Raw genomic sequence first — 230,686 nt, 5'->3', positions numbered from 1 at the left:
ACCGTTCAATTCTTGACGACCTGCTTTAAGCCATCCTGATGTTTGTCAGCTGAATAAAGACAAAACGCGGCGAGCACGCCCGGAAAATCAAATAATTGCACTTCCATTCAAACCACGACAGCTCGCCCAAATCACAACAACAAGGGTCAGGAGAACTGTACCATGCCCAAGCAGGTCCCCCATCGGCGTCAGCGGCGCCGCGCCGCCGTCATCGCCTCTCTATCCTCGTTATCGCTCTTGATGTCCGGATGCGGTGGCTCATCGTCATCGGATTCCGGCGGCGAGCAACTAGCCGGTCTGTTCGGCGCCATGCCAATATCCGGCGTCAGCTACCAACAGGGTGATTCGCCATGGCAGACCACCGACGAGTCAGGTCAATTCCACTATAACGGGGATGAGACACTCACCTTCGCCCTCGGCGATCTGACCCTGGGAAACACCGCCGGAGCAAGAACACTCACCATCGCCAATCTGTCACCCGAGCCCACACCGGCAGAGACACCGGTGATGATCAATACCCTGGTGCTGCTGCACACCCTGGACGCCGATGGCAGCCTCCATAATGGTATTCAGATCACGCCACAAATCCGCGATCAGGTTTCCGCGCACGCCGCCAGCCTGATCCTGGATCAGCCCACCACTGATTTCAATGCCGCCCTGCAAAGCGTAGTGGATAATCTGGAAAGTGCCGGCGCCTTCTCCGACACCGATTCCAGAGCCCGCCGCCTGACCACCCCCGGTGATGCCGAGGAGAACTTCCAACGTGCCGTCTCCCCCCGCCAGGTGGTTGAAACCAACAGCGGTCAACTCAGTGGCTTCCAAGCCGATGAACATACCTGGCAGTTTCTTGGTATCCCGTACGCCAAGCCACCACTGGGCGAACTGCGCTGGCGCCCGCCGGTTGAACCCGAGCCATGGTCCGGTATTCGCCACGCCGTGGCCTGGAGTGATCAGGCCGCACAGAACGCCGCCCTGGAACGGTTTGGTGAAGGCGGCATGAGTGAAGACTCGCTTTATCTCAATGTGACGGCGCCGAAGAACGCCGATGGCCTGCCGGTGATGGTCTGGTTTCACGGTGGTGGATTCACCGCGCTGACCAGTAACACAAAACCATTCAATAATCCCAAAGCAGTGGCGAGCAAAGGCGTGGTACAGGTCTCGGTCAACCACCGACTGGGGCCGTTCGGCTATATCGCACACTCCGAATTGAGTGCGGAGAGCGGTTACAGCGGCTCAGGCAACTACGGACAAATGGACCTGATCGCGGCCCTAGAATGGGTACGTGACAACATCGAAGCGTTCGGCGGAGATCCCGGTAACGTCACCATATTCGGAGAATCCGGTGGTGGCCGCAAAGTGCTCTCGTTGATGGCCTCACCCCGCGCCGCCGGCCTGTTCCATCGGGCGATCAGCCAGAGCGGTACGCTCTATCCGGATACCCGCGGCCTGGCGGCCGCCGAGGCCGTCGGTAGTCAGCTGCAAACCGAGCTGGGCGCTTCGTCCCTGGCTGAAATGCGCGAGAAGAGCTGGCAGGAAGTGGCGGCGGCCGCGGCAACGCTGACGCCCTACACCAATATTGACAACCACTATCTTCCCTACTCCGAACGCGTCGCCTTCGAATCCGGTAACCAGAACGACGTGCCGTTTATGTTCAGCATCAACGCCAACGACACCCCGGATCCCACCAATACCGCCATTGAAGTCTTTCCCTGGATGGCGCCGCTGTGTTCGGCCAATCACTACGCCACCTATTTCACTCACCAGCCTTCCGGTTGGAAAGCCCGGGGCGTGGAAGCCTACCACGCCGCCGAGCTGGCCTACGTATTCAACATGCCAGAGAGCGTCATCACCCACTACCTGTTGGGCCTGGTGACCGATCCGGCAACCGGTGATTCGTTGGTCATTGATGATCTCAATGGCAACGGTGTATCCGGGTCCCAAGGCGACCCCGCAGATATTCTTGCCTCCGCCGGTTTCGACCAGACCGACCAGGAGGTAATCGACCGCATGCTCACCATCTGGACCAACTTCGCCAAAACCGGAGATCCGAGCATCGAGGGCGACATCGACTATCCGCTCTATGACGCGGCCAGTGAAAGCTACGTGGAAATAGGTGCCAACACCGAAGCGAAGACCGGACTCGGCGACGTGCTGAGCGACTAACGGCAAATAACGGTGACTGGAATCAAGGAGAGCACCATGCAAAAAGAACAGAGACAAAGCTCACGGCTGATGCATCTCATCGCCGTGGCGCCCCTGATCCTCGCCGGCTGCGGCGGCAATAGCGACAGTCACGGCGGCGGGCCCTCCGGCCCTGATACCCAGACGGGCACCTTTATCGACAGCCCGGTGGCCGGGATCGACTACGTCGGCACCGAAACCGTGGCGGGCATCACCGGCCAGGCCGGTCAGTTCCACTATCAAACCGGAGAAGAGATCGCTTTCTCCATTGGCGAGCTGAAACTGGGCAGCGCGCAGGGGGCGCAACAGCTCACCCCGCTAAACATCACGGAGGATGCCACCTCCGCCGACGACCAACGCGTGAGCAACAAACTCATTCTGCTGCAGTCACTGGACCAGGATGGCGATCTGAACAATGGCATTCAAATCACCGATATTATCCGCTCGCATGTTTCCGACAACGCGGATGCCATTGATTTCAACCAATCGGCCGACCAGTTCCGCGTGAATCTGCAATCGATCCTCACCGACCTGGAAAACACCGCGGCCTTCTCGGATACCGATCCACGCCCACGCCGCGTCCGCTACCTTAGCGAGGCGGTGGAGCACTTCGCCCGTTCCACCAGCGCGCGGATCGTCGTCAGCACCACCGATGGCGAACTGCGTGGCTTCGAAGCGAACGAAGACACCTGGCAATTTCTCGGCATCCCTTATGCTAAACCGCCCCTCGGCGAACTTCGCTGGCGAGCGCCGGTGAAGCCCGAACCCTGGGAAGGCATCCGCGACGCCGTGGACTGGGCCGATCAATCCGCCCAGGCCACGGCTCTGGAAAGCGTCAATGAAGGCGGCATGAGCGAGGATTCTTTGTACCTCAACATCTCCGCACCGAAAAACGCCGACAACCTGCCGGTAATGGTCTGGTTTCACGGCGGCGCCTTCGCCATTCTTTCCGCCAACTCCAAGCAGTACAACAACCCGGACAGCCTCACCAGCAAAGGGGTAGTACTGGTAACGGTCAACCATCGTCTGGGGCCCTTCGGCTATATCGCCCACCCCGAACTCAGCGAAGAAAGCGGCTACGGAGGCTCCGGCAACTACGGGCAGATGGATCTGGTCATGGCCCTGGAGTGGGTGCGGGACAATATCGCCGCCTTTGGCGGAGACGCTGGTAACGTGACTATATTTGGTCAATCCGGCGGTGGCGGAAAAAGCTATTCACTGATGAATTCGCCCCAGGCCGCCGGCCTGTTTCACAAGGCCATCGTGATGAGCGGCTTCGCGCCTCTGGAAACAGACAGCGCGCCCGGGGATTCACTGGCTGAATCCGAACTGGTGGGCACGGCATTGTTCGACCGGGTCGGCGTGGATACCCTGGAGCAAGCCAGGCAGCTGCCCTGGACTGCTTTCACCGATGCCGATGCACAACACCGCATCCCTCGCCAAACCTACCGGCCCAATGTGGATTACTACTATCAGCCCAAGACCTATTATCAAAACGTTATCGACGGCATGCCCAGCGACGTGCCCCTGATGGCCGGTGTCACCGCCGGTGACTACCCCCATTTGCGCGCCGCCCTGCCTGTGTGGTTGGCTCAACGCTCCTCGCATTATCAGTCCGACCAGTACATCTATAAATTCACCCGGGTCCCACCAGGCTGGCTGAGCCGCGACATCATGAGCTGCCACGGTTGCGAGTTACCCTACCTGTTCAACCATCCGGCCGGTCTGGTGCAGAACTACCAACTTGGGCTGGTCACCACGGCGGACGGCGAGAAGCCGGAGATCGGCGATCTGAACGGAAACGGTATCGACGGCACGGACGGCGACGTAGCGGATGTCTTCGTTTCCATGATGTACGGCCAGGACGATGAAACCGTGGCGGAACTGATGATGACCATGTGGACCAACTTCGCCAAAACCGGCGACCCCAGCCCAGCCCACCTGCAGTGGCCCGCCTACACCGGGGACAACGACAGCTTCCTGGAAATCAGACAGGATACCGAAGCCTCCGTGGAAGCCGGTGTTGCGGAGGCCATGGGGTTGGAGTAATCCCAGCGAGTAACTGAAGGCCGATCAAAAATTGGCAGGGTGATGTGGTCAGGTCTTGCCTTCGGCTCAAAGAGAAGGGCAGGCCTGACACCCTGTTTTCAAGCCACGGATTTCAGTCCTCTCAAGCCCGAAACCCCACCCCGGGCTTCAGCTTTCGGGTCAGCGCCCAGAACAGCAACGCCAGCAAACTCACCGCCGCACCCAGGGCACAGACGCCCGCCCAGCCGGAATGCGCGTAAGTCACTGTCGTGCTGATGGCACCAAGGCCGCTGCCCACCGAGTAGAACAGCATATAAAGACCCACCAGACGGCTGTGCGCTTGCGGGCGGGTACGAAAGATCAGGCTCTGGTTGGTAACGTGCAGGGCCTGACCACCGAGATCCAGCAAAACGATACCAATCAACAGCGCCCACAGTGACCATTCCATCAACGATAGCGGAATCCACGATAACAGCAGCAACACCAAAGCGGCGGCACTGGTGTATTGACCGTAACCCCGGTCCGCCCAGGCGCCCGCCCAGGCGGCGGCCAGGGCCCCGGCCGCCCCCACCAGTCCAAAGGCGCCGATCAGGGTGTGCGAAAACTCATAGGGCGGTGCGCTCAGCGGCAGCACCAGTGCGCTCCAGAAAATATTGAAGGCGGCGAACATCAGCAACGCCAGCACACCGCGTACTTGCAAAACTTTTTCTGTTCTCAGAAGCGCAAGCATGGAAAGCAACAATCTCGGATAACTCATGCTATTGGAAGCTACTGCCAGAACCGGCAACCGGCGCCACAAGGGCCAGGCCAGTGCCAACATCATTGCCGCCGAGCAGAAATAGACACCGCGCCAGCCGGCCACATCGCTGACACCGCCGGCAAAAACCCGGGCCAGTAACAACCCCACGAAGACGCCGCCCTGGGCCGCACCTACCACCCGACCCTGTTCATGGGGCGCCGCGGCACTGGCGGCGTAGGCGATCAGCCCCTGGGTCATGGCGGTACCCAGTAAACCCACGGCGAGCATGGCCGCCAACAGCACCGGCGTTGATCGCGCCAGGCCCACCGCAATCAACGCCGCCACCAGCGCCAGCAATTGCCCCGCCATCAACCGGCGACGATCCAGCCGATCCCCCAGTGGTACCAGCAGCAACAAAGCCAGCGCACATCCCACCTGGGTAGCGGTAACCACGCCCCCCACGGCCGCATGACTGATGCCGAAATCCAGCGCCAGCGCATCCAGTAACGGTTGCGCGTAATAGACATTGGCCACGCTCAGGCCGCTGGCGGCGGCGAACAACAGAACCAGAGCACGCGGTAATACCGCACGCGCCGTTGATGGGCAGGGAACAGAGGAGGTCGTCATAGCATCCAACCAGTTGCAAATAGAAACTGGTTGGATGCTATGCATTCCAGTTTTAAAATGCAACTACAACATCCACCACCTGATATCATCGGAGACGCCATGCCCCGCCGACCCAGCTCTGACAGCACCTGCCCGGTGGCCCGCGCCGTCGATGTGATCGGCGATCGCTGGTGCCTGCTGATCCTGCGGGATGCCTTTGACGGCGTATGTCGCTTCCGGGACTTCCAGCGCGATCTCGGCATGGCCCGCAATATTCTCACCGACCGCCTGCGCCGCCTGGTGGATGCGGGTGTGCTGGACACCCGGCCGGCTTCCGACGGCACCGCCTATCAGGAGTATGTGCTGACCGCCAAGGGAGAAAGCCTGTTTCCCGTCGTTGTCGCGCTACGTCAATGGGGTGAGCATCACCTGTTTGCCCGCGGCGAACGCCATTCGTTACTGATCGACAAGAACACCGGCAAGCCGGTGCCCTTCATGACCCCTCGGGATGAGGATGGCCATATGCTGCCCCCGGATCAGTCGGAAGTGAGGAAGCTGACGTAAAGAAAAGCACAGGCGAGGAGCAGGCACCGTCTCCTCCCCGCCCGGCAGGATTCAATCCTGAAGGGGAATATCGAACGAATAGCTGGCGTGGGAGCCCGGGCCTTTTTCGATAAACAGAAAACCCACCGGCTCGTCGTAGAAATGGTAAGCGCGTCGGGGCCAACCCTGGTCGAACGAATGACGAACCTCGGCGATCTTTTTCAGATAACGGCCCCGCGCGTCCCTGGCAAGCACCAAATCGGGGATATGATTATCCGCCGCCGCCGGACCAAAGAGCACTTGTTTCCCCTGCATTTCATAGCCTTCGGGCAAATCACCGAAGGCAACCCAGCGTACCTCGATGTCCGGCAATAGCAAAACATCCAGTTTTCCACGGGCGCGCACCGGGGGCCGCTCGAAGCGATCCGGATGATACTCGATCCGATTGACGGTGAACCTCACCGGACCCTCCCGATCCTCCGGGTCGAACTTGTAAACCGGCTCGCCATCTTTATCCAGGAAAACCAGTTCTTCCACATGATCGAAGCGGTCAAAGTCGGAGACCAGACGGTTGCTCATTTGCTCCGGAAAATGAAAGTACAGTTTGTCGGCGATCGGATCTGATACCCCCGGTTTCACCCCCTTCCTGAATTCGACCTGAATCAGTTCATCCAGCAGCGAGGGATCCGCCTCCAGCGGCTGATCCAGTTCCCAGTCACTGGCGGTGTGATCATACACCCGGGCCCGAACGCCAAAGGATTGCGGTTCAGTCTGGTTGTCCGGCACGCTGAACTGTACCGGCCTCAGATCCAGTGGCACCGACAGGGTTTCCTCACCGGCAAAACCCGGCAAAAACACCCGTACCTGATCCACCGTGCCCCGGAATGCCACCTCCACATACAGTTGCCGATCAGCATCGTCCAACATGGCCTTCTGCTGCGCCTGCATGCGCTGCTCCATGGCCTCCTCGTCCTTCAGTTCTCCGGATTGAGCCGCGTCGATCAACTGATCCAGCATGTCGATGATCTGATCGTTATCACCGACCGGCCCTTTTCCCGTGTTGCTGCGCGACAGGAAACGACCGGTGCTGTCACTGGCCTCCACCTCGGCTTGGTCAAGCATGTCCTGCGCATCGGCAATCGCCACATCTTCCGGCACATTGAACAGCAACCGAACCCGATGGCCGTCAACTTCTTCCAAGGTGATGCGCCATCCCGACACCTGGCGATGGTCGCCCACGTCAGAGGCGGAGAAGCGGGCTTCAGGCAGCGTCTCCGGCACTGTCAGGGTCATCTCCCCGCGCGCCCGTGCTATCGGCGGCGGTGGTGGTGGCACCTGGCCAATGGGCAGATTCACGTGTTTCTGCACCTGGGTGGTGAACCGCCTATAAGAAGCACTCCACAGCGCTGCCGGAATCAGATCGCTTTGATCGGTGAACGGGTCCTGCTCCACCACCGGCAATTCAGTGCCGTCCGCCAGCACCACCTGCTCCCAGTTAACCTTCAGATCAAAGGGGTACGCGAACGGCAATGTGAGCTCCGCCTCCTGGGGACGGTAGCGCACATCATTGGTCAGCAGCACGCCGGCGGCCAATTGCTCGGCCATGTCCTTCGTATTTTGATAATCTTCCAGGATTGAGTATGGCGAGGTGTGATATTGGACCTCCTCAGGCGGTACCTGGCGCTCCAGATCCCCTTCCCGTATCCAGAACATGATATTGGCCAACTGCGCCAGCTGTTCCTTCACGTCCTGGTCAGAAAGGGCTTCAATCCGTGACTGATATTCCGCCTTCTTTTCCTCCAGCTCCTGCCTTTGCTCCTCGATCGTTTTCTCCGAACATCCCGCGGACAACACCGCAAGGAACGGCAGCCATAAAAACGACAACATCATTCTGCGCATAGAAAACCTCGGAAATGGAAACGTCCATATTGCGGCCCATATCGCCTGCGAACTCATTCAGTGCCGGCGGTAATAAAATGCCTCAGCTCAATCCGCTGTCTCCGGCGCACGGATTGCCTTGCTGTAGAACCCCGACGGATCGAAACAGCAAACCCGCTTCTTTCCAGAAGCCAACATGTCGCAAGCGTCATCAATCCGCTTGGCACGGGTCTTGGCCTGCTTGGCGGTGGTGATCCAATGAATCCAGTCGATACGAGCCAGAGTGGTGGTGGCTTCCCAGATCGCCCGGGCCTCCGGAGCGGACTGCAAAGCGTCCCGCAGATCCGCGGGGACATCCGGTTCCGGCTCTCGCGCCACCGGCCTGATTTCGAACCGGGCGACGTCGCCGAAGGTGGCGCCGGACGCTTCCATCAACGGCTGATCGATGCGAAGCCAATGGCTCTTTCGGCCGTCCGGTTCCAGCAAGACCCGGAACGCCTGGCCGTTCAGCGTGCCGTCCACGGAGGTGCGGCCCCGTCTGGGTAGCGTTGCGCTGACTTCCCCGGGCAGCACCACGAAAGCCCAGGGTTCACCGTCGCCCTGCTTTTTGGGACGCAGCAAGCGTGCGTCGAAACAGGATTGTGTGTCTTCTCCGGTCATATTTCATTCCTGCCGTTGTCCGGCACCAGGAACGCGAAGTCCTTGGCACACTGATCCAGAACGCCCGATATCGCCTTCTTGTTCCAACTCATCCCTGCTCCCGTCGACTCGCCCATGCCGATTCCCAAATCGGTCGGCACGCCACTTTCAGCCCCGCTTTTCGGACAGCGTGGCAATAATCGGAGCGCCCTTGGTGATGATAAGCGTGTGCTCGTACTGCGCGGAAAGATTGTCTGGATGACCAACCAGAGTCCACCCGTCCTCCGCTTCTGTCACCAGTGTGCTGCGGGTGGACAGAAACGGCTCGATGGCGATGACCTGACCGAGCTGCAATCGGCGGGTATCGCGGCGATCGTAATAGCCCACGATGTCCTCCGGTTCCTCGTGCAGTGTCCGCCCGATACCATGGCCGGCCAGATTCTTGATCACCTTGAAACGATGCGACTTGGCGGTATGTTGAATCGCCTTGCCGATACGATTGATGGGAGCGCCCGCCCGGGCTTCACCCAAGGCACGCTTCAAAGCCAGCCGGGTGGCGTGACACAGGCGCGTCTTCAGTGTTGATCCCGGCGGAACAACCGTCGTGCCGCCGGTATCCGCGAAATAGCCATCCAGTTCAGCGGACACGTCGACGTTCACGACGTCCCCGGCCTGAATCACCCTCTGCCCCGGTATGCCATGCGCGGCCTCCTCATTGACGCTGATACAAGTGGCACCGGGAAAATCATAAGTCACCCTCGGTGCCGATCTGGCGCCGTACTGTTCCAGCAACTGCTCTCCCAGCTTATCCAGTTCCGCCGTCGTCATGCCCGGCTCAACCGCATCGAGCATGGCATCACGTACCCTGGCGACGACCCGCCCGGTGTTCAGAACCCCATCGATATCGTTCTGGCCTTCCACGGTCATACGTTCACCTTTTGTCCGTTTATGCCCTTCAATAATATTCTATGGTCCTTTTCTGAACATAGATCAGAGCACCATTGTCGTATTTTTCTCTGTTCGTCCAGTTCCCGAACTCGTCGTAGTCATACTCATAGACAGCACGCTGCGTCCCGGCGTTTTTGTCCGTCCAACTTCTGGACGCCACATCGCCATACTGAGTGTATTCAAGCGTGTAGGGGGTATTTCCCCAATCCTCTGATGTGCTTGTGGATTCAATCAAGCGGCCGGACTCGTCGTATTTTAAATCCATCACCACCTTGACCGATCGGTCCTCGCGCAGCTCGGTTTCCTTTACCACATTGTTTTTATTGTCATATTTAAAAAGCCTTTTCGATAAAACAACGTCTTCGGGCGATTTGTAGATCTCGGAAACCATATTCCCCTTTGAGTCATATTCCCGGGAATGAATCGCGGAAAGGCGGTCAGCCCCCCGATAGCTCCTGACTTCCACCGTACGTCCATCTTCATCAAGGTCGTGGACAAACCGCTTCTTCACTTCGCCATTCACCGCTGTGACAACAATCTCCAAAAGGTGCCCACGATCATCTCTCTTGAACGTTCTGGTCTCAACAAGTCTATCCTTTAGCCAGTATTCAAGCTTCGTAATATTCCCACTGCCGCCGTAATGAGAAATTGTTTTAATATGTTCCCTGAGAGCGGGATCGGACTCCTCCGTATCGCTTCGCTCAACATTGTATGCTGTCTCCGTTACGGTCTTGAGGGTTGGCGCCTCATCAGCCTTATCCACGCACGAGGATAAAGAAAAAACCAGGACTGCCCAAAGGGGAGCAATCCTGGCCCTATGTTTAAAAAAAGACATACAGGTCCTCTCTGTTCCTATGGCCCCTGGCAAAAATCCAAGGCTGTCTGCATTGGCACGGCGTGACGAGCAACCGCCTGACCCGCAGGTTAGCCGAAATAGCCGGCCAGAAAAGGGGTCGCGTCATCGATAATATTCCTCAGGATAGCAGGTATTATGAGTGGGTGGTGTCAGGTCAAATTCAAAACCTGACGCAGGCGACGTTCCGGGAAACCATTGACATACGCATCGTATGCTATATCGTAATTCGACATACGAAGCGTATGCTTGTACTTGGTACAGTGGAGTACTTGGAATGAACGTCTTTATCATCGGTGTCACTGGCGGAGTAGGTGGTTTGCTCGCCAGAAAACTGAACGACCGGGGCGATGCGGTTCACGGACTGGTTCGCCGAACCGATCAGCAGGCGCAACTGGCAACACAGGGCATCGACACACAAGTGGGCGATCTCGCGACCCTGAACGCGGACGAACTCGCAACGATGGTCAGCGGCAGCGACGTGATCGTTTTCAGCGCCGGATCCAACGGCGGCGACAGGGCAATCACCGACGCCATTGACGGCGATGGGGTCAACAAAGCCCTACGAGCGGCACGCCTTGCCGGCGTCGAGCGCTTCGCCCTGGTGTCAGTGCTGCCGGAATCCTGGCGGGAACGGGACCTGAGCGAAAACGAGGAACACTACTTCGCCGTGAAGAAACAAGCGGACGTCGCCGTCACCCGCAGCAACCTGAACTGGCTGATCCTGCGCCCGTCCCTGCTGCTGGATGGTGACGGCGTCGGTACCATTTCGCTGGGACCGGCGGAGTTCCATGGCGAGATTACCCGCGACGACGTGGCCGCCACCCTCGCCGAGTTGCTGCATGAGCCCGGTATCGGCCGGCAGATTCTGGAACTCAACACCGGTTCAGTGCCGATCAAGGAGGCGGTGCAGGCCGTGCGCCACTGACCTTACGGCCGGGGTGTTGGATTCCCGGGATAGCCAAGCCGGCATCTCAACCGTCCGTGGAACACGTTAACGCCTCCCAGCTGTCGATCACCGTCAGTATGGCGCGCGCTGCTTTCGCCGGATCGCCCAATTGATTGCCGCTCTTTTCTTCTGCTGTCCTCCGGTTTCTTCGGGCGCAGCAACCGCGCAGTGAATCGAGCAGGGCTCTCTTTAGCGGGCATGCCCCTCCCCCCCCTGGCTGGGGCGGCGCCCTTAGTTGGCCCGGTAGATGCCGCAGAGCTTGTTACCGTCCGGGTCCAGCACATAGCTCAGGTGCATGGCGCCCATATTGCTCTCGCGCAGGCCCGGCGGATCTTCCACCGACGTGCCGCCATGGGCCACCGCCACGTCGTGAAATTCCTTCACCTGCTCCGGCGACTCACACTTGAAGCCGATGGTGCCACCATTGGCGCCGGTGGCCGGCTCATTATTGATTGGCTGGGTGATGGCGAGAGTGTTGCCCCCGTGCCGGTAGAACAGCCTGATATGGCCGGACGCCGACTCGTTGCGCACCGGCTCGCCGGCGCCGAGCACGCCCAACACCGCGTCGTAGAAGCGCTTGGACCGTTCGATGTCGCAGGAACCGATCATGATGTGGTTGAACATTTTTCCACTCTCCTCTTATTATTCCGGCGTTATGCCAGACTCACTTTTGTCTAGGCGTCACTATAACAGTCGGCGCCCTTATCGCGATCAGACTGTATCGGTTTATGGATGGACCTGCGATTCTCTGATCATCTCGCTACTGACGCCTTTGCCGGGCGGACAGCTTGGCGTTGTCAGAATGGCGTTCCCGGGTTTGCCGAACATGCCGGCGCTGTGTCTTCCAGGAAGGCTTCAGCCGACGGCATTCAATCAGCGATGAAATAGCCATGACTTCCGTTTCTGAAAGTACCGGGTCCTGAAAGGACCGGATGTAGGAGATGTAGCCGCCCCTCTTGGTAACGTTGGCGGGCATCGGCGTCTTAAAGGTACTGTCGCCGGCAAACACAACCACCGAGTGAATAACCTCTGGCGAGATATTCAGCGTTTCTTCCACTGCTTTCACGTGCCGGTAGTTTTGACGCAAGGGGTTTTGGAAGCGAAACGTCTTCTTAAAGATCTTCTGAGTCCACTGGGCTTGCCTCTCTGAACCGAAGATCCAGCCTTTCATGTTCTTGGTCTCCACTACGAAGACACCAAACCGGGAAACAAAAATATGGTCAATTTGCGTCGTACCGTCAGCCGTCTCCAGAGTGACGTTATGAAAGGCATGATAAGTCCGCGTGGGCAGGCGCCACGCCGCCGCGATTCTGACCACGCCTTCCCCCAACTGTCCTTTAAACCAGGCCGACTTGAGAATGAGCACGGTGATGGCCAGAGGCACAAGCCACCCTATCGTCCGCCAAAGCTGATCAAATACTGGTGTTAAGTCCATGATCCCCCCAACCCTTACCAATAAGCGACGAACCCGCTGTTCAGAATAGCCCTCATAAGGTGTGCCCCCACTTTCGATTAAAGATATGTACCCTAAGCGGTACATAATAAAGCATAATGTACATTTATTTGTACATTATGCTATTTAAAGGCTTGACCAGATACCATGCACACCATACCGTACATTTAACCCTTTTTTGTACGGTTTAACGTCCAATGCCGAAAACAGTCGACTCCCCCATCCACCGCAAAGCCCAGATCCGCGACGCCCTGTGCGAAACCGGCGCGTTGATTGCCGCGGCGCGTAAGGAAAGAGGCTGGTCCCAAACCGACCTCGGCCAGCGCCTGGGTGACGTGGACCGGCGTCACGTCAGCGCCATGGAAAAAGGTGATCCCAACGTAGGCGTCGGCCTGGTGGTGGCCGCACTCTGGCTGCTCGATCTGCCCTTGCTGGCAACACTGCCCAAGCCGGACGGTTCGGCGGCAAAGGGACACTTCCGTGTCGGCGAGAGCCTGCCCCGGTTCCGCCGCGCCGCCAGCAAGCGACGGATTCGCCCCGAGGAGATCGATAATGATTTCTGACAAGGCGTATATCTGGGTCTTCCTCCCAGGCCTGACCGAACCGGTGGTGTGCGGCGTGGTGGCCTGGGATGGCGTCGAATACGTATTCCGTTACGGCAAGAGCTATCTCGCCCGGCCGGACGCCATGCCGCTCTCCATTCCCGGCCGCCCCCTGGGCGAGTTGACCGGTGATCCCTATACGCTCGAAAACGAACTGAGTGGCGCCCTGCGCGATGCGGCTCCGGACGCCTGGGGTCGGCGCATCATTCAGAGAGAAATCGCGAAGACCATCGCCCAGGCCAACAGCCCCCGGGAAAGTGAGCCGGGCGAGATCGACTATCTGCTTGGCGCCGGCTCCGACCGGATCGGCGCCCTGGATACGTCGGAATCGCCCCATGTCTATTCACCGCTCCCCAGACACACAAGCCCGCTGGAAGACGCCCTCAAGGCCGCGGAGAAGATGGAGCGCGGCGAAGAGCTGGACGAGAAACTGGACGCCGCCCTCAACCACGGCACCAGCATTGGCGGCGCCCGGCCCAAGGTGCTGTTCCAGCAGGATGGCGACTTCTGGGTGGCGAAGTTCAGTTCCAGCAGCGACACCCTCAACATGATCGCGGCGGAAGCCGGTGCGATGAAACTGGCGGCCCGGGCCGGTTTGAACGTGGCCGACGTTGACATGCTCAAGGTCGCCGGCAAGGACATTCTGCTGGTCCGCCGTTTCGACCGGCAGACCGCCACCAACGGCACGGTGACCCGCCGCCATATGCTCAGCGCCATGACATTGCTGGATCTGGACGAATACGCGGTGCGCGCCGGCCACGCCAGCTACCTGGAGCTGGCCGACCTGCTGCGCAAATACGCCCGGAACTTCGAACGCGACGGCCGTGAACTCTTCCAACGCATGGTCTTCAATATCCTGATCGGCAACACCGACGACCACGCTCGCAATCATGCCTGCTTCTGGGACGGCCACGTTCTCGACCTGACACCGGCTTACGACGTCTGCCCCCAACCCCGGCTGGGCTACTCAGCGGACCTGGCCATGGTCGTCGGTGACCAGGGCCGCGCGGCAAACCTCAAGAACGCGCTCAGCCAGGCCGAACGATTCGGCCTCGGCGATAACGAAGCCGCCGAGTGCACCAATGCTCTGCGGCGGACCGTGGAAGCCAGCTGGAAAGCCGAGTTCTCGATGGCGGGCATGGACGCCGGTGATATCGAGTACCTGGCAAGAGCGACGCTCCTATCCCCTTCCATTTTCGATTAAAGGCAACAGGCAAGACCTGCCCATTTCACCCCGAAGACACAACCGCGCGATCCGGGCTCGCACGACGGCGCAGAGACGTCCGCGCGATCGCCGGTGGTATGTAGGCGGCTCTCTCCAGTGGCGCCAGATCGACACCCGGCGGGACGATGTCGTCAATCCGGTCAAGAATCTCATCGCTCAACCGCACTTGCGCGCCGTCAAGCAGATCATCAAGTTGCCCGGGGGTTCGGGGGCCGATGATGGCCGATGTGATCGCCGGATGCGTCACTACAAACGCCAACGCCATGTGCGTCAACGACAGGCCAGCGCTCTCAGCCAGCGGGATAAGCCGCTCCACCGCCTCGAGGCTCGCCGCGTCGGACATCGCCTTGGGGAAATATTGCACGCGCAACGAGTCCGGCTGCTCCCTGCCCTTGCGGTACTTGCCGGTCAACATGCCCTTGGCCAGCGGACTCCATGCCATCACGCCCATGCCATAGCGCTGGCAGGTGGGCAGCACTTCCCGCTCGATCGACCGATTCAAAATGGAATACGGTGGCTGCTCGGTGCGGAAACGGGCCAGCCCGCGTCGCTCGGCCACCCATTGCGCTTCCACAATGTCGGAAGCGGGAACGGTGGAGGCACCGATGGCGCGCACCTTGCCCTCGCGCATCAAGTCGCTGAGCGCCGACAGGGTTTCCTCAATGTCGGTATCCGGCGCCAACCGATGAATCTGAAACAGGTCGATATGATCAGTCCGCAGGCGACGCAGCGCGTCTTCGACCGCGCGGGTCAACCAGCGCCGCGACCCGCCACGGCGGTTGGGGTCATCGCCCATCGGCAGAGACGCCTTGGTGGCGAGCACCACGTCGTCCCGTCGCCCTTTCAGCGCCTTACCAACGATCTCTTCGGATTCACCCTGGTGGTAGGCGTCGGCTGTGTCGATGAAGTTGATGCCGAAATCGAGCGCCTTGTGGATCATGCGCACACACTCGTCGTGATCGGCGTTGGCCATCCCCCCGAACATCATCGTCCCCAGACAATAAGGGCTGACCTGGATGCCGGTACGGCCAAGATTGCGGTATTGCATGTGGTTCTCCTTGCGCGATGGAAGAAAGGTTGCCCAGTGGCGACAGGCAACGAGTATGGCAAAGCAAGGCCGGACGCCCTACAATCGAGAGTCCACATTTTATTGGCATATGTCCTGAATTGATTGATCCGCTCGCTCAAATCGTCACGCTGCTTCAACCCACTGCGCCCTTCTCGAAACAGGCCAGCGGCGCGGGGCGTTGGCGCGTCCACCGCACCGAGGTCGGGCGCCCCTTCTACTGCGCCCTTCTCGAGGGCGAGTGCCGTCTCGAAGCCGACCAACACGACGAGATCGTCCTCAAGAAGGGAGATTTCGTGCTCATCCCCTCGGCGTATAACTTCACCATGTCGAGCCGCTCCCCTACCAGCGTCGAAGACATCGTTGATGCGCCCGTCATGCTGGCCGATGGTGAACACCGGCTCGGCAGCCCGGACGCCCCCGCCGATGTTCACCTGCTGGTGGGCTACTGTGTGTTTCGCTCCCCGGATGCGGCTCTGCTCGCGTCGCTGCTCCCGAAGCTTCTACACGTTCAGGGGGTGAACCGGCTGGCCACCCTCATGCAACTGGTCAGCGATGAGGCGCGCGCGCAACGACCGGCACGTGATGTGGTTCTGGAACATCTGCTGGAAGTCCTGCTCATCGAAGCGCTTCGCTGCGAAGGAAAGACGGACACATCCCCCGGGCTACTGCGCGGCCTGACCGACGAGCGCCTCGCCGTCGCCATCCGCCGGATGCACGAGAGCCCCGATCAGCCCTGGACGGTCGCGCAACTGGCGAATGAGGCGATGCTCTCCCGATCCGCGTTCTACGAGCGATTCCGCCGCGTGATGGGCATGGCGCCAATGGAATACCTGCTTGCCTGGCGCATGGCCCTGGCCAAGGATTTACTGCGCAGGGAACAAGCACGCATCGCTGACGTCGCCGAACAGGTGGGCTACAGTTCCGCCAGCACCTTTAGCGTAGCCTTCAATCGCCATGTCGGAGTCCCGCCCGCCCGCTACGCCCGGGACAACTCAGCCGGCGAGCTATCTGAGAACGGAGCCGACAAGGCACCGAAGCCCGGCAACTAATGGATGGCGACAAGATCATCGCCGCCATTGGATCAGCTTTTTTATTTCTGGATCAAGGCCTTATCGACTAAGTAAGTGCCATTCAGACCTGACCCCAGTTCAGTTCACCTTTCGACATTGAAACCATCGAAGTTGTCGAAGACACCCATAAAACCCGGCACCGTCGCCTCGCGCGACCAGTCGCGCTGGAGTTCGCAGTACATCTGCACGCGGCTGATGAGTTTCACGCCGGCCTGTTCCATTCGACGCAGCGCGGCCTCGTGGGCGGCCAGCGAAGTACCGCCGACCGCATCGACAGGCACGTAAACCTCATAGCCTTCCTGGACGGCGTCCAGTGCCGGGAAGGTCAGGCACGCCTCGGTCCAGAGCGCGGTCATGATCAGCTTCTTGCGCCCGATGGATTTGACCGCTTCCTTGAACCCGGCGTCCTCCCAACTGTTGATGGAGGTGCGATCGTAGGTCGGCAGATGGCCGAGCACGTCTTGCAGTTCCTGAATCGGCGGTTTGTTGCGCCCAGTCGCGACGTTGACGGTGGAGTGGACGATCGGCAGGTCGTAGTTGACCGCCGCCTTGGCGACGCTGGTGATGTTGAAGACCAGCTCGTCGCATGGCATTGAGCGGATCGACGACACCTGAATCGGTTGGTAGTCGATGATGATCAACGCTGAGTTTTCCGGGGTCAGCAGTTGGTCGGTGTGGGGATTACGGATCGTTTCACTTGCCATGGGTAAAGCTCTCTCTATTCAGCGCGTATAAACTCGAGCAGATCAGCGTTGACCTGGTCAGGATGGGTGGCGAACAGGCCGTGGGACAGATCGGGATAGGTCTTGAGTGTGCCGTTGGGCAGCGGCTTGATCGCCTTGTGAGCGGAGGCCGCGATCGGCACCACCTGGTCGTCTTCGCCATGCAGGATCAACACCGGGATCTCGATGGCTTGAAGATCCTCGGTGAAGTCGGTTTCCGAGAACGCCTGGATGGAGTCGTACTGGGCCTTGGCGCCGCCCGCCATGCCCTGGCGCCACCAGTTGTCAATCAGGCCCTGGCTGATTTCAGCGCCTTCGCGATTGAAGCCATAGAACGGCCCCGTGGATATGTCGCGGAAGAACTGGGCGCGGTTGGATACCAAGGCACTGCGGAAGCCGTCAAACACTTCCATGGGGGTGCCTTCAGGGTTAGCAGCCGACTGCAGCATGACCGGCGTCACCGAGCCGATCAGCACCGCCTTGGCCACACGGCCCGGCTCTGCCCGGGCCACATAACGGGCGACCACACCACCGCCGGTGGAGTGCCCGACATGGATGGCGTTGCGAAGATCAAGCGCCTTCACCAGATCGGAGGTATCGGCGGCATAGGTGTCCATGTCGTTGCCGGTGTCGGTCTGGTCGGAACGGCCGTGCCCGCGCCGGTCGAAGGCGACGACGCGGTAGCCCTGAGAGAGGAAGAACAGCATCTGGTTGTCCCAGTCGTCCGATGACAACGGCCAACCGTGATGGAAAACGATAGGCTGAGCGTCTTTCGGTCCCCAGTCCTTGTAAAAAATGCGGGTACCGTCCTGAGAGGTGATGGTCGCCATGGCGGCGTCCTCCTGGTCGCGTGATTCGGATTAGCCGGCGTCGCTCGGCACCGGCGTGTTGAGCAATTGTTGCTCCCAAAGATAGGCGATGCCGCTGCCACTGAAGTGCTCAATGAGAATCTCGGTCAGTTCCTCGACATGTTCGGTGCGTGCCCAATCGCGTTGCCATTCGCCAGCGAGCGCCATCACCGTCATCACGTTCGCGCCGGCCGCGATCATTCGCTGGATGGCAACTTCGTGACACTCCTTCGAAATCCCGCCCGACGCGTCGGTGATCACGGTCACGTCCCAGCCTTCACCGGCGGCCTGGATGACAGGCATTGCGACGCAGACCTCGGTCCACAGGCCGGCGATGATCAGCTGCTTGCGACCGGTCGCCTTGACCAGGTTCACCACCTTCTCGTCCTGCCAGGTGTTCACCCAGGTGCGGTCGATGACGTCCTGATCCGGAAATACGTCGGTGATCTGCTTGAAGAGAAGTCCACCGCGCGCCGCGATCACGCTGGTGAGAATGGTCGGAACATTGAAGGCTTTTGCCAACTTTGCCAGCGCGGTCGTATTGTTGACCACAGCTTGTGGATCGTGGCTGTTCAGGTTCGCGAGCTGGTAAGGCTGGTGGTCGATCAGAACCAGTACGGAATCTTCGGGACGAAGAAGTGAATCAAGGCCGTTGCGGAAGGTCATGAATACATCCTCTGCTGCCAGTATGAGTAAGATGAATTTTCCGGGAGACAGGCGCCGGCTGCGGCGATGTCGAAGCCGATACTGGCATTGCCATTGATCACGCGGTAGCGTTCCATTCTGCTACGCTGTGTCGCGCAAAGAGGAACACCAAAGTGAACATCGAAGAGCTACGGACCTTCGTGGAAGTCGCGGATGCCGGCGGCGTGTCACCCGCCGCGCGCCGACTCGGTGTCTCCAAGTCCATCGTCAGCCGGCGGCTGTTGCGACTTGAAGCGGAACTGGGTGTCCAGCTTCTGGCACGCACCACCCGTGGCGCCGCGCTCACCGAAGCCGGGATAACCTTCCGGGACTATGCGGCGCGGGTTTGCGCAGAAATCGACGTGGCCAAGGAAACGCTCCTGCCCGCCGGCGACCTTCGCGGACGCTTGCGAGTCACCGTGCCACTCTCATTCGGCCCAACGCACTTCGCCCCGGTACTCGCGGAAATGGCGCGGCGTCATCCGCAACTTCATATTCACACCAGCTACAGCGACCGCTTCGTGGATCTGATCGCGGAGGGATACGACTGCGCGATCCGGGTGGGCTATCTTCAGGACTCGGACCTGATCGCAAGACGGGTCGGCCCGATCTACGGCAAGCTCGTCGCCAGCCCGGACTATATCAAGGCGCATGGCGCGCCCGAGACACCTGACGAGCTGCTCACCCATCAGGCCCTCATGCAGGGCACCGAGGCCTGGCAACTCATGGACGGCGACAAGATCATCGCCGTGCGCCCGCAAGGCAACTTCAAGGCCGACAACGGCATCGCCCTGGTGGCCGCCGCGGTAGCCGGGATCGGCATCGGCTACCTGCCCGATTGCCTCACCCATGAACACGTAGCCTCCGGCGCGCTGGTACCGATCATGACCAACCACCCGCCCCCGCCGGCCGGCGCCTATGTCATCCGGCCGCCGGGCCAGCATCCCGCCCGCAAGATCCGAGTGCTCACTGAATTGTTGATCGAGAATTTTGAGCAGGATTCACGGCGGTGGGGGCTTGAGGGCTGAAGGAAAGCAGCCAGAGCCCGGCTCGTATTTCTCAGACGACATAACCCGGCTCGTCCAGGTTCTCCATGAGGGTCGGGCCAACGGGCGTCCAGCCCAGTGCCTCACGGATCAACACCGAAGAAGCGGCCAGATGGGCACCGACCATCCTGGCGAAGCCACCGAAATGCTCCGCCGGCAGGCCGAGCCGGTCGGCGATCTTGCCGGCGATGTCACGTAACCGGACGGCCGGGTCGGCAATGGCGTGGTACACCGTCCCTGGCAGGCCTGCTTCCAGTGCCTTGCTCCTGACCAGCCCCGCGACGCTGTGACCATGGGCCATCAGGCCAGCTTCATGCTGAGTTCGATATCCTCGGCGAAAGGTACGGACAGGTAGGACGGATCGTTGCGGATGCGCTCGATGTAGTCCGGGCACTTGTCCGCATCGTCCGCGACGATCCAGGCGCCAGGGCCCAGGCGCGACTCGACCAAGTCGAGGATATCCGGGTAAAGCGCCTTGGCGCCGTCGAGCACCAGCAGATCGATCTGCTCGGGGAGCCCCATGGAAAGGGTATTCAGCGCATCGCCTTCGCGAATCTCGATCAGATCATCCAGGCCAGCTTCCGTCACGTGAGCCCGGGCCCGCTCGACCTTCGTGGACTCAAACTCCGTCGAGATAACACGGCCACCGCCTTCATCGCGCAGGGCAGCGCCAAGATGCAATGTGGACAACCCGAACGAGGTCCCGAATTCAACGATGTTACGGGCATGCGCGGAGCGAACCAGCATGTAAAGCAAACGGCCGGTTTCCGGCGATACCGGAAGCCAAAGGTCCTTCAACCGGCCATACAACTGGCGATAGTGAACCTTACTGCTGTTGAGAGTGGCGCGCTCTTCGTCGGTGAACGTCTGCAGGGCCGGGCTGGTGGCGGCGTCCGCCTCGGCGAACAGTCGACTGATCAGATTTTCCAGCGGCGCGGTGGTTAAGGAAGTCATTGTGTTCTCCTGTTGTGCGGTGCTAAAAAATATATGAGCAATTCGTCAGTTTTGATATTCGCATTCAGGATCCCGCACATGGCCAAGCGCCCTGGTCACTGTATTTCCACGAGAAAAGAGCCCAAGCAGGCCCGTGCGGAACAGCTCCTGCAGTCCGTTCTGGAAGCCGCTGTTCAGGTTTTGGCACGGGAAGGCGCCGCCCGCTTCACCACCGCGCGAGTGGCCGAACGGGCCGGCGTGAGCGTGGGATCGCTGTATCAGTACTTTCCCAACAAGGCGGCGATACTGTTCCGGCTGCAGTTGGATGAGTGGCGGGCCTCGGCCCGCATGCTGGAGGAAATCCTCTCCGAGCCACAGCCCCCCCTGACACGGCTGCGCCATCTGGTACAGGCATTCATTGCCTCCGAATGCGCCGAAGCCGAAGTCCGTCAGGCCCTGGCGGACGCCGCGCCTCTCTATCGGGACGCCCCCGAAGCCAAGGAGGCACGGCAGGACACCGACCGCCTCTTCGACGACTTTATGCTCGAGCTGCTACCGGGCCTGGAAGAACCCGAGCGGGACCTCGCCAGCGAGCTGATCGCCTCCACCATGACCACGGTGGGTAAGGCGTTTTCCGGCAAGCCACGCACCGACGACGAGATCACACGCTACGCCGGCGCGATGGCGGACATGCTGTGCAGTTATATTGAGGGCCTGAACCGAGGAGGTTCCAACTGATGTGAAGGATCACCGGCATTCAGAAGTCGATGGTGGTGGAAAGCGTAACGGAGCGGGGCTCCGCCAAGCGCAGGCGCCCTCCGGAACCGGAATACGACTCCCAGTAGTCTTTATCAAAAATATTCTCGATGCTCGCCCGCAACGTGACCGGATACGTTTTCAGCCGGTAGCTGGCCCCCAGGTCCACACGGGTCCATGCCGGTATTTTGAGCGTATTGGTGGCATTGCCGTACTGTGAGCTGCTATGTATCACTCGAGTATTCACACTCAACCCGGAAAAAGACGGCACGTCCCACTCGGTGCTGATGGTGGCCAACCAACGAGAAACGCCTGGGGCCTGATTACCATCGTTTGCACCGTCCTGGGTACTTGTCAGTATCGGCTGAAGATAGGTCACCCCGCCCAATAGCCGCAACGCCGGTGTCGGTTGGCCGAAAAGCTGCCACTCAACGCCGCGGTTGCGCTGCTCGCCGTCCTCCGTGTAGATGACATTCCCCGGGGCGCTTCCCGGTCTCTGGACGACACTGGGTTGACGGATTTCGAACAGGGATACCGTGCTGGCCAGATTACCCGCATCGACCTTGATACCAATCTCACTTTGGCGAGTCCGGGCCGGCGTGAAGGCTTCTCCGGCGTTCTCGGCGTTGGCCGGTGCGGTATACCCAAGCCCGAGCCCTTCGATGTAATTGCCATATAAGGTGACATTCTGCCAAGGCAGAAAAGCGATACCAACGGCGGGCGTCGTCCGCGCCTCATCATAACTAGACGTTCGCGCACCAGTATCGGGGCTGAAGTTATCGACTTCCACACGCTGGCGGCGCGCCCCCAAGGTTAAGAGCACTTTCTCATCAAGCAATCCAAGCGTGTCCGATACGGCGACGGATGAGAGCCTCCGCTCCAGACTCTTTGGGATGTGACGAGACATCGAAAAATCAGGGCGGTCGATACGCCCGATGTTTTCCAGATCAGACAGAAAGATATCTCCTTGCTCGTAGAGGTAGCCACCTTCAAACCAGAGCATGGACGTCTGTACATTCAGTTGGTGAGTAATGGCGCCGGTGTTGAAACGGCCGCGCAGCCCCGACATTACCGTGCGCGTATCGGAGTACTCCGGGTAATAGACGGGCATCGACGCCAACGTTTCTTCGTCCAGCAGCGTGTGGTTGGTACGCAGATTGTACGGGGTGTTGTTACGACCGCCTGCTCCACCATAAAGGGTAACTGCCGGTGTCAGATCATATTCGCCATGGAGGGCGATATACTCATCCTTGTTTTCAGTACGCTCCCAGGACTGCGCCGTACGTTTGCCAGGGTCGATAGCATCCGGCACCGAGGTCCCTTCGGTGATCTGCAGACCGGATCCAAAGCCGCTGCCGCCGTCCGTACGATCCTGTTGATAGCCCAGGTCACCGGACAGCCGCAGACGGTCACCCCGATAGTCCACGCCCAGGGTGACCAAACCCAACGTGCTTTCCTGATCCTGAACCGCGGTATCGCCATCCATATAAGCGCCATTGAAGCGAACGCCAAACCGATTCTCCTCGCCAAAGCGGCGCCCCACATCCAGATGGGTACCGAACTGCGCATCAGAGCGGTAGATACCCTTGACCCGGGTCAGCGGGGCGTCCGTGGCTCTTTTGGGCACGACATTAATCCCGCCGCCAACGCTGCCCCAGGGGCTGGCGCCGTTCAGAAGCGCATTGGGCCCCTTGATGATTTCCACTCTTTCCGCCGCCTCCATCGCGATCGTGTTGCGAGGTAAAACACCGTACAAACCCTTCAAGGAGACATCCTGATTCCTGACCAGAAAACCACGAATGTAAAGCGCGTCCCCGCCCGACGTATTCGTGCCACGCCCTCGCGAACCGACCTGAACAGACGGGTCGTCATCGACAACATCGGCGAGAGACCGGGCTTGCTGGCCTTCCAGTCGTTGCGAGGTGTAGCTGGTGATACTGAATGGCGCATTCATGAAATCCGTGTCGCCAAGCATACCCAGGCGCCCGCCGGTGGCCACCTGTCCGCCGGCGTACGCCACCGGTGGTTTACCCGACCGTGAGGGAGCAGTCCCGGTAACACTCACCGGCGCCAGGGTTCTCGTCCCATCCGATATCGCACGCAACGAATAAGACCGGTGGCCTTCCGCGACCAGCAGGTAACCACTGCCTTCCAGCAAGCGGGAGAACCCCTCCTCGATACCGTAATCCCCCTGAAGCCCGGGGCTCTTCAGCCCCGCCAGCATCCCTGGTTCAAACACCAACTGCACGCCGGCCATGGCGGCGAATTCGGCCAGTACGTCGCTCAGTGCGTTGGGGCCAATGGCGTATTCCCGTGGCGCCGACATCTCCGCGCTTCCCTGTGCTTGCACGGCGCCAGAGATCGCGGCCGAACCCAAAAGAATCGCGAACGCACAAGTGACGGCCAGGGCTCGGCTTTTGGCTTTGAGATACGAGGACCTGGGAAAGAAAGCGGGAGAGCGCGGTACGGAGTACAACGTGAAACTAGGACGCCTGGCAGCCATATCTGAAGCCTTTGATACGTAAGTGTCTGGTTGATTCGAAGCGTCAAAAAAACGCTTTCATCCAGTACACCGAACGAGATCAAAAAAGTGATCACCCCAAGACTACTATTTTTTTGACGCCCCTCTGGCAGCCCCGGCGCCCCCGAAAAGAGACGGATCAGCCATCAGGGCCGACACTGATCCAGTAGGGGGTAATGCGGCGGATACGCAACGGCAGGTTCTTTTCCAGCAGAGCCAGTCCGGCATCGGTATCGGCCAGGGAGATAGCGCCGGAGACACGCAGACTCGCCACGGCCGGGTCGCAACGCAGTATCCCGCGGCGATGGCGGGCCAGCTCAGCAATCACATCCTCCAGGCGCATGTCCTTGGCCAATAGCATGCCCCGCTCCCACAGAGCCGCGCTGTCATCAACGGGTGACGGCGTATTCACGCCGTTCATATCGAAGTCGGCCTGCTCGCCCGCGTTCAGAGTGCGCGCCGCGCCCAACAGCGGGCGGATCTCGACGGCGCGTTCGAACACCGCCACGTGGCATTGTTGCTGCTCCCGTTGACGCACACTGAAACGCGTGCCCAGCGCACGGACCACGCCATTGGCGGTATCGATCAGAAAAGGACGAGCCACCGGCGCCGGGTCAGCGTGTGTGGTAATCAGAACCTCCCCCTTTACCAGGCGGATACGGCGGGCTTGCGCACTAAAAGCGATATTCACCGCGCTGTTGGTGTTGAGCACCAACCGTGAGCCATCGGGCAAGCCGATAGTACGTTGCTCGCCCGTGGCGGTATACGCATCGGCGGCCCAGCTTTGCCACGGCAACTGATGCCAAACCAGGCCGCCGACGGGCGCCGCCACCAGCGCCAGGGACAACAGTTTCAGCATGCGCCGCCGGTCATGGCCTGTCCCGAGCTTGGCGATGGCCGTCTTGCCAATCGGCTCCGGCACTTGCTCAAAGGCATGAAAGACCGATTCCGCGCGCTGCCAGGCCGCATCGTGCGCCTTACTTTGTTGTCGCCAACGCTCGAAGGCCTGGTGCTGAGACGCATCGGGCTGGTCATAGCGAAAGATCATGGCCCAGTCGGCCGCCTCTTTCAGCAACGTATTATCAATGGCGGCATCGGAAGACACGCAGCCTCTCCTCGGTCCTCTCTTCGGCCCTCTACTCGGCCCTCTACTCGATGGCCATGCAGGCCACCAATGCCTTTTTGATGTGCCGGCGCACGGTGATCACCGGCGCCCCGGTCCGCTCGGCAATCTGCTTCAGGGTGAGTCCATCAAGCTGCGCCAACAGGAACATCTCACGGGTGCGTGCTCCCATGGTTGCGAGCATCGCATCAATACGCATTAGAACATCGATGATTAGCAGTTGGGTTTCCGGTGAGGGGGCCTCAACGTCGGGCAGCTGCGCCAGGGTCTCAAGATAGGCTCGCTCCACACTCTCACGCCGCCAATGGTCGACGACCAGGCCTTTGGCGATATGAGTCAGTAAGGCACGGGGTTCGTCGCCAAGTTGCGCAGGCAGGCCACGGGAGGACATCAGGCGCAGGAAGGTATCGTGGGCCAGATCAGCGGCATCGCTGGCGTTGCCGAGTTTCACACGCAGCCAACCTCGCAGCCAACCGTGGTGGTCACTGTAGAGTGTATGCATGTCCCGCTTTGTGATACTCCCGGTTGGCACGGTGCCCCCTAACGCGATCCCCTGTCCGACAAACGCCCTACCCAACTGGACGATGCATAAAAACGATTGAGAATTGTTCTCACATTATCGGGGTTCGCACCGTTCACGCAAGACACCTTGCTGAAAAAGCAGGAATCGCCGGTCATCCGGTAAGCAGTAATCGTTGCCTCCCGGCTTACAGCTAGTGCGGCCAGAGATCGCCAGAATCCGCCAGGATGATCAGGTCGCCCTGGATGGCGTCGGCAATGGCCGGCTTTGATAACTCAACCTCCACAAGGCTGGATACTACTTGCCAGCCGGCTTCTCCGGGCGATACCGATCCAACACCCTGGCGTCCGCTGCTCCTTCTTCTTGAAAGACTCGCGCAACAGCCTCAACGAGTTCTTCCCACACCCCGGCTCTGCGAAGCACCGGCATTTCCTTGGCCAGGACGTTGCTGAGTTGCCCGCCATTCTGTTCGATGGAACGCAATACGCGATCGGCCTGAGGGTCCGGCATCTCCACCACCTCCTTGAGCGCCGCACGGGCCCGCGCGTGAGTGCGCAGGTATCGGGACTCCACGCGCATCTGCTCGGTCAAGGTCCGGCGGAGAATCGCCGCCAGGAAAATCACATGGGGCGTCAGGTCGGGATAGCACCAAAGCGGCATCGCCTGCTTCGCACCATGGAACACCAGGTTGGACACCACGCCATCCGGGTAGGTGGTTTGTGTCGGTGTGAACTCGACGTGCTCGCGCACGGCCTGCATCAGGGGTTTGGAGACCTCGTCCAGCACCCGGTCGTAGCCGCGCCGCTCGCCCGCGTCATCCATGATCACGGCGGACACCGGCAGGATCACCGGGTCCGGGATCACGCCGTCACGGCGCAGGACATCGTTGATCAGGAAGCGATGCACGCGGCCGTTGCCATCGGCCAGCGGGTGGATGTACACAAACCCGAAGGCCGCCACCGCGCTGCGCATTGTGGAAGACTGGCCCCGGGTCCGCTCCAGAAACACCCGCAGGCCTTGCAGCATCGCGGCAGCGGCATCATCCGGCGGCGCCACGTAATGCACCACTTCCTGGTAGCGCACCACCTCGCCGACAAACACCGGCGACTGACGAACGCCAAAGTGCTGGATGGTGGTTCTCTCGCCCAGAATCTCCCTTTGCAGATCGGCCAGGCCCGCATCATCCAGAGGCAGGCCCCCCTGCCCGGTGCGCCGCGCCATGACGTCGGCGAAGCGCTGTACCCGCCCCACCTGATCGGCCTCCCCCTCGATGGCAAAGCTGGCTTTGCTCTCCCGCAGGGTCATCCACACCGCCGCGCGCACCAGGAGGTCTTCTCCAAACTCCTCGGTGAGCTCGCCAAACAGCGCCCCCACATCCAGCCCCGCCGCCTGGGCCAGCGCCTCGGTCTTCACCACCATCGGGCAGAAACAGCGCGTACCCGGCATGTTGTCGTTGACCCGCCAGCGTTTGCTCTTGATCACCTGATCAGCGGAGGCCGCCACCAACTTGCTGTCATCGAGAGCATCCACGTAGTTGCCCCCCAGCCGTTCGGGTACCGCCAACGCCTGGTCCGTCAACCATTCGTACAGAAAGGCGGCGCGGCGGGCGTACTGGCCGGTGGGCTCCGCCGCCACCCACGCCTGCACAAACCCGGGCCCGGTGCGCTCGAACAAACGGGCAAGAAACTCCAGGTGCGGCACCTCATGACGCAGGTGGAACTGCAAATGCGCCGCCGGGGTGGCCGGCGGCCGCATGGCCTCGGGATAGGTTTCCAGCCGGAAGCCATCGTTCACCTCGGTGCTACGACGGCCGCCCACCTGGCTCACCACCGCCAGGGTCCCTAGCGGCACGACGTCATAAGCCCGTGCCAGCCAAGCGGCACCAATGGGATCGGCGGGCAATTCCGTCATGGGGATCTCCGAATAAAACGGCTTATGGACAACCAAAAGCGGTGAATCTGGCCGACCGCTGCACAAAACGGGTTAGCCTTGCACAAAAACGGTTAAATAACTGACCCATTGATCAAAATCGATTATGCCCTGATTGGGGCGGAACTCCAAGCCCGCAGGAACCGGGCACGGCCTACTGATGTAGGCCGCACGCCCCACCGGTCACGGGGCAGTCCGATTACATACTGGAAGAGCGTCCATCCGCACCCTATCCGCCCCTCCATACTGAACGCTGCGTTTAATATGGCGCCCGGAGTGCCACTTACTAAAGCCAGCCTTTAACAAGGCGACATGAATCACCCACCCGCCCGCACCAGACTCTCCCGCGAAATCTCCCCAACCGCCCTGGCCCCGGTCAACGTCATCGCCACCTTCATCTCGCTGGCGATCAGGTCCAGCACATGGGCCACGCCCTGCTCGCCGGCGGCGGCCAGGGCGTAGACGAAGGCGCGGCCGAGCAGCACGCCATCGGCGCCCAGGGCGAGCATCCGCACCACGTCCAGGCCAGAGCGGACGCCGGAATCCGCCAAGATCGTCAGGTCGCCCCGCACAGCGTCGGCGATGGCCGGCAGGGCCCGGGCCGAGGACAGCACACCATCGAGCTGGCGCCCGCCGTGGTTGGAGACGACGATGCCGTCCGCGCCGAACCGCACCGCCTCACGGGCGTCCTCCGGATCGAGAATGCCCTTGAGCACCATCGAGCCCTTCCAGAACTCACGAATCCATTCCAGGTCCCGCCAGCCGATGGACGGATCGAAGTTCTCGCCCAGCCAGCCGATGTAATCCTCCAGGTGGATGCGGTGGCCCAGGTAGGCCGACACATTGCCCAGATCGTGCGGCCGCCCGCGCAGGCCCACGTCCCACGCCCAGCGCGGGTGCGCCACCGCCTGCAGCATGCGCCGCCAGGCCGCGAAGGGCCCGGACATCCCCGAATGCCGATCGCGATAGCGCGCCCCCGGCACCGGCATATCCACCGTGAACACCAACGTCCGCACCCCCGCCGCCCAGGCCCGCTCCAGCGCGTTCTTCATAAAACCGCGATCGCGCAGCACATACAGCTGAAACCACATCGCCCGCGTCATCGCCGGCTGCACCTCCTCGATGGGACACACCGAGACCGACGACAACGTAAACGGCACGCCCCGCGACGACGCCGCCCGCGCTGCCTGCACCTCGCCCCGCCGCGCGTACATCCCGGTAAGCCCCACCGGCGCCAACGCCACCGGCAGGCTCACCGCCTCCCCGAACAACCGCGCCGACAAATCCACCTCCCCCACCGCCTTCAACACCCACTGCCGCAACGCCAAATCGCGAAGATCCGACACATTGCGCGCCAGGGTGTGCTCGTCGTACGCGCCCCCGTCGATGTAGTGGAACAGGAACGGCGGCAGGCGGCGTTTGGCGGCGAGGCGGTAATCGTGGGTGGAGGAGATGATCATGGTTGTCACCTGGTCGGTTGGCGACCGGGAAGCTTGGAAAGGAAGTCTTTGAAGTCGGTACGAACTAAAGACCGGCCTCATTGAATAATTGGGCGGCGGAGACGTTCAACGCCCTGGCGATACGCAGAATGTTAGCCAGGGAAACGTTGCGCTCGCCCCTCTCCACCGCACCGATGTAGGTGCGATGAATCCCAACCTCGGTGGCGAAGGCCTCCTGGGAAATACCGGCGGCACGCCTCCGTTCCCGAATCACGGAACCCAGCTTTTTCTGTGCGTCATCAATGTGAGTAGTCATACTTCAAATTGTTCTTATAGATGACTATAAATCTACATACTATACGTAGCATATTCGGACGACATACTCTATGATGACTTTACGTATCATTGAAACTCATGGAGGGAATCATGAAGAAGCGCAAGCCGAACATTGAGATCGGTCACTATCGTGGGAGCCGCTATTGGGGCGTTTGGGTTGATTCGGAGCTATTGGCTGTGGTTTGTTATCGGAAGGGAGCGGAAGCAATAAAAGCAGCGTTATTGGCTCACTAAACGGTTTGGTAGACTTCTTCGAGCTAAAAGATAAGACGCTCTTTCACCGGTCTATATAAGTCCAGACAAAGAGCCGATGACGTTCGAAATCACAGCTGGAGGCTCTGTTCGACAAGGAGCCCGGGCGCAGTATACAAACCCACCGGCGGCAATCCGAGACAGTCTCCATCCCTGCAGTGAATTTGCACCACCGTGGTGTAATATGGTGAACTTTAACGGGGCCGCCATGAGCCGAGAGGCTTCGAGCAATAAGAAAAGAATACAGACCACGACCCACATGTCCGTGGGTTTCAAGACGTCTTTGCATCTGAAATTGGAACAAATCGCCCGGGATAAGAAAGCATCTCAGTCGTGGATATTAAGGGACGTTGCTAAGAAATACGTAGCAAATCAGTGGCCACCTCTCCCCCAAAAGGATTGACGGATGGACGACGTCAATCCAACGCGACGCTCGGAAATCATGGGACGCGTGCGCTCACGAGACACCGTGCCGGAGATGTTGGTTCGAAGACTAACCCATGGCATGGGCTATCGCTATCGATTGCATGCCAAGGACCTCCCCGGCAAACCGGATCTAGTGTTTCGTACGCGGAGGAAGGTAATTTTCGTTCATGGTTGCTTTTGGCATCGCCACCCGAGTTGCCACTTGGCGCGAACACCGAAGTCAAGACAAGAGTTTTGGCTAGCAAAATTTGAAGCCAACCGTCAACGAGATTTGAAGAATGAAAAAGCGCTTCGAGAGGAGAATTGGAGTGTGTTGATCATATGGGAATGCGAGCTTGCTGATGTCTGCAAGCTCAAGAACAGGATTAAGGAATTTCTCGATGCGCAGTGTTGAGCTCTTCGCGGGGGCCGGTGGCCTCGCAATTGGTATGGGGAACGCGGGATTCCAGCATGCCGCCGTCATAGAATGGGACCACTATGCATGCGAGACTTTCAGAGAAAACCAACGGCACCACGCTCACGCCGTCGAAGGTTGGCCGGTTCACGAGGTAGATGCGCGCACCTTCGACTTCAGCTCCTTGACTTCCGATATCGCGGTTGTCTCCGGAGGCCCTCCCTGCCAACCATTTTCTATGGGAGGAAAGCACCAGGCACACCGTGATCAAAGAGATATGTTTCCGGAAGCCGTACGGGCCGTCCGAGAACTCATGCCTAAAGCCTTTATCTTTGAGAACGTCAAAGGCCTAATGCGTGAAGCTTTCATCCCTTACTTTTCCTATATACATTTGCAACTACAGTACCCCCAAATCTCTCGAAAAAAGGGAGAGAAATGGATACAACATCGTTCACGGTTAGAAAAGCATCACTCTTCAAACAAGAACGCCCCAACATACAATGTCCTTTTCAATGTTCTTAATGCTGCAGATTTCGGCATACCACAAAAACGGGAACGCGTTTTCTTTGTCGGAATTCGATCAGATATCGGCGCCGAATGGTCTTTCCCTAAAAAAACACATTCGGAAGCAGCCCTGCTCATCTCAAAATGGATTGATGGAAGCTACTGGGATGAACACCAACTCGATAGACGGCGCATGCACAAAATACCGAACCGGCATGCAAGACAAGTACAACTCCTAAGCGGCAACGCCGATTCATTGGAGCTGGAGCGCTGGCGAACAACTCGTGATGCGTTGCTCGACTTACCCGACCCCGAAGTTCATCCCAACAACGGAATAGCAAATCACGTTTTCACGCCGGGAGCGCGCACTTATGTGGGCCATACTGGAAGCGCTCTTGACGAGCCTGCGAAAACGTTGAAAGCCGGACACCATGGCGTCCCTGGTGGAGAGAACATGTTTGTCAAAGACGATGGAAGCATTCGTTACTTCACCGTGCGAGAAGCAGCGAGGCTGCAAACATTCCCCGACGAATACGAATTCCACGGCTCTTGGAGCCAAACCATGCGGCAGTTGGGAAATGCCGTTCCGGTTCGGTTAGCCGAGGTCGTGGCGAAGTCCGTGGTAAACAGTTTGATGAAATGCGAGAACAACAAGAAACCTAGCACTCGGCAAATTGTTAGGTGAAAACAGGAAACGCTATGACTGCCTCAGAATTCGATTTGACCCCAGATCCCCGGGTTTTACAAATCCTCGGGGAAATTAACCTCGATCAATGGAAGTGCCTGGCCGAGCTAATCGACAATAGCATCGACGCTTTCATCAACGCGCGCCGGGACAGTGCCGACGTCGAAGCCCCATCGGTTGTCATCAGCCTGCCCACACAAAACAAGGACGATGCGAGCGTCACTGTTCGGGACAACGGCCCCGGTATGACTTTGGAACAACTGGAGCACGCGGTCCGCGCCGGATGGAGCGGTAACAATCCTCTGGACAACCTCGGGCTTTTCGGAATGGGATTCAATATCGCGACCGCTCGCCTGGGCATGGTCACCGAAGTGTATACCACGAGGAGCGGTGACAAAGAATGGACCGGCCTGCGAATCGATTTGAATGAATTGCGTCGAACGCGCGCGTATCAGACTCCCCGCTTGGCCCGCCCCAAGCCCGATCCAGCCACCCACGGTACCGAGATCAAGGTTCTTAGATTGAAAGCCGATCAGAGAACGTATTTCTCAAAGAGCGCGAATCTTAACAAAATACGACGGCAACTGGCGCGGATCTATGCGCCTCTGCTTTTGTCGAAAGACGCTTTCACGCTCCAAATCAATAGCCAAACTATACAGGCCAAGCGCCCATGCCATTGGGACCCCGATCGCTCGGTACAGGGCAGCGATGGAAAACCAGTTCACGCTGTGGAATCGTTCGATTTCGAGTTGCCGTCACGGCACTACTGTCTCAGCTGCATGCTGTCTTTTTCCGGAGAACAAGGCTGCCCTACAGGCAGCCCCGAATGCAAGACCGTCGAGCTGAAACGCCGACTTCACGGCTGGGTAGGGCTTCAACGATACATGCACGAAGAAGATTTCGGCATCGACATCATCAGGAATGGGCGCGTTATCGAAGCCCAAAACAAAGATCTGTTCGTTTGGACCGGTGGAGAGCGGAGCGAGCGGGAATACCCCATTGACGATCAGCGTAATCGTGGTCGCTTTATTGGCGAGATACACCTGGACCACTGCCGGGTGAGTTACACGAAGGACCGCTTCGAACGTGATGACACATCATGGTCGGAAATGGTGACCCTGGTGCGAGGTGAGGGACCGCTGCAACCGCAAAAAGCCAAGGCTTTGGCGTTCGAGCCATCAAATGCGCCCCTATATCGTTTATTTCAGGCGTTCCGCCGCAGCAGTCCGCAAGGGAAGACTGGGCGATGGTCACGCATTCTGGCGGTCAAGAACAATGAGCGCGCCTTAGAGATGGCCGATCTGTTTCATAAAGGAGACCCGGACTACCAGGGCGACGAGAAGTGGTACGAACTGGTCGAGGAAGAAGACCGTGGCATAGTCGGAGGAACACCGACCACAACTGGCCCAGGGTCAGCCTCTCCCGCAGTGCCGGAAGGATTTTTAGACGAAGATGATGGCACAGCTACCGAGGAAAGGGATTCTTCTACTATTTCTGAAACCGGGGAAGAGTACAAAAGCGAACCCATCGCACCCGCACGGCAAAAATTGCACGAACTATCCAGGGTTTATAAACACCCCCTGCTGAAAGTCGAGTTCACCGTGGAGGCGTTCATGGTTACCTCCAACGACCCTGATTTACCCGTCAAAGCCCCATGGACTCTTAAAATTGAAGACCCCGGCACCCGGACTTACCTATTCCTATTCGATCCAGATCACCCTGTCTTCCGTTCGGTAACCATGACCCCTATGGACGCAGTGCTCTGCGAGCTGGCATTTAAAACTTACGAGTTCTTGAAAGAAGCGAGTCCAAACTCAGCAGTGTTTTCTACGATCCTTTCCGATCTTAGAAATGAATACGCGGAAGACGCAAAACTGGACCCGAAAAGCATAATCTCCTTCGCCGAAAGATCGCTCCGCGATATAGCCCATTCCATAAGTGAGTCCAGTCAGGATAATTCATTCGAGACGCTATTTTCTGAATTGTCTCAGGCGGCTCAAGACAAAGTCAGGCGAAAAATTGCTTCTTCGGGCATAACGAGCTCCCAAGCTGTTATTGATACGGGCGAGTTTCTCTCTTATGCGGAGGCTGAAGATATCAAGCAATTCGTGCGCCAGCATCCGGAACTGTTCTTCGACGGGAGATTCTGGGCCCAACCCTATTCCTCTCTGGATTACGGTGACACGAAAGTGAATAAAGAAGCCAGGGAGCGCGTTCTGGAACGTTATGACGCCTATCTCGCCGACGCAGTTTGGCTTTCGTCCCAAAGCCCTAGGGATCTCGACCGATGTGATCGCGACGAATTAATTCGGGCGACACTTTCCGTTCGACTACTCGGGCAGGACGGAATTATTTGATATGGAAGGTTACTTTCTCGATTCACGCCGCCTACTAAACGGTTCCTGGCGGGCTTTCGAACGCGACGTGGCGAGACTGTTGGTACAAAATGCGTTCGAGGACGTCCGTATTGTGGGCGGCTCCGGTGACCGTGGCGCGGATGTGCTCGGTGTGAAAAATAGCCAACTCTGGGTGGTACAATGCAAATTCACTAGCGACAGTTATCCCGATCCGAATGCGGTCGACGAAGTGGTGGAGGCATCTCGTTTTTATAAGGCCGATCGACTCGCCATTGCTACCTCGCGTGCATTCGGCCCGGCGTTAAACTCCTCAATCGATCGCTGGACGAGACTTGGCATCCGAATAGAATCACTCCCCCCGGCGACGCTGCTGGAAATGATGCGCCGCAGCCCAGAATACCCTAGGGCTCGGCGCGATCTACGCGACTATCAGGATGATTGCGTCCAGCGGTTGACTGCCTCCCTGAGGGAAACCGGCCGCGGGCAAGTGGTGCTAGCCACTGGACTGGGAAAAACCGTAGTCATGGCCGAGACCACTGCCCAATTACTTCGAGATGGGGTCATCGATTCGGGGCGCATCCTGGTATTGGCGGACAAGCGCGAGTTGGTCGAGCAGTTGCAGAGGGAATTCTGGCAGCAATTACCCAAGAACATCCCCACCCACCTCCTAATTGGCGGGGAGCAGCCGACCTTCTGGGACGGTATTACGTTTGCCACCGTCCAAAGCGTTCTTCCCAGGCTCGAAACATTACCCGAGTTCGGTCTCATCTGGGTCGACGAGGCGCACCATATTGGGTCCGAAAGCTTCCGCCGCGTAATCGACCAGCTGGGCGCACCCATGGTTGGTGGTGCCACCGCGACCCCTTGGAGGGGAGATCGCTTCGACATCGACACTATACTTGGACAGCCGGTGACGAAAATCGGGATAGACGAAGGCTTACGCCGCGGATTTCTTTGTGAAGCAGATTACCGATTACTCGCTGACAACATCGATTGGGACTTCGTCAGACAAAGGTCGCGTCACGAGTATTCAATCAAGGAACTAAACACACGGCTTCTCATATCGACTCGTGATGAAGAGGCCGCGCGAGTTATCGCGGACACATTCAAAAGAGAATCTCGCCGCAGCCTTGTCGTATTCTGTGCTGGCGTCGAGCATGCGAAATCCTTTTCCGCCATGCTCAAACTATATGGTTTTAGATCCGCTCACATCACCGGAGAGATGTCTCCTCGCGACCGAGAGAAAACCATGGCTGCGCTACGCCGAGGCACAATCAACGCAGTAACGACGGTGGACATATTCAATGAGGGCGTCGATGTTCCGGATGTCGACATGCTCGCCTTTATGCGAGTAACCCATAGTCGCCGTATATTCGTTCAACAGCTTGGCCGGGGGCTACGATTGGCGCCGAACAAAGATAAAGTCGTAGTACTGGATTTTGTCAGCGATTTGCGTCGAATATCCGAAGTTATCGACTTGCAGAAATCGATTTCTGGAGACGTTGAACGACTCGACTTGGTAGAACGTATTGTTCAGTTTTCTGATCAAGGTGCGGGGCACTTTATGTTCGAGTGGCTGCTCGATCAAGCTGATCTGTTCAACCGGGAGGGAGACGCGAAACTGGAGCTTCCCGAATTCAACTTTCCTATGCCTCCTTCCCCTGGAGCAGTTCAATGAGTGCCGCCGTTCCCAAGGAAATCCGAGAGAAGGTTCAAAAAAAGATATGGAACAAGGCAGACGAGCTGGATTGGGCCCGCCTATCCGATCTCGACCGTGCGATCTGGTACGAGAACTGGTCCAAGGATATTGATATCGGCGGCGTCCTAGCTTATTTTATGGACCCCCGAAAAGTTAGAGTGTATATCAAGGATTCGCTGCTAAAGCCTTATTTAAAGATGCATCTAGGTAGCAGTTCGAACAAAGTATTTTTCTCCGCAGGCCTAGATATAAATGATGCCAAAGTTAAAGCGGAGTTCGATAAGCCTCATGGTCGTCTATTGAGCGACGGAAAGATCATTTGCTGGGGGAATAGCCGGGACTGGAAGGCAGTTGTAATCTCGGTGTTTCAGCGCGCTCATAGCATAGAGGCGGCTGAACCATACGCAGCGGTGCTCATTGAGTCGGGAAAAGCCATGAATACTGATTTGAAAGAAATAGTTATCGACGTAGGCAGGAGATTGGGCTTAGAAATAGTGGTTTGGATTGACTAGTCGCTTTCTAATAATTGGTTACGCCCGAAAATCAAAGCAAGCCACACTTCTCTCCAACGCAACCACCATAAATCCACCTCTAAAACTGCTTCGTCCTTGAATTCCCGGGTATAACACTGACTGCTCATGGCATTTCTTCCTATGCTCAAAGTAGTAACCGAAGGATTCAATGTATTCTTTACCGTAAGCGTCCGGCGACCCCATCTTGAGTCGACGGTTGCGGCCTTCACGATAGTGTCCACTTATTTCTTAGTGGACACTATCGATGGACCCGTTAAGCGTATCTCAGCCCCAACCTCAACCACGACGTCGCCGTCACTTCTCCCGTGAGTTCAAGGCGCACATCGTGGCCGCCTGTCAGGAACCGGGCGTGTCCGTCTCCCGGATCGCCCTGGACAACCAACTCAACGCCAACCTGGTCCGCCGCTGGATCCGTGAAGCCGAGCAAGCCGGCCAGACAATAACGTCACCCGCGTTTATGCCCTTGGCGGTACCGGTGGCGTCGAGCCCTCCTGACCGGTCTTGCGCCAAGGAGTCGGGTAACCGCATCCGCATTGAAGTGCCCCGCTCCGGCGGACCGGTCATCGTGGAATGGCCCGCCGAGCAAGCCCATCAGTGCCTGGCCCTGTTACGCGAGCTGCTGCGATGATCCGCATCGACGAGATCTGGCTGGCCACCGCGCCACTGGACATGCGCGCCGGACCGGACAAGGCCCTGGCCCGGGTGATCCAGGTGTTCGGTGCGGCGAAGCCACATCAGGCTTACCTGTTCGCCAACCGCCGGGGCAACCGCATGAAAGTGCTGATCCACGACGGCTTCGGTATCTGGCTGTGCGCCCGCCGGCTCCATCGGGGCAAGTTCCACTGGGGTGACGCTTGGCGCGGCGATCAGTTGCGCCTGAATGAAGAACAACTGGCCGCCCTGGTGCAGGGCCTGCCCTGGCAGCGACTGGGCGACGAGGCCGTGATCTCGGTGCTGTAACCACACCTCGTTCCCGTTGGCTATACGCCCAACCTCCAATCGCCCACCGGGCGCTGGCTTGGCATACTGTCCGCATGACCTCGCGCCCTGACCTCAACGCCCTCTCTCCCGACCAACTCCGTGCCCTGGCCACCGAGTTGTTCGATCACTTGGAGAGCAAGGATCGGGTCCTCGCCCAAAATGACCGGACCCTCAGCCAACAAGAAAAAGCGATCCGTCACCGCGACGCGGTGATCGAGAAACAGGCCCACGAACTGGCGCTGCTCAAGCGCCACAAGTTCGCCCGGCGCAGCGAGCAGTTCAAGGGCGTGCAGGGCCAGTTGCTTGACGAACTGATCGACGCCGACCTGGCCGCCATGGAGGCGGAGCTGGCCGAGTTACTTCCAACGCAGGCGCCCCCCGCCGCTGCCAAGCAACAGCCCAAGCGCGCCCCGCTACCGCCCCAACTGCCCCGCACCCTGATCCACCATGAACCCGAGGATACGCAATGCCGCTGTGGGTGTGCGCTCAAGCGCGTCGGCGAGGACATCAGCGAGAAGCTGGACTACGTGCCGGGCGAGTTCACGGTGGAGCGCCATATCCGGGGCAAGTGGGCCTGCGAGCAATGCGAGACCTTGATCCAGGCGCCGGTGCCGAGGCAAGTCATCGACAAAGGCATCCCGACGTCTGGGCTGCTGGCCCAGGTGCTGGTGGCCAAGTACGCCGATCATCTGCCCCTGTACCGCCAGGAGCGCATCTTCGGCCGGGCCGGTCTGGCGATCCCCCGTTCCACCCTGGCCGAGTGGGTGGGCACCTGCGGTGTGTGGTTGCAGCCACTGGTGGATGCGCTCAGAGCCCAGTTGCTAGCCCAGCCGGTGCTGCACGCGGATGAAACGCCGGTAGCGATGCTGGCACCGGGCAAGAAGAAAACCCACCGGGCCTATGTGTGGGCTTACTGCAGCACCTCGTTCTCTGAACTGAAGGCCACGGTCTACGACTTCGCGCCCAGCCGGGCGGGCGCACACGCCCGCGCCTTCCTGGGGGACTGGCATGGCAAGCTGGTGTGTGACGACTACGCTGGCTATAAGGCGGGCTTCGGCGAGGGCATTACCGAGATCGGTTGCCTGGCGCACGCCCGTCGCAAGTTCCACGACCTGCACGTGGCCAACAAGAGTGAGCTGGCCGCCCAAGCGCTGGAGTCCATCGGTGCGCTGTACGGGATCGAGCGAGAGGCGAAGGATCTGCCGGATAAAGACCGCCAGCGCTTGCGCAACGAAAAAGCCCGGCCCATCGCCGACGCCCTGCACCAATGGATGATCTCCCGACGGCAAAAAGTCCCGGACGGCTCGGGTACGGCCAAAGCCCTGGACTACAGCCTGAAACGCTGGGCGGCGCTGACGCGCTACCTGGACGATGGCGCGGTGCCGATCGACAACAACCGGGTGGAAAACCAGATCCGCCCCTGGGCGCTGGGGCGCAATAACTGGCTGTTCGCGGGCTCTCTGCGCAGTGGTCAACGTGCGGCCGCCGTCATGAGCCTGATCCAGTCGGCGAAGCTGAACGGCCACGATCCTTATGCGTATCTGAAGGATGTGCTGGCTCGGCTGCCGACGCACAAGAACAACGCCATCGACGAACTCCTGCCGCAAAACTGGGCGCCGACCTCCGCCTGACAAGGTGGGATTACCGGACGCTTACTCTTTACCCCCGGTATCACGAGCATAGTGTGCAACCAACCCTCGAATAACCGAACCAAATCAGCATCGTTTAGGTGAAGTTCTCCACGGTCACGACATCAGAAATTTCATAGGACAATGTGTCTTTGTCGATTTGGTTGCGAATCAACCATTCTTCAATGGCCAGCTTAAGGCTCTGAATATTAGTAGGCATGTGCATTCAACTTCACGACACTTGACACACCTGCCGGTTTGGACCGGCGAAACGGCGGAAGATATAACAGTGCCGACTCTATGTTATCCACCTTTCCAATCTTTCTTCAGATATGCTTCGGATAAATCCTTCAACCCGGACTCTGGGCTATTATTATGACTTGATCTTTTTCCTTTCGCTCTGCGCCGGGAAGACTGCGATAGCTTCTTTTTTCTGTTTCCTGTTATATTCACACATCCTAGCCCAGGCCCAGCACTGAAACTAAGACGGTACTTAAAATTACGACAGACACACCTATAAAAATTAGGCCCAGAGGTCGCTCATACCAATGCTTTTTGCTAGCGGTCAGATCTGGATAGAGTTCCAGCCCCTCGGGTACGCCGCCATCCTCCAAGTTGGCTAGCTGCAACTCACTACTTATCAGTTGCCATGCGCGTCGGGCGCTTACGCTTTTCGGAACAACATCCCGCTCCACTAATCTTAAATGCGCATCGCGCCACTCCGAACTACCCGTTGATTCCATCGAGGTGAGCCCGTTAACCTCACTCTCTATAAATGTAGAAAGGCACATAGCGTACTCAAATAGTGCTTCGACTCTCCGAAACCGATTGTGTTGCCCTATTCTATCGAGAGAACCGCAACGCAGTACCACACCTTGTTTATCTATAAGCATTAAGTCGTCATTGAAGTTCAGTTCACTATTTTTAGCGAGCATCTCCGAGGTAGCCCTCCCATTCATACCGGGGTGACGAGACACAAGATCGACAAGCTCTTGATCTGATGACTCTCGGTCATAGATCCTTATCAGCGGCTTAGAAACCTTTCCCTGCACTGCCATAAAACTTGGTTTCGGGCAGAAATGCGCATTGAATATGGTTCGAATCAGTGCCTCCAGCGACGGATGATTGGAAAGAACTGATAACGTTATAAGGTCCTCAAATGGTTCCTCTAGCTGCGGCAGCACTCTCACGGTAACTACCATTACCTGATTGAAAAATACACGAATTCGGAAAGAAACCAGAAGCCGCATACCGCGAACTTCGATATCGTAAGGAAGTGACTTTGTTGGTATATCGCAGCTTCGTACGTTTTCAGCATCGATAAGTTGATGGAAAAGGCTTGTGGGCGTCAACGTGAAAGTCTGCACATCAATATCGCTTCGACCAAAGACTCGGCTTGAATAGCCAAGGTCACAACGCTTTTGAAAATACTTGCAATTGTCGGGAATGGGGATTGGGAGCAATCCACTAACCTTCCACTCCAGCCTTGCCTTAGTCATTTCATACCATCGATTGGGGGCCAGGAGTGGGGGTCGAACCCACGGTCCCGATAATGGGCGCTCCTCCAATAGGCCCTGGCCATCGTCTGTGAAACTAAAACTTGTAAGTAACGTGCCAATCAAAGGGCCGTCATAAGCCCTTTGTTTCCTTTAGATCTTTGATTATTATTTTCATTCTGCGTCTCGAGTATCACAGGCATTGGGGCACCGACGTGAATATCCAATGAACGCCCCAGTGTCATATCTCTTTTTTCTATTTCCTCTTACACAAAATAAGACCACAAAAGTCCTCCACTGACAAACGCTTCGAGACACCCGCCTCCTGACATCCAGGCCAACCTTATCTCACCCAAAGACATAAAGGCCCCCAACAGCCTTCTAAGTAAGCCCTTACTAATTCCCCAAATCAGATAAACCCCAGGTCAGTCCTCAAGCTGCGTCGATTCCAGCTATTCACCCTCCTCCGGCAACGCCAACCCAGTAATCCGCTTAGCCTTCTCCGACGGCACCCCCAAGCGCCTGCAGCACCATCTCCGCGGCAATACTGTCTGCATGCTCCACTTCGCCGTCTTCCACCAGCAGGTTCATGGCGCCCAGGGTGGCGGAGATCTCCATGCTCATGGCCATTTCTTCGTGGGCGTAGTGGAAGTCGCCTTGGCGGCGGCCGGCTTGGAGGTCGGCGCGGAGGTAGGTGGCGAGGGTGGAGCGCATGCCTTCGGCGTAGCGGACCACGGTGATCAGGGCGCGGGTCCAGTCCGGGTCGGTGCGGGCTTTGTTCATGAAGGTGCGCACGGCGATGCTGAGGCGTTCGGCGCCGCTGTCCACGGCTCCGCTGACGGTGAGGATCTGCTCGGAGAGCTGGACGGCCAGTTCCAGGCCGACGGCTTCGAGCACTTTTTCGCGGGAGCGGAAGTAGTTGTAGACGGTGCCGTTGGAGACGCCGGCTTCTTCGGCGAGGGTGTTGAGGGCGAGGTCGCCGACGCCGGCGCGGGCGTAGATGCGCAGGGCGGCGTCCAGCCGTTGTTGTCGGCTGCATGGCCCACAGAGACGCCACAGATGGGGCCGAGAGCCATTCGGAGCGGCACCGGGGAACACGTACTCGCTTAATCCAAAAGCCTTTCCGGTGCATCCATGTACTCATGCAGCACACGAACCACTAGCACCTTCGCTTCCAGCACTCGATAGAACACCGCGCGATGCTCGACCTGCAATCAGCGATACCCGGGAAGAACATGGGCGTAGTCGGTCCAGAATCAGCGGCCTCATGCCCGCATACAGCTGATCAAGGTCGTCATCGGCCTGATCCACGCCCCACTCTTCGCAGGTATACACCCAGATGTCGATGAGGTCGGATTCCGCCTTTGGTGTAAGGCTCAGCGTGCGCACCACTCCGGCGCCTTCATCCGCTTACGGCCAGCCGCCTTGATCGCCGCCATATCGACCGGCTTGGGCTCGCCGCTTGCTTCACCCTCAACCAGGGCCTGCCTGAGAGTGGCAAGCCGTTCCTGGGCTTGCTGGTCCTGCCGGATCAGATGGCGGATATACTCACTGTCGTTGCCGAACTGGCCGCTTTCGATCCGGCTTTTTACCCAGCCGTCTTGTTGTTCGGTCAGGGTGATGGTTTTCCGGTGCATGCTCATAGTGGGTACTCCTGGACCCCAAATAGCATGTCAATATCATACCGAGCTTTTGCGCCGGATCAATTCCGTCTACCAACCGGCGGCAGCAGGCACGGTGTTTGTCCAGGCACCCTCAAAAGCCTTTGCGCTCGTCGTCGGTGCCGGTCTTACGGCCTTTTAGTCCTGCCTATACGCAGCATTGATTGCGCATAGCATTGATCGTTGCGCATAGGCGTGAAAGCCTCTGGAATACTCCGTCTGGCAGGCTGTTGTAGGCCAGTGCATGAGTATCATCGGCACCCGCATTTCGGGCGCGAAGGCGCCATCACGGCGTCACCCATTGGCGTCAACGCACCCTTGGAGCCGCGAAGCAGCGGGAAATCGGTTGTTATGCGGCTGATTGCTACGGAGCCCTGCCCGAAAGTTCATACTTTTTTGTTCCAAGCCCAGCATCCGTCAAGTGGAGAAAACAGCCGATGTACACCAGGTACCTTTTGGCTTCGCTACCGATCCCACCTATCGTGTATAGCCTTGCGATAGCCCGCGCCAACCGTTCAAGTCGGGAAACAACCTCGTTGTTGATTTCTATGCGAATTCGGTTGCTAGCAGGATTCTTTTCTATCTCATCCATAAAATCCTTGCGAGCCAAAAGGATCTCAGTTTCGAGGCGTTGCCACGCTGCGTCAGGATCGTTAGTCTGCACTTGGCGACCTACGATTACGTCCAGATTGTGATACCGCGCCGCTTGCCCAAAATCACTAAGCACAGAAACGAAAGCAAGAAGGCCCTTTGAATTTAAGTATTCGAAATCACTCTGAGCTACTGGGACATTGTTAATATAATCAACCAAGAAGCATTCTGTTCGGATTTTTTTGAGCAAGAGATTGAGGTCATGTCCTCTTCGCCCCGACGGAAAAATCGCTTTGGTTGGAAAGCTGCCATTTCCCTCAAGACAGCGAAAGCACAATGTGACTTTCATGAACCGCTCAAAACCACTAGCCAACGTCAGCAGCGGCAGGTGGTAGAAATCATTTCCAGAACCGATATGTTGAATCTGACCAAAACCGGCTTTTATTAAGCTAACTGCATTGAGCAATTCCTGACCCAGGGCCAGCGTTCTTCTAAGCTCAGAGCTCATGAGTTAGCCCCGTAACACCCGCAGCACGCGCGGCCTTGTAGTGGCAGCGCAGCCAGCCGCCTCTGTGCCCGCGACTATTAGACAGCTTTGCTATTGAGCCCCAAAAGTTCACGTATTTTATCATTAGTAGGTCTTTGACGATGAAGCAGCCATAATATGGCAGTATGCCCAAACACTTGTGACATTGCGCCCACTGCTTGAAGGTGGACTAGTGTTAACTCTGAACGTTTGACTTTATCAATTACCGTTTTGGATTTTCCGTGTGTATCTAATGACATGAACCTGTAGAAAACCTGGTAAAGGTGTAGAATCCCGGATTCACGGGCCTGTTGCTCAATCGAAACGCCCTTTTGGGGCCTATCTCGCTCTGACAGAAATTCCTTCGTGGCGTCGGCGCCGCCTGCTATTTCCTTTACGGAGAGCAAGCCGTCTTTCATGGCCATCTGCGTCAGTCGATCAAGTTCATTTAGTGAAAATTCAGTGTACCTTTCCGCTCGATCTGACGACGATGTTACCCAGTGAAGCGATATGAACAATTCCAGTAACTGCCGAGACAAGATTGCCAATGCGGTCGGGTTTTCTGACACGCCAAGATCGGCAGCTCCTCGAATAATTTCCGAGCCCCTGATAAGGATGCTCCGCACCGGTTCATCAACTGGCGAAGGAGTATTCGGCCATTGATTCTCCGACGATTGCGCAAGCATCGCCGAATGTTCCCTGAGGTTTGCACAGACGTCTTCTAGTTCCGGCACTCAGCCTCCTATACGCCTAACGCCCACGACAACGAGCGAAGCGACGTCGAAGGGCCGAATTGATTCCGATTTTTATAGCCTGCCACTGATGTATTCGATACTTAAATCCAGTTCATCTATTAGTCGAGGGTACCGGCCTGAAACAGCCCCCCACTTTTCTCTAAGACCTTTGAGCATCCTGAGCGAGTGTGGATAGTAACGGCTATAAAAGCGTAGCTCGTAAACTGCAGCGGCCTGACGATCCACATACATGGCGCCGTCCTCGGATGACGGCTCTACCAGTTCCTTGACAAGCTTATGATAAGCCTCGAATTCCCTCCAGAAATGGGTGGCTTTCCTTTCAGCTTGAAATTTGTACACGCCGAATATGAAAGCGATCGCCGCACCCAGTGCGGAAAGCTGAACGCCGTAGATCTCAAATAACTCAATCAATGCTTCATACCTCGCCTAAGCTATAACAGGTATTAGGTCTCGACAGCTGGCCGCGGTGCTCGATCTACAAAGAGCTAGGTGAAATGAGGCTAGGCGCCCGCTGTTTCACGCTGCTGTCACTAATCATACGGATGCCGAAACCATGCTTGGCTAGGATCCTGAGCTCCCGGATTGACTCAACCCGAATATAGTCAGTCATGCTTGCGACATACTTGCCATCTTCGTGCAGGTGTGGCGTAAGCACAATCCCCGCCTCATTGCCACGCGACACAATGAAGGTCATCGCACTTGCTTCTGACAATTTGCGCCCCCCCTCTGATTGATGCCTAGCGCCCTGGTTTTGCGGCGCACCGGAGGAGCCCCAGCGCAGGTGCGTCCGACAAACAGCCGCTTGTTATACAGTATATTAAGCGGACTACAACTCGCCCAGACATGCCAGCCCGCGGACCGTTAATCCGCTACCTATCTGTATTGACTTAATACCATACGGCAAGCCGCAATAAATTCTGGCCGGCCGCCATCTAACTCATTCAGCATGCTCGCTAGGAGCAATTCTTTAGTGCGCTCATCCGGGATTAGAAAAACCTTTTCCAATTGGTCGGCATAGCGCTCAATTTCGCGGTTTCGACTCTCGATCAGAGCAATTCTATTTAATTTCAGTTCAGCTACTGTTAGAGTCCCCTTTAAACTCTTGCCCTTGGCAAATGCCCCGGCGAAGAAGATATGTTCATCGGGTTCTTCCTTATATGGATCTACAAAACCTTCTTTATTCGATTTATTTTGATTGCAGATTTGGCAGGTGAAGGTAAGATTTTCCCACTCAAATGTTTTATCCCTACTTATAGATTTTGGGGCGACGTGTTCGATGTCACCATGGGCCACATCTGTGACATTTGCTTCGCAGTAGGCGCATTTTTGGCGAGTTTCTTCCTTTAGCGCGGTCTTCACTTCTGAATGATTATAACGCTTCGTCACCGCCCTTATTTTCTCCGCATTTCCCTCCTCGATAGCAGCGAGAAGATCACGCGTCCACCTCCCCTTATTGTTAATCAAGACTTCTGGCTCAGGGCCTTTGGTAAGCTTAATCACGAGCAATCCTCCCTATTGCTTCAGGAAGAAACTCAGACAACCCTGCTGATTCCAGCTCTGCGCGGAGATTATTTATAGCGACCTCTGACAATTCAGTTCTTTCAAACCTATTTACGATCAGAGTAAGGTCATGCTCAGCCCAGACAGGTATAGTGACAGATACCCCAAGAACCTCATCAAGAATCTTATCCGCGGTTCTCGCTTTGCTGACAAAATCGATCTCTTGGGCCGTCACGGCTGATCCAGACTCATTCGCATTTTTGTCGAATTGTGAGTATCGAAGCGCATATACCTTAGAATCTCTCACGGAAGTAATAACGAATGGGGAGTGCGTTGCTACGACAAACTGGACACTAGGAAACGCTCTTACAAGGTTCCCAAGAAAGTCTCGTTGCAGAGATGGGTGAAGGTGATTTTCAGGCTCATCGATTAGTACGACCGCCGCTTCTCCATGTCCTTTTGTATAGAGAAAAATTTGCCACGCGGTTTGGACCAGAGACATAAGTCCGCCTGACGCAGAGTCTATGGGAAACTCGCCCGCTTTAGAGACAACCACTATTTCTGGACTGCGAACCTCTAGCCGCTGGAAACCTATTTCTTCAGGTAGCAGAGTGCTCAGGAGGTTCTGAAAATCGTCATACAGACCAATGAGTTCTGGAACAGCCTTCATGTGCGCATTATCAGCTCCAAACGCGGCAAATCCGATCAGAGTTTCCTTCATTGGGGCAACGGGATTTTGAACTGTTTTGCCCTCGCGATGGTAGCGATCGCCACGTTGGTAGTGGCTTTGAGCTTGAGAAAAATATTCGAACGCTTCTTTCGGCCGCATTCCCGAAACAGGTAAAGATTGAACAGCCTGGTACCTTGGTAGCGCTCGGTGAGATGCAATCTTAAAGCCGACAACTGTATTTTGATTAGACAGGTTGACATGATACTGCAAGGCGTCCGAGTTGCTTGTCCGTAATTTAGCTACCGCACCCGAACTGTAAACTATTGCTCCGATTTCGTGCTGTACAGACTGCTCATTACTCTCTTCAGTCTTTATAAAGGGATTAAAGCGGGCAAAGAGCGTACCCAGTGAGTAACCAGATTTCCCTGTTTTCTGGTCATTGACAGGCGTGGCGAGGAAAGGCTCTCGATAGTTTGATTGCATGCTCAATTCAAGGAGAGACAATAAGGTACTTTTGCCGGAACCATTCGGTCCAGTCAAAAGTGTCAAGTTTTTATGCAATTCAATATGCACCTTTCGAAATTGACGCCATTTATCAATTGATATCGTTTTGTAGTGCATAGTTGAATTCCCTTAAACTTTTAAAATAATGTCTCTTCTAACGTTGAGCCACAGCCCCATCAAATACCTATGGCAGTAAAGGGTTAAACAGCGCTGATTCGTGCGATACCGTATAACAGGAATTAGGACGCCAGCGCCAATATCCAATGAACGCGCCAGCGTCATAACTCTTTTCCTGAGTTCCCCCAACGCAAAATAAGACCAGAAAAACCACCCACTGACAAACGCTTCAAACCGCCATTTCCCTGGCATCTCGGCCAACCCTCTACCCCCAAAAACAAAAAGCCGCCAACGCCCAAGCTCCGACGGTCTTTTAAGTAAGCCCTTACTAATTAGCCAAATCAGATAAATCATAGGTCAGCCCCCACGCCACGGGAAAGCCGTCTAGCCACCCTCCCCCGGCAACGGCAACCCAGCAATCCCCTTAGCCTTCTCCGGCGGCACCCCCAGCGCCTGCAGCACCATCTCCGCCGCAATACGGTCGGCGTGTTCCACCTCGCCGTCTTCCACCAGCAGGTTCATGGCGCCCAGGGTCGCGGAGATGACCATGCTCATGGCCATTTCTTCGTGGGCGTAGTGGAAGTCGCCTTGGCGGCGGCCGGCTTGCAGGTCGGCGCGGAGGTAGGTGGCGAGGGTGGAGCGCATGCCTTCGGCGTAGCGGACCACGGTGATCAGGGCGCGGGTCCAGTCCGGGTCGGTGCGGGCTTTGTTCATGAAGGTGCGCACGGCGATGCTGAGGCGTTCGGCGCCGCTGTCGACGGCTTCGCTGACGGTGAGGATCTGTTCCGAGAGCTGGACGGCCAGCTCCAGGCCGACGGCTTCGAGCACCTGCTCGCGGGAGCGAAAGTAGTTGTAGACGGTGCCGTTGGAGACGCCGGCTTCTTCGGCCAGGGTGTTGAGGGCGAGGTCGCCGACGCCGGCGCGGGCGTAGATGCGCAGGGCGGCGTCCACCAGCTGCTGCCGGGTGCGGGCTTTCTTTTTGTGGCCCCGAGTCAGGCTGCTGGCCGGGGCTTTGCGCGGGCCGGGCGTCGCTTTTTTTGCCATGAGACCGTTCCAACCGTGGGCTTGGGTGGCGTCATGATACTGGGAAAAGCTCAATATTGAGAGTCCTTCATCATAAGCGCCTTTAGGCAGCCGTGAGCGCCTTAAGGCAGTCCTCGACGATGCGTTCCGCGTTGCGGGCCGGGCCGTCGTGAAGGATGACGCGGTCCGGGCGGCACACCACCAGGGTGCCCCGGGAGGGGCCGTTGGCCAGGCAGTCCGAGAGATCCTCGGCGAAGGCGGTGCCGGCGCCCGGGTGCTGGCCGCGCAGGCCCACCCGCAGGAAGGCGCCGCCATGAGCTTGCCAGCGGGCTTGCGAGGCGTCATCGAGACATTCGCGGGGATCGACGCCGAAGCCGATCAGGGTGAGGTGGTCGCCGAGCACGTCGTCGCTGGGGCGGATGTGGCCGTCGTGGCGGACCAGGCCCTGGGCAAGCAGGGCGCCGCGGGTGACGCCTTTGCGGCCACGGCCCTTGATCAGAAAGCCTTTGCGGAATCGGTTGGGTGGTTTGATTTCCAGTTCCTCGATCTGACGGCGCAGTAGCGGCACCAGGCGGCCCAGGCGCATGGCGCCGTGCACCGTGATCGCCTTGAAGCGGCTGCGGGGCATGACCAGGCTGCCCATGAGCTTGGCCAGCCCGATCATCTTCTTGGCGTGGGGGCGGCGTTCCCGATCGTAGCTGTCGAGCAGGACCGGGGCGGCCTGGCCTTTGACCACCCAGGCCAGTTTCCAGCCCAGGTTGGCCACGTCCCGCAGGCCGGCCACCAGGCCCTGGCCGACGAAGGGCGGCGTGATGTGGGCGGCGTCGCCGGCGAGAAACACCCGCCCCTGTTGGAAGGTGGCGCAGCAGCGGGCGTGGAAGCGGTACACCGCCTTGCGTTCGATCACCAGGTCTTCCGGGGTGACCCAGGGGGCCAGCAGTTCGGCGACTTTTTCCGGGCGCTCCATGTCCTCATGGGTTTCGCCGGGTTGGAGCATGAACTCCCAGCGTTCCCGGCCGCCGGGGGCGGGCATGTGCGGGGTGGGACGCCGGGTGTCGCAAAGGAATTCCACGTGGTCGATGGCTTTGCCTTCGCGGGCCTTGGCGTCGACGATCAGCCAGTCCTCCGGGTAGGTCTCGCCCTGGAAGTCCTGGCCGATCAGGCCGCGCACGGTGGAGCTGGCGCCGTCCGCGCCCACCAGGTAGCGGGCGGTGATCTCGTACCGGCGACCGTCGCGGTCCTTGAGGTGGGCCGTGACTCCGGTGTCGGACTGGTCGAGGTCGACCAGCTCATAGCCGTCGCGGAAGGTCACGTCGGGATAAGCGGCCACCTGCCGCCGCAGGGCGCGCTCCAGGTCCGGCTGGTAGAAGGTCACCAGCTTGGGGTGGTCATCGATGGTGCCGGAAGTGTTGGCGCGGCCGAACTGGCCCAGGTAGGGGCAGTGCATTTTCACTTCCGGGATGGCGATGCGCTCGAAGGCGTCTTCGCCCAGCCCGGCCATTTGCAGGATACGCAGGGCCTCGTTGTCCAGGGCGATGGCGCGGGGCGCCAGCATCACCTCGGCCACCTTGTCCACCACCAGGGTGGTCACGCCGTAGCGGCCCAGCAGCGCGCAGAGCGCGGCGCCCACCGGGCCATAGCCGATCACCAGCACGTCCGTGGTCCGTGGCAGAGCCTTTTTATTCGTCATCGCCGTCTCACCCATTGCAAAAAAGACGGGGGCCGGCCGTTCGGCCGGTGATCCCACCCTGGAAAGCGGTCTTTGTATCTTTTATTGACATTTATTTCAATATTGAATCTAATCTCAATTATTAGAGCTAGCAAACCGCCGGCCATCAATGACAACAACGAACGAGGTGCGCCATGACCTTTGCAGCCCAGCCCCAACGCGACCTGACGGCGGAGGAGATCCGCGCGTTTCAGGACGACGGCGTCGTCATGCTGAAGCAGGTTCTGGCGCCGAACTGGATGGCCATGGTGGAGGCCGGCATCGAACAGGCCCGCCAGGAAAGCTCGCTGCTGGGCCGGTTTATGTCGCGCAAGGTCGAGGGCTATCAGATGGACATCTTTCTGTGGAAGCGCATCGACATCCTCCGCGACCTGATCTATTACAGCCCCTGCGCGCACCTGGCCCAGCAGCTGATGGGCGCCGAGGAAGTGCGCTTTTTCTACGACCAGATGTTCGTCAAGGAGCCGGGCACCGACGCACCCACGCCCTGGCATCAGGACCTCAGCTTCTGGCCGATCCGCGGCGAGCAGATTTGTTCGTTCTGGATTCCCTGCGACCCGGTGAACCGGGACAACAGCGGCTTGCTCTACGTGCGCGGCTCGCACCGCTGGCCGCAGCGCTTTAAAGCCATTTCACCGGACTATGTGGCCAGCCTCATCGACGAGGACATGGAAGACATTCCCGACATCAACGCCAACCCGGACCAGTACGATCTGGTCGATTGGGACATGGAGCCGGGGGACATTCTGGCTTTCCACCCGCTGACGCTGCACGGCTCCTACGGCAACGCGTCACGCACCCGCCGCCGGCGCGCGCTGGCGCTGCGCTGGACCGGCGATGACGTGGTTTATGCGCCGTCGAGCAAACGGATGCCGATTCATTACAAGCACGAGTCGGTAGCGGGCGGGCCGCTGCGTGGCGCCGCCTTCCCGCGCATCCTGCCGGAGCAAGAGCCGCGGGAGCGCGCGGCCCGGTTGCAGGCGGAACGGGCCGACGTCGGCAAGCTGCTGAGCTCGGGCTGGCACAATGCGGTGGCGGCCGCGCGCCAGAAGTTGCGCGCCAAGCGCACGCCCACGCCGAAACAAACCTGGACGAGGTAAACGCCATGGCCGAACTGACCACGCCCCAACCGGCGCGGCATCCAACGCCGACGGTGAAGGCGCGCAAGCTGGCCTACCTGCTGTTCGAGCGGCCCGATCTTGAGACGGCCGAGCGCTTTCTGAACGACTTTGGCCTGCACACGGTGTCGCGCTCACCAGAAGCGCTCTACCTGCGTGGCACCGCCCCCGAGCCGTTCTGCTACCGCGTGGCCAAGGGGGACGAGGCGGGCTTTGTCGGGATCGGTTTCGAGGTGCGTACGCGCCAGGAATTGGAGCGACTGAGCCGGCTGCCGGACGCATCAGCGATCGAGCCGGCGGACTACCCCGGCGGCGGCGAACGGGTGCGCCTGACCGACCCGTCCGGCTTCACCGTGGAAGCGATCCACGGGCAAACGCCGGCGGCGCCCCTGCCCCACCGCGATGCGCTACCGATCAACTTCCCCGAACACCAGCCCCGGGTGAACGGCACCCAGCGCCCGCCGGTCGCCCCGCCGGAGGTGATGCGTCTCGGCCATGTGGTGCTGGAGGTGGCGGACTTTCAGGCCACCTGTGGTTGGTACAGCCAGCATTTCGGGCTGATTCCCAGCGATGTGCAGGTGCTGCCGGACGGTTCGCCGGCGGTGGTCTTTCTGCGCCTGGATCTGGGCGACACGCCGGCGGACCATCACACCCTTGCCATGGCTCAGGGCTTTATGCCGCTGTACAGCCACAGCGCCTACGAGGTGATCGACACCGACGCGGTGGGCATGGGCCAGCGTCTGCTCAAGGAGCGCGGCTGGAAACACGCCTGGGGCATCGGCCGGCACGTTCTCGGCAGCCAGATCTTCGATTACTGGGAAGACCCCTGGGCGGCCAAGCATGAGCACTATTGCGATGGCGACGTGTTCACCGCCGAGCGGCCCATGGGCGTGCATCCGGTGACCCGGGAAGGCATGGCCCAGTGGGGCCAGCCGATGCCGGCCAGCTTCACCAAACCCAAACTCACCCCGGCGGCACTGCGGGCGCTGGCGCGCAATCTGCGCCGCAGCCCGGACCTGTCGGTAAAAAAACTGATCACCCTCGCCAAATTGTTTGGCTGACTGGAGACAAGACTATGGCGCTTCACATCGTTCGCTTCGATCACCAGGACCAGCCCCGCTGGGGCCTGCTGGAAGGCACGACTATCACGCCGCTGGATCTGCCCTGCACCACCACCGCCGCGCTGATTGAACAGGGCCATGAGGCGATCCGGGCGGCGGTCGGCGACGGCGCCGAGCTGGTGCTGGAGAGCGCCACCCTGCTGTCACCGATCACCAGCGAGGCCAAGGTGCTGTGCCAGGGCGCCAACTACCGCCAGCACATGATCGACTCCGGCATGAACCCGGACGACAAAAGCTTCAACATGTTCTTCACCAAATCCCCGGCGTCGATCACCGCCCCTGGCGGGGAGATCATCAAGCCCGCCCACGTGCAGCTGCTGGATTACGAGATCGAGCTGACCCTGGTGCTCGGCAAGCAAACGGACGGGCCGGTGGACGTCACCGCCGACAACCTGCATGAATTCGTGGCGGGTTTCTGCATTGGCAACGACGTCTCCGCCCGGGACGTGCAGATTCCCCAGATGCAGTTCCACAAGGGCAAGAGCTACCGCACTTTTTGCCCGCTGGGCCCGGTGCTATGCCTGCTGGAAAAAAGCGAGATTCACTACCTGGACGACATGCAACTGCAACTGACGGTGAACGGCGAAACCCGGCAGCAGGACAGCACCGCCAACCTGGTGTTCAAGCCCGCCGAGACCCTCAGCGAGTATTCCCTGATTCACGATTTCGCGCCGGGCGACGTGTTGATGACCGGTACGCCCGCCGGCTGTGCCCTGGGCCTGCCCAGCGCGGCGCTGACGAAAGTGGCGGGCCTGCTGCCCGAATCAAAAAAATGGCAGCTTTTTATAAAATCTCAAAAGCGCCGCCAGCAGTACCTTCAGGCCGGGGACGTGGTGGAATCCACCATTGCCAGCCGTGATCAAAAGCTCGACCTGGGCAGGCAACGGCATACGATTAAGGACGGGGTTTGACCGGGCCGGCAAAGGAGAAAAGAATGAAGGCTTTCATCATCGTCGATCAGAACACCGGCACGCTGCGCGAGACGGATATCCCGGCGCCGCCCGCCCCGGCCGACAATAAGGTTCAGCTGGAACTGATCGGCACCTCCATCAACCCCATCGACCCGCTGGTGGCCAAGGGCTACGGCGCCCCGCTGCTCAACACCAAGCGGCAGGTGCCCCTGATCCCGGGGCGGGACGCGGTGGCCCGGGTGGTCGACGTGGGCAAGGGCGTCACCGACCTGCGGCCCGGGCAGCGCGTGCTGGTGGCGGCCTCGCCGCGCACCGGCGGCACCTACGCCGAAATCTTCAACCTGCCACGGGGCTGCGTGGCGCCGATTGACGACGGCCTCAGCGACGCCACCGCCGCCGGCCTGGGCTACGCCGGCCTCACGGCCCTGCAGGCGCTGGCTACGGCCGGCCTCTCCACCGACAACGCCCAAGGCAAACACCTGTGCATCAACGGCGCCAGCGGCGGCGTGGGCTCCATCGCCCTGGTGCTGGCCCGGCGCTGGGGCGCGACCATCACCGCCGTGGCCTCCCAGCGCAACCACGACTGGGTGCGGCGCCTGGGCGCCGACCAGGCCGTGGCCTATCGAGAGCCGGCGGCCATGGCCTCCATCGACGCGGACGTCATTCTCAACTTCGCGGCCCCCGGCGACAATCACCGGCAAGACCCACTGCTGGACGGGCTGCGCCGCCGCGACACCCCCGGCCGCGCCTACGTGAACACCACCAACCCGGTGCTTAGCCTGGCCACCGAGAAGGGCGTGCTGCGCGGCCTCGCCGCCAGCGGCGGGATCTATGCTAAAAAACGCCTCGCGGCACGCCGAGCGGGCATCCGATATCGCTGGGTGCTGTTCCAGGAAAACGCCGAACAACTGGCGTATCTGGCGCGGGTTTTCGCCGATCCGGACACCCCGAACATCATCAGCGACAGCCGGCCGCTCGACGCACTACCAGACGCCTTCAATACGCCAAACGGAGTGCCGTCACCGGGGAAAGGGGTTTTTCTGGTTGAGGCACCCTGAGCCGGGTGCACAACGCGGCGCGCAAGGTACAGCACCGGTTCTGAAACCAGGTCTCAAGAGACTTCTATACTGATCGCATTGCGCGCGCGGCTATGGAATGAAGGCGAAGCCGCAATGTAGTAGACGTCGCCTTGACTGGCCTTGTTATGCATCTACCATTGGACCAAAACGTCTTGAACTTTTAATGTCTCCGAGTCAAATCCAATCGCCCAAAACACTTTGAAATCGCTTTTGCTGTATTTTGCCTTCCACAACGTTAACTTAGAGTCATTTCTCGGTAGGCAGTCTATAGACTCAATGCTTTCCAACGCACCCATTTCACTCTCTATATCCCGACACATATCCAGATACATGTCCTCAGTGATCTTTCCATCATCATTCGGGTCTTTAGGCGGTGCCGACATTTCTTGGAGTTCCCGATAGCTCCTTCCGTCATGTAGCTTGATTAGTCGCTCAGCCAGTTCAGTTTCACGGTCGGTGACCATGCGGCTTGTCCTCCTTGATTGCATAACGCTAGCGGTAACCGGCACCGAAGCGGAGCGTAGGGAACCATAGCCCGTAAGGGATATGGTGTCCGGTCGACCGCCTGGTTATGGGCCCGTTCACCCGTTGTTTTGGCACCCGATACCGAATGCCGACTCCCTGATACTTTACACCAACCGCCATCCGGCTTCGCTTCCTACCGGCTGGTTTTCCGGCGGTCCATCGCCGCGGCAATGTCCTCTTCGTGCTCTTCGCCCCAGCTGCAAAGCGGCTCCATGGCTCGCACCAGACTCGTCCCGAAGGGCGTCAGCGAGTAGTCGACGCGCAGCGGTATCTCCCCATAGTCGGTTCTCCGGACGATGCCGTCGGACTCGAGCTCCTTCAACTGCTGGATCAACATTTTGTCGCTCACGCCCCGGACGCTTCGCTTGAGCTCGCCATAACGCGTCGGGCCCCTGTTTAAAAAGAACAAAATCAAAGGCTTCCACTTCCCGGAGATCACGTGCAGCGTAGCGTCCAGGCCGCAAATGAAACGTGGGTTTTCTGAGTTTTCGTTCGCCATAACGGGTACTTACCAAAAGGTGCATACTTGAACATTTGTAAGTGGCTTATATATCGTGAACGCGAATCGAGTCAACACACACGGAGACCCAACCATGAGCCGGCTACACGGTAAAATCGCATTGATCACAGGCGGAGCCAGCGGCATCGGCCTGGCCTCGGCCCAACGCCTTATCGACGAAGGCGCCTTCGTCTTCATTACCGGGCGGCGCCAGGACGTCCTCGACAACGCGGCTCAGGCACTGGGACCCAACGCCCGGGCCGTCCAGGCGGATGTGACGAAGCCGGAGGATCTCGACCGCGTCTTTGAAACGATCCAGAAAGAAAAAGGGCACCTGGACGTCCTGGTGGCCAACGCGGGCGTCGGCGAATTCGCCAGCCTGGGACAGATCACCGAGGAGCACTACGACTACATCTTCGACATCAACGTCAAAGGCACCCTCTTCACTGTCCAGAAAGCCCTGCCCCTGATGAAGAACGGCGGCTCCATCATCCTCACCGGGTCCACGGTCGGCAGCATGGGCACCCCTGCCATGAGCATCTACAGCGCCTCCAAGGCGGCCGTCCGAAACCTGGTGCGCAGTTGGGCCCATGATCTCAGGGGCACCGGCATTCGCGTGAACGTCATGTCTCCTGGCCCGACCAAAACAGACAAGCTGATGGAACTGCTCCCATCCGAAGCCCTGAGCGAGATGAAACAGACCGTACCGCTTGAGCGTCTGGGCGATCCCAAGGAAACCGCAGGCGCGGTGGCGTTCCTGGCGTCCGACGACAGCAGCTTTATGACAGGGAGCGAGGTGTTCGTTGACGGGGGCTACGCGCAGGTTTAGGGGCTAGGCGGAGAACGGGAGGCAATGAACCAAAAGGGTCAGATAGATTTTAAATCAGTCCGCTTGGTTAAAAACAAATCAACCTGCCCCATTTACATTGATCAAAATAAACCAGAAAAGTCAGCCACTTACAAACTCAACTAGCAGGCGTCCTCCTGATCTCTTGACCAATTCTCTCTCCCAAACCCAAAAAGCCACCGACGCTCCCCCGCCGGATGGAGCCGCCCGCCGGTGCCGTAAGGATTGGCTTTACGGCCCCGTTACCATTTGCCGCGCAGGGAAGCCGTCCAGGAGCGCGGTTCGCCCCAATATTGCCGGCCGTACCCGGAGTCGATGGCGTTGGCGTAGTACTTTTCATCCAGCAGGTTGTGCAGGTTCAGTGCCACCTCCAACTGCCGATTGATCCGATAGCGGCCAAAGGCGCCCACCAGGGTGCGGGCGTCCTGTGACATGCCCCACTGCCCGTAACTTTTGGTGCTGTTGTCAATACTTATGCCGGTACTCCATTTCTGACTTGGCGGGGTGTAGCTGCCTGACAGTTTGGTGATGCGCACGGTCTCGTCGTTGTCGTCTTTGCGGTATTGGGTGAAGCCGCCCATGACCTGAATGCTTTCCGTGATCCTGCCGGAGAGCTCCATATCGAAGCCATTGGTGGTGGTTTTTCCATTGGCTTGGTAGCACCAGCCCCCACAGGCATTGTTGGCGTCGAAGGGAATGCTGGAAATGATCAGCGCTTCGTTGTCCTTGCGGACTCTGAATGCGGTTAGAGAGGCGTTGAGCAGGCCATCGTAAAACTCGCCTTTGAGGCCGATCTCATAGCTGACGCCGACTTCGGGTTCAAGTGTATTGCCGCTGGTGTCTTTGGCGGATTGCGGGTTGAAGATATCGGTATAGCTGGCATAGGCGGAGGCCCAGCTGTTGAGTTCATAGGTCAGCGCCATATAGGGCGTGACAACGTTGTTTTCATCACGCTCGGTGCCGGAATAGGAGTAGTGGTACCAGCTCAGGCGGCTGCCGATGATGGCTTTGAGCCGGTCGGTCAGGGTGAATTGCCCGGCGGCGTAGCCACCATACTGGCGGGTGATCTGGTCGTTGAGCGGGGAGTCCAGGGTGATCTCCGGGGTGGGCACGCTGCTGTCCGGATCAAAGGTGTACAGGTTGGTGTTGTAGTCGGTGCCGTCACCGGTCTTGCCGTTCCAGAGCCGTTCCGTCCAATTCCCCCCGAACACCAGTTCGTGGCTTCGGCCAAACAGTTCCAGTGGGCCTCTCAGGTACAGTTCCGCATCGTCACTGGTTTCCTTGTTGTGCTGGCCCCAGCGGTTGAAGGTGGCGTCGCCGGTGTCAGAGTCGAAACTGGACAGGGTGCCGAACAACCAGTCCGCCTCGCTCTTCATGGTGGAGGCTTGCACGATCAGTTGCCAGTCGGAGGGCAGCTGTTGTTCCACCCGTGCGCGGTATGTGGTCGCATACTTGTCCCAGCGGTTCCAGGAGGGCGCCAGAAAAGTGGACCGGCTCCAGTCCATGTCATTGCCGTCGTTGTCGGCGGGGAGCCCGCTGCGGTCGGTGACATTGTCGTAAATATCCTGTTTCTGGATGCTCAGGCTCAAGACGGTGCGGTCAGTCAGATCCCCCTCCAAGACCGCGTAGAAAACCTTTCTCTTTTCCTTCTCGAAATCCCGAAACGATTCTTCGTCCTGATCCACGGCCACCACCCGGGCGCGCAGTCGGTTCGAATCGGTCAGACCTCCAGATACATCCACCACCATCCGGCGCAAATCCCAGCGGCCTGCCGTCAGTTCCGCGGAGGCCTGATACTGGCGAGTCGGTCTTTTGTAGTTCATGTTGATGACGCCACCGGGCTGTCCGGCGCCGTTCATCAAACCCGCCGCCCCGAGCAGGACTTCCGTGCTGTCGAGCAGCGCGCTGTCCGGCCCGGCGACCACGCCCCCATCAATGCCGGAGTTGGACGGCAGGCCGTCGTATTGAACCGCCATCGCATAGCCGCGGGCGGTATAACTTCTGCGGTCGTCATCGGTGTGGCCGACGCTGACACCAGGCGCCATATTAAGAATGTCTTCCATGTCCTGAGCACCGAAGTCCTCGGCCATTTGATGGGTAATCACGTTGACGATCTGGGGCGTTTCACGGGGGCTTAGACGCAGTTTGGTGGTGGAGCTGATTTCTTCCGGGGTGTAGGCGCGGGTTCGCTCCGTGGAGACGGCGCGGGCCGACGAGCCGGTGCCACCGGTGACGGTGACGGCCTCCAGAGTGTTCTGCGCTAGGGCCTTGATCACATAGTCCCCATTGCTCTGGCGCTGGGCGGTCTGGCCCGTGCCGGAGAGCAACTGGTCGAAGCCCTGCTTAACGGTGTAGTGGCCGTTCAGGCCGGGGGATGCCAGGTCGCCGATCTGGCCGGCATCGAAAGACAGAGCGATTCCGGCCTGCGCGGCGAACTGGTTGAGCACCTGGCTCAGGGGGCCCGCGGGGACGCGATAGCTTTGCCCCGCCCGGGTGCTGGCCTGGGCGTTGCTATCGGCGTGGGAGGATAGGGGGAGAAGCATGACACCGATGGCCAGGCAAAGAGCCAGCCCCTGTAGCTTGCGGGCACCCTTCAGAGAAGAGGTGTAAGACATTGTCGCTCCTTGTTGTGGAAGGCTGTTAACAATGGGCCGAATAAGGAAGCGAAAAGGGGCAAAAGCCGTCCCGACATCGGCTCACCCGGGGACTAGCGTCACCCAATAGGCGGTAAGGCGGAACTGGCGTACCGGGAAGGTCTGGCTGATGACGTTGAGGGCACGGTCGGTGTCGCTCAGGGGGAAGGAGCCCGAAATTTTCAGGTCGGCGATGGCATCGCCGCAGGACAGGTGGCCCTGGCGGTAGCGGCCGAGCTCATGGAGCAGCTCGCGCAGTGGCATGTCGACGACCATCAGGTTGCCGGTGACCCAACTCCCGGCGTTGGCCCGGGCCGGGAGGGTCTGGCCCAACTGGTCGCGCGTGAAGCAAAGCTGCTCGCCCTGATGAATATCGCGGCTGCTGTCACCGCCCGAGGGGCGTACACGCACGGCTTTTTCCAGCACCGTGACGCGTGTTTCATCCCCTTCGCGGCGGACCAGAAAGCGGGTGCCCAGTGCCTGCACCCGGCCTTGGGGGCAGTCCACCAGGAAGGGGCGAACGGGGCTGTTCGGGTCCGGCGCGGTTTGCACCAGGATTTCACCCCGATGCAGACTGATCCGCCTGTGGTTCGCACTGAAGTCCACATCGACGCGGGTAGCGGTGTTGAGCATCAGCTGGCTGCCGTCCGCCAGCACCAACGGCCGCTGTTCGCCGGTGGCGGTGGTGTACTGAGCCTGCCATTGCTGCCAGGGAGCCAGCCGCCAGGCAAGCAGGCCCAGCGGGGCGGCCACGGCGATCATACCCAGCCGGTTGAGCAACTCGCGGCGAGAGAGCGCCGCGTCACGCAGTACAGGAGCCGCCACCGCGCCAGGCACCCGTGTCATGCTGGCCTGCACGCGCTCCACTTCCCGCCAAGCGAGCCGATGGCTGGGGGCCCGGGTGAGCCAGTGTTGCCAGGCGCGCTGGTCCGCCCGGGTGACCTCCGGTGATTGCAACACGGCATACCAGCGGGCGGCGTCGCGGATGGCGTTTTTCAGTTCCTCACTGAGGGCGGCGCGCTCGGTCATGGCAGGTCATGCTGCAGCCGATACAGGCAGCAGTGCTCCATGGCCCTGGCCATGTCGCTTTTGATGGTGCGCAGGGACACACCCAACTGGTCGGCAATCTGCTGGTAGGTGAGCCCTTCCAGTTGGGAATAGATAAAGGCCTGGTGCACCCGCCTGCCCAGCCCCGCCAGCATGGCATCCAGTTCCAGCAGGGTTTGCAGCACCAGAGCGCGCTCCTCCTCGGAAGGCCATTGAGGCTCAGGCAGGCTGGCCAGGGCTTCCAGGTATTGCCGTTCCAGGGTGCGGCGGCGGAACAGATCAATGGTGAGGCCGCGGGCCACGGTGACCAGAAACCGGCGCGGCTGTTCCAGGGCACTCAGGTCCTGGGAGGTGCGAATGACGCGGACAAAGGTGTCCTGCGCCAGATCTTCCGCGTCCATCACGTCGCCCAAGCGACGCCCCAGCCAGCACTGCAGCCAGCCGTGGTGATCGCTGTACAACGCTTCTACCGACAGGGAACCCCGCGTCGCCCCAGACATGATGCCGCCCCCAGCGTGTGCCGCCGAATAATAATAGGCAATCGTAAATAATAATCGATATCATTACAACATAAGCCGCGCAGGTTGATGTCCACCATCTGGTCCTACTCCGCCATCAGCAACCGGCAGGAACGCCAGCATCACGGCAAGCAGGACCAGCCAACGTCGAGGGATAGCAGAAAACATCAGACGGATAACTCGTTAATGATCAAGGCGTAGGCTTCTATCGAAGCCTACGATCTGACACTGCTGACGCCGCACTCTGCTCATCGCTCAGGCCGCCGCCAAGTGCCTTATACAACGCCACCGCATTGCTGAATTCATTGCGGCGCAAGTCCAGCAGTGTCCGCCGTGCCGCGTACAGTTGGCGCTGGGCATCCAGCAATTCGAGCCGATTTTCGACACCTGACCGGTAACGCAGGTTCGACAGTTCCGCGCGGCGCTCGGCGCTTTCGACGAATCGCGCCTGTGCCTCGATTTGACGGGCATAGGTCTCTCGTCCAGCCAACCCGTCGGCCACTTCCCGGAATGCGATCTGGATGGCACGTTCATACTCGACAACCGCGCTCGATTTGCGCACCTTGGACAGTCGCAACTCGGCACGCAACCGCCCGTTCTGGAATAACGGTTGGGTGATTTTCGGTGAGAAACTCCAAACACGATGCGGGCTGTCGAACAGGCCACTCATGGCCGGACTGGCATAGCCGAGCGACGCGGTCAGCGATATGCGGGGGAAGAACGCCGCGCGGGCCGCGCCGATGTCGGCATTGGCTGCGACCATCAGGCGCTCCGCCTGGCGGATATCGGGTCGGCGAACCAGCAGATCCGATGGCAGTCCCGCGGGCAGTTGCGTCACAACCGGCTGGCGCTCCAGCGGCATGGCTTCAGGCAAATCGGGCGCCGGTTCCGTGCCAAGCAGTAATCTAAGTGCGTTTCGAGCCTGCATCACCGCGCGATTCCGGGCTTCCAGATCCGCCTCCGCCGTAGCCACCTGGCCTTCCGCCTGTACCACCTCCAGCTCACCGCTTTGTTGGGCCTGCCTGAGCAAGCGCGCCAATTCCAGCGATTGCCGCCAATCCGCCAGAGTCCGTTCGGCCAGGTCACGCTGTTCCAGGGCCAGTCGTTCAGCGAGATAGGCGTCGGCGACGGCCGCCACCAGCGAAATCCGAGCCGCGCGACGCCCCTCCTCGCTGGCCAGATAGCGCGCCAGGGCAGCTTGCGACAGGGCCCGCACCCTGCCGAACAGATCGACCTCGTAGGCGCTCAGGCCGACATTAACGCCGACCTGCTCAGTCACCATGGACGACTGAGTCGGCGTCGTGTCTTCATTGGCAGCGATACGCTGGCGCGTACCGCCGCCGGTGGCCTCGATACCGGGCAAAACGGCGGCGCGCTGAATACGGTACTGGGCCTGTACGGCCTCGACGTTCAGCGTCGCCAGGCGCAGGTCCCGGTTGTTGTCCAATGCCGTCTCAATCAGGCGCTGCAAGCGCGGATCTCGGAACAGGGTTCGCCATCCGATAGCGCTCGCCTGCACGGAGGTGGTTTCAGAGGGTGTCACCGGAAAGGTGTCCGGCACGGGCGGCGCCGGCTCAACCAGCTCCGGTGTCAGTGAGCACCCCGACAGCGCAAGCACGATGGGCAGAATCAATCGCCGCATGGCATTAATGCTCCTTGTCATCTTGGGGTTGTAATGACCCGGTGCGACGGGAAGAACGCCAGCCATTAAAACGTTCCTGAAGACCCATCACGAACACGAAGAACACTGGAACAAAGAGGATGACCAGCAGCGTCCCGCTGACCATGCCGCCGAACACGCCCGTACCTATCGCATGTTGGGTCTTGGCGCTGGCGCCAAACGCCACCATCAACGGCACCACCCCCAGACCGAACGCGAGGGAGGTCATGAGGATCGGGCGCAGGCGCAGTCTGGCGGCCTCCACCGCGGCCTCCATCAACCCACTACCTTGTTCACGCAGTTGTTTTGCGAACTCCACGATCAGGATCGCGTTCTTGGCGGATAAGCCGATCACGGTGACCATCCCGACTTTGAAAAAGACATCGTTGGGCAGGTCTCGCAGCAACATGGCAACCACTGCCCCCAGCAAGCCCAGCGGCACAACCAGGATGACCGAAAGAGGAATGGCCCAGCTTTCATAAAGAGCGGCCAACACCAGAAATACCGCCAGGATTGACAGGGCAACCAGCACCGGTGCCTGAGCAGCGGACTGCCGTTCCTGAAGAGACTGCCCGGTCCAGGCCACGGCGAAGCCGGGCGGAAGTTGCCGTGCCAGACGTTCCATTTCAGCCATCGCCTCACCGGTGGAGGCGCCGGGCGCCGCCCTGCCGGAAAGGCTGGAGGCGGGATAGCCCAGGTAGCGCACCATTTGCAGCGGCGTTTCGTCCCACACTGGCGTGACCACCTCTGACAAAGGCACCATGCCTCCCCTTACGTTTCGCACCTGCAGCCTGAGCACGTCGTCGACCTGCATGCGTGCCGAGGCGTCAGCTTGCAGGATGACCTGCTGCATCCGGCCCTCGTTGGGGAAATCATTGACGTAGGACGACCCCATCGCGGTGGACAGGATTTCACTAATGTTCGCGAACGACACGCCGAGCGCCTCGGCTTTCTGGCGATCGATATCAAGGCGAATGCTCGCCCCCTCGGGAAGGCCGTCGGAATAGACATCGCTGACCACCTTGCTGCGCGCCGCCAGTTCAACCAGCTTCGTCTCGGCAGCTTTGAGGGCCGCCGGCCCCTGGTTGCGCCGGTCCTGCAAGAACATGGTAAACCCGGATTTGGTACCCAGCTCATCGATGGCCGGCGGCAACATGCTCATCACCGTTCCTTCGCTCAGTTCACTCATGGCGTCCTGCACCCATTCCGCTTCGTTCGCCGCCGTGGCGCCGTCGCGCTGCCCCCAGTCCTTCAGGGTGGTGAACGTCAACGCGGCATTCGAACCGGACCCCGAGAATCCGAAGCCCAGAATCGACATATTCCCGTCCACTGCGGGACGCGACATCACGTACGACTCATACGCCTTGACCACGTCCAAGGTCCGCTCGCTTGTGGCATTGGCGGGTAACTGAATGCTCGCCATGAAATAGCCCTGGTCTTCTTCCGGTAGGAATGACGAAGGCAGTTGACGGAAGGCGAGCAGCAGCACGCCGGCAATGACCACAAACACCAGCATGACCCCACCGCTGCGGGCGACTAGCCGCCCCACACGCGATTCGTAACGGCCGGTCATACGGCTAAGAGCCTGGTTGAACCAGCCGAAAAAACCGCCTTTGTCGTGGTGACCCGGTTCAATGGGTTTGAGAAGGCTCGCGCACAGTGCCGGCGTCAACGTCAGGGCCAGGAACGCCGAGAACAGAATCGAGACCACCATCGCCAGCGCGAATTGCTTGTAGATCACGCCCACCGAGCCACTCGAAAAGGCCATGGGAATAAACACCACCGTCAGTACCAGCGTGATGCCCACCACCGCGCCAGTAATTTCCTGCATCGCCTTGATGGTGGCGTCCTTTGGCGACAACCCTTCCTTGGCCATGATGCGCTCGACGTTCTCGACCACCACGATCGCGTCATCGACGATGATGCCAATCGCCAACACCATGCCGAACATCGTCAGGACGTTGATTGAGAAACCTGCCAGCAGCATCACCGTGAACGTTCCCAACAACGCAATCGGCGCGACCAGCGCGGGGATCAGCGTGTAACGAATCTTCTGCAGGAACAACAACATCACCAGGAAGACCAGCACCATCGCCTCGATAAGGGTGTGGATGACCTTCTCGATGGAAACCTTGACGAACGGGGCCGTATTGAAGGGAATCGAACTGTTCATGCCCGCCGGCAAACTTTGACTTAACTCGGCGAGTCGCGTCTTTACACCTTCGGCGGTACGGACCGCATTGGCGCCGGGCGCCAGTTGTATCGCGGCTGCCGTGGCCGGCTGACCATTTTCACGATTGGAAAAACCGTAGGATTGGGCCCCCAACTCAACCCGAGCCACATCACCCAAGACCACTTTGGAGCCGTCCACATTCGCACGAAGAATGATGGCGGCGAACTCTTCCGGCGTCTTTAATTGCCCTTGTGCCGTCAACATGGTGGTTACTTTTTGGCCGGGCAAGGCCGGGGACGCACCGACACTGCCTGGCACGATCTGTGCGTTCTGCTGCGTGATCGCGGCGGAGAGGTCGTTGACCGACAGACCATAGGCAATCAGCTTGTCCGGGTCTATCCATATCCGCATCGCCTGCTCGGCACCGAACAGCTGCACACGACCGACCCCGTCGATACGCCGCAACTCCTCGACCATATTGCGTGCCATATAATCGTTGAGCGCGAGCTCATCAAAGCGGCCATCATCGGAATTCAGTCCCACGATCATCAGAAAACTGGATGACGCGGATTCTACGCTCAGCCCATCCTGGCGAACCGCTTGCGGTAACCGCGGCTCGATCGCCTTGAGCTTGTTCTGCACATCCACCTGCGCCAGCTCCGGGTCGGTGCCTGGTTTGAATGTGGCGGTGACGGACGCCGAGCCGGAAGAGTCCGCCGACGATTCGAAGTACAGCAGATTCTTGACACTGGACAGTTCACGTTCGATGAAACTGAGCACGGCATCGTTCATGGTCTGCGGCGTGGCACCAGGATACGTCGCGGTAATGGTCACCGAGGGAGGCGCGACCGAAGGGTAGTGAGCGACCGGCAACTTCGGAATGGCCATCACGCCCAGCAAAATGATGAACAGCGCGACCACCCATGCGAAGACCGGGCGCTGGATGAAAAACCGGGGCATTTCGCCTACTCCTGACGCTTAGTGAGAAGATGCTGCTGAGGCATTCATTGACACCGGCATTTGCCAGTCACGCGCGCTGACCCGGGCGCCATCAGACAGCCGCTCCGCACCTTCGACCACGACCTTTTGCTCTTCTTTCAGCCCCGTTCGCACCCGATAGCGCCCATTCGTCAACTCCCCAAGTTGCACCGCAACCATTTCCACCTTGTCGCTGGCATCAACCACCCAAACGTAGGGCTTACCCCCGATGCGCACCACGGACTGTTGTGGCACCGTCAACGCATTGGCATAGCTTGCCGAGGGCACACGGGCACGCACGAACATACCGGGTAGAAGACGACGCTGCGGGTTTTCCACGACCACACGCAGCAAGACACCGCCGGTACTGGCATCCACGTTGATCCCTGAAAAGAGAATGCTTCCGCTTACGTCGTAGGGCGTGCCATTGCTACGCAAGATAGTGACCGGTAGCCCTTTTTCGAGGGAGGCATGAGCCGCTACCGCTTCTTCCAGCGTTTCGAGCGAGGAAGCCGGGCGCTGAATGTCGACATAGACTTTATCGATCTGCTGCACACGGGCCATGGGCGTACTGTCGTTGCTGGCGACAAGCGTACCCTCCGTGACCAATGCCTGGTCGATACGACCTGCAATGGGGGATGTCACCGTGGAGAATTCCAGGTCGAGACGGCGGCGCGACAGCGTGGCGCGCGCCTGAGCAACGTCAGCGGCCGCCGTCTGACGTTTGGATACCGCATCGTCATAAACCTGACGGCTGATCGCCTCTGCCCTGACAAGCGGCTCCAGTCGGGCGGCGTGCGTACGTGCGCGAGCCAACTCGGCCTCAGCTTTCTGCAAGGCCGCTTCCGCGGTTTCCACCTCGGCACGGAACGGCGCCGGGTTGATTTCGAACAAGGGCTGACCGGCTTGGACGTTTTCCCCCTGTTCAAAAAGGCGGCGCTGGACAATCCCACTGACCTGGGGGCGAATTTCCGCCAGGCGAAAGGGGGCGACCCGGGCCGGCATATCCTCGGTCAGTTCCAATCTGACGGCCTCCACCGTGACGACAGCGACTCGGGGAGGCGGTGAAGCCGCTTCCTGCTGGGCAGGCCCGCAACCGGCCAAAACGGTTAACAGCAAGGCATAGACGCCACTATTCCGGCGCAAATGTCGGATTCTCATGAATACAGTTCCTTCAGGCGCGGGCAAACGTTTGCCCGCAAATGGCATGAATGGAACTATATCCACGAGAAATGGCGTTTACGCCGAGGTTATGTGTAGATACGATGGAGAACGCAAAATCTTTTATCGGGCTCCTCATGGCAACCACGACTCCGCTACCCTCCCCTCCTTCTGCCTCCCAGGCCCTGGTTCTCATCGCCGAAGACGAGCCTGAGATCGCCGATATCCTGCAGGCCTACCTGAGACGTGCGGGCCTGCGGACCGTCTATGCCGAAGACGGACGCAAGGCATTGAACATGCACCTATCAATGAAACCGGATATCGTGCTTCTTGATGTAAAGATGCCGAAAATGGATGGCTGGAAGGTGCTGTCGGAGATTCGCCATCGCGGAGGAACCCCTGTCATCATGTTGACCGCGATGGATCAGGACATCGACAAACTGATGGGGCTGCGCAGTGGTGCCGACGACTATGTCGTCAAGCCATTCAATCCCGCCGAAGTCGTCGCCCGCACTCAGGCAGTATTAAGGCGCACCATGGCTGATGAGAGTCGCCAGGTTCGTGTCCTCAGAGTCGCCCCCTTTGAAATCGACCTGGACCAACATGAAGCCTGCGTACAGGTGGAGGAGGAGTTACACAGCCTCTCGTTGACGCTCACTGAATTCAGGTTATTGACGCACCTTGCACGTTCACCCAAGAAGGTTTGCACTCGCGCCGAGCTGTTGGCGGCCTGCCTCCCCGAGGGTGATGCACTCGAACGCACCGTCGACAGCCATATAAGCAAACTGCGCAAAAAACTCGAGGAACTGGGAGTGAAAGGCATTCCTGCTGGCATACGCGGTGTCGGCTACCGCCTGTGGGGTACGCAATGAGATTAAGTGGTTTGAGCCGACAAATAGCGCGCACAATGATGGCCATGGCATTGGGAATCACGCTGCTCGTTGTTCTGACTTCCTATGCCTTCTATTTTTTGGCACTGCACTATTTCCCCGAGCAAATTGATGAAGCGGCTTGGGCACCGTCTCCCCCGGAATGGTTATGGCTTGCGGCAACCACCGTCACCGGGCTGGTACTCGCCGTCATCGTGGCAATAAACCTCTCCCGCCGTATCCTGGTACCGTTAAACTCCGTGGCGGACAGCATGCGCCGCGTTGCCCAGGGTGATCTGAACGTACGCGCCACCGCGGGAGATCGTTCGTTAGGCGAAGCCGCTGAGTTAGCCGACGACTTCAATGCTTTGGCAGGCCAACTGCAACGGGTTAGTGATGATCTGGCATTCTGGAACGCCGCTATAGCCCATGAGCTGCGGACCCCCGTCACCATTTTGCGGGGCCGCCTGCAGGGCCTGGCAGAGGGCGTGTTTCCTCCTGATGAAAGCCAATTTCGCAGTTTGCTGACACAGGTCGAGGGACTGTCTCGGCTGATTGAAGACTTGCGCACGGTCAGCCTGACCGAAAGCGGCCACCTGGATCTCCAGTTTCAGGACATAGACCTGTCAGCGGAGATCAAAGATGTAGTGGCGTTATACAAAGAGGCACTGGAGGCGTCAGGCCAAAGACCCGCTCTGGATTTACATACCGGACCGGTGTATTGCGATCCCATGCGCATTCGGCAGGCACTACTGGCGCTGCTGGAAAATGCGCGCCGCCATGCGGTACCTGGGACGATTAGAATTCAGAGTGGCATGGAAGACGGATGGTACTTCCTGCGAGTGGAGGACAACGGTCCGGGCATTCCCTCGGAGCTTTTTTCGCAGGTGTTCACTGCATTTCGCCGTGTGAACCCCGCCCACATTAGTACGCAAGATGAGGGAAGTGGGCTGGGTCTGGCGGTCGTCGCCGCTATTGCGCACGCGCACAAAGGACAAGCAACTTGCCGGCCTTCCTCTGATGGCGGTTCCTGTTTCGAGTTGAGCTGGCCCAGAGGAAAGGCGGGTTATTAAGCCCGTGGCGATTCATGTCTGATACTTCCCCCGATAAGCATGACACCTCCCAGCCTCAAACACAGGCCAGGAGCGTCCACCTTACCGGGGGAAGTTCAGCGCCCGGGAGCCACGCCTTCGTTTATTTTACGTAGCACGGAACAAAGCAAATCAGGAATCCATTCGGGCTTGAACTGAGACGTCTTTTCTTCGCGCATCTCATCCAAACTCCACCATTTCCATTTTTGAATAGTACTCTTTTCTTCATCCGTCCATTTCGCTGCAAATACGTCCGCGCCTGAAGGCCATTCAACCAGGAAGTATTTCTCAAGCCACCGGGCGGGTACCGACCTTGCTACAGCGTATACTTCATCACGATCTCTAAGCACCTCTCCGACCTCCTGTCTCAGCCCCGTTTCCTCATACAGCTCCCGCTTCGCGGCATCGATATAGTCTTCACCGGGCTTAAGCTCTCCTCCAACCGTTGCCCAAAACGGAGACTGATGCTCATCCTTGTATAAAAAAAGCAACAGCCTTCCTGATTCGTCGACGATTATAAGCCGTGACGATTTTCGTGTTTCCATTATCCATTACTCCATAACCGCATCGAACGCTTAACGTCAACAATAAGCGACCGCCCGACAGCGACGTCCGGTGGAGGCCGCGGATCGGAACGAACTTCATTGTTTTGTTAAGTGGTAGGACATTCACCACCCCAGGTATCGGCTGACACCTTGGCGAGCTCATCGGGAGCCGAAAAGGCTTTCTTGAACGTGAAAGCCTCAGCAGTTGGGCCGGTCTCGCGCAGAATATTCAGCTTTTTCGCCGCCTCTTCAATCGACGGAGTGTGACCGACTGGCACCCACCAAAGCACCATGTATGCCTCACCCATTTTGTGAAACCATTCTTTCTTGCGGCGCATGATCTCAACGTGGGCTGACCTGTACACGTAATTGTGCAATTCCTCGACCGAATTCCAGAGGGAAAGATTCACGATTTTATCGGAGCCGAAATAATCAATGCCGGTAGCGTCACCTTGTTCGGTTTGGAGACGCCATATAAACCCCGGGGAACCCTCTGCCAACGCATTAATCCTATCGAGGTTCGCGATAAAATCTGAAAGCTGCGGCGAATCGATCGGTGCCAACAGCGTGGCAATATTGAGCTGAGCGATATGATACTGACTCACAGTTTCCTCCCTAGAAAACACTTAACTCTCCGCTAAAGCGCGCGCATTTCAGCGCCGCGTTTGAGCGGATTGTTAAATCGGATTACTCTGGTTCATGGCACACCGCTTCAATATTGTTTCCGTCGGGATCAATGACGAACGCGCCGTAATAATTCTCGTGGTACATGACGCGAATGCCCGGCGCGCCGTTGTCTCTCCCGCCGCTCGACAGGGCTCGTGCATGGAAGACGTCCACTACTGAACGGCTGCCAGCCGAAAAAGCCACGTGTCGAGGCGTACACTGCTGTTTGGTCTCGATAACCCAAAAAGCGGGCTTTCCTGGAGGTCCGAATGCGCACATGCGCTGAGTTGAAAACTCCGGATTCCATTCCGCTACAAGCTCCATTTGAGGCGCGTATCCCAAGGCGTCGAATGCGGCCTCATAGAATGCTTTGGTTCTGGCGAAATCCGTTGCATAGGTGCTCATGTGGTCGATCATATTTCCTCCTTGAGATAAAACGCCCGCGCACAACGGCGGCAGCGAAGCTCGCGTCCGGCGCCGACAGGCACGAATTGATGCGCTTTGTTAAGCAGTTTTATCACCGGACCCGACTGAAATATCAAAGTGCAGGACCTCTTCGCGTAATCCAAGCCTGGTATATAGCGCGACTGCCGGCTCGTCTTCCACCCCGGTATCAGCCTGAACGAAAATGACATAGGCGCCTCGATCAGCCGCTATCACTTTTAACCTCTCAATCAATTCCGTGGCTATTCCCTTTCTCCGGTGCTCCGATGACACGGCAAGGTCGTATAGATAGATCTCACTGCGCTCTTGCTCGAACTTTTTCAGTTCGTATGCTGCAAGTCCACCGACAACATCCGCGCCTTCTAGCGCTGCCAGCGCTATAAAGGAATCACCTCTTAGCAAACGCTTCAGATAGTCCGCACTTGGGCGTTTTTCAGTATAGGTGGGCATGTCATTGAACGCCTCCCCGAAGCTTGTCGACAAGGCCATCATTAGGCCAACGTCATTTGCCGTAAGTTGACGAACTTCCACTGGCATCGACAGCTCCTAAACTGCATAACAGGTATTAGGACGCCAGCTCGAATATCCAATGAACGCCCCGTCATCAGATATGTTGCCTGATGCTTTCCCCAAAAACAAAAGACCGCCGACATTCCCGCGCCGGGGGCCTTCAAAGTACGCCCTTACTAACTGGCTAGATCAGGTCATTCCCACTCAATCGTAGCCGGCGGCTTGGACGAGATGTCATACGTCACCCGGCTGATCCCCGGAATCTCGTTGATGATCCGGCTGGAGACCTTCTCCAGAAACTCATACGGCAGATGCGCCCAACGCGCGGTCATGAAGTCGATCGTCTCCACGGCGCGCAGGGCCACGACGTATTCGTAGCGGCGGGCGTCGCCGACGACGCCGACGGATTTGACCGGGAGGAAGACGGCGAAGGCCTGGCTGGTTTTGTGGTAGAGGCCGGCGGCTTTGAGTTCCTGGATGAAGATGTGGTCCGCCAGGCGCAGGGTGTCAGCGTATTCTTTTTTCACTTCGCCGAGGATGCGCACGCCCAGGCCGGGGCCGGGGAAGGGGTGGCGGTAGACCATGTCGTAGGGCAGGCCGAGTTCCAGGCCGATCTTGCGCACTTCGTCCTTGAACAGTTCGCGCAGGGGCTCGACCAGCTTGAGCTTCATGTCTTCGGGGAGGCCGCCCACGTTGTGGTGGGATTTGATCACGTGGGCGCCGCCGGTTTTGGAGGCGGCGGATTCGATCACGTCCGGGTAGATAGCGCCTTGGGCGAGCCAGTCGACATTGGTGAGCTTGGCCGCTTCAGCGCCCACAAGGGTGGCGCGCGGGCCCGCCGGGCAGGCACACAACTAGCTCGATGAGCACCGCGCTTTTGGGTCGATTTATAGCCTTTCTGGGTACAATCTCGACCGCCTCACTTGTACCTCTTATGGACCTTGATCGGCGACTTCTGCTCGTCGAACCGACTGACGATACCATCCTGTTTAAGACGTTCAAGCAATGCGCGATCAGCAACAGTATTGGGGATGCGAGGCTTGTCGCGACCGACTTCACTCAGCTTGGGGTAATCGCCGCCAAGAGCTCTCAATATCGTGAAGAGCTGATCACGGTTGATAGAAGCTAGGTGGGGTTTGAGCAGCGTCACGATTTGTTGCGCTGAGACACTGCCTTGCGCCATCTTCTCCAGAACATCGGGTGAAAGTTCATTTCCGTGCCGCGTGGCGAACCGGGCTAGTTCGTTCAGACCACGAGGCCCGCCTACGTCAACGTACGCTTCGGCTTGCTCAACAATCGCACTCTTGATTGCCGAATCGACCTCATCACTCGTCAATAGTCCCTCTAGGTCCGAGCCCAACAACTCCGGCGTCATGTAGCTCTTGAAGTTCTTCGACTCACGAATAAATGCCTCGCGGGTCGCCCAGTCAGTTGTTACGAGATGATCGTAGGACACAGCGTCGTCGGCAATAATGTCGTGTTTGATTAGTAGGGCGAAGAGCTCGCCCATCTCAGCAGCGATGCCATCAACACCGAGGTACTCTTTTAGATCTAGGCTTTCGACCAACCCGGCACGCAGCGCTGGCGACGGCAGATGATCTTTTGATTCCAGGACCGCTACCGCCAACTGGATCTTATGCTCTTCTTCAGCGGCGTCAATCTTGGTGATCTTACCCGCAGCGGATAGCACTTTGGCGAGAGATGCGTCGATCGATTCGAAAACTAGTACGTAGCGGCTTACGTTATTAAACGTGGCAGGGAAACGTCCGTGCTCCGCCAACGCCGGCCACGCGGCCTCTGACACCTCTACGAGATCCTCAACTTTGCAATCTGGAGCGGAAAGCGCGATTACATCATCGAGGGCAGAAGCTCCTTGGCCGATTATATCTTCAATTATAGCGAGGAAGTTTTCCCTCATGTCGACCGTCGCGGATACACCGTCTATGGCATCCAGGTAAGCACTTAAATTTCCAAGCACATAGTCATAAACCGTCTCGTTGGCCGTACGGATAACGTCAAGTGCCAAGGTTTCCGTACTGCCGATAGCGATGACGAGGTTATTGTGGGTGATCTCATATAGATTTTTAGACACAAAGGACGTGCATACTCGGTGGCCTAAGGGCTCCAGGTGAGGCACGGCGATCCTCGAATCAGCATAGATTGCGCCAATTCGTTCGGCCTGGGCCACTGTAGTCGTATCAGACGTAAGCACTTTGAAATCAGCATAGTGCGCGGATAGATATCCCGAAACTTCAGCATCTATCCGCTGCTTCATAGAAATAAGATGGGCAAGTGCCACATTCACCAGATCTAGGCGTAAGGGATCATCCAGCTCCGCCTGGCTCACAAGATAAATAAACGCTTTCGGGGAGGTGGCCGTGAATCGCTCGATGAACCTTGTGCGTTCCCCCCCCGCAGATAGGTATGCCTGGATGAAGCGCGCTTGACTGTCGCCAAAGTCAACAAGAGAACGGATCATGATATCAGCGGTACTAATATCGGTGGACAGTAGCCGGTCGAGGATGGCTATGTTGTATAGCGCCGGCTCTTTCAGCGCGCCATTCCCCCGCTCGCGCAACACTGCATCAACATCGTCCGGAGAAAGTTGGAAGTGCTCGTCCATCAGGTCTTGCTCAACATGGTGAATTATAAAATTCGTAGCAGCAGGGCCCACTCGATCACCGTGGAAAGTTGATGTATAGAGGGTGAAGTTGCGGTTGATGTACCCGGCATGGATAAGCTGATACGCCAGACCCGACTTCAGGATCATCTTCGCGATTGCCTCGAGGAACTGTGGTTCGCCCTCCTCGTAACTCACAAGAAATTTCGACCGTTCTGTGAGATCACCAAAATCTGCGCTACGCAGGAACTTGATATCCTTTGCCTTCTCATCAATCTGCTCGGTCAATTCCTCACGATCCGCTTCGTTCCAACTATCCGCGTCCAACGGGTCGCCGAGGTCTTCCGCAAGATTCTTGCGGCTGAACGACAAAGAGAAAGGCCTGTGCGCACGCTGGGTTTGCCAATGCAGTTCAGCGTCGCCGTCCTCTGCCACGAAATCATTCCAGAAAGCCGCTGCCTTGACGTCGGGTGTTGACCGGTGAACCCCTTTAAAAACGAAGTTCCCGTCCTGGGATATATCGGGTACTGCCTTCGCCGTCCGCTGCACGTACGCAATCAGGCGGTCACCTAATTGGGCGCTGCGTGTGGCCGCGCCATCAATCCGTGCAAGTCGCTGCCGAAGACTGCGACGCTCCGCTTCTATTCTTTTTATATTCTCAGTCACAAGCTCACGACTGATTTTGTAGAGCCTGTCCAGATTGCTCCTGCCGAGCCGGATCTTTTCAAAGTCCGATAAATGTGTGCTCTTATATAGCATCATCGCGAACAGCTCTGTCTCATTTAGCCTGAGCTGCTCGCCGTCACCAGAAAAAATCCGGTCGCGGAAAATAATGAACTCGTTGCAAGTATTTTTAAGTAGCCGCATGTCCGGAACGTACTGTGCCGCCAAATCGAGCAACTTCGGATTCACTTCGTGCTCGATTTCGCCAAGCAGTTTTACCGCCAGATTACGAGCGCTGCGGTGCGTGATGAAGGGGACCACGGGAATGATCAGGTCGAAGAACTTGGTTCGGTTGGCACGCACGGCTTCAGCCTGAGCAGGGTCGTCAGTGCTTTGGGCATTTGACTCACCCTTACGACCTTCCACCCCCAAACCCATGCTATCGAAGATGCTATCTTTTATTGCGTATATGAAGCGAATCGGTATTTTTATCTGAGGAGAAGCGTTGAGCAATGTATTCAAAGCTCGGAGCGTCTCGAAAATCTGGGAGTCATTGAAGCGGTCAATATCCTCAAAGATCACAATATGGTGATCCGATACCTCAAAAAAGTAGACTATCTCGTCAAGATACTGATCAAAGTACGATACTGACTTATCATCAAGCGTGACTGTTGCCGATCCTGCCGATAATTGCTTTATATGAAGCTTCCCATAGAATAGCCAGCGCAATAGAACTGTAGCCCCTGTGGCCACTAAAAAGATAATTAAATGAATCCATATACCAATTTTATCAGTGACTCCAAAGGCCGACGCTATCCGTGTGGCCCACCCCGTCAGCAGGAAAATGAAGGCGATAGCAAGTCCGCTCAGTGCCGCAGCCGCAATTTCCCACCCCCACCGGAATCGCTCGATTCTTCGAAACCGTGATGCTGGCGCCTTGCTCGGGTCCTTCCTATAAAGCAGCTGCTTGACGATCTCCTGTTGAATACGATTAGTCGGCGTAGTCGCCTGCTTTGGCACGGAGTCGTCAAGATTAGATGCTTCAATTGGCGCAAGGGTCGAAAGCGAGAGCTCAACGACGTGCTCTCTCTGCCTTCGAGCGAACTCCCTTAAGATGCTGCTTTTTCCAACACCATAGTTTCCCGACAGCGCGATATTTCGGATTTGCTTATTCTCAAGCGCAACCTCTATAGCTCTGACATACCCGCCGTGCTCCCTATCTATATACTCAGGGGTAAGTGGTACGAGGTTCCACGATCCTTCTGACGTGCACTCCTGGCGATCACTCTTACCTAGGAATCTCCTGGTAATCGACATTAGACGGGGTGCGCCACCCAGGGACGCCCGATCTTCCCTACTCATTGCCCACTCTTATCATCAGGAAAGAGTTGATTGATGAAATCCGCGCAAATAGAGATGTGATCAATACAATCGCCTATTAACATTGATGAGCCGTGAGCCTGAGAGTTTCTTAATTCCGGGATACTCTTCAGCATTGCTTTACACCACTCATTGTCTTGCGAGGGGTTATCAATGTGGCGAAACCCGGCGTCGGAAATCCAGCCATTTCTAAGAGCGGCACGGAGAAGCCTCGCCAACATCATGTGCTTCTCAGGCTTCGTTTTAAGTTTGAGAGCGTGCTCGATCAGCGTATAGGTTTTCAAATTCACCTCAGGAGCCAGCGCGTAAAAATAGTAGGTATAAAGAGCCATATTTCGAGCCACATTGAACTGGTTTCTAATTACTTCTGGCACCTGACCGTTCAGACGTTCCTTCGATAGAACATCGTGCATCCTCTCCAAGCTGGGCACTGCACCGCAAATAGCGCCCACCAGACGGTGTTTTTCATCCATTTCGGTGAGCTCTTCGAGTCTTTTCAATTCTTCCATGATTTTTTATGCCGTACACGTAACTCTTAGCTTACCATCTAGATTTAGAGCGCTGGCAAGAAAGCCGGCCTTCGGTTGGGACCTAGCTAGACATGCCCCCTGATTGCTCTTCAAGTATCTCTTTGATCGCGGAGTACATGGGTTTAAGAAAATCGACACCCATGCCATTCCACATCCTGAAATCGCTAGGTTTGGCGCCATTTCGCTCGAACTGATAATGCCACGGCGAAGGGTCGGCCACGATTACGGGGGACGGTGCATCCGAGAACTGGTCTGCAGTGATGTCAATGACGCACCCATTTCGCTCCAGCCAAGCATGAGAGGTCCACGTACCCTCTGACTGGCAGCCTCTCTCTCCGGAGATATACTCAAAGCCGGCGATTTCTAGGTCTACGAAATGGGCACCGAGGAGCAAGGAAGAATCGCCACAGCTTCCATTAGGAAAGTATTCAAATGAAACAGGACGGCTCGACTCTGGAACCATTTCAATAGCCCTCCGGAACTTGGAGGCAATCTGTTCGAGCTGTTCTATGCGCATATGATCGCTAACAGGCATTAGGATGCCGCCTTCCATTATAATCAACCAGCTGGCGTTACATCACTTTGATCGAACCCCCACAGCACACAATAGCACCGGAAGAGTCAGCAGCCCACCAGTCAGATTTGGACTTGTTCTGATGCCTTGCCCCGCGCTCCCCCAAAAAGCAAAAAAACCGCCGGCGCTCCCGCGCCGACGGCCTTCCAAGTAAGCCCTTACTACCAGGCTAGATCAGATCATTCCCACTCAATCGTAGCCGGCGGCTTGGACGAGATGTCATACGTCACCCGGCTGATCCCCGGAATCTCGTTGATGATCCGGCTGGAGACCTTCTCCAGAAACTCATACGGCAGATGCGCCCAACGCGCGGTCATGAAGTCGATCGTCTCCACGGCGCGCAGGGCCACGACGTATTCGTAGCGGCGGGCGTCGCCGACGACGCCGACGGATTTGACCGGGAGGAAGACGGCGAAGGCCTGGCTGGTTTTGTGGTAGAGGCCGGCGGCTTTGAGTTCCTGGATGAAGATGTGGTCCGCCAGGCGCAGGGTGTCAGCGTATTCTTTTTTCACTTCGCCGAGGATGCGCACGCCCAGGCCGGGGCCGGGGAAGGGGTGGCGGTAGACCATGTCGTAGGGCAGGCCGAGTTCCAGGCCGATCTTGCGCACTTCGTCCTTGAACAGTTCGCGCAGGGGCTCGACCAGCTTGAGCTTCATGTCTTCGGGGAGGCCGCCCACGTTGTGGTGGGATTTGATCACGTGGGCGCCGCCGGTTTTGGAGGCGGCGGATTCGATCACGTCCGGGTAGATGGTGCCCTGGGCGAGCCAGTGGGCGTTGGTGAGTTTGCCGGCTTCGGTGTCGAAGATGTCGATGAAGGTGTTGCCGATGATTTTGCGTTTCTTCTCCGGATCGGCTTCGCCGGCCAGACGGGAGAGGAAGTGCTCTTCGGCGTCGACGCGGATGACGCGCACGCCCATGTGGTCGGCGAACATTTCCATCACCTGGTCGCCTTCCTGGTGGCGCAGCAGGCCGTTGTCGACGAACACGCAGGTGAGCTGGTCGCCGATGGCTTTGTGCAGCAGCGCGGCGACCACGGAGGAGTCGACGCCGCCGGAAAGGCCGAGGATGACATCGTCGCTGCCGACCTGCTCTTTGATGGTGGCGATGGCGTCTTCGATGATGTTGGCCGGGGTCCACAGGGCTTCACAGCCGCACAGTTCGCGGATGAAGCGTTCCAGCAGGCGGCCGCCTTGCAGGGTGTGTGTGACTTCCGGGTGGAACTGGACGCCGTAGAAGCGTTTTTCGTCGTTGGCCATGCCGGCGATGGGGCAGCTGTCGGTGGTGGCGGTAACGACGAAGCCTTCCGGCACCGCGCCGACGCGGTCACCGTGGCTCATCCACACGTCCAGGTGTTCCTCGCCGCCTTCTTCGTGGTCGACGATGCCGTCCAGCAGCGCGTTGCTTTCGGCTTTGGCGACACGGGCGTAGCCGAATTCGTGTTTTTCACCGGCCACCACGGCGCCACCCAGTTGCTCGGCCATGGTTTGCATGCCGTAGCAGATGCCCAGCACCGGCACGCCCAGCTCGAACACCGCTTGCGGCGCGCGCGGGGTTTCGGCGGCGGTGACGGATTCCGGGCCGCCGGAGAGGATGATGCCTTTGGGGTTGAATTCGGCGATGTCCTCGGCGCTGATGTCGAAGGCACGGATTTCGCAGTAGACGCCGATTTCGCGCACGCGGCGGGCGATCAGCTGGGTGTACTGGGAGCCGAAGTCGAGGATCAGGAGGCGCTGGGCATGGATGTCTTGCATGGTCCGTTTCCGGTTAGGGCCGGCGGTTCGGGGCCGGCTTTAAATGCAAAGGCCGGCGGTTGGGCCGGCCGTTTGGTTCAATTCTTGTTGCGCTGCGGGCGCGGCCCGAGGGCCGCGTTCGCGGGCAGGCCCGCTCCTACAGCAAGAGCCGAATTACCCGACGGGGTAATTCGGCGCTTCTTTGGTGATCGTCACGTCATGCACATGGCTTTCTTTCATGCCCGCGTTGGTGACCTTGACGAATTCCGGCTTGGTGCGCATTTCTTCGATGCTGGCGCAGCCGGTGTAGCCCATGGAGGCCCGCAGGCCGCCCATCAGTTGATGGACGATGGCGCTCATCGGGCCTTTGTAGGGTACGCGCCCTTCGATGCCTTCCGGTACCAGTTTCTCGACACCGGCGGCGGCGTCCTGGAAGTAGCGGTCGGAGGAACCGGTGGAACCGGACATGGCGCCCAGGGAGCCCATGCCGCGATAGGCTTTGTAGTAGCCGCCCTGGAACAGTTCCACTTCGCCCGGCGCTTCCTCGGTGCCGGCCAGCAGTGAGCCGATCATGATGGCGTGGGCGCCGGCGGCGACGGCCTTGGCGATGTCGCCGGAGAAGCGGATGCCGCCATCGGAGATCAGCGGTACGCCGGTGCCTTCCAGTTCGGCGGCGACGTCGGAGACCGCGGTGATTTGCGGTACGCCGATGCCGGCGACAATCCGGGTGGTGCAGATGGAGCCCGGGCCGATGCCCACTTTCACCGCGTCGGCGCCGGCTTCCACCAGGGCGCGGGCGGCGGCGGCGGTGGCGATGTTACCGCCGATCACCTGCACGTCCGGGAAGTTCTTTTTGACCCAGGCAACGCGGTCGATGACGCCCTGGGAATGGCCGTGGGCGGTGTCCACCACGATCACGTCCACACCGGCTTCCACCAGCGCGGCGACCCGTTCCTCGGTACCGGCGCCTGTGCCGACGGCGGCGCCCACGCGCAGGCGGCCCTGGCTGTCTTTACAGGCGTTGGGGTAACGGGTGGCTTTCTCGATGTCCTTGACGGTGATCATGCCGCGCAGGGCGCCGGACTCGTTGACCACCAGGATTTTCTCGATGCGATGCTTGTGCAGCAGGCCTTGCACTTCGTCGGCGCTGGCGCCTTCCTTGACCGTCACCAGGCGCTCCTGGCGGGTCATGATGTCGGCCACGTGCTGGTCGTAGTCGGTGATGAAACGGGTGTCACGGCTGGTGACGATGCCCACCACCTGCTCGCCTTCCACCACCGGCACACCGGAAATGTTGTTGGCTTCGGTGAGACGCAGCAGCTCCGCCACGGTGGCATCCGGGCTGATGGTGATCGGATCCTTCACCACGCCGGATTCGTATTTCTTCACCGCGCGCACCTGACGGGCCTGGTCCTCCAGCGGCATGCTCTTGTGCAGGATACCGATGCCACCTTCCTGGGCCATGGTAATGGCCAGCCGGTGTTCGGTAACGGTGTCCATGGCGGCGGAGACCAGCGGGATATTCAGTTCGATTTCCCGCGTCAGGCGCGACTTGAGGGACACATCCTTGGGCAGTACATCCGAGTGGGCAGGCAGGAGCAGAACGTCGTCAAACGTCAGGGCTTCTTGGGCAATTCTGAGCATATTGCACCGTGGGAGCTGGGGGAGATTCGGCCTGGCCGAAGATGCCGGGCGGCACCGGACGGTCATGGGGCGCCGCCACGTCAAACCGGACCAAAGGCTCCGTTAAATTAAGCGGGGCATTATACGGTATGGCGGTCCTTCGCGGCAATCGGGGATCGCGGTGGATAACGCCCCTGTCCTGTGGGAAGCAACGCTTGCGACGACGGCGGGGGGCGCTTACATTGCGCGACATGACTTCATCACGCACCGAACCCTATTCCATCAGCCGTCTCAATCTGGAAGCCCAGGGACTGCTGGAAGGCAGTTTCCCGCTGATCTGGTTGCAGGGGGAGCTGTCCAATCTGTCCCGTCCCCGTTCCGGCCATTGGTATTTCAGCCTCAAGGACGATCGCGCCCAGGTCAACGGCGCCATGTTCCGCAATCGCAATCAGTTGCTACGCTTCCAGCCCCGAGATGGCCAGCAAGTGTTGGTGCGCGCCCGGGTCACGTTGTATGTGCCGCGTGGCGGTTTCCAGCTGGTGGTGGAGCACATGGAAGAGGCCGGCGAAGGGGCGCTGCGGGCACAGTTCGAGGCGCTCAAGGCGAAACTGGAGGCGGAAGGGCTGTTCGCCAGCGAACGCAAACGCCCCCTGCCCCGCTGGCCACGCCGCATCGGCGTGATCACCAGCCCCAGCGGCGCGGCGGTGCGCGATGTGGTGCAGGTGCTGACACGCCGCTGTCCCGGCATTCCGGTGCTGGTCTACCCGGCGGCGGTACAGGGCGATGAAGCACCAATGCAGCTGCGCCGGGCACTGGACCTGGCGGTGCGCCGGGCGGATTGCGACGTGCTGATAATCGGCCGTGGCGGCGGTTCGCTGGAGGATCTGTGGGCGTTCAATGATGAAGCCCTGGTGCGGGCGGTGGCGGCTTGCCCGATTCCCATCGTCTCGGCGGTGGGCCATGAGGTGGATGTGGCGCTGACCGATTTCGCCGCTGATTTGCGCGCGCCCACGCCGTCGGCGGCGGCGGAGCTGGTGAGCCCGGATGGCGAGGCGATTCTGGCGCGGCTGGATCAGTTGCAGCGCCGCCAGCACCGGGCGGTGGCGGGCACGCTGCAATACCGACGTCAGCGGCTGAGCCAGCTGGCCCACCGGCTGCAATTGCGCCACCCGCAACGGGAGCTGGAGCAGCGCCGGCAACAGGTGGACGAATACCAGGCCCGTCTGCAACGGGCGCTGCAACACAAGCAGACGCTGCTGCAGGCGCGACTGGATCGCTTGAAAGGACGGGTGATGCAGCAGTCCCCGCTTCAGCGGCTGGCGCTGCAGCGGCAACGTCTGCTGGGCCTGCAACGGCGGCTGCCGGTGCCGCTGCTGCACCAGCGCAGCCAGTTGCAGCAGCGGCTCACCGGGCTGGGCCGGCGGCTGCACACCGCCAGCCCGCTGGCAACGCTGGACCGGGGTTATTCGCTGACGCTGGCCGAGGGCCAACCGCTGCGTTCGGTGCAAACGCTGCGGGAAGGCCAGACCGTGGAAACGCGGCTGGCGGACGGCCGCTTCGAATCTAAAGTCACCCGGCTTCCGCCGTCTTCAGATAACGACTGAGCAATTTCGCCAGCAATTGCCGGCGGTAGGGTTTGGCCAGGTGGTCGTCCATGCCCGAGGCGAGGCAGCGTTCCCGTTCCTCTCCCAGGGCGTTGGCGGTGAGCGCGATGATCGGCACCGGCGAGCGGCCCGCCGCCCGTTCCCAGCGCCGGATCGCCCGGGTCGCTTCCAGACCGTCCATCACCGGCATTTGCACGTCCATCAGCACCACATCGAAGTTTTCCCCCTGGATGGTGTTGAGCGCGGTTTCGCCGTCGCCACAGCTGACCACTTCCAGCCCCAGATTTTCCAGCATGCGCGCCGCCACCATGCGGTTGACCAGGTTGTCTTCCACCAGCAGGGCGCGGCCGCGCAGGTGGCCGTCATCGATACGCGGGCCGTCGCTGGCCTGCTCCCCGGCGGCCCGGGCACGCACGCGCAACCGCAGGGTGAAGCAACTGCCCTCCCCGGCCCGGCTTTTGACGGCCAGATCGCCGCCGAGCATCTCCGCCAGGCGCCGGGCGATGGCCAGCCCCAGGCCGGTGCCACCGTAACGGCGTGACGGCGACGCGTCCAGCTGCGAGAACGCCACGAACAGGCGGTCGCGCTGGGCGTCGGAGATACCGATGCCGGTGTCGGTGACGGACAGCGACAGGTTCATCAGGCCGTGCTCGTCGGCGGAGGCCTGGATGGTCACCCGCACCCCGCCCTGCTCGGTGAATTTCACCGCGTTGGAGATCAGGTTGCTGAGAATCTGCCGCAGCCGCGTGGGGTCGGAATACAGGTCATAACCTTCCAGTTGCTCCAGCCCTTCCAGTTCCAGGTACAGGCCTTTGTGGCGGGCCACGTAGCGAAAAGTGCCGATGCAGTTTTCCAGTAGCGGGCCGGGGGCGAAGAAGGTCTGATCGATGTCCATGCGCCCGGCTTCGATGCGCGAGAAATCGAGGATGTCGTTGATCACTTCCAGCAAGTGGCCGGTGGATTCCAGCGCCGCCTGGGTGTACTCGCGCTGCTCCTCGTTCTGCCGGGTGGTTTCCAGCAGTTGCAGCATGCCGAGCACGCCATTCATGGGGGTGCGCAGTTCATGGCTCATCATCGCCAGGAAATCGGTTTTCGCCTGGCTGGCCTGCTGCGCGCTGCGATGGGCCTGCCGCAATTCCCCCATGGCCCGTTGCTGATCGGCACGGGCGCGCTCCAGACCGGAGGCCAGTTCGTTGATGTCCCGTTGCAGGTCCGACAGCTCCCCCTGCAGATGGTGGTCGCCGCGGGCGCGGTAATCACCGCCGCGAATCACCCGCACCAGGCCGGACAGATAGGACAGCGGCTCGGCGATGCGGCGGGCCAGATAACCGGCGCACACCAGGCCCACCATCATCGCCAACAAGGCCGGCACCAGGCTGGCGGCGAGGATCTCCTTTTGCCGCGCCGCCAGCAGTTCCGGAGCCAGCCCCAGCACCACTTCGCCGACCCGGTCTCCGGGATCCACATAACGCTCGGTTTCAGAGGCGGACAGCGGCTGCCGATAGATGCCGGCGCGGAATTCCAGCAGTCCGCCGCGCCCGTCGCTGGTGGCCCGGCCTTCGCTCAATAGCACCTGGCCGGTCTCGTCACGGAACGCCACGTAATAGACGTCCGGACGCTGCAGCGCCATGTTGGCGTGACGGCGCAGCTCCGAAGTGTTGCCGGAGAGCACCCCGTACTCGGCGGCGGCGGCCAGCTGGCGGGCCAGGAAGCCGCCCAGTTCGCGCACTTCGTTGTCGGCGTCCTGCAGGCGCTGCCAGGTGAGTGTCACCAGCACCAGAACCAGCATGATCAGCGCCGGTATCACACCGAGCCAGCGCAGCTGCCGGCGAATCCCCCCCTGGGCCATCATGGCTGTTCCTCCCATTTTCGTTGTAACGCCCGGGGTTCCCAAAGCGGCAGGTTATAGGCGCGTGCCACGTGCTCATTGACGCTGATGCTGCTGTCCTCGACAAAATCCGGCAACGGCCAGTGCCCTTGTTGCCGCCATTGGTGGAGCCAGCGCAATGTTTGCCGTGCCAACGCCGGCAAAGAGGGATGGACACTGGCGACACTGCCGGCGTTGACGAAACCCTGGCCGGGCCCGACCACGGGCACTCGTTGGCGGTAGCCGGAGAGTAAAATGAGTTTGGCGGTGCCGGCGTTGAACAGCGTCTCGTCTTCCGGCAGTAACAGCAAATCCCATTGCGGCAAGTGCCTTCTCAACAGCGGTCCGATACCGGCGGCGGAGGAAACCGACACCCAATCCAGTTGCAGGGCAGCGGTGGCCGCCGAAGGCAGTGGCTGCCAGGCACTGTCGGGGCCATACAAAACGCCAACGCGGCTGACACCGGGAAAGAGGATTTCGATCAGGCGCAACTGCTGCTCCAGCGCCACCCCACTCAGGATCGCACTGCACTGGCAGTTCCGGCGTCTGGCCTCATCGACCACCGCCGGCGGCACCGAAACGCCAAGCACCGGCCCGCCCTCCTCCACGGCGCGCCGAAACGGACCGGCGCCCAACGCCAGGGTTACGTCGGCGCCGCTCTCCACCAGACTCCAGGACAGCAGCGGCGGCACCTGCTCCAGGGCCAGCAGAAAGGCGCCGCGCTGCTGCGGCTGGTCGCTGATCACGCGCACCCGCAACGGATCGTCGGCCGCCGCCGACAGGGAATATAACGCGAGGGTTGCGAGCAGAATCCGGGCCTTCCTTGACCAGCGCACGCTCAGTGACCTCCCCGCGGTGCGACACCGATCCGCTCCCCGCCGGTTAAGGCGAAGAGTCGGACGTTATGGAAAAGGCGTCGCTCCGTCATAATCAGAACCGCAAAGCCAGGGTTAACCAGAATCGTTCATCGGCCCGGTAGCGATTCTCCGTGAACACCACCGGCTCGTTTTCCAGGAAGTGCTGCACCAGCAGGCGGGCCTCCAGATGGGTGGGGCCCAGGGCACGGCGATAAGCCAGTTGCAGGTCCAGGCGTTCGTACGGGTGATTGTTGTAGTCCCGCGCCAGGTAATAACCGCTGGAAAGCCACCAGTTCCGCAGAGCGTGCCATTCCCACAGGGCGCTGCCGCTGTCGCGGGCGGCGAAGCGTAATTCCGTGTCACGGTTGCTGCGGGTATGGATGTGGGCGCCGCTGAGACGCAACCAGTGACGCGCACCGGGCCGCCAGCTAAGCTGCGCTTCGGTGCCGCGGTGGGTGACCTTGCCGCTGTTGTCGGCGTCGAAATTCACCGGACTGATGGGGCCGCTGATCAGATCCCAGAGTTCTTCCTGGAAATAACGCAGGTCCAGTTCCATCTCACCGAAGTGGCCGTAGTAGCCCCATTCCCGGGAGCGGATGCGTTCCGGTTTGAGATTGCCATCGGCCTGTTCGCTGACGAAGAAGTAAGCCGGATCCCAACCCAGCCAGTCCGCGGTGCGGTCGCCGAAAGGCCCGTTGAGCCGGCTGATCGGCGCGTTGGAATGGGCCTGGTCCTCGTAGATGTCCGGCGAGCGCAGGCCGCGGGCGTACACCCAGCGCAAATGGTGCCCGGGCATCAATCGCCAGGACAGACCGACGCGTGGCGTGAAATGCTCGCCGTTGAGGTCATCGTATTCCCAGTACCCGCCCAGATTGGCGGTGAGTCGGGACAACGGCTTCAGCGCCAGATTGGCGAAAGCACGGCGGCTGACGTTATCGGCGGTCCCGCTGAGGTAGGTTTGCGAGCTGCCCCGGTCGTAGCGAAGATTGAGTCCCGCCACCAGCCGCGCCCACTGGCTGATCTGAACGGTATCCTGAATCTCCAGATCGTAGCGATGCTCGTGCACATCGAGGTAGCTGGTGCCACAAAAACGGTCGGCGCCGCTACTGAGCAAGGCGGCGTAGCGCTGCCGCACCGCCGGGTCGGCGGAGGCGGCGGACAGCGTGGCGTCGATATCACCCTCGTTGGCCCAATACAGATCCCGCATTTCCCGGGAGAAAAACAACCCGCCACCGGCACCGTGCTGCCCGGTAAGCGGGTCGAAATAGCACATGCTCAGCGGCAGTTTTTCATCGGAATACTGGGCGTAACCCGAAACTTTCAGTTGGTGCCAGTCGGACAGCTGGCGTTCCCACACCATGCCGGCGAAGGCGCTGTCGTCGCGCTGTATCGCCAACCCCTGATAGTCGCCCAGCCCGCGCAGACTGCTTTCCGGCGCCCGCTCCAGTTTTGAACGGCTGCCCCCGAGGTAAAGGCTGAGCACGTCGCCGTTGCCCAGCTCCCAGACCCCGCGGCCGTTGACGGTATGGCTGCGCTTGGCGTCGCCGTCCTCCATCGGCGGCAGACCGGCGTCGTAGCCATCGTCGCCGCGACTTTCCACGGAGATCCGGAAGGCGCCGTTGCCGTGGTGCCAGCCGCCGCTGACGTAGGCATCACGAATGCCATTGTTGCCAGCGCGCAGACGTGCCTCCTGGCCTTCGCTGTCGCGCGGGTCGCGACTGATGATGTTGATCACGCCGGCAAAGGCGTTGGCGCCGTAGGCCGCGGCGGCCGGACCACGGGTGACTTCAATACGCTCCACGTCTTCCAGAGCAATGGCCAGATCGTTCCAGTTGACCCGGGCCAGCGCCGGCCGATAGACACTGCGACCGTCGAGCAGTACCAACATGCGGCGGTGATCGCGGGCCTGGGTGCCGTGATAGGACACCGACGGTATATTGCCGTCGGCCTTGGCCACGCTCATGCCGGGCACCAGCCGCATGACCTGATACAGTTCCCGGGCGCCGCTGGCGCGGATCATGTCCTGGGTGATGATGGTGACGCTGGCGGGGACTTCGGAGAGCGGCTGATCGAGGCGGGCCGGGGTCAGGACCCGGGGAATATCCGGGCCGGCCATTTCCTGGGCATGGCTCAGCCCCACCGTACTTGCCAGTACGGCGGCGGACCAGAGCCGCATTCCACAGTGGTATCGCACCCCGTGCTCCCCCCGCTTGATCCGGAACCGTGCCGTCCCCACGACGGCAGCCGTTCTCCGTTTTTTCTATCGGAATCCGAGTTATTTCTTGATGTGCTTCATCATGCGCCGACGACGGCGGATCTGCCGATCGGTCAGCGGATTCTTGCGCCCCTCGTAGGGGTTGTCGCCGGATTTCAGCTCCAGCCGGATCGGCGATCCTTCGATTTTCAGCAGTTCCCGGAACCGGTTCTCCAGATAACGCCGGTAACTGACCGGCAATGAATCGGTGCGGTTACCGTGAATTACCACCACCGGCGGGTTCGAGCCGCCCAGGTGCGCGTAACGCAGCTTGGCGCGAAAACGGCCGCTACGGGGCGGCGGATGGGCATGGGTGATGTCTTCCAGCATGCGCGTCAGGGCATTGCTGCCGATCTTGATGAAAGCGGAATCCCAGGCCCGTTCCACCAGACCAAACAGGTCGCCGACGCCGGTGCCGTGCAGGGCGGAGATGAATTTTATTTTGGCCCAGGGCACGAATTGCAGGCGACGATCCAGTTGCTGTTTGACCCAGTCCTTGTGATCGCTTTCCAGGCCATCCCACTTGTTCATGGCGATCACCAGGGCACGGCCGGCTTCCAGCACATAGCCCAGCAGGTGCAGATCCTGGTCACTGATGCCGTCGCGGGCATCCACCACCAGCAACACCACCTGGGCGGCGTCCACCGCCTGCAGCGCCTTGATCACCGAGAATTTTTCGATGGTCTCGTGGACTTTGCCCCGGCGGCGCACCCCGGCGGTGTCGATCAGCACATAAGGCCGGCCATTGCGTTCGAACGGCACTTCAATGGAGTCCCGAGTGGTGCCGGCCTGGTCGAATACCACCACCCGCTCTTCACCGAGTATACGGTTGATCAGTGTGGATTTACCCACATTGGGGCGGCCCAGCACCGCCACCCGCACGGTGTCCGGATCTTCCGGTTCTTCCTCTTCACCGGTTTCTTCCGGTTCGGGGAAGACGGCCAGCACTTCGTCCATCAGCGCGCGCACGCCACGCCCGTGGGCGGCGGCGATGGGCAGCACCTGGGTCAGCCCCAAAGCGTAAAAATCCGCCATGGCGGAATCCGGGTCCAGGCCATCGGTCTTGTTCACCACCAGGAACACCGGCTTGGGCAGCTTGCGCAACTCCGAGGCCACCTGCTGATCGGCGGCGGTCAGCCCGGCGCGGCCATCCACCATGAACAGCACGGCGTCCGCTTCGCCCACGGCAAGCAAGGCCTGATCGGTCATCGGCCGGTCTATGCCCTCCTCGCTTTCGCCGATACCGCCGGTATCGACCACGATATAGGGCCGGTCGCCCATGCGGCCGTCCCCGTACTTGCGGTCACGGGTGAGCCCGGGAAAGTCCGCCACCAGGGCGTCCCGGGTACGGGTGAGGCGATTGAACAGGGTGGACTTGCCCACATTGGGGCGGCCCACCAGGGCGATAACCGGTTTCATGCGGCACTCTGACGGTATATTGGGGCGCTATGGTATTAACTTAGCGGGAAAGTTGCCAAATTAATCGGCAATGGCGGGGGGCCGGCGGCCACGGGACGACTGTAGGAACCAGCCCTGCTGGCGAACCGGCCAGGCAAAAAATTTCACTAGCAGGGCTCGCTCCTACAGCCGCTTCGTAGCCCGGTCTGTGGGAAGCGCCCGGCGGCGCTCCACTTCAGACTGGTCGGCGAATCACGGTGCCCGTTCGGGACTGACCAGTTCGGATCAGTCCCGGGCTTCCAGGCGGTAGGCGGCCAGACGGCCCTCGCTGCCGAGCACGTAGATGACCTCGTCGTGGCGGATCGGCGCGGACACAATGGGCTTGCCGCGATGGCGATAGCGCGCCACCAGCTTGCCGTCGCTCTGATCCATCCAGTGCAGATAGCCTTCGTAGTCACCGACCACCACCAGGTCGTCCTGCACCGTGGTGCCGGTGAGGCGGCGGCCATAGAGCTTGTCCTGCTGCCACAGGAAGGTGCCGCTGCGCTGGTCGACGCCGCGCACCAGGCCCTGGTCATCGCTGACGAACAGCGTGCCCAGATCGGAACTGAGGCGCTGGTGGCTGGAAATGTCCTTGGCCCAGTAAGGGCGGCCGTTTTCCCAGTCCAGTACCGCCACTTTGCCCTGGAACGTGGCGGTGAACACACCGCCGTTCTCCACGATCAGGCTGGTGTTGATGTCCACCAGGCGGTCCAGCTCGGAACGGCCGGTGGGCTCGGCCACCCGGCGCTCCCAGATCGGCGAACCGGTCTGTTCGTCCAGGCACACCACCTTGCCGCCGGAAAACGCCGCGTAGACACGTCCGGCGGTCACCACCGGCTGAGTGCCACCCAGCAGAATCAGGTTGGGAATGGCGGTCTCGTACTCCCAGCGCGGCTCTCCGGTTTCACTATCAAGCGCCTGGATACGGCCGTCGATGGTCTGGTACAGCGCCAAGGAACTGGTGCCAGTGGGGGCGGAGAGGATCTCGCTGCTCAACTGGCGGCGCCACAATTCGCTGCCATCCTCGGCGGACAGCGCCACCGCCTCGCCTTCCCGGGTGCCGTAGTAGACCTTGCCGTAGCCGGCGAAGAGGCCGCCGGAGATGCGATCCTCGGTCTTTTTACGCCATTGCCGGTCGCCGTCTTCGCGGTTGAACGCGTAGACCTGACCGTGCACGTCGGCGGCGAACACCTGCTGGCTGGTCACCGCCGGGCTCAGTTTCATCGAGGTCTCGTCCATGCCGTCGCCGGCATTGGCTTTCCACAGCCGTTTGACCTTGTAGGCACTGTCGAAGTCCGGCAGATCATTGGGCTCGATGGCGTTGGGGTTGCTGCTGCATCCGGTCAGCACCAGCGCGCCCGCCACCAGGGCCACCAGGCCACGCGTGGTGAGGGAGCGGCGCAGACCGCCGGAGGCTTGGGAGGCTTTAAGAGGCTGCATAAATCTCACGATTGACGGTTCAGGTCATCCAGTTTCATTTGCACGCGGTCACTTCCCCCCTGGCCGCCCATGGCTTCCAGTGCGGAAGCATAAGCGTCCCGTGCTTCGTCCCATTGCTGCCTGGCCTTGGCGACATCGCCTTTGAGTTCCAGGGCCTGCCCCTGCATGGACTCAGGCCAGGTACGGCCCAATTCCTTGCCGGCGGCATCCAGCTCGTTCTGGGCGATCAACACGCGCACCAAGCGTAAACGGGCCACGTGTTCCAGTTCCTTGGTGGCGGGTTTGTCCACCACCAGGCGCAGCTGGCTGGCGGCTTCGTCCAGATCGCCGTCCTGCGCCGCCAGTTTGGCCAGTGCCAGATGGGCGTAACCGGCGTAGCTGCTGCCGGCGAACTGGTCGATCAGCGCCGCGGCGTTGGTTTTCACCGCGTCGGCATTGCCGTCGCCGTCGCCGGTCGGCATCGCGCCGATCATCTTCTCGTACAGGCCGGAGGCCTTGCCGGCTTCAACGCTTTGATGCTGCTGCCATTGCCGCCAGCCAATCATGGAACCCACCGCCAGTACGATCACCACTACCGTGGCCACGCCGTTTTTCTGCCACCAGTTGCGCAGACGCTCGGCTTGTTCTTCTTCGTCACGGATGTAATCGGCCACCCCTGTTTCTCCTTACGCTTGTGATCTTGCGAGACGTTCGGCCAGCCAGTCGGCCAGGTCGGTCTCGGGCAATTGCTGTTGTTCCGCGTCTTCACGCAGCGGTTTCACCGCCACTTCCCCGCGCGCCACTTCGTCCTCGCCGAGGATCAGCGCGTAGCGGGCGCCGCTGCGGTCGGCTTTTTTCATCTGGCTCTTGAAGCTGCCGCCACCACAGTGGGTGACGATACCGACGCCGGGGAGCCGGTCCCGCAGGCGCTCGGCCAGGGCCAGAGCCTGGGACTGCACTTCGCCCATGGCAGCAATATAGAGTGCCACCGGCGCCGGCAGTTCCGGGTTTTGTTGTTCCAGCAGCAGAATCAGCCGCTCCAGGCCCATGGCGAAGCCCACCGCCGGGGTCGGCTTGCCACCCAGTTGCGCCACCAGGCCGTCGTAACGGCCGCCGGCGCACACCGTGCCCTGGGCGCCCAGAGCCCGGGTGGTCCATTCGAATACGGTTTTGCCGTAATAGTCCAGCCCGCGTACCAAATAAGGGTTGAGGCGGTACTCGATCCCGGCGGCTTCCAGTAACGCACACAGCCTGCGGAAGTGCTCGCGGGCATCGTCGTTAAGAAAGGCTTCCAGCCGCGGTGCCTGCTCCAGCACTTCGCGGGTGCCGGCGTCCTTGCTGTCGAGCACGCGCAGCGGATTGCGTTCCAGCCGGCGGCGGGAGTCGTCGTCCAGGCGCTCGCTGTGCTCACGCAGATACGCCACCAGGGCATCACGGTAGCGGGCGCGGTCTTCGGCGTCTCCCAGTGAATTCAGTTCCAGGGTCACCTGATCGGATAACCCCAGGGCTTTCCACAGACGCGCGGAGAGCAGAATCACCTCGGCGTCGATGTCCGGCCCGTCCATGCCAAAGGTTTCCACGCCGATCTGGTGGAACTGGCGATAGCGGCCGGCCTGCGGACGCTCATGGCGGAACATGGGCCCGGCGTACCACAGCCGCTGGGTCTGATTGTAGAGCAAACCATGCTCCTCGGCGGCGCGCACGCAGCTGGCGGTGCCTTCCGGGCGCAGGGTCAGGCTGTCGCCGTTGCGGTCCTCGAAGGTGTACATCTCCTTCTCGACAATATCGGTGACTTCACCGATACCGCGCTTGAACAGATCGGTCTGTTCCAGGATCGGCGTACGGATCTCCTGGTAACCATAGGCCGCCAGCACCCCGCGCACCTTGTCTTCCAGCCACTGCCACAGCGGTGTCTGCTGCGGCAGGATGTCGTTCATCCCGCGAATGGAGGTGATCTTCTTGCTCACCGGTTCTCCTTGTTAACGCTCGACGCCCGACGCTGGACGCCCGACGCTTGAAACCTGACCGGAAACAACAAACGCCGGAGACTTGCCGCTTTTCGGCGTCAAGCGTCCGGCGTTCGGCATCCGGCGTTCTTTATTCACTACGCGCGATAATACCCTTGGCTTCGTCATCGCGCATTTTTTGCACCTTGGTACGCACCATCCGCTCCAGTTCACTCACCAGGTCTTCCTGCTTGACGTGGTGGCTCTTCTGGCCGTCCTCATAGGACAGATTGTTAGGGGTGCCGCCGGTGAGGCCGACATCGGCTTCCCGCGCTTCACCAGGGCCGTTGACCAGGCAGCCGATCACCGCCAGGTCCACCGACTCGTTGATGTCCTCCAGACGCGCCTCCAATTCGTTGACGGTCTGGATCACATCGAAGTTCTGCCGCGAGCAGCTCGGGCAGGCGATGATGTTGACGCCTTTTTTGCGCAGGTTGAGGCTCTTGAGAATATCGAAACCGACGCGGATCTCCTCCACCGGATCGGTGGCCAGGGAGATACGGATGGTGTCGCCAATGCCTTCCAGCAGCAGACCGCCGAGCGCCACCGCGGATTTCACCGTACCGGAGCGGAACGTGCCGGCCTCGGTGACACCCAGGTGCAGGGGCTGCTCCACCTGGGTGGCCAGCTTGCGGTAGGCTTGCAACGTCATGAACACGTTGGAGGCCTTGACGCTGATTTTGAATTCCTGGAAGTCGTAGCGGTCGAGAATCTCCACGTGCCGCAACGCCGACTCCACCAGCGCGTCGCTGCAGGGTTCGCCGTATTTGCGTTGCAGTTCCTTTTCCAGCGAGCCGGCGTTGACCCCGATACGGATCGGGACCCCGTGGTCACGGGCGGATTGGATCACCGCCCGCACCCGGTCCTCGCGCCCGATATTGCCCGGGTTGATACGCAGGCAGTCGGCGCCTTCGTCGGCCACTTTCAGGGCGATCTTGTAATCGTAGTGGATGTCCGCCACCAGCGGCGCCTGCACCTGTTTCCGGATCTTGCCGAAGGCCTCGGCGGCGTCCATGGTCGGCACCGAAACCCGCACGATATCGGCCCCCACCTCTTCCAGGCGGCGAATCTGCGCCACCGTGGCGTCCACGTCGCAGGTGTCGGTGTTGGTCATGCTCTGCACGGAGATCGGCGCGTCACCGCCAACGGGCACGGATCCCACATGAATCTGCCGGGATTTGCGGCGTTGAATGGAAATTTCCGGTTCCATACTGACTCCTGAAGAGCTGAAACGTCTGATCGACCCGTCACTGCCCGGCACCGGGTCGGGCATTCAACAGCGTTAGGCGGCCGCGGAGACCACGGTAAACGGGGCTACGGTAACGAGAAACGCAACACCTGGCCTGATCCGCTGCCGGGCAGGGTTTCCGCCTTGCCGTTGAGCGTCATCTCGCTGACCGCGGCGGCGTCGCCGACGGTTAGCCGATAAGGCGCTTCGCCATTTAGGGACACGCGATCACCGGCGCTCTGCACGCCTTCCACCAGGCGCTTGCCGGTGGCGTCCACGACCCGGATCCAGCAATCGCGGGAAAAGGCCAATTCCAGCCGATCGCCACCGGCTGCCGCCACCGCGGCTCCCGTTTCACTGTCCGCACCGGCCTCACTGGTCGGCTCCGGGGTCCCCGCCTGTGACTCCACGGCTTCGACCCCACTGTCAGAGCTATTATCCTCCGTATTGGAAGACGGCTCCATGACAGGTTCCGGGGTGGTCGTTCCGGAGTCCAGGGAGGGCTCCGACGGCGATGTCGGGGCGTCCGTATCGGACCCGGTATCAGCCGGCGCTGCTGGTGCCGCCTCCGGCACCACGGATTCTTCCACCGTATCGGGGTACGTACCCGGCGGCTCGGGCTCACCAGCGGAGGGCCATAACCACCATGCCAGAACCAGCAGTAACAGGACCAGTAGTACCAGCAATAGCGGCCAGCGCCAATCACGACGGTTGCTCAGGGGTTCATGCAGGGATTCGGTGGGCACCGGCTCCCGGCGGTTCTGGTTCACATGTTGCTGAAAGCGGGACGCCAGTTCCTCACCGGGCAGCCCGAGCAGCCGGGCGTAATTGCGCAAATACCCTTTAATAAAGGGCGGCTCGGGCAAACGCCCGTAGTCATCTTCCTCGAGAGCCTGAAGGTAGCTCATCGAAAGGTGCAGGTGTTCGGACACTTCCTCACGGGTCATACCCCGCTCTTCACGCACTCGACGCAACTCGGCGCCGGGCAGTTCCGTCCCTGACTCGCTCATTAAGGTGCCTCCTGAGCGCCGCGCCACTCCTGCCAGAGCCGATATTCACGGGAACCCCGGTGGAGATTCTGCAACGCAAGCTCATAACTGGATTGTTGGTCTTTACGGCCCAACGCGTGGGCCAGCCGCACCCCCAGCCACAACCCGGCGGGGTCCTGTCGACCCACCCGCTGGGTGTATTGTTGGTAATAGTCCCAGCCCAGATCGTAGCGCTGATCCTGATAATACAGCCGCGCCAGTTCCAGATTCGGTGTCACGGATCGCGGTTGCAGACGAAGCGCCTTGATAAAGGCTTCTTTCGCCTGCTCCGGCTGGTTCAGGCGCAGATGGCACAGGCCGATATTGCTATAGGCACTGCCCCGCCCTTCATAACCGGGATCGTTGGCGACCCGGCCGAACAGCTTGAGCGCTTCCTGGTACCGACCCTGGCTGTACAGCAGGGTTCCGTAATTGTTCAATGCCGGCGCGTAATCACCGTCGATCCGCAAGGCGCGCTTGTAGTGGCGTTCCTCATTCTCCGGATCGCGCTCGTAGTTATACAACAGTGCCATGGCATTGTGTGCCTTGGCACTGTTGTCATTGAGTGACAGAGCCCGGGAAAAATGTCGCCGGGCCTCGCTGGGATTGCCCTGCTGAAGATATTGAAGACCAGCGGCGACACGGCTGGTGACCGCTTCATCCACCTTGACGTTGTTACGACTGCTCTCCACCGCGCAGCCGGACAGCCAAAGGCCTCCGGCCAGTGCCACAACCAAAAAATGTCGTTTTATCATACAGACGCCGCATTGCCATCGGCCTGTTCGGTGCGGTGAAACACCGATTTTTTCCAACGTTCGGCACGACGGGTGCGGTCCTGCACCGTGCCCACCAATTGTCCGCAGGCGGCGTCGATGTCGTCGCCCCGGGTGGTGCGTACCGTGGTCAGCAGGCCATGGTCATTAAGGAATTTATGGAACTCCAGGATGTCTTTTTTCCGGGAGCGCTCATAGCCAGCGTGGGGGAAGGGGTTGAAGGGAATCAGGTTGACCTTCACCGGAATGCCGTTGAGCAGCTTGACCAACTGCCGGGCGTGCTCCGGTTTGTCGTTCACGTCACGCAGCATCACGTATTCCATGGTGATGGTGTTGTGACGGTGAGTAATATTGTCGCTGTAGCGTTTGCAGGCGGCCATCAGCTCCGCCAGCGGGTATTTGCGATTGAGCGGCACCAGTTCGTTGCGCAGCTCATCGTTGGGCGCGTGCAGACTGACCGCCAGCGCCACATCCAGATCCCGGCTGAGCTGGTCGATCTTCGGCACCACGCCGGAAGTGGACAGGGTAATGCGCTTCTTGCCGATGCCGTAACCCAGGTCGTCCTTCATGATGCGCATGGCGGTGAGTACGGCGTCGTAGTTCAGCATCGGCTCGCCCATGCCCATCATCACCACGTTGGTGATCGGATGCTCGCCCAGATTACGGCGTGGGCCGAACGCGCGGCCCGCCTGCCAGACCTGGCCGATGATCTCGGCGCTGGTCAGATCGCGCTGGAAACCCTGTTTACCGGTGGAGCAGAAGCCGCAATCCACGGCGCAGCCCACCTGGGAGGACACACACAGGGTGCCGCGGCGGCCATCGGGGATGAACACGGTTTCCACCGCGCCGCCGCCGTCGGCCTCGAACACCCACTTGCGGGTGCCATCCCGGGAAATACCTTCGTGCAGCACTTTGGGGCCACGGATTTCCGCCACTTCGGTCAGCTTCTGGCGCAGCGCCTTGCCGACGTCGGTCATCTGGTCAAAATGGTCCGCCTGATGGTGATGGATCCACTTCATCACCTGTTGGGCACGGAATTTCTTCTCCCCCATTTCGAGGAAGAACGCTTCCATTTGCTCACGGCTGAAACCGAGCAGATTGACCTTTTGCGGGGCACTCATGGCTTCCTCCTGCGGCGGCGTCACGCCCCGCCCTGCGGCGAGGCGCTTACCCACCACCTTAGCGGGTGCGCGGGCAGATTTCTTCGTCGGCGAAGAAATAGCTCACTTCACGGGCGGCGGACTCGGTGGAGTCGGAGCCGTGTACCGCGTTTTCGTCGATGGTTTCGGCGAAGTCGGCGCGAATGGTGCCGGCTTCCGCTTCTTTCGGGTTGGTGGCGCCCATCAGGTCACGGTTCTTGAGTACCGCGCCTTCGCCTTCCAGTGCCTGCACGATGACCGGGCCGCTGGTCATGAAGGCCACCAGATCACCGAAGAAAGGACGCTCCTTGTGCTCGGCGTAGAAGCCCTCGGCCTGCTCACGGCTCAGGTGCAGCATTTTCATGGCCACGACCTTCAGGCCCGCTTTTTCGAAACGGCCAACGATCTCACCGATGACGTTTTTGGCCACGGCGTCGGGCTTGATGATCGAGAGAGTACGCTCTACTGACATCGCTGTGTCTTCTCCAGAATTGCATGAATTTGCATTGCTTGTATTGAATAGGCGCCCGCGCCATTCGGCCGGCCGCGCCCGTGGACTCGGCCTGGGCGGTCCTCGCCGCGATCCGGGGGCCTGAAACCGGCGGATTATACGCATCCGGGGCTAAATATGATACCGTTGGCGCCGGTTTCAGCCCCCCGGGCCGCCGTCTATTGATCCCATCGCCACTCTGGATTCCACCCCGCCGTCGGATCCCGTATAATACCTGACTAAATTACTCTGGTATTCTGAGATTATGAGCAGCCAAGCCGAACTGGACAAAGTCATCCGCTCCGAGTACGAGGCCGGATTCACCACCCTGGTGGAGTCCGACACCCTGCCGCCGGGGCTCAGCGAAGACGTCATCCGCTTCATCTCCGCCAAGAAAGGAGAGCCGGAGTGGCTGCTGGAGTGGCGTCTGGAAGCCTATCGCAAATGGCGGGAAATGCCGGAGCCGGAGTGGGCCCATCTGCATTATCCGAAGGTGGACTATGACGCCATCTCCTACTATTCCGCGCCGAAAAGCATGGAAGACCGGCCGAAAAGCCTGGATGAGGTGGATCCTGAGCTGCTTGACACCTACAAGAAGCTCGGCATCCCCCTGCACGAACAGGAAATGCTCGCCGGGGTGGCGGTGGACGCGGTGTTCGACTCGGTTTCCATTGGCACCACCTTCAAGGAAAAGCTGGGTGAGGCCGGGGTGATCTTCTGCTCCATTTCCGAGGCGGTGCAGGAACATCCTGAACTGGTACGGAAATACCTGGGTTCCGTGGTGCCCAAGAGCGACAACTTCTTCGCCGGGCTCAATTCCGCGGTATTCACCGACGGCTCCTTTGTTTACATCCCCAAGGGCGTGCGTTGCCCGATGGAGCTGTCCACTTACTTCCGCATCAACGAAGCCAACACCGGGCAGTTCGAGCGCACCCTGATCGTTGCCGACGAAGGCAGCTACGTGAGCTATCTGGAAGGCTGCACCGCGCCGCAGCGTGATGAGAATCAGCTGCACGCGGCGGTGGTGGAGCTGGTGGCCCTGCCCGGCGCCGAGATCAAATATTCCACGGTGCAGAACTGGTATCCCGGCGACGAGAACGGCAAGGGCGGCATTTACAACTTCGTCACCAAGCGCGGCGTCGCCCATGACAACGCCAAGATCAGCTGGACCCAGGTGGAAACCGGCTCGGCGATCACCTGGAAATACCCGTCCGTGGTGCTGCGCGGCGACAACGCCGTGGGCGAGTTCTATTCCGTGGCCCTGACCCGCCACGCGCAACAGGCGGACACCGGCACCAAGATGATCCACCTGGGCAAGAACACCAAGAGCACCATCGTTTCCAAGGGCATTTCCGCCGGCAGGAGCTCCAACGCTTATCGCGGCCTGGTACGGATGGGCCCACGCGCGGAGAACGCCCGCAACTTCACCCAGTGTGACTCGCTGCTGCTGGGCGATCGCTGCGGCGCCCACACTTTCCCGTACATCGAGTCCAAGCACCCCAGCGCCACGGTGGAACACGAGGCCACCACCTCCAAAGTGAGCGACGACCAGTTGTTCCTGTGCCGGCAGCGCGGCATCGATCCGGAGAAAGCGATTTCCATGATCGTCAACGGCTTCTGCAAGGAAGTGTTCAAGGAACTGCCGATGGAATTCGCGGTGGAGGCCGGCAAGCTACTGGAAGTGAGTCTGGAAGGGGCAGTTGGTTAGTTAACAGTTGATAGTTAACAGTTAATAGCGAAAACCGGCCCCAGGCCTCGTCCTCCGCAGCGAAGCGTTGCGGGAAAGTCTTAGACAGTTAATATATAGGCGTTATTTACATGCTGGAAATTCGTGATCTGCACGCCGCCGTCAACGGCAAAGCCATTCTCAAGGGTCTGGATCTGACCGTGAACCCGGGCGAAGTACACGCCATCATGGGGCCCAACGGCTCGGGCAAGTCCACCCTGGCCAACGTGCTGGCCGGTCGTGACAATTACGAGATCACGGGCGGCCAGGCCACCCTGGACGGTCATGATCTGGCGGAGCTGGAACCGGAGGAGCGCGCCCAGGCCGGCCTGTTCCTGGCGTTCCAGTACCCGGTGGAAATTCCCGGCGTGTCCAACATGGAATTTCTCAAAGCGGCTCTGGAAGCGGTACGCAAGGCCCAGGGCAAGGAAGAATGGGACTCGGTGACGCTGCTGCGCAAGGCCCGCGAAGCCTGCAAGCAGGTCAACCTGGACGCTCAGTTCCTCAAGCGCGGTGTTAACGAAGGTTTCTCCGGCGGCGAGAAGAAGCGCAACGAGATCATGCAGATGCTGCTGATGGAGCCGCGTCTGGCCCTGCTCGACGAAACCGACTCCGGTCTCGATATCGATGCTCTGCAAACCGTGGCCCGGGGCGTCAACTCCCTGCGCAGCCCGGAGCGTGGCATCGTGTTGGTCACGCACTATCAGCGCCTGCTGGATTACATTGTGCCGGACCACGTTCACGTGCTTTCCGATGGCCGCATCATTAAATCCGGCGGCAAGGAACTGGCTCAGGAACTGGAACAGAAAGGCTACGGCTGGCTGACCGGCGAGGAAGAGTCCGCATGAGCCTCCCTTCGAAACAACAGGGCCTGGAACTGAAGACCCTGGCGATGGCAAACGCGCGCCGGTCGGAAGCCGGGGACGCGCTGGCGCCGCTGCGCGGCGACAGCCTGAGCGCCCTGGAGGCCGCCGTATTCCCCGACCGCAAAACCGAGCAGTGGAAATACACGTCCCTGCATCCACTCACCGACGGCCACCTGAGCACCGCCGCCGACGGCGCCCTGCCCGAGCCCCTGCCGAACCTGGCCGCCCATCGCCTGGTGATGAGCAACGGCCGCTTGCAGGAGGCCTTGAGCCAGTTGCCGGAAGGCGTGACGCTGCGTCGTCAGGCCGGACAGCGTGACGAGCTGCTAACGCCGTTCGCGCTCTACAACGGCGCGGCGCTGACGGACGCCATCACTCTGGAAGTGGCCGCCAACACCGAAGTCAGCGCGCCGCTGCACCTGCTGCTGCACGCCGCCAGTGATGCGCCCGCCCATTGCCAGACCCGGGTGGAAGTGCTGTTGAATCCGGGCAGCAAGCTGACCCTGATCGAGCATTACATCGGCCAGGGCCCGGTGCTGAACAACGCGGTGACCGTGATCGAGGCCCGCGACAACGCCAGCCTCACCCACTACCGGCTGCAAAGCGAACGGGAAGACACCCTGCACATCAGCACCTTGCTGTTCCGGCAGACCGGTGCCAGCCGCATCGACAGCTACCAGTTGATGGGCGGCAACCGGCTGCGCCGCAACGACGTGCGCGCCCTGCTGGAAAAAAGCGGCGCCGAACTGAACATGCAGGGCGTGTTCGTGGCCCGTGGCCAAAGCCACATCGACAATCAGCTGTGCGTGGAACACCGCGTGCCGCACTGCACCTCCAATCAGGTGTTCAAGGGTCTGGCCGGCGAAAAGGGCAAGGCGATCCTCAACGGCCGCATTCACATCCACCAGGGCGCCATGGGCACCCTGGCGGAACTGAGCAACAAGAACCTGTTGCTGAGCCCCGGCGCCGAGATCTATACCAAACCGGAACTGGAAATTTACAACGACGATGTGAAGTGCGCCCATGGCGCCACCGTCGGCCAACTCGACGCCGCCCAGCAGTTCTACCTGCAATCCCGGGGCATCGCGCTGGCGGAAGCCAAGCGCATGCTGAGTCTGGGCTTCGTCAACGAACTGATCCTGGCATTGCCGGACGAGAGCGTGGCGCAGTGGGTGCAGCCGTGGCTGGCGGGGGAATTGAGCCAGTATCCCGGCGCCAATGAGGAAGCGGCATGAGCCTGAATGTTTCCGCGCTGCGCGACGCCTTCCCGATTCTCCACCAGGAGGCCAACGGCAAACCGCTGGTGTACCTGGATAACGCCGCCACCACGCAAAAGCCGCGGGCGGTGATCGACGCGATACGGGATTACTACCAGGGCACCAACAGCAACGTGCACCGGGGCGCTCATTACCTGAGTGACCGCGCCACCGCGGACTTCGAAGCGGCGCGGGACACCGTGGCGGCGTTCCTCAACGCCGATCGCGAGGAGATCATCTGGACCAAGGGCACCACCGAAGGCATCAACCTGGTGGCCCAGTGCATCGGCCGCGAGCGGCTCAAGGCCGGTGACGAAGTGCTGATCACCACCCTGGAGCACCACGCCAACATCGTGCCCTGGCAGCAGGCCTGCCTGGCCACTGGCGCCAGCCTCAAAGTGGTTCCCCTGCGCGAGGATGGCGGCGTGGATACCGAGGCGTTCCACCGGTTGCTGAATGAGCGCACCCGCATCGTGGCGCTGTCCCATGTCTCCAACAGCCTGGGCTCGGTGACGCCAGTGGCGGAGCTGATCGCCGCCGCCAGGGCCGTCGGCGCCATCACCCTGGTGGACGGCGCCCAGGCGGTGTCGCACTTCCCGGTGGATGTGCGCGCGCTGGACTGTGATTTCTACGCCTTCTCCGGCCATAAGCTGTTCGGCCCCACCGGCATCGGCGCCCTGTATGGCCGCCGCGAGCTACTGGAGGCCATGCCGCCTTACCAGACCGGCGGCGAGATGATCGAAGTGGTGACGTTCGAGAAGAGCACCTGGAATCAGTTGCCGTACAAATTCGAGCCGGGCACGCCGAACATCGCCGGCGTGGTCGGCCTGGGCGCGGCCATCCGCTGGCTCCAGGGGCAGGACCGGGACGCGCTGGCGCACCATGAGCAGGCCCTGTTGAGCGCCGCCCATGAACAGGCAGAGGCGTTCCCGGGGTTGAAAATCATCGGTAACGCCGCCACCAAGGTCGGTGTATTGTCGTTTCTGTTGGACGGCGCCCACCCCGCCGATGTCGGCGTGCTGCTGGACAAGCAAGGCGTGGCGGTGCGCACCGGGCATCATTGCTGCATGCCGCTGATGGACAGCCTCGGCATTCCCGGTACCGTGCGCGCCTCGTTTTCGATCTACAATACCCTTGATGAGGTGGACGTCCTGTTCCAGGCACTCCACAAAATACGTTCTTTTTTATAGGTGATGATGTCATGACGGTACAGACTTTCGTGCCCGGCCAGGCGCAAATTCACCTGACCGAATCCGCCCGCCGCCAGGCTCTCAAAGAGATCGAGCGCGCCGGGGCCGCCGGTATCCGCTTGAACCTGGATGAGTCCGGCTGCTCCGGTTACATGTACGTGCTCGACTTCGTCGACGAACCGCGCGAGGGCGACACGCGCTTCGACATCGACGGCATTGCGCTCTACGTGCCGGAGAAATGGCTGCTGATGCTCAACGGTCTCGAAATCGATTACGTCACCGAGGGCGTCAACAGCCTGTTCAAGTTCCGCAACCCCAACGCCACCGGCGAATGCGGCTGCGGTGAAAGCTTCACCGTGCACGAGGTCTGAAGGTCTTGACCAACGTACCCTCCACCTCAGAGCAACGCACCGTGGTGGTCAGCCGGGACGTACCCGCCCGGCTGGTTCCCAACGGCACCCGCATCACCATCAAGAAGAATGCCTTCGTCAATCTGCGTCAGGCGCTGGGCGGCACTTATACGGTGACCGTGAACGGCAATATGGCGCGCATCGACGGCACCGACGCGGATGCCATCGGCCAGCAACCGCTGGAGCTGGATTTCGACGCCGCCGAGGCGGACGGCACGGTGCGGGACGAGGATCTTGAGAAGACCCTGAAAACCATCTACGACCCGGAAATTCCGGTGAATGTGGTCGATCTGGGCCTGGTTTACGGCTGCGATGTGATTCGCAGGGACAACCAGAATGTGGTGCAGGTACGCATGACACTCACCGCTCCCACCTGCGGCATGGGCCCGGTCCTGGTGGGCGATGTGGAAGACCGGCTGGCCAAGGTCCCCAACGTCGACACAGTGGAAGTGGCGCTGGTGTTCGACCCGCCCTGGAGCCGGGATATGATGACCGAAGAGGCCCAACTGGAACTGGGCCTGTTCTGACGGCAGTAATTGAGAAGGTGGTTCAACTTGTCTGATTTCGATATTCGCGCCATCACCCTGGGTGAGAAAATCACCGCCGAGGATGTCCGTGACGACCTGGAATTCCTGGACGACTGGGAAGAGCGCTACCGCTACATCATTGATCTCGGCAAGCAACTGCCGGAACTGCCGGAATCCTTGCGCACCGAAGACCGCTTCGTGCGCGGCTGCCAGAGCCAGGTATGGCTGGTCACCGACTACGATGACGGCGAGGGCCGCCTCTATCTGGCGGTGGATTCCGACGCCATCATCGTGCGCGGGCTGGCGGCGATCGTACTCACCGCCCTCAACCGCCGCTCGCCGGAACAGATCGCGGCGGTGGACATGGATGCCTTCTTCCAGGACATCGACCTGTTCGGCCATCTCAGCCCCACCCGTGGCAACGGCCTGCGTGCCATGGTGGCCCGCATCAAGCAGGAAGCGGCGGCCCTGGCCGCCTGATCCTCGAGAGCTTTCCGACGTTCAGGCGGCCGGTTCCAGGCGCACCACGAAGCGCCGCACGCCGCCGTCCACCTGCTCCGATTCCAGTATTTCCACCTTCTCCCCGTAGAACGCCGCCACACCGTGGACACAGCCCAGCGCCAACAGGCTCAGATCCCGGTGGGAACGGTATTCCACCTGCAGCACCCGTGGCTCCAGCTCACGCACATCAATGCGCGGCGGCGTCGCCTCCGGGTTCTTCAGACGAATGACCCGCTGGTGAATGCGTTCTTCCACGTTGAGCAGGAACGCCACCGCGTCCCATTCCCGTGGAATCATCGCCCGGTACATATTGATCAGGGGCGGGATCACCCAGGCGCCGAATTCCTCCAGCAAATCATCACGGTGCAGCCCGGTGACCGACTGCAGCGCCGCCACCAGGTCCTCCAGATGGCTGTCCGGGTAAAGTTGAATCGGCACGTGCAGGCAATCGGTCAGGCCCGCTCGGTGGTTGACGTCATCCCATACCGACTGACCATAGCGGTCGGTAACGAAATGACGTAAATGGGCAAGGATCACTCCGTGCATGGTTGGCTCCGTCCTTTGGTGTGCTTACGCCGAAGACCGAAGCAAGCAGCAAGCCGGTTACGGAGCCTTCCGTCGGACAAAAAGAACCGCTTATCCCCTTTGAGCGGCGGCGTCACGCAGGCGGGTGACCACCTGCGTCACATTCTGTATTACCGTGTCGATTTGCGTCTCATCGGTGAAGCGGCCCACCGAGAAACGCAGTGAGCCGTGCGCCAGCGAATCGGACACCCCCATCGCCTTGAGCACATAGGACGGCTCCAGTGACGCCGAGGTGCAGGCGGAACCGGTGGACACCGCCACGCCGGTCAGCGCGGTCAGCAGCATCTCCCCTTCCAGCCCTTCGAAGGCCACGTTCATATGGCCGGGCAAACGCGGCGCGCCGGCGCCATTAAGGGACACACCGGGCAACGCCCGAATGCCATCCCACAAGCGATCCCGCAACGCGGCGATACGCGTGTTTTCTTCATTCCGGCCCGCCATGGCCAGTGACAGGGCCTCGCCCATGGCGACAATCTGGTGGGCGGGCAAAGTGCCCGACCGCATGCCGCGCTCATGGCCGCCACCGTGGATCTGGGCGGTGACCCGGACATCCGGGTGGCGCCGCACATAGAGCGCACCAATGCCTTTCGGGCCGTAAATCTTGTGGGCACACAGGGAGACCATGTCCACCGCGGTTTCCCGCACATCCAGCGGTAATTTACCCATGCTCTGGGCGGCGTCGGTGTGGAACAGAACACCACGACCCCGGCACAACGCGCCGATGGTGTCGATGTCGTTGATCACTCCGGTTTCGTTGTTGGCATGCATGATCGACACCAGCACGGTGTCCTCGCGCATCGCCTCTTCCACCGCCCGCGGGGTGATTCGGCCATCCGGCTCCGGCGTCAGATAGGTAACCTCGACGCCACGCCCTTCCAGCCAGCCGCAAGGGTCCAACACCGCCTTGTGCTCGGTGGCGGAGGTGATCACGTGACCGCCGCCACGCTGCTCCAGAGCGCCCTTGATGGCCAGATTGTTGGCCTCGGTGGCACCGCTGGTCCAGACGATTTCCCGGGGATCAGCGTTGAGTGCGTCCGCCACCTGGCGACGGGCGTTTTCCACCGCCTCCTCCGCCAACCAGCCGTAAAGATGACTGCGCGACGCCGGATTCCCGAAGGTTCCGTCCGGCCCGAGAAAACGCACCATCGCCTCCACCACCCGGGGATCCACCGGGGTGGTGGCGGCGTAATCCAGATAAACCGCTTGCGACATGGACGTTGATTACTGTGTTGATGATGGAAGGATCAAAGCGTGCTGACCGGCACCCGGTTCAGCTGGCTCTGCGTGGCCTTCTGGCGCTCCGCCACCTGCCGAACCTCATTGCGGGATACCAGTTCGCCCAGCGTGATGTGCGACAGGAAATCCTGGATCTGATCCGACAGATCACACCAGAGATGGTGCGTCAGACAAATGTGGCCATCCTGGCAGTCGCCATTGCCGCCACAACGGGTGGCATCCACGGACTCGTCCACGGCGGCGATCACCGAGGCCACATCGATGTCGTCGCTGTCCCGGCTCAGCCTGTAGCCGCCGCCGGGACCGCGCACACTGCTCACCAGATGCCGCCGGCGCAACTTGGCGAACAGCTGCTCCAGATAGGAAATGGAAATTCCCTGACGCTCGGAGATGTCCGCCAGGGAGACCGGGCCTTCATCCGCGTGAAGAGCCAGATCCAACATCGCGGTCACCGCGTATCGGCCTTTGGTGGTTAATCGCATACCCACACCCTTGGTACGTGAATAGGAAGTCAGACTATAAAGACCAACCAAATCAGTCAAGTATTATCGGAGAATAATTGATAACCGTTCTCATGTAAAAAGGTCTGAACAAGAAATAGACGGTTGGTTCCCGAAATGGCCCGGATCGACTTCCTCGTTCTTGACAGCGCCCCGGAGCTCACGGACAATTCGCGGCCTTGAAACATGGCAAGGTAGCTCAGCTGGTTAGAGCACAGCACTCATAATGCTGGGGTCGGCGGTTCAAGTCCGCCCCTTGCTACCAAACGAAACAAGGGCTTAGCCGCAAGGCTAGGCCCTTGTTGTTTGCAGCATGTATACCTATCTTCAGGCCTCAGTTCGACATGTCGAACTGAAAGCCAGCCCGCGCTCAATCAAGATTGTTGTTTTTCGAGCCATCCGGGTTTGAAACCGGCGTTTTTACGCCATTGATGTTCCTTATATGGTGACCAGGGTACTTACCGCTCTCAATGCCCTTAACAAACTGCTTTAAGGTCATATCTACACCAGTAACGTTGTCGTGAAACTTCAGATTCCTGCCTGAATCGCTTTCTTTTGTGACGGAAATTCGTTTTCTAGCCACTATTCACCTGTATCGTCGTGGATGTTGGGTTGTTCAATAATCGCACAACGAAAAACTGTACACAAGAACAGTACCGGCCTTTTGGTCAGCCACAAAAAAGGACCGCCCTTAGTCACCCGTTCTCGCTAAAGCAGCTCTTTTCCAGCAGGCGGTACATGAAGTCAGGCCCTATTCTTCTAGGTAAGTCGTTGTCGGAATCTGGAACGCTACGGTTCACCCGAAGCGGATCTGATAGAGACACCCAACCCGGCTATCCCGCGACACCTTTTTCGCTTCCAATGGCGCGAAGTGCTTATCAAGCACCAGGCAGGATGATAACTCTCTAAACTCTCATCACCCTGGCGACGTTCTCGATATCCTCCGCCGAGACGCCAACCGCACCAGCCACCGCATCCCACTGCTGGACTGCATTGATCACATCACGGGCCGCGTTCTCCACCTTGCCGCGGGGCAGTTTGAAGATGCGGCCATCCGCCAGGGCCTCCGTTGGGGTTGGCGGGTAAGGTTGGTACTGGTAGCTGGCGGCATGGTGCATATTCACCGTAAGGCTGGGCACCAGGTCATAGGCGGGCGCCAGATGGTAGCCGTGTTTGCCGTGCATCAGGCTGAAATTGCGTTCGTGGTCATCGGTATTGTTGATGGCACGGTTGAAGAGCATCAGCTTGAGTAGCTGGACAAGGTCCTCTTCAACCTGACAGGAATACTTCCTGATCAGATCAGCGATATGGTCATAGCGGAACGCATGCCCCAGGTCCGTCTGGGAGGCGGGGTCCTTAAGCAAGCCATTCACCGTAATCAGATGTCGTCTTGCGGTACCGTCCATATCGAAACGATTCAATAGCAGGACTTCGCGCCCATTGATGCCCTCAATAATCTTTCCGTCACACATTTGGATGCCTGCGGCTTGGGCCATTCGCAGGCAGGCCAGCTCAACTCGGGCATTATTATAGCCATCCTGTGTCAGACGGTTGAACTTGGCCAGATAACAACCCGCTTCATCAAACAGCAGGGCTTTCGGGCGGGCCCCGCCAATGCCGGTTCCCGCATTGGCCAGATACAGCAGGCTCATCTCATCGAGATCCACACCACCATATTCCAATTGATCCATTTTCTGCGCGGCCTGCTCCGCGGCACGAAGATGCTCGATGGAATAGCCAACATCGAATCGGGGCTCTTCTCCCTGCCCAACCAGGCTCAGTGCACCGATGCGGCTGTTGCCCAACAGTGCCAAGGTGTCGATGACGCTATGGGCGTTGAGCTTTTGTTTGTTGCGCAGCAGAGCCAGTTGCACCAGTACCTTGCGGCCCCAGTTATCAGGCAAATAGTCATCCAGGAAAGCCGGGCTCGCCCCTCTGTGACACTCGAATTCTAATGGGGAACCGCGCAGGGGCAGTTGGGCAGGATCAAGAGGAAACGCTGTAGCCAGGCTCAGGTAGTCAGGGCGGTAGCGAAAACCGGCCCGAACCAGGAAGCCGGATTCTTCCAGCAGCACCACATCGGCGGCATGAATAATGCCGGTTTCCTGGGTGTTGAGATAAAGGTCATAGCGCTGCCTAGTCATCGAACAAGCTCTGTCGCGGTTTCAGCAACTCATGGAAAGGCGCTTCCAGCCCCAGCAGCTTTGCCGCCTGGAAATACTTGCCCAGAGAGACGCTGAGATCCCCTTTTTCCATTCTCTGAAGCGTTGCCCTGCCCACACCAATACGCAGAGCAAAGTCCTCCAGGGAATCCTTGGGATACGCCTTCCGGCGTGCTTCACGGAGATTGCGGCCAATCTGGCTTAGGGTTTCCATAAGTCGTATTTACTCATATTTGAGTAAAAAGACAAGAAAAAAGGAAATTTTACTCATATATGAGTAATCATCCTCTCCCTACTCTAACCGCGAGCGATGCCCGGGACCCGGAAGGCCCGGATCAGGTGCAGCACGAAGGGGCAGCAGATGACCCACCACGTGGAGAGCGCGTTGACCACCGGACCGGATTGCCCCCAGATGAACGGGATACCGGCATAGCCGGCGTATCCGCATACGGTGGCCAATACGGCGAACCAGAGGTGGAGATACAGGCGCCGCCGGAACGCAAAGGTATAGCCCACGCTGAACAGCAACGGAAACAGCCACCAGAACACCATGGTGATGTAGTCCCAGGTGGTCATTTCGAATACGAGTTCCACGCTCTCCATGTCCCTTCCCTACGGCGCCTTTTTCTTACAACACGTTTCTTACAACACGATCAAATGGTTCGGCAGCTCGTTCTTCTGCTCGGTGGCCGGCACGTGGGTGATCAGCTCATCGCCGCAACTGGCCACGCATTCCAGGAAGCCGTTCAGGGTGTCCCTGGCCTTCACATGGGCGGTGAAGGTGTCGACGATGGACTGCCAGCGTTCATTGGGCACATGGCGGGCAATGCCGTGGTCGGCCAGGATTTCCACGTAGTGCTCCGCTTCGCAGACGAAGATCAATACGCCGGTACCGCCCTTGGTATGGTGCAGCCCCTGATCCAGAAACACCCGCCGGGCCAGGTCCGCGGCGCGGCGCTGTTTCACCGAGGCGGGCACCAGCCGCATCATCAGCGGTGGCCAGCGGAACACCAGCGCCAGCACCACCAGAGTGGTCCACTGCGCCAGCAGCACTTCCAGCGGTGCCAGCCAGACCGGCGTGAAAGCGAGGATCAGCGGCACCAGCAGGGACAGCAAAGCCGCCCACATCATCGGGATATAGCGATAGTTGTCCGCCTGCCGGGCCAGCACCGTCACCAGCTCGGCGTCGGTGTCCTTTTCCACCGCGGCAATGGCCCGGGACACCCGGTTTTGGTTCTCTTCATTCAATAACATCACCAGCCTCCCGAAGCGCCACCGCCACCAAAGCCGCCGCCTCCACCACCGAAGCCGCCGCCGCCAAAACCACCGCCGCCGCCGAAGCCGCCCATTCCGCCAATGGCGATCGGTGCCAGCAGGCCTCGTCCACGACGGCCACCGCCGCGTCCGCCGCCGCCGAAGGTCAGCAGCATGGTCAACACCACCAATACGATCAGATAGATCAATGCCTGGAGGTTGCTGCCTTTATTGGCTTTGCTGGCCGGTGCGGTGTATTCGCCGTCGATGGCGGCAAGAACGGCTGCGGCCCCCTGTTCGATACCCGTGGCGTAGTCCCCTTGACGGAACGCGGGCCGGATTTCGTTCTGAATAATGGCGTGGGACAACGCATCGGTGAGCACGCCCTCGAGCCCGTACCCCACCTCAATGCGGATCTTGCGCTCCTTGGGGGCGATGATCAGCAAGGCGCCGTTGTCATGTTCGGCCTGACCGATCCCCCAGGCCCGCCCCAATTGATAACCGTAATCCTCGATGGCGTAGCCCTGCAGATCCGGCAGGGTCACCACGACGACCTGGTTGGAGGTGCGGCTCTCGGCCTCGGCCAGGCGCTGCTCCAGTGCCTGTGCCTGTTGCGAAGAAAGCAGGCCGGCATTATCCACCACGCGGCCGGTCAGAGCGGGGAATTCCGGTGCCGCCCAGGCCGAGGGCAGCACCAGCATCAGCAGAGTACAGAGCAGTAGTCGCATCAGTTGAAGTTAACCTGGGGCGCTTGCTCCGCCCCTTCCGTGGTGGCTTCGAAGGAAGGCCGTATTTCCATCTCACTGTACAGCATGCTGTGCCAGATACGACCCGGGAAGGTGCGAATCTCGGTATTGTATTGCTGCACCGCGGTGATGTAGTCCCGGCGCGCCACGGCAATGCGGTTCTCGGTGCCTTCCAACTGCGATTGCAAGGTCAGGAAATTCTGGTTGGCCTTGAGATCCGGGTAGCGCTCCACCACCACCATCAGTCGCTGCAAAGCGGAACCAAGCTGCTGCTGCGCCGCCTCGAACTGCTGCAGTTTCTGCGGGTCGTTAATCAGACTTTCATCGGCCTGAATGGAACCGACCTTGGCGCGGGCTTCAGTGACCTCCACCAGCACCTCCCGCTCGTGTTCCATGTAACCCCGTACCGTACTGACCAGGTTCGGCACCAGATCCGCGCGCCGCTGATACTGGTTCTCCACCTGCCCCCAGGCGGCCTTCACCTGCTCGTCATAGGTGGGAATATTGTTGATACCGCAGCCGGTGAGGCCGAACAGAATCGACAGCAACAGGACAAAACGCCAATGCTTCATTGCGGGGTCTCCCTATCCAAACCGAGGACGTCCAGCACTTCCTGGACGTCATTTGTATTGCTTTGCCCGATGGCCAGCAAGCGCTCCTTGACGGTGCGTGGCTGCGCCTTGATGCGGGCTTCGAGCCGGCAGGCGCTGGCGCGATCCGCCACCGCCGCCCGCCAAACCAGGGTCACCGGCCGTCGCGCCCGAGTATAACGGGCCCCACGGGGACCTTCATTGTGTTCCCGGTGACGGCGCTCCACATCGGTGGTGACGCCGGTATACAGTGAACCGTCCACGCAGCGCAGTATATATACGCACCACTGTTGCATGGTTTTACATCTCCCGCGTCGACAGTTGCTATCATCAAAACATACCCCGCTCCGCCAGCGAAGGCGGCGACACTACAATACAAGGATTTCCGGAGACACGCATGATTACTTACCTCTATTGGGTTCTGGTTGCGATCCTGATTTTTCTCAGTCTGTTCCTGGTCGGTGCCCGCATGGGCAAGTGGAAACCGGCGGTGATCCTGGCGGTGCTGGTATGGTTGGCGGGCACCGTGTTGTATTACTTCTGGCTTGAGCAGATTTTCGTCAAGCGGCTGGGCGGCACCATGACGCTGAGCGTGCCGGCGGGGCAGCAGCACATCGCCGCCACCTGGAAAGGCGACAATCTGTGGCTTGAGAACTACGACCCGGAAACCAACCGCTGTATTTTCCGTGAATACTCCCGTGGCAATCTGCTGGAAGGCCAAGTGGTGATAGAAAACTGTCACCCTCTGCGTGCCGGTGGCGGTGGTCGTGCGGACAACAAGGCGGACAACAAGAGTGCCGACGATAGTGGCGCCGAGGACACCACCATCCCCAAACGCCCGCGAACCGCGCTTTAAACCTCCGCCGGGCCCTGAAAATGCGCCACCGGCGTCTCTCTCCGGTGGCCTTCCCACCGCCGCGCTGCTATCGTTGAAGGTCGTCCACGCCGATGATTCGCCTTCCCCATGAAAGTGCGTACCACCAAGGAACAGCAGCGCGAGCGACTGCGCCGGGATATGGAGCGTTTTCTGTCCCGGGGCGGGAGTATCAAGCGCGTGCCGCCCGGCACCAGCGGCGAGCCCCCGCAAGGTGCCCGGCCGTTATCCCCGTTCAGCCACACGCCCAGGCCCCAGCGCACTGATCTGTCACGGCTGGCCGCCACCATCGACGCCCGCAAGCACAAACCCAAGGTACGCCGCGCCAGATCCACGACGCCGCGCCGCCGGCTGATCTATGACGACTTCGGCGAGCCATTACGCTGGGTCTGGGAAGACGCCACCACCGCCCCCGACACCCCGGACAAGGAGAACTCATGACCCGCCTGATCGCGCTGAGCCTGCTGCTGCTCGGTTCCCTGGCCCAGGCCGATATCATTGAACAGAAAGTGAACCTGCCCGGTGGCGTCGGCACCGGGGTACTGTACATGGACGAGGATCAGGAGCGGGTCACCGCCGGCGTCATCGTGGTCCACGAATGGTGGGGCCTGAACAACTACATCCGTAACCGGAGTCGGCAACTGGCCGCAAAAGGCTACGTGGCACTGGCCGTGGACATGTACAACGAAAAAGTGGCGCAGCACCCCAAGGACGCCAAGGCGTTCATGGAGCAGGCCCTGGCCGAGCCGGAAAAGATGACCGCCCGCTTCAATGCCGCCAAGACGCTGCTGCGCAAGATGCAGTATGTGGATGACAACCGGATTTACGCGGTGGGCTACTGTTTCGGTGGCGGCGTGGTGCTGGAGCAGGCCCGCGGGGGCAATGATCTGGCCGGCGTGGCCAGCTTCCACGGCACCCTGGCGACGCAAAATCCAGCGGGTCCCGGCGACATCAAGGCACGCATCCTGGTGGCCACCGGGCAGGCCGACCCCATGGTGCCACCGGAGCAGGTCTCGGCACTGGTGGAGGAACTGAACAACGCCGGCGCGGAATATCAGCTGCTCAGCTTCCCCGACGCCAAGCACGGCTTCACCAATCCCGAGGCGGATCAGTTTGGTCAGCGTTTCGACATGCCCCTGGCCTACGACGCCGAAGCCGACCGGGAGAGCTGGCGGGCACTGACGGAGTTTCTCGATAGCACACCCTGACGCCCCTGAATGCACCACCTTCGGGCATGGCGCACCAAACTGGCGCCATGCCCGCCCCATCCGCAGGCCCTCCACCCCGTTTTTCCTCCCCCGATCCCCCGCAATCCCTGGCCTGCACCGATTTGGCACCGCTCTTGCTGGTATACCGGCGTGAGGAATCGAATGGCCGGTGGCCATCCACACTCGACAATTTGCTTCCAATAGACCGCTAGGGTTCCGATCGGCGCCGCCGATGCCTGGTCCGAGAGCAGTCGACCTTCGCTGAAGGTTACACGGCGGGACAAAAGCCCGGGAGGACACGATGACACCTGTCATTGGATTCCTCTTCGTCCGTAACCCAGGAGGTCCGACATGACCCGTTTGCTCACCACCGTCTGCACCACCGCCCTGCTCGCCCTGACGCTCGCCACCCCTGTCCAGGCCCAGGCCCGGGACAGTTTCAAGGTCTGCTGGTCCATCTACGTGGGCTGGCTGCCCTGGGACTACGGCGCCGCCGAAGGCATCGTCGACAAATGGGCGGACAAGTACGACATCGACATCGAAGTGGTACAGATCAACGACTACATCGAGTCCATCAACCAGTACACCGCCGGCCAGTTCGACGGTTGCACCATGACCAACATGGACGCCCTGACCATCCCCGCCGCCGGCGGCGTCGACAGCACCGCGCTGATCGTTGGTGACTTCTCCAACGGCAACGACGGCATCGTGCTCAAGGACGCCGATAAACTCGAGGCCATCAAGGGCCGTCGCGTCAATCTGGTGGAACTGTCCGTCTCCCACTACCTGCTGGCCCGGGCGCTGGACAGCGTGGGACTCAGCGAGCGCGACATCACCGTGGTCAACACCGCCGACGCCGATCTGGTATCCGCTTTCAATACCCCCGACGTAACCGCCCTGGCCACCTGGAATCCGCTGCTGGGCACAATCAAGGAGTCTCCGGAAGCCAATCTGGTGTTCGACTCTTCCAAAATTCCCGGCGAAATCATCGACCTGATGGTGGTGAACACCGACACCCTGAAAGCCAATCCAGCCCTGGGCAAAGCGCTCACCGGCGCCTGGTACGAAATCATGGGGCACCTCAATGACAGCGGCTTCCGCCAGCATCTGGCCAATGTCGCCGCCACCGACCTGGACGGCCTGCGGATGCAGCTCGACGCCACCCGCCTGTTCGACAAAGCCGAGGACGCGGTCACCTTCACCAACAGCCCGGCGCTGAAGGACACCATGCAGAAAGTGGCGGAATTCTCTTTTGACCACGGTCTGCTCGGCGAAGGCGCCCCGGATGCCGGCTTCGTTGGCGTGGAAACCCCCGCCGGCGTCTACGGCAACAACGGCAACGTCAAACTGCGCTTTGACCCGACCTACATGACGATGGCCGCCGAGGGTGAGCTGTAACCGGCCCCTCGTGCCTTGTCACCGCCCACAGGAGTCGCCATGAAGAAGTTGATCAACCGGCAACCCGGACGGGTCGCCACCTGGGCGCTGGGGCTGTTGCCCTTCGCCCTTCTGCTGGTGGTGTACCTGCTGGCTTCCGACGCCCGCCTGGAAGCCAACCCCAACGACAAACTGCTGCCGGCGTTCAGCGCCATGGGCGATGCCATTCAACGCATGGCGTTCGAACCCAGCAAGCGCAGCGGCGAGTACCTGTTATGGGCGGATACCCTGGCCAGCCTCACCCGCCTGGCCATCGGCGTCGGCATCAGCGCCTTGATGGGGCTGGTCTTCGGCATTGTCACCGGCACCCTGCCCTATGCCCGCGCCGGTCTGTCCCCGCTGATCACCGGGCTGTCGCTGGTGCCGCCGATGGCGATCCTGCCAATCCTGTTCATTCTGTTCGGCCTCGGTGAACTGGCCAAGGTGATGCTGATCATCATCGGCATCACGCCGTTCCTGATCCGCGACTTGCAGCAAAGGGCTCAGGAGATCCCCGCCGAGCAGGTGATCAAGATGCAGACGCTCGGCGCCAACACCTGGCAGATCATCCTGCGTCTGGTGTGGCCGCAAATCATGCCGCGCCTGATCAGCGCCGTGCGGCTGTCACTGGGATCCGCCTGGCTGTTCCTGATCGCCGCCGAAGCCATCGCCGCCACCGAGGGACTGGGCTATCGCATTTTCCTGGTGCGCCGCTACCTGTCCATGGATGTGATCCTGCCCTACGTGCTCTGGATCACCCTGCTGGCGTTCGCCATCGATTTCCTGCTGGCCCGTTATTCCCGCTGGCGTTACCCCTGGTTCCACGGCAGCCACTGAGTAAAGCGAGGAGAGGCCCATGGCCATCATCGAAATGAACAATCTGTGGAAGGAGTATGGCGACCAGGTGGTGCTGGAACGCCTCAACGCCGAGGTGCAGGAAGGGGAATTCGTCACCCTGGTGGGCGCCTCCGGCTGCGGCAAGACCACCTTTCTGAAAATGCTGCTCGGCACCGAATCGCCCACCCGGGGCAAGCTGCTGCTGGACGGCGCGCCGATCCCGGATCAGCCGGACGAGACCCGCGGCATCGTGTTCCAGCGCTATTCGGTGCTGCCGCATCTGAGCGCGCTGGAAAACGTCATGCTGTCCGACGAGCTGCACCGCCACAAGCTCATCGGCCGCGCCTTCGGCGGCAAACGCAAAGCCTTGAAGGACGCCGCCATGGCAATGCTGGAATCCGTGGGGCTGACCCAGGCTGCCGGTAAATTTCCCCACGAATTGTCCGGTGGCATGCAGCAACGCCTGGCCATCGCCCAGGCATTGATGAAACGGCCGCGCATTTTGCTGCTGGACGAACCCTTCGGCGCGCTCGATCCCGGCATCCGCCGCGACATGCACCACCTGGTGCTGGATCTGTGGCGGGAACAAGGGCTGACCATCTTTATGGTCACCCATGACCTCGCCGAGGGCTTTTATCTCGGCACCCGGCTGTGGGTGTTCGACAAGACCCGCCTGGACCCGCAAGCCCCCGGCGCCTATGGCGCGCGCATCACCTACGACCTGCCGGTGGGGGATTGCGACAAAGGCACGCTCACGGCCATCCAGGAGCAGGCGGACGCCACCGCCCGCACCATGGCCTAACGTACAAGGAGACCTTCATGACCGAACTGCTGTACGACTACACCATGCCCAGCGGCGCCCATTGGTCGTTTCGCCTGCGTCGCGGCACCGCTCTGCGTCTTACCGACCTGGAAGGCGGCGCCAACGTCGGCATGCTGTTCTACAACCCGGAAGAAAAACTGGAGCGTTACAACGCCCCGGACACCCTCAAGGGTCAGCACACCTTCAAACTGACCCGCGGCAATTGTCTCTACTCCGACATGGGCCGGGTGTTCGCCTCCATTGTCGACGACAGCTTCGGCTGGCACGACACCGTCTGCGGTAACCTGGACGATGCCCGCCTGCTGGAGAAATACGGTGAGCACAATTACCAGCAATACCGCAACGACTGGACCCTGAGCGGCCACGCCAGTTTCCTCACCGAGCTGGCCAAATACGGCCTGGGAGAGCGGGACCTGGCCGCCAATCTCAATCTGTTCAGCAAGGTGGTCACCGACGATAACGGACAGCTGCGTTTCGACGCCGGCGCCGCCCGGGCCGGGGCGCAAATCACCCTGCGTTTCGAGATGGACACGCTGGTGGTGATGCACACCTGCCCGCACCCGCTCAATCCCGCCAGCGACTATCCACGCAAGCCGGTGCGGGTGGAAATGCTCACCGCCGCGCCGGTGGCAAAGGACGATTACTGTCTGAATTTTCGTCCGGAAAACGCCCGTGCTTTCGAAAATAACCGCCTCTATCACCTGGGCCTTTAGGAGACCATCATGATTCGGGAAAGTCAGTTGAACCCCGCCGATGCTCATTTCCGCGATACCGTCCCCGCCGGCGATTACTTTCTGAAAGTGCTTAAGGAAGGCGAGACCCTGCGCATCCTCGATCTGGAAGGCAACCAGGCGGCGGACACGCTGTTTTTCAATGCCAAGGACACCGCCGAGCGCTACAGCGCCATGGACACCATCCGCGAACAGGGCAACGTCTTCCTCACCGCCGGCACCGTGCTGCGCTCCAACCGCAACCGGCCGATGCTGGAAATCACCGCCGACACCTGCGGCCGCCACGATACCCTCGGCGGCGCCTGCGCCACGGAAAGCAACACGGTGCGTTACGCGCTGGAAAAGCGCTGCATGCACGCCTGCCGGGACAGCTGGATGCGGGCCGTTAACGAGCATGAGGAATACGGGCTGAGCAAGCGCGACATCACCCACAACATCAATTTCTTCATGAACGTGCCGGTGACCGCCGAAGGTGGCCTCACCTTCGCTGACGGTATTTCCGCACCGGGCAAGTACGTGGAAATGAAAGCGCTGATGGACATCACCGTGCTGATTTCCAACTGCCCGCAACTCAATAACCCGTGCAACGGCTACAACCCCACACCCATCGAAGTGCTGATCTGGCACTGACGATCAGAATCGAAGGCGCCGGGGACGACCCCGGAAGCCGGATGCTTACGGCGGGACGGCCCGCCATCGCCGCAGAGCCGACATCATGTTCAAGAAGGTACTGATCGCCAACCGTGGCGCCATCGCCACCCGAATCATCCGTACCCTGAAAACCCTGGGCGTCACCAGCGTCGCCGTCTATGCCGACGCGGACGCCGATTCCCGTCACGTGAGCCTGGCCGACGAGGCTTATTGTCTGGGCGACGGCAGCGCCGCCAGCACCTATCTCGACCAGGACAAATTACTGGCGCTGATGGCCGAGCATCAGATCGACGCGGTGCATCCCGGCTATGGTTTTCTCAGCGAGAACCCGGATTTCGTCGAGCGTTGCGAAGCCCAAGGCATCGCCTTTATCGGCCCCACCCCCCAACAGATGCGGGATTTCGGCCTCAAGCATACCGCCCGCCAACTGGCGGAAGACAATCAGGTACCGCTGCTGCCGGGTACCGGTCTGCTGACCGATCCGGAACAAGCGCTGGCCGCCGCCAACCACATCGGCTACCCGGTGATGTTGAAGAGCACCGCCGGCGGCGGCGGTATCGGCATGCAGATTTGCCACGATGCCGAATCGCTGCGCAAAGCCTGGGATACGGTGCGCCGGCTCAGCGCCAACAACTTTTCCAACGACGGCGTGTTCCTGGAGAAATACATCGAGCGCGCCCGCCACATCGAAGTGCAGGTGTTCGGCGACGGCAAAGGCCAGGCGGTGACGCTCGGCGAGCGTGACTGCTCCGCCCAACGCCGCCATCAAAAAGTGGTGGAGGAAACGCCGGCGCCCAATCTTCCCGAAGACGTTCGGCACACTTTGCACGATACCGCCCGGCGCCTGATGTCGGCGGTGCACTACCGCAACGCCGGTACCGTGGAATTTATTCTCGACCAGGACAGCAACCGGTTTTATTTCCTTGAAGTGAATACCCGCCTTCAAGTGGAACACGGTGTCACCGAGCAGGTGTACGGCGTCGATCTGGTGTCCTGGATGGTGCGACTGGCCGCTGGCGAACTGCCGCCGTTGGAACGGCTGGCCGGCGATCTCGCGCCGCGCGGCCATTCGATCCAGGTGCGTCTCTATGCCGAGGATCCGAATAAGGATTTCCAACCCAGTGCCGGCCTGCTGACCACCGTGCGTTTTCCTGAAGCGGACGGCCGGCGGTTGCGGCTGGATCATTGGATCGAAGCGGGACTGACCGTATCCCCGCTGTACGACCCGATGCTGGCGAAGGTCATCGTTCACGAGAATGATCGCGAGCGCGCTCTGGCCGCCCTGGAGCACGCGCTCGGCGACACGCTGGTGGAAGGCATCGAAACCAACCGCCAGTATGTGCTGGCGATCCTCGCCGACCCGGCGTTCCGGGAAGGCCGCATGACCACCCGCTATCTGAACGACTTCCGCTACCAACCCGATACCCTGGATGTCCTTGCCGGCGGTACCCTGACCACCGTCCAGGATTATCCCGGGCGCGGCGGCTACTGGCCGGTGGGCGTGCCGCCGTCCGGCCCGTTCGATAACCTGAGCTTCCGGCTCGGGAACCGGCTGCTTGGCAACGACAATAATGCGGCCGGCCTGGAATGCACGCTCAATGGCCCGACCCTGCGCTTCAACCGCGACACCCGGATCGCGCTGACCGGCGCGGATATGGGCGCCACGCTCGACGGCAAGCCCGTGCCCCGCTACCAGGCGGTGACGGTGGTGGCCGGCCAGACGCTGAAGCTGGGCAAGGTCAACGGCACCGGCGCCCGCGCTTACATAGCCGTGGACGGTGGCATTCAATGCGAACCCTACCTGGGTTCACGCAGCACCTTTACGCTGGGTCAGTTTGGTGGTCACGGCGGCCGTGCTCTGCGTACCGGCGATGTGTTGCATCTGAGCCCGCACAGCGCGGCACCGCAAGCCGTGGTAGAGGTGCCGCAAACGCTGATGCCGAAGCTGCGCGATACCTGGACACTGCGAGTCATCTACGGCCCCCATGGCGCGCCGGACTTCTTCACCGACAACGACATCGCCACCTTCTTCACCAGCGATTGGCAGGTGCATTACAACTCCAGCCGCACCGGCGTACGGCTGGTGGGGCCGAAACCGGAATGGGCCCGCAGCGACGGCGGCGAGGCCGGCATGCACCCGTCCAACATCCACGATAATGCCTACGCGGTGGGCACCATTGATTTCACCGGCGATATGCCGGTAATTCTGGGCCCGGACGGTCCGTCCCTCGGTGGCTTTGTCTGCCCGGCCACGGTGATCAAAGCCGACCTGTGGAAACTGGGGCAATTGAAAGCCGGCGATAAAGTCCGTTTTCAACCGGTCTCCCTGGAAGACGCGGACCGCCTGTGCGAAGAACAGGACCGCTGTCTGCAACACCTGGACGCACCCGAGCTGGCGGTGAAGCCCGCAGCGGTGATCACTCCGGTATTGGACCGCCTGCCGGAGGAAGAGGCCGGTGTGGAGGTGGTCTACCGGGCCGCCGGAGACCGTTATGTGCTGGTGGAATACGGCCCGCTGGAACTGGATTTGCGCCTGCGCTTCCGGGCTCACGCCCTGATGCTGTGGCTGGAGCAGCAGCGGATTGACGGCGTGCTGGAACTGACCCCGGGTATTCGTTCCCTGCAGATTCACTTCGATCCACGGCAGCTGCCACGCAACACCCTGTTGACGCTATTGAAGGAAGCGGAACTGTCCTTGCAGCAACAGGATGATTTGCAAGTGCCGTCACGTATCGTTCATCTGCCACTGAGCTGGGACGACGAGGCCTGCCGGCTGGCGATCTGGAAATACATGCAATCGGTGCGCAAGGACGCACCCTGGTGTCCGAGCAATATCGAATTCATCCGCCGCATCAACGGCCTCGACAGCATCGACGAGGTGAAGCGGATTCTGTTCGAGGCCAGCTACGTGGTAATGGGGCTGGGCGATGTTTACCTGGGCGCCCCGGTGGCGACGCCTTACGATCCCCGTCACCGGCTGGTCACCACCAAATACAATCCGGCACGCACCTGGACCGCGGAAAACTCCGTCGGCATCGGCGGCTCCTATTTATGTGTGTACGGCATGGAAGGCCCGGGGGGGTATCAGTTCGTCGGCCGTACCCTGCAAATGTGGAACCGCTATCGCACCACCGAGGCGTTCACCAAACCCTGGCTGTTACGGTTTTTCGATCAGATTCGTTTTTACGAAGTCAGCGCCGGGGAACTGCAGCAGATCCGCCGGGACTTCCCCAAAGGCGACTACCCGCTGAAGGTGGAAGAGACCACATTCAGTCTCAATGCTTATCAGGATTTTCTGCAGCGCAATGACGACAGCATCCGCGCCTTCACCGGGAAGCGGAACCGGGCCTTTGACGAGGAACTGCAACGCTGGGTGGAAAGCGGCCAGATTCATTTCGAGTCGCAACAGGATCTGGACGGCGATGACGGCGACGGCCTGCCGGAAGGCACGCCGGTGGAATCCCCCACCGCCGGCAACATCTGGCAGCTCAACGTGGCCGAGGGCGACAATGTGGAAGCCGGCCAGGTGGTGGCAATCCTGGAATCCATGAAGATGGAGATCGAAGTCACCGCCCCGGAAGCCGGCCAGGTGCTGCATATAGCGCGCCAGGAAGGCCAGCAGATCAATGCCGGCCAGGCGATCATGGTGCTGGGCTAGAGCGTACAGCCCCCGTCCACGGCGATAGCCTGGCCGGTGACGTGTTCGGCACAGGCCAGGTACACCGCCAGTTGCCCCATATCTTCCGGGGTTTGCGCCACGCCCTGGGGCAGCAGGGTTTTCTGGTGACGGGCCCAGGATGCCTCCTCGCTCTCCCCTTCTTCCCGCCAGCGCCCGGCCAGGCCATCCTCGCCACGCCACATGCCGGTGCCAACGATGCCCGGGCACAGCGCGTTGACGGTGATGCCGTCCAGGGCCACTTCCTTGGCCACCGCGTTGGTGAAGCCGATCACCGCGAATTTGGACGCGGTGTAATGGGACAGATCCGGGAAGCCGATCTTGCCGGCGATGGAGGCCACGTTGATGATGCGTCCCCAGCGTCGCGGCCGCATCACCCTCACCGCGGCCTGGGTGCAGAGGAAAACCCCTTTGGCGTTCACCGCCATGATGCGGTCGAAGTCCTCGGCGGTGAGCTCCTCGATGGACTGAATACTGATGATGCCGGCGTTATTGACGGCGATGTCCAGGCCGCCCAACTCCGCCTCCACCTTTTCCACCATGGCACGGACTGAATCCGGCTGCGCTACGTTGACGGAAATCGCCACGCTACGTCGCCCCACGGCCTCCACCTTGGCGGCGGTTTCCTCGGCAATGGCCAGATCCAGATCCGCCACCGCCACGTCCGCGCCGGCACCGGCCAACGCCAGGGCAATCCCCTGCCCGATACCCCGGCCACCGCCGGTGACCAGGGCGACTTTTCCTTTCAATTCCATGATCGCTGCTCCTGTTCAATGAGTTCCGGCGTTCAGCATAGGCGGGACAGGCCCGCCCGCCGCTGACGCAAATCAATCAAGCCAGATGATGCACTTCCTGCTGGCCATACACCGGCGTGTCCAGGCCTTCCATCCGTGCTTTCAATTGCAGCGCCAGGAACTGCGAGTAAAACCGGGACTGGTGCAGATTGCCGCCATGGAACCAGAGCGCCTGCTGCCGGGTGGGCTTCCACATATTGCGCAATTCGCCTTCCCAGGGGCCCGGGTCCTTGGTGGTGTCCGAACCCATACCCCAACATTTACCCACTTTGTCCGCCACTTCCTGGGAAATGATGCGCGCCGCCCAGCCGTTCATGGAGCCATAACCGGTGGCGTAGACGATCAGATCCGCCGGCAACTCGGAACCGTCGGTCAGCGTCACCGAATGCGCATTGATGCGCTCGATGCCGACACCGCTTCTCAATTTGATATCACCGTTGGCCACCAGCTCGCAGGCGCCCACATCGATGTAATAGCCGGAGCCGCGGCGCAGATATTTCATGAACAGGCCGGAACCGTCGTCGCCGAAGTCCAGCATGAAACCAGCGTCGCGCAGACGGCGGTAGAAATCCGCGTCCTTCTCCGCCACCTGTTCATAAACCGGAACATGAAACTGCGGCATCACTTTGTAGGGAATGGAGGCGAAGGTCATGTCCGCCATTTCCGTAGTGATACCGTTATTCACCGCCTCTTCGGAGTACAACGGCCCCAGCACCAGCTCCATCAGTGTTTCCGATTTGATCACGTGGGTGGAAGAGCGTTGCACCATGGTGACGTCGGCGCCGTGTTCCCACAGGGCCGCGCAAATGTCGTGGGCCGAGTTATTGGCGCCCAGCACCACGCATTTCTTGCCGGCATAGGCTTCGCCGCCGGGGTGCTTGCTGGAGTGATGCTGCTCGCCCTGAAAGTCTTCCATGCCCGGGATTTCCGGCACATTGGGCATGCCCGACATGCCGGTGGCCAGCACCAGCTGTTGCGGACGCAAGGTGACGCGCTCACCATCACGATTCACGTCCACCACCCATTCACCGGCCTGCTCGTCATAGCGAGCACCGGTGCATTCAGTGGAACCCCAGTAGTTGATCTCCATGATCCGGGTATACATCTCCAGCCAATCGCCGATCTTGTCCTTGGGCGAAAACACCGGCCAGTGATCAGGAAACGGCAGGTACGGCATGTGGTCATACCAGACCGGATCGTGCAGACACAGGGACTTGTAGCGGTTGCGCCAGGAATCCCCGGGGCGCGGGTTCTTTTCCACCACGATGGTGGGGACATTCAACTGCCGCAGACGCGCCGCCAGACCGATACCGCCCTGGCCGCCACCAATGACCACGCAATAAGGCTGGCGACTGTAACCCAGCTCCGCTTCCTCCTCGCGGCGTTCCTCCAGCCAGCTTTTACGGTTCTTGAACACGCCATGGCGGGCGCCCTTGGGCCGCAGATCGTTACGTTGCTCCGGATAGTCCCGCAGTTCCTTTAGCGTGGTCAGCAGAGTCCAGGCCTTGCCCTCACGCAGACGCAGGTGGCCATGGCCTCGTCCCACCGCGGTCTGGAAAGTAATCCAGGCTTCCACCACGCCGTTTTCCTCCCGGGCGTCACCGGCCAGGTTCCAGTCGAAGGGTTGGGTGTTGGCGACGGTGGCACCAATCATATCGCGCAGAGCAGCGTGTCCCTCCACCGTTTTGATGTTCCAGGTGAAGGACACCAGATCGCGCCAGTAACCGTTTTGCTCGAACAGTTCGGCGGCGGCGGTGGGATCGTCGCCGCGCAGGGTACGCTCCCATTCGCCAAGCCAGTGTTCCACTTGATGGTTCGGCGTTTTTGCATTGCTCATGATTTGCTCCTCGCATGCGTTGTTGTTGTTCGTTTTCCGCCACCGGCGTCGCGGTCGATGCGGACACAGGGACGGATGCGGGGACAAGAGCAGAAGCCGTGCCAATCTCCCGACATGGCCGCCAATTCGCTTTTAGAGCTTTGATTCGGAAAAGAATTTTCATTGGAACCGGGTACAGGGCAACATCTTTTGGAGGGGCTTCATGGCCTTCTCAGGCGTAACGGTGCGCAACGCTTTACGTTACAGGTGTAACGTCCACGGGGTGTATTTAGTACTCAAGTCGGATGGAGCCGCCAGGGCCATGGGGCTAGTCTGAATTCCAGGCAAAAAACAGAACAACAATCCACCGCGGAGGCCCGGGCATGAGCAGCCTGCACGCGCAACAACGTCGCCATATCGACGACATTCTGCGATACGCGGACGGCGGCTATCGCCCCACCGTGTCCCCTGGCGACGCCATGATCGCCCGGTCCTGGAAACGCTGTATCGAGGAATACGGCCTGGATCCGGCGCGGCCCCGCCCGGCCCGTATCGTTACCCATCAGACCCTGCGGGAACATCAGGAAAGCGCCGACGAGTTTCTCAATGTGGCCCGGGCCGGCGTCGAGCAGTTGTATGGTCAGATCGCACGGCTCGGCTATGTGCTGCTGCTCACCGATCAGCGCGGCATTACCGTGCAATTCCTGGGTGACCGCCGACATGACCAGCGGCTGCGCCAGGCAGGACTCTATCTCGGCGCCGACTGGAACGAACACCATGCCGGCACCTGCGCCGTGGGCACCTGCATCCGCGAAGTCGAAGCGCTCACCTGCCATCGCCAGGATCACTTCGACGCCACCCACATCGACCTCACCTGCACCTCGGCGCCGATCACCGATCCCCAGGGTCGCCTACTGGCGGTGCTGGACATTTCCGCTCTGGATTCCGCGCCGACCCGGGACAGCCAGAATTTCGCCCTGCACTTGATCCGCCTGTACGCTCGCATGATCGAGGACGCTTACTTCCTGCGCCTTTACCGCCACCACACCGTGTTCCGTTGCGATACCTCACGGGAGCTGGTGCAGGTCAACGGCCAGTATCTGTTCGCTCTCGACGGCGACGGCCGGGTACTCGCCGCCAACGGCGTCGGCCGGCATCTGCTGGCGCGGGCGCGCACGGACGACGGCGATGTCGCCCTGCCGGAGTTGTTTGATTGTGATGCCCGGGATATCTGGTCCATCCCCTATGCCTGCGAGGACCAGGTGCGCGCCTTTCGGGTACAGGCTCTCGGCAGCACCCTGTTCGGCAGCCTGATTGAGCCACGCCGGCCGGCCCGGCCCGCCGCGCCGCAAGCGCTGATCCCGGAAGAGCCGGTACCGGAACTGGACCGCCTGGCGGCCGACGATCCGGCCATGCGCCGCACCCTGAAGCTGGCCAAGCGTCTGCGGCAACGGGATGTGAGCCTGTTGATCCTGGGGGAAACCGGCACCGGCAAGGAGGTGCTGGCACGGGCCATTCACGACGCCGGGCCGCGCCGGCACAAACCGTTCGTGGCGGTGAACTGCGCCGCTATCCCCGAATCTCTGATCGAAAGCGAATTGTTCGGCTACAGCCCGGGCACCTTCACCGGCGCCCGGGCCAAGGGCATGCGCGGCCTGATCCAGCAAGCCCACGGCGGCACCTTGTTCCTGGACGAAATCGGCGACATGCCGTTGACGTTGCAGACCCGGCTGCTCAGGGTACTGGCGGAAGGGGAAGTGCTGCCACTGGGCTCGGAGCGGCCAATATCAGTGGACTGCCGGGTGATCGCCGCCACTCACCGGGATCCGGCCAGATTGATCGCCGACGGCCATTTTCGCGAGGATCTTTACTACCGGCTCAACGGCGCTACGCTGCGGCTGCCGGCACTCAGGGAACGGGCGGACAAACAACATGTGATCGTCTCGGTGATGGCGCAACTGGCCCGCGCCGTCGGGCAACCACGACTGCAGTTGCGCGCGGACGCCATGAGTGCCCTGCTGGCCTGCCCCTGGCCCGGCAATATCCGTCAGTTGGTGAACGCCCTGAACTTTGCCGAGGCCACTTGTGACGGCGAGCAAATCACGGTGAACGATCTGCCGGAAGAGTGTCTGGCCCAGGTGATCGGCCCCGGCACCACGCCGGCCAGCACGGAGGATGACGACGATGGTGACCCGCAACGCGCCGGCCTGCTGTCGATCCTGAAACGGCACCACTGGATGATCAGCGCAGTGGCCCGGGAACTGGGCGTATCCCGTCCCACCGTCTACCGTCGTATGCGCAAGCACGGACTGACACCGCCGAATCAGCGGGACGGTTAGCCTGACAGTCCCCAAAATCAGGTTAATCAGGGTTCAGTGGGAAGTTTTTCCAGCAGGGGAGTGTCGCCGGCCAGAGTCTTTCAGGACACGCTACAAGTACATCCCTGTAAGCTCGGGTTTGGCCATCCCTGGCCAAACACGGTCCTGGAAGACTCTGACCGGCGACACTCTTCGAGCTCTGAAATACCCAGCTTCAGGGACGTATTCACGGCGGGTCATGGACACCTCGGGGGACAAGCAAGACCCGGCTACGAAGCACTAAAGCCTCTCAGTCGAACCGCCGCTCATCGGCGATCACCTTGCCGTCATTCGGCAGCGAGCCCGGTGCCACCAGCTCCACGCTACCGCGCAGTTTGGTCACCACCTGCAGGGTTTCGGTGACGTTCTCTGCGAAGGCGCTATCGCTGCTCTCGCATTCCGCCGACAGCACCATGCGATCCTGCTCGTTTTCCCGCGTCACCACCAGACGGGCCCGCTGGATTTCCGGGTGCCGCTGCATCAGTTGGTTGATCTGCTCCGGCGCCACGAACATACCCTTGATCTTGGTACGCTGATCGGCCCGGCCCATCCAGCCTTTGATACGTGGCGCGGTACGCCCGCACGAGCTGGCGCCGGGCATGATCGCGGTCATATCACCGGTGGCGATGCGGATCATCGGGAAGCTGGCATTGCGCAGCACGGTCACCACCATCTCACCGACCTCGCCATCCGGTAACGGATCCCCGCTACCCGGACGCACCACTTCGATCAATACGTCCTCGTCGGCGATAAGGCCTTCACGCGCCTCCGACTCATAGGCCACCAGGCCCAACTCGGCGGTTCCGAAACTCTGCGACACCTTGACGCCCTGCGCTTCCACTTCCTGACGCAGGCTGCTGCTGAGCGGTTCGCCGCCCACCGAAGCCGCCACCAGAGAACTGGTGTCCTTGCCCAGTTCACGCCCCTTGTCCAGCAGCATTTTCAGAAACGACGGCGTGCCGCCGTAGTAGCTCGGGCGCAGTTGCTGGATGGCATCGAGCTGGATTTCGGTGTTGCCGACGCCGGCGGGAAATACCGAACAGCCAATCGCCCGGGCGCCGCTGTCCACCATCATGCCGGCGGGGGTGAGGTGATAAGAAAAAGTATTGTGCACCAAAGCGCCGGGGCGCATGCCCGACGCCCACATGGCGCGGCCAAAGCGCCAGAAATCCGTAATCGCCTCGCTGGCTTCGTAAATCGGCCCTGGCGACAGAAAAATCCGCGACAGCTCACCCATGGGCGCCGCTTCCATGCCGCCCAATACTCCCTGTGCCTGGATCGTCGGGATATCGGATTTGCGTGTCAGTGGAATCCGGGCCAGGTCCGCCGGGCCTTGAATCGCCTCGGGATCGATATCGGCCAACACACCGGCCCAATAACGGGAGTGCGCCTTGGCATGGGCCAGCGCCGCGCGCAGCGCTTCCCATTGCCGTGCCGCCCGCTCGTCGGGTGAGCGGGTTTCACGATCATCCAGATACGCGGAATGACTTGCCATTGTTGTTCCTCCTGAGGGCGACCGGCGCGGGCCGCCAACAACGTCATTGAGTACCAGCCGGCGCGGGCGTCAGGACAACCAGCGCTTGCGGCGGCGGTAATGCTTGGTATCGCGGAAGCTCTTGCGCCCTTCCCCGGATCCCACGCCAAGGTAGAATTCCTTCACGTCCGGGTTTTCGCGCAACTGGTCGGCATCGCCGTACATGACGATGCGGCCGTTTTCCAGAATGTAGCCGTAATCCGCGTGGCGCAGGGCCACGTTGGTGTTTTGCTCGGCCACCAGGAAGGTCACGCCCTCCTCCTTGCGCAGCGTGGAGACGATGTTGAAGATCTCCTCCACCAATTGCGGCGCCAGGCCCATGGACGGTTCATCCAGCAGGATCATGCGCGGTTTCGCCATCATCGCCCGGCCCATGGCCAGCATTTGCTGCTCACCGCCGGAGGTATAACCGGCCACTGACCGGCGCCGCTCTTTCAGGCGAGGGAAATAGGTGTATACCATCTCCATGTCGCGCTGCACCGCGGCGGCGCCGTCACGTCGGCCGTAGGCGCCGACCAGCAGGTTTTCTTCCACGCTCAGGTGTTCGAATACCCGGCGTCCTTCCATCACGTGCAGCACACCGCGACGCACGCGGTCGGCGGCACTGAGAGTATCGATGCGCTCACCGTTGTAATGAATCGATCCACGGGTGATGTCACCGCGTTCCCCGGTCAACAAACCGGAAATGGCTTTCAGGGTGGTGCTCTTACCGGCGCCGTTACCGCCCAGCAGGGCAACGATGGAGCCCGGCCCCACATCCAGGGATACCCCTTTGAGCACCAGCACCACGTGGTTGTACACGACTTCGATGTTGTTAATGGAAAGCAAGGTCTGTTCGGCCTTTTGAGCCGTGGCTTGTTCCGCCATGTCGTTTTTCCTCTGTTCGGTCAGCGGTGCCGGAGTGTCTACTGCTCCGGCACCGCGCCGTTAGTCACAGGACCGTTAGTCGCAGGATTTGGGCGTGATGCCTTCCTGCTTGGCGTAGGCTTCCGCCGACGCTTTGTACATCGGGAACACCAGATCCTTGTTCGGCTTGCGGAATTCGGTGACCTGTTCCCAGGCTTCGCCGTTCCACTGCTGAATCAGCGCCATGCCGGGGCCCTCGTGGTCCAGGCAGGTGATGTGCACCGGCGGCATCAGACCGCCCATACCCAACGCCTTGGTGCGGGCCTCGGGGATGTTCAGGCTCTGCCACGCCTTCAGCGTTTCCTCACGGGTGGAGGGCCGACCTTTCTCGGACATCTCCTGGGCCTGACGCCAGGCTTCGACGATATAACCGGCGTTGATCAGGCCCCGGTTATAGGCGATGGAGCCTTTGGCATCACCGGAACCGGCCGCCATGTCTTTGTCGTAGACGTGCTCTTTCAGTTCTTCGTAGATCGGATAGTCGGCGCCGGGACCGTGGAAGGTAACCGCCTTGTAGCCCTTGGCGTCTTCTCCCGCGGGTTTCACCGCATCGTCCTGGGCAGCGTAGATACCGCCAATCATGTGGCTGACATCAATGCCCATGGAAGAGGCGGTACGGATGGCGGTGGGGTTCATCACGCCCCAGCCGAACAGGGAAATCCAATCCGGCTTGATGCGGCGTACCTGAGTCCACACCGTGCGCTGCTCCACGCCCGGCGGAGAGATCGGCATTTCGTGCAGAGTGAAGCCGTACTTCTCAGCATAGTGGCGCAGCACGCCCAGCGGCTCCTTACCATAGGCGGAATCGTGATAGGCGTGGACAATATCCTTGCCTTTCAAGTTTTCCCAGCCGCCTTCCTGCTCGGCGATGTAGTCCATCACCACGGTGGTGCTGGACCAGTAGGTAGTGGGCACCATGAAGACGTTATCCAGCACCGGACCATAGGCGGCGTCAGCGCGGCCGTAGCCCATGGTGCTCATGGTGATGCCGTCCGCCCGGGTACGCGGAATCAGCGCGTAGGTGATCCCGGTGGACAACGGCGCCACCACGGTGGCGCCGCCGTGACGGTCCTTGAGACGTTCATAACATTCCACGCCCCGGTCATTGGCATAACCGGTTTCGCACTCCTCAAGGCGAATTTTCACGCCGTTGATACCGCCATCGCGCTGATTGATCAACGTCACGTAATCGGCGAAGCCATCGGCGAAACCGATGCCGCTGGGTGCGAAGGGGCCAGTGCGATACACCAGACTGGGCAGGTATTGCTCTTTGGCCTCCTGAGCCTGCGCGGACATCGCGCCGGTCAGGCCGATGCAGGCACTCAGCCCCATCAGCGCCGCTTTCTTCAACATTGTTGTTTTCATGATCGTCCTCCAAGGGGGCAAGCCCCCGACCCTTGATTGTTATTTCATTGTCCGCCCGACCGGGCGATTCTTCCTGTTACACCCCTCTCCATCACCGTCGTGATCAATAGGGGAACGGCCACAGCCGCAGTTTCTGTTTGGCGATGCTCCACAAACGGGCCATGCCATGGGGCTCCACGATCAGGAAGAAAATGATCAGAGAGCCGAAGATGAACACTTCAATGTAGCTGATCATGGCGGTGCTCAATGGCAATCCCAGGGCGCTGGGAATGATATTGAGGAAGATCGGCACCAGTACCACAAAGGCGGCGCCGAGGAAGCAGCCCAGAATCGACCCCAGGCCGCCGATGATCACCATGAACAACACGTCGAAGGAGGTGTAGATATTGAACGCATCCGCCTCCAGTTGCCCCAGGTACAGGAACGCCCAGAGCACCCCGGCGATACCGATGAAGAATGAGCTCACCGCGAACGCCTTCAATTTGGTGGGCATGGGCCGGATACCGATGATTTCCGCCGCCACGTCCATATCGCGGATCGCCATCCATTTACGGCCGGTGGCGCTGCGTACCAGATTCTTGGCCAGCAGCGCCATCACCACCAAGATGATCAGCGACAGATAGTAGCGGTCGGTAACCGTCTCGATGCTCCAGCCGAACATGTGGAAATCCGGTGCCGAGATCACCCCGGAAGCGCTGTAGTTGTTGAACCAGGGACGCTGCAGCAACCACACCAGGAAGAACTGCGCCGCCAGCGTCGTCACCGCCAGGTAGAACCCTTTGATCCGCAGTGCCGGCAGGCCGAACAGCACCCCGGCGCCGGAGGTGATCAACCCCGCCAGCACGAAGATCACCGGCATCGGCAAGTCGGTGCGGATCGCCAGGTTCCAGGCTGCGAACGCGCCCACCGCCATGAAGCCGCCGGTGCCCAGGGATATCTGTCCGCAATAGCCCACCAGGATGTTGAGCCCGATGGCCGCCAGTGAGTAAATCAGAAACGGCAGCAGCAACGAGTTCATCACATAGTTGGACGCGGTGAACGGAACCACCAGGAACGCCACCAGCAACACCAGGATCAGAAAAATACGGTCCTGGCGCAGCGGCAGAATCGCCTGGTCGGCCTGATAGGTCTTTTTGAACTGTCCGGATTCGCGATAAATCATGCGGTCAGATCCTTTCTATAATTTTTTCGCCAAACAGGCCTTCCGGCCGCCATACCATGAACGCCATGGCAATGATGTACGCGAACCAGCTGTCGATGCCCCCGCCGATGATCGGTCCCAGATAGACCTCCGCCAGAGCTTCGCCGGCGCCGATGATGAGGCCGGCGACGATGGCACCCGGGATCGACGTGAGTCCACCCAGCAACAGCACCGGCAGCGCCTTGAACGCCACGTCCACCATCACCGGTTGCACTCCCAGGGCACCGCCCCAGACGATACCGGCCACCACCGCCACCAGCCCGGCGATGGACCACACCACCACCCACACCGTGCTCAGCTTGATGCCCACCGACTGCGCCGCCTGATGATCATCCGCCACCGCCCTCAATACCCGCCCCATGCGTGTTTTCTGCGAGAAAAGCACCAGCCCCACCACCAGCGCGGCGACGATGGCCGCGGTGATCAGGTCATAGCTCTGCAGCAGCAGGTCACCGAGAAAGATCGGATCGGAGGGGATGCCCACGTCCAGAGTGCGTGAGCGGCTGCCCCAGAAAATCTCGGCGAAGCCGATCAGAGCGAAGAAAATACCGATGGTGGACATGAACAAAATGATCGGTTCCTGGTTCACCATCGGGCGCAACACCACCCTTTCGATAACCCAGGCCACACCGATCATGATCACCAGGGTGATCGGGATCGCCAGCCAGTACGGCAGGCCCCAGTCGTTGTGCATGCCGCCCATGAACATGGCCGCGAACAGCACCATCGCCGCCTGGGCGAAGTTGAAGATGCCGGAGGCCTTGAAAATCAGAACGAAGCCCAGCGCCACCAGTGCGTACATCACACCGGCCAGCAAGCCGCCGATGAGAACTTCCAGAAAAAACATCATGGCTATGCGCTCTCCTGTTCCTGAACACCCAGATAAGCCTCGATCACCTTGGGATCGTTACTCACCTCCCTGGGCGTGCCCTCGCCGATTTTCTCGCCGTGATCCAGCACCACGATACGATCGGACAGATCCATCACCACGCCGATGTCGTGCTCGATCAGACAGATGGTGGTGCCGTACTCATCATTGACGTCGAGAATGAAACGGGCCATGTCCTGTTTTTCTTCCAGGTTCATGCCCGCCATGGGCTCGTCCAGCAGCAGCAATTCCGGCTCCGCCGCCAGCGCCCGGCCCAGTTCCACCCGCTTCTGCAGGCCGTAGGGCAAGGTGCCCACCGGGGTCTTGCGTACATGCTGCAGATTGAGAAAATCGATGATCTCCTCGCAGAAACGCCGGTGCTCCAGCTCTTCGCGGCGGGCACGGCCAAACCAGAACGCGTTCTCCAGCAGCGAGGCTTTGGTCTTCAGGTGCCGGCCGGTCATGATGTTGTCCAGCGTCGACATGCCCTTGAACAGGGCGATGTTCTGGAAGGTCCGGGCGATGCCCTGGCTGGCGGTCACGTAGGGCCGCATGTGCTTACGCGGCCGGCCTTTGTAGGTCAGGGTCCCGGAAGTGGGGTGATAGAAACCGTTGATGCAGTTGAGCATCGACGACTTGCCCGCCCCGTTGGGTCCGATAATGGAAAAGATCTGACCCTTGCGGATTTCGAAGCCCACGTCACGAAGGGCACAGACCCCGCCAAAACGCAGCTCCACATTTTCGACTTTGAGCAGTATTTCCGACGCCTGCTCGCGCGGCGTCAGATCGGAAACCGTTGCCACCATGGGTCACCCCGCCTTGCTGAGCTGCTGATAGGTACTGGCGTCACTGATCGACAGCGTGGAACGCAGTTGACCGGTGCCGCCATCCTCGTAAGTCACCCGGACATCCACGTCCACCCGCTCGTCACCACCGTAAAGCGCCGAAATCAGCGGCTCATAGCGCTCGGCGATGATGCGCCGGCGCACCTTGCGGGTACGGGTGATTTCGCCGTCGTCCGGGTCCAGCTCCTTATGCAGGATGAGAAAGCGATGAATCTGGATCGATGTCATTTCCGGATCCCCGGACAGATCCCGATTGACCGCTTCCACCTCTTCCCTGATCAACTGATACACCTCCTCGCGGCCGGCCAGGTCCATATAGCCGGTGAACGAGATGTTGCGGCGTTCCGCCCAGTTGCTCAGCGCTTCGAAGTCGATGTTGATGAAGGCGGTGACATAATCCCGTTGATGGCCAAACGCCACCGCTTCCTTGATGTGCGGGTGGAACTTCAGTTTGTTCTCGACGAACTTGGGACTGAACAGGGTGCCGCCATTGAGACGTCCCACATCCTTGGCCCGGTCGATAATGCGCAGATGGCCATCCTCGGTGAACATGCCGGCATCGCCGCTGTGCACCCAGCCATCCTCGGTCTTGGTGTCGCGGGTGGCTTCTTCGTTCTTGTAATAGCCCATGAATACGCCGGGGCTGCGGAACAACACTTCACCGTTCTCGTCCAGCCGTATTTCCACGCCTTCCGCCGGCGGCCCGACAGTGTCCGGGCGCACGTCATTGTCCTTCTGCAGGCACAGGTATACGGAACACTCGGTCTGTCCGTACAGCTGTTTGAGATTGATGCCCAGGGCACGGAAGAAGTCGAAAATGTCCGGCCCCAGCGCTTCACCGGCGGTATAGGCCAGACGAATGCGGCTGAAACCGAGTACGTTGCGCAGAGGTCCGTAAACCAGCACATTGCCCAAGGCGTAATGCAATCGCTCGAGCAACGACACCGGCTTGCCTTCCAGCAGACGCACGCCAACCTTGCGGGACACCTTCATGAAATGCTGGAACATGATCTGCTTGAGACGGCTGGCGTTCTCCATTCTCACCATCACATTGGTGATCAGGTTTTCCCAGATCCGTGGCGGCGCGAAGAAGTAAGTGGGGCCGATTTCGCGCAGATCGGTCATCACCGTTTCCGGAGATTCCGGGCAGTTGAAGCAGAAGCCGGAGATCAGGCTCTCGCCGTAGGTGATGAAGTGATCGCCCACCCAAGCCATCGGCAGATAGGCAAGGGTTTCGTCTTTCTCGGTGATGTTGTCGAACTTCACCGCCAGCTTGCCGGTTTCGATCAGATTGTCATAGCTGAGCATGACACCCTTGGGCCGGCCGGTGGTACCGGACGTGTAGACGATGATGGACAGGTCCGGCCCCTGACCGAGGGCCACTTCGCGAGCGAAGAAATCACTGTTCTCACGGGCGTAGGCGCGGCCTTTTTCCTGCACCCCGGTCAGTTCGTGCAGAAACGGTTCCGGGTAACTGCGCAGGCCCCGAGGGTCGTCATAGACCATCGTCTCCAGGCTCGGCACCTGACTTTTGATGTCCAGTACCTTGTCCACTTGCTCCTGGTTTTCCACCACCGCGAAGCGGACTTCAGCATGGTGCAGGACATACTGCATTTCGTCGCCGACCGAATCCTGATACAGCGGCACCGGGACGGCGCCCATGGCCTGTACCGCGGCCACTGACCAATACAGTTGCGGCCGATTGTCGCCGATCACCGCCACCCGGTCGCCACGCTGCAGCCCGAGTGCCTTCAGCCCACCGGCCAGGGCTTCCACCTCCTTGTACACCTGGCGCCAGGTCCAGGTTTGCCAGATACCCAGATCCTTTTCTCGCATGGCGTCCACATTCGGCCGATGCTCGGCGTTATGCATCAACAGTTTGGGGAATGTGTCCAGTTCATTGACCGACATGGCGGACACCTCCCTTTTTTCTCATACCAATCCGAAGGTTGGTCAAGGTGAAACAGGGGTTTACCACCGTGATTTCGGTGCGGCTCGGACAGACTCGGGATGCGGTGACGGCGCGGGGCCGGACAAGGGAATGACAGGAAATCGCGGCGCTCATGGCAGTCATGGTACTTTCACTGGTACTACCGGCAGTGGTACTACCAACAGTGGTCATACCGGTGCCAACAGTGCCGCCCGCCAAACGAGGGATACACGTCAAGGCTCTCACCTCCAGCTTTTGCGTGGCCGCTCGGACCACGACGTTATTGTTATTAACCGTTCTTATACTTACTCTTTTCTGTTTCAGGCTACCCGCCTGACGGCCTTTTGCAAGCGGTCCGCACAACGGCGTCCGCGGGATCATCCAGGGCCGGCGCATCAGCGCATGACCATCTATATCATCGACTGGCTGCACCAAGCTGTCGTTTCCGCGACAATCTGGGAAAGAAGCTCTTTTTCAGACCGGAGTACGGGATTACAACACCATGTCCGTCAAAGATCATAGCGATGACATCACCACCTCCCACGGCGATGTGGAGAGCATGCTGCGCGACTCGATCTGGGCTCAGAACCTGGATTCCGTGACGCTGGATCACGTGCGTAGCCAGATCACCGAGCGGGAGGTGGGCCCGGGGGAGTACGTCTGTCATCAGGGCTACCCGGCGGACCACTGGATCGGCGTGATTCAGGGGCTGGTAAAACTCAGTGTGCTGTCCCCGGAGGGCAAGGCGATCACCCTTACCGGGGTCAATGCCGGTGGCTGGTTCGGCGAAGGCTCACTACTCAAGGACGAACCGCGCCGCTATGACGGTATCGCGGTGGGCCAGACCCGGGTGGCGCTGATGCCCCGAACCACGTTCACCTGGTTGCTGGACAACAGCATCGCCTTCAACCGCTTCCTGCTGCGGCAACTGAACGAACGCCTGGGCCTGTTCATTTCCATGGTCAGTTTCGATCGCATGCTGCGCCCCGAGGCCCGCGTGGCCCGCTGCCTGGCCACGCTGTTCAATTCCTACCTCTACCCCAACGGCTCCCTGAGCCTGAAAGTCTCCCAGGAGGACGTGGCGCAACTGTGCGGCATGTCGCGCCAGCGCGCCAACCAGGCCCTGCGCGAACTGGAAGCCAACGGCCTGCTGAAAGTGGAATACGGCCGCATCAACATCCAGGACCTGGAAGCGCTGCGGGACTATGGGGAATGAGAAAGGCAGTTGACAGTTGATAGTGGACAGTTGACAGCAAAAACAAGGGACTGAACTGCTGTGGGAAGCTTGCTTGCAAGCGAATGGGGTTCGCTCAGGCGTTTAGCAATATTCGCTTGCAAGCAAGCTTCCCACAGAAAACATATGGATCGACTTTTTTGTTTTTCGCTGTCAACTGTCCACTATCAACTGTCAACTTGCCTCATTGAGCCGTTTAGGTGGCTGGAAGCCGAATCCGGAGAAGGCGCGGGCCAGGCCGGGGTTGTCCGGCGCCGTGGCCCAGCTGAGGAAGGCGCCGGAGGACACCGTTGACTGGGACACCTCTCCCACAACCTGCACCACCCGCCGGGCAATGGCGTCGCCGGAGTCGATCCAGTGCACCGGGCCTGGCGCCATGGAGGCCAGGGATTCCCGCAGCAACGGGAAATGGGTGCAGCCGAGCACCACCGTATCGAGCTTGGCAATCGCCGCCAGAGGCGCCAGACACTCGGCGAGCACCCGGGCGTCCAGCGGCTCTCCGGCCAGCCAGCGTTCCGCCTGGGCCACCAGCGGGTCGGCGGCGACGCGCGCCACGGTGCAGTGGCCGGCGAATTCCTCGATCAGACGGTCGGTGTAGGGGCGCGTCACGGTGGCGGTGGTGGCCAGCAACGCAATGACTCCGGAGCGGCTCAGTCGCGCCGCCGGTTTGATCGCCGGCACCGTCCCCACCACCGGAATCGCCAGCCGTTCCCGTAACGCCTCCAGCGCCAGAGTGCTGGCGGTATTGCAGGCCACCACCAGCACCCGGGCGTCACTGGCCGCCACCGCCGCCACGCAGACGTCAACGATCCGGCGCAGCAACCAGGAATCCGGCTTGGTGCCGTAGGGCAAGGCGGCGTTGTCACAGACATAAGCCAGCGGCAGGCCCGGCACCTGTTGGCGCAGGGCCGTCACCACCGACAGGCCGCCGACACCGGAATCGAACACCAACACCGGGCGGCTCACAGCACCACCCGCAGCCACAGCCACCACAGCCAGCGCTTTTGCCCGGCCAGGAAGCGCCTGGCGGCGGTGGCGGCCCGTTCCTGACCGCGCAGGCGCCACCAGTGGCGACGCACCAGACGCAGACGTACCGCCGGATCGATCTCGTCACTGTCCAGCAGCCACTCCAGCGCGAAACCGAACAGCCCGCCGCGCCGCGGATCGCGGCGTAACCGCTCCAGGTTAGCAACCAGTTCATCGCCGGGCACGCCAGCCAGCGCCTGGGCCCGGGCCCAGACGACCACCACGGCGTCGGGCATGTCGGGGTCGGCCAGCCAGTCCGGAACCGCCCTCCACAGTGCCTGGCGGGCATCGGCGCCGGCGGTCGCCACCCATGCCAGCGGCTCCAGCAGCAGCCAGTTGTTGTCGCGCCAGTCGCGGATCACGCTTTGATACAGCGGCCAGGCCGCGTCCAGCTCAGCGGACTCGAGCGCCAGCCGCAACTGGCGGGCGCGCACAAAGACGTTGCCCTCGTCGACCAGGATACGGGTCATCAGTTCCCGCGCCCGCTCGGGATGGCCGCTGTCCATATAGTGATCCAGCAACGTCAGTTGGATATAGGTGTCGGAATAGTCCCGCGCCAGGGCCCGCTCAAGATAATCGGACACTTCCTCCTCGATGGCCCGCCGGGCGTCGCCCTCGGTCACCTCCAGCATCAGTTCGGCGGCTTCCACCAGGGCACCGGCATGCCCCGGCTGCAGTGCCACCAACTGGCGGCTGGCGTGCAGACAGGGTGCCACCTCTCCGGCGTCCTTGTACCAGGTGGCCAGCAGACGCCAGCCACGGGAGAACGCCGGATCATCGCGCAGTACCTGATCCCGCATCATGCTGATGGCGGTGTCGCGATCGCCCTGCTGATGACGCAGCCAGGCGGTGAAGCCCAGCACCTCGGTGGGCGGCGGCCCGCGCCAGTAGTCCCGTGACAGCAGCGGCTCGATCTCCTTTTCCCGGCCAATCCGGTGCAACACCTCGCATTGGTCGATCACCAGAGAGGGGTCGTGGGGACGCAGCGCCCGCGCCCGCTCGATGAACGCCAGCTCCTGATCCTGCTGGTCGGTGAGCAGATAGCAGTGGCGCCACAGATCAGCGTTGCTCTCCTGCTCGTTGGCGAGACGTTCCGCCAGTGCCAGCGCCTCGTCACGGCGATCGGTTTCCCGCGCCCATTCGCCCAGTTTGTCCCAGCCCCAGTGGTAATCCGGGGTCTCGGCCAAAGCGCGGACCATGGTGTCAAAGGCCTCCTTGCGCTGCCCGCGCCGCCACAGCAGATCGGACTTGTAGCCCAGCAGCAGGCCTTCCCGGGGCAAACGCCGCAAAGCGCGGTCGATGTGCCCTTCGGAGGCATCAAAATCGCCCCGCACTTCCAACACATCGGACAGGGAAATCACTGCCTGGACCCAGTCCGGTGATTGCCGCAGACACTCGGTCAGATCGGCCTCGGCCCCCTCGGTGTCGTCCGCCAGCAAACGCAAACGACCGCTTTCCAGCCACAGGCGCGGGATCAGGGGAAAACGCCGGCAACCCTCCCGAATGCACTCCAGGGCGCGCTCCAGATGGCGTACATCACGATGAAAATGGGCGGCGGCCAGCCAGCTCTGCCACAGGTCCGGACGCTCCGCGATGACCTGGTCCACGAACGCCGCCACCTCGTCATCCGTGAGGAAGCGGCGGGCCAGCGCCACGAACGCCTGCACACCGTCACCAAAGGTCACCTGCTCCAACAGTTGCCGGTGGATGAAGCCCAGCGCCTCGCGCTTGGCGGCCACGTCCGGATAACACTCCAGCAAGCCGTGAAACGCATCCGGCCGGTCCACGCTGGCCTGGATCGCGGCACGGAACGCCTGCGCCGCGGCGTCGTTGTCCTGGGCCAGCAGATGGGCTCGCGCGCTGACCACCAGGGCCTGATGGTCGTCCGGGGCTTCCGCCAGCACCCTGCCGGCGAAACGCAGGGCCTGGGCGTAATCGCCGCGCTCCAGGGCGCAATCGGCCATGGCCTGGGCCACCCGGCTGTCGTCCCCGGCCTGCGCCGCCAACGCCTCCAGTTGCGGCCAGCGCTGACTGGGCGGCAGTGCCTCAAGGAAGTCGAGCTTGACGCCGCGAATGCCGTAGTCGTGGGGATTCAGGCTACCCTGGCGATCGATGAACGCCAGCGCCGCCTCCAGGCTGTCGTCGCGCCGTAGCTGGCCGGCGACAAAACGCAGCGCGCCGGTGTGGAACGGACGCAGCGCCAGCAGCGCCCGGAAGTGAACGCTCGCCTGCTCCAGATCCCCGGCCTGGCGGGCGATATCCCCCTCGAACTCCAGCACCATCGCTTCCGGCAGATCGGCGCGGCGTTGGGCCAGTAACGCCCGGGCGCGTTCCAGATCAGAGCGGCTCTGATAGAAAATCAGGGCTTCATTGACCAGCCAGACGTTGCGCGGATGCTCGTTCAGAGCCTGCTCGAACACCTCCGCGGCTTCACGACTCAGATCCAACTGCTCCAGCATCAACGCCAGCGTCACCCGGGCATCGGCGGACAATGGCCCAAGCCGGTCGGCGCGGCGGCGCAGCCAGTCAAGAGCCTGGTCGGTCTGGCGCAAAAAGCGGGCCGCCTTGAAATAGCTCTGGGCGTAGCGCTCCACCTTGTCTTCCAGGCAGGCGCACAGCCGATACAGTTCAAACGCCTGCTCGCGTTTGCCCTCGTCCCAGTTCAGCCCGGCCAGGGAATACAAGGCGGTGGCGCGGGTCGGCTCCAGGCGCAACAAGCGCTCCAGCCATTGATGGGTCTCCTGCGCCACCCGATAGTCGTGGCGCAGGGCATGGACCAGCGTCTGAATCAGCAGCGGATGACTGTGGCCGGCCTCCAGTTGCTCACGCAGATAGGCACGCTGCTCCTGGAACCGGCCCAGTTCGCCGAGCATATCCGCCCGCGAGGCGATCAGATTGAGGTCTTCCGGATAGCGTTCCAGCAGCGCATCCAGGGTCTTCAACGAGGCCGGCGCGTCGTGGTCATAGGCGGCCAGGCTGCGCTCTCCCCACAACACCAGGCGATGTTCGGCGCCTTGCCGGCGCAACTGTTCCAGCGCCGTCACCGCCGCCGACCGATCGTGCCGCTCCAGCGCCAGTTGCAAATCATGGTAATGGTCGTACAGGCGTGCCGCCGGCAGTTCGATGCCATCCAGCCGCCCGGCCTGATCCGACGGCACCACCACCATGCAGCGCGGGCCGGTGGCGGCGTAGCGTTTGGCGGCGCCGTCCATCAGCATTTCGCTGATCAGCGGTGAAAACGGATCACGGATTTTGTACACGCCCTTGCGCAAGTCGTAACCGACAATGGCCTGCATATGGGCGCTGCCGGGCTCCACCGTGGACAGCGCCACCGGCACACCCCGATCCAGCAAGGCGCGAATGATGTCGTGATCCATTTCGAATTCACGCACGTGCCAGCCCAGTTCGCTGATCCAGCGCCGCTCGGTGGAAGCGGGCGTGCCGTCGTAGCAAATCTGCTCCGCCACCTCCAGGTGGTCGAACTGGTGGCCCCAGTAGCGGGCCAGGGCCACGAACGTGGCGGGCGCGCAGGTCATGTGATGCTGGCGCACGAACGCCACCGGCAACAACGCCTCCGCCGGCTGGTCACGACGTTCACGCAGGCTCTCGCGGACACTGACCACGAACGGATCCTTCAGTTCGTCGGCGGCCTGCAGTGCCTGATCCAGCTCACCGCGCTCATAGTGCAGCTCGAACTCCCGGTAGACCAGTTCCCGGTCCACGGTGCCCGGCAGTTCCGGCACCAGGTAGCGGGCTCTTTGCAGCGCTTCGGCGGCGGCGTCGCGCTCGCCATTTTCCAGCAGCAGATCATAGAGACGCAGACACAGCTCCACCGATTCCATTCGGGGGGCATGCTTGGCCAGCAACGCCACGGCGTCGTCGCGGTGGTCCAGTAGCAGCAGTAATTCGGCCCCGGCGGCCACCACCGGACGCGGTGGCGTGGGTGACGCCAGCCACGGCGCCAATACCGCCATGGCCTCCGGATAGCGGTCTTCCCGCTGCAGAATGACGGCGTGTTCGAGCGCCAGCCAGGAGGAATTCGGATGCAGGGCCAGGGCCCGTTCGAGGAATTCGTGACTGCGTTCCCAATCGCGGTAGATGCTGTAAAGCGTGGCGAAATGACCCAGCCACAGCCCTTGCAGATGAGGGTCGTCCTCGCACAGGATCTCGCCGTGCCGCTGGATGAAGCGCAGCGCCGCCCAGGGCCCGCGCCGGCCAAGCAACTGAAAACCCCGATAATAGCGCTGGCGCGGCCGCTCCGGTGCGCCACGCCAGGCGCGCTGCATCAGTGCCAGGGCGGTACGGGAGCGGCCCAGATGGTTCAGCGTGCGGCCGCCCAGCAATTGCAATTCCGGGTCTCGCCATTGCGCCGGTTCACCGTGTTCGCGACGCAAAATATCGAAGGTCTGCCGGTACAGCCCCTGCTGGTACTTTTGGCGCGCTTGCCACAACGCATCCGTGGTTTCGGTGACTCCCTGCTGCACGCTCCCCTCCCCTTGCCTTTAAAAAAGAGGGACATGTTAGCCGTGCGAGACGAGAACCGCACCGTATGCGGCGGTTCGTTGTGGGAACGTAGTCTCAGATTCGGCTCGCGGACGCCCCGGCCGGCCGCGCCTGATCGGCTTCCAGCCACCGCGCCAGACGCGCCACCACCGCCGCCGGCCGTCTGGCCCAGCGAAAATGGTCAGCCTTGTCGTTGATCTCCCCGGCGCTCAGCACCTGCTCTTCCGGGCGGTGACGCTGAAAGCGCCGCAACACCGAATCCACCGCGATGGCGGAGGCAAAAGGGTCATTCTCCATGCGCAACATCAAGGCGGGGCCGGTGTAGTCCGCCAACGCCTGATCCACCCGGCGGTCATCGGCACCGACCCGATAACGATTGGTCAGCGCCAGGTGACGCCAGTCGCTCATCACACCACGCGCTTCGCGTCCCCCGAAACCGAGGCGGTCACCGGGGTAATAGCCAAACAACAAGTGGCACAACGGAATCAGGCGGGTGAGCCGTTGCACCCGGCGGCGGTCCGCTTCCTGATAAGCGGTGATCCAGGGGCTGCCGCAGGCGCACATGACGATGCCCTCGAAACGCCCCGGGTAGAGGCCGGCGCACATGGCCGCATAGTGGCCGCCGAGACTGTGACCGAACAGGTAAACCGGCCGCTGTGGCGCCTCTTTTGCGATCCAGTCCAGCACCGCCGGCACGTCGTCCTCGACGATGTCGCGGAAGCCCCAATTATGCCGTCGCGAAGGACGCAACGTGCTGCTGCCCAGGCCCCGCTGCTCCATCAGCGCCACCGACCAGCCCTGCGCAGCCAGTTCCGCCACCAGTTTGTCGTAGAAGGGCGCGGCCACGCCGAGGGCGCCCATTACCAGAAAGACCGGGCCGCCACCGGACACCCAGGTGACCGGCACCGAATAGCCTTTTCCGTTATCGATCTGTACCAACTGCGCTTCGTTCATCCCCTTTCTCCCCACGCCGGGAGGGGGTCTCCTCAGCGCGCTTCGGTTTTCGTCTTACCGCAACGCTGGCACCGGTAAAGAGTGACCAGACGCCCCTGTTTGGAATCAAAGGTGGTGTCCTTCGCCACCACCCATTTATGAAAGCCGTGGCGGCACAGGCTTTTGTTGGCGGCTTTCTTTTTCGCCGGTTTCTTGAAGGGCAGAATGTCGGCCATGGCCGGGCCTCGTATAAGAAGAGCCCTTCAGCATAGCCGTCCCGCTCACCACACGACAGCCGCCAGCATCGCCGCCATCACCAGTTCCAGCAGCAGAAACCGCGCCGGCCATTTCGGCAGGGCCCGTTCCAGTGCCCAGGAGACCAGACGCCCCGCCGCCATCCCCAGCAACGCCACCGCCACCGTGACGGTGATGCCGTCACGCCAGAGCGGCGAGACCCAGGCCACCAGCAAGAGCGCGGCGATGGCGATACCGAAACCGCCGTACACCGCGCGCACTTCGTTGCGCATCGGCGCGGGCAAGGTATGAACATCGAAATACGCCAGTACCATTGGCGGACGGGCCAGAGCGACAAGGCCCATCACCAGAAACACCAGTGCCACCGGAAGCAGTAACAGAGTCATGGCGGATCCTCCGTGAACGGGGCGGCGCCGGAACGCCGCCCCGGGACATCATGCGTGCGCCGTCTGCCGCAGGCCACGCCACTGGCACCACACACAGAAGGCGGTGATCAGCACCAGGTCCGCCAGCAGCAATTGACCGATATTGGAGAGCCAGGGTGCCGCCACCAGCATCACCACCGGCATCGCCACGACAAAGGCGGCGTCCGCCAGGGTCAACAATCGCGCCAGCAGACGCGGAATCGGGCGGCGGGTGGCGACCCAGGCCAGATCCACCGCCAGCACCAACAACACGGCACCGGCGGCGGTAGCCAGCCACACCGGAATAGCACCGGCATGGGCGCCGGCCAGACCGGCGAAGAAGGCGCCAGCGGCGACCAGCGGAACGCCGAACACGGCGCAGACAATGGCATTGAACAACAGTGCGGATTTCAAGGATTGCCAGGGCATGATCTTTCTCCTTCGTGGTTTCTGATAGAGTCAGAATCCCCGCCAGGGGTAATCAAAACAATTACCTCGGAGGTAATCACATGCAGGCAGGCACGATACTGGCGGACTGGCGCCGCACCCGACGCATCAGCCAGCTGGAGCTGGCCAATAACGCCGGCGTTTCCAGCCGCCATCTCAGTTTTGTCGAAAATGGCCGCTCCCGCCCGAGCGCGGATATGCTTAAACGGCTGGCCGGGGCGCTGGATCTGAGCCTCAGGGAAACCAACTACCTGCTCACCGCCGCCGGTCACCCGCCGGCCTTTGGCGAAACCCGCCTGGACGAGCCGTCCATGGCCCCGGTGCGGCAGGCGCTGAATCTGATGCTGGAGAACCACCTGCCCTATCCGGCGGTGGTGCTGGACGCGCACTGGAACCTGCTGTTGGCCAATCCGGCTCAGCACCACATCGTGGCGGCCATGGTGGCGGAGCGCGGCCCGCTGCCGGACACCACCAATATCATGGAACTGGCGTTTCATCCCGACGGCTTCCGCCCGTTCATCGAGAACTGGCCAGTGGTGGCATCGTTCCTGCTACGGCATCTGCGCCGCGATCTGCATGCGCGACCGGACCCGGCGTTGCACCGCCTGCACCGGCGCCTGGCGACGCTGGCCGATCTCAGCCGGATTCCGGTGGACATGCCGGTGAGTACGGACCCAATGTTGACACTGGTGCTCAACATCGGCGGGCAACGTCTGAACGCCTTCTCCACCCTGGCCAGTTTCGGCACCGCGGTGGACGTGGTGATGGAAGAGTTGCGCATAGAACAATATTTCCCCGCCGATGAGGCGACAGCGCAGTGGTTCAGGACACAGGCCGGCGAGAACGGCGGTGGTTGATTCGTTTTTCACCGACACGCATCGAAGCCGGCGCCACAAACCCGTATAATCGCCCGCCCCCGCAACCATCCAGGCGATCGCATATCCATGACCGAATTTGTTCCCGGGCAACGCTGGCTAAGTGAATCCGAAACCGAGCTGGGTCTCGGCGTGATCAAGGAGGTGGACTACCGCCTGGTCACGGTGAACTACCCGGCGGTGGAGGAAGAGCGGACCTACGCCAAAAACAACGCGCCGCTGTCCCGGGTCACCTTCGACGTGGGTGAGACCCTGACCACTGGCGACGGCCTTGAGCTGAAAGTTCAGGCGGTCAATGACCTCAACGGTCTGCTGGTCTATCACGCCCATCCGATGGATCAGCCGGACAATGTACAGCCGGTACCCGAGTCCCATCTCGGCCATCAGCTGGCCCTCAATGGCGCCCAGGAGCGGCTGCTGGCCAACCAGCTGTCCTCCAATCGCTGGTTCGAACTGCGCATCAAGGCGCTGCAGGCCAAGGCCCAGAGCGAACGGTCTCCCCTGCAGGGCCTGCGTGGCGCCCGTATCGATCTGATCGGTCATCAGTTGTATATCGCCGAGCAGGTGGCGCGTCGCTACGCACCGCGGGTGTTGCTGGCCGATGAAGTGGGGTTGGGTAAAACCATCGAGGCGGGTCTGATTCTGCATCAGCAACTCTATACCGGGCGCGCGCAGCGAGTGCTGGTGGTGGTGCCCGATGCCCTGGTGCATCAGTGGTTCGTGGAAATGGCACGGCGTTTCAATCTGCGTTTCAGCATTTTCGACGAAAGCCGTTTGCAAGCGCTCGGCGCCTCCAGCGCCGCCAGCATCAAGAACATGCTGGCGGATATCATCGCCGAGGAAACCGGTCAGGAATCGACCACCCAGGACAATCCTTTTCTGTCCGAACAACTGGTCCTGTGTAGCACCACTTTCCTGGAAGGCTGCGACATCGACCTGCTGGCCGAGGCGGAATGGGACCTGCTGGTGGTGGACGAAGCCCACCATCTGGCCTGGAGCCCGGAACAGCCCTCCACGGCCTACAACCGGGTGGAACAGGTGTCACGTCAGGCCCGTGGTCTGCTGCTGCTCACCGCCACGCCGGAACAGCTGGGGCTGGAAAGCCACTTTGCCCGCCTGCGCCTGCTGGACCCGGACCGCTACCCGAGCCTGGACGCGTTCATCGAGGAACAGCAGCAGTATCGGCAGGTGGCGGAACTGGCCGGTGCTCTGCACGATGAATCCAACTGGTCGGCGCAACTGCGCGAAAGCGCCGCCCACTGGCTGCCCGGCGAAGACATCGACGAAAGCCGCCGCGATGCCATTCTGGGCGAATTGCTGGACCGCTTCGGCCCTGGCCGGGTGATGTTCCGCAACACCCGGCACAATGTGGCCGGCTTCCCGCAGCGACGGGTTGAGGGTTATCCGCTGCCCTTGCCGGATGCCTATCGCCTGGACGAGGACGAGGATCTGGAACTGGCGCTGTATCCGGAAACCGCTTACCGGGACGACCGCTGGTGCGCCGAGGATCCGCGCACCGACTGGCTGGAGCAGTTCCTCAAGCAACATCGTGGCGAAAAAGTGCTGGTGATCTGCGCGCATCGCAATACCGCCATCGATCTGCACGCCCACTGCGGCTACAAGCTGGGACTGAATCTGGCGGTGTTCCATGAGGACATGGATCTGATCGAGCGGGACCGCGCCGCCGCCTTTTTCGCTGACGAAGTGGACGGCGCCCAGGCCCTGATCTGCTCCGAGATCGGCTCCGAAGGCCGTAACTTTCAGTTCGCCCATCATCTGGTGCTGCTCGATCTGCCGCGCAATCCGGACTTGTTGGAGCAGCGCATCGGCCGCCTGGACCGCATCGGCCAGACCGACACCATTCAGATCCATGTGCCGCACTTCCAGGCCCACGCCCAGCAAGTCCTGTTCCACTGGTACCACGAAGGCATGGGCGCGTTCGAGCACACCAACCCGGCTGGTCACGAGATTGGGCAGCGCTGCGGGGAAGCATTGGAACAGGCCTTGCGCGCCCCGGACGACGACGCCAAGGTCACCGCCCTGCTGGCACAAACCCGGGAGGTCGCCGATGAGCTGCGCCAGCGCCTGGAGGAAGGCCGGGACCGCCTGCTGGAAATGGCGTCCTGCGACCGTGAACAGGCCGACGGCTTGCGTGATCAACTGGCCCGGGAAGACGGGCAAACGCCCATGGCGTTCCTCGGCGAGGTGTTCGAACACTACGGCGTTGATCAGGAAGACCACTCCGAACACGCCTGGGTACTGAAGCCGGCGCCGCATTTGCGCGAACCGTTCCCCGGTCTGCCGGAAGAAGGCATTACCGTCACCGACCAGCGCGGCACCGCCATCGCCCGGGACGACATGCAGTTCCTGACCTGGGAACACCCGATGGTCACCGGTGTGCTGGACCGCCTGCTTACCGAAACCCGTGGCCGAGCCTCGGTGGCGCTGCTCAAGAACCCCAAAATCCCCGCCGGCACCCTGCTGGTGGAAACCATCTATACGGTGTCGTGCAGCGCTCCCCGGCATCTGCAACTGGACCGCTTCCTGCCGACGGTGACGATCCGCCATCTGCTTGATCCAAAGGGGCGCGATCTGTCCCAGGCCATCGACTTCCCGGGCCTGTGCCGGCAATGCCACAAGCTGGAAAAGCCGCTGGCCCGCAAAGTGGTTGGCAGCCAGAAGGCGCTACTGGAAAAACTGCTGCGCGCCAATGAATCACGGGCCAAGGAAGCGGCGGAAGAACATATCGACAGCGCCCGCGAAGCGATGAACCGTCATCAACAAGCGGAACTGGCCCGGCTCAAGGCACTGCGGGAAAAGAACCCGGCGGTGCGCGACGAAGAGATCGAGTTCCTGCAAGCGCAGACCCGGGCCCTGGCCGCTTATCTGGACCAGGCGCGGGTGCAATTGGAAGCGGTCCGTGTGATCGTTGCCGGAAACTGAGTTAAGGAGTGCCGGAATGAGCTATCTGCCCTGCGTGGAAATCGAACCGCCGCAGCCCGCCGAAACCAGCGTGATCTGGCTGCATGGCCTGGGCGCCAGCGGCCATGATTTCGAACCGGTGGTGCCGGAGCTGGCACGCAAGAGCACCCGTTTCGTGTTTCCGCACGCGCCGCAAATTCCGGTGACCGTCAACGGCGGCATGGTCATGCCGGCCTGGTACGACATCATCAGTCTGGGCGGCGGCGGGCCGATCGACGAGGACGGTATCCGTCGCTCGGCGGCGCAAATCGACGCCCTGATCGCGCGTGAAATCGAGCGCGGCATTCCCACCGAACGCATTGTTGTCGCCGGCTTTTCCCAGGGCGGCGCGGTGGCCTATGAGGTGGCTCTGCGCCATCCGGCAAGGCTGGCCGGCCTGATGACCTTGTCCACCTACTTCGCCACCGCCGACAGCATCCAGTTCAGCGATGCCAACCAGGCTCTGCCGATCTTCGTCGCCCACGGCACTTTCGACCCCGTGGTACCCGAGGAAGGAGGCCGCCGGGCGGCGGAGACGCTGAGCGCCAAAGGCTACTCCACGGACTACAAGACCTACCCCATGGAACACGCGGTGTGTCTGGAAGAGATCCAGGACATCGCCGCGTTCCTGCATAGCGTGCTCGACTGACCACCGCTGCCCCACCGTTGTGGGTCAAGCCCTGCTTACACGTTGATTCGCTGCCAAGGCAGCTTCCCACAGCGGCTCAGTCGGCGAACACCTCGTCGAACAGGTCGTCCATGGCGGCAAAGGCACGCCGCGCCACTTTGGCGTTGTACTCGCTGGTGCCCGGATTGCTGGCGTTGGGGTCGGTGAAGGAGTGCACCGCGCCCCCGTAGTTGATAAAGGTCCAGTCAGCGCCGGCGTTGTCCATTTCTTCCTTGAAGGCGGCGATCGCTTCGGCGCTGACCATGGGATCATCGGCACCGTTCATCACCAGCACCGGCCCCTGGATCGGGCCGCTTTGCGCCGGCTCCGGCGTCTCCAGCAGGCCGTGGAACGACGCCGCCGCCCGGATCCGGGCGCCGTCGCGGGCCAGTTCCAAAGCACAGGCACCACCGAAACAGAAACCGAACACCGCCAGCCGGTCCTCGGCCACGCCCAGCTTGCCCGCTTCCTCGCGCAACACCGCCAGTGCCACCCGCAACCGGGCACGCAGGGCGGCATTGTCGTTGCGGATCGCGCCCATGGCCTCCGCCGCTTCTCCGGCGTTGCCGGGACGCACGCCCACGCCATAGGGATCCAGGACCAGGATGACATTGCGCTCTCCCACCCGCTCCCGGGCCAGCTTCTCGGCGGCGTCGCTGACACCGTAAAAGTTCGGCGCCATCAACAGGGCCCGGTCAGGCTTGCCCGCCGCCGGATACAGCAACCTCCCCTCGAAGGGGGCTCCGTCCACCTCATAGGACACGGTCCGCACTTCAACTTCCGACATATTCCTCTCCCGTCATATCAAACGGCGTGATAACACCGTGACAAAGATAAAATCTCGTAATCCCGGGCACCGGCACACCGTTTCAACCAGCCGCCGCACTTATATTGGGAGAACGAGCATTGCACAGAATCCTTAAGGAGGACGCAACCATGGGCCGCAAACTGATTACGACACTGGCTGTGGGCGCCCTGCTGGCCGCCGGCGCGGCGCAGGCGGATCCGCCCCCCTGGGCCGGAAACGGCAACAAGCACAGCGGCAAACCACATAAAGTGGAAAAGCGGATCGAATACCATAACGACCGTGATTGGCGCGACTATCGCTTCTCCCGGGATGAGCGGGATCGGCTTGGCCGCTTTTATCAGCGCTACCCCTCCGGTTCGGATCTGCCACCGGGACTGCGCAAAAAGCTGGCCCGCACCGGCGAACTGCCGCCGGGATGGCGCAAGAAACTGCAATCCGGCCACCGCCTGTCCGATGATCTCCGCCGGTTCGGCTACCGCCTGCCCGACAGCTACTACGGGGACGGCTATCGCGGTGGATACGGCTATTCCGACTACGTCATCGACAATGAGGTGGTTCGTGTCCTGGACGCCACCCAGACCATCATCGACATTTTCCAGTTGACCCGCTAACGAAACCACGGAGGGAACCCCTGCTCTTCTCCGGCGTCACATTGAAAGTGCGACTTTGGAACCACCGACACGGAGAATCAGGAGTTCCCATGCCCAGATTAGCGATTCAAGGCTTGCTGGCGATCACCGCCACGCTCTGGCTGTCCCAACCCACCCTGGCCCGGGTGGAGAGCAGCGACATCGACTCACCGACGGTGGAAACCCTGGAATCGGGCGTCACCTCGGCCACCGAAACGCCGGCCAGAGAACGCGAAGAGAAAAAAATCTGAATTTGGACGCTTTACCGGGAACTTGCCGTCAACGGCACTGACTAATCTTGTGCAGTTTCTCCCTTGTAGATAATCAGGCAACCCTCGGGGCGCTTGGCGGAACGAACCGCCGGCGCCTTTTTTTTGTGTGACCGCTATTTCTTGCCGCCAGGCCCGAACGGCATGGGGAAGGAGGTCACATTGGAGCCGGTGGCCTCGGTAATTTTACCTACCCCTTCCTTCTCCACCTCATCCACCCGGATGATGGCATGCATGGGAATGAACGAGCGCTGGACACCGGCGAATTCGCTCTTCAGTCGTTCCTCGGACGGATCCACCACCATTTGCGATCGTTCGCCAAATAAAAATTCCTCTACTTCGATGAAACCGTAGAGCTCGCTCTGATAAATCTGGGCAGCGTAGATCTCATAGATCTGCCCCTGATTGAGGAAAATAACCCTATAAATCTGACGGCTTTTGGACATTCCTGAATCCCTGCGCAGGGGTCGAAACGGGGGGCGCAGTCTAGCATAAATCGGCCCGGGCACACCCTCCCCAAGCCACGTGATATGCGGCATTCCGGCTGGACTTTACCCCCTTGAATGTCTAGAGTTACCCGCCGTATGCCGTGGGGCATTTTGCCGCACCCTGGAAATTCGAACCAAACCACTCATATTCAGGTAATTTGTTGATTTGGTTGGGGTTTCCCCCTTCTCGAGACGTTTGGACAGCCGCTTTTTTGGTCTGCCCCGCCCCGTTTTGGGCCTGGAATCCGGCAACGGCTCCACAGCATCCTCAAGAAATGGCCTGGGCCCGGTTCCAGGTGCCGGTGACGGCTTAGAAGGCGAAGAATGGGCTTGGACTCCTTACTGGGGGGTACCTTGCCGGGGAAAACAGGGAGCAAACGCATGCAGTCAACTCTGTTCCACCGCATGGCGGTCGGCTTGACCTCGCTGATGATCAGCGGGTTGGCCACGGCCAGCGACTGGGCTGAACGTTCCGACCACAACCTGCGACCCGGGGTGACCGCCGTCGCCCAGGAAGTCCACGGCTTGCACAATACCGTGTTGTGGATCGTATCCATTATCGGCCTGCTGGTTTTCGGGCTGATCCTGATCTCGATGATTCGACATCGCCGATCCAAACACCCAACTCCAGCCACCTTCCATGAAAATATTTTCCTGGAAGTTCTGTGGACGATCATTCCTTTTATCATCTTGATCGCCATGGCTGTACCCGCCACCCGGGTGCTGATTGAACTGGACGATACCGCCGATTCCGAATTGACCGTCAAAGTGACCGGTTATCGCTGGAGATGGGGTTACGAATACCTCACCTACCAGGACGACAACGACGTCGGCGTTTCCTTTATCTCCTCCCTGGCCACGCCGCCTGAACAGTACGAGAACCCGGTGCTCTCCGGCGGCCTGTTCCCTTACGGCACCGCCAAGGACCGCGTCGGCACGCCGCCCCAAGACAAGGATCACAACTACATGCTCGAAGTGGATAACCCGCTGGTTATTCCCTCCGGCCAGAAGGTTCGTTTCCTGGTCACTTCCGATGACGTGATTCACTCGTTCTGGATCCCCGATTTTGGCGGCAAGAAGGACGCCATCCCAGGCTTCGTCAATGAAACCTGGGCACTGGTTCCCGAGGGCGAGGAAGGCACTTACTATGGTCAGTGCGCCGAGCTGTGCGGCAAGAATCATGCGTTCATGCCAATCATGGTCAACGTGGTGACTCAGGACGAATTCCAGGACTGGCTGGCGCAGAAGAAAGAGGAAGCCGCCGCCGCGCCTGACCTGACGCCGTTCGAAAGCCTGGATGCCGCCATGGAAGTGGGCGAAAAGGTATACGCTTCCAATTGCGCGCTGTGCCACGGGCAAAACGGTGAAGGCGGCATTGGGCTGCCGTTCGCGGGCGATGATTTCGCTATCAAACCGGAGCACCGCGAAGAGCATATTCATGTCGTGCTTGAAGGCCGCAATGCCATGCCGGCTTTCAAAGGTCAATTGACGCCCAAGGACATCGCGGCGGTGATTACCTATGAGCGGAACGCCTGGGGCAATGACTCCGGCGATCTGATCCAACCCGAAGATGTCCACGAAGAAGAGTAAGGGAGGGGACCGCGATGAGTACTGTTGCCGCAGCACACGATGATCACGACCATCACCACGCCCCGACCGGCCTGAAGCGCTGGCTGTTCAGCACCAACCACAAAGACATCGGTACGTTGTACCTGTGGTTCAGCTTTGCCATGTTCCTGGCCGGCGGTTTCATGGCGATGATCATTCGGGCCGAATTGATCGAGCCCGGGATGCAATTCGTTGATCCGGAGTTCTTTAACCAGATGACCACCGTCCATGGTCTGACCATGGTCTTCGGCGCGGTCATGCCCGGTTTCGTGGGTCTGGCCAACTGGCTGATTCCGTTGATGATCGGCGCGCCGGACATGGCGTTGCCGCGTATGAATAACTGGTCGTTCTGGATTCTGCCGTTCGCGTTCACCATTCTGCTGAGCTCGGTGCTGTTGAGCGCCTTCGGCCATGGCAACCCGAGCGCTCCGAACTTCGGCTGGACGTTCTACGCGCCGCTGTCCACCAAGTACGGCCCGGCCTCCACCGACCTGTTCATCCTTTCGGTTCACATGATGGGGATCTCTTCCATCATGGGCGCCATCAACGTGATCGTGACGGTGTTCAACCTGCGGGCACCGGGCATGACCCTGATGAAAATGCCGCTGTTCGTATGGACCTGGCTGATCACCGCCTTCCTGCTGATCGCGGTGATGCCGGTACTGGCCGGCGCCGTCACCATGATGCTCACCGACCGTCACTTCGGCACCAGCTTCTTTGATGCCGCCGGCGGTGGCGACCCGGTTCTGTTCCAGCACGTGTTCTGGTTCTTCGGACATCCCGAGGTGTACATCATGATCCTGCCGGCGTTCGGTATCGTGTCGGCGATCATCCCCACTTTCGCGCGCAAGCAGCTGTTCGGTTACGCCTCCATGGTGTACGCCACCGCCTCCATCGCGCTGTTGAGCTTCGTGGTCTGGGCCCACCATATGTTCACGGTGGGCATGCCGCTGGCCGGCACCCTGTTCTTCATGTACATGACCATGCTGATCTCGGTGCCCACCGGGGTGAAGGTGTTCAACTGGGTGGCCACCATGTGGCGCGGTTCCATGACCTTCGAGCTGCCGATGAAGTGGGCCATCACCTTCGTCATCCTGTTCACCTGCGGCGGCCTGTCCGGTCTGATGCTGGCGATCACGCCGGTGGACTTCCAATACCACGACACCTATTTCGTGGTAGCGCACTTCCACTACGTATTGGTCTCCGGCGCCGTGTTCACCATGTTCGCCGCCGCCTACTACTGGCTGCCGAAGTGGTCCGGCATGATGCCGAACAAGGTGCTGGGTGAACTGCATTTCTGGAACTCTCTGATTTCCGTGAACCTGCTGTTCTTCCCGATGCACTTCGTGGGCCTGGCTGGCATGCCGCGCCGCTATGCCGACTACGCTCTGCAATTCGCCGATTACAACTTCTGGATCTCCATCGGCGGGTTCTGGTTCGGTCTTTCCCAGCTGTTCTTCCTGGCTGTGTGTCTGCAGTGCGCGCTGAAGAAAGGCGAGAAGGCGGAAGCCAAGCCCTGGGACGGCGCCGAAGGTCTGGAATGGGAAGTGCCGTCTCCGGCGCCCTACCACACCTTCGACACACCGCCGCTGGTGAAGTAACGGATCCGACGGAGAGAGGGAGGCATCATGAGCAACGACGATCTGCAGGCCCGCAACGCCCGCACTTTGAAGAAGCTCCTTATCTGGGCGGTGGCGATGTTCGGCTTCGCCTTCGCCATGGTGCCTTTCTATAACGTCATCTGTGACATCACCGGCCTGAACGGCAAAACATCCAACACCGCGGCGACCCAATCGCCGGAAACCGTGGTGGAAGACCGGGTCGTGACAGTGGAGTTCATTACCCAGAACGGGGCCGGCGTGAACGGCAGCTTCTACGCCAAAACCCACCGGGTGCGCGTGCATCCGGGCGAGATCACGCTGGTGAACTTCTACGCGAGCAATCCCAAGGACCACGACATCATCACCCAGAGCATCCCCTCCATTACTCCCGGGCAGGCGGCGCGCTACCTGCACAAGACCCAGTGCTTCTGTTTTGATCAGCAGACACTGACGGCGGGGGAAATGAAGGAAATGCCGATGATTTTTTACCTGGATCCGGAATTGCCCAAGCACATCACCACCCTGACCCTGTCCTACACCATGTTCGATGTGACCGAACGTGTAACCGGGACTGATAACAAAAGCGACACCGTGGTGCGCTAAAACCCGGTGGTAGAGGAGACCAATTCAATGGCAACCGATAAGTACTATGTACCCGAGAGCAGCCCCTGGCCCCTGGTGGCCTCGGTGGGGCTGTTCATGACCGCCTTCGGCGGCGCGCACTTCATTCAGCAGGCCACCGATCCGGACACCTTCTCCGGCTCCTGGGGCCAGCCGCTGTTCTTCTTCGGCCTGGCTTGGCTGTGGCTGACCATCGCGCTGTGGTGGCGTGACACCATCAAGGAATCCCGTGGCGGGCTGCACAGCCATCAACTGGGCATTTCCTATCGCCAGGGCATGCTCTGGTTCATCTTTTCCGAGGTGATGTTCTTCGGCGCTTTCTTCGGCGCCCTGTTCTACACCCGCTGGCTGATCGTGCCATGGCTGGGTGGCGCTGGCAGCAACGCCATGACCCACGAGCTGCTGTGGCCGGACTTCCAGGCCATGTGGCCTCTGGTGAAGACGCCGGGCGGCACCACCACCCAGGCCATGGGCGCATGGGGCCTGCCGGCAATCAACACCGCCATCCTGTTGACCAGTTCCATTACTTTGACCATCGCTCACCACGCCTTGCTGGCTGGCAAACGCGGCAAATTGATCGGCTTCCAGGCCATCACCGTGCTGCTGGGCGCAATCTTCCTTGGTCTGCAGGTGGAAGAGTACATCCATGCCTATACCGAAATGGGCCTGACCCTGGACGCCGGCATCTACGGCAGTCTGTTCTTCCTGCTCACCGGCTTCCACGGCGCCCACGTGACCATCGGCACCATTTTCCTCGCGGTGACGCTGATCCGGGTGATCAAGGGGCATTTCGACGCCGAGAACAACTTCGCCTGGGAAGCGGGGGCCTGGTACTGGCACTTCGTGGATGTGGTGTGGCTGTTCCTGTTCGTGGTGGTGTACTGGCTGTAAACGCCTGCGCCTTCCCGAACACTAAAAAGCCCCGGCATTGCCGGGGCTTTTTTATGGTTCATGGCTGCTTTGAGAGGAACGGGATTACTCTCCATCAGGGACGCTGATCCGCGTTACGCCTTTGCGGGATCGCCGTACAGACCCGCCCCCGGACAGGATGTGCCAAACCTAAACGCTGGCAATCTCCGCCTCCGTCAAAGCCCGGTACTGGCCGGGCGCCAGGTCCGGATCGAGGTGGATCTCCCCCATCCGCTCGCGATGCAGAGCGACAACGCGATTGCGGAAGTGGCCGAACATGCGCTTGACCTGGTGATAGCGTCCCTCGAACAGAGTCAGGCGGGCGCGGTGGCTGCCCAGCAATTCGAGCTGGGCGGGCAAGGTGGTGAGATCTTCATAAGCGAAGTACAGGCCCCGGGCGAACACCTCGATGTAGTCCTCGCTGATAGGCTGCTCGGTATCGACCCGGTAAACCTTGGGTTTGCGCTGCTCCGGCAGGGTAATGCGCCGCGACCAGTGCCCGTCGTTACTGAGCAACAACAGGCCGCTGGTGTTCAGATCCAACCGTCCGGCCAGATGCAGCTCGTGTTTGTCCGCCTCGTCGAGTAAATCCAGCACGGTGCGGTGGCTGTCGTGCCGGGTAGCGCTGACCACGCCCACCGGCTTGTGCAGCATCCAGTAACGAGCGCTGCGCCCGGCTTGCAGCAGAACACCATCCAACTCCACGCGCTGGAAGGCGCTCACCTCGTGGCGAGGGTCGCGCACCACGTCACCGTCCACCCGCAGGCGCCCGGCACTGATCAACAGCCGGCTTCGCCGGCGGCTATAAAGTGGCGAGAGGCTTAACAAGCGATCCAGGCGCATGGTTCAGTCCTGCTTACGGCGTAGCGTCCGTCACCGTCTTTCAATCTCCTTGTTGCTGCACCGGCTCGCCATACAAGGTCGTGGGATTGACATCATGGGGCTGGATCCAGCCCATCATCATGCTCAGCAGGATGAACACGAACACCGCCGCCGAGAAGCCCACCCGCCAGGCCAGCGCGCGCATGGTTTTACCTTCCTTGCCTTCATTACGGACCAGGGCCATCAAAGCCCGCCCCAGGGAGACCACGGCCGCGGCCAGCAGCACGATGACGATCAGTTTCACCCACCACATACAGGCACCTTCCACACTCGCTGTTCATGTACAATGTGCGCCCATTGTAGCCCCCCGGCGGTGAAGTGCACGCTCCGCCGGCCGCCGTTACCCGGAGATCGCCCATGGCCGGAAAACCCCGTCTGTTTTCCCCTCTTGCCACCGCGCTCACGCTGGTGGTGGTCGCCGTGTGCCTGAGTTTGTCCTGGTGGCAGTGGCAGCGCGCGGACGAGAAGAGAGAATGGCTCGCGGACCAGTCCGACAAAGCCGCTGGGGCGCCGCTGTCGTTGTCCGGGGCGTTGAGCCGCCACGACCGCCAGCATCTGCCCATCGCCGTCAGCGGCGAACTCGACAACGCTCGTCCGGTGCTGCTGGACAACCGCATGAATCAGGGCATCGCCGGCTATTACCTGCTGTCGCCGCTGCGTACCGCCGACGGCCGCTGGGTGCTGATCAATCGCGGCTGGCTGCCCCGTGGCAACGACCGCGCCGTGCTGCCCGCGGTAGCGCCGGTGACCGGCCCGCTCACCGTGAAAGGCACGATATACGAGCCTTCCAGCCGCACGCTGGTGCTCAAGGACACCCCCCTGCCGGACAATCAATGGCCTTTACGGGTACAAAAGGTGGATTTTGCAGCCATCGGCGTCCGACTTGGGGTAGAATTGGCGCCCTTTGAAATCCGCCTTGCCGCGGGTCAAGGCTTGGGCGATCAGCCACCATTGCCGAAACCCTGGCAAGACGCGGAAACCATCATCAGCCCGCAACGCCACGAGGCTTACGCGCTGCAGTGGCTGGGGCTGGCCGTGGCGGCCCTGGCGGTCTTTCTGGTAGCGAGTCGGCGGCAGGCACGCCGACAGGATCAACTGGACCTATAAACCGATGTCCCCTCGCAGCAAAAACAGACTCACTCTGCTGGCCATTCTCAGCCCCTTCGTGCTGTTTTTCCTGGCCGGCCGTTACCTGGTCGATCCCTGGGAACTGCCGCGCCAGAACAAAGGCCAGTTGCTGATCCCGCATATTCCGGTGTCGGATCTGGGCCTGATGGAAAGCACCGACGATCCGTACCGGGCCGATGACATGAGCGGCCGCTGGACGATGCTGTACATCGCCGGGGACGGCTGTGACAGCCGCTGCAAGAACGGCCTCTACTATCAGATGCGCCAGGTTCGCCTGGCACTCACGGAGGATGCGCAGCGAGTGCGCCGGGTGGTGGTGCTCACCCGGCAGCCGAATGCGGACTTCCGCGCTTTCCTGGACGACAATGTCGCCGGCATGGAGGAGGTCCAGGGTGACCTGAAGACCCTGAAAGCCACTCTCGAAGCCGCGTATGGCGAGAGTCAGTCTTCACCGGTGGGGGATATTTATCTGGTCAGTCCCGACGGCCAGATTTTCATGCGTTACCGCACCCACGAGGACATGGACGCCACTCTGGAAGAGGCGGAGAACATCCGCCTGGATTTGAAACGGACACTCAAGGGCTCCCTGATCGGTTAGCGCCTACCCGGCGCCACCGTCTGGGCGACCCGTGCTTTTATCCCGCGCGGACAACCCGCGCGTAGATCGGATGAACACCAGCAGGTCCCGAAATCATGCAAACCCTGACATCTTCCCAAATCTGGCTGCGTCGCATGACGATTGTAGCCATTGTCCTCGCCGCCGGCGTGATCGCATTGGGCGCCTGGACCCGCCTCAGCGACGCCGGCCTGGGCTGTCCGGACTGGCCCGGCTGTTACGGTCACCTGGATGTACGGAAGGCCGTGGCGCACGTGTCCGATGTCAATTCCACCGCTCCCGGCGCTTTGCGCGAGGCGCACAAAACCATCCCGGAGATGGTCCATCGCTACTTCGCCTCCGTGCTGGGCCTGACCATCCTGATCATCGCGGCGCTCAGCTGGATCAATCGCAAGCGCGCCAAACAACCGCTGAAGCTACCGCTGTTCCTGGTGGTGCTGGTGATCTTCCAGGGCCTGCTCGGCATGTGGACGGTGACCATGGGGCTGCAGCCCACCATCGTCATGCTGCATTTGCTCGGCGGCTTCACCACGCTCACTTTGCTGTCGCTACTGGCCGCCCGGCTCTACCGCTGGCCGGAGTTCCTCAACGACTGCGATGTCCGCACCCTCAAGCCACTGGCCGGCCTGGCCCTGGCGGCGGTGATTCTGCAGATCGCCCTGGGCGGCTGGACCACCGCCAACTACGCGGCGGTGGTCTGCACCGAACTGCCGGTGTGTGAGTCCGGATGGACGGAACATCTCAATTTCGCCGATGCCTTTATTTTCTGGGGCCACGAACATGACCTGCCCGACTACGAATTCGGCGTGCTGGAAAACGACGCCCGTACCACCATCCACGTGATGCATCGCTTCGGCGCCTTGCTGGCCTCGCTGCTGGTGCTGACCCTGGTGGCCCGTATCCTGCGCCGCGCCCACAGCACCTTTTTTCGTGGTTTCGCCGGCGTGATCCTGCTGTTACTGCTGGTGCAAGTGGGTCTCGGCATCGGTAATGTGGTATTTTCCGTGCCACTGAAGATAGCGGTGGCGCACAACTTCGGCGCGGTGGTCCTGCTGATCACCCTGGTTCTGTTCATCCGCGCCATCAACGTCAAATGCACCAGCGCCCGACCGGGCCCCAACGGGGAATAGCGTTCATGAGCACCACCACCTGGCGAGACTATCTGGCCCTGACCAAGCCTGGCGTGGTCATGCTGCTGATGGTGACCGCCGTGGCCGGCATGTTCCTGGCCACGGATCCGCCGGGCATGGTTCCGCTGCCCATCTTTATCCCCGCGTTCGTCGGACTGTCTCTGGCGATGATGGCCTCCGCCGCCATCAATCAGATCATGGACCAGAAGATCGATGCGATCATGAAACGCACCGAGCAACGGCCACTGGTGGCGGGCAAGTTGTCACCGCGAGCGGCGGTGGCGTTCGCCGTGGCGCTGGCGATGCTGTCCATGGCCATGCTGTACTTTCTGGTCAATCCGATGACCGCCTGGCTGACCCTGTTCGGTTTTGTCGGTTACGCCTTTGTCTATACCCTGTATCTGAAGCGCGCCACGCCACAGAACATCGTTATCGGCGGCGTCGCCGGCGCCATCCCGCCGCTGCTGGGCTGGGTGGCGGTGACCAACGAACTCCATCCCCATGCCTGGTTGCTGGTGTTGATCATCTTCGTGTGGACGCCTCCGCACTTCTGGGCGCTGGCGATTCATCGAGCCGATGAATACGCCAAGGCCGATATCCCGATGCTGCCAGTGACCCACGGCATTCCGTTCACTCGCGAGTCGGTGCTCTATTACACCATTCTGCTGTTCGTATGCTCGCTGCTGCCGTACCTCACCGGCATGAGCGGGCTGATCTATCTGATCGCCGCGGTCATTCTCGGCGCCATCTTCCTGGTGCACGCGGTGCGCCTGCGCTTCTCGGAAGACCCCAAACTGCCGATGAAGACCTTTGGCTACTCCATCACCTACCTGTTCGTGTTGTTCACCGCGCTGCTGGTGGATCACTACATCCCGCTTTATCCCTTCATAGTCTGAGAGACGCTTACGCGCCAATCGCGGTCCACGGACCGCGATTGTCCCCCGGGTCGCGTGACAAATGTTAATTCGGTCACGCCGGCCCGCCGACCTGCTTGGTTGTACGGCGGCATTACAGTAACTTAACCGGTAGGAATGAAGGCCCGCCGGATGCGAGGTCGGCATTCCTCAATAATATGACGTCCCGTGGCCGGCTCCGTCTGATCCTGACAGCCGCCGCTCGCGAGGAACGACAATCCGGGGAACCACGTTACTATCATTCTGGGGGGATAGTATGGGGGAGTGGCTATTCGCCGGCGTTATCGCCGCGCTGCTGTTGTATCTGATCGCCGTCTACAACCGGCTGATCCGTCTGCGTAATCAGTACCGTAATGCGTTCGCTCAGATCGATGTGCAGTTGCAACGCCGCCACGACCTGATTCCCAATCTGGTGAGCGCCACCCGCGCTTACCTGCGCCACGAACAAGACACTCTGACCCGGGTCACCGAAGCCCGCCGGGACGCCGCCAAAGCCCGCACCGACGCTGCCCGTCACCCAGGCGAGAGCGGCGCCATGACGCGTCTGTCACAGGCGGAGAATCTGCTTTCCGGCAGCCTTGCCCAATTTCGGGCCGTGGCCGAGAACCACCCGGAACTGCAGGCGGACGCCACCGTGTCGGATCTGATGGAAGCCCTGACCAGCACCGAGAATCGCATCGGTTTCGCCCGCCAGGCCTTCAACGACACCGTGATGGGCTACAACACCTACCGTGAACAATTCCCGAATAACCTGATCGGCGGCCTGTTCGGACCGTTCCGCGCCGCTGACCTGCTGTCACTGGAAACCGCGGCGGCACGCCAAGCGGTCGCGGTCAGGCTCTGAGGCCGCGGCGGCAATGGACTTCTTCCAGCATCAGACCCAGGCCCGGCGCCGCACCCTGCTGCTGGCGCTGTACTTCCTGCTGGCCCTCGCCGGAGTCACTGCGGCGGTCAATCTGGTGACCGTGGTACTCGCCCGCCTGTTGCTGCCCGGACTGGCTCCCACGCCCTGGCTCGGCAGCAGTCTGTTCTGGTGGGTCAGTCTGTCGACGCTGTCGATCATGGCTTACGGCTCGCTACGCAAGGCCTGGCAATTGCGCGGCGGCGCCACCGCGCTCACCGCGCTGTTGTCGGCACGGGAAGTGGACGCCGACGCCGGCGAGCAGCCACTGCGCCGACTGCGCAACGTGACCGAGGAGATGGCGATCGCCAGTGGTCTGCCGGTGCCACGCCTGTTCGTGCTGGACGACGAAGCCGGCATCAATGCCTTCGTCGCCGGCGCTCGTCCGGATCAGGCTCTGCTGGTGGTCACCCGAGGCGCCCTGGAGCAACTGAGCCGGGAGGAACTGCAGGGCGTGGTGGCCCATGAATTCAGCCATATCCTCAACGGCGACATGCGCCTCAATCTGCAATTGATGACCGCGCTCTCCGGCATTCTGGCGGTGGGAAAAGTGGGCGAATTCCTGTTGCAGCCGATCTCCCGGCGGCACCGCTATCAGCCGCTGTTTTTCACCGGCGGCGTCCTGATGATGACGGTGGGCTACGCCGGGCTGTTCTTCGGCCGTCTGATCAAGGCCGCCATCTCACGGCAGCGCGAGCATCTGGCGGACGCCTGCGCGGTACAGTTCACCCGGCAAAGTGAAGGCCTGGCCGGCGCCCTGATCAAGATTCGCAATGGCGGTGGCTCCCTGTTGCATTCGCTGTATGCCGAGGACATCAGTCACATGGGCTTCGCCGAAACCGTCTCTATTCATCTGCGCGCCCTGCTCTCTTCTCACCCGCCACTGGAACAACGTCTGCGGGCACTCGGCCCGGATTGGAACGCGCGCGCCCGAGTGCGGGCGCGCCGCGACCCGCGCGCTTCTCAACACATCGGTTTTCTTGACGATGCCAATCTGGGTTACGCCCGTTCCCTGGTGGCCAGTATTCCGGCGCCCCTGCGGCAAGTCCTGGCCGGTAACGAGGGCGCCGAAACCATTCTGTACGCACTGGCGCTGGGGCCCCGTCCGGTACCGCCGGCGCTGGCCGGCGGCAAACGCGGCGAGTGGATCCGGCAAGTGCGACAACTGGGCACCCGCCTGCGCCTGCCGTTGCTGGATCTGGCACTGCCAACCCTGGCGCGCCAGCCCTTGGCGCGGCGCCAGGCCATCGTCGACCAGTTACTGGGCATCGCCCGTCAGAGAGGCCATCGTGACCTGCTCTGCTGGGCGCTGTGCGCACTGGCCCGGACTCGCTTACTGCCCGCCAAACGACTGGCGGAACCGGCCCTGCATCGCTTCGGCGCGGTGGCGGCGGATCTTCAGGTGGTGTTTTCCGCCCTGGCCTGGGCCGCGGACAGCGCCCGCCATACCGCCGTGACGTTGTTTCAACAAGCCACCCGGGGGCTGCTGCCGGCAGGCCGCCAGCTGTTACCCCCGGACCGCTGCACACCGGAGCGGATGAATCATTCAGTGGCGCGTCTGAATCGACTGACACCCCCGCTCAAATCGGCGGTGATTGATACCGCCGCCGACCTGATACTCGCCGACGGCCAGATTCAGGTGGCGGAAACAGAACTGTTACGGGCCCTCTGCGCCCTCCTCGACAGCCCCATGCCACCTTTGTTTCGTCGGACCCGCTGATTCTCCGTCAATGCGGATGCCATGGAAAAAACAATGCATTTGGAAAAAATAAGCCACCGCGTCACCCGCGACGCGGTTCATCAAGCCACCCGCGAAGTACGCCAGGGCCTGCTCGATCCGGCGTTGAATCAATGGTTCTCGGACCAGGGACTGGACCTGGGCCGCACCTTGTTCGCCAGTCTCTGCCCCTTCGATCAGCGCACCTACACCGGCACACTGGTGGATCCCCAGGGCCACGTCCTGGAGTTCCTGGTAGACCTGGATGAGCCGGACAACAGCAGCCTGGAGGACGTCAGCCACGAGTTGGGCCCCAAGCACCCGGAACACCCGGATGCGGATCCCTGCGACCGCATCACCATGGCATTACTGATGCAGCAGCAGGGGGACGTGGGGAATTCATGAAAGATCCACCCGGAACGGCAGCAACGTCAGCGCTTCTTCCCGATAGCCACTGACATGCCGGGCTTCCCGGGTGCAAAAGTCCGCCACCGCGCGTTGAAACTCCGGTTCCGCCAACCAGTGCAGGGAATAGGTAATGACCGGTTCAAATCCGCGCAACAGTTTATGCTCGCCCTGCACACCGGGATCGAACTCCGCCAGCCCCTGCTCGATGGCGAATTCAATGCCCTGGTAGTAGCAAAGTTCGAAGTGCAGAGCATCGAATTCGCGCAGGCAGCCCCAATACCGGCCGTACAGAGCCTGATCGTCGAACAGGTATAAAGCCGCGGCCACGGTGTCGTCCTGATGGCGGGCCAGCGCCACCATCATCTGATCTCCCTGGGCGGCGGCCAGGTCGGTGAAGAAGGATTCGGTAAGATAAGGCCACTGCCCTCGTTTCAGATAGGTGCTGGCGTAACACTGGTAAAAGCGTGCCCACTCCGCCGCGCTCAGCGTCGACCCCAGCCGCCGCTCCACCTGGATGTGCTGTGCCGTGACTTTGTCCCGTTCGCGCCTCAGGTTCTTGCGTTTGCGTGACTGGAAGCGCGCCAGGAAATCGCCAAAGTCGGCATAGCCATGATTGAACCAGCGGAAATGACAGGCCTGCCGTTCGATCAACGGCAGCTCCGCCAGAGCCACGCGGCTGGCCCGGTCCGGAAACAACATATGCCAGCCGGAAGCACCGGTTTCCGCCACCCGCTCGCGCACCGCCGTCCAGATTCGGTCGGCGTCGATGTCCCCCCGCCAACGCGGCCCCACCACCGGGGTATAGGGAATGGCGCTGACCAGCTTCGGATAATAGCGGTAGCCGTAACGCTCGTAGGCGTCCGCCCAGGCGTAATCGAACACGTACTCACCACGGGAGTCCCGGCGCTCGAATAACGGCAAAAAACCGCCATCGAGTTGCACATGACGAGGCAGCCAACCGGCGTCTTCACCGGTGGCGCCGCTGCGCGCCAAGGCCTGAAAAAAACTGTCGGATAAAAACGGATACCGCAAAGTAACGCCTCTACTGCCCAATTCGGCCCTGGCGGGTGTGAGATTATCCGCCGCCTTGGTTACAATGGCCCGGCGGCGATCATAATGATAACGCAGGCCGATCTACTCCGGGGCTCGTCCTTTATCCCCTCTTTGCCCGCGGAGGCGACGCTCCCCCACGAGAGGAAGCGCGCGGAAACGACCATCGGCCCTGGCCGCCCGCCGATAGCATCGGCGTGACGTTCCTCTCCGCTTTTCGGGGAGGGTCCCGAGCCCAATGAGCATAAGGTAACGTCCATTCCATGAAAGTTTCCAAACCTTTGGCCGCCTTTTATATGCTGGCAGCCTTATTACTGGCCCTGTGCGGCGCCTGGCTTATTTTCGCGCCGCAATCCCTGATCCTCTCCGTGCATGACATTGAGCTGATGGTCTCCCCGGTATTGTCTCAGCAGGCCGGCCTGGGTCTGCTGCTGGCCGCCGCGGTGAACCTGGTGTGTCCACTTGGCGGACCCAGCCGTCTGCCCTTGCATCTGGCGGTGTTCTTCTACCTGGCGGGGCTGGTACTGGCCCACGGCCAGGTGGCCTTCGGCGTCGCCGCCTGGTTGTGGATTCCGGTGCTGATTTACCTGCTGCCATTGCTGCCATGGCAAAGATTGCGAGTCAGCGGCGGCGCCATGCGCCACGGCGAGGTGAAGTGGTTCAATCCCAATAAGGGCTTCGGTTTCATCCTCACCGACGATGAGGAGGAAATTTTCGTCCACTTCAAGGCGGTACAGAACGGTGGACGCCGCAGCCTGCGTACCGGCACCCGGGTGCGCTTCACCACACGGCAATCCGATCGGGGCGAACAGGCCGATCAGGTGTACATCGAACAATAACCGGATCGTCACGCCATGAATCTGGCCTTCGCCGATTGGGCCGTGATGGCCCTGTACCTGCTGGTGGTACTGGCCATCGCGCTGTATTGCTCGCGACGCAATACCAGCACCGAAGAGTACTTCGTCGGCGGGCGCCGGTTTCGCGGCTGGGTCATCGGCCTGTCCCTGGTCGGCACCTCGATCAGTTCGGTGACCTTCCTCGCCTACCCGGCCGACGCCTTCAAGACCGGCTGGCTGCGCTATTTGCCCAATCTGGCGCTGCCCTTCGCCATCGCCATGGCAGCCTGGTTCTTCCTGCCTTTTTTTCGCCGTGGCAATCTGACCAGCGCCTACGAATATCTGGAACAGCGCTTCGGACCGAGCCTGCGAGTGTACGGTGCCACGGTATTCATCATCGCCCAGTTGGTACGGGTGTCGATGATCCTGTGGCTGTTGTCGCTGCTGATTCAGCAGCTGGTTTCGATCCCGCCTGCCACCGCCATCGTGCTCAGCGGCCTGTTCGTTGGGCTGTACACCGTGGTCGGCGGCATCGACGCGGTAATCTGGACCGATGTGCTGCAAACCGTGGTGCTGATCCTGGGCGGCGTACTGTGCCTGTGGGTCGTGGTGGACGCCCTGCCCGGCGGGCTTTCTCAGTTGTTCAGCGAAGCCAGCCGGGCCGGCAAGTTCGCTCTGGCGGAATGGGGCGAGGACGGCCCGCGAACCACGCGCTGGACACTGTCATTGAGCGAAAAAACCGCCACCATGATGCTGTTCATCGGCCTCACCAACTGGCTCACCGAATACGCCAGCAACCAGAACACGGTGCAACGCTACTGTGCCGCCCGTTCCCTCGTCGAAGCCCGTCGCGCCCTCTGGGTCTATCTGTTCACGGCCTTGCCGCTGTGGGCCTTCTATATGCTGCTGGGGACCGGGCTCTGGGTGTTCTTTCAGCACTTCCCCGACCCGCTGTCACAGGAAGTACTGGCCGGCACGGCCCGGGCGGAAACCATCGTGCCCTGGTTCATTACCGAATATCTGCCGGTCGGCATCGCCGGGCTGGTGGTGGCGGCGGCGCTGGCGGCGGCGATGAGTTCGCTGGATTCCAGCATCAACGCCGTGGCCACGGTTTCCGTTGTCGATCTCTACCGCCGCCACTGGCGGCCGAATCGGGAGGATCGCCACTATTTGGCGGTGGCACGCGGTGCCGCGGCGCTGACCATGGTCCTGATGATCGTGGGCGCCCTCTGGCTCAACGGCGCCACCACCCGCACCCTGCAGGACACCTCCACCATTCTGGTATCACTGCTGGGCGGCGGTATGCTCGGACTGTACCTGCTGGGTTTCTTCACGCGCACGGGGAACACCTTCTCTGCCTGGTGCGGTCTGATCTGCACCCTCCTCTTCACCGGCTGGACACTGCTGTCGGAGCAGGCCTGGTGGCCGGCAGCACTACGCGCGCCCTTTGATCTGTATTACACCGGTCTGATCGGCAATGTACTGATGTTTTTGGTGGGCTACGCGGTGGCTCATCTCAGTGGCCGACTGCTGGCCAGCCGTTACGGTTGAAGGCGGGCTGGCGCGCAACACGCCGGCACGCTAAACCCTGGCCCTCTTGCAGGCCTGGGGACAGTGGACTGTAGGAGCTTGCCTGCAAGCGAATGGGGGCCTCTCAGGCCTTCGGGATATTCGCTTGCAGGCAAGCTCCTACAGCGGCTTCGTGGGAGCGTGCCTGTTCGCCTGCTTGTACCCGCTGCTCTACTCAGGATTCGGTACGGACAGGCGCCGCCGATGCCGCCTCCGGCTGACTCACCGCCAGACGCTGACGGGCCCGGCGGGCCAGCAAACGATCACGGATCAACCAGCCACTGGCCCAGAACACCAGCCAGGGATCGATCAGATAATCCCAGAGGTTATCGGACGGCAGCAGACGCCAAGCGTAGGCCAGTTGCGCCACCACCAGAATGATACAACTGGCATAGGCGCGACTCAGCCAGGCCACCACACCCAATAGCAGCAGCATGCAACTGAAGATCAGATCGCCGAAGCCCCAGGCGTACGGGTCCTCGTAGCTGGACCCCAGACTCATTGGATAGAACCAAAGCGCCAGAAACACCAGCAGCAGGCAGGCCATGCGGGTCTGTCCCATGGAGAGGAACTGATGGCCGCGCAGGCGATGCAGAATGGCCAGCAACGCCAACATGCCGGAGGTCAGGCTGAAGTCCCCCAGGTAACTGAGCACCCAGGGCGCCAGGCCATAGGGAAACGGCAGTAGGGCCAACACCAGTACCGTCGCCGCCACCAGCGCACGGCGGCGCGCCGGCCAGCGGCTGGAGAGACGCAGCGACACCGCCACCAGAATACAAGCACACACCACCACGGACACCAGCATCACCCTCTCCCCCCTTTATCCGGCTGCCTGGCCGGCAACCAGGCATGACGAATGGCGGATTTATTCCAGGTATAGAGCACGTGGAGATCACCATTGCTGGTCTGAATAACGTAGGGGTAGTCGTACTGGAATTCACAACCGCGCGCGAAACACTTGTTGTGTTCCACCCGTTGCAGATAGGGCTGATCGCGGATAACGCCGAACGTGCCGTCCAATTCCTCGCCGATCATATTGAGGAAACGGTTTTCTTCCAGGTCGCCGCCGCGCCAGGAAACGCGATTATGAAAGTAGATGCGATCGGTCCAGGTACGGCCGCTGTCCCGGGTTTCGCGCATGCACAGATCATCCCGTTCCACCGAATTACAGTTGGCCACCAGCAACCAGTGCCCCTCGCTCAGCGCCACACCGCCAACGGCGGCACTGGGATTAGGGAGTCCCGAGGAGACCAGCGGTGTCCATTCGCTGCCGCCGTCGTAGGTATCGCTGCGATAGAGCATGCCCGGATGGTCATCGCTCTCGTTACGCAAAAACGCCGTGGCCCGGTGCGGGCTGTCCACCAGTACCAGCGGCTGAATCGCCTTGCGGCCATGGCCGATGCGCGCGTTATCCAGAATCCGGTTGTCCTCGCCCACGCGCAGCATCTCGCCGAACTTGCCGATCATCTCATGGTAGACCGGCAGCCCCACCGAACCGTCCGCGAAACGCACCGGCGGCGTCTTCACCAAGGTGCTGATATTGAGGAAGGGCGAGGTGGTCAAGGCGCGATCAAACTGCCAGCTTTCCCCCTGGTCCCAGGACTCCAGCACCACCAGACGGCTGGCGGCCCAGCCGCCGAAACTCACCGCCACCACGAACAGACGCATGCGGCCATTATCGTCCAGCACCGGCACCGCGTTGCCCAGCTTGCGGACGTGACGCCCCCATCCCTCGCGGATCTGGTCACGGGTCACCACCGTGGTCTCGTCGCTCCAGGCTCCGGCAGCGGGATCGAACACGCTGGAGTGAATGCCCACATCCTGGGCTCCTTCCCGGCTGCCGGCGAACCAGAAGGCGCGCAGCCGGCCATCGGGCAGCTCCACCATGGAGGCGGCGTGGACCAGAGCGGTTTCCGCGTCGGAGGCGAAACGCATCTGCCACTGCCCATCAACCACATCGTGAGCGGGAACATGTTCAGCCATAAAAGGGGGGTCGGAATGCAACGCGCGCCCAGGCAACCCCATCAGGAACGCCACCAGGAGCAAGGCGCCTATTCCCCAATGCATCCATTTGTTCAAGGCCATGCAGATCGGCTTCTTCTATGTCGTACGAAAAGCGAAGGTTAACACTGGTTACAATTTATCCTCTAGCGTTCTTCGCGCCAAATGCGACGCCTGATGCTCATTTACTTGCATTTGCGCCGCTGTTTTTACCATTGGCTCGCATTGTTAGCGGAAACTCCATCAAAAAACGTCGACCGCGGCGACACTTTGACAAAAGCGTAACAATGCCAGAATCCACCTGTCCTATTCGGCCACGTGATCAACGCCCGGCCCAACGCCCACTGATCGACATCAGGGCCCGCCGCCGCTGGCGGCGGAGCCAGTCCCCCGTTGGCAATTGGCCCGTTCTGCATGATCGATGCCGGTACACTCCGCTCCACGTAGTCATGGGGATTTCCAACATGAAAAGTTTCAAGGACAAGGTCGCGGTGATCACCGGCGCAGGCTCCGGCATCGGTCGCGCACTGGCCGGACAACTGGCCGCCCAGGGCGCCAAACTGGCACTCTCCGACGTTAACGAGGCAGGCCTGCGGGAGACCGTCGAAGCACTTGGCCTGGATTCGGAACGAGTCATATCCAAGGTGTTCGACGTCGCTGACCGGAACGCGGTTTATACCTTCGCCGACGAAGTGATGGCCCACTTTGACGCCGCCCATCTGGTCATCAATAATGCGGGCGTCGCTCTGGGCGCGTCCGTGGAAGAGATGAGCTACGAGGATTTCGAGTGGCTCATGGGCATCAATTTCTGGGGCGTGGTGTATGGCACCAAGGCCTTCCTGCCGCACCTCAAAGCCGCCGGCGAAGGGCACATCGTCAACGTTTCCAGTGTCTTCGGGCTGATTGGCGTACCGACCCAGTCCGCCTACAACGCCGCCAAGTTCGCCGTTCGGGGCTTCACCGAATCCCTGCGCCAGGAACTGGAGATCGAGAACGGCGGGGTTTCCTGCACCACCGTGCATCCCGGCGGCATCAAGACCAATATCGCCCGTAATGCCCGTATGGGCAGCGGCATGGAAAAAATCACCGGCACCGATGCCGACAAGGCCCGCCGGGATTTCGAGAAACTGTTCCGCACCACCCCCGAGGAAGCGGCCCGCACCATCCTCAAGGGCGTGCGGGCCAACAAACGTCGGGTACTGATCGGCTCCGACGCCCTGGCCATCGACGGCATGCAGCGGCTGCTGCCGACCAGCTACCAGCGTTTGATGGTGGCCGGCCAGAAACTGATGCGGCGCTAGCGCCGCACCGGTCGTGGCGACGGCAGCCCGAAGACAGGGACGATCCCACCACGACCGGACACCCTATGCAAAGACCGTTTTCCCAAGCCGCCGAGAACAACAAGGGGCCCATCGCCGAGGTGCTGGCCCGCTATCTGGATCACGGCGACCTGCTGGAGATCGGCTCCGGCACCGGTCAGCACGCCATCTGGATGGCGCCCCGGTTCCCGGCTGTTCGCTGGTATCCCAGTGAGCAGCCGGAGAACATGACCGGCCTGAACCGCTGGCTGGAGGCTCATCCCTCCCCCTCCCTGCAAGCGGCCACCATGCTGCGGGTACAAGGCCGCTGGCCGGGGCATCGTTTCCGTCATATCTACACCGCCAACACCTTCCACATCCTGTCCCGACCGCTGGTGGAGCGGTGCGTGCAGCACCTCTGCGAGCACCTGACGCCACAAGCCCGTGCCTACATTTATGGCCCGTTCAATTACCAGGGGCATTACACCAGCGATGGCAACCGCCGCTTCGATCTGCACCTCAAGAGCCAGTCCCTGAGCATGGGAATTCGCGACCAGGAGTGGGTAGTGGCCTTGTTTGCACGCCACGGACGTGTTTTATTGGCTGACCACGCTATGCCCGCCAACAATCGCCTGCTGGTGTTCCACTGACGATTGTTCCCCGGGGGGCCCTTTCACTACTATGAATGACTGCATGGGCACAGGCCGACGTTTCCCTGATCCGGCCATTTATTCCGTGATGGCCCGTGCTTTCCACCCGACGGCGAGAGCAATCCGAGCAACGTGATGCGACAAGACAAAACAAGCGATTGGGATCTGGACCAGTTCCAGGTACCGGAGAAAGAGGGCGAGGTCCGTTTTCATGACTTCGATCTGGAACTGCCTTTGATGCGCGGCATCGCCGAAACAGGCTTCCAGTATTGCACGCCGATCCAGGCGGAGGTCCTGCGCCACACTCTGGCCGGCGCGGATGCCATCGGGCGAGCCCAGACCGGCACCGGCAAAACCGCCGCGTTCCTGATCACGGTCATCAACGACTTGTTGCGTCACCCTCTGACGGTGCCCCGCTACGCCGGTGAACCGCGCGCTCTGATCGTCGCGCCGACGCGGGAACTGGCGATGCAGATCGAGAAAGATGCCCTGCAGTTGGCCCGTTATACCGACCTGCAGGTGATGAGTGTGGTTGGCGGCATGAACTTCAACCGTCAGCAGGAACGCCTGCAAACCCGCCTGATCGACATCCTTGTGGCCACCCCCGGCCGTCTGCTGGATTTCGCCAAACGCCGTGATCTGTGGCTGGACCGGGTGGAATCGCTGGTCCTGGACGAAGCCGACCGGATGCTGGACATGGGCTTCATTCCCGACGTCAAACGCATCGTGCGGATGACGCCGCCGAATCGCCACCGCCAAACTCTGCTGTTCTCCGCCACCTTCAATGAGGACGTCATGGCGCTGGCCCAGCGCTGGACCGAGGACCCGGTGACGGTGGAAATCGAGCCGGCCCAGGTGACCACGGAAACCGTGGAGCAAAAGGTCTATATCACCGCCACGGAAGACAAATTCAATCTGTTGTACAACCTGATCATCAGCGAAAACATGGAAAAGGTGATCGTGTTCGCCAACCGCCGGGACATTACCCGCCGGCTCAACGACCGGCTGGTGAAAAAGGGCCTGAAAGTGTCGCTGATTTCCGGTGACGTGCCGCAGAATCAGCGCATGAAGACCCTGGAGCGCTTCCGCGCCGGCGACCTTCGGGTATTGATCGCCACCGACGTGGCCGGACGGGGCATCCACATCGACGGCGTCTCCCATGTGGTGAACTTCAATCTGCCGGAAGATCCCGAGGATTACGTCCATCGCATCGGCCGTACCGGCCGCGCCGGGGCCAGCGGCGTGTCGATCAGTTTCGCCTGCGAGGACGATGCCTTCCTGCTGCCGCAACTGGAAGAAGCCATCGGCATGAAATTGCCCTGCGAGCATCCGCCGGCGCCACTACTGGAAGACCAGCGCCAGGCCTGAACCATTCCGGGTAAGCGGAAAGAACGGCAAACGCAACGCAGCTCAACGCAACGCAACGCAACAAGGGAGGCGTCATGGCCCAGCGAATCTCACCGGAACAAGGCCGGGAAACTCTGGACAGCGGAGAGGCGTTGTTTATCGATGTGCGGGACCCGGGCAGCCACGCCATGGCGCGTATTCCCGGCGCCGTGCCGCTGACCCAGGCCAGTCTGGACGATTTTCTGGCCACCACCTCCCGTGACCAGGCCTTGGTGGTCTATTGTTACCATGGCCATTCCAGCCAGTCGGCCTGTGATTTTCTGACGGAAAAAGGCTTCACCCGGGCGGTGAGTCTGGACGGCGGCTTCGAGCACTGGCGCCAGGCCTACCCGGACCGGGTCGAGGAAGAAGGCTGACAACGGCAAGGCCGGGGCTGAGCGCCCCGGCATGGTATACCCCGACATAACCAGCGGGCTTCAGAACGCCCGGCCAATACCGACCATCCATACCAGCGGATCCAGTTCCACATCGATTTTATCCACGGTGGAACCGTTCACTTTGAGGCGCGCCTCGGTATCGATATCCACCCGCCAGGCGGAGAGGTTGACGAACCAGGTGTCACCCATGGCCAGATCCACCCCCACCTGAGCGGCCCAGCCCACCGAGTTGGACAGCGACACATCGGCGTTGGCGCCCCCGATCAGCGGACTGACCACGCCATCATGGATGTTCTCATCAAAGAAGTAGGTGTAGTTGACGCCGAGCCCCACATAGGGACGCACCGGACCCAGCTCCGGCAGGTAGTACTGCGCCATCAGGGTTGGCGGCAGGTGCTTGGTATCGCCGATATCGGTACGGCCCAACCCCGCGCCTTCCACATAGAGATCATGTTTGAACGGAGTGGCCGCCAGCAGCTCGACGCCAAAACGTGAGTTGATCATGTAGGCGACCGTGAACCCGAACTGGGTGTCGTTGTTCACGTCCACCTTGGCGCCAGTCAACGGCGCCACCGAGAAAGCGTCACTGTCCACGCGGGGCGACACCGTGGCCGCACCAGCGCGCACCAAGATATCTCCGGCCTCGTACCCCTGGGCCAGACCCACACTGCCGATTAGCGCCAGCGCCAAGGCGCCACGTCCCCATAGTTGCATGTTTAGCTCCCTTCTTGGCTCATCATGTCCGCACCGACGATTTCACATCGACGATTCCACACCAACGATAGTGTCGTCCCGACCGCGCGGGCCTGGACACGAACCCTCGGCATCGCCAGGGTTCTGTGGTATTACACCGGGCCGGCGGGCACCGTCTCTTGTCGTGGATCAAGATCCAGAAGGATTCGGTAGCCGGCGGAACAAGCAAAACGGACACAGCGGAACCGATAACAATGAAGCGAAAAGAACTGGCTGAAGCGTTACAGCAAGCTCATGTGGAACACGTCTGCCAACGTCTGTGCGAGCCGGATTACTGGCACGGCCTGCTGGACCAGGGCGTGACGATACTGGCGGACCAGCCGCTGGGGGCGCTGGTGGACGCCGAAGTGCTCGGTCAGGTAGTGGATGACTGGCTGGCGCATGTGGCCACCGCGGAAGGGCTGCAGCCGGTGATCGAATCCGTGGCCCATGCCCTGTTGAACAGCGCCCGCCAGGATCCGGTGACCTTCGGCGAGTTGCTCGATGAAGGCCAGTTCGAAGCCCTGCTGGAACAACTGCTGCGCCTGCGGAGCCTGCGTGAGCGGACCATTCATGCGGTGCTGAATCATCCGCTGATCAGTCAGATGGTCAGCGAAATGCTCTATACCGGCATCAAGAACTTCCTGCTGGAAGAGAATGCCCTGGCCAAGCTGCCCGGCGTCAGCAGCATGATGAAGCTGGGCCGCAAAAGCGTGGGCCGGGCCATGGGCGGATTGGAAGAGCCGATTCGTTCCTACCTGAGACAGAATATTCGTGCCACGCTCAAGACCGGTGAACAGTGGTTGAACCGGGAGCTGAGCAACGATCGCATTGCCGAGCTGGCCCGCGATGCCTATGGCCGTATCGCCCCGATGAAGCCGGCGGCGCTACTGCGTGATGTGCCGGATGACGCGTTGCCGGGCCTGGTGCGCCAGGGAGTCTTGTTGTCCGATCATGTCGCCGCGCTGGACTACAGCCGGCGGCTGGTAATGGAAGGCATTCGCGCGGCGATCGAGGGCTTGATGGCATGGAGTCTGCCCGCACTGCTCCAGGCCATGCACACCGATACGGCAGCGCGCCGCGACACGCTGGCGCCGGCGTTGGCGCGTGGCGCCGGGGTATTGAAGGAACAAGGCGTATTGAGCGCCTGGGCAGAACTGGCGCTGGGGGATTTCTATCAGAGCGAGGCGTGCTTGTCGGTGCTGGGTCAGGCGCTGCAGGAGTGAGGAAGGTCGGACGTCCGGCGCCAGACGTCCGACCCTTTCCATTTACAACCAGGTTTCCGCGTACTCCGCCAGCAACGACCTCGGCACGCCATTGAGTTGCACCGAGCCGCCATGAATGAAGTGTTTGAAGCGCTCGGTCATATAGGTGAGACCGGAACTGGTGGGCGACAAATACGGCGTATCGATCTGCGCCAGGTTACCCAGGCACACCACCTTCGATCCTTCACCGGCCCGAGTGATGATCGCCTTCATCTGGTGCGGCGTCAGGTTCTGGCTTTCATCGATCAGGATCAGTGATTTCTGGAAGCTGCGGCCGCGAATGTAATTCATCGCCTTGAACTGGATGTTGGCCTTCTCCTTGACGTACTGGATGCTGCCGGAGGGGTTCTCATCGTTCAGGTGCAACGCTTCGATATTGTCATTGATCGCGCCCAGCCACGGATCCATCTTTTCTTCCTCGGTGCCGGGCAGAAAACCGTGCTCTTCCGCCAGCGGCGGCGTCGAACGGGTGGCGATGATTTTATTGAAGCGTTTCTGCTCCACCGTCATTTCAATGGCGGCGGCCAACGCCAGAATGGTTTTGCCGGAACCGGCCGCGCCGGTCAGCGTCACCAGATGAACGTCCGGATCCAGCAGCAGGTGCAACGCCACCGCCTGCTGTATGTTCATCGGTCTCAGTCCCCAGGCCTGCTGGTCCATCAGCGTCTGTTCGCTGTAGTGGCGCAAGGTCGCCACGCCCGCCTCCACCGACATGATCCGGCCGACGAAGCCCTGCTCATCGAGAATGAACTGATTCGGATACACCTCCTCGCCAAGAATGTCACCGGCCAGCAGACCGTGCGACAAACGGTGCAGGGTTTCCGCGCCGTGCTGTTCGGTCTCCACCGCGTCGACCCGGTCCCAGAACGATCCCTCCACCATGAAATAGCCCTGATTGAGCTGGCGGATATCGGAAACCAGCTGGTCGTTGTGGTAATCCTCGGAGTCGATACCACAGGCCCGCGCCTTGAGGCGCATGTTGATATCCTTGGTGACCAGCACGTAGTGGCGATCGGGATCGGCGGCGATCATCGCCACCACGTCATTGATGATCCGGTTGTCGTTCAGATGTTCGGGAAGGCATGGCGGCGTCAGTCCGCTCTGTGGCATCAGAACGGTCAGCGTTCCTTGGTGGTGATTCTCCCCCCGTTGGATAGGAATCCCCGCTTCCACTTCCGACGGCGACGCCTTGCCGATAACCCTGTCGATCAAACGAATAGCGGCGCGGCAATCCGCGGCGGTGTGGGATTTCCCGGTTTTCAGGCGATCCAGTTCCTCCAGCACGGTCATCGGAATGACCACCCGGTGCTCTTCGAAGTTCATCAGAGAGTTGGGATCGTGGATCAGGACGTTGGTGTCCAGTACGTAGGCTTTCGGGCGCTGTTCCGGTTCGTGGTGGAGGCGGGATTGGGATGCTGCGGTTACGCTGTGCAAGGTGGCCGCGCGATCTTCCATGCGTTTCCCCTTTCAAGGTTGCAGGACATGGCGACGGACCGTTTCACAAGTGACGCTCACAAGTGCCATTCACATATGGCTTTCACAAGTGACGTTCGCGCCCGCCGCCGATTGCTTTACCGGCAGTGCTGTTCGCCGAGCTTCAACAACAGTTGTTCCAGCGGATCGCGATCACTCCCGCAATGGCGGGATGTGAATTACCATAACCCAGCTTTTCTTCACTGACAACGATAGGCCTCTGAACATGGCATTGGAACATCCCGAGGTTCGCATTCCCCCTCCTCTGCTGCATCTGGGTGGTTTGCTGGTGGGCTATGGCCTGGACCAGGCACTGAACTGGACCCTGCCGGCATGGCCTGGCCAGTACGCACTGGCCACGGCGCTGGCGTTGTTCGCGGTGCTGTTGCTGGCCGGCGCGATAGTGCAGTTTTATCGACACCGCACCACGGTTTTGCCACATCGCGCGGCACGGGAATTGATCACCGGCGGCGTTTTCCGCCTGACCCGCAATCCCATTTATCTGGCCTTTGCCTTGCTTCATCTGGGCTGTGCTCTCAGTCTTTCCAGTCCCGGCATGCTGATCATGCTGCCGCCGATTCTGTGGGTGATGCATCACCACGTGATCGCCGCGGAAGAAGCGTTTCACGAGCAACAGTTCGGGGATCAGTGGCAGCGCTATCGGCAGCGGGTGCGGCGCTGGATTTGAGCCGCTTCAGCCACTGCGCCGGCAATAGCCGGCCGGCGGTGAGACTCAGCCGCCGGGAGCCGAAATGACCGGGAACGAAGCGGTGAGGGCAAACCGTTTCCGGCAGCCAGCCGAGCCGCCGGTAGCACTCCGCCACCAGCTCCGAACAGAACCAGCCGGAGCGGCGGCGGCGTCCGGAAAAGCCGCTCAGGGCGTCATAGAAATTACACAGCAGGTAGTTCTTGTAGGGCCGGTGCAGCAACCGCCGCACCAGCCGCTGCATCAATCGCTGCTGGAGCGATGTCAGCGGCGGCCCTTCACGACGCCTAACCGCCACATCACCCGGGTATTCCGCGATCTTGCGTGACAGCGGCACCAGCGCCACGCCCATCACCGGGTGTCCCAGCATCCAGTCCGCCGATTCACTCAGACCGGTGGATTCCAGCACCAGCGGCTCCGCCACTTCCGGCAGGCGCACCACCATGCCCACATGACTCCAGGGGCTGCGGGTGAACCAACGAATCACGGTACTGGTGACCCCTCGTCCGGCGAACAACAGCACATCCCCGGTTTCCAGGTTCAAGGCGAAGTTGTCGAGGCTCTGCATCACGGTGATTCCCGCCGCCAGCGTCAAGGGCAGAGTGGCCAGCGCGGATGACACTACACTGACAGTTACATCGCAGTTCCATGACAAAAACGCTGCGCCGGAATCGTCATGAAACCTTAACCGGAATCCGTCATCCTGCCCTGTGCGCCTACTTTGACGGGCGCCGACCGTCACCCACTGACGCGCGCCGATGGAACAACGCCTGTATCAATTTCAACGCCACCTGCCCGAATGGTTACACCTGGAGTCGCTGATCCGACTGGGTGAACGGCACCTGCGTGTGCATGACGTGGACACCATCCAGATGGGCGATATCACGCTGCCATTGCGGGTGCTGGAGATGGGCAGCCGTTCCCCCGGTGCCCCGGTGGTCGGCTTCTTTGGCGGCGTGCACGGCGTCGAACGGATCGGCTCCCAGGTGCTGTTGTCGTGGTTGCACAGTCTGATCCATCGACTGCAATGGGATGATCAATTGCACCGGCGGCTGGAACGGGTGCGGCTGGTGTTCATGCCGATGATCAACCCCGGCGGTATCTGGCGGCGTACCCGCAGCAATCCCAATGGCGTCGATTTGATGCGCAACGCGCCGGTGGATGCCGAAGGCAAGGTGCCCTTCCTCGCCGGCGGCCAGCGCCTGAGCCGTCACCTGCCCTGGTATCGGGGGCGTGCCGGCGTGCCCATGGAAACCGAGGCGCAGGCGCTGGTGAACACGGTACGGCAGCGCCTGATGAACGCTCCGGTATCGATCAGCCTGGACTGCCACAGCGGTTTTGGCCGCCGCGACCGCATCTGGTGCTGCTACGCCCGCAGCCAGAAACCCATTGCGCACCTCGCCGAGGTGTACCGTCTCAAACAGATCCTCGAGCACACCTACCCGTACCACCACCCTTATCTGATTGAACCGCAATCGGTGAACTACACCACCCACGGCGATCTGTGGGACTACCTCTACGACGAAGCCCGGGAGCAACACCCGGACCGGTTGTTCCTGCCGTTCACCCTGGAAATGGGGTCCTGGCTGTGGGTACGGAAAAACCCCCGGCAGCTATTGGATTTTTTCGGCCTGTTCAACCCGATCATCGGCCATCGCCACAACCGGGTGCTGCGTCAGCATTTGCCGCTATTCGAATTCCTGGTGGCCATGGCGGTGAACGCCGGCAACTGGCTGCCACGCGGAGAAGCAAGGGAAAACCTGACCCGGCAGGCGATGAAGCACTGGTTCGGGTGATCCGAACGTCAAAAGGTCAGGAACCGGGCCTGCCGTCGGACGCTTTAAACAGGAGGTCGGACGTCAGACCCGTCTTTCCAACGTGCGCCAAAGTGGCCCTGGTTTTGCATCATTTTGGGCACGCTTTATATTCGCCTGACGGCTTCGCCCCTATTTGTCATGAGGACCCACCATGAAATACTTGCTTCCCCTTCCCGCGCTTCTGCTCACCGGCTGCCAGATGCTCAGCTACACGGCGCCCACTGACGGGGACGTCGCCACCGTCACTTTCTCCAGCGACAACATCGCCGCCCAGCCAGTGGTGTGCGTACCGGGCAAGGGCTTTCAGTCCACGCCCACGTCCCTGCAGCAGGTTCCCTTCGAGACCAAAGCCTTCGATGAACTGCTGAAAACCATGAAGAAAGCGCCGGAAGTCACCACCACCGTGCGAGCGGACGAGCAGGCGCGCATCGGTGTCATTTACCAGAAAGGGTCGGCGGGGAACCGGGATCTGTGCCGGGTGGCGGTGCAGTTCAATGCTCAACCCGGTGCCAGCTACAACGCCCACTTCACTTACAGCAACGGCCAGTGCGGCCTGGAAGTGGCCGGCGACAACAGCCTTCAGGCCGACGCCGTGGTGACGTCCTGGGAGTGCCCCAAATAAACGCACCAACTCGGTGCGGCGCACCAAGGCGGCGCACCGCTTCTCCGCTCCTCGCCCCGATTTCCCCTTCCACCCCAACGCCCTCATCACAACTTCTTGTTTTTTCTTGGGTTTTCCATTTTGGCACGGACCCTGCTTTGTGAAGTGACAAGCCTCCCAGGCCAGTGCGCCAGGAGCGCACAACAGGACACATTAGAACACTTGCCATTTGCAAAGAGGGTTGCACATGAAACACGCATTCGGGATGAAAAAAACCGTACTGGCCGCGGCGGTCGCCGCCGGCATGATCATGCCGGGCATGGCGGCAGCGGAAATCGGCGGTAGCCTGGGCATTTCCAACATGTACTTCTGGCGTGGTCAGGATATTTCCAACGGCGCGGCTCAGGTTTTCGGTAGCCTGGACTACAGCCACGCCTCCGGCCTCTATGCCGGTGTCTGGGGCAGCTCCGAAACCGATTCCACCGAATACGATTTGTATGTCGGTTATGGCGGCGCCTTTGGTGACCTCTCCTATGACCTGTCCTACATCGACTACAACTACCCGAACGACACCGACTCCGATCTGGCCGAAATCGTTGCCAGCCTCGGTTACGCCGGAGTCACGTTCACCGGTTACTTCGGCGTGGGTGACTACGGTCACGGTAACGACGCTACCGACAACAAGGACCGCTACTACACCCTGGGCTACAGCTACGACAAATACGGCATTCTGGTCGGCACCTGGGACAACGACGCCGATGACACCAACTACACTCACTTGGACTTGAGCTACGCGCTCACCGACAACCTGAGCTTCACCGTGTCCAAAGTGATCTCCGCTGACGACTGCGCCATCAACAACAACGATGACGCTCTGTTCATGAATGGGGAATGTGTCGGCGACAAGGACGATGTGGATGACGATCTGCTGTTCGTCGTGTCCTACGCCTTCGAGATCTAACAGAACCGCGCTGGTTCCCGGGCGGCAACAACGCCGCCCACCGTTTTTCACCGTGGGGCCTTCCCTGGTCCTCGCAAACAACGCAAGCAGGCCCCACGGTGCTTTTCATTCTCTTCCGTTAGTCCGCCGACGCTCCGGCTTCCAGATAAATCCCCAACACATCATGATCGGACACCACCCGGGTACCGTCGTGATCGTAGAGCACATCGTAGCGCCCGGCATTGCCGCGGCTGACCGCCACTCTCTGTACATGCTGCTTTAGCGATGGGGAGAAAAAGATGTGGTCCAGCGCCTGCGGCCGGCACTGATGCCGGAAGGAATAACGCTCCTTTTCGGGCAATCGCGACCAGGCACTGATCAGGTTCCCGTTCTCGAATTGCGCCAGCGGCTCGCTGAAGCGGCCACTGTCCGGCGCGCTGTTGAAGTCCCCCGCCACCACCACGGGCCGGGTCTGGTCCGCCGCCCAGCCGGCGATGGCCGCGGCCTGGCGCCGGCGCTTCGGCGCCACCCAGTCCTTCTGATTCAGATCCCGGGCACTGCGCAGATGAACCACCACCAGATCGAAGGCCACCGGAGTGCGCACCTCGACCTGCAAAGGAGGTCGGGTGAATAACGGCTGCCGCTGAAAACGGTTGTCGGCGAACAAGGCCTGGTGGCGTCCCAGCGTGACCGGCGCCCGGTACAACAGCCCCACATCCATGCCCGCCGGGTCATGCCCTTCCAGCAGCACCACCTTGTAGTCCGGCCCGCCCGCCGTGGAAATGGCACGGCTCAGCGCCTTCAGCACCGTGGCGCTTTCCACTTCCTGCACCGCCAGCAAAGCCGGCGCCCGCAGGTCCCGGGTAATGTACCGGGCCACTGCCTCGAGGCGGGCCTGGTACACAGCTTTCGATAAGGGACGGTCGAGCGAGCTGTCCTTTCTGGCATCCCGCAGACGCCAGAGATTGAACGTGGCCAGACTGATCTGGCCGTCCTCCGCCGAGGGCAACGGGCGCGCCGGCGCGAGATCACGGCAATCCGCGAGCACCGGTCCGGTGACCAGCACCGCCGCGGCCAGAAGCCAGCACCGCCAGTATCGGCCGGTCATGTCAGGGCTCGTTGTGGCGCACCTGGAAGGCGCCACACAGGTCAGCATAATTCTGGAAGGCCAGACACACCTTCGGGGTCTCTCCCGCCGCCGGCACCGAATCCATTTTCATCAGCATCAGATGACGGCCACCGGGGCTAAAGGCCAGGCTCTTACCGGCCGGGATGGTGACCTCTTTCAGATGGGACATGCTGCGGCGGCCCTCACCATCGGTACTGGTGTCGTGCAACATGGCCATGCCGGCGAATTCCGCGCTGGCGCCGGTGAGCACCAGCGGCTGATCGGTATCGTTCACCAGCACGAAATAACCGGCCATGGACGGCGATACCGGCGGCACCGCGCGCAGCCAGGCCTGTTCGATACGCACATCCGCCACGGCGCCGGCGCTGGCGGCCACCAGCAGCACGGCACTCACCGCACTAGTCATGGCACTACTCACGGCACTAAAGAAGCGTTTTAACATCGGCTACCACCTCGTCGATATTGAAATCCGCCGGATACACCTTGCGCACCCGGCCCTGCTGGTCCAACAGGTAGATATAGTCACTGTGGGTAAAGTCCGCTTCCCCGCTGTCTCCATCCTCTTTGATGAACACCACCCCGTACTGTTCCGCCACCTTCTGGATCGCCGGCACGTCACCGGTCAGACCAATAATGTCCGCTTTGAACCAGGGCAGGTACTCGCGCAGATGTTCCGCGGTATCCCGTTCCGGGTCGAAGGTCACGAACACCGGCTGCACCCGGTCCGCCGCCCCCTGCTCTTTCAGATTCCGGTACACCTGGGACACGCGGGCCAGCACCGCCGGACAAATATCCGGGCAGTGGGTATAGCCGAAGAACAGAATCACCACCTCGCCGTTCAGGGATGACAGGCTGAACCGCTCCCCATTATGGTCGGTCAGGGTGAAATCGCCGCCCAGACGGGTGTTGACCGGTAATTCCCTGGCCGGCTCGGAACAGGCCACCAGTAACAGCGCGGCGCCGGCGACCAGAATGCGGAAAAGGAATGCGCTTGTGAAACCGTCTTTATTGTTCATACCTGTTAGAGCCTGTTTATGATCTATACGCCGCCCGGGCCGATTTGCCCGGCTTTGCGGTGACGCCCAGCGACCATACCCCCGCGACCTCGCGGTTACCAAGTCCCGGCCCGACATTTTTACCGCCACTATTTTTACCGCCACCATTTTACAGCCGCGATGGTTCGCAGTTTGACCAGGGCGGCGGTATAATTCGCGCCCATTTTCCCGGAGTGCCGGTCGCGGCCCGTTGTAGTCCATTACGGCGCCCGGCACACCCCGATGCGGCAAAATGACGCACCGGACCGATCCACAACCACGGTTGAGCGACCCATGGCACGCAAGCTGTTTATTCAGACCCACGGCTGCCAGATGAACGAGTACGACTCGTCGCGCATGGCGGATTTGCTGGAATCCAGTCATGGCCTGGAGCCCACCGACAACGCGGACGAAGCGGATGTGCTGCTGCTCAATACCTGCTCGATCCGCGAGAAGGCCCAGGAAAAGGTGTTCCACCAACTGGGCCGCTGGAAGCAGCTCAAGGAGCGCAAGCCGGACCTGATCATCGGCGTCGGCGGCTGCGTGGCCAGTCAGGAAGGCGAGGCAATCCGTGATCGGGCGCCCTATGTGGATGTGGTCTTCGGCCCGCAGACCCTGCACCGCCTGCCCGGGTTGATCCAGCAGGCGGCCACCACCCGGGAACTGGCCATCGATGTGACCTTCCCGGAGATCGAAAAGTTCGACCGTCTGCCCGAGCCCAGCGTGGACGGCCCCTCGGCGTTCGTCTCGATCATGGAAGGCTGCTCCAAATACTGCTCGTTCTGCGTGGTGCCCTACACCCGTGGCGAGGAAGTCAGCCGGCCGGTGCGTCCGGTGCTGGATGAAATCCGCCATCTGGCGGATCTGGGCGTGCGCGAAGTCAACCTGCTGGGCCAGAACGTCAACGCCTACCGGGGCCCGGGCGCCAATGGTGAGATCCTGGACTTCGCCGACCTGCTGCTGCTGATCCGGGATATCGACGGCATCGACCGCATCCGCTACACCACCAGCCATCCGGTGGAGTTCTCCGACGCCCTGATCCAGGTGTACGAGGAGGTGCCGGAACTGGTCAGCCACCTGCATCTGCCGGTGCAATCCGGTTCCGACCGTGTGCTGGCGCTGATGAAGCGCAACCACACGGTGCTGGAGTACAAGGCCAAGCTGCGCAAATTACGGCGTATCCGTCCGGATATCTCCTACAGCTCGGATTTCATCATCGGCTTCCCCGGCGAAACCGACGCCGACTTCGAAGCCACCATGAACCTGATCGCGGATATCGGCTTCGACAATTCCTTCAGCTTCATCTACAGCGCCCGCCCCGGCACCCCCGCGGCGGACCTGCCCGATGATGTGCCCATGGCGGTGAAGAAGGAGCGCCTGCGCCTGCTGCAACAGCGGATCGCCCAGAATACCCAGGACATCTCCCGCAAGATGGTGGGCAGCACCCAGCGTATCCTGGTGGACGGCTTCTCCAAGAAGGATCCCGGCCAGCTCAAGGGCCGTACCGAAAACAATCGGGTGGTGAACTTCCAGACCGATGAACTGGACCTGATCGGCCAGTTCGTGGACCTGACCATCCAGGAAGCGCTGCCCAACTCCCTGCGCGGCACCGACTACCGGCGGGTGGAGTGATCCCTGGGGGGCTGAACAGCACCGGATACGCTTAAACGCATATGCGAATGGCAATTTGGTATAACCAAGCCCCTTTAACCTCAGGATTGGTTATATAAAATGAGCCCTTTATGACTCACCATTCAAGGAGCCGAAGATGCGCGTCTTGCTGACCGCCGTCCTGCTGTCCCTGGCCTCGCTGGGAACCGCGCAACAAACCCTGTTGAACAGTTCCTACGACATCGCCCGGGAACTGTTCGCCGCCATCAACCCGAAATTCCAGGAGCATTGGAAGGCGGAGACCGGCGAGGACGTCACCATCAAGCAGTCCCACGCCGGTTCCTCCAAGCAGGCCCGCGCCATCCTGCAGGGTCTGAAGGCCGATGTGGTGACCTTCAACCAGGTCACCGACGTCAATGTCCTGCACGATCTGGGCAATCTGATTCCGGCGGACTGGAATCAGCGCCTGCCGAACAACTCCAGCCCCTACTACTCCACCACCGCCTTCCTGGTGCGCAAGGGCAACCCGAAGAACATCCAGGGCTGGGCCGATCTGGCCCGGGACGACGTCGATGTGGTGTTCCCCAATCCGAAGACCTCCGGCAACGGCCGCTACACCTATCTGGCCGCCTGGATGAGCGCGGTGGAACGCTTTGACGGTGACGAGGACAAGGTCAAGGACTACATGGCCCGCTTCCTGTCCAATGTGTCGGTGTTCGACTCCGGTGGCCGCGCCGCCACCGTCACCTTCGCCGAGCGCGAAATCGGTGACGTGCTGATCAGCTTCGAGTCCGAGGTGAACAACATCCGCAAGGAATACGGCACTGGCGACTATGAAGTGGTGGTGCCGAAGACCTCGATCCTGGCCGAGTTCCCGGTCACCGTGGTGGACAAAGTGGTGGACGAGAAAGGGACCCGCAAGGTGGCCACCGCCTATCTGGACTTCCTCTACAGCGAAGAGATCCAGCGGCTGCTGGCGTCCTTCAACTACCGTGTGCACAACGAGAAGGTCGTCGAGGAAACCGCCGACCGTTTCCCGCCGGTGAAACTGCTCAAGGTGGAAGACTACTTTGGCTCCTGGGAAAACGTGACCGATCAACATTTCGCTTCCGGCGGCATGCTCGACAAGCTGCAAGCCCAGGCGCGGAGCCTGCGTTAATTGATCGCTCTGCTGCGCACCCGCCACTCGGTTCTGCCAGGTTTCACGCTCAGCTTTTCGCTGAGCGTGCTGTTTATCTGCCTGGTGATCCTGCTGCCTCTGTCCGGGCTGGCCATGCATGTGGCCGGCATGGGCTGGGACAGCTATTGGGGGGTGATCAGCCATCCGCGCAGCATCGCCAGTTTCAAGGTCACGGTGCTTTCCGCCGCCGGCGCCAGCGTCATCAACGCCATTGTCGGCCTGCTGCTGGCCTGGGTGATCACCCGCTATCGCTTTCCCGGCCGGCGGCTGATGGACGCGCTGGTGGATCTGCCGTTCGCTCTGCCCACGGCGGTGGCCGGCCTGACTCTGGCCGCTTTGTTCGCCGATAACGGCTGGCTCGGTCAATGGTTCAGCTTGGCCGGCATCCAGGTGTCCTATACCTGGGTCGGTATCATGATTGCCATGAGCTTCACCAGTCTGCCCTTTGTGGTGCGGGCGGTACAGCCGGTACTGGAAGACCTTACCCCGGATCTGGAAGAGGCCGCCGCCACCCTGGGCGCCTCACCGCTGGCCTCGTTCCGCAAGGTGATACTGGCCCAGGTGATGCCGGCTCTGCTCACCGGCACCGGCCTGGCCTTCACCCGCAGCCTGGGTGAATACGGCGGCGTCATCTTCATTGCCGGCAACCTGCCGTACGAGACCGAGATCGTGTCGCTGCTGGTGAATATCCGCCTGGAAGAGTACGACTTCGCCGCCGCCAGCGCTCTAGCCTCGATAATTCTGCTGGCCTCCCTGGTATTGCTGTTCGGTATTCAGGGATTGCAGGCCCGGCTGGTGAAACGCTGGCACGGACTGTGACGGGAACTCGCATGCCACGACACGCACATCAATGGCTGTTGATCGCCGCCGCTTTCGCCACCGTCATCCTGATGCTGGTATTGCCGCTGCTGTTGATTCTGCATCAGGCCTTCGCCCATGGTCTGGCCCCGGTCCTGGAGGCGTTGACCAGCAACGACATGGGTCACGCGATCCGTCTCACCGTGGTGGTGGCACTGATTACCGTGCCGGTCAATCTGGTGTTCGGCATCCTGTTGGCCTGGTGCGTAACCCGCTTTGAATTCCGCGGTCGCAAGCTGTTGACCACCCTGATCGATATCCCCTTCGCCATGTCACCGGTGGTGGCCGGTCTCTGTTACCTGGTGGTGTATGGCAGCCAGGGACTACTCGGGGGGTGGCTCGCGGACATCGACGTGCAACTGATGTTCGCTCTTCCGGGTATGGTCATGGTCACTATTTTTGTGTCCTGCCCCTATGTGGCCCGGGTATTGATTCCCCTGATGCAGTCCCAGGGCCCGGAGGAAGAGGAAGCCGCGGTACTGATGGGTGCCTCCGGCTGGCAGGTGTTCTGGTACGTTACCCTGCCGAAGATCCGTTGGGCGCTACTGTACGGGGTGATCTTGACCAACGCCCGGGCGGTGGGGGAATTCGGCGCGGTCAGCGTGGTGTCCGGCCTGATTCGCGGCGAGACCTTGACCCTGCCGCTGCTGATTCAGATGCTGCATGAGGATTACAACACCGTCGGCGCTTTCACCGCCGCCGGGCTGCTGGCCGCCATGGCCCTGATCACCTTGTTGCTGAAAACCGTGCTGGAATGGCGTCAACGCGTTTAAAGGAAAGCCAGAAAGTGAGCATTCAGGTCGAGAACATCCGCAAATCCTTCGGCGCCTTCACCGCCTTGCACGACATCTCCCTGGACGTGCCCACCAACCAGTTGGTGGGGCTGCTGGGACCGTCCGGTTCCGGCAAGACCACGCTGCTGCGGATCATCGCCGGCCTGGAACAGGCGGACGGCGGGCGGGTGCTGTTCAATAACGAGGACGTCACTCATCTGGACGCACGCCGCCGCCGCGTCGGGTTCGTATTCCAGCAATATGCCCTGTTTCGACACCTCACCGTGGCCGACAATATTGCCTTCGGACTGCGCCTGTTACCGCGCGCCGAGCGCCCCTCGCGCAGGGACATCCGTGACCGCGTGCGGGAATTGCTGAGTCTGGTACAACTGGACAATCTGGCCGGGCGTTACCCCGCGCAACTGTCCGGCGGCCAGAAGCAACGGGTGGCGCTGGCCCGGGCGCTGGCGCTGAAACCGGAGGTGCTGCTGCTGGACGAGCCGTTCGGCGCGCTGGACGCCAAGGTGCGCAAGGATTTGCGCCGTTGGCTGCGGCGCCTGCACGAGCAGATCTCGGTGACCAGCATCTTCGTCACCCATGACCAGGAAGAGGCCATGGAGGTCTCCGACAAGGTGGTGGTGATGAGCCAGGGCCGGGTGGAACAGATGGGGTCGCCGCTGCAGGTGTACGAGCAGCCGGCCAGCCGCTTCGTATTTGATTTCCTCGGCCACATCAACAGCCTGGAAGGGCTCTACGATGGCCATAACTGGCGCTCCGGCGACGCTTTTCTGCGTCTCGATACCCAGGGCGCCTGCCCGGACGGCGCCCTCACGCTCTATCTGCGCCCCCACGAAGCGGATCTGGCGGCGGCGCCCACCGAGGCCGCTCATTTGCCGGTACGAGTGGCCGGACGCAGCGTGTTCGGCGGCACCGTGACGGTGGAGCTGGAACCCCAGGGCTGGGGCGCGGAAGTGCTTGAAGTGGAGCTGGACCGGGTGCGCTGGGACGCGCTCCAGCCTGACCGGCAGCCCGCCTTGTTCCTGCTGCCCCGGCGGCTGCAAACGGTCACCTGCGACGGTGATCTGGGCCCCCAGGTGGCGCCGGCCTGAGCCCCTCTTGCCTGCCCCCCGGTGGGCAGGCTACAGTGCCGGGAAATCTTCCCCCGAAAGCACTTTTCGGGGTATGCTGAATCCATCGCAACCGCCCGCGGGGCCTCGCTTCCCAACTTGGACACACCACTCGCTTCCCAGAAACTCCGTCTCGAACCCTACGATTCCCAGCGGCTCGCCAATCTCTGTGGCCGACTGGACGAGCACATCAAGCAGATCGCCAAACGCCTGAGCGTGGATATCCACAATCGTGGCAATGAATTTCATCTGTCCGGTGACGAACGCTCGGTAAAAGCCGCCAGTTCCGTTCTGCACGATCTCTACGATCAAACCGTGGACGGCACCGACATCACGCCGGAGCTGGTCCATTTGCACCTGCAGCAATCCGGTCTGACCGACAAGCTGGACAATACCGTGGCCTTCCCCAGTGACGAGATGGTGATCCGCACAAAACGCGCCCGTATCCGGCCGCGTGGTGCCCATCAGCGCGAGTACGTGCGCAATATCCGCCGTCACGACATCAATTTCGGCATCGGCCCGGCCGGCACCGGCAAGACCTGGCTGGCGGTGGCCTGCGCCGTGGACGCCATGGAGCGTGCCGAGATCCGGCGTATTCTGCTGGTACGGCCGGCGGTGGAGGCGGGCGAGAAACTGGGTTTTCTGCCCGGGGATCTGGCGGAGAAAATCGATCCTTACCTGCGCCCGCTTTACGACGCCCTCTATGAAATGCTGGGATTCGAAAACGTGGCCAAACTGATGGATCGCAACGTCATCGAAGTGGCGCCACTGGCGTACATGCGTGGACGCACGCTGAACGGCAGTTTCGTGATCCTGGACGAAGCCCAGAACACCACACCGGAACAGATGAAAATGTTCCTGACCCGGATCGGCTTCGGTTCCCGGGCGGTGATCACCGGTGACGTGACCCAGGTGGACCTGCCGCGCCACCAGCGCTCGGGGCTGGTCAACGCCCTCGAAGTGCTGGCCGATGAACAGGACATCGGCGTCACCCGTTTCGACAGCCGCGACGTGGTTCGCCACCCGCTGGTCCAACGTATCGTGGAAGCTTACGACCGTCATGAACGGAATACCGACCCCAACCGTTGATATCCAGTGGGCCACGGATGCCCCGGACGCACCGGACGAAAGCGACTTGCACCGCTGGACTCTGGCCGCCGCGGAAGCAGCCGGCGGCGTGGTCGGGGATATCACTCTGCGGATCGTCGACGACGAGGAAATCCGCATTCTCAACCGTGACTACCGGGGCAAGGACAAACCCACCAATGTGTTGTCCTTCCCCTTCGATATGCCCGAAGGCCTGCCCGATGACGCCATCGCCCCGCTGCTGGGGGATATTATTATTTGCGCGGACGTGGTCCGGCGCGAGGCCGCCGAACAAAACAAAACCGTGGAAGCGCACTGGGCGCATATGGTCGTCCACGGCGTACTCCATCTGCTGGGTTACGATCATATCGACGACGACGACGCCGAACAGATGGAGTCCCTGGAGATCCTCGCGCTTGCCGGCCAGGGCTTTCCGGATCCGTATAACTCGTTGCCCCCATAATTCACAAACCGATAACATCGAAACCATAACATGGAGCATTACCCCTGATGTCGGACGACTATTCAGACCAGAACAACGGTCGAAGTTGGTTGGAGCGCGTTGGCCAGTTCTTCACTTCCACTCCCGGCTCCCGGGAGGAATTGCTGGATCTGATGCGCTCCATGCGCGACAGTCACGTCATTGACGGTGACACGCTTGGCATCATCGAAGGCGCTATCGGCGTCAGCGACATGCAGGTCCGGGAGATTCTCATCCCTCGCACGCAGATGGTCAGCATCCGTGCCAGCAGCGACCCCCGCGATTTCCTGCCCACCATCATCGAATGCGCCCACAGCCGCTTCCCGGTCATCGGCGACGATCCGGACGAAGTCATTGGTATCCTGCTGGCCAAGGATCTGCTGGCGCTGATTCTGGAGCCGGCCCGCATGGAGCGCTTCCAGATCAAGGATCACGTGCGCTCCGCCATGGTGGTCCCCGAGTCCAAGCGCCTGGATTCGCTGCTGCGGGAATTCCGCATCACCAAGAATCACATGGCCATCGTGGTCAACGAGTACGGCGGCATCGCCGGCCTGGTCACCATCGAGGACGTGCTGGAACAGATCGTCGGCGAGATCGAGGATGAGCACGACATCGAGGAAGACGATTACCTGATCAAGGATCTGGAGAACGGCGAACACACCGTCAAGGCCCTGACGCCGATCGAGGATTTCAACGAACACTTTCAGTGCGAGCTCAGCGACGAGGAGTTCGACACCATCGGCGGTCTGGTGATGCACGCCTTCGGCCGCCTGCCCGGGCGCGAAGAGTCCATCGACCTGGGGCCGTTCCAATTCACCGTGTTAAGCGCGGACGGCCGCACCATCCGCTTGCTGCGGGTCACTCATCGGCAGGATGATCCGGCTCTGGACGCATCACCGGAGTAATCCGCGGCGCGCTCTTTAGGAACAAATACAGGGACGCCGTGAATTCGTCCCTGTAGGCTCCCTGTCGAACGTCCCTGTTCAACAGGGTCCCGCAACGCAGCTCACCAATGTTTATACGGCAGGAATTTCCCGTTCATGGTCACTACCACACGGTCCCCTTTGGGGTCTTCCTGTTTGTCCACCTCCATGGTGAAGTCGATGGCGCTCATGATGCCGTCGCCGAATTTTTCCTGGATCACTTCCTTCAGCGTGGTGCCATACACACCGGCGATTTCATAGAACCGGTAAATCAACGGATCGGTGGGCACGGTCTGGTCCCAGACCTTGGTGGGAAAGGCTTCCAGTGCCTTGGCCACGTCCTGATCCAGGCCCAGATACTCGGTGATCGCCATGGCTTTTTCCGGCGGCGCGCCGTTCATGCCGAGGCAGGCGGACGCCAGCCACACCGGCGACATCCCCAGGTCCTCGCCCATTTTTTCCCAGGTCAGTCCCCGCTCGGCCTTGGTGGTCACGATGATGTCCGTCATTTGCTGTTTATCCACGGTACTCTCTCCTGTTATGTGCCCAACTCAATGACACGCTTTCTTCCAAACCAAGCTCTGCAAGCTCCATACCAACTCAGAGATATGAGCCCATGGCGCAAGGCGGTTAATTTGCGTATAACGTGGCGTCATCATGCTTGCCCTATGACCTTAGCCGGGAACCACGGATAGCCATGCCCAACCTGCTGCTCGCCCTGATCGCGGGGCTACTGTTTCCCCTCGCCTTTGCCCCCTACGATCTGTGGCCGCTGGTGTTGGTCAGCGCCGCTCTGGGTTATACGGCTCTGGTACGATCGCCGACTCCGGGCCGCGCCTTCACTGCCGGTTGGCTGTATGGCGTCGGCATGTTCGGGTTCGGTATCAGCTGGCTGCACGTCTCGATGACCGACTACGGCTTCATGCCGTTGTGGATGTCGATTCCGTTCACCGCTTTGTTCGCCATGGGATTGGCGCTGTTTTATGGGCTGGCGTTCTGGTTCACCAAACGGCGCGGCCCGCGCGCCATGGTGTTCGCCGGCGCCTGGCTGGTGCTGGACTGGGTGCGCGGCGGGTTGTTGACCGGCTTCCCCTGGCTCTATGCCGGTTACGCCGCCATCGATACGCCACTGGCCGGGCTGGCGCCACTGGGTGGCGTCTGGGTCCTGACTCTGACGCTGGTACTGGCCGCCGCCACGGTGGTGGATCTGGCGCGGCCACGGGTAAGCGCCGGAGCGGCCCTGGCGGTGGTACTGATTCTGGTGACAGCGGGCCTGCTGGCCGGCCGCCATGCCTTCACCCACCCTTCCGGCCCTCGCCAACAGGTGGCGCTGGTGCAGGGCAATATTCCGCAGGATCTGAAGTGGCTGGTCACCATGCGTGACGAGACCCAGGAGATTTATCACTCACTCACCGCCGACCTGCCGGAGGACACCCTGGTGATCTGGCCGGAATCGGCGATGATCGAGTTCTATCAGGATATTCGCGGCTTCGTGGATGGCGAAGGCGAACGGATCGCCGCCAAAGGCGGCGCCCTGATCAGCGGCCTGCCCTGGCGTGACGCCAGCACCTATCCGCCGCGCTACCACAACAGCGTGGCGGTGGTGGGCACCGGTCACGACGGCGTTTATCACAAACAGAAGCTGGTGCCGTTCGGTGAATATGTGCCGCTGGAAAGCCTGATTCGCGGATGGATTCCGTTCTTCGATCTGCCCATGTCCAGCTTCACGCCCGGCAGCCCCGACCAGCCCAACCTTTTCGCCCTGGGCCAGGAAATCGCGCCGGCGATCTGCTACGAGATGCTCTACCCGGCTCAGGTGGCGGAACGCACCGGCAACGCGGATGTGCTGCTGACCATCAGCAATGACGCCTGGTTCGGCCATTCCGCCGGCCCCTTGCAGCATTTTCAGATGACCCGTCTGCGCGCTCTGGAAACCGGGCGCTGGCTGCTGCGCGGCACCAATAACGGTGTCACCGCGGTGGTGGACGCGCGCGGTCAAGTGCGCGACCGGTTGCCGCAATTCGAGCGGGGCGTCTTGATCAGCGAATACCAGCCGCGCCAAGGCCAGACGCCCTTCATGGTGGCCGGCGTCTGGCCCACGCTGCTGCTGGCGCTGGCCATGGCGGTGCTGGCCGGCGGGGAAGGCCGCCGCCGCGTCTCACGCTGAGCCGCGCCAGTACCGCCAACCCGGTCGTCATCTGTACCGTGACGGCCTTCCGCCGTTGTGCGCATACTTGGCCTCCAATCCACTGTTCGCGGAGGCCTCATGCCCCACCGACTCAGCTATGCCGATTTGCAAAACCATGCCCGTCACTGGATAGAGGCCTGGAACCGGGGGGACGTGGAGGCGGTGGTGTCCGCCTTCAGCGACGACGCCGAGTTCATCAGCGCGGTGGCCGAACCCTACGTCGGCACCAGCCGCATTCAGGGCAAAGCGGCACTGCGCGATTACTGGGTAGCGGCTCTTGCCGACCGGCCGGGTTTGCACTTCGAATTGGTGACCGCTATTTGTGACGAGCCGGGCCAGCAACTGGTGGTGCACTACATTGCCAGCGCCAATGGCAAACGGGCCTTCGCCTGCGAAATCATGCGCTTTGAGAACGGGCGTCAGGTCTACGGCGAGGCCCTTTATGGCGCCCTCGCATTATAACTGGCCTGAACCGCTTATCTCAAAATAGAATAAGCATATAACTTATTTGACTTTCGCTCCCGCGCCCCCTATAACGGTGCCATCCCGCAACGTTTTGGATGGATAGGGTCATGGCCGGTCCGCAAGTGGAAAGCTTCTTCGACACCGATACCAACACGGTCAGTTACGTGGTGATCGACCCCGACACCCGCCACTGCGCGGTGGTGGATTCGGTACTCGACTACGATCCGGCCGCCGGGCGCACCCGATACCACAGCGCCCAGCGGCTGGTGGATTACGTTCGCAAGCACGATCTCATCGTGGAATGGCTGTTGGAGACCCACGTCCACGCCGATCATCTGTCGGCGGCGCCCTGGATTCAGCAACAAGTGGGTGGCCGGCTCGCCATCGGTTCCCATATCCGAACGGTACAGAACACCTTCGGCAAAATCTTCAACGCCGGTTCCGAATTCGCCCGTGACGGCAGCCAGTTCGACCACCTGTTCGAAGACGGCGAACACTATCGGGTCGGTAATCTGGAGGCCGTGGCGTTGCATACTCCGGGCCACACTCCGGCCTGTATGAGCCACCTGATCGGCGACGCGGTGTTCGTCGGCGACACCCTGTTCATGCCCGACTACGGCACCGCCCGCTGTGACTTCCCCGGCGGCGATGCCCGCACCCTTTATCGCTCGGTTCGCAAACTTCTCGCCCTGCCCGGCTCCACCCGCCTGTTTTTGTGCCACGATTACCTGCCGGAAGGACGCGACCAGTATCATTGGGAAACCACGGTAGAGGAGCAGCGGCGCGCCAACATTCATGTTCACGACGGCGTTGACGAAGACCAATTCGTCGCCATGCGCGAGAACCGCGATGCCGGACTGGATATGCCGCGCCTGATCCTGCCGTCGGTACAGGTCAACATGCGCGCCGGCCATCTGCCCCCGGCGGAGGACAACGGCGTCCACTATCTGAAGATTCCACTGAACTCGATCTGAGCAAGACACAAGAGCGGAGCGCAATGAACGACTACAAGACTCTGACCCCGGCCATTTCGGTGGCCGGTCAGTTGCAGCCCGAGGACATGAAAGCCCTGGCCGAAGCCGGCTTTCATACCGTCATCAATAACCGCCCGGACGGCGAAGGCGAGGACCAGCCGACCAGCGAGGCGCTGGCCGGAGCCGCCGCCGAAGCCGGCCTGCAATATCACTATCTGCCAATCATCCCCGGCGAGATCAGCGATGAACAGATCCAGCGCTTCGGCCAACTGCTGACGGACAACCGCGCCCCGGTCATGGCTTTCTGCCGCACCGGCAACCGTTCCAGCACGCTGTGGGCGCTGTCGCAATCCTCACAGCTGGATCCGCAAACGGTTCTCGCCACCACTTCCGCCGCCGGTTACGACCTGGAAAAACAGTGTCCTCGCCTGCAGCAACGCTGGCAGCAGGGGCAAAGTGCCGACGCCGCCCGTCGCTCGCCGGCCAACGATTGGGACGTATTGATCATCGGCGGCGGCGCCGGTGGTCTGGCCGCCGCCGCCAGCCTGCTGAAGCGGCGGCCGTCCCTGAATGTGGCGGTGGTGGAGCCCCGTGATACCCACTATTACCAGCCCGCCTGGACTCTGGTCGGCGCCGGCGCCTTCCGCCGCCGCGATACCGCCCGGCCGATGACTCAGGTGATGCCACGGGGCAGCAAATGGATCCGGGCCCGGGTCACCGGTTTCGATCCGGAGCGTAACCAGGTCATCCTGGAGGATGGAGACCGACTTGGCTATCGCGCGCTGATCGTCGCCCCCGGTCTGGAACTGGATCTGGACGCGGTGGAAGGCCTGCGCGACAGTCTCGGCCACAACGGCGTGACCAGTAATTATCTGTTCGAGCACGCGCCCTATACCTGGGAATGCGTACAGAACCTGAAACACGGCCGCGCCCTGTTCACGCAACCGCCGATGCCGATCAAATGCGCCGGCGCGCCGCAGAAAGCCCTGTATCTGTCCTGCCATCACTGGGAGCAACGCGGCGCGCTGCGGAACATCGACGTGCACTTCCACAATGCCGGGGAGGCGCTGTTCGGTGTCGCCGATTTCGTGCCACCGCTAATGGAATACGTGCGTCGTTATAACGCCACCCTGAACTTCCGCAGCACCCTGAAAGCGGTGGACGCGGGCCATCGCAAAGCCTGGTTCGTGGACAAGGATCAGGACGGCAACGCGCGGGAGCGGGAAGAGAGCTTTGACCTGCTGCACGTGACGCCGCCGCAAAAAGCCCCGGCGTTTGTCGCCGACAGCCCGCTGGCCAACAGCGCCGGCTGGGTCGATCTGGATCCGGCCAGCCTGCAACATCCCCGCTTCGCCAACGTCTTCGCGCTCGGCGACGTGGCCGGCACCAGCAACGCCAAAACCGCCGCGGCGGTTCGCAAGCAGGCGCCGGTACTGGCGGAAAATCTGCTGTCGGTACTCGATGGCCAGTCCCCGGGCGCGGCCTATGATGGCTACGGCGCCTGCCCGCTGACGGTGGAGAAAGGCAAGGTGATCCTGGCGGAATTCGGTTACCAGGGCGTGCTGCAACCCACCTTTCCGCTGGCCCCCACCAAAGCCCGTTCAATGTACTGGTGGCTTAAAGCCAAGGCCATGCCGCGCATCTATTTCGATCTGATGCTGAAAGGCCACGAATGGCTCACTGGTCCGGCCAAATGATCCCGTTCCGTCACCGGACTCACCAACGGTGAGTCCCGCTTCCCCTCGCCGCCGCTTGCCGCTGCCGTCCTGGCTACCGGCGTCACGTTGGCTGGCGGAGTATCAGCGCCGGGATCTCAGTGCCGACGGTCTGGCGGCGGTGATCGTCACCCTGATGTTGATCCCGCAGAGCCTGGCCTACGCGCTGCTCGCCGGTGTTCCGGCGCAGATGGGACTCTATGCCAGCATTCTGCCGCTGGTGGCGTACGCGCTGTTCGGCTCCAGCCGCACTCTGGCGGTGGGACCAGTGGCGGTGATCTCGCTGATGACCGCGGCGGCCGCCGGCCAGGTGGCCGGCGGCGACAGCGCCACTTTCCTGCTCGCCACCACGGTGCTGGCACTGCTCTCCGGACTCATGCTGGTCGGCATGGGCCTGCTGCGTCTCGGCTGGGTGGCGAACCTGCTCAGCCATTCGGTGATCGGCGGTTTTATTTCCGCTTCCGGCCTGCTGATCGCCGCCAGTCAGCTCAAACATCTGCTGGGGATTCCTCTGCACGGTGACACGCTGTGGGCCCTGGTCGGTTCCCTGCTGGCGCAGATCGGCCGGATTCAAGGCACCACGGTGATCCTGGGCCTGCTCACCCTGGCCTTTTTGTTCTGGGCCCGCTCCGGTTTGAAATCCCTGCTCGCTCGCACCCGCCTGTCGGCTTCGGCGGCGGAGCTTGTCAGCAAAGCAGCGCCAGTGCTGGCGGTGATTCTCACCACTCTGGCGGTGGACGTCCTGGATCTGCAGCGGGCCGGGGTGGCCACGGTGGGAGCCATTCCCGGCGGCCTGCCGGGCCTGAGTCTGCCCGCTTTCGACGCTGGGCTGTGGCGCGCCCTGCTGTTGCCGGCCCTGCTGATCAGCCTGATCGGCTTCGTCGAGTCGGTGTCCGTGGCCCAGACCCTGGCCGCCAAACGCCGTCAACGCATCGACAGCAATGCGGAACTGACCGGCCTGGGCATGGCCAACCTGGCCTCGGCGGTCAGCGGCGGCTTCCCGGTTACCGGCGGCTTCTCCCGCTCGGTGGTGAATTTCGATGCCGGCGCGCGCAGCCCCCTGGCCGGCATCCTCACCGCCATGGGGATCGCTCTGACCGCGCTGTTCTTCACGCCCTGGTTCCAGGCCCTGCCGAAGGCCACACTGGCCGCCACCATCATCGTCGCCGTGCTCAGCCTGGTGGATCTCGGCGCCCTGGCCCGCACCTGGCGCTATTCCCGCGCGGACGGCCTGGCCATGGCCGTGACCATGGCCGGTGTGCTGCTGATGGGGGTGGAGGTGGGCGTGATCGCCGGGGTGCTATCGTCGCTGGTGCTGTTTCTGTGGCGCACCGGCCAGCCCCATGTGGCGGAATTGGGCCAAGTGCCCGGCACCGAGCATTTCCGCAATGTGCAGCGGCATCAGGTGCTGGTCTCCGCCACCGTGCTGTCGCTGCGGGTGGACGAATCCCTTTACTTCGCCAACGCCCGCCATCTGCAAGATCAGATCTACGACTGCGTCATGCAGCGGCCGCAAATCCGCCATGTGGTGCTGTTGTGCTCGGCGGTGAATCAGATCGACGCCAGCGCCCTGGACAGCCTGGAAAGTCTCAATCAACGGCTGGGGGACGCCGGCGTCACGCTGCATCTGTCCGAGGTCAAGGGCCCGGTGATGGATCGCTTGCGCCGTTCGCCGTTCCCGGAACACCTGCACGGCCGGATCTTTCTGACTCATTTCGACGCCCTGCGGGCTCTGGATCCGGCAAGTCTCGCCCCGCCGCGCTAGCGATAAGTCTAATTCCCCACGCCCGGCTCCGAGTGCATACTTGTTTGTTTTTCGTTATGCGCCTCAGGAGTCGTCAATGACCGACGCTGCCCGGCACCAGGCCGAAATCAAGAAAGACACCGATCTCGCCGCCTGGATCGGCCTGTTCCTCGGACCTCTATTGCTACTGGCCTGCCTGCTGACCGATCCGCCCGGCACCCTGAGCGAAGCAGGCTGGCGCACCGTGGGCCTGACCTTGTTAATGGCCACCTGGTGGTCCACCGAAGCAATCCCGATTCCGGTCACCTCCCTGTTGCCGATCCTGATGGCTCCGGCTCTGGGCATCAGCACCGTGGACAAGGCGTCCGCGCCCTACGCCAACCCGGCGATTTTTCTGTTTCTCGGCGGCTTCATGCTGGGGCTGGCCATGGAACGCTGGAATCTGCATAAACGCATCGCCCTGATGACGTTGCGTGCCGTCGGCAGCCAGCCCGCCTACCAGGTGGCGGGCTTCATGCTGGCCACCGCCTTCCTCAGTATGTGGGTCAGCAATACCGCCACCTCGATCATGATGCTGCCCATCGGTATGTCGGTGATCACTCTGTTGGGCGATGACAACCCGCACAGTGAGCGTCTCTCCACCGGGCTGCTGCTGGGCATCGCCTACGCCGCCAGCATCGGCGGCATCGGCACCCTGATCGGCACGCCGCCCAACGCGCTGTTGATTGCCTTTCTGAAGGACAACTACGACATCCATATCGGCTTCGGACAATGGATGCTGGTGGGTGTGCCGGTGTCGGTGGTGATGCTGGGCGTCACCTGGCTGTGGCTGACCCGGGGTGGCCTGCGCAAAGCGGAAAAGCTGGCCGACAGCGATGCCCTGATCAACGACGAACTCAAGGCGCTGGGGCCGTTGTCCCGGGGCGAGAAAGGGGTCGCGGTGGTCTTTGTGTGCGCCGCCTTCGCCTGGGTATTCCAGCCCCTGATCGCCAAAGTCGTGCCGGGAATCAACGACACCAGCATTGCCATGGCGGCAGCCATCGCCTTGTTCCTGGTGCCGGTGAGCATCAAAAACCGGGATTTCCTGATGAGCTGGGGCCACGCCGGCAAGCTGCCCTGGGGCGTGCTGCTGCTGTTCGGCGGCGGTCTGTCCCTGGCCGCCCAGATCCGCGCCACCGGCCTCGCCGACTGGATCGCCCAGGGCATGGGCGCGCTTGGCTTCCTGCCGCTGATCCTGTTGATCGGCATGGTGGTGATGGTGATCATCTTCCTCACCGAGGTGACCTCCAACACCGCCACCGCCGCGGCGTTTTTACCATTGCTCGGCGCCCTGGCGGTATCCCAGGGCATGTCACCGGAACTGCTGGCGATTCCCGCCGCCATCGCCGCCAGTTGCGCCTTCATGATGCCGGTGGCGACGCCGCCCAATGCGATTGTTTTCGGCACCGGCCATCTGCGCATCGGCGACATGATCCGCGCCGGCTTCTTCCTGAACCTGGTGGGCATCGTGGTGGTGACCCTGCTCAGCTATGTGCTGGTGAGGACCATCTGGTAAAGGACCGCGATTATCACAACGGGTATTTGCAGTGATACCAGATCAGCGCCAGCCATTCGCGCCAGATCACCGGCATCTGTGACAACGCCCCGGCGGAGGGCATCCAGGGGCGGCGTGGCAGGGAAGTCACCGCATGGGACGTCACTTCAAGGTGCTGGGCTTGAAAACAAAGCGTGGCCCGGCACAGATGGGCCTGATCGGTGACCAGCACCAGGCTCTCGATACCGCGAAGACGCAGAACCCGGGCCGCCATTACCGCGTTTTCCCAGGTATTGCGGCTCTCCGGTTCCAGCATCAGGGGCGCATCCGGCCAGGTCCGGCGCACCACCTCGGCCATCAGCGCGGCTTCGGATTGCTCTGGAAGCAGCGCCTCGGCGCCGGGGGCGCCACCGCAAAGCAATAACGGCAATTGCCGCTCGCGGGCCAGTTCCAACGCCACCCGCAACCGCTTCAGGCCCAGCGTGTTGAGACGGTAACCATCGCCATCACGGCGCCGGCCTGCCCCCAGCACCACCACCGCCCGTGGCGGCGACGAGCCACGCCGTGGCGGCACCGGCGGGTAGAACCGAGCGACCACCGCCGGCAAGGTGGCAGCGGCCATCACCAGCGCCACCATGCCCAGAATCATTACCTCGTCCATTCGCTGTCTGCCCGCGCCCCGCTCATGTATCCTATGTTTCCTTTTATGTTATGTGCCCGACCCGTACACCGTTCGTCAGCCATGTGACACGACTTACGCGACGACACACTGACAGACACCGACTGACCAAACACTAACCAAGCACTAAGAGAACCGATGGACGCACAGTATCGCCCCGACCAGGTAGAACGGGAAGCCCAGGAATACTGGGAAAATCAGGAGACCTTCAAAGTCACCGAGCAGCCGGGCAAGGAAAAATTCTATTGCCTGAGCATGTTCCCCTATCCCTCCGGTCGACTACACATGGGCCATGTGCGCAACTACACCATCGGCGACGTGATCAGCCGGTATCAGCGCATGCAGGGCAAGAACGTGCTGCAGCCGATGGGCTGGGACGCTTTTGGTCTGCCCGCCGAGAATGCCGCCATCAAGAACAAGGTGGCCCCGGCCAAGTGGACCTTCGAAAACATCGACTACATGAAGGGCCAGCTCAAACGTCTGGGCTTCGGCTACGACTGGGATCGGGAACTGGCTACCTACACCCCGGAATACTATCGCTGGGAACAATGGTTCTTCACCAAGCTGTACGAAAAGGGCCTGGTGTACCGCAAGATGTCCACGGTGAACTGGGACCCGGAAGACCAGACCGTACTGGCCAACGAACAGGTCATCGATGGCCGGGGCTGGCGCTCCGGTGCCCTGGTGGAGCAGAAAGAGATTCCCCAGTGGTTCATCAAGATCACCGACTACGCCGACGAGTTGCTCAATGATCTGGACCAGCTCGATGGCTGGCCGGAGCAGGTCAAGACCATGCAGCGCAACTGGATCGGCCGCTCCGAAGGGGTGGAGATGGCCTTCGCCATCGACGGTGAAGAGCCGCTGCGCGTCTATACCACCCGCCCGGACACCCTGATGGGCGTGAGCTACGTGGCCGTGGCCGCGGCCCACCCGCTGGCGAAAAAGGCGGCGGCGGCCAACCACGAGGTGGCCGACTTCGTGGAGGAGTGCCTGCATAACAAGGTGGCCGAAGCCGACATGGCCACCATGGAGAAGAAAGGCATCTTTACCGGCCTCCATGCCACTCACCCCATCAGCGGCGAGCAAGTACCGGTGTGGGTCGCCAATTTCGTCCTGATGAGTTACGGCACCGGTGCCGTCATGGCCGTGCCCGCCCATGATCAGCGCGATTTCGAGTTTGCCCGCAAGTACGATCTGCCGATCAAGCAGGTGATCGAACCGGCAAACGGTGAAGCGATTGATCTGGAAAAAGAGGCTTTCACCGGAAAAGGCAGGCTGGTGAACTCCGCCGGGTTCAGCGGCAACACCTCCGCCGAGGCCTTCGACGCTATTGCCGCCTGGCTGAACGAACGCGGCCTGGGCGAGAAAAAAGTGAACTACCGTCTGCGCGACTGGGGCGTGTCCCGTCAGCGTTATTGGGGCGCTCCCATCCCCATGGTGGAAACCGAAGACGGCGGGCTGCACCCCACCCCGGAAGATCAATTGCCGGTGGCGCTGCCCACCGACGTGGAAATGGATGGCGTAAAGAGCCCCATCAAAGCGGACCCCGAATGGGCCAAAACCACCTGGAACGGTCAGCCCGCCCTGCGTGAGACCGATACCTTCGACACCTTCATGGAGTCGAGCTGGTATTACGCTCGTTACTGCTGCCCCCGCAACGACCAGGCCATGCTGGACCCGGCCGCCGCCAATTACTGGCTGCCGGTGGACCAGTACGTGGGCGGCATCGAACACGCCATTCTGCACCTGCTGTACTCACGCTTCTTCCATAAGCTGATGCGTGATGCCGGCCTGCTCGACAGCGATGAGCCGTTCAAGCGGCTGCTGTGCCAGGGCATGGTGCTCAAGGACGGCGCCAAGATGTCCAAGTCCAAGGGCAACACGGTGGACCCGCAGCAGATGATCGAGCAGTACGGCGCCGACACCGTGCGGCTGTTCATGATGTTCGCGGCACCGCCGGAGCAATCCCTGGAATGGAACGACACTGGCGTCGAAGGCGCGCACCGCTTTATCAAGCGGTTGTGGCGGATGGTCGCCGAGCATGTCGAAGGGGGCGCCACGCCGGCACTGGATCCGAGCGCCCTGAGCGCCGACGCCAAGGCCGTGCGCCGCAAGACCCATGAGACCATTCAGAAGGTCAGCGATGACTTCAGCCGCCGCTACACCTTCAATACCGCCATTGCCGCGGTGATGGAACTGATCAACGACACCGGCCGCCTTGCCGCTGAGGATGAGCAGGCCCGCGCGGTCCGCCAGGAGGCACTGGAAGCCGCGGTGCTGTTGCTGTCACCGATTATTCCCCACGCCGCCCATCAGTTGTGGCGGGCATTGGGCCATGATGACGCGGTGATCGACGCCGTCTGGCCCGAAGTGGACGAAAGCGCCCTGGTCAAGGACAGTGTGGAACTGGTGGTGCAGGTGAATGGCAAGGTGCGCGCCAAACTGGAAGCACCGGCGGACGCCGACAACGCTGCCCTGGAAACGCTGGCCATGGCCGAAGAGAACGTGCGCAAGTTCATCGACGGCAACACCGTGCGCAAGGTCATCGTGGTGCCCGGTAAACTGGTTAATATTGTTGCCAACTAAGAAGACCGGCAGCTCACGGAGATCTTCATGACGCTCGTCCCGCATCGCACGCTGTTGCTTGTTCTCGCCACGCTCCTGCTGACAGCGTGCAGCGGCTGGCAGCTACGCGGCCAGACCCACACGCCGCAGTTCGAAAGCGTGACCCTGGCCGGCGGCACTGCCCGGTTACGTTACACCCTGGAACGGGAACTGACGCCGCTGGGCGTGCTGCTGCACAACGAGTCGCCCTACGTGATCAGGGTCATCGACGAACGTTGGGACCGGCGCACGGCGGCGGTGGACGAGCGCGGGCGGATCGCTGAACTGGAACTGCATTACGAGCTGGTGTGGCAGTTGATCGACCGCGACACCCAGGCGCCGCTCAACCCGCCCCGCCACATCAGGGCACTGCGTAACCTGGCCTACTACCCGGACAACATCACCGCCTCTTCCGATGAGGAAGAGATGATCCGCCAGGACCTGTACGACGACATCGTCTACCGCCTGATCAACCAGTTGGCGGACGCTTCCCGCAAAGTACAACAGGACTGACCGCCATGCGGCTGCGTGCGGACCAACTGGGCAAGCACCTCAAGGGCGAAGCGCTGCTGCCGGTCTATCTGGTGGCCGGCGACGAGCCCTTGCAACAGGACGAGACCCTTGATGCCTTGCGCGCCGCGGCCCGCCAGCGCGGTTTCGAGGAGCGGCAACGTTTCAGCGCCGACACCGGCATCGACTGGAATGCCCTGCTCAACGAAGCGCAAAGCCTGAGCCTGTTTGGCGGCCGCCGGATCCTCGAGGTGGTACTCAACGACAAGCGCCCGGACAAAGCGGGCAGCCAGATCCTGCGGGACCTGATGGCCACCCCGTCCCCCGACACCCTGCTGCTGATCCGCTGCTCGCGGCTGGACCGCCGCAAAGACTGGGGCAGCGCCTGGGTCAAGGCGCTGGACGGTTGCGGCGCGGTCATCGAGATCTGGCCGGTGGAAGGACGCCAGCTTTACCCCTGGTTGCGGGACCGTCTGGCCAGCCGTGGCCTCAAAGCGGACGAAGACGCCCTGGAACTGCTGATCCAGCGCAGCGAAGGCAATCTGCTGGCCGCCGCCCAGGAGGTGGACAAACTGGCCCTGCTGGCCGAGGACGGCCACATCACACCGGAAACCGTGCAACAGTCGGTGGGCGATTCCAGCCGTTACACACCTTTCGATCTCACCGACGCCACCGCCCAGGGCGATCCCGCCCGCGCCCTGCGGATCCTGCGAACACTGCGGGCCGAGGGCGTGGAACCGCCGGTGATCCTGTGGGCCCTGAGCCGCCACCTGCGCGGCCTGGACGCCCTGCTCTCCGGCGGCAACCCGCCGCGCATGCCGCCCGCCCGGATACGCGCCATGGAAACCCAGGCTTCGCGCCTGCGGCCGCGCCAGTTGCATCAGGCCCAGGCCCTGGCGATCCGCGCCGACCGCACCGTCAAGGGCATGGCCCCCGGCGATCCCTGGAAACACCTCAGCAGCCTGGTGCTGCGTCTTACCGGCCAGCCTCTGCCGCCGATTCTGGAAAGATAGACCAGACGTGATCTGGAGAAAGATGAGGTTACCCTCCATCAAAGACAGCGGAAGGCCCATACAGATCAGCGCTTGGCGGAACCGGCCCCAAACACGCTTAAAAAAAGAATAAATCCGGCACAAACCCTTTGGCTATGCGACCTACAGAGTCACGTTATCCGGCCAATGAACCGGCCAAAGGTGGTTATCCGCCAACCCGTACTCTGGACCTGCCCTTTTCGATATCTACCGACCAGGTCGTCATTCCGGCACCACCAGAATTATCGCCATGATGGCCACGCATCACCGTCTGGCCTGAATCCAGTCCTTTCTCGACGACAGCGGGCTGGTCCCGGATTGGCCCGCTCGGAGCCCGCCACTCTGCTAGGGTCCATGAACCGGATTCCATCGTCGCCAGGAAAGAACCATGCCGCAGCGTCTGGACACCTCTTCGATCAGCTTTACTGCTCTTTATACCGGCCAGGTATGGGTGCGGAACGGGCTTTCCTCGGCGGCTTTCCAGACCCCCGTCGGGGCCTTGCTGTACCATGCGATGACCCCCTTCGAGGCGGCGGGCAAACAACTGCTGGGCGGCAATATCCGCACTTTCCTGTTGCAACGCCATTACCTCATCAACGCCCGCCTGCAGTCACTGATCCAACGCTATCCGGACGTGCAGATTCTGGAAATCGCCTGTGGTCTGAGCCCACGCGGTTGTCGTTTTCGTCAGCAGCACTCCGGCATCACCTATGTGGAAGCGGATCTGCCGGACATGGCCCGGCGCAAACGGCGGCTGCTAGCACGGCTGGGGGCGCTTGGCGACCGGCACCGGGTGGAAACCGTGAATATTCTGCTGGAACAGGGCGATGACAGCGTGCCCGCCTTGCTGGCCCGCTTCGACCCGGACAAGCCGGTGGCGGTGGTCACCGAAGGCCTGATCAATTATTTCTCGCTGGCCTCGATCAGCCCGTTCTGGCAACGGCTGGCGGCGTCACTGGCCGGCTTTCCCGATGGCCGTTATCTCACCGACAACTATCCGCTCTACGCCAATCGCCGTTTCCAGCGGACCCTGAAAACCCTGGGCGGCCTGCTCGGAGTCCTGTCCCGCAGCCAGGTCAGCTTCCATTTCGATTCCGACGAGGAGAGCCGCAGCCACTTTCGCACCCTCGGTTTCCACGGCCTCGACATTCACGACCCGGCGGATTACTACCAGCAACTGCCCATTCCGCGCACCCGCCGCACCCCGATGGTACGGGTCCTGGAAGCCCGCACCGGGCCGGCGTGAAGGCGCCGGTTTCGCCGCTGTCGTCCTGCACCTATACTATGGGGCTTCCGATCGACACGGCATGACAGAACACATGGATATCCAGCAGTACATGGCCAACGTGGGCGAGCACGCCCGCGACGCCGCCCGGGCCATGGCCCGGGCCAGCGCCGGTGACAAGAACAACGCCCTGATGGCCATCGCCGGGGCGTTGCGCGAGCACCGTGACACCATTCTCGCCGCCAACCAGGGCGACCTGGCGCGGGGCCGCGACAATGGCCTGGACGCGGCCTTGCTGGATCGCCTGGAACTGACCCCGGCGCGCTTCGAGGGCATGGTGGAAGGGCTCGAGCAGGTTATCGCGCTGGCCGATCCGGTGGGAGAGATCACCGATCTGAGCTATCGTCCCTCCGGCATCCAGGTGGGCCGCATGCGCGTGCCCCTGGGCGTGATCGGCATCATTTACGAATCCCGCCCCAACGTCACCATCGACGCGGCGGCCCTGTGTCTGAAATCCGGCAACGCAGCGATTCTGCGTGGCGGTTCCGAAGCCATTGATTCCAACCAGGCCATCGCCGCCTGCCTGCGTCAGGGTCTGGCCGCCGCCGGCCTGCCGGAAACCGCGGTACAGGTACTGGAAACCACCGACCGTGCCGCCGTGGGCGAGTTGATCACCCACCCCGAATACGTGGACGTGATCGTTCCCCGCGGCGGCAAGGGCCTGATCGAGCGCATCAGCCGCGAAGCCCGGGTGCCGGTGATCAAACATCTGGACGGCAACTGCCACACCTACATCGATGTGGACGCCGATGCCGACAAGGCGATCAAAGTCGCCTACAACGCCAAGACCCAGCGCTACGGCACCTGCAACACCATGGAAACGCTGCTGGTGCACCAGGACATCGCCGCCACGGTGCTGCCGGAGCTGGCCCGGATGTACCGGGAAGAGGGTGTGGAGTTGCGTGGCTGCGAACGCACCCGGGCGCTGCTGAAAGACATTACCGCCGCCACCGAAAGCGACTGGGAAGAAGAGTATCTGGCGCCGATTCTGGCCATTCGCCTCGTCGATGATCTGGATCAGGCCATGGATCACATCCATCGCTACAGTTCCCAGCACAGCGAGGCGATCATCACCGAGAATTACACCCGGGCACGGCGTTTTCTCGCCGAAGTGGATTCCAGCTCGGTGATGGTCAACGCTTCCACTCGCTTCGCCGACGGCTTCGAATACGGCCTTGGCGCGGAGATCGGCATTTCCACCGACAAGCTCCATGCCCGGGGCCCGGTGGGTCTGGAAGGGCTGACCAGTCAAAAATGGGTGGTACTGGGCGACGGGCATGTGCGCCAGTAAGGCCGCCGTTACGATGCCGGGTTTGCCGCAGAAAACGAATCGAATTTCCGCCAACGGACATTCGCTTCCCCCGCTTGCCGGAAGACTTCATGTTTAAAGCGTCCGACGTGCGACGTCCGACATCCGAAATCAGCGGCGTGAAGCCGCTGATTCTTTTCGGTGGCACCTTCGACCCGGTTCACGGTGCTCATGTGCGCGCCGCCCTGGCCGTATCCCAGGCGCTCGGTAACGCGCCGGTGCGGTTGCTGCCCAATGCGGTACCGCCACACCGGCCCCAGCCCCTGGCGGACGCCGGCGAGCGCCTGGCCATGGTGCGTCTGGCCTGTGCCGGACATCCGGCCCTGCTGGCGGATGACTGGGAGTTGCGCCAGGCCGGCCCGTCCTACACTCATCTGACGTTGCAGCACTTTCGCCGCCTCATTGGCCGGCGGCGGCCATTGGTGTTCATGATCGGCGCCGACAGCTTCGCCAGCCTGCATCAATGGCACGGCTGGCGTCGCTTCGCCGCCTTGTGCCATCTGGCGGTGGTGCCTCGCCCCGGCGCGCCAGCACCGCTGCCGGCGGTGGAAAAGGCCTTTCCGCGGGGCCGGCCACGCCTGCTGCAGGCACTCCCGGCGGGGCGCCGGCTGATGCTGACGCATCCGCACATGGACATTTCCGCCACCGCCATCCGCGAGGCACTGGAGTACCGGGGACAATGCCGTGCCCTGACCCCGGTGGTGGAAGCGCATATCCGCCGCCATGGTTTGTATAATGTGCGGACATCCGCTGTCCCGGCGGCACCCGGAATCACCGAACCCGGCTCCGACATCGACGCCACTACCAACACCGACGTCACTACCAACACCGACGCCAATACAATGGAAACAATGAGGCCCCATGAGTTCTGATACCTCTCTGCTGGATCTGGTACTCGACGCGCTCGAAGAACTGAAAGCACGCAACGTCACCCACCTGGATGTTCGCGAGCTCACCAGTGTGGCGGACGATATGGTCATCGCCAGCGGCACCTCCAACCGCCACGTCAAAGCACTGGCGGACAACGTGGTGGAACGGGCCAAACAGGCCGGTCATCGCCCGTTGGGCACCGAAGGCGAAAAAGGGGCCGAGTGGATCCTGGTGGATCTCGGTGACGTCATCGTCCACTTGATGCTGCCCGCCACCCGCGAGTTCTACGATCTGGAACGCCTGTGGCGGAACCCGGATCACCATCCCGAGCGGGCCGGCACGCCGGCCGACAAGGATCCGGGCTGAACCGGCGAGCCGTTTCGCAGTCCCACTTGCCTGACCCGGCATCACCGAGGGCCGGGGCAGAGAGGCGCCGCAGGAGAGTCTATGCGCATCCATCTGTTTGCCGTCGGCACTCGCATGCCGGCCTGGGTCGAGCAGGGCTTCCAGGAATACCAGAAGCGGCTGCCCCCGGACATGCGCCTGCAGCTGGAGGAAATCCCGCTGCCCAAACGGGCCAAGGGCGACGTCGCCGCTTTGGTGCGGGCCGAGGGCGAGGCCATCCGCAAACGGCTGGAGAAGCTGCCCGGCGCCCGCGTGGTGGCCCTGGAGGTCACCGGCAAAGCGGTGGATACGCCCATGTTGTCACAACGTCTCGGCGAGTTGCGGGATCTGGGGCAGGATCTGGCGCTGCTGGTGGGAGGTCCGGATGGCTTGTGTGCCAGGTTGTCCGCCGCTGCCGATGAGCGCTGGTCACTGTCGGCGTTGACGCTGCCGCACCCGCTGGTACGGGTGTTGCTCGCCGAACAGCTGTATCGCGGCTGGACGCTGCTTGCCGGCCACCCCTATCATCGCTGAGCAAAACCACCCGATAATCTGGCAGCCATGCGCGATCCACATTCACATTTCGTTCCGATCACCGTGCCGCGGCGACCGGGCGCGGAACCGATCACAGGATCCACATGCGCCAACCGCTGACCCTCAAGGACCACCATCACGAGCACCGTCTGTTCAGCCTGCGGCTGCTGGTGGCGGTGGCGCTGGTGCTGGTGTTGTCGCTGGTGCTGGTCGGGCGCATGGCCTGGCTGCAGATTGCCCAGCACAGCCGGTTCACTACCCTTAGCGACAACAACCGGGTGCTGACCCAGGCGATGTCGCCGCCGCGCGGCCTGATCACCGACCGCAACGGGGAAATCCTGGCGGTGAACCGGCCGGATTTCACCCTGGAACTGGCAGTGGAGCAAAGCGCGGATCTGCACGACACCCTGAATCGCATCCGCCAGTTGATCCCGCTGACCGACGATGACCTGGAGCGGTTCGAGCGGCGCCGCACCAGCGCCCGCCGCCCGTGGGAACCGATCCCGCTGCGCGGCCGGCTCACCGAGGAGGAGATCGCCCGCATCGCGGTGCATCAACACGAGCTACCCGGGGCCCGGGTCACGGCATCGCCGGTGCGTTACTATCCTCACAGTCATCTGTTTTCCCACGTGCTCGGCTACGTCAACCGCCTCAACGCCGAGGACCTGGATAACATGACCCTGGCCGAGCAGCGCAACTACAGCGGTACTCATTATTACGGCCGCACCGGCGTGGAACGCTATTACGAACATCGGCTACACGGCCAGGTCGGCTATCGTCAGGTGGAAACCAATGCCCGCGGCCGGATCCTGCGGGTTCTGGAAGAGCAACCACCGATACCCGGTGACGATCTGCGCCTGTCCCTGGATCTGAGAGTGCAGCAGGCCGCCTATGACGCCCTCGGCGAGCGGCGCGGCGCGGTGATCGCCATTGATCCCCGCGACGGCAGCGTGCTCGCCTTCGTCAGCCGCCCCGGTTTCGATCCCAACCTGTTCGTCACCGGCATTTCCCACAAGGACTATGCCCGTTATCAGCAGGATCATGATCACCCGCTGTTCAACCGCGCCCTGCAGGGCCGTTATCCACCAGGCTCCACGGTGAAACCCATGCTCGGTCTGGCGGGCCTGGATGCCGGCGTCACCACCTGGGAGAGGACCATCCACGACCCCGGCTATTTCAGTCTCGAGGGCAATCCGCACCGCTACCGGGACTGGAAGCGCTGGGGGCATGGTCAGGTGGATATGGAAAAGGCGGTGGTGCAATCCTGTGACACCTATTTCTACGATATGGGGTTCCGGCTCGGTATCGATCGCATGCATGATTTCATGGTCGGCTTCTCCATCGGCGAGACCACCGGCATCGACCTGCTCAACGAATCCGAAGGGAATATGCCTTCCCGGGAATGGAAACGGGCCGCCCGTAACGCACCCTGGTTCCACGGCGATACCATCAACACCAGTATTGGCCAGGGCTTCATGCTCACCACCCCGCTGCAACTGGCGGTGGCCACGGCGATCCTGGCCAATGACGGCCACCAGGTGGTACCCACCCTGGCCGCCGATGAAACCCATCGGCCGCGCCGTCCGGATATCGTGCTCAAGGACCCTCAAAACTGGGAGCGCATGAAGCACGCCATGGAAGCCGTGGTCCACAGCAACCGCGGCACCGGCCGTGTCATGGCCAAGGACGCCCGCTATCATATGGGCGCCAAAAGCGGCACCGCTCAGGTGTTTTCGGTTGGCCAGGAAGAAACCTATAACGAGGAAGAATTGGCGGAACGCATGCTCGACCATGCTCTGATCGTATCCTTCGCGCCGGTTGAAAACCCGGCCATCGCCGTGGCGGTGATGGTGGAGAATGGCCGTCATGGCGGTTCCGTGGCCGGCCCGGTGGCTCGTCAGGTGATGGACGCCTGGCTGCTGGACGAGGACGGTAATCTGAGTGTTCCGGAGCCGCTGGCGCGGCCGCCCATACAGAATGCGCTGCCCGCACCGGCCAATACCACCGCCGCCACCGCCCACTCGACCAGGACGGCCGCCCAATGAGTCAAGTCGATCCGGTCAGAACCACCGACAACGGCGGCCATGCCATCTTCCGCACCCCGGTGGCCACGCGCCTGCATCTGGACCCACCGCTGCTGGCGGCCCTTCTGTTGACCATGCTGGGCGGCCTGGCGGTCCTCTACAGCGCCAGCGGCGGCAGCCTGGACACGGTGGTCCGCCAGGCCATCCGCTTCGGCGGCGGTTTGCTGGTGATGCTGGTGCTGGCGCAACTGCCACCGAGAACGTTCCGTTTCTGGGCACCCCTGGTGTACTGCGTCGGCCTGGTCCTGCTGGCACTGGTGATTCTGGTAGGCACCGAGGCGAAGGGGGCCCAGCGCTGGCTGAGCCTGCCCGGCATCGGCCGTTTTCAGCCCGCGGAACTGATGAAACTGGCGGTGCCGGCCATGGTCGCCTGGTTCTTCAGCGACCGCACTTTGCCGCCGTCAAAACGTAATGTGCTTGGCGCGCTGGTCCTCATCTTTCTACCCACAGTGCTGATCGCCATGCAACCGGATCTGGGCACCGCCCTTCTGATTGCCGCCGCCGGCCTGGTGGTCCTGTTCATGGCGGGGCTGTCCTGGCGGCTGATCGGGCTGGCGGTGCTGGTGCTGGTGGTGGCCGCGCCCCTGATGTATTTCTTCGTTCTGCACGACTACCAGCGCACCCGGGTGGACACCTTCCTGAATCCGGAGGCCGACCCGCGTGGAGCCGGCTGGAACATCATCCAGTCGAAGACCGCCATCGGCTCCGGCGGCATCGGCGGCAAGGGCTGGCAGGACGGCACCCAGTCGCGGCTGGACTTCCTGCCGGAGTCCCACACCGATTTCATTCTCGCCGTGCTCGGTGAAGAGTTCGGGCTGATCGGATTCCTGCTGTTACTGGCGGTCTATCTGGTAATCATCGGGCGCGGCTTCTTTATCAGCTGGCAAGCTCAGGAGACCTTCAGCCGATTGCTGGCGGCGGCACTGACCATGACCTTTTTCATCTACGTGTTTGTCAACGTGGGCATGGTGTCCGGCCTGCTGCCGGTGGTGGGGGTACCGCTGCCGCTGGTCAGTTATGGCGGCACTTCGATTGTTACCCTGCTGGCCAGTTTCGGCATGCTGATGTCGATCCATACCCACCGGCGCTTCATCAACTTCTGAACCGGCGGCGGATTCCATGGTCAGCACTTAGAGCCTGTCGCCAGCGCGGCGCGCGCCGCGATCATGGTTTAACCTTGCCGACCCCGATATTATGGCTCCCAGCCCCATCCCCCCTGTTTTTATGGAGAAACTCATGGGTGTAAGACTGTCCGCCCTGCTCACCCCCTTTGTTTTCCTCACCGCTGTTTTCCCCATGGCCACGGCTTTCGCCGAAGAGCAAGGCTATGCCCATCACCCCAAGGCGGAAGCCCTGATCCAGGAAGTGGTGAAAAAAGGAGTGGACGAAAAACGGGCCCGCGAACTGCTCTCCCAGGCCCGGCGGCAGGACAAGATCCTCGAATCCATCGCGCGCCCGGCGGAACACACCATGACCTGGGCCCGTTATCAGAAAATCTTTTTACAGCAGGAACGGGTCGACGCCGGCGTCGCCTTCGCCAGGGAAAACCAGCAGGAACTGGCCCGGGCCGAGGCCGAATATGGCGTACCCCGTGAAATCATCCTCGCCATCATCGGCGTGGAGACCTACTACGGCCGTCATAAAGGCACCTACCGGGTGTTGGACGCCTTGACCACCCTGGGCTTCGATTATCCACCACGGGCGTCCTTCTTCCGCGGCCAGTTGGTGGCCCTGATGGAGATGGAAAACCAGGCCCATATCGACGCCAGCGAGATCACCGGTTCCTACGCCGGCGCCATGGGCCTGGCTCAGTTCATTCCCACCAGCTACCAGGCCTACGCGGTGGACTATGATCAAGATGGCGTCACCGATCTGGTCAACAGCCCCGCCGACGCCATCGGCAGTGTTGCAAATTATTTCCACCGTCATCATTGGCAGCCGGGCTTCCCGGTAGCCGCCCGCGCCAGAATCGAAGGTCAGGGCTATGAGGCGTTGGCGGAAAAAGGCTACAAGCCGTCCTTCAGTCTCGCTACGGCCCGGAAAAACGGCGTAGTGGCAGTGAGCTGCCAGGATGATACCCTCGGCAGCGAATACTGCTTTGATCTGGCGGATGACACCCAGGTGGCGCTGCTGGACCTGACCGGTGAAAAAGGACACGAATTCTGGATGGTGACGCGCAACTTTTACGTGATCACTCGATACAACCACAGCGAACTTTACGCCATGGCGGTGCTGCAGCTGTCCCGGCAGCTGGCCCATGCGCTGGAAGAGGACCGGTCTTGATGCGTGGCCTTCTGATCAGTGCCTTGGCCCTGGCTCTGGGTGCCTGTAGCCTGACCCCGCCGGCGACCACGCCGGACGCTCCAGCCGGCCCTCCAAAAAAGAGTAGCGGTGATGCCTCCCCGGCCCAGCCCCCTGCCCGCGACCCCGCCGGCGCACCGGGCTCGGACCGTTATGCCCATAGCACCGACAGTCCGCCGCCCGCCGAGGATCGCAGCAGTATAGAGCGGATACCGGAGCCGGTTCCCAAATCCGAGCCGCCGAGCCGTTACGGCAATCCGGCCACCTACTCCGTGTGGGGACAGACCTATCATGTGTTGCCGTCCTCCGAGGGCTACCATGAGGAAGGGCTGGCGTCCTGGTATGGACGCAAGTTTCACGGTTATCGGACTTCCAGCGGTGAACCCTATGACATGTACCGGTTCACCGCCGCCCACCGCACCCTGCCGCTGCCTACTTATGTCCGCGTCACCAATCTGGATAACAACAAGCAGTTGGTGGTGCGGGTGAACGACCGCGGCCCCTTCCATTCCGACCGCATCATCGATCTGTCCTGGGCCGCCGCGGTTCGTCTCGGCATCGAGCAGAACGGCACCGGCCACGTGCGGGTGGAAGCGCTGACACCGGAGGAACGCCCCGGCGGCCGTCGTCAGGGCACCGTGCCCACCGCGGTACGGGCAGCACTGGACAGCCCGCCGCCGGAGGCCGGTAAAAACCAGGCCCGATCCGGAGATCTCTATCTCCAGGCCGGCGCCTTCCGTGCCCTGGATGGCGCCCGCGATCTGGAACGCCAGTTGCGCGACCGGCTGAAGTTGCCGGTGACCGTGCGCAAATTGGAGGACAGCGCCTACTACAAGGTGTGGTTGGGCCCCTTTGCTAGCCTGGACGACCAGGAACAGGCGCGCCAGGCATGCCAGCAGGCCGGCTTCGGCACCCCGATGCCGGTTCGCTAAGGCCGGATTCGACAAGAAGTACCTAACAGGCAGGAAACCATGACTCAGAGAATTGCCCTTCGCGATATCTTCTTTTTATTCGCCGCCGCCTGTCTTGCGCTGCTGCCGCTGACCGGGCAGGCTCAAAGCACCGTGCCACGCGCGCCTTCGGTGGAAGCCCGCAGCTATATTTTGATGGACGCCCGCAGCGGCCACATCATCGTCCAGCACAACGCCGATCAGACCATGCCCCCGGCCAGTCTGACCAAGATGATGACCGCCTATATCGCCGAGCGGGAGATTCAGTCCGGCAATATTTCGCTTCAGGACCAGGCACCGGTCAGCGTCAAGGCCTGGCGCATGGGCGGTTCGCGCACTTTTCTCAAGGAAGGCACCCAGGTCGCCATCGACGACCTGCTGCGCGGGATCATTATCCAGTCCGGGAACGACGCCAGTGTCGCCATGGCCGAGTATATCGCCGGCTCCGAGGACGCCTTCGCCGACCTGATGAACCAACAGGCGCGGGCTCTGAACATGAACGATACCCACTTCATGAACGCCACTGGCTGGCCGGCGGAAAATCACCACAGTACCGCCCATGACATGGCACGGCTGGCCCGGGCCATCATCAACGACTACCCGGAACACTACGATATCTACGCCGAGAAGGAATTCACCTACAACGGCATCACCCAGACCAACCGCAACCTGCTGTTGTGGCGGGACTCCACCGTCGATGGCCTGAAAACCGGCCACACCGACGAAGCCGGTTATTGCCTGGTGGCCTCCGCCAAGCGCGACGAGATGCGCCTGATCAGCGTGGTCATGGGCACCGCCTCCGAACAGGCCCGCGCTCAGGAAACGCAAAAGCTGCTGACCTACGGGTTCCGTTTCTTCGAATCCTACAAGGCCTACAGCGCCAACGACGTGCTGGCCAACCCGGATGTCTGGCTGGGCGCCGCCAACACCGTGCGCCTGGGTCCGCAAAAAGACGTGCAACTGACCGTGCCACGGGACAGCGCCGACCGTCTGCAGGCGGATATGACGATCAACCCGCAACTGCGTGCTCCGATCGAGAAAGGCCAGCAATACGGCACGGTCACCATCCGGCTGGACGACCAGGTGATCAGCGAAACACCGCTGGTGGCACTGGAAAGCGTGGAAGAAGGCGGCTTTTTCTCCCGCCTGTGGGACCACATCATGCTGTTCTTCAAAGGCCTGTTCTGATGAGCACGGTCTACCTCAACGGCGCCTTCATGGCCATGGAGCAGGCCCGCATCTCGCCAATGGATCGCGGTTTCCTGTTCGCCGATGGGGTATACGAGGTGATCCCCGCCTTCAATGGGGTGCTGTTCCGCTTCGAGGAACACCTGCGCCGGCTGGAACGCTCCCTGTCGGCGTTGTATCTGATCAACCCGCATGACCGCGCCGGTTGGCGCCGCCGCTGCCAGGAGCTGATCCAGCGCAATGGCGGCGGCAATCTGTCGCTGTACCTGCAAATTACCCGTGGCGCCGCCGACAAGCGTGATCACGCCTTTCCCGATCCGCCGGTGCCACCCACGGTGTTCATGAGCACCGCGCCGCTGACGGTACCGGCAGCGGACAGTCCGGATCAGATCACCGGCGCCGCGGCTATCACCCTGGACGATATCCGCTGGGCCCGTTGTGACATCAAGTCCATATCGTTGCTGCCCAATATTCTGCTGCGGCAGCAGGCGATCGCCTCCGGTGCCCGCGAGGCGATCCTGATCCATGACGGCTTCGTCACCGAAGGCGCCGCCAGCAACGTGTTTATCGTCAAGGACGGCGAAATCGCCACCCCGCCGGCCAGCCATGCCATTCTCGGCGGTATCACCCGTGATCTGATCATCGAACTGTGCCGGGAACAGGACCTGCCCCTGCGTGAACGGGAAATCAGCGAGGCCGAACTGGGCGACGCCGACGAAGTGTGGATCTCCAGTTCCACCCGCGACGTGGTGCCGGTGGTCTCTCTGGATGGCCGCCCGGTGGGCGATGGCCGCCCCGGCGAGACTTGGAAAATCCTCGCCCGCCACTATATAGCGTTCAAGCGCCGCCTTTGCGGCGTGTAAGTATCCGCCACCGCAGCGAGAATCGACATGGCCATCCGTGAAGAGCTTTGGGAATTCCCCCACACCATGCATTTGAAAGTGATGGGCGCCGTGGACGCGCCGCTGGAAGATGCCGTGGTGGACATCATTGAGCGTGTGCTGGAGCAAGAATTCGACCGTCCGCGCAACCTCAGCGCCCGCCCCAGCAGCCGTGGCAATTTCATTGCCCTCACCGCCCGCATCACGGTTCAAGACAAAGGGCAGGTGGAAGCCCTGTATCGGGAACTGAACGCCTGCCCCCATGTGAAAATCACCCTGTGACACAAACCGGAGCGTGCCGATGAACCTGCTCGTCCGCTATCTGCCACAGGCGGATTACGACACCTGCTGGCGGGCCATGCGGGATTTCACCGAACAACGGGATGACAGCACGCCCGACGAACTGTGGGTGCTGGAACACCCGCCGGTGTACACCTTGGGCCAGGCCGGCAAGCCCGAACACGTGCTCAACCCCGGCGATATCCCGGTGGTGCGCAGCGATCGCGGCGGCCAGGTCACCTACCACGGTCCCGGCCAGACCGTGGTCTATCTGATGCTGGACGTGCGGCGTCTGGGGATGGGCAGCCGCGGACTGGTCAACGCCATCGAACAGGCCGTGGTGGACTACCTGGCGGCGCAGGGCATTGATGCCGTCAACCGCGCGGACGCCCCCGGCGTCTATGTGAACGGCGCCAAGATCGCCTCGCTGGGCCTGCGCATTCGCCGCAAGGGCAGTTATCATGGCCTGGCCCTGAATCGGGACGCCGACGCCACGCCCTGGCAGCGCATCAACCCGTGCGGCTACGCCGGCCAGCCGATGACCAGTCTGGCCGCCGAAGGCCTGACACTGACCCGGCAACAGGTGGAGGAGGATCTGGTTACGATTCTCGCCCAGCGCCTGGGGCTTGAGCTCCGGACAGCACCGCCCCCGGACTGGTACACTTTACCCCAGCGGTAACGGAGGTCTACCCGGCCCTGATGACATTGAGCAAGCGCCCAAAAGGCGCTTACACGCCAACGCGAGAGAACAGATGAGCGAAGCACAGGCGAAACGTCCGGCAAAACAGAAAGTCCGCATCGGCGACAAGCTGCGCGGCGCCGACAAGGTCCGCACCATTCCCGTGGTTAACGAGGAAGCGCCGGTACGCGAGCGCAAGCCGGACTGGATCCGGGTGCGAGTACCCGCCAACGGCGAGATTCAGCGCATCAAGAGCATGCTGCGCCGGCAGAAACTGCACACCGTCTGTGAAGAGGCGTCCTGCCCCAACCTGCCGGAGTGTTTTGGCGGCGGCACCGCCACCTTCATGATCATGGGCGATATCTGCACCCGCCGCTGTTCGTTCTGCGACGTGGGCTTCGGACGTCCCAATGGGCTGGACCCGGAAGAACCCCTTCACCTGGCCGAGTCCGTGGCCGATCTGGCCCTGAAATACGTGGTCATCACCTCGGTGGACCGGGATGATCTGGCCGATGGCGGCGCCGGCCACTTCGCCGACTGTATTCGCGAAGTCCGCGCCACCAGCCCGAACACCAAGATCGAGATTCTGACGCCGGATTTCCGTCCGTGCCTGGAAGAGGCGCTCGACATCCTGGATGCGACGCCGCCGGATGTGTTCAACCACAATATCGAAACCGTGCCGCACCTGTACAAGAAAGCCCGGCCAGGAGCCCGTTACGAGCATTCCCTGAAGCTGCTGCGGCAATTCGGCGCCCGCCGTCCGGATGTCCCCACCAAATCCGGCATCATGGTCGGCCTGGGAGAAACCAACGACCAGGTGCTGGAGACCCTGCGTGATCTGCGCGACCACGATGTGGACATGATCACCATCGGCCAGTACCTGCAGCCGAGCCGCTTCCACGCTCCGGTGGAACGCTACGTGCATCCGGACGACTTCAAGATGTTCGCCGAGGAAGGCCGCAAGATGGGCTTCACCTCCATCGCTTCCGGCCCCATGGTGCGCAGTTCCTACCACGCCGATCTGCAGCACAAAGGCGTTAACGTCGGCGACCCCGACGATCTGGCCCACCCGGCCTGAGGCGCATCAACCGTCGTCTTTTCCCAGGCCTTCCAACAGCCCTCCCAGCAGCGCATACAGGCGCTGCTGGTCGTCCGGCCCCAGCCCGCTGAGGACACGCCGCTCATTGTCCACGTGCAACGGCAGCAACCGGTCGATCAGGGATAACCCTTCCCCGGTCAGGGTCACCAAGACCCCGCGCCGATCCGAAGGGTGCTTGCGGCGCTCCACCAATCCGGCTTTCTGCAACCGGTCCACCCGATTGGTCATGCCACCGGAGGTGATCATCAGCGCCTCGTACAAGGCCGTCGGCGTCAGCGCATAGGGCTCACCGGAACGGCGCAGCGTGGCGAGCACATCGAACTCCCCGGGCCGCAATCCGTGGTCGGCGAACAACGGGTTCAGGTGATCCCGCTCGATACGCTGGGCCAATTCCGCGAAGCGGCCCAATACCTGCATCGGGAACGGGTCCATGTCCGGCCGCTCCCGCCGCCATTGCTCCCCCGCCCATTCCGCTCGATCTTTCATAGTGGCCCTCTGATCAGTAGTGATTCTTCAACTATTTATCTTTATACTAAGATACTTAATTTAAAGACAAGTGCGCAACGACCATGACCACTGATACTCCCGCACGTCCCACCAACACCCTGATACTGCTGTTGGCCATCGTCCTTGCCGGCCTCAATCTGCGGCCGATTCTCGCCGCCGTGGGCCCGGTGCTGGACGATATCCAGGCCGCCACCAGTCTCGGCGACAGCGGCGCCGGTCTGCTTACCACTCTGCCGGTCCTGGCGATGGGCGTCTGCGCCCTGCTGGCCGGCGCCCTGCAACGGCAACTGGGGGAATTCAGGGGAGTCACCCTCGGCATTATAATCATCGCCCTGGCCTGCGGGTCGCGCCTGATCCGGCACGACGGCGGCAGCCTGATTATCGGCGCCGCCCTGGGCGGCCTGGGCATCGCCCTGATCCAGGCCCTGCTTCCCGCTTTCATCAAGCGCGTTTTTCCCACCCGTATCGGCATGGTCATGGGGTTGTACAGCTGCGGCATCATGGGCGGCGCAGCGTTCGCCGCCGCCAGCACCTCCCCCCTCAGCGGCAGCCTCGGCTGGCCTGGCGCCCTGGCCATCTGGGCCCTGCCGGCATTACTCGCCGCCGTGCTGTGGTGGCGTGCCGCTTCCGCCTACGCGGCGCCCGTGGATGCCACCAGAGTATCCCTGCCGCTCCGTTCCCCCCGCGCCTGGCTGCTAATGACGTTCTTCGGCATTGGCACCGGCGCCTATACCCTGGTACTGGCCTGGCTGCCGCCCTATTACGTGGAACTGGGACTGAGCGCCAATCAGGGCGGCCTGCTGCTGGGGCTGCTGACCCTGGCGGAAGTCGTTGCCGGACTGGCGGTCTCCGCCTGGATCGGCCGCTTCCCGGACCGGCGCGGTCCGCTGCTGGTGGTGCTGTCTCTGGTACTCGCCGGCCTGGCCGGCCTGATACTGGCGCCGATACCGTTGGCACTGCCGGTGGTCATCGTGCTCGGCCTGGGTATCGGCGCCTTGTTCCCGTCATCGCTGATCGTGACCATGGACCACGCCGCCAATCCGGCCGAGGCCGGGGCCCTGATGGGGTTCGTGCAGGGCGGCGGTTACATCATTGCCAGCACCATGCCACTGGTCGCCGGAGTACTGCGCGAACAGCTAAGCGCTCTCTCCTATGCCTGGGCGGTCATGGCCGTGGGCGTGCTGATCCTGATGGCCATGGCCTCCCGGCTCACACCAAGACCGGTGCCCGCCGCCACCTGAGATCAAAGGGTCAAAAACGGCAGCAGCGTGACCAACAGCAACGCAATCACCGCCAACAGCATGGCCAGCGCCTGTACCGGCTGTTCCCGCAATCGGCGCCACAGGGTCGGTGCGGTACCCAGACGGCGGGCTTCCTCATAGGCGGCCCGTTGCCGCTGGCCCCGGTCCCGCTGGTACTCCGCCATCAGCGCCTGTGCCCGCTGCCGATCCTCGGGGCGGGTCAGCCAGATTCCACCAGCGGAGACGCCCCAAAGGCTGGGCCTGGTTTCATAGAAAGGAATGTCATGCCGCTCCAGCAACGCACGGACTTCGTCCGCCTCGTCGTCCGGTACCCGGCGCAGATTCAAAAGCAAGGTGGTCATAAGGTCATCAGGTCGTGATTCCGGTTGCGCGGTGTGGTCATTCTACATGAACACGCGTAATCACGGTTTGACGGGAATGGGGCTCTCCATCGGGGCACGGGTCTGTACGGAGGCCTTACGGAACCCTGTTTGACAGGGACGTGAAGGTCCCAAACAAGCTCTAAGGTTTTACAAAGTGCGCCCCGGCTCGCCACTGACCGTGACCGGCAATTCGTTTAGTCTAATATTGCCCAAAACGGCGCGCGGCTCTGCTACCGGAACTTCCCGGCATTGGCGCCGCCTCCGCCGTTGTCAGGCCAGGTTTATAGCAATCCGAATTTCGCGGTCGCAGCGATTCCTGCTGCCGCCGTGCCAAGGAAGCCCCGATCCGCTGCCCATGACAGCGGATCCGTATGCAGTATTCAAGGGAGCCCGCATTGACCATGACTTGCCGTCCGTTCTGGTTGTCACTGTTTCTGATGTTCGTCGCCATATCCCCGGCCAGCGCCGAATCCTGGGCCGACAGCATCTATGAGAGCCTGCAGGAACGGAAATTGCCGGAACAATCCCTGTCTCTGGCGGCGATTCCCCTGGACGGCCCCGGCGAGCCCCGCTTCGTCAATGCCGATGAGCAGATGAATCCGGGTTCCACCATGAAACTGGTCACCACGTACGCCGCTCTGGAACTGCTTGGCCCCAACTTCCAGTGGCACACCCGTCTGTACACCGACGGCGAACAGAAGGGCGATACGCTCAAAGGTAACCTTTACTACGTCGGTGTCGGCGATCCCAAACTGACCCTGGAACGTATGTGGCTGCTGCTGCGTGATCTGCGCGCCATGGGCATCAAGCATATTCGCGGTGATCTGGTGCTCGACGGCAGCTATTTTCATCTGCCCAACGGTGTTCCCCATTTCAATGATGATGGCGACAATCCCTACGCGCCCTATCTGGTGGAGCCCGGTTCCCTGCTCACCAACCTGAATGTGTTCCGTATTCGCATGATGAGCCGGGATGGCAAGGTGCATGTGAGCACCGAACCGCCGGTCAGCAAGATCGTCATCGACAACAAGGTCACCGCACCCGAGCGCGGCCGTTGCCCGGTGCATAATTCCAAGGCGCTGCAATACGAGCCGGACTTTTCCGATCGCCGCAAGATCACCGTGACGATCACCGGCGCCTTGCCGGAGAACTGCCGCGCCGACCGTTATCTGTCGCTGATGTCCCAGCAAGACTACACCGCCAATCTGATCCGCGGCCTGTGGCGGGAAATGGGCGGCACCCTGTCCGGCCGCGACCGCACTGGCCGGCTGGCGCGGGGCGCCAAGCTTCTGGTCACCACCTCCTCACCGGATCTGGTCACCATGGTGCGCGACATCAATAAATGGAGCAGCAACGTCATGGCCCGCCAGCTGTTCCTTACCATTGGCGCGGAGAACCGGCTGGCCGGCGACAAGGACGACCTGGCGGCGGCCGATCGGGCAATCCTTGAATGGATGCGTCTGAAAGGCATCGACATCAGCCAGGTGGTGTTGGAGAACGGTTCAGGACTGTCCCGTCTGGAGCGTATCACCGCCCACCAGCAGGCCCTGATGCTGCAACAGGCCTGGCGCAGTCCGTTCGCCGCCGAGCTGATCGCCTCGCTGCCGTTGGTGGCAATGGACGGCACCATGCGTAACCGGCTGCGTAATACCGCGCTGGTGGGCGAGGGCCATATCAAGACCGGCACTCTGAGAAACGTGCGCTCCATCGCCGGCTTCACCCGCGACCAGAACAATACCACCTGGGCGGTGGCGGCCATGATCAACGATCGCAGCGCCTGGAAATCCCGGGCGGTACTGGATGAAGTGCTGAAGGCGGTGCACACCCTGGTGGAACCGGGCACCGATGCCAGCCGGGTCACCGCGGCTTCCGCGGGCGACGGCCGATAACACGGTTATCCCGTCTCTGTTATGCTCCGGGCTTTGACGTTGTCACGCCACGGCCCGGAGCATCCCGATGATCACCGTTCACCACCTGGAAAATTCCCGTTCCCTGCGGGTTCTCTGGCTTCTGGAAGAACTGGGACTCCCCTACGAAATCGTCCATTACAAGCGCGACCCCGTTACCATGCTGGCGCCGGAGAGCCTGCGGAAAATTCACCCCCTGGGCAAAGCGCCGATACTGCAGGACGATGACCGGGTGGTGGCTGAATCCGGCGCCATTCTCGAATACCTTCTGGACCACCACGGCCAGGGCCGCTTCCGCCCGGAACCGGGCGCTCCCGGCCGCGAAGCCTACCAATACTGGCTGCACTACGCTGAAGGCTCACTGATGCCGCTGCTGGTAATGAAGCTGGTGTTCTCCCGAGTCCCCCAATCGCCGATGCCGTTCTTTATCCGCCCGGTGGCCAGGAAAATCAGCCAGGGACTGAATCAGGGCTTCCTGAACCCTCGCCTCAGCGATCATCTGGGCTTCGTCGAGCGTCATCTTGGCGAGCATGCCTGGTTCGCCGGCGACGATTTCAGCGCCGCCGACATTCAGATGAGCTTCCCACTGCAAGCGGCGCAGGCCCGGGCCCCCGGGGAAATGCCCAACATCCGGGCTTTCATTGAACGGCTGGAAAGCCGCCCCGCCTACCGCAGGGCGGAGGAACGTGGCGGGGCTCTGAAACCACTGGGTTGATCCTCCCTGGGGGAATGTGCTCCAGTGCCCATTCCCCGCACTTTGCTATGGCCATTCAAACATAAGACGTTATGCTTAGTTTTGGTCACACCCTAACATCCTATTCAGGTCAGTTTCTGACCAGGGGGTGTATTCCGGCCATAGCCATCAAGTGGGGATCCATGATTCTGCTGTATTTTTTCATCGCCCTGGCGGTGGCCATCGCGGTCATCGAAGTGGCTCAGAGAATTCATGCCCGCCGCCGCGATTAACCGGCGTGACCCGCTGTCCTTTCCCTCCCGGCCCCGCCCCGGTTAAAGACTGTTAAAAGCGTGAACGTGTTCACACCAAAAGCTTCTAATCGACTAGGATCAGATAACGCTTGATCTATATGGAGATAGAAGCATGAAAAAGATTTTGCTTACCCTGGGTCTGGCCTCCGGTCTGGTACTGGCGGGCTGTTCTTCCACTCCCTCCAACCCTCAGGCGGACAAGGCCTTGTACAGCGGCATGCTGCCCTGCGCGGACTGCTCCGGGATCCGTACTTCCCTGACTCTGTACAGCGATGAGAAAGACCGTCCGACCCAATATGAGTTGCGTGAAGAGTACATGGACAGTTCCCGCGCGGGCCGTACCGAAGTCGAGCGCGGCCAGTGGGCCTACGGCAATAAGGAAATGGACGGTACCGCTTACCGCACCGTGGTGCTGAATCCCCAGTCCGAGGATGTGGAAAGCCAGCTGCGCTACCTGGAAACCGCGCTGAATGCGCTGGAAATGCTGGACATCAACGGCGACCGTATCGAGTCCGAACTCAACTACACCCTGATCAAGCAGTAACCTCATGGGGAGGCGTCAACCGGGCGCCTTCCCCCTCTCCCCACATCTCCCACGCTTATTGAAACAGCCTATCCATCGTCACATTCCTGTAAATAGGAATGACTTGCATTCACTGTGCGAAGTGCTAGACTCGCCCGCACACTGAGATATCGTCCCGTCACGGTGCCCCAAGGTGCCGTTATCCGCTTTTATACGTCCCGGCCGACGGCGATATCCGCCTTTTCCACGATGGAGTTCGGCGATGACCTCTTCTCTGCAGTTTCACCTCCCCGAGTGGTTCGTTTCCGGTGGTATCACCATGTGGGTGCTTGGCCTGATGTCCGTGATCGGTCTGGCCACCCTGATTTCCAAGATACTGCAGTTCGCCCGTGTGCGCCCCAAGGCAAGCCGCCAGGCGGATGCCCTGCTGGCGAGTCTGGAACGCGGTGAAGTTCCGGCCCAACAAAAGCCGGGCCGTACGCCCATCGATCAGGTGGTGCTGACCTCCTGGAACCAGCGCGATATGGACGAGCAAAGCTGGGAAGAAGACAGCCTGCGCCGCGCCCGCGAGTCCCTGGATGAGTTGCGTGGCGGGCTGCGGATTCTCGAGGTGATCAGCGCGCTGGCGCCGCTGCTGGGCCTGCTCGGCACCGTCTTCGGCATGATCAGCGCTTTCCAGGCTCTGGAACAGGCCGGCTCCCAGGTGGATCCGGCCATTCTCTCCGGCGGTATCTGGGAAGCACTGCTGACCACCGCCGCGGGTCTGACCGTGGCGATTCCCGCCCTGGCCGCCTTCCATTGGGCGGACCGCACCATTGAGGTGTGCCGGGAAAAACTGCAGGACCGCCTGTCCCAGCTGAAAGTACAACGCCGCCGCCTCGACCAGGACAGCAACGCTCCGACCCGGGACAGCGTTCCCAGCAGCGAGGCCCGCATCGCCCATGTATCTTGAGCCCGAACGTCACCGTTCGCCGGCTATCAGTCTCACCCCACTCATCGATGTGGTTTTTATTCTGCTGGTGTTCTTCATGCTGGCCACCCGCTTCGGGGCCTGGAAGGACCTGCCGGTGAGTGTGGTGCCCAGCGAAGCCGTGGAACGGCAGGACGACAAGACCTGGCTGGAGTTGCACGTCAACGCGGAAGGCAAAGTGGACTGGAACGGCGAAGCCTTGTCCCTTGAACAGCTGGGTGAAAGGCTGGCCGGCCATGACGAAGCCGTGCTGATCACCGGCGATCCGGACGCGCCCCTGCAGGCCGCCCTCGCCGCCGTTGACGTGGCCCGGGCCGCCGGCCTCAAGGAAGTGCAGCTGGAGCTGCTGCCATGAATCTGGAAGACAACAGCCCCCGCCGGCCACCGCTGGAGCCGGTGCTGCCGCTGATCAACGTAGTGTTTCTTCTGTTGATCTTCTTCATGGTGGCCGGCCAGTTGGCGCCACGTCCCACCGTGGATGTGACCGCACCGAACAGCGCCGAGGCCGCCACCGAGGAAGACCCCAGCCAATTGATGTTGATCCTGGACAAGCAAGGCGTGCTGTTCCATGACGGCGAACCGGTGGCCGAGGCCAGCCTCGCCACGCTGATCGCCGAACATCAGGCGGAACGGGAAAAGGAAGCGGCTGACAAGGCGGCTCAAAACGGCTCCAAAGAAAGCCCGACGGCACCCACCACCGCCGCCACCGCCGACAGCGGGCAAGAGACGACATTACCGCTGGTGCGCCTGCTGGCTGATGCCGGTGTGCCACTTAGTGTATTGCGCGAAAACCTGGGCAAACTGCGAGACCTGGGTGTGGAAGAAGTTCGTTTGGTAACCCAGAGCGAGAACACTCCGTGAGGCGAAGTATACGACTGATCATTAGTTGGGCCCTCGCGATCCTGGTTCACGGCAGCCTGCTGGTGACGGTGAATTCGCTGACCCTGGCCGGTGGCCGCGTGGGCATTCAGGGTGGTCAGCAGGCCATGACGTTGTCGCTGGCGCCCAAGCCGGCACCACCGGCACCGGCGCCCCAGGTGGCTCAGGTGGAAACCAAGCCTCAACCGAAGCCCGAGCCCAAGCCGGAACCCAAACCCGAGCCCAAACCGAAGCCGAAACCAAAGCCCAAACCCAAGCCGGAGCCCAAACCCGAACCGAAACCGGAACCCAAGCCCGAGCCGAAGCCCGTCCCCAAACCGGAGCCGAAGCCCGAGCCGGAACCCGCCCCTGAGCCACGGGCCGAACCCGCCGGTTCTCCCGAAGCGGAACCGGACGCGGAGCCAACCGAACAGGTGGCGGGCGGCGCGCCCCAACCCAAGGGCCAGAAAGGCATCGCCGGGGACATTGGCGAGGGCGTCCATCGCAGCGGTGACAACGACAACGCTCTGAACCGCTATCTCGGCAAGGTGCGGGATACCATCGAGTACAACAAGGTCTACCCGGCCCGGGCGCGCATGCGCCGGCAGCAGGGTGAAGTGGAAGTCAGTTTCCGGGTCAACGCCCAGGGCCGTGCGGAAAATGTGGAACTGGTGGGCAGTTCCAACAGCCGCATTCTCGATCAGCAATCCCTGGAACTGGTGCGCCGGCTGCGCTTCCCGCCGCCCCCGGCCCAGTTGGGAAGCGATCCGGTGGCGGTGCGGATTCCGATCAATTACACGCTATAAGGACAACGCTGCTGCGGCGGCTTCGTAGCTCCCTAGCAGAAACAGACCAGTCAGGGTGTGGGCATAAGCAGGTGCTTAGCCCTCCTTCTCTCCCCAGCGCGCCACCAGCGTCTGCGGCACGCCCAGGTGATCCAGCAGACGCGCCACCACGAAGTCCACCAGATCCTCCACTCGCCGCGGGCGATGGTAGAAGCCCGGCGCCGCCGGCAGGATGGTGACACCCAGCCGCGCCAGCTTCAGCATGTTTTCCAGATGCAAAGCGGATAGCGGCGCCTCCCGAGGCACCAGGATCAGGTGGCGGCGTTCCTTGATCGCCACATCCGCGGCCCGTTCGATCAGGTTATCGCTGGCGCCATTGGCAATGGCGGACAGCGTGCCGGTGGAACAGGGGCACACCACCATGGCCGCCGGCGCGCCGCTGCCGGACGCCACCGGCGCGGTCCACTGCTCCAGGCCACAGACCACCAGACGGCCTTTATCGGTACCGCTCCAGTCCCGCAACGCGGTCTCGGCGGCACCGGTGCCGGCGGGCAGCTTGAGATCGGTCTCGGTACCGATCACCACCCGCGCCGCCTTCGACAACAAGACGTAGACCTCGCAGTCCGCTTCCAGCAGACATTGCAGCAAGCGCAACCCGTAAGGGGCACCGGAGGCGCCGGTGAACGCAAGAGTGATCCGTTGTCGCATCGCGCTCTCTCCCATCAGGACCGTGCCGCGTGCAGCGCGTCCAGCAGCTTGCCGTGAATACCGCCAAAACCGCCGTTGCTCATTACCACCAGATGGCAGGGGCCGCGCTCACCGGCGGCCACCGCCGCCACCAGCGCATCGAGATCCTGCTCCACCCGTGCCGGCACCGGTGACTGCGCCACTACGTCATCCAGGGACCAGTCCAGACCCGGCGGCTGATACCAGATCACCTGGTCGGCGGCGGCGGTGCTTTGTGCCAGAGTATCGCGATGACGGCCCAGGCGCATGGTATTGGAACGCGGTTCGATGATCGCCACGATGCGCTGCTCACCGACCTTGCGCCGAAGCCCGTCGAGCGTCGTGGCGATGGCGGTGGGATGATGGGCGAAATCATCGTAAACGTGCACACCCGCTATCTCGCCACGCAGTTCCATGCGGCGCTTCACGCCCTGGAACGCACTCAACGCCTCCGCCCCCTGGGCCAGCGTCACGCCCACATGCCGCGCCGCCAACAGCGCCGCCATGCCGTTGTTGACGCTATGGCGGCCGGTTTGCGACCAGCTCACCCGGCCCACCACCCGGCCGTTTTCCAGCACCTCGAAGGCGGAGCCATCCGCCGCCAGCAAACGGTAGCCGGGATCGGCATCTTCACCGAAACGCTCCAGCTCGCTCCAGCAGCCTTTGTCCAGGGTCTCCTCCAGAGCCGGCTCTCCTTGCGGCAGGATGATCCTGCCCTGGGAGGGAATGGTGCGGATCAGATGATGGAACTGGGTCTGGATCGCGGCCAGATCGGTAAAAATATCGGCGTGGTCGAATTCCAGATTATTGAGAATAGCGGTGCGTGGCCGGTAATGAACAAACTTGCTGCGCTTGTCGAAAAACGCGGTGTCGTACTCGTCCGCCTCGACCACGAAGAACGGACTCTCGCCCAGCCGGGCGGAAACACCGAAGTTGGCCGGCACGCCACCGATCAGGTAACCGGGATTCAATCCCGCGTGTTCCAGAATCCAGGCCAGCATGCTGCTGGTGGTGGTCTTGCCGTGGGTACCGGCCACCGCCAGCACCCAGCGTCCGGGCAACACCACCTGCGCCAGCATCTGGGCCCCGGAGGTGTACGGCAAGCCCCGATCCAGCACCGCCTCCACCGCCGGATTGCCACGGCTCAGGGCATTGCCGATCACCACCAGATCCGGGGCCGGCTCCAGTTGCGACGGGTCATAATCCTCGGTGATGTCGATACCGGCGGCGGCCAGCTGGTCGCTCATCGGCGGATAGACGTTCTCATCGGCACCGGTGACCCGGTGCCCCTGGGCCCGGGCCAGTTGCGCCAGCGACCCCATGAAGGTACCGCAAATACCCAGAATGTGAATGTGCATCGAGTTCCTCTCGCCGACGCCCCCGGCCATCGCGGGGCAAACCTCCGCACCATAGCGATAACCGGCGGTCAGGTGAAGAGCCGACGCCCCGTTCAACTGGCGAAAGCAGCGCGCTGCCAGGCACCCGGCCGGATCAATGCCCCGTGTTACCAGGCATAGCTCACGCTGGCGATAACGTTGCGGCGATCCCCGTACCAGCAGTAATAGGCGCTGGAACAGGTGGCAACATATTCCTTGTCGGCCAGATTCTTGGCCGCCACCTGGAATTTCCAGTCCTGCCACTGATAGCTCACCGTGGCATCCCAAAGCGTGAACGACGGCACGCGATGCTCGCGGGTGTTGTCGTTATCGCCATAGGTATCGCCGACATAGCGTACCCCGGTGCCCACGGAAACCCCTTTCATCGGTCCTTCAAGGAAGCTGTACTTGGCCCAGGCGGAAGCCAGGGTCTTGGCCACCTGCTCAGGACGATTGCCTTCCTGGGCCGCATTACCGTTCTCCTTGATTTCCGGGTCCATGAAGGTGGCGTTGGCGATCACGCTGAGACTCGGCGTAATGTTGGCAACGGCCTCCAGTTCCACCCCTTTGTTCTCGACCTCGCCGATCTGCTGCAAGGTCAGTGCGGCCCCCGTGGCCATATTTTCCTTGGTGGCCTGGAACAAAGCCATGTTGAAGTAGCCATCAAAACCGTGCGGCTGGTACTTGAGGCCCAATTCGACATTGTCGCCGGATTCCGGTTTGGCCTCGTTAGTCCCCGCTCTGGCGATTTCGATTCGTACCGGCAGGAAATACTGGGAGTAGTTGGCGTAAGCCGTGACTCCATTATCAAACAGGTACGCCAGACCGGTGCTGGTGGTCCACTCCTCGTTTCGCGTCTTCTGCTGCGTGGAAAGGGTTTTGTTTTGGTACTCCTGTGTGGCGTGATCATAACGAACGCCAAACAGGAAGACGAAGCGGTCATTGAACTTCATCTGATCCTGAAGATAAGCACCAGCCTGATAGAAATCGATGTCTCTTTCCTGCCGATCGGCTTCGGTCAGGGGATTACAGGCGCCAGTGGAAAAGTCACACCGCAAAGGCACCAGGGCGTTCGCATCTCTATAGCTGGGATGGTATGGATCGAGCAGTGCGGGCGCATAAATACCGGGCGCCGCTTCGTAGCCCATTACCGGATCAGCATAGGTTTTACCATCGATGGACAGACTCTGATAATCCATCCCCACCAACAGCGTGTGGTCGATTCCGTTGAAACTCCACTTATGGATCAGCCGGTTATCCACGTTGATCCCGTCGGCGTCGCCTTCCTCGTCGGACAGCCCACGCAGTAGCTGAGAGTCGCCGGAATTGGGCATATAACCCAGGGAGTACATCTGCCGCAGATCCATCTTCATGTGCTGATAGCGGGTGTACTGCTGGAACCTGGTGTTGTCGCTGAAACGGTGCTCGAATTCGTATCCAAGCGTGGCTTGCTCACGCTCGAACTTTTCATAGTCCGGATTACCAACGGCCACGTCATCATCAATCTCGCCGTTCGGGTTCGGCGTGATCACCCCGCTGGTGGGCAGAAACTGCAGATAGGGGTCGGAATCGTCTTTTTGATAGGAAGCCAGCAGGGTCAGATCGGTATTGTCTCCCAGCGCGGCTTTGAAAGATGGCGCGATCAAGGTGCGCTCGGCATCCACATCGTCCACCCGGGTTTCGCTGTCACGTCTTAACGCCACCAGGCGGTAGGCATGCCCTTCCCCCACCGGTCCGCTCACGTCCACCGACAACTGCTTACGGTCGTAGCTGCCGTACTCCAGACCCACATAGCCACTGGAATAAGAACGTGGGCGCTTGCTGACGGTATTGATGGCGCCGCCCGGAGGGTTCTGTCCATACAGAGCGGACGGCGCGCCGCGCAAAATCTCCACCCGCTCCAGGCCAAAGGGATCGATCTGCCAGCTATAGAAGCCGTATGAATAGACCCGGGTACCATCGCGGTACAAACCGTTATTGGCCTGATCAAAACCACGGATGACAAACCAGTCCTGCTTGTTGTCCTCGCCAAAATAGTTCGCCTGGATGCTGGGCGTGTATTGCAGGGCATCGGCGATGCTGATCGAGGCACGGTCTTCCATTTGCTCGCGGGTGACAATGGAGATGGCGCGCGGGGTCTCGCTCACCGGGGTATCGATCTTGGTAGCCGTGAGACTACGCTGCCCCACATAGCCGAAGTCCGCTTCCCCCAAGGCACTCTCGCCCTGAGCGCCCACTTCCACCGTGTCCAGTTGCTGTGTCCCGGAGCTGTCCTGAGCCCAGGCCGGGCTGCTGATCATGGTGGCGGCCACCGCCCAGGCCAGTGGATGGCGGGTGCCCCGGCCCCGCCGTTGTTGTGTGTTGCCGGATCGGCTAGCCATACAAGTCTCCTGACCAATAACAAGCACAATTATAGGAATGATTCGCATCCGCATTATACAATGATGACAAACTGCTGCCAGATGACATAGGGGCTCTGGCGCCAGTGGTGTCCGTCACCGCGGTAACCCGCTGCCCGCCCGGAGCTCCCGGTTGCGCTATCCCGGCCAATGAGCAGACATATGGAACAAGAAAACGGCCATACCCGACGATACCCCGAGCCGGTTAATGGATTACCATGGAGCGTGGCCGCCCCTCTCTTCCTTACGGAAGCGGCGGCCACTTTCTTTCGTTATTGTCTTGGGAGACATCATGCTGACAATTAAAAGTCCCGACGAACTGCAAAGCTGGGAAGGTAAGGAGCTCGGCGTTTCCGAATGGGAAACCATCAGCCAGGAGCGCATCAACCAGTTCGCCGAAGCCACCGGCGACCACCAGTGGATCCACGTGGACGTGGAACGGGCCAACAAGGAATCCCCCATGGGCGGCCCCATCGCCCACGGTTACCTGACGCTGTCCCTGATCCCCATGTTCAAGGATCAGATCTACGCCATCGAAGGGGTCAAAGCCGGCATCAACTACGGCCTCAACGGCTGCCGCTTCCTCGCCCCCGTCCCCGCCGGTGCCCGCGTCCGCGCCCGCTTCGTGATGAAATCCGTCACCCAGAAAGGCGAAGGCCGCTACCTGCTCTGCAACGAAGTCACCATCGAGCTTGAAGGCAGCGACAAACCGGCCTGCGTGGCGGAAAGCCTGGGGATGGTGCTTTTTTGAGTTGACAGTTGATAGTGGACAGTTGATAGCTGCGCGGATCAGATCTGCGTGAACGGAAATGAAAGAGGCCGCGTCCAAGTACTGGGCGCGGCCTCTTTGCTTTTGGTCTGTTTTTAGATTTTCGCTGTCAACTGTCCACTATCAACTGTCAACTGCCTCTCCTAGTGGCTAATCATCCAGGGCCGCGCCGAGGGGAACATTTTCTTGCCGTCGGCGGTGTAGAACACTTTCGGCGAGGGTTTGGCGTGGTGGCAGCAGCCTTGCTCCTTTTCACTGTGGTCGTTGCCTCGCCGGGGTTCATGGGCGGCGCGTTCGTTGCATTCCATGGCCTGACGGCGGGCCGGGGCCATATCAAGCACCTCCGGCGGCACCATGATCACCCGCGGCGCCAGTTCACCGCATTGCGGGCAGGCGTGGGCGATACCGGATTCCGCCACCGCCACCAGCGCATGGAACAGTCCGTGGTTCGCGCATTTATAGTCGTATAACGGCATCGCCGTTCTCCTCTATCCGGGCCTTACTTGTCTTTCGCCAGTGGCACATCCATGGATCCGGCCACGCTGTGCTGAGGACCATCCACGCCGGGTTTGAGGTCAAACTCGAAAATGTCGGTGGGCAACCACAAAGTGGCACAGGCGTTCGGCACGTCCACCACGCCGCTGATGTGGCCCTGCACCGGCGCGCATCCCAGCAGCGAATAGGCCTGGGCACCGGAATAGCCGAATTTCTTCAGGTACTCGATGGCGTTGAGACAAGCCTGGCGATACGCAATATGCACGTCCAGGTAGTGCTGCTTGCCCTCCTCGTCCACGGAAATGCCTTCGAAGATCAGATAGTCATCGTACTTCGGCGCCATCGGGCTGGGTTTGAAGATCGGGTTCTTGATCGCGTATTTTTCCATGCCGCCTTTGATCAGATTCACCCGCATGTGAATCCAGCCCGCCATCTCGATGGCGCCACAGAAAGTAATTTCCCCATCACCCTGGCTGAAGTGCAGGTCGCCCACGGACAGACCGGCGTCCTTCACGTACACCGGAAAGTAAATCTGCGAGCCACGGGACAGATCCTTGATGTCGCAGTTACCGCCATGCTCCCTTGGTGGCACCGTACGCGCGCCTTCCGCCGCCGCGGCATTACGGGCATCACCGTTCAACTTGCCCATGTGGGCGGTATCGGCGAACGGCAGATTGACCAGGCCGGGCACCCGATCCGGTTCGGTATCGTAAAGTTCTTTTTCCCGTTTGTTCCATTCATCCAGCATGCCCTTGGACGGCAGGCAGCCAATCAGCCCCGGGTGAATCAGACCGGCGAACTCCACGCCGGGAATATGGCGGGACTTGGTGAACATGCCATTGAAGTCCCAGATGGTTTTCTGCGCTTCGGGAAAGTGCTCGGTCAGAAAGCCGCCGCCATTCTGTTTGGAAAAGAAGCCGTTGAAGCCCCACTGGCTTTCCTCGAAGGTGCCGATATCGAGAATATCCACCACCAGAAGATCGCCGGGCTCGGCGCCTTCCACACCCACCGGACCGGACAGGAAGTGCACCTGTGTCAGATCCACGTCGCGAACGTCCTCGGCGTTGTCGTCGTTGTTGATTTGCCCGCCGGTCCAGTCATGGCATTCCACGATGAAGTCATCACCGGGCTTCACCATGGCGGCCATGGGAATATCCGGATGCCACCGGTTATGCACTTTCTCGTTCTCGTACGGGGACTTGTTCAGATCAATTTTAATGATGGTCTCAGCCATGGTGTGCTTCCCTCCGCTCAATGTCGTCATCCCATGCCTCGGCAGGGATCATGAATCAGAGCCTGCCGGGCAGGCCCTGACACTATCGCGCCGGCCACCGGCCGGCGCCATTGGTGAAAACACCCCGGCGCCTACGTTGTATGACGTAGTGCGTCGTGGGGTTCGGTATCCATCACCGGCACGACCTCCAAGGTACCACCGGAGGCTCGCACCAGAAACTGACGAGTGCCGGGGTGGCCGAACATGGCCGCGGCCACCTTCGGTTCCAGTTCGTTGCGCAGACGCCGCCGCAGATCACGGGCGCCGTAGCGGATATCCTGCCCGGCGCATAACCGGGCCCGCGCCGCCGGTTGCCAGGATAGATGAACGTCCCGTCCTTGCAGGCGGTCCGCCAGGCGATCCAGTTCAATATCCAGCAGCGCCTCGGCCCGTTGTGGCGCCAACGGCTGAAAGTAATGAATGCGGTCGATACGATTAATGAACTCCGGATCAAAGTGCTCGAACACCGCTTGTTCCGGAATACGCTCCACCTCCCCCGGACGCAATCCCAGCCAGCGGCGCCAGCCGCCGCGATAGAGGGACAATCTGGCCTGAGCCTCACGGGCACCGAGATTGCTGGTCATGAAGATCAGGCTGTTGCGAAAATCCAGCTCCCGGGTGCCGGCGGACAATGGCAAACGGCCATGATCCAGCACATTCATCAAAGCCC

218 protein-coding genes, 1 tRNA gene, 2 pseudogenes and 1 riboswitch (1 of these 222 cut by a window edge) are annotated in these 230,686 nt (G+C 61.2%); of the genes and pseudogenes, 112 read left to right on the top strand and 109 right to left on the bottom strand.

The annotated features are described in order from the left end of the window. Positions 1-162: 162 nt before the first annotated feature. Both B5T_RS22225 and B5T_RS22220 read left to right on the top strand, forming a co-directional pair. Complete coding sequence (locus B5T_RS22225) at positions 163-2,163, top strand: carboxylesterase/lipase family protein (protein ID WP_014993641.1); 2,001 nt, start codon at positions 163-165, stop codon at positions 2,161-2,163. A gap of 36 nt (positions 2,164-2,199) precedes the next feature. After that, the gene (locus B5T_RS22220; protein ID WP_014993640.1) at positions 2,200-4,230 is read left to right on the top strand and encodes a carboxylesterase/lipase family protein; all 2,031 of its coding nucleotides are present in this window, start codon (positions 2,200-2,202) and stop codon (positions 4,228-4,230) included. Between the two features lie 121 nt (positions 4,231-4,351). Here B5T_RS22220 and B5T_RS06270 read toward each other — a convergent pair whose 3' ends face one another. After that, a complete protein-coding gene (locus tag B5T_RS06270; protein WP_041716909.1) occupies positions 4,352-5,575 on the bottom strand; it encodes an MFS transporter in 1,224 nt (407 codons plus the stop codon). Positions 5,576-5,674: 99 nt separating this feature from the next. Here B5T_RS06270 and B5T_RS06265 point away from each other — a divergent pair, with 99 nt between their 5' ends. Continuing rightward, positions 5,675-6,118: a winged helix-turn-helix transcriptional regulator gene (locus tag B5T_RS06265; protein WP_026949374.1), complete on the top strand. Its 444-nt coding sequence runs from the start codon at positions 5,675-5,677 to the stop codon at positions 6,116-6,118. Between the two features lie 51 nt (positions 6,119-6,169). Here B5T_RS06265 and B5T_RS06260 read toward each other — a convergent pair whose 3' ends face one another. The 4 genes from B5T_RS06260 to B5T_RS06245 form a co-directional block, all read right to left on the bottom strand. Further along, complete coding sequence (locus B5T_RS06260; protein ID WP_014993637.1) at positions 6,170-7,996, bottom strand: lipoprotein; 1,827 nt, start codon at positions 7,994-7,996, stop codon at positions 6,170-6,172. An 87-nt stretch (positions 7,997-8,083) separates the two neighbouring features. Next, a complete protein-coding gene (locus tag B5T_RS06255; protein WP_014993636.1) occupies positions 8,084-8,635 on the bottom strand; it encodes a YdeI/OmpD-associated family protein in 552 nt (183 codons plus the stop codon). A gap of 147 nt (positions 8,636-8,782) precedes the next feature. Continuing rightward, positions 8,783-9,541, bottom strand: a complete 759-nt coding sequence (gene map / locus B5T_RS06250) for a type I methionyl aminopeptidase (RefSeq protein ID WP_014993634.1) — start codon at positions 9,539-9,541, stop codon at positions 8,783-8,785. A gap of 28 nt (positions 9,542-9,569) precedes the next feature. Further along, positions 9,570-10,397 (bottom strand): hypothetical protein, encoded by an 828-nt coding sequence (locus B5T_RS06245; protein WP_041716907.1) that lies wholly within the window; start codon positions 10,395-10,397, stop codon positions 9,570-9,572. A 295-nt stretch (positions 10,398-10,692) separates the two neighbouring features. Between B5T_RS06245 and B5T_RS06240 the strand changes: the two genes are divergently transcribed. Next, positions 10,693-11,343, top strand: a complete 651-nt coding sequence (locus tag B5T_RS06240; protein ID WP_014993632.1) for an NAD(P)H-binding protein — start codon at positions 10,693-10,695, stop codon at positions 11,341-11,343. A 252-nt stretch (positions 11,344-11,595) separates the two neighbouring features. On the opposite strand, the gene B5T_RS06235 is transcribed toward B5T_RS06240, so the two are convergent. Then, positions 11,596-11,988, bottom strand: coding sequence for a VOC family protein (locus tag B5T_RS06235; RefSeq protein WP_014993631.1), 393 nt, complete (start codon positions 11,986-11,988; stop codon positions 11,596-11,598). A gap of 136 nt (positions 11,989-12,124) precedes the next feature. Continuing rightward, positions 12,125-12,799, bottom strand: a complete 675-nt coding sequence (locus B5T_RS06230; protein WP_085942836.1) for a nuclease-related domain-containing protein — start codon at positions 12,797-12,799, stop codon at positions 12,125-12,127. A 215-nt stretch (positions 12,800-13,014) separates the two neighbouring features. On the opposite strand from B5T_RS06230, the gene B5T_RS06225 reads away from it, so the two are divergent. Together B5T_RS06225 and B5T_RS06220 are read left to right on the top strand one after the other, a co-directional pair. Further along, on the top strand, positions 13,015-13,380 hold the full coding sequence (locus B5T_RS06225; RefSeq protein ID WP_014993629.1) for a helix-turn-helix transcriptional regulator: 366 nt from the start codon (positions 13,015-13,017) through the stop codon (positions 13,378-13,380). After that, entirely contained in the window at positions 13,370-14,623 is a 1,254-nt protein-coding gene (locus B5T_RS06220) for a type II toxin-antitoxin system HipA family toxin (RefSeq protein WP_014993628.1), read from the top strand. Before B5T_RS06225 ends, B5T_RS06220 begins: the two co-directional genes overlap by 11 nt. Positions 14,624-14,648: 25 nt before the next feature. Here B5T_RS06220 and B5T_RS06215 read toward each other — a convergent pair whose 3' ends face one another. Next, positions 14,649-15,692, bottom strand: coding sequence for an aldo/keto reductase (locus B5T_RS06215; protein ID WP_014993627.1), 1,044 nt, complete (start codon positions 15,690-15,692; stop codon positions 14,649-14,651). A 119-nt stretch (positions 15,693-15,811) separates the two neighbouring features. Here B5T_RS06215 and B5T_RS06210 point away from each other — a divergent pair, with 119 nt between their 5' ends. Continuing rightward, the gene (locus B5T_RS06210; protein WP_051015580.1) at positions 15,812-16,762 is read left to right on the top strand and encodes an AraC family transcriptional regulator; all 951 of its coding nucleotides are present in this window, start codon (positions 15,812-15,814) and stop codon (positions 16,760-16,762) included. A 104-nt stretch (positions 16,763-16,866) separates the two neighbouring features. On the opposite strand, the gene B5T_RS06205 is transcribed toward B5T_RS06210, so the two are convergent. From B5T_RS06205 to B5T_RS06195, 3 genes are read right to left on the bottom strand one after another with little or no spacing between them, the layout of a single operon-like run. Next, positions 16,867-17,487, bottom strand: coding sequence for a hydrolase (locus tag B5T_RS06205; protein ID WP_014993625.1), 621 nt, complete (start codon positions 17,485-17,487; stop codon positions 16,867-16,869). Between the two features lie 14 nt (positions 17,488-17,501). Next, a complete protein-coding gene (locus B5T_RS06200) occupies positions 17,502-18,335 on the bottom strand; it encodes an alpha/beta fold hydrolase (RefSeq protein ID WP_014993624.1) in 834 nt (277 codons plus the stop codon). A gap of 30 nt (positions 18,336-18,365) precedes the next feature. After that, positions 18,366-19,019 (bottom strand): hydrolase, encoded by a 654-nt coding sequence (locus B5T_RS06195; protein WP_014993623.1) that lies wholly within the window; start codon positions 19,017-19,019, stop codon positions 18,366-18,368. 152 nt (positions 19,020-19,171) lie between these two features. Between B5T_RS06195 and B5T_RS06190 the strand changes: the two genes are divergently transcribed. Continuing rightward, the gene (locus tag B5T_RS06190; RefSeq protein WP_014993621.1) at positions 19,172-20,065 is read left to right on the top strand and encodes a LysR family transcriptional regulator; all 894 of its coding nucleotides are present in this window, start codon (positions 19,172-19,174) and stop codon (positions 20,063-20,065) included. A 31-nt stretch (positions 20,066-20,096) separates the two neighbouring features. Here the strand turns inward: B5T_RS06190 and B5T_RS06185 are convergent, their stop codons facing one another. Both B5T_RS06185 and B5T_RS06180 read right to left on the bottom strand, forming a co-directional pair. Beyond that, positions 20,097-20,384, bottom strand: a complete 288-nt coding sequence (locus B5T_RS06185) for a Rossmann-fold NAD(P)-binding domain-containing protein (protein ID WP_014993620.1) — start codon at positions 20,382-20,384, stop codon at positions 20,097-20,099. Then, entirely contained in the window at positions 20,384-21,037 is a 654-nt protein-coding gene (locus B5T_RS06180) for an O-methyltransferase (RefSeq protein ID WP_014993619.1), read from the bottom strand. Before B5T_RS06180 ends, B5T_RS06185 begins: the two co-directional genes overlap by 1 nt. A gap of 78 nt (positions 21,038-21,115) precedes the next feature. On the opposite strand from B5T_RS06180, the gene B5T_RS06175 reads away from it, so the two are divergent. Further along, positions 21,116-21,754 (top strand): TetR family transcriptional regulator, encoded by a 639-nt coding sequence (locus B5T_RS06175; protein WP_014993618.1) that lies wholly within the window; start codon positions 21,116-21,118, stop codon positions 21,752-21,754. Between the two features lie 19 nt (positions 21,755-21,773). Here B5T_RS06175 and B5T_RS06170 read toward each other — a convergent pair whose 3' ends face one another. The 6 genes from B5T_RS06170 to B5T_RS06145 form a co-directional block, all read right to left on the bottom strand. Beyond that, positions 21,774-24,098, bottom strand: coding sequence for a TonB-dependent receptor (locus tag B5T_RS06170; protein ID WP_014993617.1), 2,325 nt, complete (start codon positions 24,096-24,098; stop codon positions 21,774-21,776). Positions 24,099-24,432: 334 nt separating this feature from the next. Continuing rightward, positions 24,433-25,398, bottom strand: coding sequence for a FecR domain-containing protein (locus B5T_RS06165; protein ID WP_014993616.1), 966 nt, complete (start codon positions 25,396-25,398; stop codon positions 24,433-24,435). A 43-nt stretch (positions 25,399-25,441) separates the two neighbouring features. Then, on the bottom strand, positions 25,442-25,918 hold the full coding sequence (locus B5T_RS06160; RefSeq protein ID WP_041716906.1) for a sigma-70 family RNA polymerase sigma factor: 477 nt from the start codon (positions 25,916-25,918) through the stop codon (positions 25,442-25,444). A gap of 315 nt (positions 25,919-26,233) precedes the next feature. Continuing rightward, entirely contained in the window at positions 26,234-27,847 is a 1,614-nt protein-coding gene (locus B5T_RS06155; protein ID WP_014993614.1) for a Fic family protein, read from the bottom strand. Positions 27,848-28,182: 335 nt separating this feature from the next. Next, positions 28,183-29,325, bottom strand: a complete 1,143-nt coding sequence (gene lldD / locus B5T_RS06150; RefSeq protein WP_014993613.1) for an FMN-dependent L-lactate dehydrogenase LldD — start codon at positions 29,323-29,325, stop codon at positions 28,183-28,185. A 64-nt stretch (positions 29,326-29,389) separates the two neighbouring features. Further along, complete coding sequence (locus tag B5T_RS06145; protein WP_014993612.1) at positions 29,390-29,620, bottom strand: helix-turn-helix domain-containing protein; 231 nt, start codon at positions 29,618-29,620, stop codon at positions 29,390-29,392. A 110-nt stretch (positions 29,621-29,730) separates the two neighbouring features. Between B5T_RS06145 and B5T_RS23355 the strand changes: the two genes are divergently transcribed. The 9 genes from B5T_RS23355 (at position 29,731) to tnpC (ending at position 39,102) form a co-directional block, all read left to right on the top strand. Next, entirely contained in the window at positions 29,731-29,874 is a 144-nt protein-coding gene (locus tag B5T_RS23355; protein ID WP_167321203.1) for a hypothetical protein, read from the top strand. Positions 29,875-30,298: 424 nt separating this feature from the next. Then, the gene (locus tag B5T_RS06140; RefSeq protein WP_014993610.1) at positions 30,299-30,712 is read left to right on the top strand and encodes a very short patch repair endonuclease; all 414 of its coding nucleotides are present in this window, start codon (positions 30,299-30,301) and stop codon (positions 30,710-30,712) included. After that, positions 30,699-31,901 (top strand): DNA cytosine methyltransferase, encoded by a 1,203-nt coding sequence (locus B5T_RS06135; RefSeq protein ID WP_014993609.1) that lies wholly within the window; start codon positions 30,699-30,701, stop codon positions 31,899-31,901. Before B5T_RS06140 ends, B5T_RS06135 begins: the two co-directional genes overlap by 14 nt. 14 nt (positions 31,902-31,915) lie before the next feature. Beyond that, positions 31,916-34,258, top strand: a complete 2,343-nt coding sequence (locus B5T_RS06130; protein ID WP_014993608.1) for an ATP-binding protein — start codon at positions 31,916-31,918, stop codon at positions 34,256-34,258. A 1-nt stretch (position 34,259) separates the two neighbouring features. Next, positions 34,260-35,936 carry a DEAD/DEAH box helicase family protein gene (locus tag B5T_RS06125; RefSeq protein ID WP_014993607.1) on the top strand — a complete coding sequence of 559 codons (1,677 nt, stop codon included), beginning with the start codon at positions 34,260-34,262 and terminating at the stop codon, positions 35,934-35,936. Next, positions 35,933-36,469, top strand: a complete 537-nt coding sequence (locus tag B5T_RS06120; protein ID WP_014993606.1) for a hypothetical protein — start codon at positions 35,933-35,935, stop codon at positions 36,467-36,469. The genes B5T_RS06125 and B5T_RS06120 overlap by 4 nt, the downstream gene beginning before the upstream one ends. Before the next feature lie 265 nt (positions 36,470-36,734). After that, positions 36,735-37,118, top strand: a complete 384-nt coding sequence (tnpA, locus tag B5T_RS06115; protein WP_041716686.1) for an IS66-like element accessory protein TnpA — start codon at positions 36,735-36,737, stop codon at positions 37,116-37,118. Further along, positions 37,115-37,450 (top strand): IS66 family insertion sequence element accessory protein TnpB, encoded by a 336-nt coding sequence (gene tnpB, locus B5T_RS06110; RefSeq protein ID WP_014992698.1) that lies wholly within the window; start codon positions 37,115-37,117, stop codon positions 37,448-37,450. Before tnpA ends, tnpB begins: the two co-directional genes overlap by 4 nt. 74 nt (positions 37,451-37,524) lie before the next feature. Continuing rightward, positions 37,525-39,102, top strand: coding sequence for an IS66 family transposase (tnpC, locus tag B5T_RS06105; RefSeq protein ID WP_014992699.1), 1,578 nt, complete (start codon positions 37,525-37,527; stop codon positions 39,100-39,102). A gap of 455 nt (positions 39,103-39,557) precedes the next feature. Here tnpC and B5T_RS06100 read toward each other — a convergent pair whose 3' ends face one another. From B5T_RS06100 to B5T_RS06050, 11 genes are all read right to left on the bottom strand, one after another. Further along, complete coding sequence (locus B5T_RS06100; RefSeq protein WP_148279211.1) at positions 39,558-40,598, bottom strand: hypothetical protein; 1,041 nt, start codon at positions 40,596-40,598, stop codon at positions 39,558-39,560. A gap of 489 nt (positions 40,599-41,087) precedes the next feature. Then, positions 41,088-41,693 (bottom strand): TetR/AcrR family transcriptional regulator, encoded by a 606-nt coding sequence (locus B5T_RS06095; protein ID WP_014993602.1) that lies wholly within the window; start codon positions 41,691-41,693, stop codon positions 41,088-41,090. A 42-nt stretch (positions 41,694-41,735) separates the two neighbouring features. Next, positions 41,736-41,930 carry a hypothetical protein gene (locus B5T_RS23820; protein ID WP_407919064.1) on the bottom strand — a complete coding sequence of 65 codons (195 nt, stop codon included), beginning with the start codon at positions 41,928-41,930 and terminating at the stop codon, positions 41,736-41,738. 41 nt (positions 41,931-41,971) lie between these two features. Continuing rightward, positions 41,972-42,238, bottom strand: coding sequence for a type II toxin-antitoxin system ParD family antitoxin (locus tag B5T_RS06090; RefSeq protein ID WP_014993600.1), 267 nt, complete (start codon positions 42,236-42,238; stop codon positions 41,972-41,974). A gap of 382 nt (positions 42,239-42,620) precedes the next feature. After that, positions 42,621-43,355, bottom strand: a complete 735-nt coding sequence (locus B5T_RS06085) for a hypothetical protein (protein WP_041716904.1) — start codon at positions 43,353-43,355, stop codon at positions 42,621-42,623. 77 nt (positions 43,356-43,432) lie between these two features. Next, positions 43,433-44,107, bottom strand: coding sequence for a DUF5677 domain-containing protein (locus B5T_RS22975; RefSeq protein ID WP_148279210.1), 675 nt, complete (start codon positions 44,105-44,107; stop codon positions 43,433-43,435). A 72-nt stretch (positions 44,108-44,179) separates the two neighbouring features. Further along, positions 44,180-44,539 (bottom strand): hypothetical protein, encoded by a 360-nt coding sequence (locus tag B5T_RS06075; protein ID WP_014993597.1) that lies wholly within the window; start codon positions 44,537-44,539, stop codon positions 44,180-44,182. Between the two features lie 462 nt (positions 44,540-45,001). After that, positions 45,002-45,628 (bottom strand): HNH endonuclease, encoded by a 627-nt coding sequence (locus tag B5T_RS06065; RefSeq protein ID WP_014993596.1) that lies wholly within the window; start codon positions 45,626-45,628, stop codon positions 45,002-45,004. Further along, on the bottom strand, positions 45,621-46,919 hold the full coding sequence (locus B5T_RS22490) for an AAA family ATPase (RefSeq protein WP_014993595.1): 1,299 nt from the start codon (positions 46,917-46,919) through the stop codon (positions 45,621-45,623). The genes B5T_RS06065 and B5T_RS22490 overlap by 8 nt, the downstream gene beginning before the upstream one ends. 384 nt (positions 46,920-47,303) lie before the next feature. Further along, positions 47,304-47,963, bottom strand: coding sequence for a TetR/AcrR family transcriptional regulator (locus tag B5T_RS06055; protein WP_041717357.1), 660 nt, complete (start codon positions 47,961-47,963; stop codon positions 47,304-47,306). Between the two features lie 82 nt (positions 47,964-48,045). Beyond that, complete coding sequence (locus tag B5T_RS06050; protein WP_041716901.1) at positions 48,046-49,632, bottom strand: bifunctional 3-(3-hydroxy-phenyl)propionate/3-hydroxycinnamic acid hydroxylase; 1,587 nt, start codon at positions 49,630-49,632, stop codon at positions 48,046-48,048. Between the two features lie 173 nt (positions 49,633-49,805). On the opposite strand from B5T_RS06050, the gene B5T_RS06045 reads away from it, so the two are divergent. Genes B5T_RS06045 through B5T_RS06030 form a run of 4 tightly spaced genes read left to right on the top strand, consistent with a single transcriptional unit; the run spans position 49,806 to position 53,879 of the window. Further along, the gene (locus B5T_RS06045) at positions 49,806-50,771 is read left to right on the top strand and encodes a phytanoyl-CoA dioxygenase family protein (RefSeq protein ID WP_014993592.1); all 966 of its coding nucleotides are present in this window, start codon (positions 49,806-49,808) and stop codon (positions 50,769-50,771) included. Between the two features lie 5 nt (positions 50,772-50,776). Then, entirely contained in the window at positions 50,777-51,850 is a 1,074-nt protein-coding gene (locus tag B5T_RS06040) for a VOC family protein (protein WP_014993591.1), read from the top strand. Positions 51,851-51,864: 14 nt separating this feature from the next. After that, positions 51,865-52,821, top strand: a complete 957-nt coding sequence (locus B5T_RS06035; protein WP_014993590.1) for a fumarylacetoacetate hydrolase family protein — start codon at positions 51,865-51,867, stop codon at positions 52,819-52,821. A 23-nt stretch (positions 52,822-52,844) separates the two neighbouring features. Continuing rightward, on the top strand, positions 52,845-53,879 hold the full coding sequence (locus tag B5T_RS06030) for an alcohol dehydrogenase catalytic domain-containing protein (RefSeq protein WP_014993589.1): 1,035 nt from the start codon (positions 52,845-52,847) through the stop codon (positions 53,877-53,879). A 152-nt stretch (positions 53,880-54,031) separates the two neighbouring features. Here B5T_RS06030 and B5T_RS06025 read toward each other — a convergent pair whose 3' ends face one another. Together B5T_RS06025 and B5T_RS06020 are read right to left on the bottom strand one after the other, a co-directional pair. After that, entirely contained in the window at positions 54,032-54,364 is a 333-nt protein-coding gene (locus tag B5T_RS06025) for a hypothetical protein (protein WP_014993588.1), read from the bottom strand. 194 nt (positions 54,365-54,558) lie between these two features. Next, positions 54,559-54,924, bottom strand: coding sequence for a winged helix-turn-helix transcriptional regulator (locus tag B5T_RS06020; protein ID WP_041716900.1), 366 nt, complete (start codon positions 54,922-54,924; stop codon positions 54,559-54,561). 94 nt (positions 54,925-55,018) lie between these two features. Between B5T_RS06020 and B5T_RS06015 the strand changes: the two genes are divergently transcribed. Continuing rightward, positions 55,019-55,753, top strand: coding sequence for an SDR family NAD(P)-dependent oxidoreductase (locus tag B5T_RS06015; RefSeq protein WP_014993586.1), 735 nt, complete (start codon positions 55,019-55,021; stop codon positions 55,751-55,753). 260 nt (positions 55,754-56,013) lie between these two features. Here B5T_RS06015 and B5T_RS06010 read toward each other — a convergent pair whose 3' ends face one another. From B5T_RS06010 to B5T_RS05985, 6 genes are all read right to left on the bottom strand, one after another. Continuing rightward, the gene (locus B5T_RS06010; protein WP_014993585.1) at positions 56,014-58,386 is read right to left on the bottom strand and encodes a TonB-dependent siderophore receptor; all 2,373 of its coding nucleotides are present in this window, start codon (positions 58,384-58,386) and stop codon (positions 56,014-56,016) included. An 81-nt stretch (positions 58,387-58,467) separates the two neighbouring features. Next, positions 58,468-59,433 carry a FecR domain-containing protein gene (locus B5T_RS06005; protein ID WP_014993584.1) on the bottom strand — a complete coding sequence of 322 codons (966 nt, stop codon included), beginning with the start codon at positions 59,431-59,433 and terminating at the stop codon, positions 58,468-58,470. After that, positions 59,430-59,951: a sigma-70 family RNA polymerase sigma factor gene (locus tag B5T_RS06000; RefSeq protein ID WP_041716899.1), complete on the bottom strand. Its 522-nt coding sequence runs from the start codon at positions 59,949-59,951 to the stop codon at positions 59,430-59,432. The genes B5T_RS06005 and B5T_RS06000 overlap by 4 nt, the downstream gene beginning before the upstream one ends. 223 nt (positions 59,952-60,174) lie before the next feature. Continuing rightward, entirely contained in the window at positions 60,175-61,611 is a 1,437-nt protein-coding gene (locus B5T_RS05995) for an efflux transporter outer membrane subunit (RefSeq protein ID WP_014993581.1), read from the bottom strand. A 4-nt stretch (positions 61,612-61,615) separates the two neighbouring features. Further along, positions 61,616-64,762 (bottom strand): multidrug efflux RND transporter permease subunit, encoded by a 3,147-nt coding sequence (locus B5T_RS05990; protein ID WP_014993580.1) that lies wholly within the window; start codon positions 64,760-64,762, stop codon positions 61,616-61,618. Positions 64,763-64,780: 18 nt separating this feature from the next. Further along, the gene (locus B5T_RS05985; RefSeq protein ID WP_014993579.1) at positions 64,781-65,941 is read right to left on the bottom strand and encodes an efflux RND transporter periplasmic adaptor subunit; all 1,161 of its coding nucleotides are present in this window, start codon (positions 65,939-65,941) and stop codon (positions 64,781-64,783) included. 104 nt (positions 65,942-66,045) lie between these two features. Between B5T_RS05985 and B5T_RS05980 the strand changes: the two genes are divergently transcribed. Both B5T_RS05980 and B5T_RS05975 read left to right on the top strand, forming a co-directional pair. After that, a complete protein-coding gene (locus B5T_RS05980) occupies positions 66,046-66,813 on the top strand; it encodes a response regulator (RefSeq protein WP_041717356.1) in 768 nt (255 codons plus the stop codon). Beyond that, positions 66,810-67,883, top strand: coding sequence for an ATP-binding protein (locus tag B5T_RS05975; protein ID WP_041716898.1), 1,074 nt, complete (start codon positions 66,810-66,812; stop codon positions 67,881-67,883). Before B5T_RS05980 ends, B5T_RS05975 begins: the two co-directional genes overlap by 4 nt. Before the next feature lie 95 nt (positions 67,884-67,978). Here B5T_RS05975 and B5T_RS05970 read toward each other — a convergent pair whose 3' ends face one another. The 10 genes and pseudogenes from B5T_RS05970 to guaB form a co-directional block, all read right to left on the bottom strand. Continuing rightward, complete coding sequence (locus tag B5T_RS05970) at positions 67,979-68,446, bottom strand: NUDIX hydrolase (protein ID WP_014993576.1); 468 nt, start codon at positions 68,444-68,446, stop codon at positions 67,979-67,981. A gap of 107 nt (positions 68,447-68,553) precedes the next feature. After that, on the bottom strand, positions 68,554-69,051 hold the full coding sequence (locus B5T_RS05965) for a DUF3291 domain-containing protein (protein ID WP_014993575.1): 498 nt from the start codon (positions 69,049-69,051) through the stop codon (positions 68,554-68,556). An 82-nt stretch (positions 69,052-69,133) separates the two neighbouring features. Then, positions 69,134-69,529, bottom strand: a complete 396-nt coding sequence (locus tag B5T_RS05960; RefSeq protein ID WP_041716897.1) for a VOC family protein — start codon at positions 69,527-69,529, stop codon at positions 69,134-69,136. Positions 69,530-69,616: 87 nt separating this feature from the next. Beyond that, positions 69,617-70,093, bottom strand: coding sequence for an AAC(3)-I family aminoglycoside N-acetyltransferase (locus tag B5T_RS05955; protein WP_014993573.1), 477 nt, complete (start codon positions 70,091-70,093; stop codon positions 69,617-69,619). A 167-nt stretch (positions 70,094-70,260) separates the two neighbouring features. After that, a pseudogene (locus tag B5T_RS05950) lies at positions 70,261-70,875 on the bottom strand (GMP synthase (glutamine-hydrolyzing)); the annotation flags it as partial. Positions 70,876-70,985: 110 nt separating this feature from the next. Further along, positions 70,986-74,711 (bottom strand): YobI family P-loop NTPase, encoded by a 3,726-nt coding sequence (locus tag B5T_RS05945; protein ID WP_014993571.1) that lies wholly within the window; start codon positions 74,709-74,711, stop codon positions 70,986-70,988. Next, the gene (locus B5T_RS05940; protein ID WP_014993570.1) at positions 74,708-75,238 is read right to left on the bottom strand and encodes a hypothetical protein; all 531 of its coding nucleotides are present in this window, start codon (positions 75,236-75,238) and stop codon (positions 74,708-74,710) included. Before B5T_RS05940 ends, B5T_RS05945 begins: the two co-directional genes overlap by 4 nt. 82 nt (positions 75,239-75,320) lie before the next feature. Continuing rightward, a complete protein-coding gene (locus tag B5T_RS22205; RefSeq protein ID WP_148279209.1) occupies positions 75,321-75,812 on the bottom strand; it encodes a hypothetical protein in 492 nt (163 codons plus the stop codon). 200 nt (positions 75,813-76,012) lie between these two features. Continuing rightward, complete coding sequence (gene guaA / locus B5T_RS05930) at positions 76,013-77,584, bottom strand: glutamine-hydrolyzing GMP synthase (protein WP_014993568.1); 1,572 nt, start codon at positions 77,582-77,584, stop codon at positions 76,013-76,015. Between the two features lie 153 nt (positions 77,585-77,737). Then, complete coding sequence (guaB, locus tag B5T_RS05925; RefSeq protein ID WP_014993567.1) at positions 77,738-79,207, bottom strand: IMP dehydrogenase; 1,470 nt, start codon at positions 79,205-79,207, stop codon at positions 77,738-77,740. Between the two features lie 230 nt (positions 79,208-79,437). Between guaB and xseA the strand changes: the two genes are divergently transcribed. Further along, entirely contained in the window at positions 79,438-80,790 is a 1,353-nt protein-coding gene (gene xseA, locus B5T_RS05920; protein WP_014993566.1) for an exodeoxyribonuclease VII large subunit, read from the top strand. Here the strand turns inward: xseA and B5T_RS05915 are convergent. The 12 genes from B5T_RS05915 to ndk all read right to left on the bottom strand — a co-directional run bounded on the left by B5T_RS05915 (position 80,756) and on the right by ndk (position 95,273). Next, complete coding sequence (locus B5T_RS05915; RefSeq protein ID WP_014993565.1) at positions 80,756-82,642, bottom strand: ATP-binding protein; 1,887 nt, start codon at positions 82,640-82,642, stop codon at positions 80,756-80,758. The two genes, xseA and B5T_RS05915, sit on opposite strands and share 35 nt — an antisense overlap. Further along, positions 82,639-83,493 carry a type 1 periplasmic-binding domain-containing protein gene (locus tag B5T_RS05910; protein ID WP_014993564.1) on the bottom strand — a complete coding sequence of 285 codons (855 nt, stop codon included), beginning with the start codon at positions 83,491-83,493 and terminating at the stop codon, positions 82,639-82,641. Before B5T_RS05910 ends, B5T_RS05915 begins: the two co-directional genes overlap by 4 nt. A gap of 94 nt (positions 83,494-83,587) precedes the next feature. Next, the gene (locus tag B5T_RS23720) at positions 83,588-85,708 is read right to left on the bottom strand and encodes a TonB-dependent receptor plug domain-containing protein (RefSeq protein WP_269147541.1); all 2,121 of its coding nucleotides are present in this window, start codon (positions 85,706-85,708) and stop codon (positions 83,588-83,590) included. An 81-nt stretch (positions 85,709-85,789) separates the two neighbouring features. Then, positions 85,790-87,187, bottom strand: coding sequence for a ribosome biogenesis GTPase Der (der, locus tag B5T_RS05900; protein WP_014993562.1), 1,398 nt, complete (start codon positions 87,185-87,187; stop codon positions 85,790-85,792). Between the two features lie 264 nt (positions 87,188-87,451). Continuing rightward, positions 87,452-88,648 carry an outer membrane protein assembly factor BamB gene (gene bamB, locus B5T_RS05895; RefSeq protein WP_014993561.1) on the bottom strand — a complete coding sequence of 399 codons (1,197 nt, stop codon included), beginning with the start codon at positions 88,646-88,648 and terminating at the stop codon, positions 87,452-87,454. Between the two features lie 5 nt (positions 88,649-88,653). Beyond that, positions 88,654-89,301, bottom strand: a complete 648-nt coding sequence (locus tag B5T_RS05890; protein ID WP_014993560.1) for a YfgM family protein — start codon at positions 89,299-89,301, stop codon at positions 88,654-88,656. Between the two features lie 12 nt (positions 89,302-89,313). Next, positions 89,314-90,594, bottom strand: a complete 1,281-nt coding sequence (gene hisS, locus B5T_RS05885; protein ID WP_014993559.1) for a histidine--tRNA ligase — start codon at positions 90,592-90,594, stop codon at positions 89,314-89,316. Positions 90,595-90,724: 130 nt separating this feature from the next. After that, complete coding sequence (gene ispG, locus B5T_RS05880) at positions 90,725-91,843, bottom strand: flavodoxin-dependent (E)-4-hydroxy-3-methylbut-2-enyl-diphosphate synthase (RefSeq protein WP_014993558.1); 1,119 nt, start codon at positions 91,841-91,843, stop codon at positions 90,725-90,727. Between the two features lie 104 nt (positions 91,844-91,947). Beyond that, a complete protein-coding gene (locus B5T_RS05875; RefSeq protein ID WP_014993557.1) occupies positions 91,948-92,871 on the bottom strand; it encodes a RodZ domain-containing protein in 924 nt (307 codons plus the stop codon). Continuing rightward, a complete protein-coding gene (pilW, locus tag B5T_RS05870) occupies positions 92,871-93,644 on the bottom strand; it encodes a type IV pilus biogenesis/stability protein PilW (RefSeq protein WP_014993556.1) in 774 nt (257 codons plus the stop codon). The genes B5T_RS05875 and pilW overlap by 1 nt, the downstream gene beginning before the upstream one ends. Beyond that, entirely contained in the window at positions 93,641-94,783 is a 1,143-nt protein-coding gene (gene rlmN, locus B5T_RS05865) for a 23S rRNA (adenine(2503)-C(2))-methyltransferase RlmN (RefSeq protein ID WP_014993555.1), read from the bottom strand. The genes pilW and rlmN overlap by 4 nt, the downstream gene beginning before the upstream one ends. 58 nt (positions 94,784-94,841) lie before the next feature. Beyond that, positions 94,842-95,273 (bottom strand): nucleoside-diphosphate kinase, encoded by a 432-nt coding sequence (gene ndk / locus B5T_RS05860; protein ID WP_014993554.1) that lies wholly within the window; start codon positions 95,271-95,273, stop codon positions 94,842-94,844. Between the two features lie 283 nt (positions 95,274-95,556). On the opposite strand from ndk, the gene sufB reads away from it, so the two are divergent. The 7 genes from sufB (at position 95,557) to B5T_RS05825 (ending at position 101,746) form a co-directional block, all read left to right on the top strand. Then, positions 95,557-96,999, top strand: a complete 1,443-nt coding sequence (sufB, locus tag B5T_RS05855; RefSeq protein WP_014993553.1) for a Fe-S cluster assembly protein SufB — start codon at positions 95,557-95,559, stop codon at positions 96,997-96,999. Between the two features lie 110 nt (positions 97,000-97,109). Further along, the gene (gene sufC / locus B5T_RS05850) at positions 97,110-97,865 is read left to right on the top strand and encodes a Fe-S cluster assembly ATPase SufC (protein WP_014993552.1); all 756 of its coding nucleotides are present in this window, start codon (positions 97,110-97,112) and stop codon (positions 97,863-97,865) included. Then, on the top strand, positions 97,862-99,118 hold the full coding sequence (sufD, locus tag B5T_RS05845) for a Fe-S cluster assembly protein SufD (RefSeq protein ID WP_014993551.1): 1,257 nt from the start codon (positions 97,862-97,864) through the stop codon (positions 99,116-99,118). Before sufC ends, sufD begins: the two co-directional genes overlap by 4 nt. Further along, positions 99,115-100,329: an aminotransferase class V-fold PLP-dependent enzyme gene (locus tag B5T_RS05840; RefSeq protein ID WP_014993550.1), complete on the top strand. Its 1,215-nt coding sequence runs from the start codon at positions 99,115-99,117 to the stop codon at positions 100,327-100,329. Before sufD ends, B5T_RS05840 begins: the two co-directional genes overlap by 4 nt. An 11-nt stretch (positions 100,330-100,340) precedes the next feature. Beyond that, positions 100,341-100,700: a HesB/IscA family protein gene (locus B5T_RS05835; RefSeq protein WP_014993549.1), complete on the top strand. Its 360-nt coding sequence runs from the start codon at positions 100,341-100,343 to the stop codon at positions 100,698-100,700. Positions 100,701-100,705: 5 nt separating this feature from the next. Further along, positions 100,706-101,266, top strand: a complete 561-nt coding sequence (gene sufT, locus B5T_RS05830; protein ID WP_041716895.1) for a putative Fe-S cluster assembly protein SufT — start codon at positions 100,706-100,708, stop codon at positions 101,264-101,266. 27 nt (positions 101,267-101,293) lie between these two features. After that, positions 101,294-101,746, top strand: coding sequence for a SufE family protein (locus tag B5T_RS05825; RefSeq protein ID WP_014993547.1), 453 nt, complete (start codon positions 101,294-101,296; stop codon positions 101,744-101,746). Between the two features lie 21 nt (positions 101,747-101,767). On the opposite strand, the gene B5T_RS05820 is transcribed toward B5T_RS05825, so the two are convergent. The 3 genes from B5T_RS05820 to iscR form a co-directional block, all read right to left on the bottom strand. After that, positions 101,768-102,313, bottom strand: a complete 546-nt coding sequence (locus B5T_RS05820) for a heme NO-binding domain-containing protein (RefSeq protein ID WP_014993546.1) — start codon at positions 102,311-102,313, stop codon at positions 101,768-101,770. A gap of 90 nt (positions 102,314-102,403) precedes the next feature. Beyond that, entirely contained in the window at positions 102,404-103,564 is a 1,161-nt protein-coding gene (locus B5T_RS05815; protein WP_014993545.1) for an IscS subfamily cysteine desulfurase, read from the bottom strand. Positions 103,565-103,596: 32 nt separating this feature from the next. Continuing rightward, positions 103,597-104,070, bottom strand: a complete 474-nt coding sequence (gene iscR, locus B5T_RS05810) for a Fe-S cluster assembly transcriptional regulator IscR (RefSeq protein WP_014993544.1) — start codon at positions 104,068-104,070, stop codon at positions 103,597-103,599. Between the two features lie 206 nt (positions 104,071-104,276). On the opposite strand from iscR, the gene B5T_RS05805 reads away from it, so the two are divergent. After that, a tRNA-Met gene (locus B5T_RS05805) sits at positions 104,277-104,353 on the top strand. A 105-nt stretch (positions 104,354-104,458) separates the two neighbouring features. Here the strand turns inward: B5T_RS05805 and B5T_RS22485 are convergent. From B5T_RS22485 to B5T_RS05770, 8 genes are all read right to left on the bottom strand, one after another. Further along, positions 104,459-104,671 (bottom strand): hypothetical protein, encoded by a 213-nt coding sequence (locus tag B5T_RS22485; protein ID WP_081586828.1) that lies wholly within the window; start codon positions 104,669-104,671, stop codon positions 104,459-104,461. A gap of 322 nt (positions 104,672-104,993) precedes the next feature. Beyond that, positions 104,994-106,232, bottom strand: coding sequence for a type II toxin-antitoxin system HipA family toxin (locus B5T_RS05800; protein ID WP_014993542.1), 1,239 nt, complete (start codon positions 106,230-106,232; stop codon positions 104,994-104,996). Beyond that, entirely contained in the window at positions 106,225-106,464 is a 240-nt protein-coding gene (locus tag B5T_RS05795) for a helix-turn-helix domain-containing protein (RefSeq protein ID WP_051015448.1), read from the bottom strand. The genes B5T_RS05800 and B5T_RS05795 overlap by 8 nt, the downstream gene beginning before the upstream one ends. An 83-nt stretch (positions 106,465-106,547) precedes the next feature. After that, positions 106,548-106,844, bottom strand: coding sequence for a hypothetical protein (locus tag B5T_RS05790; RefSeq protein WP_167321202.1), 297 nt, complete (start codon positions 106,842-106,844; stop codon positions 106,548-106,550). Positions 106,845-106,892: 48 nt separating this feature from the next. Continuing rightward, entirely contained in the window at positions 106,893-107,504 is a 612-nt protein-coding gene (locus tag B5T_RS05785) for a TPM domain-containing protein (RefSeq protein WP_014993539.1), read from the bottom strand. Continuing rightward, entirely contained in the window at positions 107,504-108,232 is a 729-nt protein-coding gene (locus tag B5T_RS05780; RefSeq protein WP_014993538.1) for a TPM domain-containing protein, read from the bottom strand. The genes B5T_RS05785 and B5T_RS05780 overlap by 1 nt, the downstream gene beginning before the upstream one ends. After that, the gene (locus B5T_RS05775; RefSeq protein ID WP_014993537.1) at positions 108,232-108,822 is read right to left on the bottom strand and encodes a LemA family protein; all 591 of its coding nucleotides are present in this window, start codon (positions 108,820-108,822) and stop codon (positions 108,232-108,234) included. The genes B5T_RS05780 and B5T_RS05775 overlap by 1 nt, the downstream gene beginning before the upstream one ends. After that, positions 108,819-109,136 (bottom strand): GIY-YIG nuclease family protein, encoded by a 318-nt coding sequence (locus B5T_RS05770; RefSeq protein WP_014993536.1) that lies wholly within the window; start codon positions 109,134-109,136, stop codon positions 108,819-108,821. The genes B5T_RS05775 and B5T_RS05770 overlap by 4 nt, the downstream gene beginning before the upstream one ends. 101 nt (positions 109,137-109,237) lie before the next feature. Between B5T_RS05770 and B5T_RS05765 the strand changes: the two genes are divergently transcribed. The 9 genes from B5T_RS05765 (at position 109,238) to uca (ending at position 119,038) form a co-directional block, all read left to right on the top strand. Further along, positions 109,238-109,696 carry a hypothetical protein gene (locus B5T_RS05765; protein ID WP_014993535.1) on the top strand — a complete coding sequence of 153 codons (459 nt, stop codon included), beginning with the start codon at positions 109,238-109,240 and terminating at the stop codon, positions 109,694-109,696. Positions 109,697-109,804: 108 nt separating this feature from the next. Further along, complete coding sequence (locus B5T_RS05760; protein ID WP_014993534.1) at positions 109,805-110,155, top strand: hypothetical protein; 351 nt, start codon at positions 109,805-109,807, stop codon at positions 110,153-110,155. Then, positions 110,152-110,922, top strand: a complete 771-nt coding sequence (locus tag B5T_RS05755; protein ID WP_014993533.1) for a dienelactone hydrolase family protein — start codon at positions 110,152-110,154, stop codon at positions 110,920-110,922. Before B5T_RS05760 ends, B5T_RS05755 begins: the two co-directional genes overlap by 4 nt. Positions 110,923-111,119: 197 nt before the next feature. Next, a riboswitch (guanidine-I (ykkC/yxkD leader) is annotated at positions 111,120-111,219 on the top strand. A 54-nt stretch (positions 111,220-111,273) separates the two neighbouring features. Further along, positions 111,274-112,320: a putative urea ABC transporter substrate-binding protein gene (locus B5T_RS05750; RefSeq protein WP_014993532.1), complete on the top strand. Its 1,047-nt coding sequence runs from the start codon at positions 111,274-111,276 to the stop codon at positions 112,318-112,320. A gap of 39 nt (positions 112,321-112,359) precedes the next feature. After that, positions 112,360-113,175, top strand: a complete 816-nt coding sequence (locus B5T_RS05745; RefSeq protein ID WP_014993531.1) for an ABC transporter permease — start codon at positions 112,360-112,362, stop codon at positions 113,173-113,175. Positions 113,176-113,194: 19 nt separating this feature from the next. After that, positions 113,195-113,977 (top strand): ABC transporter ATP-binding protein, encoded by a 783-nt coding sequence (locus B5T_RS05740; protein WP_014993530.1) that lies wholly within the window; start codon positions 113,195-113,197, stop codon positions 113,975-113,977. A 17-nt stretch (positions 113,978-113,994) separates the two neighbouring features. Continuing rightward, positions 113,995-114,711, top strand: a complete 717-nt coding sequence (locus tag B5T_RS05735; protein WP_014993529.1) for an urea amidolyase associated protein UAAP1 — start codon at positions 113,995-113,997, stop codon at positions 114,709-114,711. Positions 114,712-114,720: 9 nt separating this feature from the next. Further along, positions 114,721-115,359 (top strand): urea amidolyase associated protein UAAP2, encoded by a 639-nt coding sequence (locus B5T_RS05730; protein ID WP_014993528.1) that lies wholly within the window; start codon positions 114,721-114,723, stop codon positions 115,357-115,359. 85 nt (positions 115,360-115,444) lie between these two features. Continuing rightward, complete coding sequence (gene uca / locus B5T_RS05725; RefSeq protein WP_014993527.1) at positions 115,445-119,038, top strand: urea carboxylase; 3,594 nt, start codon at positions 115,445-115,447, stop codon at positions 119,036-119,038. Here uca and B5T_RS05720 read toward each other — a convergent pair. Both B5T_RS05720 and B5T_RS05715 read right to left on the bottom strand, forming a co-directional pair. After that, positions 119,035-119,811 carry an SDR family NAD(P)-dependent oxidoreductase gene (locus B5T_RS05720; RefSeq protein ID WP_014993526.1) on the bottom strand — a complete coding sequence of 259 codons (777 nt, stop codon included), beginning with the start codon at positions 119,809-119,811 and terminating at the stop codon, positions 119,035-119,037. The two genes, uca and B5T_RS05720, sit on opposite strands and share 4 nt — an antisense overlap. Positions 119,812-119,887: 76 nt before the next feature. Further along, entirely contained in the window at positions 119,888-121,687 is a 1,800-nt protein-coding gene (locus tag B5T_RS05715) for a flavin-containing monooxygenase (protein WP_014993525.1), read from the bottom strand. Between the two features lie 362 nt (positions 121,688-122,049). On the opposite strand from B5T_RS05715, the gene B5T_RS05710 reads away from it, so the two are divergent. Beyond that, a complete protein-coding gene (locus tag B5T_RS05710; RefSeq protein WP_014993524.1) occupies positions 122,050-124,005 on the top strand; it encodes a sigma-54-dependent Fis family transcriptional regulator in 1,956 nt (651 codons plus the stop codon). Between the two features lie 268 nt (positions 124,006-124,273). Here B5T_RS05710 and B5T_RS05705 read toward each other — a convergent pair whose 3' ends face one another. The 7 genes from B5T_RS05705 to B5T_RS05675 form a co-directional block, all read right to left on the bottom strand. Continuing rightward, a complete protein-coding gene (locus B5T_RS05705; RefSeq protein ID WP_014993523.1) occupies positions 124,274-125,518 on the bottom strand; it encodes a phenylacetate--CoA ligase family protein in 1,245 nt (414 codons plus the stop codon). A gap of 69 nt (positions 125,519-125,587) precedes the next feature. Beyond that, entirely contained in the window at positions 125,588-126,424 is an 837-nt protein-coding gene (locus B5T_RS05700) for an ABC transporter ATP-binding protein (protein ID WP_014993522.1), read from the bottom strand. A 75-nt stretch (positions 126,425-126,499) separates the two neighbouring features. Continuing rightward, positions 126,500-127,828 carry an ABC transporter substrate-binding protein gene (locus tag B5T_RS05695; protein ID WP_014993521.1) on the bottom strand — a complete coding sequence of 443 codons (1,329 nt, stop codon included), beginning with the start codon at positions 127,826-127,828 and terminating at the stop codon, positions 126,500-126,502. A gap of 103 nt (positions 127,829-127,931) precedes the next feature. Further along, entirely contained in the window at positions 127,932-128,990 is a 1,059-nt protein-coding gene (locus B5T_RS05690) for a branched-chain amino acid ABC transporter permease (RefSeq protein WP_014993520.1), read from the bottom strand. A gap of 4 nt (positions 128,991-128,994) precedes the next feature. After that, the gene (locus B5T_RS05685) at positions 128,995-129,879 is read right to left on the bottom strand and encodes a branched-chain amino acid ABC transporter permease (protein WP_014993519.1); all 885 of its coding nucleotides are present in this window, start codon (positions 129,877-129,879) and stop codon (positions 128,995-128,997) included. 2 nt (positions 129,880-129,881) lie between these two features. Continuing rightward, entirely contained in the window at positions 129,882-130,703 is an 822-nt protein-coding gene (locus tag B5T_RS05680; RefSeq protein WP_014993518.1) for an ABC transporter ATP-binding protein, read from the bottom strand. Between the two features lie 3 nt (positions 130,704-130,706). Beyond that, complete coding sequence (locus B5T_RS05675) at positions 130,707-132,653, bottom strand: AMP-binding protein (RefSeq protein WP_014993517.1); 1,947 nt, start codon at positions 132,651-132,653, stop codon at positions 130,707-130,709. Between the two features lie 521 nt (positions 132,654-133,174). Here B5T_RS05675 and B5T_RS05670 point away from each other — a divergent pair. Continuing rightward, positions 133,175-133,888: a Crp/Fnr family transcriptional regulator gene (locus B5T_RS05670; RefSeq protein WP_014993516.1), complete on the top strand. Its 714-nt coding sequence runs from the start codon at positions 133,175-133,177 to the stop codon at positions 133,886-133,888. A gap of 192 nt (positions 133,889-134,080) precedes the next feature. Here the strand turns inward: B5T_RS05670 and murI are convergent, their stop codons facing one another. The 6 genes from murI to B5T_RS22195 all read right to left on the bottom strand — a co-directional run bounded on the left by murI (position 134,081) and on the right by B5T_RS22195 (position 141,456). Further along, positions 134,081-134,872 carry a glutamate racemase gene (gene murI, locus B5T_RS05665; RefSeq protein ID WP_014993515.1) on the bottom strand — a complete coding sequence of 264 codons (792 nt, stop codon included), beginning with the start codon at positions 134,870-134,872 and terminating at the stop codon, positions 134,081-134,083. Then, entirely contained in the window at positions 134,869-139,416 is a 4,548-nt protein-coding gene (locus B5T_RS05660; RefSeq protein ID WP_014993514.1) for a tetratricopeptide repeat protein, read from the bottom strand. Before B5T_RS05660 ends, murI begins: the two co-directional genes overlap by 4 nt. A 94-nt stretch (positions 139,417-139,510) precedes the next feature. Further along, positions 139,511-140,389, bottom strand: a complete 879-nt coding sequence (locus B5T_RS22200; protein ID WP_014993513.1) for an alpha/beta hydrolase family protein — start codon at positions 140,387-140,389, stop codon at positions 139,511-139,513. Positions 140,390-140,421: 32 nt separating this feature from the next. Beyond that, positions 140,422-140,604: a hypothetical protein gene (locus B5T_RS05650; RefSeq protein WP_014993512.1), complete on the bottom strand. Its 183-nt coding sequence runs from the start codon at positions 140,602-140,604 to the stop codon at positions 140,422-140,424. Between the two features lie 45 nt (positions 140,605-140,649). Continuing rightward, complete coding sequence (locus B5T_RS05645; protein WP_014993511.1) at positions 140,650-141,009, bottom strand: DUF4345 family protein; 360 nt, start codon at positions 141,007-141,009, stop codon at positions 140,650-140,652. A gap of 48 nt (positions 141,010-141,057) precedes the next feature. Further along, positions 141,058-141,456: a hypothetical protein gene (locus B5T_RS22195; protein WP_014993510.1), complete on the bottom strand. Its 399-nt coding sequence runs from the start codon at positions 141,454-141,456 to the stop codon at positions 141,058-141,060. Positions 141,457-141,536: 80 nt separating this feature from the next. Between B5T_RS22195 and B5T_RS05640 the strand changes: the two genes are divergently transcribed. From B5T_RS05640 to B5T_RS05630, 3 genes are all read left to right on the top strand, one after another. Beyond that, the gene (locus B5T_RS05640; RefSeq protein WP_014993509.1) at positions 141,537-142,331 is read left to right on the top strand and encodes a helix-turn-helix domain-containing protein; all 795 of its coding nucleotides are present in this window, start codon (positions 141,537-141,539) and stop codon (positions 142,329-142,331) included. 87 nt (positions 142,332-142,418) lie between these two features. Further along, positions 142,419-145,292, top strand: a complete 2,874-nt coding sequence (rapA, locus tag B5T_RS05635; RefSeq protein ID WP_014993508.1) for an RNA polymerase-associated protein RapA — start codon at positions 142,419-142,421, stop codon at positions 145,290-145,292. 16 nt (positions 145,293-145,308) lie between these two features. Further along, complete coding sequence (locus B5T_RS05630; RefSeq protein ID WP_014993507.1) at positions 145,309-145,959, top strand: alpha/beta hydrolase; 651 nt, start codon at positions 145,309-145,311, stop codon at positions 145,957-145,959. A gap of 76 nt (positions 145,960-146,035) precedes the next feature. On the opposite strand, the gene B5T_RS05625 is transcribed toward B5T_RS05630, so the two are convergent. Beyond that, a complete protein-coding gene (locus tag B5T_RS05625) occupies positions 146,036-146,764 on the bottom strand; it encodes a dienelactone hydrolase family protein (RefSeq protein WP_014993506.1) in 729 nt (242 codons plus the stop codon). A 149-nt stretch (positions 146,765-146,913) separates the two neighbouring features. Between B5T_RS05625 and B5T_RS05620 the strand changes: the two genes are divergently transcribed. Together B5T_RS05620 and B5T_RS05615 are read left to right on the top strand one after the other, a co-directional pair. Further along, on the top strand, positions 146,914-147,396 hold the full coding sequence (locus B5T_RS05620; RefSeq protein WP_014993505.1) for a hypothetical protein: 483 nt from the start codon (positions 146,914-146,916) through the stop codon (positions 147,394-147,396). A gap of 89 nt (positions 147,397-147,485) precedes the next feature. Then, positions 147,486-147,665: a hypothetical protein gene (locus tag B5T_RS05615; protein WP_014993504.1), complete on the top strand. Its 180-nt coding sequence runs from the start codon at positions 147,486-147,488 to the stop codon at positions 147,663-147,665. A 134-nt stretch (positions 147,666-147,799) separates the two neighbouring features. Here the strand turns inward: B5T_RS05615 and B5T_RS05610 are convergent, their stop codons facing one another. Continuing rightward, positions 147,800-148,129, bottom strand: coding sequence for a DUF1820 family protein (locus B5T_RS05610; RefSeq protein WP_014993503.1), 330 nt, complete (start codon positions 148,127-148,129; stop codon positions 147,800-147,802). Positions 148,130-148,552: 423 nt separating this feature from the next. Here B5T_RS05610 and coxB point away from each other — a divergent pair, with 423 nt between their 5' ends. Genes coxB through B5T_RS05590 form a run of 4 tightly spaced genes read left to right on the top strand, consistent with a single transcriptional unit; the run spans position 148,553 to position 152,892 of the window. Further along, positions 148,553-149,761, top strand: a complete 1,209-nt coding sequence (gene coxB / locus B5T_RS05605) for a cytochrome c oxidase subunit II (RefSeq protein WP_014993502.1) — start codon at positions 148,553-148,555, stop codon at positions 149,759-149,761. 14 nt (positions 149,762-149,775) lie between these two features. Continuing rightward, entirely contained in the window at positions 149,776-151,380 is a 1,605-nt protein-coding gene (gene ctaD, locus B5T_RS05600) for a cytochrome c oxidase subunit I (protein ID WP_014993501.1), read from the top strand. Between the two features lie 27 nt (positions 151,381-151,407). Then, entirely contained in the window at positions 151,408-151,983 is a 576-nt protein-coding gene (locus tag B5T_RS05595) for a cytochrome c oxidase assembly protein (protein ID WP_014993500.1), read from the top strand. A 27-nt stretch (positions 151,984-152,010) separates the two neighbouring features. After that, positions 152,011-152,892, top strand: a complete 882-nt coding sequence (locus B5T_RS05590; RefSeq protein ID WP_014993499.1) for a cytochrome c oxidase subunit 3 — start codon at positions 152,011-152,013, stop codon at positions 152,890-152,892. Positions 152,893-153,060: 168 nt separating this feature from the next. On the opposite strand, the gene B5T_RS05585 is transcribed toward B5T_RS05590, so the two are convergent. Together B5T_RS05585 and B5T_RS05580 are read right to left on the bottom strand one after the other, a co-directional pair. Next, a complete protein-coding gene (locus B5T_RS05585; protein WP_014993498.1) occupies positions 153,061-153,753 on the bottom strand; it encodes a pseudouridine synthase in 693 nt (230 codons plus the stop codon). A gap of 40 nt (positions 153,754-153,793) precedes the next feature. Continuing rightward, positions 153,794-154,045, bottom strand: coding sequence for a twin transmembrane helix small protein (locus tag B5T_RS05580; protein ID WP_014993497.1), 252 nt, complete (start codon positions 154,043-154,045; stop codon positions 153,794-153,796). Between the two features lie 104 nt (positions 154,046-154,149). Between B5T_RS05580 and B5T_RS05575 the strand changes: the two genes are divergently transcribed. The 7 genes from B5T_RS05575 to B5T_RS05545 all read left to right on the top strand — a co-directional run bounded on the left by B5T_RS05575 (position 154,150) and on the right by B5T_RS05545 (position 160,603). Then, positions 154,150-154,899: an SURF1 family protein gene (locus tag B5T_RS05575; RefSeq protein WP_014993496.1), complete on the top strand. Its 750-nt coding sequence runs from the start codon at positions 154,150-154,152 to the stop codon at positions 154,897-154,899. Between the two features lie 4 nt (positions 154,900-154,903). Then, on the top strand, positions 154,904-155,518 hold the full coding sequence (locus B5T_RS05570) for a hypothetical protein (RefSeq protein WP_014993495.1): 615 nt from the start codon (positions 154,904-154,906) through the stop codon (positions 155,516-155,518). A 134-nt stretch (positions 155,519-155,652) separates the two neighbouring features. Further along, the gene (locus tag B5T_RS05565) at positions 155,653-156,666 is read left to right on the top strand and encodes a COX15/CtaA family protein (RefSeq protein ID WP_229682953.1); all 1,014 of its coding nucleotides are present in this window, start codon (positions 155,653-155,655) and stop codon (positions 156,664-156,666) included. A 5-nt stretch (positions 156,667-156,671) separates the two neighbouring features. Continuing rightward, the gene (gene cyoE / locus B5T_RS05560; RefSeq protein WP_014993493.1) at positions 156,672-157,562 is read left to right on the top strand and encodes a heme o synthase; all 891 of its coding nucleotides are present in this window, start codon (positions 156,672-156,674) and stop codon (positions 157,560-157,562) included. A 274-nt stretch (positions 157,563-157,836) separates the two neighbouring features. Next, positions 157,837-158,424 (top strand): LemA family protein, encoded by a 588-nt coding sequence (locus tag B5T_RS05555; protein ID WP_014993492.1) that lies wholly within the window; start codon positions 157,837-157,839, stop codon positions 158,422-158,424. Between the two features lie 13 nt (positions 158,425-158,437). Beyond that, positions 158,438-160,201 carry a M48 family metalloprotease gene (locus B5T_RS05550; RefSeq protein WP_014993491.1) on the top strand — a complete coding sequence of 588 codons (1,764 nt, stop codon included), beginning with the start codon at positions 158,438-158,440 and terminating at the stop codon, positions 160,199-160,201. Between the two features lie 33 nt (positions 160,202-160,234). Continuing rightward, positions 160,235-160,603, top strand: coding sequence for a hypothetical protein (locus B5T_RS05545; RefSeq protein WP_014993490.1), 369 nt, complete (start codon positions 160,235-160,237; stop codon positions 160,601-160,603). On the opposite strand, the gene B5T_RS05540 is transcribed toward B5T_RS05545, so the two are convergent. Continuing rightward, on the bottom strand, positions 160,598-161,638 hold the full coding sequence (locus B5T_RS05540; protein WP_014993489.1) for a GNAT family N-acetyltransferase: 1,041 nt from the start codon (positions 161,636-161,638) through the stop codon (positions 160,598-160,600). The two genes, B5T_RS05545 and B5T_RS05540, sit on opposite strands and share 6 nt — an antisense overlap. A 281-nt stretch (positions 161,639-161,919) precedes the next feature. On the opposite strand from B5T_RS05540, the gene B5T_RS23715 reads away from it, so the two are divergent. Next, positions 161,920-162,495: a cold-shock protein gene (locus B5T_RS23715; protein ID WP_014993488.1), complete on the top strand. Its 576-nt coding sequence runs from the start codon at positions 161,920-161,922 to the stop codon at positions 162,493-162,495. A gap of 15 nt (positions 162,496-162,510) precedes the next feature. Then, a complete protein-coding gene (locus tag B5T_RS05530; RefSeq protein ID WP_014993487.1) occupies positions 162,511-164,043 on the top strand; it encodes a sodium:solute symporter in 1,533 nt (510 codons plus the stop codon). A gap of 193 nt (positions 164,044-164,236) precedes the next feature. Here the strand turns inward: B5T_RS05530 and B5T_RS05525 are convergent, their stop codons facing one another. Beyond that, positions 164,237-164,866, bottom strand: a complete 630-nt coding sequence (locus B5T_RS05525; RefSeq protein WP_014993486.1) for a hypothetical protein — start codon at positions 164,864-164,866, stop codon at positions 164,237-164,239. After that, positions 164,866-166,146 carry a sialidase family protein gene (locus B5T_RS05520; protein WP_229682952.1) on the bottom strand — a complete coding sequence of 427 codons (1,281 nt, stop codon included), beginning with the start codon at positions 166,144-166,146 and terminating at the stop codon, positions 164,866-164,868. Before B5T_RS05520 ends, B5T_RS05525 begins: the two co-directional genes overlap by 1 nt. A 380-nt stretch (positions 166,147-166,526) precedes the next feature. Between B5T_RS05520 and B5T_RS05515 the strand changes: the two genes are divergently transcribed. From B5T_RS05515 to glpE, 4 genes are all read left to right on the top strand, one after another. Further along, positions 166,527-167,363, top strand: coding sequence for an SDR family NAD(P)-dependent oxidoreductase (locus B5T_RS05515; protein WP_041716892.1), 837 nt, complete (start codon positions 166,527-166,529; stop codon positions 167,361-167,363). 65 nt (positions 167,364-167,428) lie between these two features. Continuing rightward, complete coding sequence (locus tag B5T_RS05510; RefSeq protein ID WP_014993483.1) at positions 167,429-168,010, top strand: DUF938 domain-containing protein; 582 nt, start codon at positions 167,429-167,431, stop codon at positions 168,008-168,010. Positions 168,011-168,145: 135 nt separating this feature from the next. Beyond that, positions 168,146-169,378: an ATP-dependent RNA helicase RhlB gene (gene rhlB / locus B5T_RS05505; RefSeq protein ID WP_014993482.1), complete on the top strand. Its 1,233-nt coding sequence runs from the start codon at positions 168,146-168,148 to the stop codon at positions 169,376-169,378. 74 nt (positions 169,379-169,452) lie between these two features. Then, positions 169,453-169,773 (top strand): thiosulfate sulfurtransferase GlpE, encoded by a 321-nt coding sequence (gene glpE / locus B5T_RS05500; protein WP_014993481.1) that lies wholly within the window; start codon positions 169,453-169,455, stop codon positions 169,771-169,773. Between the two features lie 60 nt (positions 169,774-169,833). On the opposite strand, the gene B5T_RS05495 is transcribed toward glpE, so the two are convergent. Further along, positions 169,834-170,508 carry an OmpW/AlkL family protein gene (locus B5T_RS05495; protein ID WP_014993480.1) on the bottom strand — a complete coding sequence of 225 codons (675 nt, stop codon included), beginning with the start codon at positions 170,506-170,508 and terminating at the stop codon, positions 169,834-169,836. 233 nt (positions 170,509-170,741) lie between these two features. Between B5T_RS05495 and B5T_RS05490 the strand changes: the two genes are divergently transcribed. Continuing rightward, positions 170,742-171,752 carry a hypothetical protein gene (locus B5T_RS05490; RefSeq protein ID WP_014993479.1) on the top strand — a complete coding sequence of 337 codons (1,011 nt, stop codon included), beginning with the start codon at positions 170,742-170,744 and terminating at the stop codon, positions 171,750-171,752. 42 nt (positions 171,753-171,794) lie between these two features. On the opposite strand, the gene B5T_RS05485 is transcribed toward B5T_RS05490, so the two are convergent. Further along, positions 171,795-173,246 carry a PhoH family protein gene (locus B5T_RS05485; protein ID WP_014993478.1) on the bottom strand — a complete coding sequence of 484 codons (1,452 nt, stop codon included), beginning with the start codon at positions 173,244-173,246 and terminating at the stop codon, positions 171,795-171,797. A gap of 244 nt (positions 173,247-173,490) precedes the next feature. On the opposite strand from B5T_RS05485, the pseudogene B5T_RS22475 reads away from it, so the two are divergent. Further along, positions 173,491-173,850, top strand: a pseudogene (locus B5T_RS22475) (methyltransferase family protein); the annotation flags it as partial. Here the strand turns inward: B5T_RS22475 and B5T_RS05475 are convergent. Then, entirely contained in the window at positions 173,828-174,592 is a 765-nt protein-coding gene (locus tag B5T_RS05475; RefSeq protein WP_014993476.1) for a YiiX/YebB-like N1pC/P60 family cysteine hydrolase, read from the bottom strand. The pseudogene B5T_RS22475 and the gene B5T_RS05475 sit on opposite strands and share 23 nt — an antisense overlap. A gap of 136 nt (positions 174,593-174,728) precedes the next feature. Between B5T_RS05475 and B5T_RS05470 the strand changes: the two genes are divergently transcribed. The 3 genes from B5T_RS05470 to B5T_RS05460 all read left to right on the top strand — a co-directional run bounded on the left by B5T_RS05470 (position 174,729) and on the right by B5T_RS05460 (position 177,349). Then, the gene (locus tag B5T_RS05470) at positions 174,729-175,766 is read left to right on the top strand and encodes a M14 family zinc carboxypeptidase (protein ID WP_014993475.1); all 1,038 of its coding nucleotides are present in this window, start codon (positions 174,729-174,731) and stop codon (positions 175,764-175,766) included. Positions 175,767-175,938: 172 nt separating this feature from the next. Next, positions 175,939-176,409 carry a hypothetical protein gene (locus tag B5T_RS05465; RefSeq protein ID WP_014993474.1) on the top strand — a complete coding sequence of 157 codons (471 nt, stop codon included), beginning with the start codon at positions 175,939-175,941 and terminating at the stop codon, positions 176,407-176,409. Between the two features lie 226 nt (positions 176,410-176,635). Next, positions 176,636-177,349 (top strand): TorF family putative porin, encoded by a 714-nt coding sequence (locus B5T_RS05460; protein ID WP_014993473.1) that lies wholly within the window; start codon positions 176,636-176,638, stop codon positions 177,347-177,349. A 118-nt stretch (positions 177,350-177,467) separates the two neighbouring features. On the opposite strand, the gene B5T_RS05455 is transcribed toward B5T_RS05460, so the two are convergent. Genes B5T_RS05455 through B5T_RS05445 form a run of 3 tightly spaced genes read right to left on the bottom strand, consistent with a single transcriptional unit; the run spans position 177,468 to position 179,473 of the window. Next, the gene (locus B5T_RS05455; RefSeq protein ID WP_014993472.1) at positions 177,468-178,436 is read right to left on the bottom strand and encodes an endonuclease/exonuclease/phosphatase family protein; all 969 of its coding nucleotides are present in this window, start codon (positions 178,434-178,436) and stop codon (positions 177,468-177,470) included. A 1-nt stretch (position 178,437) separates the two neighbouring features. Then, entirely contained in the window at positions 178,438-178,863 is a 426-nt protein-coding gene (locus tag B5T_RS05450; RefSeq protein WP_014993471.1) for a copper chaperone PCu(A)C, read from the bottom strand. Between the two features lie 16 nt (positions 178,864-178,879). Next, positions 178,880-179,473 carry an SCO family protein gene (locus tag B5T_RS05445; protein WP_014993470.1) on the bottom strand — a complete coding sequence of 198 codons (594 nt, stop codon included), beginning with the start codon at positions 179,471-179,473 and terminating at the stop codon, positions 178,880-178,882. A gap of 312 nt (positions 179,474-179,785) precedes the next feature. Here B5T_RS05445 and miaB point away from each other — a divergent pair, with 312 nt between their 5' ends. From miaB to B5T_RS05405, 8 genes are all read left to right on the top strand, one after another. Next, on the top strand, positions 179,786-181,123 hold the full coding sequence (gene miaB, locus B5T_RS05440) for a tRNA (N6-isopentenyl adenosine(37)-C2)-methylthiotransferase MiaB (RefSeq protein ID WP_014993469.1): 1,338 nt from the start codon (positions 179,786-179,788) through the stop codon (positions 181,121-181,123). A 136-nt stretch (positions 181,124-181,259) separates the two neighbouring features. Further along, positions 181,260-182,261 (top strand): thiosulfate ABC transporter substrate-binding protein CysP, encoded by a 1,002-nt coding sequence (gene cysP, locus B5T_RS05435; protein WP_014993468.1) that lies wholly within the window; start codon positions 181,260-181,262, stop codon positions 182,259-182,261. Next, the gene (gene cysT, locus B5T_RS05430; protein WP_014993467.1) at positions 182,262-183,101 is read left to right on the top strand and encodes a sulfate ABC transporter permease subunit CysT; all 840 of its coding nucleotides are present in this window, start codon (positions 182,262-182,264) and stop codon (positions 183,099-183,101) included. 11 nt (positions 183,102-183,112) lie between these two features. Beyond that, positions 183,113-183,913, top strand: coding sequence for a sulfate ABC transporter permease subunit CysW (gene cysW / locus B5T_RS05425; RefSeq protein ID WP_014993466.1), 801 nt, complete (start codon positions 183,113-183,115; stop codon positions 183,911-183,913). A 14-nt stretch (positions 183,914-183,927) separates the two neighbouring features. After that, entirely contained in the window at positions 183,928-185,022 is a 1,095-nt protein-coding gene (locus B5T_RS05420; protein ID WP_014993465.1) for a sulfate/molybdate ABC transporter ATP-binding protein, read from the top strand. 117 nt (positions 185,023-185,139) lie between these two features. Further along, entirely contained in the window at positions 185,140-186,129 is a 990-nt protein-coding gene (locus B5T_RS05415) for a PhoH family protein (RefSeq protein WP_014993464.1), read from the top strand. Continuing rightward, the gene (gene ybeY, locus B5T_RS05410) at positions 186,101-186,589 is read left to right on the top strand and encodes an rRNA maturation RNase YbeY (RefSeq protein ID WP_041716889.1); all 489 of its coding nucleotides are present in this window, start codon (positions 186,101-186,103) and stop codon (positions 186,587-186,589) included. The genes B5T_RS05415 and ybeY overlap by 29 nt, the downstream gene beginning before the upstream one ends. Before the next feature lie 47 nt (positions 186,590-186,636). Continuing rightward, positions 186,637-187,512, top strand: a complete 876-nt coding sequence (locus tag B5T_RS05405; protein WP_014993462.1) for an HlyC/CorC family transporter — start codon at positions 186,637-186,639, stop codon at positions 187,510-187,512. 101 nt (positions 187,513-187,613) lie between these two features. Here the strand turns inward: B5T_RS05405 and cynS are convergent, their stop codons facing one another. Continuing rightward, positions 187,614-188,054: a cyanase gene (gene cynS, locus B5T_RS05400; RefSeq protein WP_014993461.1), complete on the bottom strand. Its 441-nt coding sequence runs from the start codon at positions 188,052-188,054 to the stop codon at positions 187,614-187,616. A gap of 173 nt (positions 188,055-188,227) precedes the next feature. Between cynS and lnt the strand changes: the two genes are divergently transcribed. The 6 genes from lnt (at position 188,228) to B5T_RS05370 (ending at position 196,171) form a co-directional block, all read left to right on the top strand. Continuing rightward, positions 188,228-189,697 (top strand): apolipoprotein N-acyltransferase, encoded by a 1,470-nt coding sequence (gene lnt / locus B5T_RS05395; protein ID WP_014993460.1) that lies wholly within the window; start codon positions 188,228-188,230, stop codon positions 189,695-189,697. Positions 189,698-189,796: 99 nt separating this feature from the next. Next, entirely contained in the window at positions 189,797-190,180 is a 384-nt protein-coding gene (locus tag B5T_RS05390) for a nuclear transport factor 2 family protein (RefSeq protein ID WP_014993459.1), read from the top strand. A gap of 110 nt (positions 190,181-190,290) precedes the next feature. Continuing rightward, a complete protein-coding gene (locus tag B5T_RS05385; RefSeq protein ID WP_014993458.1) occupies positions 190,291-191,157 on the top strand; it encodes an MBL fold metallo-hydrolase in 867 nt (288 codons plus the stop codon). A gap of 23 nt (positions 191,158-191,180) precedes the next feature. Beyond that, on the top strand, positions 191,181-192,854 hold the full coding sequence (locus tag B5T_RS05380) for a bifunctional protein tyrosine phosphatase family protein/NAD(P)/FAD-dependent oxidoreductase (protein ID WP_014993457.1): 1,674 nt from the start codon (positions 191,181-191,183) through the stop codon (positions 192,852-192,854). 28 nt (positions 192,855-192,882) lie between these two features. Next, positions 192,883-194,637, top strand: coding sequence for a SulP family inorganic anion transporter (locus tag B5T_RS05375; RefSeq protein ID WP_014993456.1), 1,755 nt, complete (start codon positions 192,883-192,885; stop codon positions 194,635-194,637). A 76-nt stretch (positions 194,638-194,713) separates the two neighbouring features. Continuing rightward, the gene (locus tag B5T_RS05370) at positions 194,714-196,171 is read left to right on the top strand and encodes an SLC13 family permease (RefSeq protein ID WP_014993455.1); all 1,458 of its coding nucleotides are present in this window, start codon (positions 194,714-194,716) and stop codon (positions 196,169-196,171) included. A gap of 13 nt (positions 196,172-196,184) precedes the next feature. On the opposite strand, the gene B5T_RS05365 is transcribed toward B5T_RS05370, so the two are convergent. Continuing rightward, complete coding sequence (locus B5T_RS05365; RefSeq protein WP_041716887.1) at positions 196,185-196,811, bottom strand: YdcF family protein; 627 nt, start codon at positions 196,809-196,811, stop codon at positions 196,185-196,187. A gap of 156 nt (positions 196,812-196,967) precedes the next feature. Between B5T_RS05365 and leuS the strand changes: the two genes are divergently transcribed. The 17 genes from leuS (at position 196,968) to lipA (ending at position 214,796) form a co-directional block, all read left to right on the top strand. Then, complete coding sequence (leuS, locus tag B5T_RS05360) at positions 196,968-199,415, top strand: leucine--tRNA ligase (RefSeq protein WP_014993453.1); 2,448 nt, start codon at positions 196,968-196,970, stop codon at positions 199,413-199,415. Between the two features lie 27 nt (positions 199,416-199,442). After that, the gene (locus B5T_RS05355; RefSeq protein ID WP_014993452.1) at positions 199,443-199,946 is read left to right on the top strand and encodes an LPS-assembly lipoprotein LptE; all 504 of its coding nucleotides are present in this window, start codon (positions 199,443-199,445) and stop codon (positions 199,944-199,946) included. Between the two features lie 5 nt (positions 199,947-199,951). Continuing rightward, the gene (gene holA / locus B5T_RS05350) at positions 199,952-200,956 is read left to right on the top strand and encodes a DNA polymerase III subunit delta (protein ID WP_014993451.1); all 1,005 of its coding nucleotides are present in this window, start codon (positions 199,952-199,954) and stop codon (positions 200,954-200,956) included. Between the two features lie 406 nt (positions 200,957-201,362). Beyond that, positions 201,363-202,220 (top strand): class I SAM-dependent methyltransferase, encoded by an 858-nt coding sequence (locus B5T_RS05345; protein WP_014993450.1) that lies wholly within the window; start codon positions 201,363-201,365, stop codon positions 202,218-202,220. A gap of 73 nt (positions 202,221-202,293) precedes the next feature. Then, positions 202,294-203,550: a glutamate-5-semialdehyde dehydrogenase gene (locus B5T_RS05340; protein WP_014993449.1), complete on the top strand. Its 1,257-nt coding sequence runs from the start codon at positions 202,294-202,296 to the stop codon at positions 203,548-203,550. 89 nt (positions 203,551-203,639) lie between these two features. Further along, positions 203,640-204,440, top strand: a complete 801-nt coding sequence (gene nadD / locus B5T_RS05335; RefSeq protein WP_014993448.1) for a nicotinate-nucleotide adenylyltransferase — start codon at positions 203,640-203,642, stop codon at positions 204,438-204,440. Then, positions 204,430-204,804 carry a ribosome silencing factor gene (gene rsfS / locus B5T_RS05330; RefSeq protein ID WP_014993447.1) on the top strand — a complete coding sequence of 125 codons (375 nt, stop codon included), beginning with the start codon at positions 204,430-204,432 and terminating at the stop codon, positions 204,802-204,804. The genes nadD and rsfS overlap by 11 nt, the downstream gene beginning before the upstream one ends. A gap of 81 nt (positions 204,805-204,885) precedes the next feature. After that, positions 204,886-205,356, top strand: a complete 471-nt coding sequence (gene rlmH, locus B5T_RS05325; protein ID WP_014993446.1) for a 23S rRNA (pseudouridine(1915)-N(3))-methyltransferase RlmH — start codon at positions 204,886-204,888, stop codon at positions 205,354-205,356. A gap of 104 nt (positions 205,357-205,460) precedes the next feature. Continuing rightward, entirely contained in the window at positions 205,461-207,401 is a 1,941-nt protein-coding gene (gene mrdA / locus B5T_RS05320) for a penicillin-binding protein 2 (RefSeq protein WP_014993445.1), read from the top strand. Then, positions 207,398-208,543 (top strand): rod shape-determining protein RodA, encoded by a 1,146-nt coding sequence (gene rodA, locus B5T_RS05315; RefSeq protein ID WP_014993444.1) that lies wholly within the window; start codon positions 207,398-207,400, stop codon positions 208,541-208,543. Before mrdA ends, rodA begins: the two co-directional genes overlap by 4 nt. A gap of 133 nt (positions 208,544-208,676) precedes the next feature. Further along, positions 208,677-209,723, top strand: coding sequence for a lytic murein transglycosylase B (gene mltB / locus B5T_RS05310; RefSeq protein WP_014993443.1), 1,047 nt, complete (start codon positions 208,677-208,679; stop codon positions 209,721-209,723). Beyond that, positions 209,723-210,673: a septal ring lytic transglycosylase RlpA family protein gene (locus B5T_RS05305; RefSeq protein ID WP_014993442.1), complete on the top strand. Its 951-nt coding sequence runs from the start codon at positions 209,723-209,725 to the stop codon at positions 210,671-210,673. The genes mltB and B5T_RS05305 overlap by 1 nt, the downstream gene beginning before the upstream one ends. Before the next feature lie 39 nt (positions 210,674-210,712). After that, complete coding sequence (locus B5T_RS05300) at positions 210,713-211,879, top strand: D-alanyl-D-alanine carboxypeptidase family protein (RefSeq protein WP_014993441.1); 1,167 nt, start codon at positions 210,713-210,715, stop codon at positions 211,877-211,879. Next, the gene (locus B5T_RS05295) at positions 211,879-212,742 is read left to right on the top strand and encodes a D-amino acid aminotransferase (RefSeq protein ID WP_014993440.1); all 864 of its coding nucleotides are present in this window, start codon (positions 211,879-211,881) and stop codon (positions 212,740-212,742) included. Before B5T_RS05300 ends, B5T_RS05295 begins: the two co-directional genes overlap by 1 nt. 27 nt (positions 212,743-212,769) lie before the next feature. Continuing rightward, a complete protein-coding gene (locus tag B5T_RS05290; protein ID WP_014993439.1) occupies positions 212,770-213,042 on the top strand; it encodes a DUF493 domain-containing protein in 273 nt (90 codons plus the stop codon). A gap of 19 nt (positions 213,043-213,061) precedes the next feature. Further along, on the top strand, positions 213,062-213,718 hold the full coding sequence (gene lipB, locus B5T_RS05285; RefSeq protein ID WP_014993438.1) for a lipoyl(octanoyl) transferase LipB: 657 nt from the start codon (positions 213,062-213,064) through the stop codon (positions 213,716-213,718). 73 nt (positions 213,719-213,791) lie between these two features. Then, positions 213,792-214,796: a lipoyl synthase gene (gene lipA / locus B5T_RS05280; protein WP_014993437.1), complete on the top strand. Its 1,005-nt coding sequence runs from the start codon at positions 213,792-213,794 to the stop codon at positions 214,794-214,796. 6 nt (positions 214,797-214,802) lie between these two features. Here the strand turns inward: lipA and B5T_RS05275 are convergent, their stop codons facing one another. Further along, positions 214,803-215,303 carry a MarR family winged helix-turn-helix transcriptional regulator gene (locus B5T_RS05275; protein WP_041716886.1) on the bottom strand — a complete coding sequence of 167 codons (501 nt, stop codon included), beginning with the start codon at positions 215,301-215,303 and terminating at the stop codon, positions 214,803-214,805. Positions 215,304-215,386: 83 nt separating this feature from the next. Between B5T_RS05275 and B5T_RS05270 the strand changes: the two genes are divergently transcribed. Next, entirely contained in the window at positions 215,387-216,565 is a 1,179-nt protein-coding gene (locus B5T_RS05270) for an MFS transporter (protein WP_014993435.1), read from the top strand. Positions 216,566-216,567: 2 nt separating this feature from the next. On the opposite strand, the gene B5T_RS05265 is transcribed toward B5T_RS05270, so the two are convergent. Then, positions 216,568-216,927: a DUF6164 family protein gene (locus tag B5T_RS05265; RefSeq protein ID WP_014993434.1), complete on the bottom strand. Its 360-nt coding sequence runs from the start codon at positions 216,925-216,927 to the stop codon at positions 216,568-216,570. A 422-nt stretch (positions 216,928-217,349) separates the two neighbouring features. On the opposite strand from B5T_RS05265, the gene dacB reads away from it, so the two are divergent. The 7 genes from dacB to B5T_RS05230 all read left to right on the top strand — a co-directional run bounded on the left by dacB (position 217,350) and on the right by B5T_RS05230 (position 222,999). After that, positions 217,350-218,837, top strand: a complete 1,488-nt coding sequence (dacB, locus tag B5T_RS05260; RefSeq protein ID WP_041716885.1) for a D-alanyl-D-alanine carboxypeptidase/D-alanyl-D-alanine endopeptidase — start codon at positions 217,350-217,352, stop codon at positions 218,835-218,837. Between the two features lie 67 nt (positions 218,838-218,904). Continuing rightward, the gene (locus B5T_RS05255; protein WP_014993432.1) at positions 218,905-219,570 is read left to right on the top strand and encodes a glutathione S-transferase; all 666 of its coding nucleotides are present in this window, start codon (positions 218,905-218,907) and stop codon (positions 219,568-219,570) included. 384 nt (positions 219,571-219,954) lie between these two features. Further along, on the top strand, positions 219,955-220,386 hold the full coding sequence (locus B5T_RS05250; protein ID WP_014993430.1) for a copper resistance protein NlpE: 432 nt from the start codon (positions 219,955-219,957) through the stop codon (positions 220,384-220,386). 241 nt (positions 220,387-220,627) lie between these two features. Beyond that, positions 220,628-221,317 carry a MotA/TolQ/ExbB proton channel family protein gene (locus tag B5T_RS05245; protein WP_014993429.1) on the top strand — a complete coding sequence of 230 codons (690 nt, stop codon included), beginning with the start codon at positions 220,628-220,630 and terminating at the stop codon, positions 221,315-221,317. After that, positions 221,307-221,690: an ExbD/TolR family protein gene (locus B5T_RS05240; RefSeq protein WP_022996018.1), complete on the top strand. Its 384-nt coding sequence runs from the start codon at positions 221,307-221,309 to the stop codon at positions 221,688-221,690. Before B5T_RS05245 ends, B5T_RS05240 begins: the two co-directional genes overlap by 11 nt. Next, positions 221,687-222,196, top strand: a complete 510-nt coding sequence (locus B5T_RS05235; protein ID WP_014993427.1) for an ExbD/TolR family protein — start codon at positions 221,687-221,689, stop codon at positions 222,194-222,196. Before B5T_RS05240 ends, B5T_RS05235 begins: the two co-directional genes overlap by 4 nt. After that, positions 222,193-222,999, top strand: a complete 807-nt coding sequence (locus B5T_RS05230; protein ID WP_014993426.1) for an energy transducer TonB — start codon at positions 222,193-222,195, stop codon at positions 222,997-222,999. The genes B5T_RS05235 and B5T_RS05230 overlap by 4 nt, the downstream gene beginning before the upstream one ends. A gap of 75 nt (positions 223,000-223,074) precedes the next feature. Here the strand turns inward: B5T_RS05230 and B5T_RS05225 are convergent, their stop codons facing one another. From B5T_RS05225 to B5T_RS05215, 3 genes are all read right to left on the bottom strand, one after another. Next, positions 223,075-223,686, bottom strand: a complete 612-nt coding sequence (locus B5T_RS05225; protein WP_014993425.1) for a flavin prenyltransferase UbiX — start codon at positions 223,684-223,686, stop codon at positions 223,075-223,077. 14 nt (positions 223,687-223,700) lie between these two features. Then, a complete protein-coding gene (mpl, locus tag B5T_RS05220) occupies positions 223,701-225,062 on the bottom strand; it encodes a UDP-N-acetylmuramate:L-alanyl-gamma-D-glutamyl-meso-diaminopimelate ligase (RefSeq protein ID WP_014993424.1) in 1,362 nt (453 codons plus the stop codon). 146 nt (positions 225,063-225,208) lie between these two features. Further along, positions 225,209-227,461 carry a TonB-dependent siderophore receptor gene (locus B5T_RS05215; RefSeq protein ID WP_014993423.1) on the bottom strand — a complete coding sequence of 751 codons (2,253 nt, stop codon included), beginning with the start codon at positions 227,459-227,461 and terminating at the stop codon, positions 225,209-225,211. Between the two features lie 310 nt (positions 227,462-227,771). Between B5T_RS05215 and B5T_RS05210 the strand changes: the two genes are divergently transcribed. Next, positions 227,772-228,230 carry a MaoC family dehydratase gene (locus B5T_RS05210; RefSeq protein ID WP_014993422.1) on the top strand — a complete coding sequence of 153 codons (459 nt, stop codon included), beginning with the start codon at positions 227,772-227,774 and terminating at the stop codon, positions 228,228-228,230. Positions 228,231-228,391: 161 nt separating this feature from the next. On the opposite strand, the gene B5T_RS05205 is transcribed toward B5T_RS05210, so the two are convergent. From B5T_RS05205 to B5T_RS05195, 3 genes are all read right to left on the bottom strand, one after another. After that, positions 228,392-228,724, bottom strand: coding sequence for an FmdB family zinc ribbon protein (locus B5T_RS05205; protein WP_014993421.1), 333 nt, complete (start codon positions 228,722-228,724; stop codon positions 228,392-228,394). A gap of 23 nt (positions 228,725-228,747) precedes the next feature. Next, positions 228,748-229,977, bottom strand: coding sequence for a formamidase (gene fmdA / locus B5T_RS05200; protein ID WP_014993420.1), 1,230 nt, complete (start codon positions 229,975-229,977; stop codon positions 228,748-228,750). A 131-nt stretch (positions 229,978-230,108) separates the two neighbouring features. Beyond that, positions 230,109-230,686 carry the 3' portion of an AAA family ATPase gene (locus B5T_RS05195; RefSeq protein WP_014993419.1) on the bottom strand. It continues 493 nt past the right edge of the window, so the window shows 578 of its 1,071 coding nt (coding positions 494-1,071); its start codon lies beyond the right edge, outside the window; the stop codon is at positions 230,109-230,111.

It is taken from the genome of Alloalcanivorax dieselolei B5 (assembly GCF_000300005.1).
GTDB classification, from domain to species: domain Bacteria; phylum Pseudomonadota; class Gammaproteobacteria; order Pseudomonadales; family Alcanivoracaceae; genus Alloalcanivorax; species Alloalcanivorax dieselolei.
This window is presented reverse-complemented; position numbering and strand designations above follow the sequence as displayed.

Coding starts and splice junctions, on each gene's coding strand:
- B5T_RS22225 (WP_014993641.1), top strand. CDS start 163: ATGCCCAAGCAGGTCCCCCATCGGCGTCAGCGGCGCCGCGCCGCCGTC.
- B5T_RS22220 (WP_014993640.1), top strand. CDS start 2,200: ATGCAAAAAGAACAGAGACAAAGCTCACGGCTGATGCATCTCATCGCC.
- B5T_RS06270 (WP_041716909.1), bottom strand. CDS start 5,575: ATGACGACCTCCTCTGTTCCCTGCCCATCAACGGCGCGTGCGGTATTA.
- B5T_RS06265 (WP_026949374.1), top strand. CDS start 5,675: ATGCCCCGCCGACCCAGCTCTGACAGCACCTGCCCGGTGGCCCGCGCC.
- B5T_RS06260 (WP_014993637.1), bottom strand. CDS start 7,996: ATGCGCAGAATGATGTTGTCGTTTTTATGGCTGCCGTTCCTTGCGGTG.
- B5T_RS06255 (WP_014993636.1), bottom strand. CDS start 8,635: ATGACCGGAGAAGACACACAATCCTGTTTCGACGCACGCTTGCTGCGT.
- map (WP_014993634.1), bottom strand. CDS start 9,541: ATGACCGTGGAAGGCCAGAACGATATCGATGGGGTTCTGAACACCGGG.
- B5T_RS06245 (WP_041716907.1), bottom strand. CDS start 10,397: ATGTCTTTTTTTAAACATAGGGCCAGGATTGCTCCCCTTTGGGCAGTC.
- B5T_RS06240 (WP_014993632.1), top strand. CDS start 10,693: ATGAACGTCTTTATCATCGGTGTCACTGGCGGAGTAGGTGGTTTGCTC.
- B5T_RS06235 (WP_014993631.1), bottom strand. CDS start 11,988: ATGTTCAACCACATCATGATCGGTTCCTGCGACATCGAACGGTCCAAG.
- B5T_RS06230 (WP_085942836.1), bottom strand. CDS start 12,799: ATGGACTTAACACCAGTATTTGATCAGCTTTGGCGGACGATAGGGTGG.
- B5T_RS06225 (WP_014993629.1), top strand. CDS start 13,015: ATGCCGAAAACAGTCGACTCCCCCATCCACCGCAAAGCCCAGATCCGC.
- B5T_RS06220 (WP_014993628.1), top strand. CDS start 13,370: ATGATTTCTGACAAGGCGTATATCTGGGTCTTCCTCCCAGGCCTGACC.
- B5T_RS06215 (WP_014993627.1), bottom strand. CDS start 15,692: ATGCAATACCGCAATCTTGGCCGTACCGGCATCCAGGTCAGCCCTTAT.
- B5T_RS06205 (WP_014993625.1), bottom strand. CDS start 17,487: ATGGCAAGTGAAACGATCCGTAATCCCCACACCGACCAACTGCTGACC.
- B5T_RS06200 (WP_014993624.1), bottom strand. CDS start 18,335: ATGGCGACCATCACCTCTCAGGACGGTACCCGCATTTTTTACAAGGAC.
- B5T_RS06195 (WP_014993623.1), bottom strand. CDS start 19,019: ATGACCTTCCGCAACGGCCTTGATTCACTTCTTCGTCCCGAAGATTCC.
- B5T_RS06185 (WP_014993620.1), bottom strand. CDS start 20,384: ATGGCCCATGGTCACAGCGTCGCGGGGCTGGTCAGGAGCAAGGCACTG.
- B5T_RS06180 (WP_014993619.1), bottom strand. CDS start 21,037: ATGACTTCCTTAACCACCGCGCCGCTGGAAAATCTGATCAGTCGACTG.
- B5T_RS06175 (WP_014993618.1), top strand. CDS start 21,116: ATGGCCAAGCGCCCTGGTCACTGTATTTCCACGAGAAAAGAGCCCAAG.
- B5T_RS06170 (WP_014993617.1), bottom strand. CDS start 24,098: ATGTCGGCGCCACGGGAATACGCCATTGGCCCCAACGCACTGAGCGAC.
- B5T_RS06160 (WP_041716906.1), bottom strand. CDS start 25,918: ATGCATACACTCTACAGTGACCACCACGGTTGGCTGCGAGGTTGGCTG.
- B5T_RS06155 (WP_014993614.1), bottom strand. CDS start 27,847: ATGACGGAATTGCCCGCCGATCCCATTGGTGCCGCTTGGCTGGCACGG.
- lldD (WP_014993613.1), bottom strand. CDS start 29,325: ATGATCATCTCCTCCACCCACGATTACCGCCTCGCCGCCAAACGCCGC.
- B5T_RS06145 (WP_014993612.1), bottom strand. CDS start 29,620: ATGACTACTCACATTGATGACGCACAGAAAAAGCTGGGTTCCGTGATT.
- B5T_RS23355 (WP_167321203.1), top strand. CDS start 29,731: ATGAAGAAGCGCAAGCCGAACATTGAGATCGGTCACTATCGTGGGAGC.
- B5T_RS06140 (WP_014993610.1), top strand. CDS start 30,299: ATGGACGACGTCAATCCAACGCGACGCTCGGAAATCATGGGACGCGTG.
- B5T_RS06135 (WP_014993609.1), top strand. CDS start 30,699: ATGCGCAGTGTTGAGCTCTTCGCGGGGGCCGGTGGCCTCGCAATTGGT.
- B5T_RS06130 (WP_014993608.1), top strand. CDS start 31,916: ATGACTGCCTCAGAATTCGATTTGACCCCAGATCCCCGGGTTTTACAA.
- B5T_RS06125 (WP_014993607.1), top strand. CDS start 34,260: ATGGAAGGTTACTTTCTCGATTCACGCCGCCTACTAAACGGTTCCTGG.
- B5T_RS06120 (WP_014993606.1), top strand. CDS start 35,933: ATGAGTGCCGCCGTTCCCAAGGAAATCCGAGAGAAGGTTCAAAAAAAG.
- tnpA (WP_041716686.1), top strand. CDS start 36,735: ATGGACCCGTTAAGCGTATCTCAGCCCCAACCTCAACCACGACGTCGC.
- tnpB (WP_014992698.1), top strand. CDS start 37,115: ATGATCCGCATCGACGAGATCTGGCTGGCCACCGCGCCACTGGACATG.
- tnpC (WP_014992699.1), top strand. CDS start 37,525: ATGACCTCGCGCCCTGACCTCAACGCCCTCTCTCCCGACCAACTCCGT.
- B5T_RS06100 (WP_148279211.1), bottom strand. CDS start 40,598: ATGACTAAGGCAAGGCTGGAGTGGAAGGTTAGTGGATTGCTCCCAATC.
- B5T_RS06090 (WP_014993600.1), bottom strand. CDS start 42,238: ATGAGCATGCACCGGAAAACCATCACCCTGACCGAACAACAAGACGGC.
- B5T_RS06085 (WP_041716904.1), bottom strand. CDS start 43,355: ATGAGCTCTGAGCTTAGAAGAACGCTGGCCCTGGGTCAGGAATTGCTC.
- B5T_RS22490 (WP_014993595.1), bottom strand. CDS start 46,919: ATGCACTACAAAACGATATCAATTGATAAATGGCGTCAATTTCGAAAG.
- B5T_RS06055 (WP_041717357.1), bottom strand. CDS start 47,963: ATGGCAAAAAAAGCGACGCCCGGCCCGCGCAAAGCCCCGGCCAGCAGC.
- B5T_RS06050 (WP_041716901.1), bottom strand. CDS start 49,632: ATGACGAATAAAAAGGCTCTGCCACGGACCACGGACGTGCTGGTGATC.
- B5T_RS06045 (WP_014993592.1), top strand. CDS start 49,806: ATGACCTTTGCAGCCCAGCCCCAACGCGACCTGACGGCGGAGGAGATC.
- B5T_RS06040 (WP_014993591.1), top strand. CDS start 50,777: ATGGCCGAACTGACCACGCCCCAACCGGCGCGGCATCCAACGCCGACG.
- B5T_RS06035 (WP_014993590.1), top strand. CDS start 51,865: ATGGCGCTTCACATCGTTCGCTTCGATCACCAGGACCAGCCCCGCTGG.
- B5T_RS06030 (WP_014993589.1), top strand. CDS start 52,845: ATGAAGGCTTTCATCATCGTCGATCAGAACACCGGCACGCTGCGCGAG.
- B5T_RS06025 (WP_014993588.1), bottom strand. CDS start 54,364: ATGGTCACCGACCGTGAAACTGAACTGGCTGAGCGACTAATCAAGCTA.
- B5T_RS06020 (WP_041716900.1), bottom strand. CDS start 54,924: ATGGCGAACGAAAACTCAGAAAACCCACGTTTCATTTGCGGCCTGGAC.
- B5T_RS06015 (WP_014993586.1), top strand. CDS start 55,019: ATGAGCCGGCTACACGGTAAAATCGCATTGATCACAGGCGGAGCCAGC.
- B5T_RS06010 (WP_014993585.1), bottom strand. CDS start 58,386: ATGTCTTACACCTCTTCTCTGAAGGGTGCCCGCAAGCTACAGGGGCTG.
- B5T_RS06005 (WP_014993584.1), bottom strand. CDS start 59,433: ATGACCGAGCGCGCCGCCCTCAGTGAGGAACTGAAAAACGCCATCCGC.
- B5T_RS06000 (WP_041716899.1), bottom strand. CDS start 59,951: ATGTCTGGGGCGACGCGGGGTTCCCTGTCGGTAGAAGCGTTGTACAGC.
- B5T_RS05995 (WP_014993581.1), bottom strand. CDS start 61,611: ATGCGGCGATTGATTCTGCCCATCGTGCTTGCGCTGTCGGGGTGCTCA.
- B5T_RS05990 (WP_014993580.1), bottom strand. CDS start 64,762: ATGCCCCGGTTTTTCATCCAGCGCCCGGTCTTCGCATGGGTGGTCGCG.
- B5T_RS05985 (WP_014993579.1), bottom strand. CDS start 65,941: ATGAGAATCCGACATTTGCGCCGGAATAGTGGCGTCTATGCCTTGCTG.
- B5T_RS05980 (WP_041717356.1), top strand. CDS start 66,046: ATGGAGAACGCAAAATCTTTTATCGGGCTCCTCATGGCAACCACGACT.
- B5T_RS05975 (WP_041716898.1), top strand. CDS start 66,810: ATGAGATTAAGTGGTTTGAGCCGACAAATAGCGCGCACAATGATGGCC.
- B5T_RS05970 (WP_014993576.1), bottom strand. CDS start 68,446: ATGGAAACACGAAAATCGTCACGGCTTATAATCGTCGACGAATCAGGA.
- B5T_RS05960 (WP_041716897.1), bottom strand. CDS start 69,529: ATGATCGACCACATGAGCACCTATGCAACGGATTTCGCCAGAACCAAA.
- B5T_RS05955 (WP_014993573.1), bottom strand. CDS start 70,093: ATGCCAGTGGAAGTTCGTCAACTTACGGCAAATGACGTTGGCCTAATG.
- B5T_RS05945 (WP_014993571.1), bottom strand. CDS start 74,711: ATGAGTAGGGAAGATCGGGCGTCCCTGGGTGGCGCACCCCGTCTAATG.
- B5T_RS05940 (WP_014993570.1), bottom strand. CDS start 75,238: ATGGAAGAATTGAAAAGACTCGAAGAGCTCACCGAAATGGATGAAAAA.
- B5T_RS22205 (WP_148279209.1), bottom strand. CDS start 75,812: ATGGAAGGCGGCATCCTAATGCCTGTTAGCGATCATATGCGCATAGAA.
- guaA (WP_014993568.1), bottom strand. CDS start 77,584: ATGCAAGACATCCATGCCCAGCGCCTCCTGATCCTCGACTTCGGCTCC.
- guaB (WP_014993567.1), bottom strand. CDS start 79,207: ATGCTCAGAATTGCCCAAGAAGCCCTGACGTTTGACGACGTTCTGCTC.
- xseA (WP_014993566.1), top strand. CDS start 79,438: ATGACTTCATCACGCACCGAACCCTATTCCATCAGCCGTCTCAATCTG.
- B5T_RS05915 (WP_014993565.1), bottom strand. CDS start 82,642: ATGATGGCCCAGGGGGGGATTCGCCGGCAGCTGCGCTGGCTCGGTGTG.
- der (WP_014993562.1), bottom strand. CDS start 87,187: ATGAAACCGGTTATCGCCCTGGTGGGCCGCCCCAATGTGGGCAAGTCC.
- bamB (WP_014993561.1), bottom strand. CDS start 88,648: ATGCAGCCTCTTAAAGCCTCCCAAGCCTCCGGCGGTCTGCGCCGCTCC.
- ispG (WP_014993558.1), bottom strand. CDS start 91,843: ATGGAACCGGAAATTTCCATTCAACGCCGCAAATCCCGGCAGATTCAT.
- B5T_RS05875 (WP_014993557.1), bottom strand. CDS start 92,871: ATGAGCGAGTCAGGGACGGAACTGCCCGGCGCCGAGTTGCGTCGAGTG.
- pilW (WP_014993556.1), bottom strand. CDS start 93,644: ATGATAAAACGACATTTTTTGGTTGTGGCACTGGCCGGAGGCCTTTGG.
- rlmN (WP_014993555.1), bottom strand. CDS start 94,783: ATGAGTGCCCCGCAAAAGGTCAATCTGCTCGGTTTCAGCCGTGAGCAA.
- ndk (WP_014993554.1), bottom strand. CDS start 95,273: ATGTCAGTAGAGCGTACTCTCTCGATCATCAAGCCCGACGCCGTGGCC.
- sufB (WP_014993553.1), top strand. CDS start 95,557: ATGAGCAGCCAAGCCGAACTGGACAAAGTCATCCGCTCCGAGTACGAG.
- sufC (WP_014993552.1), top strand. CDS start 97,110: ATGCTGGAAATTCGTGATCTGCACGCCGCCGTCAACGGCAAAGCCATT.
- sufD (WP_014993551.1), top strand. CDS start 97,862: ATGAGCCTCCCTTCGAAACAACAGGGCCTGGAACTGAAGACCCTGGCG.
- B5T_RS05840 (WP_014993550.1), top strand. CDS start 99,115: ATGAGCCTGAATGTTTCCGCGCTGCGCGACGCCTTCCCGATTCTCCAC.
- B5T_RS05835 (WP_014993549.1), top strand. CDS start 100,341: ATGACGGTACAGACTTTCGTGCCCGGCCAGGCGCAAATTCACCTGACC.
- B5T_RS05820 (WP_014993546.1), bottom strand. CDS start 102,313: ATGCACGGAGTGATCCTTGCCCATTTACGTCATTTCGTTACCGACCGC.
- B5T_RS05815 (WP_014993545.1), bottom strand. CDS start 103,564: ATGTCGCAAGCGGTTTATCTGGATTACGCCGCCACCACCCCGGTGGAT.
- iscR (WP_014993544.1), bottom strand. CDS start 104,070: ATGCGATTAACCACCAAAGGCCGATACGCGGTGACCGCGATGTTGGAT.
- B5T_RS05800 (WP_014993542.1), bottom strand. CDS start 106,232: ATGACTAGGCAGCGCTATGACCTTTATCTCAACACCCAGGAAACCGGC.
- B5T_RS05795 (WP_051015448.1), bottom strand. CDS start 106,464: ATGGAAACCCTAAGCCAGATTGGCCGCAATCTCCGTGAAGCACGCCGG.
- B5T_RS05785 (WP_014993539.1), bottom strand. CDS start 107,504: ATGTTATTGAATGAAGAGAACCAAAACCGGGTGTCCCGGGCCATTGCC.
- B5T_RS05780 (WP_014993538.1), bottom strand. CDS start 108,232: ATGCGACTACTGCTCTGTACTCTGCTGATGCTGGTGCTGCCCTCGGCC.
- B5T_RS05775 (WP_014993537.1), bottom strand. CDS start 108,822: ATGAAGCATTGGCGTTTTGTCCTGTTGCTGTCGATTCTGTTCGGCCTC.
- B5T_RS05770 (WP_014993536.1), bottom strand. CDS start 109,136: ATGCAACAGTGGTGCGTATATATACTGCGCTGCGTGGACGGTTCACTG.
- B5T_RS05765 (WP_014993535.1), top strand. CDS start 109,238: ATGATTACTTACCTCTATTGGGTTCTGGTTGCGATCCTGATTTTTCTC.
- B5T_RS05760 (WP_014993534.1), top strand. CDS start 109,805: ATGAAAGTGCGTACCACCAAGGAACAGCAGCGCGAGCGACTGCGCCGG.
- B5T_RS05755 (WP_014993533.1), top strand. CDS start 110,152: ATGACCCGCCTGATCGCGCTGAGCCTGCTGCTGCTCGGTTCCCTGGCC.
- B5T_RS05750 (WP_014993532.1), top strand. CDS start 111,274: ATGACCCGTTTGCTCACCACCGTCTGCACCACCGCCCTGCTCGCCCTG.
- B5T_RS05745 (WP_014993531.1), top strand. CDS start 112,360: ATGAAGAAGTTGATCAACCGGCAACCCGGACGGGTCGCCACCTGGGCG.
- B5T_RS05740 (WP_014993530.1), top strand. CDS start 113,195: ATGGCCATCATCGAAATGAACAATCTGTGGAAGGAGTATGGCGACCAG.
- B5T_RS05735 (WP_014993529.1), top strand. CDS start 113,995: ATGACCGAACTGCTGTACGACTACACCATGCCCAGCGGCGCCCATTGG.
- B5T_RS05730 (WP_014993528.1), top strand. CDS start 114,721: ATGATTCGGGAAAGTCAGTTGAACCCCGCCGATGCTCATTTCCGCGAT.
- uca (WP_014993527.1), top strand. CDS start 115,445: ATGTTCAAGAAGGTACTGATCGCCAACCGTGGCGCCATCGCCACCCGA.
- B5T_RS05720 (WP_014993526.1), bottom strand. CDS start 119,811: ATGGAATTGAAAGGAAAAGTCGCCCTGGTCACCGGCGGTGGCCGGGGT.
- B5T_RS05715 (WP_014993525.1), bottom strand. CDS start 121,687: ATGAGCAATGCAAAAACGCCGAACCATCAAGTGGAACACTGGCTTGGC.
- B5T_RS05710 (WP_014993524.1), top strand. CDS start 122,050: ATGAGCAGCCTGCACGCGCAACAACGTCGCCATATCGACGACATTCTG.
- B5T_RS05705 (WP_014993523.1), bottom strand. CDS start 125,518: ATGGCAAGTCATTCCGCGTATCTGGATGATCGTGAAACCCGCTCACCC.
- B5T_RS05700 (WP_014993522.1), bottom strand. CDS start 126,424: ATGGCGGAACAAGCCACGGCTCAAAAGGCCGAACAGACCTTGCTTTCC.
- B5T_RS05695 (WP_014993521.1), bottom strand. CDS start 127,828: ATGAAAACAACAATGTTGAAGAAAGCGGCGCTGATGGGGCTGAGTGCC.
- B5T_RS05690 (WP_014993520.1), bottom strand. CDS start 128,990: ATGATTTATCGCGAATCCGGACAGTTCAAAAAGACCTATCAGGCCGAC.
- B5T_RS05685 (WP_014993519.1), bottom strand. CDS start 129,879: ATGATGTTTTTTCTGGAAGTTCTCATCGGCGGCTTGCTGGCCGGTGTG.
- B5T_RS05680 (WP_014993518.1), bottom strand. CDS start 130,703: ATGGTGGCAACGGTTTCCGATCTGACGCCGCGCGAGCAGGCGTCGGAA.
- B5T_RS05675 (WP_014993517.1), bottom strand. CDS start 132,653: ATGTCGGTCAATGAACTGGACACATTCCCCAAACTGTTGATGCATAAC.
- B5T_RS05670 (WP_014993516.1), top strand. CDS start 133,175: ATGTCCGTCAAAGATCATAGCGATGACATCACCACCTCCCACGGCGAT.
- B5T_RS22200 (WP_014993513.1), bottom strand. CDS start 140,389: ATGAACGAAGCGCAGTTGGTACAGATCGATAACGGAAAAGGCTATTCG.
- B5T_RS05650 (WP_014993512.1), bottom strand. CDS start 140,604: ATGGCCGACATTCTGCCCTTCAAGAAACCGGCGAAAAAGAAAGCCGCC.
- B5T_RS05645 (WP_014993511.1), bottom strand. CDS start 141,009: ATGACTCTGTTACTGCTTCCGGTGGCACTGGTGTTTCTGGTGATGGGC.
- B5T_RS22195 (WP_014993510.1), bottom strand. CDS start 141,456: ATGCCCTGGCAATCCTTGAAATCCGCACTGTTGTTCAATGCCATTGTC.
- B5T_RS05640 (WP_014993509.1), top strand. CDS start 141,537: ATGCAGGCAGGCACGATACTGGCGGACTGGCGCCGCACCCGACGCATC.
- rapA (WP_014993508.1), top strand. CDS start 142,419: ATGACCGAATTTGTTCCCGGGCAACGCTGGCTAAGTGAATCCGAAACC.
- B5T_RS05630 (WP_014993507.1), top strand. CDS start 145,309: ATGAGCTATCTGCCCTGCGTGGAAATCGAACCGCCGCAGCCCGCCGAA.
- B5T_RS05625 (WP_014993506.1), bottom strand. CDS start 146,764: ATGTCGGAAGTTGAAGTGCGGACCGTGTCCTATGAGGTGGACGGAGCC.
- B5T_RS05620 (WP_014993505.1), top strand. CDS start 146,914: ATGGGCCGCAAACTGATTACGACACTGGCTGTGGGCGCCCTGCTGGCC.
- B5T_RS05615 (WP_014993504.1), top strand. CDS start 147,486: ATGCCCAGATTAGCGATTCAAGGCTTGCTGGCGATCACCGCCACGCTC.
- B5T_RS05610 (WP_014993503.1), bottom strand. CDS start 148,129: ATGTCCAAAAGCCGTCAGATTTATAGGGTTATTTTCCTCAATCAGGGG.
- coxB (WP_014993502.1), top strand. CDS start 148,553: ATGCAGTCAACTCTGTTCCACCGCATGGCGGTCGGCTTGACCTCGCTG.
- ctaD (WP_014993501.1), top strand. CDS start 149,776: ATGAGTACTGTTGCCGCAGCACACGATGATCACGACCATCACCACGCC.
- B5T_RS05595 (WP_014993500.1), top strand. CDS start 151,408: ATGAGCAACGACGATCTGCAGGCCCGCAACGCCCGCACTTTGAAGAAG.
- B5T_RS05590 (WP_014993499.1), top strand. CDS start 152,011: ATGGCAACCGATAAGTACTATGTACCCGAGAGCAGCCCCTGGCCCCTG.
- B5T_RS05585 (WP_014993498.1), bottom strand. CDS start 153,753: ATGCGCCTGGATCGCTTGTTAAGCCTCTCGCCACTTTATAGCCGCCGG.
- B5T_RS05580 (WP_014993497.1), bottom strand. CDS start 154,045: ATGTGGTGGGTGAAACTGATCGTCATCGTGCTGCTGGCCGCGGCCGTG.
- B5T_RS05575 (WP_014993496.1), top strand. CDS start 154,150: ATGGCCGGAAAACCCCGTCTGTTTTCCCCTCTTGCCACCGCGCTCACG.
- B5T_RS05570 (WP_014993495.1), top strand. CDS start 154,904: ATGTCCCCTCGCAGCAAAAACAGACTCACTCTGCTGGCCATTCTCAGC.
- B5T_RS05565 (WP_229682953.1), top strand. CDS start 155,653: ATGACGATTGTAGCCATTGTCCTCGCCGCCGGCGTGATCGCATTGGGC.
- cyoE (WP_014993493.1), top strand. CDS start 156,672: ATGAGCACCACCACCTGGCGAGACTATCTGGCCCTGACCAAGCCTGGC.
- B5T_RS05555 (WP_014993492.1), top strand. CDS start 157,837: ATGGGGGAGTGGCTATTCGCCGGCGTTATCGCCGCGCTGCTGTTGTAT.
- B5T_RS05550 (WP_014993491.1), top strand. CDS start 158,438: ATGGACTTCTTCCAGCATCAGACCCAGGCCCGGCGCCGCACCCTGCTG.
- B5T_RS05545 (WP_014993490.1), top strand. CDS start 160,235: ATGCATTTGGAAAAAATAAGCCACCGCGTCACCCGCGACGCGGTTCAT.
- B5T_RS23715 (WP_014993488.1), top strand. CDS start 161,920: ATGAAAGTTTCCAAACCTTTGGCCGCCTTTTATATGCTGGCAGCCTTA.
- B5T_RS05530 (WP_014993487.1), top strand. CDS start 162,511: ATGAATCTGGCCTTCGCCGATTGGGCCGTGATGGCCCTGTACCTGCTG.
- B5T_RS05525 (WP_014993486.1), bottom strand. CDS start 164,866: ATGCTGGTGTCCGTGGTGGTGTGTGCTTGTATTCTGGTGGCGGTGTCG.
- B5T_RS05520 (WP_229682952.1), bottom strand. CDS start 166,146: ATGGCCTTGAACAAATGGATGCATTGGGGAATAGGCGCCTTGCTCCTG.
- B5T_RS05515 (WP_041716892.1), top strand. CDS start 166,527: ATGAAAAGTTTCAAGGACAAGGTCGCGGTGATCACCGGCGCAGGCTCC.
- B5T_RS05510 (WP_014993483.1), top strand. CDS start 167,429: ATGCAAAGACCGTTTTCCCAAGCCGCCGAGAACAACAAGGGGCCCATC.
- rhlB (WP_014993482.1), top strand. CDS start 168,146: ATGCGACAAGACAAAACAAGCGATTGGGATCTGGACCAGTTCCAGGTA.
- glpE (WP_014993481.1), top strand. CDS start 169,453: ATGGCCCAGCGAATCTCACCGGAACAAGGCCGGGAAACTCTGGACAGC.
- B5T_RS05495 (WP_014993480.1), bottom strand. CDS start 170,508: ATGCAACTATGGGGACGTGGCGCCTTGGCGCTGGCGCTAATCGGCAGT.
- B5T_RS05490 (WP_014993479.1), top strand. CDS start 170,742: ATGAAGCGAAAAGAACTGGCTGAAGCGTTACAGCAAGCTCATGTGGAA.
- B5T_RS05485 (WP_014993478.1), bottom strand. CDS start 173,246: ATGGAAGATCGCGCGGCCACCTTGCACAGCGTAACCGCAGCATCCCAA.
- B5T_RS05470 (WP_014993475.1), top strand. CDS start 174,729: ATGGAACAACGCCTGTATCAATTTCAACGCCACCTGCCCGAATGGTTA.
- B5T_RS05465 (WP_014993474.1), top strand. CDS start 175,939: ATGAAATACTTGCTTCCCCTTCCCGCGCTTCTGCTCACCGGCTGCCAG.
- B5T_RS05460 (WP_014993473.1), top strand. CDS start 176,636: ATGAAACACGCATTCGGGATGAAAAAAACCGTACTGGCCGCGGCGGTC.
- B5T_RS05455 (WP_014993472.1), bottom strand. CDS start 178,436: ATGACCGGCCGATACTGGCGGTGCTGGCTTCTGGCCGCGGCGGTGCTG.
- B5T_RS05450 (WP_014993471.1), bottom strand. CDS start 178,863: ATGACTAGTGCGGTGAGTGCCGTGCTGCTGGTGGCCGCCAGCGCCGGC.
- B5T_RS05445 (WP_014993470.1), bottom strand. CDS start 179,473: ATGAACAATAAAGACGGTTTCACAAGCGCATTCCTTTTCCGCATTCTG.
- miaB (WP_014993469.1), top strand. CDS start 179,786: ATGGCACGCAAGCTGTTTATTCAGACCCACGGCTGCCAGATGAACGAG.
- cysP (WP_014993468.1), top strand. CDS start 181,260: ATGCGCGTCTTGCTGACCGCCGTCCTGCTGTCCCTGGCCTCGCTGGGA.
- cysW (WP_014993466.1), top strand. CDS start 183,113: ATGCCACGACACGCACATCAATGGCTGTTGATCGCCGCCGCTTTCGCC.
- ybeY (WP_041716889.1), top strand. CDS start 186,101: ATGAACGGAATACCGACCCCAACCGTTGATATCCAGTGGGCCACGGAT.
- B5T_RS05405 (WP_014993462.1), top strand. CDS start 186,637: ATGTCGGACGACTATTCAGACCAGAACAACGGTCGAAGTTGGTTGGAG.
- lnt (WP_014993460.1), top strand. CDS start 188,228: ATGCCCAACCTGCTGCTCGCCCTGATCGCGGGGCTACTGTTTCCCCTC.
- B5T_RS05390 (WP_014993459.1), top strand. CDS start 189,797: ATGCCCCACCGACTCAGCTATGCCGATTTGCAAAACCATGCCCGTCAC.
- B5T_RS05385 (WP_014993458.1), top strand. CDS start 190,291: ATGGCCGGTCCGCAAGTGGAAAGCTTCTTCGACACCGATACCAACACG.
- B5T_RS05380 (WP_014993457.1), top strand. CDS start 191,181: ATGAACGACTACAAGACTCTGACCCCGGCCATTTCGGTGGCCGGTCAG.
- B5T_RS05370 (WP_014993455.1), top strand. CDS start 194,714: ATGACCGACGCTGCCCGGCACCAGGCCGAAATCAAGAAAGACACCGAT.
- B5T_RS05365 (WP_041716887.1), bottom strand. CDS start 196,811: ATGGACGAGGTAATGATTCTGGGCATGGTGGCGCTGGTGATGGCCGCT.
- leuS (WP_014993453.1), top strand. CDS start 196,968: ATGGACGCACAGTATCGCCCCGACCAGGTAGAACGGGAAGCCCAGGAA.
- B5T_RS05355 (WP_014993452.1), top strand. CDS start 199,443: ATGACGCTCGTCCCGCATCGCACGCTGTTGCTTGTTCTCGCCACGCTC.
- holA (WP_014993451.1), top strand. CDS start 199,952: ATGCGGCTGCGTGCGGACCAACTGGGCAAGCACCTCAAGGGCGAAGCG.
- B5T_RS05345 (WP_014993450.1), top strand. CDS start 201,363: ATGCCGCAGCGTCTGGACACCTCTTCGATCAGCTTTACTGCTCTTTAT.
- B5T_RS05340 (WP_014993449.1), top strand. CDS start 202,294: ATGGATATCCAGCAGTACATGGCCAACGTGGGCGAGCACGCCCGCGAC.
- nadD (WP_014993448.1), top strand. CDS start 203,640: ATGTTTAAAGCGTCCGACGTGCGACGTCCGACATCCGAAATCAGCGGC.
- rsfS (WP_014993447.1), top strand. CDS start 204,430: ATGAGTTCTGATACCTCTCTGCTGGATCTGGTACTCGACGCGCTCGAA.
- rlmH (WP_014993446.1), top strand. CDS start 204,886: ATGCGCATCCATCTGTTTGCCGTCGGCACTCGCATGCCGGCCTGGGTC.
- mrdA (WP_014993445.1), top strand. CDS start 205,461: ATGCGCCAACCGCTGACCCTCAAGGACCACCATCACGAGCACCGTCTG.
- rodA (WP_014993444.1), top strand. CDS start 207,398: ATGAGTCAAGTCGATCCGGTCAGAACCACCGACAACGGCGGCCATGCC.
- mltB (WP_014993443.1), top strand. CDS start 208,677: ATGGGTGTAAGACTGTCCGCCCTGCTCACCCCCTTTGTTTTCCTCACC.
- B5T_RS05305 (WP_014993442.1), top strand. CDS start 209,723: ATGCGTGGCCTTCTGATCAGTGCCTTGGCCCTGGCTCTGGGTGCCTGT.
- B5T_RS05300 (WP_014993441.1), top strand. CDS start 210,713: ATGACTCAGAGAATTGCCCTTCGCGATATCTTCTTTTTATTCGCCGCC.
- B5T_RS05295 (WP_014993440.1), top strand. CDS start 211,879: ATGAGCACGGTCTACCTCAACGGCGCCTTCATGGCCATGGAGCAGGCC.
- B5T_RS05290 (WP_014993439.1), top strand. CDS start 212,770: ATGGCCATCCGTGAAGAGCTTTGGGAATTCCCCCACACCATGCATTTG.
- lipB (WP_014993438.1), top strand. CDS start 213,062: ATGAACCTGCTCGTCCGCTATCTGCCACAGGCGGATTACGACACCTGC.
- lipA (WP_014993437.1), top strand. CDS start 213,792: ATGAGCGAAGCACAGGCGAAACGTCCGGCAAAACAGAAAGTCCGCATC.
- B5T_RS05275 (WP_041716886.1), bottom strand. CDS start 215,303: ATGAAAGATCGAGCGGAATGGGCGGGGGAGCAATGGCGGCGGGAGCGG.
- B5T_RS05270 (WP_014993435.1), top strand. CDS start 215,387: ATGACCACTGATACTCCCGCACGTCCCACCAACACCCTGATACTGCTG.
- B5T_RS05265 (WP_014993434.1), bottom strand. CDS start 216,927: ATGACCACCTTGCTTTTGAATCTGCGCCGGGTACCGGACGACGAGGCG.
- dacB (WP_041716885.1), top strand. CDS start 217,350: ATGACTTGCCGTCCGTTCTGGTTGTCACTGTTTCTGATGTTCGTCGCC.
- B5T_RS05255 (WP_014993432.1), top strand. CDS start 218,905: ATGATCACCGTTCACCACCTGGAAAATTCCCGTTCCCTGCGGGTTCTC.
- B5T_RS05250 (WP_014993430.1), top strand. CDS start 219,955: ATGAAAAAGATTTTGCTTACCCTGGGTCTGGCCTCCGGTCTGGTACTG.
- B5T_RS05245 (WP_014993429.1), top strand. CDS start 220,628: ATGACCTCTTCTCTGCAGTTTCACCTCCCCGAGTGGTTCGTTTCCGGT.
- B5T_RS05240 (WP_022996018.1), top strand. CDS start 221,307: ATGTATCTTGAGCCCGAACGTCACCGTTCGCCGGCTATCAGTCTCACC.
- B5T_RS05235 (WP_014993427.1), top strand. CDS start 221,687: ATGAATCTGGAAGACAACAGCCCCCGCCGGCCACCGCTGGAGCCGGTG.
- B5T_RS05225 (WP_014993425.1), bottom strand. CDS start 223,686: ATGCGACAACGGATCACTCTTGCGTTCACCGGCGCCTCCGGTGCCCCT.
- mpl (WP_014993424.1), bottom strand. CDS start 225,062: ATGCACATTCACATTCTGGGTATTTGCGGTACCTTCATGGGGTCGCTG.
- B5T_RS05215 (WP_014993423.1), bottom strand. CDS start 227,461: ATGGCTAGCCGATCCGGCAACACACAACAACGGCGGGGCCGGGGCACC.
- B5T_RS05210 (WP_014993422.1), top strand. CDS start 227,772: ATGCTGACAATTAAAAGTCCCGACGAACTGCAAAGCTGGGAAGGTAAG.
- B5T_RS05205 (WP_014993421.1), bottom strand. CDS start 228,724: ATGCCGTTATACGACTATAAATGCGCGAACCACGGACTGTTCCATGCG.
- fmdA (WP_014993420.1), bottom strand. CDS start 229,977: ATGGCTGAGACCATCATTAAAATTGATCTGAACAAGTCCCCGTACGAG.